Origin of the sequence: Chromohalobacter canadensis, from assembly GCF_034479555.1 — a bacterium.
Lineage (GTDB): Bacteria > Pseudomonadota > Gammaproteobacteria > Pseudomonadales > Halomonadaceae > Chromohalobacter > Chromohalobacter canadensis.
This window is the reverse complement of sequence record NZ_CP140151.1, coordinates 2,159,559-2,390,244: the sequence shown is the minus strand read 5'-3', so window position 1 is coordinate 2,390,244 and position 230,686 is coordinate 2,159,559. Positions and strand designations below refer to the sequence as shown.

Annotated in this window: 195 protein-coding genes, 3 tRNA genes and 4 pseudogenes (2 of these 202 only partly in view); 66 read left to right on the top strand and 136 right to left on the bottom strand. The window is 60.4% G+C overall.

The genetic code is table 11. From position 1 onward, the window contains the following. The 4 genes from SR908_RS11340 to SR908_RS11325 form a co-directional block, all read right to left on the bottom strand. On the bottom strand, nt 1-1,161 hold the 5' portion of the coding sequence (locus SR908_RS11340; protein ID WP_246924237.1) for an AGE family epimerase/isomerase. The gene continues 87 nt to the left of window position 1, outside the view; only the first 1,161 of its 1,248 coding nucleotides appear in the window; its start codon is at nt 1,159-1,161; its stop codon lies off the left edge, out of view. 38 nt (nt 1,162-1,199) lie between these two features. Further along, nucleotides 1,200-2,063, bottom strand: a complete 864-nt coding sequence (locus SR908_RS11335; protein ID WP_246924234.1) for an SDR family oxidoreductase — start codon at nt 2,061-2,063, stop codon at nt 1,200-1,202. Nucleotides 2,064-2,159: 96 nt separating this feature from the next. Then, nucleotides 2,160-2,507 carry a helix-turn-helix domain-containing protein gene (locus tag SR908_RS11330; RefSeq protein ID WP_246924232.1) on the bottom strand — a complete coding sequence of 116 codons (348 nt, stop codon included), beginning with the start codon at nt 2,505-2,507 and terminating at the stop codon, nt 2,160-2,162. 8 nt (nt 2,508-2,515) lie between these two features. Beyond that, the gene (locus SR908_RS11325; protein WP_097022842.1) at nt 2,516-2,812 is read right to left on the bottom strand and encodes a YciI family protein; all 297 of its coding nucleotides are present in this window, start codon (nt 2,810-2,812) and stop codon (nt 2,516-2,518) included. Nucleotides 2,813-3,006: 194 nt separating this feature from the next. Between SR908_RS11325 and SR908_RS11320 the strand changes: the two genes are divergently transcribed. From SR908_RS11320 to SR908_RS11305, 4 genes are all read left to right on the top strand, one after another. Further along, a complete protein-coding gene (locus tag SR908_RS11320; RefSeq protein WP_246924229.1) occupies nt 3,007-4,269 on the top strand; it encodes an MFS transporter in 1,263 nt (420 codons plus the stop codon). Between the two features lie 66 nt (nt 4,270-4,335). Further along, nucleotides 4,336-5,550: an NAD(P)/FAD-dependent oxidoreductase gene (locus tag SR908_RS11315; protein WP_246924227.1), complete on the top strand. Its 1,215-nt coding sequence runs from the start codon at nt 4,336-4,338 to the stop codon at nt 5,548-5,550. A 153-nt stretch (nt 5,551-5,703) separates the two neighbouring features. Beyond that, nucleotides 5,704-5,967, top strand: a complete 264-nt coding sequence (locus tag SR908_RS11310) for a type II toxin-antitoxin system Y4mF family antitoxin (RefSeq protein ID WP_097022566.1) — start codon at nt 5,704-5,706, stop codon at nt 5,965-5,967. Further along, entirely contained in the window at nt 5,957-7,222 is a 1,266-nt protein-coding gene (locus SR908_RS11305; RefSeq protein ID WP_246924225.1) for a type II toxin-antitoxin system HipA family toxin, read from the top strand. Before SR908_RS11310 ends, SR908_RS11305 begins: the two co-directional genes overlap by 11 nt. A 45-nt stretch (nt 7,223-7,267) precedes the next feature. Here the strand turns inward: SR908_RS11305 and SR908_RS11300 are convergent, their stop codons facing one another. Beyond that, nucleotides 7,268-8,983 (bottom strand): mechanosensitive ion channel family protein, encoded by a 1,716-nt coding sequence (locus SR908_RS11300; RefSeq protein WP_246924222.1) that lies wholly within the window; start codon nt 8,981-8,983, stop codon nt 7,268-7,270. A 321-nt stretch (nt 8,984-9,304) separates the two neighbouring features. On the opposite strand from SR908_RS11300, the gene SR908_RS11295 reads away from it, so the two are divergent. Next, nucleotides 9,305-9,733 (top strand): DUF2231 domain-containing protein, encoded by a 429-nt coding sequence (locus SR908_RS11295; protein ID WP_246924220.1) that lies wholly within the window; start codon nt 9,305-9,307, stop codon nt 9,731-9,733. Then, nucleotides 9,730-11,154 carry a PQQ-dependent sugar dehydrogenase gene (locus SR908_RS11290; protein ID WP_246924217.1) on the top strand — a complete coding sequence of 475 codons (1,425 nt, stop codon included), beginning with the start codon at nt 9,730-9,732 and terminating at the stop codon, nt 11,152-11,154. The genes SR908_RS11295 and SR908_RS11290 overlap by 4 nt, the downstream gene beginning before the upstream one ends. A gap of 28 nt (nt 11,155-11,182) precedes the next feature. On the opposite strand, the gene SR908_RS11285 is transcribed toward SR908_RS11290, so the two are convergent. From SR908_RS11285 to SR908_RS11265, 5 genes are all read right to left on the bottom strand, one after another. Next, entirely contained in the window at nt 11,183-12,607 is a 1,425-nt protein-coding gene (locus tag SR908_RS11285) for an NAD(P)/FAD-dependent oxidoreductase (RefSeq protein WP_246924215.1), read from the bottom strand. 6 nt (nt 12,608-12,613) lie between these two features. Continuing rightward, the gene (locus tag SR908_RS11280) at nt 12,614-12,910 is read right to left on the bottom strand and encodes a Na+/H+ antiporter NhaC family protein (RefSeq protein ID WP_246924212.1); all 297 of its coding nucleotides are present in this window, start codon (nt 12,908-12,910) and stop codon (nt 12,614-12,616) included. A 354-nt stretch (nt 12,911-13,264) separates the two neighbouring features. Next, nucleotides 13,265-13,630: a hypothetical protein gene (locus SR908_RS11275; protein WP_246924210.1), complete on the bottom strand. Its 366-nt coding sequence runs from the start codon at nt 13,628-13,630 to the stop codon at nt 13,265-13,267. Between the two features lie 101 nt (nt 13,631-13,731). After that, complete coding sequence (locus tag SR908_RS11270) at nt 13,732-15,021, bottom strand: NAD(P)/FAD-dependent oxidoreductase (RefSeq protein ID WP_246924208.1); 1,290 nt, start codon at nt 15,019-15,021, stop codon at nt 13,732-13,734. 9 nt (nt 15,022-15,030) lie between these two features. Next, a complete protein-coding gene (locus SR908_RS11265; protein WP_246924205.1) occupies nt 15,031-16,401 on the bottom strand; it encodes a glutamine synthetase family protein in 1,371 nt (456 codons plus the stop codon). Between the two features lie 170 nt (nt 16,402-16,571). Here SR908_RS11265 and SR908_RS11260 point away from each other — a divergent pair, with 170 nt between their 5' ends. Beyond that, nucleotides 16,572-17,231 (top strand): GntR family transcriptional regulator, encoded by a 660-nt coding sequence (locus tag SR908_RS11260; protein ID WP_246924203.1) that lies wholly within the window; start codon nt 16,572-16,574, stop codon nt 17,229-17,231. Between the two features lie 135 nt (nt 17,232-17,366). Here the strand turns inward: SR908_RS11260 and SR908_RS11255 are convergent, their stop codons facing one another. After that, nucleotides 17,367-18,386 carry an NADP-dependent oxidoreductase gene (locus SR908_RS11255; RefSeq protein WP_246924199.1) on the bottom strand — a complete coding sequence of 340 codons (1,020 nt, stop codon included), beginning with the start codon at nt 18,384-18,386 and terminating at the stop codon, nt 17,367-17,369. An 88-nt stretch (nt 18,387-18,474) separates the two neighbouring features. Here SR908_RS11255 and SR908_RS11250 point away from each other — a divergent pair, with 88 nt between their 5' ends. Beyond that, the gene (locus SR908_RS11250) at nt 18,475-19,032 is read left to right on the top strand and encodes a TetR/AcrR family transcriptional regulator (protein WP_246924196.1); all 558 of its coding nucleotides are present in this window, start codon (nt 18,475-18,477) and stop codon (nt 19,030-19,032) included. Nucleotides 19,033-19,101: 69 nt separating this feature from the next. On the opposite strand, the gene SR908_RS11245 is transcribed toward SR908_RS11250, so the two are convergent. From SR908_RS11245 to acuI, 4 genes are all read right to left on the bottom strand, one after another. Further along, complete coding sequence (locus SR908_RS11245; RefSeq protein WP_246924194.1) at nt 19,102-19,989, bottom strand: LysR family transcriptional regulator; 888 nt, start codon at nt 19,987-19,989, stop codon at nt 19,102-19,104. Between the two features lie 83 nt (nt 19,990-20,072). Next, nucleotides 20,073-20,462, bottom strand: coding sequence for a tautomerase family protein (locus tag SR908_RS11240; protein ID WP_322527356.1), 390 nt, complete (start codon nt 20,460-20,462; stop codon nt 20,073-20,075). Nucleotides 20,463-20,524: 62 nt separating this feature from the next. Continuing rightward, complete coding sequence (locus SR908_RS11235) at nt 20,525-21,019, bottom strand: pyridoxamine 5'-phosphate oxidase family protein (protein WP_246924189.1); 495 nt, start codon at nt 21,017-21,019, stop codon at nt 20,525-20,527. A gap of 111 nt (nt 21,020-21,130) precedes the next feature. After that, nucleotides 21,131-22,120 (bottom strand): acrylyl-CoA reductase (NADPH), encoded by a 990-nt coding sequence (gene acuI / locus SR908_RS11230; RefSeq protein ID WP_246924186.1) that lies wholly within the window; start codon nt 22,118-22,120, stop codon nt 21,131-21,133. 320 nt (nt 22,121-22,440) lie between these two features. Here acuI and SR908_RS11225 point away from each other — a divergent pair, with 320 nt between their 5' ends. Further along, complete coding sequence (locus tag SR908_RS11225; protein ID WP_246924183.1) at nt 22,441-23,952, top strand: DUF2252 domain-containing protein; 1,512 nt, start codon at nt 22,441-22,443, stop codon at nt 23,950-23,952. 88 nt (nt 23,953-24,040) lie between these two features. Here the strand turns inward: SR908_RS11225 and SR908_RS11220 are convergent, their stop codons facing one another. Together SR908_RS11220 and SR908_RS11215 are read right to left on the bottom strand one after the other, a co-directional pair. Continuing rightward, complete coding sequence (locus tag SR908_RS11220; protein ID WP_246924181.1) at nt 24,041-25,276, bottom strand: type II toxin-antitoxin system HipA family toxin; 1,236 nt, start codon at nt 25,274-25,276, stop codon at nt 24,041-24,043. Continuing rightward, entirely contained in the window at nt 25,276-25,650 is a 375-nt protein-coding gene (locus tag SR908_RS11215) for a helix-turn-helix domain-containing protein (RefSeq protein ID WP_281505300.1), read from the bottom strand. Before SR908_RS11215 ends, SR908_RS11220 begins: the two co-directional genes overlap by 1 nt. Before the next feature lie 412 nt (nt 25,651-26,062). Here SR908_RS11215 and SR908_RS11210 point away from each other — a divergent pair, with 412 nt between their 5' ends. Continuing rightward, the gene (locus SR908_RS11210) at nt 26,063-26,896 is read left to right on the top strand and encodes an alpha/beta fold hydrolase (RefSeq protein WP_246924176.1); all 834 of its coding nucleotides are present in this window, start codon (nt 26,063-26,065) and stop codon (nt 26,894-26,896) included. A gap of 74 nt (nt 26,897-26,970) precedes the next feature. On the opposite strand, the pseudogene SR908_RS11205 reads toward SR908_RS11210, so the two are convergent. From SR908_RS11205 to SR908_RS11190, 4 genes and pseudogenes are all read right to left on the bottom strand, one after another. Beyond that, nucleotides 26,971-27,312, bottom strand: a pseudogene (locus tag SR908_RS11205) (AbiEi antitoxin N-terminal domain-containing protein); the annotation flags it as partial. Nucleotides 27,313-27,589: 277 nt separating this feature from the next. After that, nucleotides 27,590-28,594: a virulence protein RhuM/Fic/DOC family protein gene (gene rhuM, locus SR908_RS11200; RefSeq protein ID WP_246924162.1), complete on the bottom strand. Its 1,005-nt coding sequence runs from the start codon at nt 28,592-28,594 to the stop codon at nt 27,590-27,592. A gap of 82 nt (nt 28,595-28,676) precedes the next feature. Then, nucleotides 28,677-29,153, bottom strand: coding sequence for a LabA-like NYN domain-containing protein (locus SR908_RS11195; protein WP_246924160.1), 477 nt, complete (start codon nt 29,151-29,153; stop codon nt 28,677-28,679). A gap of 93 nt (nt 29,154-29,246) precedes the next feature. Continuing rightward, a complete protein-coding gene (locus SR908_RS11190; protein ID WP_246924157.1) occupies nt 29,247-30,179 on the bottom strand; it encodes a DUF808 domain-containing protein in 933 nt (310 codons plus the stop codon). Between the two features lie 271 nt (nt 30,180-30,450). Between SR908_RS11190 and SR908_RS11185 the strand changes: the two genes are divergently transcribed. After that, nucleotides 30,451-32,331: a monovalent cation:proton antiporter-2 (CPA2) family protein gene (locus SR908_RS11185; RefSeq protein ID WP_246924155.1), complete on the top strand. Its 1,881-nt coding sequence runs from the start codon at nt 30,451-30,453 to the stop codon at nt 32,329-32,331. A gap of 311 nt (nt 32,332-32,642) precedes the next feature. Here SR908_RS11185 and SR908_RS11180 read toward each other — a convergent pair. The 4 genes and pseudogenes from SR908_RS11180 to SR908_RS11165 all read right to left on the bottom strand — a co-directional run. Further along, nucleotides 32,643-33,626, bottom strand: a pseudogene (locus SR908_RS11180) (IS481 family transposase); the annotation flags it as partial. Between the two features lie 86 nt (nt 33,627-33,712). Beyond that, nucleotides 33,713-34,648 carry a hypothetical protein gene (locus SR908_RS11175; protein ID WP_322527355.1) on the bottom strand — a complete coding sequence of 312 codons (936 nt, stop codon included), beginning with the start codon at nt 34,646-34,648 and terminating at the stop codon, nt 33,713-33,715. A gap of 459 nt (nt 34,649-35,107) precedes the next feature. After that, the gene (locus SR908_RS11170; RefSeq protein ID WP_246895737.1) at nt 35,108-35,311 is read right to left on the bottom strand and encodes a cold-shock protein; all 204 of its coding nucleotides are present in this window, start codon (nt 35,309-35,311) and stop codon (nt 35,108-35,110) included. An 886-nt stretch (nt 35,312-36,197) separates the two neighbouring features. After that, nucleotides 36,198-37,973 carry a family 16 glycosylhydrolase gene (locus tag SR908_RS11165; protein WP_322527354.1) on the bottom strand — a complete coding sequence of 592 codons (1,776 nt, stop codon included), beginning with the start codon at nt 37,971-37,973 and terminating at the stop codon, nt 36,198-36,200. Here SR908_RS11165 and SR908_RS11160 point away from each other — a divergent pair. Then, entirely contained in the window at nt 37,966-38,955 is a 990-nt protein-coding gene (locus tag SR908_RS11160; RefSeq protein WP_322527353.1) for an IS481 family transposase, read from the top strand. The two genes, SR908_RS11165 and SR908_RS11160, sit on opposite strands and share 8 nt — an antisense overlap. On the opposite strand, the gene SR908_RS16770 is transcribed toward SR908_RS11160, so the two are convergent. From SR908_RS16770 to SR908_RS11135, 6 genes are all read right to left on the bottom strand, one after another. After that, nucleotides 38,930-39,511, bottom strand: coding sequence for a glycosyltransferase family 25 protein (locus tag SR908_RS16770; protein ID WP_378075591.1), 582 nt, complete (start codon nt 39,509-39,511; stop codon nt 38,930-38,932). The two genes, SR908_RS11160 and SR908_RS16770, sit on opposite strands and share 26 nt — an antisense overlap. After that, the gene (locus SR908_RS11155) at nt 39,508-40,350 is read right to left on the bottom strand and encodes a glycosyltransferase family 32 protein (RefSeq protein WP_246926013.1); all 843 of its coding nucleotides are present in this window, start codon (nt 40,348-40,350) and stop codon (nt 39,508-39,510) included. The genes SR908_RS16770 and SR908_RS11155 overlap by 4 nt, the downstream gene beginning before the upstream one ends. Nucleotides 40,351-40,557: 207 nt before the next feature. Further along, nucleotides 40,558-41,646, bottom strand: a complete 1,089-nt coding sequence (locus SR908_RS11150) for a UvrD-helicase domain-containing protein (protein ID WP_246926010.1) — start codon at nt 41,644-41,646, stop codon at nt 40,558-40,560. After that, nucleotides 41,621-43,225, bottom strand: a complete 1,605-nt coding sequence (locus SR908_RS11145; protein WP_246926007.1) for an ATP-dependent nuclease — start codon at nt 43,223-43,225, stop codon at nt 41,621-41,623. The genes SR908_RS11150 and SR908_RS11145 overlap by 26 nt, the downstream gene beginning before the upstream one ends. A 465-nt stretch (nt 43,226-43,690) precedes the next feature. Continuing rightward, entirely contained in the window at nt 43,691-45,004 is a 1,314-nt protein-coding gene (locus SR908_RS11140) for a type II toxin-antitoxin system HipA family toxin (protein WP_246926004.1), read from the bottom strand. Continuing rightward, nucleotides 44,994-45,326 carry a helix-turn-helix transcriptional regulator gene (locus SR908_RS11135; protein WP_246926002.1) on the bottom strand — a complete coding sequence of 111 codons (333 nt, stop codon included), beginning with the start codon at nt 45,324-45,326 and terminating at the stop codon, nt 44,994-44,996. Before SR908_RS11135 ends, SR908_RS11140 begins: the two co-directional genes overlap by 11 nt. A gap of 592 nt (nt 45,327-45,918) precedes the next feature. Between SR908_RS11135 and SR908_RS11130 the strand changes: the two genes are divergently transcribed. Then, the gene (locus SR908_RS11130) at nt 45,919-47,319 is read left to right on the top strand and encodes an Orn/Lys/Arg family decarboxylase (RefSeq protein ID WP_322527352.1); all 1,401 of its coding nucleotides are present in this window, start codon (nt 45,919-45,921) and stop codon (nt 47,317-47,319) included. Between the two features lie 23 nt (nt 47,320-47,342). Continuing rightward, nucleotides 47,343-49,787, top strand: coding sequence for an AMP-binding protein (locus SR908_RS11125; protein WP_246925998.1), 2,445 nt, complete (start codon nt 47,343-47,345; stop codon nt 49,785-49,787). A gap of 56 nt (nt 49,788-49,843) precedes the next feature. Here the strand turns inward: SR908_RS11125 and SR908_RS11120 are convergent, their stop codons facing one another. The 3 genes and pseudogenes from SR908_RS11120 to SR908_RS11115 all read right to left on the bottom strand — a co-directional run bounded on the left by SR908_RS11120 (nt 49,844) and on the right by SR908_RS11115 (nt 51,722). After that, entirely contained in the window at nt 49,844-50,488 is a 645-nt protein-coding gene (locus SR908_RS11120) for a substrate-binding domain-containing protein (RefSeq protein WP_322527351.1), read from the bottom strand. A gap of 36 nt (nt 50,489-50,524) precedes the next feature. Further along, nucleotides 50,525-50,719 (bottom strand): annotated as a pseudogene (locus tag SR908_RS16765) (helix-turn-helix domain-containing protein); the annotation flags it as partial. A gap of 13 nt (nt 50,720-50,732) precedes the next feature. Next, entirely contained in the window at nt 50,733-51,722 is a 990-nt protein-coding gene (locus SR908_RS11115) for an IS481 family transposase (protein ID WP_322527350.1), read from the bottom strand. A gap of 169 nt (nt 51,723-51,891) precedes the next feature. Between SR908_RS11115 and SR908_RS11110 the strand changes: the two genes are divergently transcribed. Continuing rightward, on the top strand, nt 51,892-52,494 hold the full coding sequence (locus tag SR908_RS11110) for a cysteine hydrolase family protein (protein ID WP_246922234.1): 603 nt from the start codon (nt 51,892-51,894) through the stop codon (nt 52,492-52,494). Nucleotides 52,495-52,787: 293 nt separating this feature from the next. On the opposite strand, the pseudogene SR908_RS11105 reads toward SR908_RS11110, so the two are convergent. From SR908_RS11105 to SR908_RS11040, 14 genes and pseudogenes are all read right to left on the bottom strand, one after another. Continuing rightward, nucleotides 52,788-52,892: pseudogene (locus SR908_RS11105) on the bottom strand (transposase); the annotation flags it as partial. Between the two features lie 295 nt (nt 52,893-53,187). After that, nucleotides 53,188-54,768 (bottom strand): hypothetical protein, encoded by a 1,581-nt coding sequence (locus SR908_RS11100; protein ID WP_246922236.1) that lies wholly within the window; start codon nt 54,766-54,768, stop codon nt 53,188-53,190. 47 nt (nt 54,769-54,815) lie between these two features. Continuing rightward, nucleotides 54,816-54,968 carry a hypothetical protein gene (locus tag SR908_RS11095; RefSeq protein WP_246922238.1) on the bottom strand — a complete coding sequence of 51 codons (153 nt, stop codon included), beginning with the start codon at nt 54,966-54,968 and terminating at the stop codon, nt 54,816-54,818. A 261-nt stretch (nt 54,969-55,229) separates the two neighbouring features. Continuing rightward, nucleotides 55,230-56,927 carry a hypothetical protein gene (locus SR908_RS11090; protein ID WP_246922240.1) on the bottom strand — a complete coding sequence of 566 codons (1,698 nt, stop codon included), beginning with the start codon at nt 56,925-56,927 and terminating at the stop codon, nt 55,230-55,232. Continuing rightward, nucleotides 56,924-58,612, bottom strand: a complete 1,689-nt coding sequence (locus SR908_RS11085) for a hypothetical protein (RefSeq protein ID WP_246922243.1) — start codon at nt 58,610-58,612, stop codon at nt 56,924-56,926. Before SR908_RS11085 ends, SR908_RS11090 begins: the two co-directional genes overlap by 4 nt. 256 nt (nt 58,613-58,868) lie before the next feature. Continuing rightward, nucleotides 58,869-60,734, bottom strand: a complete 1,866-nt coding sequence (locus SR908_RS11080) for a UvrD-helicase domain-containing protein (RefSeq protein WP_246922245.1) — start codon at nt 60,732-60,734, stop codon at nt 58,869-58,871. After that, nucleotides 60,731-62,716 carry an ATP-dependent nuclease gene (locus SR908_RS11075; protein WP_246922247.1) on the bottom strand — a complete coding sequence of 662 codons (1,986 nt, stop codon included), beginning with the start codon at nt 62,714-62,716 and terminating at the stop codon, nt 60,731-60,733. Before SR908_RS11075 ends, SR908_RS11080 begins: the two co-directional genes overlap by 4 nt. A gap of 271 nt (nt 62,717-62,987) precedes the next feature. After that, a complete protein-coding gene (locus tag SR908_RS11070) occupies nt 62,988-63,932 on the bottom strand; it encodes a sce7725 family protein (protein WP_246922249.1) in 945 nt (314 codons plus the stop codon). Nucleotides 63,933-63,966: 34 nt separating this feature from the next. Beyond that, the gene (locus SR908_RS11065) at nt 63,967-64,710 is read right to left on the bottom strand and encodes a sce7726 family protein (protein ID WP_246922250.1); all 744 of its coding nucleotides are present in this window, start codon (nt 64,708-64,710) and stop codon (nt 63,967-63,969) included. A 707-nt stretch (nt 64,711-65,417) separates the two neighbouring features. After that, nucleotides 65,418-66,995: a glutamine-hydrolyzing GMP synthase gene (guaA, locus tag SR908_RS11060; protein WP_246922252.1), complete on the bottom strand. Its 1,578-nt coding sequence runs from the start codon at nt 66,993-66,995 to the stop codon at nt 65,418-65,420. 95 nt (nt 66,996-67,090) lie between these two features. Further along, nucleotides 67,091-68,560, bottom strand: coding sequence for an IMP dehydrogenase (guaB, locus tag SR908_RS11055; protein ID WP_246922255.1), 1,470 nt, complete (start codon nt 68,558-68,560; stop codon nt 67,091-67,093). An 83-nt stretch (nt 68,561-68,643) separates the two neighbouring features. Beyond that, on the bottom strand, nt 68,644-69,723 hold the full coding sequence (locus SR908_RS11050) for an ABC transporter substrate-binding protein (protein ID WP_246922257.1): 1,080 nt from the start codon (nt 69,721-69,723) through the stop codon (nt 68,644-68,646). Then, nucleotides 69,723-71,126, bottom strand: coding sequence for a sensor histidine kinase (locus tag SR908_RS11045; RefSeq protein ID WP_246922258.1), 1,404 nt, complete (start codon nt 71,124-71,126; stop codon nt 69,723-69,725). Before SR908_RS11045 ends, SR908_RS11050 begins: the two co-directional genes overlap by 1 nt. After that, on the bottom strand, nt 71,123-71,791 hold the full coding sequence (locus tag SR908_RS11040; RefSeq protein WP_246922262.1) for a response regulator: 669 nt from the start codon (nt 71,789-71,791) through the stop codon (nt 71,123-71,125). Before SR908_RS11040 ends, SR908_RS11045 begins: the two co-directional genes overlap by 4 nt. Before the next feature lie 149 nt (nt 71,792-71,940). Between SR908_RS11040 and SR908_RS11035 the strand changes: the two genes are divergently transcribed. From SR908_RS11035 to xseA, 5 genes are all read left to right on the top strand, one after another. After that, nucleotides 71,941-72,930 (top strand): Bug family tripartite tricarboxylate transporter substrate binding protein, encoded by a 990-nt coding sequence (locus SR908_RS11035; RefSeq protein WP_246922265.1) that lies wholly within the window; start codon nt 71,941-71,943, stop codon nt 72,928-72,930. Continuing rightward, on the top strand, nt 72,927-73,376 hold the full coding sequence (locus SR908_RS11030) for a tripartite tricarboxylate transporter TctB family protein (protein WP_246922269.1): 450 nt from the start codon (nt 72,927-72,929) through the stop codon (nt 73,374-73,376). The genes SR908_RS11035 and SR908_RS11030 overlap by 4 nt, the downstream gene beginning before the upstream one ends. A gap of 12 nt (nt 73,377-73,388) precedes the next feature. Next, complete coding sequence (locus tag SR908_RS11025) at nt 73,389-74,891, top strand: tripartite tricarboxylate transporter permease (RefSeq protein ID WP_246922271.1); 1,503 nt, start codon at nt 73,389-73,391, stop codon at nt 74,889-74,891. A gap of 126 nt (nt 74,892-75,017) precedes the next feature. Then, nucleotides 75,018-75,557, top strand: a complete 540-nt coding sequence (gene abiEi / locus SR908_RS11020; RefSeq protein ID WP_246922273.1) for a type IV toxin-antitoxin system AbiEi family antitoxin — start codon at nt 75,018-75,020, stop codon at nt 75,555-75,557. A gap of 289 nt (nt 75,558-75,846) precedes the next feature. Further along, entirely contained in the window at nt 75,847-77,196 is a 1,350-nt protein-coding gene (gene xseA, locus SR908_RS11015; RefSeq protein WP_246922275.1) for an exodeoxyribonuclease VII large subunit, read from the top strand. Nucleotides 77,197-77,226: 30 nt separating this feature from the next. Here the strand turns inward: xseA and glrR are convergent, their stop codons facing one another. The 6 genes from glrR to SR908_RS10985 all read right to left on the bottom strand — a co-directional run bounded on the left by glrR (nt 77,227) and on the right by SR908_RS10985 (nt 85,067). Continuing rightward, a complete protein-coding gene (glrR, locus tag SR908_RS11010; RefSeq protein ID WP_179703089.1) occupies nt 77,227-78,627 on the bottom strand; it encodes a two-component system response regulator GlrR in 1,401 nt (466 codons plus the stop codon). Nucleotides 78,628-78,655: 28 nt separating this feature from the next. Continuing rightward, the gene (locus tag SR908_RS11005) at nt 78,656-79,186 is read right to left on the bottom strand and encodes a hypothetical protein (RefSeq protein ID WP_097023562.1); all 531 of its coding nucleotides are present in this window, start codon (nt 79,184-79,186) and stop codon (nt 78,656-78,658) included. Next, nucleotides 79,183-80,703 (bottom strand): sensor histidine kinase, encoded by a 1,521-nt coding sequence (locus SR908_RS11000; protein ID WP_246922277.1) that lies wholly within the window; start codon nt 80,701-80,703, stop codon nt 79,183-79,185. The genes SR908_RS11005 and SR908_RS11000 overlap by 4 nt, the downstream gene beginning before the upstream one ends. 933 nt (nt 80,704-81,636) lie before the next feature. Beyond that, entirely contained in the window at nt 81,637-82,950 is a 1,314-nt protein-coding gene (gene argA, locus SR908_RS10995) for an amino-acid N-acetyltransferase (RefSeq protein WP_246922279.1), read from the bottom strand. A gap of 114 nt (nt 82,951-83,064) precedes the next feature. Then, a complete protein-coding gene (locus tag SR908_RS10990) occupies nt 83,065-84,336 on the bottom strand; it encodes an inorganic phosphate transporter (protein WP_097023559.1) in 1,272 nt (423 codons plus the stop codon). 50 nt (nt 84,337-84,386) lie between these two features. Next, nucleotides 84,387-85,067 carry a TIGR00153 family protein gene (locus tag SR908_RS10985; RefSeq protein WP_097023558.1) on the bottom strand — a complete coding sequence of 227 codons (681 nt, stop codon included), beginning with the start codon at nt 85,065-85,067 and terminating at the stop codon, nt 84,387-84,389. Between the two features lie 104 nt (nt 85,068-85,171). On the opposite strand from SR908_RS10985, the gene SR908_RS10980 reads away from it, so the two are divergent. Together SR908_RS10980 and SR908_RS10975 are read left to right on the top strand one after the other, a co-directional pair. Continuing rightward, nucleotides 85,172-86,020, top strand: coding sequence for a CYTH domain-containing protein (locus SR908_RS10980; RefSeq protein WP_246922281.1), 849 nt, complete (start codon nt 85,172-85,174; stop codon nt 86,018-86,020). A 25-nt stretch (nt 86,021-86,045) separates the two neighbouring features. Continuing rightward, a complete protein-coding gene (locus SR908_RS10975; RefSeq protein ID WP_246922283.1) occupies nt 86,046-86,927 on the top strand; it encodes an ion transporter in 882 nt (293 codons plus the stop codon). A 154-nt stretch (nt 86,928-87,081) separates the two neighbouring features. On the opposite strand, the gene SR908_RS10970 is transcribed toward SR908_RS10975, so the two are convergent. Both SR908_RS10970 and SR908_RS10965 read right to left on the bottom strand, forming a co-directional pair. Further along, a complete protein-coding gene (locus tag SR908_RS10970; protein ID WP_246893919.1) occupies nt 87,082-87,702 on the bottom strand; it encodes an L-threonylcarbamoyladenylate synthase in 621 nt (206 codons plus the stop codon). A gap of 106 nt (nt 87,703-87,808) precedes the next feature. Continuing rightward, nucleotides 87,809-88,702, bottom strand: coding sequence for a PHP domain-containing protein (locus tag SR908_RS10965; RefSeq protein WP_246922285.1), 894 nt, complete (start codon nt 88,700-88,702; stop codon nt 87,809-87,811). A gap of 110 nt (nt 88,703-88,812) precedes the next feature. Between SR908_RS10965 and SR908_RS10960 the strand changes: the two genes are divergently transcribed. From SR908_RS10960 to SR908_RS10940, 5 genes are all read left to right on the top strand, one after another. Further along, entirely contained in the window at nt 88,813-89,382 is a 570-nt protein-coding gene (locus SR908_RS10960; protein ID WP_075369499.1) for a septation protein A, read from the top strand. Further along, complete coding sequence (locus SR908_RS10955; protein WP_040239724.1) at nt 89,382-89,681, top strand: YciI family protein; 300 nt, start codon at nt 89,382-89,384, stop codon at nt 89,679-89,681. Before SR908_RS10960 ends, SR908_RS10955 begins: the two co-directional genes overlap by 1 nt. A gap of 158 nt (nt 89,682-89,839) precedes the next feature. Next, on the top strand, nt 89,840-91,918 hold the full coding sequence (gene mnmC, locus SR908_RS10950; protein ID WP_246922287.1) for a bifunctional tRNA (5-methylaminomethyl-2-thiouridine)(34)-methyltransferase MnmD/FAD-dependent 5-carboxymethylaminomethyl-2-thiouridine(34) oxidoreductase MnmC: 2,079 nt from the start codon (nt 89,840-89,842) through the stop codon (nt 91,916-91,918). Next, nucleotides 91,915-93,960, top strand: a complete 2,046-nt coding sequence (gene ligA, locus SR908_RS10945; protein WP_246922289.1) for an NAD-dependent DNA ligase LigA — start codon at nt 91,915-91,917, stop codon at nt 93,958-93,960. The genes mnmC and ligA overlap by 4 nt, the downstream gene beginning before the upstream one ends. Further along, on the top strand, nt 93,957-94,226 hold the full coding sequence (locus SR908_RS10940; protein ID WP_246922292.1) for a YheU family protein: 270 nt from the start codon (nt 93,957-93,959) through the stop codon (nt 94,224-94,226). The genes ligA and SR908_RS10940 overlap by 4 nt, the downstream gene beginning before the upstream one ends. 94 nt (nt 94,227-94,320) lie before the next feature. Here the strand turns inward: SR908_RS10940 and SR908_RS10935 are convergent, their stop codons facing one another. Continuing rightward, the gene (locus SR908_RS10935) at nt 94,321-95,637 is read right to left on the bottom strand and encodes a 2-hydroxycarboxylate transporter family protein (RefSeq protein ID WP_246922295.1); all 1,317 of its coding nucleotides are present in this window, start codon (nt 95,635-95,637) and stop codon (nt 94,321-94,323) included. A gap of 207 nt (nt 95,638-95,844) precedes the next feature. On the opposite strand from SR908_RS10935, the gene dcuS reads away from it, so the two are divergent. Both dcuS and SR908_RS10925 read left to right on the top strand, forming a co-directional pair. Further along, the gene (dcuS, locus tag SR908_RS10930) at nt 95,845-97,470 is read left to right on the top strand and encodes a DcuS/MalK family sensor histidine kinase (RefSeq protein WP_246922298.1); all 1,626 of its coding nucleotides are present in this window, start codon (nt 95,845-95,847) and stop codon (nt 97,468-97,470) included. Nucleotides 97,471-97,491: 21 nt separating this feature from the next. Beyond that, nucleotides 97,492-98,229, top strand: a complete 738-nt coding sequence (locus SR908_RS10925; RefSeq protein ID WP_246922301.1) for a response regulator — start codon at nt 97,492-97,494, stop codon at nt 98,227-98,229. Nucleotides 98,230-98,351: 122 nt separating this feature from the next. On the opposite strand, the gene zipA is transcribed toward SR908_RS10925, so the two are convergent. Together zipA and smc are read right to left on the bottom strand one after the other, a co-directional pair. Then, nucleotides 98,352-99,632, bottom strand: coding sequence for a cell division protein ZipA (gene zipA, locus SR908_RS10920; RefSeq protein ID WP_246922304.1), 1,281 nt, complete (start codon nt 99,630-99,632; stop codon nt 98,352-98,354). Between the two features lie 197 nt (nt 99,633-99,829). Next, nucleotides 99,830-103,324, bottom strand: coding sequence for a chromosome segregation protein SMC (smc, locus tag SR908_RS10915; RefSeq protein WP_246922307.1), 3,495 nt, complete (start codon nt 103,322-103,324; stop codon nt 99,830-99,832). A gap of 181 nt (nt 103,325-103,505) precedes the next feature. On the opposite strand from smc, the gene SR908_RS10910 reads away from it, so the two are divergent. The 4 genes from SR908_RS10910 (at nt 103,506) to SR908_RS10895 (ending at nt 106,536) form a co-directional block, all read left to right on the top strand. Continuing rightward, nucleotides 103,506-103,979 carry a LexA family protein gene (locus tag SR908_RS10910; protein WP_246922310.1) on the top strand — a complete coding sequence of 158 codons (474 nt, stop codon included), beginning with the start codon at nt 103,506-103,508 and terminating at the stop codon, nt 103,977-103,979. Then, nucleotides 103,979-104,602 carry an IMPACT family protein gene (locus SR908_RS10905; protein ID WP_246922313.1) on the top strand — a complete coding sequence of 208 codons (624 nt, stop codon included), beginning with the start codon at nt 103,979-103,981 and terminating at the stop codon, nt 104,600-104,602. The genes SR908_RS10910 and SR908_RS10905 overlap by 1 nt, the downstream gene beginning before the upstream one ends. Nucleotides 104,603-104,724: 122 nt before the next feature. Next, nucleotides 104,725-105,747 carry a tRNA dihydrouridine synthase gene (locus tag SR908_RS10900; protein ID WP_246922316.1) on the top strand — a complete coding sequence of 341 codons (1,023 nt, stop codon included), beginning with the start codon at nt 104,725-104,727 and terminating at the stop codon, nt 105,745-105,747. 78 nt (nt 105,748-105,825) lie between these two features. After that, nucleotides 105,826-106,536: a phosphatase PAP2 family protein gene (locus SR908_RS10895; RefSeq protein ID WP_075369489.1), complete on the top strand. Its 711-nt coding sequence runs from the start codon at nt 105,826-105,828 to the stop codon at nt 106,534-106,536. On the opposite strand, the gene SR908_RS10890 is transcribed toward SR908_RS10895, so the two are convergent. Then, the gene (locus SR908_RS10890) at nt 106,519-107,700 is read right to left on the bottom strand and encodes a GGDEF domain-containing protein (protein ID WP_246922319.1); all 1,182 of its coding nucleotides are present in this window, start codon (nt 107,698-107,700) and stop codon (nt 106,519-106,521) included. The two genes, SR908_RS10895 and SR908_RS10890, sit on opposite strands and share 18 nt — an antisense overlap. A gap of 241 nt (nt 107,701-107,941) precedes the next feature. Next, on the bottom strand, nt 107,942-109,039 hold the full coding sequence (locus SR908_RS10885; RefSeq protein WP_246922322.1) for a GGDEF domain-containing protein: 1,098 nt from the start codon (nt 109,037-109,039) through the stop codon (nt 107,942-107,944). Between the two features lie 334 nt (nt 109,040-109,373). Between SR908_RS10885 and SR908_RS10880 the strand changes: the two genes are divergently transcribed. Beyond that, nucleotides 109,374-109,778, top strand: coding sequence for a DoxX family protein (locus tag SR908_RS10880; RefSeq protein ID WP_246922324.1), 405 nt, complete (start codon nt 109,374-109,376; stop codon nt 109,776-109,778). Between the two features lie 18 nt (nt 109,779-109,796). Here the strand turns inward: SR908_RS10880 and SR908_RS10875 are convergent, their stop codons facing one another. Both SR908_RS10875 and SR908_RS10870 read right to left on the bottom strand, forming a co-directional pair. Then, nucleotides 109,797-110,486, bottom strand: coding sequence for a uracil-DNA glycosylase family protein (locus SR908_RS10875; protein WP_246922326.1), 690 nt, complete (start codon nt 110,484-110,486; stop codon nt 109,797-109,799). Nucleotides 110,487-110,585: 99 nt separating this feature from the next. Continuing rightward, the gene (locus SR908_RS10870; protein ID WP_075369485.1) at nt 110,586-111,026 is read right to left on the bottom strand and encodes a VOC family protein; all 441 of its coding nucleotides are present in this window, start codon (nt 111,024-111,026) and stop codon (nt 110,586-110,588) included. Nucleotides 111,027-111,139: 113 nt separating this feature from the next. Between SR908_RS10870 and SR908_RS10865 the strand changes: the two genes are divergently transcribed. Together SR908_RS10865 and SR908_RS10860 are read left to right on the top strand one after the other, a co-directional pair. Further along, complete coding sequence (locus SR908_RS10865) at nt 111,140-111,679, top strand: DNA-3-methyladenine glycosylase I (protein WP_246922328.1); 540 nt, start codon at nt 111,140-111,142, stop codon at nt 111,677-111,679. 43 nt (nt 111,680-111,722) lie between these two features. After that, complete coding sequence (locus SR908_RS10860) at nt 111,723-112,796, top strand: metal-dependent hydrolase (RefSeq protein WP_246922330.1); 1,074 nt, start codon at nt 111,723-111,725, stop codon at nt 112,794-112,796. A 61-nt stretch (nt 112,797-112,857) separates the two neighbouring features. Here SR908_RS10860 and SR908_RS10855 read toward each other — a convergent pair whose 3' ends face one another. The 3 genes from SR908_RS10855 to metE form a co-directional block, all read right to left on the bottom strand. Next, a complete protein-coding gene (locus SR908_RS10855) occupies nt 112,858-113,472 on the bottom strand; it encodes an FMN-dependent NADH-azoreductase (protein ID WP_246922332.1) in 615 nt (204 codons plus the stop codon). A gap of 158 nt (nt 113,473-113,630) precedes the next feature. Continuing rightward, complete coding sequence (locus tag SR908_RS10850; protein WP_246922335.1) at nt 113,631-114,419, bottom strand: COG3650 family protein; 789 nt, start codon at nt 114,417-114,419, stop codon at nt 113,631-113,633. Between the two features lie 182 nt (nt 114,420-114,601). Then, entirely contained in the window at nt 114,602-116,887 is a 2,286-nt protein-coding gene (gene metE, locus SR908_RS10845; RefSeq protein WP_246922338.1) for a 5-methyltetrahydropteroyltriglutamate--homocysteine S-methyltransferase, read from the bottom strand. 163 nt (nt 116,888-117,050) lie between these two features. On the opposite strand from metE, the gene SR908_RS10840 reads away from it, so the two are divergent. Beyond that, on the top strand, nt 117,051-117,965 hold the full coding sequence (locus tag SR908_RS10840; protein ID WP_246922340.1) for a LysR family transcriptional regulator: 915 nt from the start codon (nt 117,051-117,053) through the stop codon (nt 117,963-117,965). A 67-nt stretch (nt 117,966-118,032) separates the two neighbouring features. Here SR908_RS10840 and SR908_RS10835 read toward each other — a convergent pair whose 3' ends face one another. From SR908_RS10835 to SR908_RS10825, 3 genes are read right to left on the bottom strand one after another with little or no spacing between them, the layout of a single operon-like run. Continuing rightward, complete coding sequence (locus SR908_RS10835; RefSeq protein WP_322527349.1) at nt 118,033-118,764, bottom strand: sensor histidine kinase; 732 nt, start codon at nt 118,762-118,764, stop codon at nt 118,033-118,035. 3 nt (nt 118,765-118,767) lie between these two features. Then, nucleotides 118,768-119,676, bottom strand: a complete 909-nt coding sequence (locus tag SR908_RS10830; RefSeq protein ID WP_322527348.1) for a HAMP domain-containing protein — start codon at nt 119,674-119,676, stop codon at nt 118,768-118,770. 5 nt (nt 119,677-119,681) lie between these two features. Next, nucleotides 119,682-120,401 carry a response regulator gene (locus SR908_RS10825; protein WP_075369471.1) on the bottom strand — a complete coding sequence of 240 codons (720 nt, stop codon included), beginning with the start codon at nt 120,399-120,401 and terminating at the stop codon, nt 119,682-119,684. A gap of 544 nt (nt 120,402-120,945) precedes the next feature. Here SR908_RS10825 and SR908_RS10820 point away from each other — a divergent pair. From SR908_RS10820 to gnd, 3 genes are all read left to right on the top strand, one after another. After that, nucleotides 120,946-123,879: a ribonucleoside-diphosphate reductase subunit alpha gene (locus tag SR908_RS10820; protein WP_246922345.1), complete on the top strand. Its 2,934-nt coding sequence runs from the start codon at nt 120,946-120,948 to the stop codon at nt 123,877-123,879. A gap of 129 nt (nt 123,880-124,008) precedes the next feature. Then, nucleotides 124,009-125,265, top strand: a complete 1,257-nt coding sequence (locus tag SR908_RS10815; RefSeq protein WP_246922347.1) for a ribonucleotide-diphosphate reductase subunit beta — start codon at nt 124,009-124,011, stop codon at nt 125,263-125,265. Between the two features lie 125 nt (nt 125,266-125,390). Beyond that, complete coding sequence (gene gnd / locus SR908_RS10810; RefSeq protein ID WP_075369468.1) at nt 125,391-126,368, top strand: phosphogluconate dehydrogenase (NAD(+)-dependent, decarboxylating); 978 nt, start codon at nt 125,391-125,393, stop codon at nt 126,366-126,368. Nucleotides 126,369-126,419: 51 nt separating this feature from the next. Here gnd and SR908_RS10805 read toward each other — a convergent pair whose 3' ends face one another. Next, complete coding sequence (locus SR908_RS10805) at nt 126,420-127,334, bottom strand: LysR substrate-binding domain-containing protein (protein ID WP_040239678.1); 915 nt, start codon at nt 127,332-127,334, stop codon at nt 126,420-126,422. A 221-nt stretch (nt 127,335-127,555) separates the two neighbouring features. Between SR908_RS10805 and hglS the strand changes: the two genes are divergently transcribed. After that, complete coding sequence (gene hglS, locus SR908_RS10800; RefSeq protein ID WP_246922350.1) at nt 127,556-128,923, top strand: 2-oxoadipate dioxygenase/decarboxylase HglS; 1,368 nt, start codon at nt 127,556-127,558, stop codon at nt 128,921-128,923. A 139-nt stretch (nt 128,924-129,062) separates the two neighbouring features. Here hglS and SR908_RS10795 read toward each other — a convergent pair whose 3' ends face one another. Further along, nucleotides 129,063-129,818: a M15 family metallopeptidase gene (locus SR908_RS10795; protein WP_040239830.1), complete on the bottom strand. Its 756-nt coding sequence runs from the start codon at nt 129,816-129,818 to the stop codon at nt 129,063-129,065. Nucleotides 129,819-129,935: 117 nt separating this feature from the next. Here SR908_RS10795 and SR908_RS10790 point away from each other — a divergent pair, with 117 nt between their 5' ends. Beyond that, nucleotides 129,936-130,058 (top strand): hypothetical protein, encoded by a 123-nt coding sequence (locus tag SR908_RS10790; protein ID WP_257125191.1) that lies wholly within the window; start codon nt 129,936-129,938, stop codon nt 130,056-130,058. Nucleotides 130,059-130,163: 105 nt separating this feature from the next. On the opposite strand, the gene SR908_RS10785 is transcribed toward SR908_RS10790, so the two are convergent. The 3 genes from SR908_RS10785 to SR908_RS10775 form a co-directional block, all read right to left on the bottom strand. Continuing rightward, on the bottom strand, nt 130,164-130,700 hold the full coding sequence (locus tag SR908_RS10785; RefSeq protein WP_246922353.1) for a carboxypeptidase regulatory-like domain-containing protein: 537 nt from the start codon (nt 130,698-130,700) through the stop codon (nt 130,164-130,166). Nucleotides 130,701-130,726: 26 nt separating this feature from the next. Next, on the bottom strand, nt 130,727-131,353 hold the full coding sequence (locus SR908_RS10780; protein WP_246922356.1) for a YbhB/YbcL family Raf kinase inhibitor-like protein: 627 nt from the start codon (nt 131,351-131,353) through the stop codon (nt 130,727-130,729). Nucleotides 131,354-131,457: 104 nt separating this feature from the next. Continuing rightward, complete coding sequence (locus SR908_RS10775) at nt 131,458-132,165, bottom strand: extensin-like domain-containing protein (RefSeq protein ID WP_246922359.1); 708 nt, start codon at nt 132,163-132,165, stop codon at nt 131,458-131,460. Nucleotides 132,166-132,291: 126 nt separating this feature from the next. Between SR908_RS10775 and SR908_RS10770 the strand changes: the two genes are divergently transcribed. Next, on the top strand, nt 132,292-132,720 hold the full coding sequence (locus SR908_RS10770) for a hypothetical protein (protein WP_097023520.1): 429 nt from the start codon (nt 132,292-132,294) through the stop codon (nt 132,718-132,720). Here SR908_RS10770 and SR908_RS10765 read toward each other — a convergent pair whose 3' ends face one another. Both SR908_RS10765 and SR908_RS10760 read right to left on the bottom strand, forming a co-directional pair. Further along, on the bottom strand, nt 132,721-132,903 hold the full coding sequence (locus tag SR908_RS10765) for a hypothetical protein (protein WP_246922362.1): 183 nt from the start codon (nt 132,901-132,903) through the stop codon (nt 132,721-132,723). It abuts the gene before it with no gap. Nucleotides 132,904-133,017: 114 nt separating this feature from the next. After that, entirely contained in the window at nt 133,018-134,652 is a 1,635-nt protein-coding gene (locus SR908_RS10760; protein ID WP_246922365.1) for a BCCT family transporter, read from the bottom strand. 208 nt (nt 134,653-134,860) lie between these two features. Between SR908_RS10760 and SR908_RS10755 the strand changes: the two genes are divergently transcribed. Then, nucleotides 134,861-135,454: a YqaA family protein gene (locus SR908_RS10755; protein WP_246922368.1), complete on the top strand. Its 594-nt coding sequence runs from the start codon at nt 134,861-134,863 to the stop codon at nt 135,452-135,454. A 120-nt stretch (nt 135,455-135,574) separates the two neighbouring features. After that, entirely contained in the window at nt 135,575-136,570 is a 996-nt protein-coding gene (locus SR908_RS10750) for an LLM class flavin-dependent oxidoreductase (protein ID WP_246922371.1), read from the top strand. Nucleotides 136,571-136,668: 98 nt separating this feature from the next. Here SR908_RS10750 and tal read toward each other — a convergent pair whose 3' ends face one another. The 13 genes from tal to SR908_RS10685 form a co-directional block, all read right to left on the bottom strand. After that, nucleotides 136,669-137,619 (bottom strand): transaldolase, encoded by a 951-nt coding sequence (gene tal / locus SR908_RS10745; protein ID WP_246922374.1) that lies wholly within the window; start codon nt 137,617-137,619, stop codon nt 136,669-136,671. 39 nt (nt 137,620-137,658) lie between these two features. Continuing rightward, nucleotides 137,659-139,155, bottom strand: a complete 1,497-nt coding sequence (gene xylB, locus SR908_RS10740; RefSeq protein ID WP_246922377.1) for a xylulokinase — start codon at nt 139,153-139,155, stop codon at nt 137,659-137,661. A 69-nt stretch (nt 139,156-139,224) separates the two neighbouring features. Then, on the bottom strand, nt 139,225-140,709 hold the full coding sequence (locus tag SR908_RS10735) for a mannitol dehydrogenase family protein (RefSeq protein ID WP_246922379.1): 1,485 nt from the start codon (nt 140,707-140,709) through the stop codon (nt 139,225-139,227). 67 nt (nt 140,710-140,776) lie between these two features. Then, nucleotides 140,777-141,562: an L-iditol 2-dehydrogenase gene (locus tag SR908_RS10730; RefSeq protein WP_246922382.1), complete on the bottom strand. Its 786-nt coding sequence runs from the start codon at nt 141,560-141,562 to the stop codon at nt 140,777-140,779. 50 nt (nt 141,563-141,612) lie between these two features. Beyond that, nucleotides 141,613-142,293 (bottom strand): HAD family hydrolase, encoded by a 681-nt coding sequence (locus tag SR908_RS10725; RefSeq protein WP_246922384.1) that lies wholly within the window; start codon nt 142,291-142,293, stop codon nt 141,613-141,615. An 11-nt stretch (nt 142,294-142,304) separates the two neighbouring features. Then, entirely contained in the window at nt 142,305-143,447 is a 1,143-nt protein-coding gene (locus SR908_RS10720; protein ID WP_246922388.1) for an ABC transporter ATP-binding protein, read from the bottom strand. Between the two features lie 11 nt (nt 143,448-143,458). Beyond that, entirely contained in the window at nt 143,459-144,280 is an 822-nt protein-coding gene (locus SR908_RS10715) for a carbohydrate ABC transporter permease (RefSeq protein ID WP_246922391.1), read from the bottom strand. A 15-nt stretch (nt 144,281-144,295) separates the two neighbouring features. Further along, complete coding sequence (locus tag SR908_RS10710; RefSeq protein ID WP_246922394.1) at nt 144,296-145,183, bottom strand: carbohydrate ABC transporter permease; 888 nt, start codon at nt 145,181-145,183, stop codon at nt 144,296-144,298. A gap of 78 nt (nt 145,184-145,261) precedes the next feature. After that, the gene (locus SR908_RS10705) at nt 145,262-146,572 is read right to left on the bottom strand and encodes an ABC transporter substrate-binding protein (protein ID WP_246922397.1); all 1,311 of its coding nucleotides are present in this window, start codon (nt 146,570-146,572) and stop codon (nt 145,262-145,264) included. Nucleotides 146,573-146,686: 114 nt separating this feature from the next. Next, complete coding sequence (locus tag SR908_RS10700; protein ID WP_246922400.1) at nt 146,687-147,646, bottom strand: sugar-binding transcriptional regulator; 960 nt, start codon at nt 147,644-147,646, stop codon at nt 146,687-146,689. Between the two features lie 105 nt (nt 147,647-147,751). Next, the gene (locus SR908_RS10695) at nt 147,752-149,134 is read right to left on the bottom strand and encodes a sensor histidine kinase (protein ID WP_246922403.1); all 1,383 of its coding nucleotides are present in this window, start codon (nt 149,132-149,134) and stop codon (nt 147,752-147,754) included. Then, on the bottom strand, nt 149,131-149,802 hold the full coding sequence (locus tag SR908_RS10690) for a winged helix-turn-helix domain-containing protein (protein ID WP_246922405.1): 672 nt from the start codon (nt 149,800-149,802) through the stop codon (nt 149,131-149,133). The genes SR908_RS10695 and SR908_RS10690 overlap by 4 nt, the downstream gene beginning before the upstream one ends. After that, on the bottom strand, nt 149,799-150,140 hold the full coding sequence (locus SR908_RS10685; RefSeq protein ID WP_097023507.1) for a PepSY domain-containing protein: 342 nt from the start codon (nt 150,138-150,140) through the stop codon (nt 149,799-149,801). The genes SR908_RS10690 and SR908_RS10685 overlap by 4 nt, the downstream gene beginning before the upstream one ends. 238 nt (nt 150,141-150,378) lie before the next feature. Here SR908_RS10685 and SR908_RS10680 point away from each other — a divergent pair, with 238 nt between their 5' ends. Both SR908_RS10680 and SR908_RS10675 read left to right on the top strand, forming a co-directional pair. After that, nucleotides 150,379-150,852 (top strand): PepSY domain-containing protein, encoded by a 474-nt coding sequence (locus SR908_RS10680; protein ID WP_246922407.1) that lies wholly within the window; start codon nt 150,379-150,381, stop codon nt 150,850-150,852. Beyond that, nucleotides 150,845-151,192, top strand: coding sequence for a hypothetical protein (locus SR908_RS10675; protein ID WP_246922409.1), 348 nt, complete (start codon nt 150,845-150,847; stop codon nt 151,190-151,192). The genes SR908_RS10680 and SR908_RS10675 overlap by 8 nt, the downstream gene beginning before the upstream one ends. 142 nt (nt 151,193-151,334) lie before the next feature. Here the strand turns inward: SR908_RS10675 and SR908_RS10670 are convergent. The 9 genes from SR908_RS10670 to SR908_RS10630 form a co-directional block, all read right to left on the bottom strand. After that, nucleotides 151,335-151,411, bottom strand: a tRNA-Arg gene (locus SR908_RS10670). 99 nt (nt 151,412-151,510) lie between these two features. Beyond that, nucleotides 151,511-151,587 (bottom strand) — tRNA-Arg (locus SR908_RS10665). 28 nt (nt 151,588-151,615) lie between these two features. Continuing rightward, nucleotides 151,616-151,708: transfer RNA gene (locus tag SR908_RS10660), tRNA-Ser, on the bottom strand. Between the two features lie 226 nt (nt 151,709-151,934). After that, entirely contained in the window at nt 151,935-152,132 is a 198-nt protein-coding gene (gene csrA, locus SR908_RS10655; protein ID WP_246898743.1) for a carbon storage regulator CsrA, read from the bottom strand. Between the two features lie 218 nt (nt 152,133-152,350). Continuing rightward, nucleotides 152,351-153,595, bottom strand: coding sequence for an aspartate kinase (locus tag SR908_RS10650; protein ID WP_246922411.1), 1,245 nt, complete (start codon nt 153,593-153,595; stop codon nt 152,351-152,353). A 79-nt stretch (nt 153,596-153,674) separates the two neighbouring features. After that, complete coding sequence (alaS, locus tag SR908_RS10645) at nt 153,675-156,281, bottom strand: alanine--tRNA ligase (RefSeq protein WP_246922413.1); 2,607 nt, start codon at nt 156,279-156,281, stop codon at nt 153,675-153,677. Between the two features lie 204 nt (nt 156,282-156,485). After that, nucleotides 156,486-156,944 (bottom strand): regulatory protein RecX, encoded by a 459-nt coding sequence (locus SR908_RS10640; protein ID WP_097023503.1) that lies wholly within the window; start codon nt 156,942-156,944, stop codon nt 156,486-156,488. A gap of 2 nt (nt 156,945-156,946) precedes the next feature. After that, nucleotides 156,947-158,032, bottom strand: coding sequence for a recombinase RecA (gene recA / locus SR908_RS10635; RefSeq protein WP_097023502.1), 1,086 nt, complete (start codon nt 158,030-158,032; stop codon nt 156,947-156,949). A 138-nt stretch (nt 158,033-158,170) separates the two neighbouring features. Then, entirely contained in the window at nt 158,171-158,695 is a 525-nt protein-coding gene (locus SR908_RS10630; protein WP_246922414.1) for a CinA family protein, read from the bottom strand. Between the two features lie 158 nt (nt 158,696-158,853). Between SR908_RS10630 and mutS the strand changes: the two genes are divergently transcribed. Together mutS and fdxA are read left to right on the top strand one after the other, a co-directional pair. Beyond that, nucleotides 158,854-161,433 (top strand): DNA mismatch repair protein MutS, encoded by a 2,580-nt coding sequence (mutS, locus tag SR908_RS10625; RefSeq protein ID WP_246922416.1) that lies wholly within the window; start codon nt 158,854-158,856, stop codon nt 161,431-161,433. 173 nt (nt 161,434-161,606) lie between these two features. Continuing rightward, nucleotides 161,607-161,930 carry a ferredoxin FdxA gene (fdxA, locus tag SR908_RS10620; protein ID WP_178998531.1) on the top strand — a complete coding sequence of 108 codons (324 nt, stop codon included), beginning with the start codon at nt 161,607-161,609 and terminating at the stop codon, nt 161,928-161,930. Between the two features lie 548 nt (nt 161,931-162,478). On the opposite strand, the gene eno is transcribed toward fdxA, so the two are convergent. From eno to pilM, 12 genes are all read right to left on the bottom strand, one after another. Further along, nucleotides 162,479-163,774: a phosphopyruvate hydratase gene (gene eno, locus SR908_RS10615; protein ID WP_246922418.1), complete on the bottom strand. Its 1,296-nt coding sequence runs from the start codon at nt 163,772-163,774 to the stop codon at nt 162,479-162,481. Nucleotides 163,775-163,893: 119 nt separating this feature from the next. After that, a complete protein-coding gene (gene kdsA, locus SR908_RS10610; RefSeq protein WP_246922421.1) occupies nt 163,894-164,745 on the bottom strand; it encodes a 3-deoxy-8-phosphooctulonate synthase in 852 nt (283 codons plus the stop codon). A gap of 9 nt (nt 164,746-164,754) precedes the next feature. Then, entirely contained in the window at nt 164,755-166,410 is a 1,656-nt protein-coding gene (locus SR908_RS10605; RefSeq protein WP_246922424.1) for a CTP synthase, read from the bottom strand. 246 nt (nt 166,411-166,656) lie between these two features. Then, complete coding sequence (locus tag SR908_RS10600) at nt 166,657-168,075, bottom strand: FAD-dependent oxidoreductase (protein WP_246922427.1); 1,419 nt, start codon at nt 168,073-168,075, stop codon at nt 166,657-166,659. An 82-nt stretch (nt 168,076-168,157) separates the two neighbouring features. Then, complete coding sequence (gltB, locus tag SR908_RS10595) at nt 168,158-172,609, bottom strand: glutamate synthase large subunit (RefSeq protein ID WP_246922429.1); 4,452 nt, start codon at nt 172,607-172,609, stop codon at nt 168,158-168,160. A gap of 452 nt (nt 172,610-173,061) precedes the next feature. Continuing rightward, nucleotides 173,062-174,174, bottom strand: coding sequence for a 3-dehydroquinate synthase (gene aroB, locus SR908_RS10590; RefSeq protein ID WP_246922432.1), 1,113 nt, complete (start codon nt 174,172-174,174; stop codon nt 173,062-173,064). A 2-nt stretch (nt 174,175-174,176) separates the two neighbouring features. After that, on the bottom strand, nt 174,177-174,719 hold the full coding sequence (gene aroK, locus SR908_RS10585) for a shikimate kinase AroK (RefSeq protein WP_040239614.1): 543 nt from the start codon (nt 174,717-174,719) through the stop codon (nt 174,177-174,179). Next, on the bottom strand, nt 174,719-176,728 hold the full coding sequence (pilQ, locus tag SR908_RS10580) for a type IV pilus secretin PilQ (RefSeq protein WP_246922435.1): 2,010 nt from the start codon (nt 176,726-176,728) through the stop codon (nt 174,719-174,721). Before pilQ ends, aroK begins: the two co-directional genes overlap by 1 nt. Before the next feature lie 28 nt (nt 176,729-176,756). After that, nucleotides 176,757-177,314 carry a pilus assembly protein PilP gene (locus tag SR908_RS10575; RefSeq protein WP_097023491.1) on the bottom strand — a complete coding sequence of 186 codons (558 nt, stop codon included), beginning with the start codon at nt 177,312-177,314 and terminating at the stop codon, nt 176,757-176,759. After that, a complete protein-coding gene (locus SR908_RS10570) occupies nt 177,307-177,945 on the bottom strand; it encodes a type IV pilus inner membrane component PilO (protein WP_246922439.1) in 639 nt (212 codons plus the stop codon). The genes SR908_RS10575 and SR908_RS10570 overlap by 8 nt, the downstream gene beginning before the upstream one ends. Continuing rightward, the gene (locus tag SR908_RS10565; protein WP_097023489.1) at nt 177,942-178,508 is read right to left on the bottom strand and encodes a PilN domain-containing protein; all 567 of its coding nucleotides are present in this window, start codon (nt 178,506-178,508) and stop codon (nt 177,942-177,944) included. The genes SR908_RS10570 and SR908_RS10565 overlap by 4 nt, the downstream gene beginning before the upstream one ends. Then, the gene (gene pilM, locus SR908_RS10560) at nt 178,505-179,575 is read right to left on the bottom strand and encodes a type IV pilus assembly protein PilM (protein ID WP_097023488.1); all 1,071 of its coding nucleotides are present in this window, start codon (nt 179,573-179,575) and stop codon (nt 178,505-178,507) included. Before pilM ends, SR908_RS10565 begins: the two co-directional genes overlap by 4 nt. A gap of 279 nt (nt 179,576-179,854) precedes the next feature. On the opposite strand from pilM, the gene SR908_RS10555 reads away from it, so the two are divergent. Then, nucleotides 179,855-182,374: a penicillin-binding protein 1A gene (locus tag SR908_RS10555; RefSeq protein WP_246922442.1), complete on the top strand. Its 2,520-nt coding sequence runs from the start codon at nt 179,855-179,857 to the stop codon at nt 182,372-182,374. Between the two features lie 92 nt (nt 182,375-182,466). Continuing rightward, nucleotides 182,467-183,219, top strand: a complete 753-nt coding sequence (locus SR908_RS10550; RefSeq protein WP_040239605.1) for a DUF481 domain-containing protein — start codon at nt 182,467-182,469, stop codon at nt 183,217-183,219. A gap of 80 nt (nt 183,220-183,299) precedes the next feature. Here the strand turns inward: SR908_RS10550 and SR908_RS10545 are convergent, their stop codons facing one another. Together SR908_RS10545 and rpmE are read right to left on the bottom strand one after the other, a co-directional pair. Then, nucleotides 183,300-184,577, bottom strand: coding sequence for a malic enzyme-like NAD(P)-binding protein (locus tag SR908_RS10545; RefSeq protein ID WP_246893958.1), 1,278 nt, complete (start codon nt 184,575-184,577; stop codon nt 183,300-183,302). Nucleotides 184,578-184,856: 279 nt separating this feature from the next. Then, nucleotides 184,857-185,072, bottom strand: coding sequence for a 50S ribosomal protein L31 (gene rpmE / locus SR908_RS10540; protein ID WP_040239602.1), 216 nt, complete (start codon nt 185,070-185,072; stop codon nt 184,857-184,859). A gap of 188 nt (nt 185,073-185,260) precedes the next feature. Between rpmE and SR908_RS10535 the strand changes: the two genes are divergently transcribed. From SR908_RS10535 to ppk1, 14 genes are all read left to right on the top strand, one after another. Then, nucleotides 185,261-187,510 carry a primosomal protein N' gene (locus tag SR908_RS10535; RefSeq protein WP_246922445.1) on the top strand — a complete coding sequence of 750 codons (2,250 nt, stop codon included), beginning with the start codon at nt 185,261-185,263 and terminating at the stop codon, nt 187,508-187,510. A 166-nt stretch (nt 187,511-187,676) separates the two neighbouring features. Then, nucleotides 187,677-189,362, top strand: coding sequence for an arginine--tRNA ligase (argS, locus tag SR908_RS10530; RefSeq protein ID WP_246922448.1), 1,686 nt, complete (start codon nt 187,677-187,679; stop codon nt 189,360-189,362). A gap of 2 nt (nt 189,363-189,364) precedes the next feature. Next, complete coding sequence (locus SR908_RS10525) at nt 189,365-190,063, top strand: SPOR domain-containing protein (protein WP_246922451.1); 699 nt, start codon at nt 189,365-189,367, stop codon at nt 190,061-190,063. Nucleotides 190,064-190,220: 157 nt separating this feature from the next. Next, on the top strand, nt 190,221-190,739 hold the full coding sequence (hslV, locus tag SR908_RS10520; protein WP_040239597.1) for an ATP-dependent protease subunit HslV: 519 nt from the start codon (nt 190,221-190,223) through the stop codon (nt 190,737-190,739). A 38-nt stretch (nt 190,740-190,777) separates the two neighbouring features. Then, on the top strand, nt 190,778-192,103 hold the full coding sequence (hslU, locus tag SR908_RS10515; protein WP_246922454.1) for an ATP-dependent protease ATPase subunit HslU: 1,326 nt from the start codon (nt 190,778-190,780) through the stop codon (nt 192,101-192,103). A gap of 157 nt (nt 192,104-192,260) precedes the next feature. Further along, complete coding sequence (locus SR908_RS10510; protein ID WP_040239594.1) at nt 192,261-192,644, top strand: gamma-butyrobetaine hydroxylase-like domain-containing protein; 384 nt, start codon at nt 192,261-192,263, stop codon at nt 192,642-192,644. Nucleotides 192,645-192,742: 98 nt separating this feature from the next. Then, nucleotides 192,743-193,489 (top strand): bifunctional demethylmenaquinone methyltransferase/2-methoxy-6-polyprenyl-1,4-benzoquinol methylase UbiE, encoded by a 747-nt coding sequence (gene ubiE, locus SR908_RS10505; protein WP_246922457.1) that lies wholly within the window; start codon nt 192,743-192,745, stop codon nt 193,487-193,489. 7 nt (nt 193,490-193,496) lie between these two features. Beyond that, on the top strand, nt 193,497-194,147 hold the full coding sequence (locus tag SR908_RS10500) for a ubiquinone biosynthesis accessory factor UbiJ (protein ID WP_246922460.1): 651 nt from the start codon (nt 193,497-193,499) through the stop codon (nt 194,145-194,147). Then, nucleotides 194,144-195,766: a ubiquinone biosynthesis regulatory protein kinase UbiB gene (gene ubiB / locus SR908_RS10495; RefSeq protein WP_246922463.1), complete on the top strand. Its 1,623-nt coding sequence runs from the start codon at nt 194,144-194,146 to the stop codon at nt 195,764-195,766. The genes SR908_RS10500 and ubiB overlap by 4 nt, the downstream gene beginning before the upstream one ends. A gap of 71 nt (nt 195,767-195,837) precedes the next feature. Further along, nucleotides 195,838-196,176: a phosphoribosyl-ATP diphosphatase gene (locus SR908_RS10490; RefSeq protein WP_246922465.1), complete on the top strand. Its 339-nt coding sequence runs from the start codon at nt 195,838-195,840 to the stop codon at nt 196,174-196,176. A gap of 37 nt (nt 196,177-196,213) precedes the next feature. Next, nucleotides 196,214-196,489, top strand: a complete 276-nt coding sequence (gene tatA / locus SR908_RS10485) for a Sec-independent protein translocase subunit TatA (RefSeq protein WP_097023479.1) — start codon at nt 196,214-196,216, stop codon at nt 196,487-196,489. A gap of 6 nt (nt 196,490-196,495) precedes the next feature. Then, on the top strand, nt 196,496-196,918 hold the full coding sequence (gene tatB, locus SR908_RS10480) for a Sec-independent protein translocase protein TatB (protein ID WP_097023478.1): 423 nt from the start codon (nt 196,496-196,498) through the stop codon (nt 196,916-196,918). After that, nucleotides 196,915-197,694 (top strand): twin-arginine translocase subunit TatC, encoded by a 780-nt coding sequence (gene tatC, locus SR908_RS10475; protein ID WP_097023477.1) that lies wholly within the window; start codon nt 196,915-196,917, stop codon nt 197,692-197,694. Before tatB ends, tatC begins: the two co-directional genes overlap by 4 nt. A gap of 174 nt (nt 197,695-197,868) precedes the next feature. Further along, on the top strand, nt 197,869-200,070 hold the full coding sequence (gene ppk1, locus SR908_RS10470; protein WP_246922468.1) for a polyphosphate kinase 1: 2,202 nt from the start codon (nt 197,869-197,871) through the stop codon (nt 200,068-200,070). A gap of 161 nt (nt 200,071-200,231) precedes the next feature. Here ppk1 and SR908_RS10465 read toward each other — a convergent pair whose 3' ends face one another. From SR908_RS10465 to SR908_RS10435, 7 genes are all read right to left on the bottom strand, one after another. Next, the gene (locus tag SR908_RS10465) at nt 200,232-202,382 is read right to left on the bottom strand and encodes a PhoX family protein (RefSeq protein ID WP_246922471.1); all 2,151 of its coding nucleotides are present in this window, start codon (nt 202,380-202,382) and stop codon (nt 200,232-200,234) included. A 99-nt stretch (nt 202,383-202,481) separates the two neighbouring features. Next, the gene (locus tag SR908_RS10460) at nt 202,482-203,552 is read right to left on the bottom strand and encodes a 3-deoxy-7-phosphoheptulonate synthase (protein ID WP_246922474.1); all 1,071 of its coding nucleotides are present in this window, start codon (nt 203,550-203,552) and stop codon (nt 202,482-202,484) included. Nucleotides 203,553-204,060: 508 nt separating this feature from the next. After that, nucleotides 204,061-204,774 (bottom strand): dihydromonapterin reductase, encoded by a 714-nt coding sequence (gene folM / locus SR908_RS10455; RefSeq protein WP_097023473.1) that lies wholly within the window; start codon nt 204,772-204,774, stop codon nt 204,061-204,063. Continuing rightward, entirely contained in the window at nt 204,771-205,580 is an 810-nt protein-coding gene (locus SR908_RS10450; RefSeq protein WP_246922477.1) for an NAD(P)H-flavin reductase, read from the bottom strand. Before SR908_RS10450 ends, folM begins: the two co-directional genes overlap by 4 nt. Further along, nucleotides 205,577-207,097 carry a 4-hydroxy-3-polyprenylbenzoate decarboxylase gene (gene ubiD / locus SR908_RS10445; RefSeq protein WP_246922480.1) on the bottom strand — a complete coding sequence of 507 codons (1,521 nt, stop codon included), beginning with the start codon at nt 207,095-207,097 and terminating at the stop codon, nt 205,577-205,579. The genes SR908_RS10450 and ubiD overlap by 4 nt, the downstream gene beginning before the upstream one ends. A gap of 188 nt (nt 207,098-207,285) precedes the next feature. Beyond that, nucleotides 207,286-208,545, bottom strand: coding sequence for a transcription termination factor Rho (gene rho / locus SR908_RS10440; RefSeq protein ID WP_097023470.1), 1,260 nt, complete (start codon nt 208,543-208,545; stop codon nt 207,286-207,288). 431 nt (nt 208,546-208,976) lie between these two features. Next, nucleotides 208,977-209,309, bottom strand: a complete 333-nt coding sequence (locus SR908_RS10435; protein ID WP_179703083.1) for a thioredoxin family protein — start codon at nt 209,307-209,309, stop codon at nt 208,977-208,979. A 119-nt stretch (nt 209,310-209,428) separates the two neighbouring features. Here SR908_RS10435 and ppx point away from each other — a divergent pair, with 119 nt between their 5' ends. Beyond that, nucleotides 209,429-210,928, top strand: a complete 1,500-nt coding sequence (ppx, locus tag SR908_RS10430) for an exopolyphosphatase (protein ID WP_246922483.1) — start codon at nt 209,429-209,431, stop codon at nt 210,926-210,928. Here ppx and tilS read toward each other — a convergent pair. From tilS to tsf, 17 genes are all read right to left on the bottom strand, one after another. Next, complete coding sequence (tilS, locus tag SR908_RS10425; RefSeq protein ID WP_246922486.1) at nt 210,918-212,231, bottom strand: tRNA lysidine(34) synthetase TilS; 1,314 nt, start codon at nt 212,229-212,231, stop codon at nt 210,918-210,920. The genes ppx and tilS overlap by 11 nt on opposite strands. Then, complete coding sequence (accA, locus tag SR908_RS10420) at nt 212,215-213,168, bottom strand: acetyl-CoA carboxylase carboxyl transferase subunit alpha (RefSeq protein ID WP_246922489.1); 954 nt, start codon at nt 213,166-213,168, stop codon at nt 212,215-212,217. Before accA ends, tilS begins: the two co-directional genes overlap by 17 nt. Nucleotides 213,169-213,340: 172 nt before the next feature. Then, complete coding sequence (dnaE, locus tag SR908_RS10415) at nt 213,341-216,847, bottom strand: DNA polymerase III subunit alpha (protein ID WP_246922491.1); 3,507 nt, start codon at nt 216,845-216,847, stop codon at nt 213,341-213,343. Nucleotides 216,848-216,927: 80 nt separating this feature from the next. Continuing rightward, complete coding sequence (gene rnhB, locus SR908_RS10410) at nt 216,928-217,530, bottom strand: ribonuclease HII (protein WP_097023464.1); 603 nt, start codon at nt 217,528-217,530, stop codon at nt 216,928-216,930. Beyond that, complete coding sequence (lpxB, locus tag SR908_RS10405; RefSeq protein WP_246922493.1) at nt 217,527-218,690, bottom strand: lipid-A-disaccharide synthase; 1,164 nt, start codon at nt 218,688-218,690, stop codon at nt 217,527-217,529. The genes rnhB and lpxB overlap by 4 nt, the downstream gene beginning before the upstream one ends. A 12-nt stretch (nt 218,691-218,702) precedes the next feature. Beyond that, complete coding sequence (gene lpxA / locus SR908_RS10400) at nt 218,703-219,470, bottom strand: acyl-ACP--UDP-N-acetylglucosamine O-acyltransferase (RefSeq protein WP_097023462.1); 768 nt, start codon at nt 219,468-219,470, stop codon at nt 218,703-218,705. Beyond that, nucleotides 219,467-219,910, bottom strand: coding sequence for a 3-hydroxyacyl-ACP dehydratase FabZ (gene fabZ, locus SR908_RS10395; protein WP_097023461.1), 444 nt, complete (start codon nt 219,908-219,910; stop codon nt 219,467-219,469). The genes lpxA and fabZ overlap by 4 nt, the downstream gene beginning before the upstream one ends. Nucleotides 219,911-220,046: 136 nt before the next feature. Beyond that, entirely contained in the window at nt 220,047-221,096 is a 1,050-nt protein-coding gene (gene lpxD, locus SR908_RS10390; protein ID WP_097023460.1) for a UDP-3-O-(3-hydroxymyristoyl)glucosamine N-acyltransferase, read from the bottom strand. A gap of 48 nt (nt 221,097-221,144) precedes the next feature. Then, nucleotides 221,145-221,648, bottom strand: a complete 504-nt coding sequence (locus SR908_RS10385) for an OmpH family outer membrane protein (RefSeq protein ID WP_097023459.1) — start codon at nt 221,646-221,648, stop codon at nt 221,145-221,147. Between the two features lie 84 nt (nt 221,649-221,732). Then, complete coding sequence (bamA, locus tag SR908_RS10380) at nt 221,733-224,069, bottom strand: outer membrane protein assembly factor BamA (protein ID WP_246922495.1); 2,337 nt, start codon at nt 224,067-224,069, stop codon at nt 221,733-221,735. 196 nt (nt 224,070-224,265) lie between these two features. Then, a complete protein-coding gene (rseP, locus tag SR908_RS10375) occupies nt 224,266-225,621 on the bottom strand; it encodes a sigma E protease regulator RseP (protein ID WP_246922497.1) in 1,356 nt (451 codons plus the stop codon). A gap of 39 nt (nt 225,622-225,660) precedes the next feature. Further along, complete coding sequence (ispC, locus tag SR908_RS10370; RefSeq protein WP_246922499.1) at nt 225,661-226,866, bottom strand: 1-deoxy-D-xylulose-5-phosphate reductoisomerase; 1,206 nt, start codon at nt 226,864-226,866, stop codon at nt 225,661-225,663. An 8-nt stretch (nt 226,867-226,874) separates the two neighbouring features. Beyond that, on the bottom strand, nt 226,875-227,675 hold the full coding sequence (locus SR908_RS10365; RefSeq protein ID WP_246922635.1) for a phosphatidate cytidylyltransferase: 801 nt from the start codon (nt 227,673-227,675) through the stop codon (nt 226,875-226,877). After that, nucleotides 227,668-228,426 carry a polyprenyl diphosphate synthase gene (uppS, locus tag SR908_RS10360; RefSeq protein ID WP_097023455.1) on the bottom strand — a complete coding sequence of 253 codons (759 nt, stop codon included), beginning with the start codon at nt 228,424-228,426 and terminating at the stop codon, nt 227,668-227,670. Before uppS ends, SR908_RS10365 begins: the two co-directional genes overlap by 8 nt. A 50-nt stretch (nt 228,427-228,476) precedes the next feature. After that, a complete protein-coding gene (gene frr / locus SR908_RS10355) occupies nt 228,477-229,034 on the bottom strand; it encodes a ribosome recycling factor (RefSeq protein WP_097023454.1) in 558 nt (185 codons plus the stop codon). Nucleotides 229,035-229,038: 4 nt separating this feature from the next. Further along, nucleotides 229,039-229,800, bottom strand: a complete 762-nt coding sequence (gene pyrH / locus SR908_RS10350) for a UMP kinase (protein ID WP_040239553.1) — start codon at nt 229,798-229,800, stop codon at nt 229,039-229,041. 124 nt (nt 229,801-229,924) lie between these two features. Next, nucleotides 229,925-230,686, bottom strand: the 3' portion of a protein-coding gene (tsf, locus tag SR908_RS10345; protein ID WP_246922501.1) for a translation elongation factor Ts. Its footprint extends 108 nt past the window's final position; only the last 762 of its 870 coding nucleotides appear in the window; its start codon lies off the right edge, out of view; it ends in the stop codon at nt 229,925-229,927.

Below are 230,686 nucleotides of genomic sequence, written 5' to 3'. Positions count from 1 at the left end.
TTTGACGTCGCCCTGCGCCGGGTCGATGGCGAGGCGATGGTCCAGTTCCTGCTGCCAGCCGCCCCGAGCCCGGTCGATGAAGGTGGTGTCGATGAAGTCCCACACATGGCGATACCAGTGCTCGTAGTGGGCATCGCCGGTGCGTTGCAGAAAGGCACTGGCGGCGGCCAAGGCCTCAGCATGCGTCCAGTGGCGGCGCCGCCGCGAGCTCGGCTGACCCTGCCAATCCACGGTGTAAACCAACCCCGGTGCGCCGTCGCTGGCCCAGCCGTCACGTAAGCCAGCCTCAAACAACGCGGCGGCGTCCACGAACAACCAGGCGGGCGCTTCACGCCCACGCGCCTCGAGCGCCGCCTCCAGGTGCAGCATTAACCGCGACCATTCGAAACTATGCCCCGGCGTCGCGCCATATGGATAGAAGTCGTGATGCGGCTGCTCGACGTTGTAGTCCGGCCACTCGGCCCAGTCGCCGTGAAAGTGCTCGAGTATGCGATAGTCGCGCGGTGCCGCATGTCGATGTATCAACCGCTCGACGATGGCCAACGCCCGATCCAGCCAATGTGGCTCGTCGCGCACATCGGCCAACGCCAGGCACAGCTCCACGCCATGCATGTTGCTGTTGCCGCCACGATAGTCCGCCAGCTCACGCCAACCTTGCGCATAACGCTCGACGAAGGCTTGCTCGCTCTCCGACCAGAAGCGCGTCTCGATGACCTCGACCACCTCGTCGAGCAGCGCTGCCGAGCCGGGTATGCCCGCCTGACGAGCAGTGGCGGCCCCCAAGGCGACGAAATGATGCAGGTAACACTGCTTGGTGCGATCCGCCGTCACGGCGGGGCCGCCCGCTAGCCAACCACCGTCTTGCTCGTCGCGCAGCAAACCGCTCAAGGCACGTATGGCATGCTCGGCCAGCGACGCCGCGCCGGGCACGCCTTGCATCGCCGCCAACCCATAACTGTGGGCCATACGCCCGGTGATCATCGTATCGGCACTGGCGCCTTCGGGGATTCGCCCATCGCCGTCCAGCGGCGCGAAACCGCCGGTGTCGAGCCGCGCCTGACGGTGGAACTCGAGCAGTCTCAGTCCTTCCCGAGTCAGCCAGTGGTGATGCGTTTCGGCGTCCAGCCAGCGCCGTGCCGGTGAGTGTGTATTATCTGCCATGCCTTGCGTGCCTCGAGTGACGAAAACGTTGGCTTTCATTAGCCATTGACGACGGTACCACCATTGGGATGAATCGTCTGGCCGCTGATGAAGGAAGCATCGAGACTCGCCAGGAAGACGAATACCGGTCCGAGTTCGCTGGGTTGCCCGGCACGCCCCATCGGGGTTTCCTCACCGAAGCCTTCCAGCCATTGCGGGTCATGGGCGCCCAGTGTCGCCGGCTGCAACGGCGTCCACACCGGCCCGGGCGCCACGGCGTTGACGCGAATGCCGCGCCCCACCACCTGGTTCGAGAGGCTACGCGTGAAACTGACGATGGCTCCCTTGGTGGCCGAATAATCGACCAGAAAATCCGGCCCGATATAGGCATTGACCGAGGCGTTGTTGATGATCGCGTCATCCTCGCCCAGATGCGGCAAGGCCGCCTTGGCGAGATAGAACTGGCTGTGCATGTTGGTCTCGAACACCGAGCGCCACTGCTCGTCGGAAAGCTCGGTCAGGTCCTGGCACACCCACTGCGTGCCGGCGTTGTTGACCAGGATATTGAGCCCTCCGTAGACCTGCACCGTCTCGTCGATGCAGCGACGGCAGAACTCGGCCTCCGCCAGATCGCCCTCGATCAGATGACAACGGCGTCCCTCGGCCTCCACCAGGCGTTGCGTCTCGGCAGCATCCTCGCGCTCGCTGAGGTAGACCACCGCTACATCGGCGCCCTCGCGCGCGAAGTGGATCGCCACCGAACGGCCGATGCCGCTGTCACCGCCGGTGATCAAGGCGATCTTGCCTTCCAGCTTCGACGCCCCCCGATAGCCGGGACGGATCATCTCGGCCGGTGGTTCCATCTCGGCTTCGCTACCCGGCAGTGTCTGGGACTGTGCGTGAATCGCGACCTTGCGAACCATGCTCACCTCCATGTGGTGTGTAAGACGTCCTTGTACGACAAAACGTGTTTAGCCCTCTAAAAGTAGATCCTGGTATAAGCCAGAACAAGCAAGCACTTATTCACGCCGCGTCATCGCTCGCTGGTACTCGTCCCGCCATGCCTGAGCATGCAAGGAGCTATCGGCGGGAAACCGCTCCAGCTCGACGGCCAGCTCGAAGAAACCGCGCGCCGGCATGTGCGGAGCACGGCGGCTGACCACCAGCGCGGCGATGAAGGGGTGGCCCCGGGCGGCGTCCTCGCGCATCGACGTCTCCAGCGCCTGGGTGACGCGCGCGATGGTACGCGGTGGCTGCAAGCCGAGCGCGTCGGCGACCTCCTGGTAGGTCATTGGCAGCCTCTCTCGCGGCACCGCTTCAAGCGTTTCACGCACGGCGGCAGCCAGTGGTAACGGACTATCGGACATGGTCTCGCTCAGGTGCTCGGGTCAAACAGTTTCACTTCGCGAATATCGACTTGTTCCCATACGCGACCGGTCATGTAGGGTTCTATCTCAAGCCATGCTTCCAACGCCTGGCGGTCGGCGAACTGGAAGTGCGCGCTAGAGCCAACCATCTTGCCGTTGTCATCCAGGATCGCCCCGCCACTCAGGAAACATCCCTCTTGGGCAAGCGCGCGCACGCCCGCCAAATGCGCCTCGCGGTTGGCCAGGCGGCGATCCAACGCCTCGGCATCAGTGTAATCGTAGGCCACTACGGCATATTGCGGCATGATGTTCTCTCGTCTCAGAAATATCGAATCGGGGCGTTGCCACCATGGTCTGAATCATGCGTGAGGCCAGGCCGTGGTACAACGGTCGTTAGCGGATTAACGCTGCCACTCCGATCCTTCAACCAGTCCAAAACGCTTATGCACAGCAACTCAAACCGTACGACCTCCTTCACCCGTCAACTGCTATGCACGGCATGAGCGATACCCGCCTTTTTCGCTCGCTACGTTTTTACAATTACCGCGTGTGGGCCATCGGCGCCCTGGTCTCCAATATCGGCACTTGGATGCAGCGCATCGCTCAGGACTGGTTGGTACTAACCGTGCTCACCGACCACGATGCCAGCGCCGTGGGCATTACCATCGCCTTACAGTTCGGTCCACAGTTGCTGCTGCTTCCGCTGACTGGCTACGCCGCCGACCATTTCGACCGCCGCCGGCTAATCCTTCTCACTCAGGCATTGCTGGGGCTATTGGCAGTAGGGCTGGGACTGGTCACCCTCACCGGCGTGGTAACACTTTGGCAAGTCTACGTCTTTGCCTTGGGGCTCGGCTGCGTCACGGCCTTCGATGCTCCCGCTCGACAGACCTTCGTCAACGACCTGGTCGGCGAAAAGCATCTCTCCAACGCAGTGGCCCTCAATTCGACATCCTTCAACGCTGCACGGATGATTGGTCCCGCCGTTGCCGGGTTGTTGATTGCCGCCGTCGGCAGCGGCTGGGTCTTCATGATCAATGCGGCCTCTTTCGCCGCCGTGCTCGGATCGCTATGCCTGCTGCGGCTCGACGAACTGCTCCCCGTCACCCGGCCAAGGCATCACGCCGGCGGACTGACGGAGGGTTTCCGTTATGTCTGGCGGCGCCCCGAGTTGAAAGCCATCTTGCTGATGCTCTTCATGATCGGCACCTTCGGCTTCAACTTCGCGGTCTATATTTCCACCATGTCGGTGCGCGTCTTCCACGGCGAGGCGGGGCAATACGGCCTTCTGACCTCATCTTTGGCCGTCGGCTCGGTCACGGGTGCGCTATTGGCTGCCAAGCGCGAGCGCCCGCACATGCGGCTGCTGTGCTTCTCTACTCTGGGATTCGGTGTCTGCTGCGGCCTGGCAGCTCTTGCCCCCAACACATACCTCTTCGCCACCGCCCTGATGCTGACGGGCCTAGCGGCGCTGACCTTCATGACCGCTTCCAACGCACTGATTCAGCTCTCGACGGAACCGACGATGCGTGGCCGCGTAATGGCGTTGCGGATGGCGATCACCATGGGCGGCACGCCGCTCGGTGCCCCCATCGTCGGCTGGCTGGCCGATCACGCCGGGCCACGCTGGGCGATGAGTGTCGGCGCCACGGCCGGCCTCGTCGCCGCCCTGATCGCCGCCAGGTTGCTGATGCGGGAAGGTCGAGGTCGCGAGTACACCATGCCGCGTGCCAGGCACGCCCCCTCGCGACACACGCCTTGACGCCACGGCGAAAGCCGGAAACGTCTATCCTAGGGAGACTGTCTTTTCCCGCCTCCCGGAACTTCCATGGACCTCAAAAGCGGCTACCCTTATTGGGCAATCAAGAACGGCTTGATGCAGGCCTTCCCCAAGCTCGACCGGGACGTGACCTGCGAGGTGGTGGTCATCGGCGGTGGCATTACCGGGGCCCTGATCGCCGACGAGCTGGCCCAGAACGGCCATGAGGTCACGGTACTGGAACGCCGCGATGTGGGCTGGGGCAGTTCCGCAGCGAGCACCGCGTTGATTCAGTACGAGATCGATACGCACATGACCGACCTCGCCGCCCGTTTCGGCGAGGCCGATGCCGTCTCGGCCTATCGCGCCTGCGCGCAGGCCATCGATGCGCTCGAAGGGTTGGCCGACGCCGTGGGCGACGTCGATTTCGCCAGGCAAGCCAGCCTGTATTACGCCAGCGATGAAGGCGATCTCGACAGCCTGCGCCGCGAATGGGAAATGCGTCGTCAGCACGACTTTGACGCCGACTGGCTGACGCCCGAGGCCATCGCGTCGCGTTTCGGGTTCGAGGCGCCAGGCGCGATCCTGACACCCCAAGCCGCCCGGCTCGACCCTTACCGCATGGCCTATAAGCTGCTCAACCGCGTGCTCACCGCCGGCGGCCAGGTGTATGACCGCACCGAGGTCGCCACCGCCACGCCGCATGCGCACGGCGTCACGCTTACCACCCAAAGCGGCCACTCACTCGACTGCCGGCACCTCATCGTCGCCGCGGGCTATGAAGCGCAAACCTGGCTCGATGACAAGGTCGCCATCAACCGTAGCAGCTATGCCTTCATCACCGACCCCATCGCAGAGGATGTGCTCGGCGAACTCGCCTCGACGCTGATCTGGGAATCCGCGCGCCCGTATCTCTACATGCGCACCACCGGCGACGGCCGGCTAATGGTCGGCGGCGAGGATGACGATATCGACATCCCCACCGAACGAGATCAACGCGTCGGCCCAAAGGCCGAGACCCTGATCGCCCAGGTGGAAGCACTCTTCCCCCATCTCTCACCGAATCCCACGTTTTCCTGGGGCGGCACCTTCGCCGAAACCGATGACGGCCTGCCCTTCTTCGGCCCGCATCCGCAATACGGCCCCCACGTCCACTTCGCCATGGCCTACGGCGGCAACGGCATCAGCTACAGCATGATCGGCGCCGGCTTGTTACGCGCCCTGATCGAGGGCCGAGAGCATCCACTGGCCGAGTTATTCTCCTTCCGGCGCGTGGGAGATTGACAAGCTTCAAGCCACTCATAATTACCGATCGGTAATTAATTGGCCGAATAGTCTCTCGTAGCGCTATAAATTACCGCTCAGTAATTATGATGCTGAAAGTCACGATATATGACGCTACACTTACCGAACGGTAATTCTAGACTAGGAACGCACATGGCCGACCTCGCCCCCCCCAAAACGCTTAGCGACCGCATTCGTTACAGCGAAGACCTCGGCAAGCTGGTGCGCCAAGCGCGTACCGAGCAATCATTGCTACAGATCGATTTGGCCGGGTTAGCCGGCACCGGCAACCGTTTCATCGTTGATCTGGAGCGGGGAAAACCGACGCTGCAACTCCAGAAAGTTCTGGACGTACTCGATCTCATGGGTCTTGAAGTCATCGTGCAGCGCAAGGGGACACATCAACATGGCGAGTAACGAGGCCCTGGATGTCTATCATGGCGACTACCTGGTAGGTAGGCTATACAACGCGCAGCCGCTGCGTTTCGAGTACGAGCCGCCATGGCAGGCATCTCCACGGGCTGTCAGCCTCTCCCCCTCGCTTCCACTGACCCGTCGAGTGCATGCCGGCGACGACGTTGTGGCGTACTTCGAAAACCTCCTACCAGAAGGCGATCTCCGCCATCATCTGGAGATCCGACACCACACCAGCACCCTCTTCGGACTCTTGAAAGCCATCGGTGGAGATACGGCCAGCGGCTTTACTCTGATACCTTCGGGCGAGGCACTGGCGACGCCCCGTTATCGCCCCCTCCGCTGGAGTGCGCTGGCCGAGCACCTTCATAACCGAGAACGGAGCCCGCTACTTTCACAGCAAAGCGAGGGCGCTCGCATCTCGTTGGCCGGCGCTCAGGACAAGTTGCTATTGATGCTAATGGAAGACGGCAGCCCCGCTATACCGGTGGGATCAGCGCCGTCCAGCCATATCCTCAAGCCGGACATTCGCCGCCTGAGCGGTATCTGGGCGTCCGCCCTCAACGAGACGTTTTGCATGCAACTTGCGGACACGCTCGGACTCGAGGTGGCAGAGGCCAGCTATCAGTTGGATACTCGCGCCTGCCTCGTTCGTCGCTACGACCGCGCTCCCGATGACCGAGGGGGACTACGCAGGCTGCATCAACTGGACCTCTGCCAGCTCAGTGGCTCCCCCTCGAGTATCAAGTACGAAAGCGATGGTGGGCCCGGGTTGGCACGCTGCCGAGAGCTGCTGCAACAGGCCGGGGTCCCTGCCAGGGACCTCCAGCGGCTCATTGGTTGGTTTTTCTTCAACCTGCTGATCGGTAACAACGATAGCCACGCCAAGAACCTTTCCCTCTTGCAGGCCGACGAAGGCCCGCGATTGGCACCGTTTTATGACTTGATGAGCACGACGCTCTATAGCGGCTTATCACGCCATTTCGCTTTCCAGGTTACCGGTGAGAACAGACCCGGCAGCATCGAGAAATCACATTTGGAATCACTCGCCAGATCGATGCGCTTCCAACCACGTTATTTCATCAAGCAGGGGCTCCAACTGGCCGAGCAAATGCCCATTGCACTAGAAGCCACCCGCGCAAGCCTCGAAGAGGTCGCCCAGCCCGGCAAGGAGCAGATACTGCTGGAAAGGCTTCATCAGCGACTGACGAGCAACTGTCGCAAACTCCCCGCCCATTGGTCAGCCAGCCAGATGTGAGACGCTATAGATGACCGCCAGCGCCCTCGGCACCGTGGGCTTCCATCAGGAGGCCCCGCCACCGTGGCCGGACGGACGTCCCGGCCTTTCCCCTAGCGCCACATCGTATTCGCTGATCGCCGTCACTTCCCTTGGCCACCATTCGGGGTGGTTGTCCCGGATGAAGGCCATCAATTTCTCCCGCACATTCATCTCGGCGACCCAGCCGGCGAACGGGTCCGACGTCATCAAGTAGCAAACGACCGTCTGCGCTCGCTCGGTCTGTCCCGTCACATAGCAAGAAAGCTTGTGGTGTTCGATGACATTATCTTCTTCCTGCGCATACTCCAGGAACTTCTCCCTGAGGCATTGGATATCAGCGCTCAAGTGGAGGATCAACTCCAGGCTCCGGAACTCCTTCGCGCTCTTGACCGACAGGTTTTCGAAGGGTCTGGAGACGAAGTACGTGACCGGCACGATCAAGCGCCGGTCATTCCAGACCCTCAAGCGAATGTAGGTATAGAAGATACCTTCCACATAACACCACTGGTCTTCGAAGACCACCAGGTCGCCGATGCGTATGGGCTTGGCCAACGAGAGCTGAAACGAAGAAAGGATATTGCCGAGTACAGTCTGGCCGGCAATACCCACCAGTACCGCCAACACGCTGGCCGAGGCCAGCAAGGTGACCCCCAGCGTCTCGAATAGCTGGATCTGACTCAGCACATAGATCGAAACAGCAGTGACCGTGATCAGAATAATGATGCGGCGCAGCGCGTAGAGTGTCGTCAAGAATTTACGCGCGTCCTGGGGCTTGGTGTCATCGATCTGTCCGATGAGGTGCCGCGTTATTTGCAGCATGAAAGTATCGACTAGGCGCAGCGCAATCGTACAGCCACCCCAAGCCAGAATGACGATCAACAGCACCCGGAAGGACGTAGTCGCCACGGCTGAGAAAGACACTACATAATCGAGCACTGTCTGGGTTACCAGTGACATGACGACGAGTGCTACAGGCGTCTTGATTCGTCCAACAAAAATGCTAGGCGAGCCGGCAGGCAGCCAGCGTGTCGCCATCCCCACCAGGTGGTGGACCCACCATCCCATCAGCCCCACCAGCAACAGAAAAACCGGAATGGCGATCCATTCCCAGATTCTGAGCACTCCAAACGAGGCCTTGAAGCGATCCGGAATATACGCCTCAAACATCAAAGGACCGTATTCTTCGTAAAGCAAAGGCACCGAGGAAACACTATCTGGCATGACCAACCAGACTGGTTCCTCGTCACCCACCCGATATCGGCCCAGACGAATATCATAGCTTTCGCCCTTGGCAGTGAGCGATGCCAGCTTGAGGTTCCGTCGAGGCTCTCCCGTCTGGGGATGCTGGCCTGTGGGGTCTTCGATGGCGGCATCCTGGCGCCCGGGGAGGCTGGAAACCTTGAGCCATTCGCCGCGTTTGAGAACCTCGGCCAGTTGCCTGGCCAACTGCTCCCCCCGCTCTCGCTGCTCCGCCGAGGACAGTTCGGAAAGGTTGAGGATCTGCGCCGCTGCCACGAAATCCTCATTTTCAGTCAGTGTCAGAAAGCTACGTATCGACTCCCGTGGCGTCATGCGTTTGACCGCTTTGGGAACCTGGCCCAGCCCCGCGTTTAGCGAATCGACGGAGAACCAACGTGTCTCCTCACTGTCGTCGTCCGACGTTTGCGCCAAGCATAAGCTGGAAAAGATAAAAACCACTGCAGCCACCAGCCACAGTCGCCATGCGCCATTTTTCTTCATACGTCCCTTACCGATTCAGTGGGCCATCCATGCGATCCACCTACCACCGGATCGTCCCGACCCGGCCGGGCCTTTCTCCATGAAAGACCACCCAGTTAGTGGTTGCTCGCAGTACAGCGCACCGGTGAATGCCGCGTCCAGTTTTCATTCCTCGATGATTCGCTTCAGGGAAGCAACAGCGTGTCATAGGCAAGCAAGAGGAACCGGCAGTACGACAACTTTGGTGAAGCCTTCATAAGCAAACTACACTCCAGCCGAATGCGCCTCGCCAAGCCTCTCTTTGGCGAGGCGTCTTCCACTGATCTGCAAAAGGAGTTTGCCGTGATTGCCACTGCCGAACGACCGGCTCGAAACGGGCCGAACCCGCTACATGGAATGTTGCTTGCGGGCGCCTTCCCTCTCTTTTTGGGCGCCGCGTTGAGCGATTACGCCTATTCCACGACGTATCAAATACAGTGGAGCCACTTCGCTTCCTGGCTGATCGCCGGCGGCCTGGTGTTCTGCGGTCTGGCGCTGATCTGCGCACTGATCGGGATCTTTCGCTCGGCCGGCCGCCGGGGACTTTCCGTCGTCTACTTCCTGCTGTTGCTGGTGACTTGGGGTCTGGGCTTCGTCAACGCACTGGTCCACGCCAGAGACGCCTGGGGCATGATGCCGACGGGGCTGACGCTCTCCATCGTCATTGCCGTGCTCTCCTTCATCGCCGTCTGGATCGGGTTTATCAGCCGCAAGAGCGGAGGTCAGTCATGAAGTTCACACGCAAGCACACCGGCATGCGTTACGCCGCACCGCTCTCGATCCTGCTGCTCGCCGGTGGCGCCCAAGCCGCCGATTCGGGCCAGCAGTACGGCCCTGACCCGGAGCTACCCGAACCGCAGCGAGGCCTTCTGCCCAACATGACGGTGCCCGAGCAGGCCCCGTGGGACGATGCGAAACCCACGGTGCCCGATGGCTACACGATCACCGCCATCGCCACCGACCTGAAGGTCCCGCGCCAGACGCTGGTGCTCCCGAACGGCGATATCCTGGTGGCGGAAGGCAAAGGCGGCGGTAACGCCCCGAAATCGCGGCCGAAGGATTTCATCGCCGGGCTGATTCAGGCGCAAGGCACCACCTCGGTCAAAGGCGGCGACCGACTAACGCTGCTGCGCGATGGCGACGATGATGGCAAGTACGAGGAACAGACGGTTTTCGCCGAAAATCTCAATGCGCCCTACGGGCTCGCCCTGGTGGATGACGATCTCTACGTGGCCAATCAAGATTCGCTCGTTCGCTTCGACTACGAAGAAGGTCAGACAGAGGCCAGCGGCCCGCCGGAAGTGATCACCCCACTCCCCTCGCGGATCAACCACCACTGGACCAAGTCACTGACCGCCAGTGCGGATGGCGACTACCTCTACGTCGGCATCGGCTCCAACAGCAACATCACCGAACGCGGCATGGCGGCGGAAGTGAACCGTGCGGAAATCTGGGAGATCGATCCGGAGACCGGCGCCCACCGCGCCTACGCCACTGGCGTGCGCAACCCCACCGCGCTGACCATTCAGCCAGACACGGACGAGCTCTGGGCCGTCGCCAACGAGCGCGATGAACTTGGCCCCAACCTGGTGCCGGACTATCTCACCTCCATTGAGGAAGGCGGCTTCTACGGCTGGCCCTACAGCTACTGGGGCCAGCACGTCGACCCGCGTGTGAAGCCGGAGAAGCCAGAGCTGGTGGAGTCAGCGATCGCGCCCGACTACAGCCTCGGTTCGCACCACGCCCCGCTTGGCGTCGACTTCTCCAATGCCGCCGTGGGCGGAGAATTCGCCAACGGCGTCTTCGTCGGCGAACACGGCAGTTGGAATCGTGCCGACCCCGTCGGGTACAAAGTGGTCTTTATCCCGTTCGAGAACGGCGAGCCCGCTGGCAACCCTGTCGACTTCGTCTCCGGCTTTCTCACCGGTGACGGCAAGACACGCGGCCGACCGGTCGGCGTCACCGTCGCGCCGGATGGCTCGGTGATCGTCGCCGACGACATGACCAACGCGATCTGGCGGGTGACGCGAGATGACGACGAGGCACCGTCAGCGGAGTCCGCCACCGAGACACCGGGCGCCTCCAGCGAGGAAGCTGCACCTTCTGAAGACGAGTCCGAAATGCCCGAGGACGGATACGCCGGGGATGGATGATCCCGGCGCGGGGCGCCCGACTCGGCCGTTACTCGATGATCGACGCGAAGCGATCGTTCAAGCGTCTGAGTGCAGGCTTGAGCAGGGGCGCCGGCTTATCGCGGCGCATCAGCGCTTCTTCTCCGGCATAGCTGAAGGTGATCGCTTGTGCGGCGAGCCAGCGTAGCGGCTCGGGCTCCCAGCGCTTGATTAGCCGGCGGTGGCTGTCATTGGCAAAGGCCCATGGCATGCGCACCAACTCGCTATCGCGCTCGAGGATCAGGTCAGCCAGGGTGCGGCCGAACAGGTGCGAGGCGGCCACCCCCTCACCGGCATAACCGCCCGCAGTGGCAAGGCCGTCGCGACGGTCGAGGATCGCATGCGGGCGGAAGTTGCGCGACAAGCCCAGCGAACCGCCCCAGCCATACTCGACCCTGACACCCTCCAGCGCGGGCAGGAGATCCACCAGCAGGTCCCGCCGCATGCGGATGGCCTCATCATCGATCGCCTGGTCGGCCTTGGATCTAGCGCCGAGATAATAGTTGCCGCGGGCACCGAAAACGATGCGCCCATCGGCGGTGCGATGGCCGTAATTGATCAACCGGCTGGCATCCGCGAAGGCGGGACGCTCGGCCATGCCGATCTCCTGCCAGCGGGCCTCCGATAGCGGCTCGGTGGCGATCACCAGGCTCTGCACCGGAATCACGTGGCGCTTGAAATCGAGGAACCGGTCGGCGTACCCCTCGGTGGCACACACCACCATCGGTGACTCGACGCTGCCTTCGCGCGTGCTCACCTTGTGGTGCGACAGGGTTTCGGCGCGGCTCTGCTCGTGGATCGTCACGCTCAGGCGCTCGACGCACTCGGCCAGGCCAGCGACCAGCTTGGCCGGGTTCACGGTGGCGACCTGGCGATGATAGATGCCGCCATGGCCGTTTCTGAACCGGGCCTTCTCCGAGAGTTGCTCGGCATCCAGCCAGCAGCAGTTCGCCTCACTGTGCCCCAGCTCATGCAGATGCTGCAGGTAGTCGCGCTGGATGGCGATCTGATCCCGGTAGCGAGCCGCCGCATAGATCGCGCCGCCCTTGTTGAAATCGGCTTCGATCCCCTCGTGCGCCAGTACCCGACCCACCTCGTCGACGTTATCGGCCACCACGCCACAACAGGTTCGCCGCTCTTCGCGTGACAAGCCCCCGATGTGTCGTTCCAGCCCGGCGAGGTTACCCACCACCCAGCCGCCATTGCGCCCCGACGCGCCATGCCCGACTCGCTCGGCCTCGAGCACGACGATCTCCCGCTCGGGGGCAAGGCGCTTCAGGTAATAAGCGGTCCATAGCCCGGTGAAGCCGGCACCGACGATGACCACATCGGCCTGGACATTCGCGGTCAGGCGTGGGCGCGACGCCGGCCGCTCGCCCAGAGTAGTGCTCCAGAAGTTGCTATGCGCGTCAGTGTGCATGGCGTATTCGCTCATCCAAGATCACATGTAGCCCAGCACCAGATACCCCGCGGCGGCAATACAGCCCGCAAGGGCCGCATAAGGCAACTGGGTAAAGGCGTGCTGGAAGGGAGTGCAGCCGCTGGCCTGGGCGGTCAGCACCGTGGCATCGGAATAGAAGCAGGCATGGCTGCCGAAGGTGCTGGCAGAGAGCGTGGCACCGATCACCAGCGTCATGTCGGCCCCGAGGTTCTGCCCCAGCACGGCGACGATCGGCAGGATGATCACGAACACGCCCCAGTTGGAACCGGTGGCAATCGAGGTGGGCGATTTCGTCATCGATGTGCTCGGCACCGGGAGGCACGCACTGCCCTTGCTTTTCGGCACGCTGCTCGGCCTTCTTCATCGGGCCAAAGGCAGGAATCCAGCGCAAGATGAAAAGCGGCACCAGGATCACTGCGACCCAGGGGTAGAACATGAAGGGAATGGCCTGGATGTAGGTCCACACCCCCTGCCCATCTTCCGCGACGCCGTTGCTCTCGAGCAGCGCGCCGAAGAAGACCGCCCAGGTCGATATCGGGATCAGCACGCTGATGGGCGCCGCGGTGGAGTCGACCACGTAGGCCAGCATTTCCCGGGACGTCTTGAAGCGGTCGGTGACCTTGCGCATCGAGGTGCCGACGGCCAGGGAGTTCAGATAGTCGTCGACGAACAGGATGATGCCCATGACCCAGCAGCCCAGCAGCCCAGCAGCGCGCGAGGCTTGTTGGTGGTATAGCGCATCAGCTTGTCCGCAAAGGCGCGGGAGGAACCGGACTTGAGCAGCAGCGCGATGATGCTGCCCATCAGGCCGCAGACCATGATGACCCAGGCGACATCCTCGTTGGTCATCACCGTGAGCAGATCCTCGGTGAGGCTGCTCAAGGCATTGCCCGGATCGATCATCAAGGTGCCGATAAAGGCCCCCAGGACCAGGGGCTCGAGGGCCCGTCGGGTCCACAATGCCAGTATCAGGACGATTGCCGTGGGCAGCAGGACAAGGGGATTGTCATATTCCATCGTGTCTCACCTCAGCGGAGTTGTTGTTGTGCCTTCGTGAATGACGGGAAGCCGGATTGTCGGGCGCCAAAGCGCCGCTATTTCAGTTTTTCGAGTAATTGCTATTTGAGTTTTTCGAGCAGTTGGTAGTACCACATGCCGGCCGCGAGCAGTGCATTGCCGAGCCGGTCGTCGAGCGGGATGCGGATGTGCCGCACGTTGGCGAAGACATCGAACTCCTCGAGCGTGCCGGAAACCGCATTGGCCATGATCTCGCCGACGATGTGCGACGTGGCGATGCCGTGGCCGGAGTAACCCTGGGCGTAGTAGACGTTGTCCGAGAGCTTGCCGAGCTGGGGAATGCGGTTGATGACGATGCCCGCCATGCCTTGCCATTGAAAATCGATGGCAATGCCCTCGAGCTGCGGGAAGGTGTGCTCCAGGCGCGGCCGCAGCTCAGCGGTGATGTCTTGTGAATCGCGACCCGAGTAGTTGGCGCCGCCACCGAAGAGAAGCCGCTTGTCGGCGGTCAGCCGGTAGTAATCGAGCACGAAACGCGTGTCATAGACCGCCAGGTCCTCGGGGTCGATGGCCTGCACCTGTTCGGGCGACAGCGGCGCCGTCGTCACGATGCCCAGCGATGCCGGAAACAACTTGCCCTTCAGCTGCTTGCGCTCCAGGCGATGATAGGCGTTGCCGGCCAGGATCACGCTGTCGGCCGTTACCCGACCGTGCTCGCCAACCACTACCGGCGTATCGCCGTGCTCGATATCCACCACCGGCGAATGCTCGAAGATCAGTGCCCCCAGGCTTGCCGCCGCGCGGGCCTCCCCGAGGCACAGGTTGAGCGGGTGCAGATGCATGTTGTAATCGTTGCGGATCGCACCGTGATAGAGCTCGGTGCCGACCACGCCGCGCACCGCTTCGGCATCCAGCCAGTGGATGTGCTCGCCGATGGCATGGCGTTGCGATTCCTCGAAATCCTGTCGCAACGTCTTGATGTGGCTGGGCTTGTAGGCTGCCTGCAGGTGGCCGTGCTTGAGATCGCAGGCAATAGCGTACTTCGCGACGCGCTCGCGAATGATCCGATGGCCGCGCCAGCGCAGGTTCCAGACGAAGTTTTCGGCATCGTCGCCCAGCGTGTGGCGCATTTGTCGGGTCATGGCGTCCTGGCCGGAGAGACTGCCGGTCACCTGTCCGCCGTTGCGTCCGCTGGCCCCCCAGCCGATGCGGCTGGCCTCGATGATGGCCACGCGATAGCCGCGTTCGGCCAGCTCGACCGCCGTGGCCACGCCAGTGAAGCCGCCGCCGACGATCGCCACGTCGACACGATGCTCACCTTCCAGTCGCGGATAGTCGGATTCCTGGACAATCGATGCGGTGTAATAGGAAGCACAGCGTTGCTGGGTCATGCCTGCTCCTTAAAGACGGGAAAGATAGGTCTGGCGGTCGACATCGGTGACCCGGGCCATGAGCTCCCGGGCCTCGTGACGCTTGATCCTGGCGTAGAGATCTCGATACGCCGTGCCGAAGATATCGGCCATGGCCGGCGAGGCGGCGAAACGCTCGAGCGCGGTGAGCCAATCATGGGTGAGATGCTCGGAGCGCTGCCGCGCGTGGGCTTCGTCCTCGATGGCCGGTGGCGGCGCGATGCGTTGCTCAAGCCCATGCAGAATGCCCCCCAGCAGCGCCGTGGCGACCAGATAAGGATTGGCATCGGCGCCGGCCACGCGATGTTCCAGACGCGCCGCGGCGCCTTGCCATTCCGGCACGCGCACGGCCGCACCGCGATGATCGCGCCCCCAGTTGCACTCGATCGGAGCGAAGCTGTCGGGTTGAAAGCGGCGGTAGGAATTGCCGTGCGGCGCGAAGATCGCCTGACCATCGAGCAAGCTGTGCATCACGCCGCCGATGGCAGCGTCGAGATGTCCGGCACCGTTGTCGCGATCGAAGATATTGTTGCCGTCCTCGTCGAGCACACTGACGTGAAGATGCATGCCCGACCCCGCCTGATCGGTGTAGGGCTTGGCCATGAAGGTGCTCGCCAGGCCGTGATGACGGGCGGCCTGAGCCACGAGACGCTTGAAGTACAGCGCATCGTCGGCGGCAGCCAGGGCATCCGGGCGATGCCAGAGATTGACCTCGAACTGCCCCGGCCCGAACTCGGCGATCAGCGTATCCGCCGGGATGTTCTGGGCGCGGGCGAACGCGCGGATGGTGTCGAGGACCGGCGCCACCGCATCCATCGTCTCGAGCTCGTAGAGCTGCTGCCCCCGGGGATCCCCACCCGGACACAGCGGCGCGGGCGGCCTCGGCTCGAGCGCGTGCCGAGCCTCGGCATCGAGCAGGTAGAACTCCAGCTCGATGGCGACTACCGGCGTCCAGCCGTGGCGACGAAAGCGCTCGACGACCGCGGCGAGCATGGCGCGCGGGTCCATGAAACTCGGCGTGCCGTTCAAATCGTGCAGGGTGGTGAGCACCTGGTGGCCCTTGGCCCAAGGCAGTGGCGTCAAGGTACGCTCATCGGCGTGACAGACCCTGTCGGGGTCGCCGATCGACTGCGACAGCCCGGTCAGCGCATCGTTGTCCTCGCCCCAGATATCCAGCGACTGCGTCGAGAGCGGCAGGCGCACCTGCCCCTCCATCACCTTGTCGAGCTGTTCGGCGGGCACCCACTTGCCGCGCGGAATGCCGTTCATGTCGATGCACAGCACTTCGACCCGGTCGGTGGCCGCGTCCTCGGGAGGGCGGTCGGTGCTGCGGGCAAACGGAGCCTGCGATATCTGCGCCATAGGGGACTCTCGATCTTGTTATGGTCCGGTGTGATCACATATGTGTGATCACACTAGCAGAGCCCCATCAACCCCACAAGCAAGCCGGTATCGTGATTGCCCCCGCCAGTTACGTTAAGCTGGAACGCCTGGCTCGGACTTCCACTTCGTAAAAGGCTCTGGCACATCGCATGACCACGGAATCAACCGCCAGTCGTACGGCTTTTTCGCCCGACACCGCCTCGACCCGGCTTCACCGGGCCCTGCGCGTGCGTCTTTGCGAGGGTGATTTCACGCCCGGCGAAGTGATCTCGATCCGGCGCATCGCCGCGAAATACGGCACCGGCACCATGCCGGCCCGCGAGGCGATACGCTGGCTGGTGACGGAGGGCGCGCTGATATTCTCCGACAGCCGCAAGATCATCGTTCCGGAGCTGAGCCATGACCGGTTTCATGAAATTCTGTTCGCCAGAAAGAACCTGGAAACCGAGGTGTCACGCCAAGCCTTCGACAATATCGGCGCCACCGACATCGAGGCCCTGGAACGGATCGATGAGCAGATCAACGACGCTATCGCCCAGGGCGACCTGGTCAGCTACATGCGCGGCAATTACCAGTTTCACTTCCATATCTACCGCCTGAGCCAATCGCAGGTGCTGTTGCCATTGGTCGAAATACTCTGGCTGCAATACGGCCCCAGCATGCGCTACATCTGCACGCGCTGGGGCGCATCGAGCATCGCCGACGATTATCATCGCGAAGTGACCCAGGCGCTCAGGCGTGGCGACCTGACGTCGTTCTGCGAGGCAATTGCCGCGGATATCGAGCAGGGCATGCTGCTGCTGGAGTAACGGCAGCTCACACAGCAATCGCGCCCCGCAACGGCAATCCCCCGATGGACTTCTCCACCGGGGGATTTTTTCATCACACTCGCAGACGCCAGCGTACCCAGGGCCTCTATCCAGAGGCGCTATCCGCCGCAGCCTTCATGCGTCCGTGAGCACGATCTTGCCCTGGAGATGCCCCCGAGCGGCGCGTTCGTGTGCCTTGCGAGCATCGGCAAGTGGGTAGACGCTGTCGACGACGACTTGAATCGTCCCGTCATCGAGCAAGCGCCCGATGTCTGCTAGCTGAGCCCCGCTCGAACGCACCTGGGTCGTCGAGACGGTGACGCCCAGCTTCGAGGCTTCCTCGGCGCCGTCGAAGCCCAGCGGGTAGATCGGGAACAAGGCGCCACCACGCTTCAGCGTACGCAGGAAACGGTCGGTGGTCGGCCCCCCGAGGGCGTCGATGACCAAGTCAATGTCGTGGACCACATCCTCGGGCGGTGTCCTGGTGTAATCGATGAATTCATCGGCCCCGAGTTCACGAAGAAGCGCCTCATGCCTGCCCGACGCCACGGCGATGACGTGTGCGCCCTTAAGCTTCGCGAGCTGCACCGCAAAGTGCCCTACCCCACCCGCGGCCCCGTTGACGAGAACGGTCCTGCCCTCGAGCGGCACCGGCTGATGGGGGTTCGATTGAAGCGGATTGGGTTCGTTGTGCCCTAGCTCGACCATGAACTGCCACGCGGTGAGCAGCGACATCGGTGCCCCGGCGGCATGCACGTGATCGATGCCGGCAGGTTTGGGCGCGATGTGCGACGCCGGCACGCTGACATACTCGGCATAGGCCTGGCTTTCCCCGAACATGCCGTCGGGGAAGCGAACCATCGAATACACGGCGTCGCCAACGAAAACGCCTTCGACATCATCGGCGACCGCCGCGACGACACCCGAGACATCCGTGCCCAGAATGAGAGGGAAATCCAACTGTGGCTGCCATTCAGGAGGCAGCGACTTGTAGCCCTCGCGCAGATACCAGTCGGGCGGATTGAGGCCAACCGCGTGAACGCGAACGAGCACTTCTCCCGCCTTCAGGGACGGCATTGGCGCATCCTCGTAACGCAGCACATCGGGACCACCGAATTCGTACTGGCGAATCGCTTTCATCATCTGGGTCGGCATGACTTTCTCCTGAGCCACGAATGGGCTACTTTATCGGAACACTGCTCCATATAATCGGATCACCGTTCCATTTTATCAAGGAAAACCCATGAGAGCGGATGCAAAGAAAAATCGCGACCGCCTGCTTGCCGTGGCGGGCGAGGTCTTCGCCGAGCAGGGAGCCGACGCATCGCTGCGTGACATAGCGCGCAAAGCCGGCGTCGGGCTGGGCACGTTGTACCGACATTTCCCGACGCGAGAAGCCCTTCTGGAAACGTTACTGCGCGCCAGTTTCGAGGCACTGGCAGCACGGGCCGGTGAGCTTGAAACCTCGGACTCAGCCGATGAAGCGCTCGTGGTGTGGATGCACGAAACCACTGAATTCACCTACAGCCAGCGTGGCATCATCGCGTTGATGATGGATGCTATCGAGGACACGAATTCCGCCCTGCATGCCTCGTGCGTCATGCTGCGAGCAGCGGGCACGGCGCTTCTCACCCGCGCTCAAGCCGAGGGCAAGGCCCGGGACGACCTGAATGGCGAGGAGCTGTTCGACCTCATCGCCGCGCTCGCCTGGCTACGCGAGCAACCGGCCCACGCGCCCCGCGCCGACCGGCTGTTCGATATCATCGCCGGTGCCGTTCTGACGGACCGGGCTGACGTCTGAAGAAGCCAACTACGCAAGTAGTGACAATCGATATTACGGGCCGAATGAAGAGGCAGTACATCCCGCCTTTCAGACAAGATTGCGATTCAAGGTATTTCGGAAATCTTCGAAAACTGGCGTGTCGTAACCTTTTCGCCAGGCCAGTTTCGTAGTGACTTTGCAAAGAGGGATACACTTCAGGTTATCGGGAGGAAGCAGCGTTTGATAGACACTCTCCGGCAAGACCGTTGCATACCTACCTGTGCATGCCAAGGCAACCATCACGTGATACGACGGCGACTCCTGAATTTCCCATTCCTTTCGCTCGGGGATCCCCAGGTACTCTTCGGCGATTCTTCTATAAGTACACCCCAGCGGAAATGCTGCCAGTTTATTTACCGAGACATCATCCAGGCCAAGATTTTCAATTCCTATATCCGGATGCAGCAAGACAAGAGATTCTTCCCAGGCGTCATGAAACTCCAATCCAAGCACATCCAGTTTTTCTGATAGCGGGCTCTCGATGAAGGAAGGTGGAATGGCTAGGAAGGCACCATCGATCTTTCCCGATCGAACATCATCCAGCAGCCGTATCGATGGGCTCGTTGTGAGGTCCACGCCATGCTCAGGGAAAGACGTGTGAAAGGCAGCTAGAAGCCCCGGCAAACGGCTCGCGGCCGTTGCCTCCATGCTGCCGATCCTGATCGACCCGGGAGAACGTCCTCCCGAAACGACATGCATCGTCTCCGATCGAAGGCTAAGCATACGCTCGGCGTAATCAAGAAAAACCTCCCCTGCAGCCGATAGGGAAAAGCTTTTCCCCGCCCTCACTAGTAGCTCGGCACCGACGCTCGCTTCCAGCTTTTGCAGTCTCGTAGTCACGTTCGACGGGCTCTTTCCCAATCGCCGAGCCGCCCCCGTTACACTGAGCTCATTCGCGACGCAGACGAACACCCTGAGGGATTCAAAATCTTCCATTACGCCAGCCTCTTAATGAAAAATGCCGGTAATAAAGTACTCCACGGCATCTAGGTAACCCTTTTGATAAAACTGACTATACGTCACAGTTTACCAGTAACGAACTGGGCTTCTCCAAGGCCAAAACTCCAGTCCGGCCCCGTATTTTCTATCACCGAGACAATCAGATCACTAGGCTTTATCCCACAATACGTTTCCAAGCGACTGGCCAAGGACCGATAAAGCTCGACTTTCATCTCCTCCGGCCGTGATTTACTGATCACGGTCATGACAACGGCAGCGTCGGTCCTTTCCAGGCCCAGCCCCGTATCGGCGAGAATCATCTCACAGGGCTTATGACTATAGACGATCTGGTAGCGATCCGACTCGGGTACCTGAAAGCTTTCAACAACGGCTTGATGCGCCGCATCAAGCAACGCCTTCAATTCATATTCTTTCCTACCTTCAACGACATCAAACTTAACAAGAGGCATAAAATTCCAGTACCGAGCAGTGGATTCACCCAACGTGAATCAATGGACAATAAACGCCTCCCCTAGAAAAAGGCGTTTCTAATGTCACTAATGGGCACTTCCGTTCGCATCTTAAGTGTCGTCGGCTCAAGCTCCTTCTCAGACAGGCAATTCAACCATGCCTTCCTCGGCCCGGCGCAATAGAATCGCTTAACACCTTCCCCGAGGAAATTTTCCAAATCAACGTCCTCACCGGGATAAAGTATCCCAAAGGCCTTCCGGGCTTCATCTGGATCGGACACCTCTCGGGCCACACACTGCAGATAAAGACACATCAGGTTATTGGTCCCTCTTGCTCGCGTCGAATCGTAGAAGGTCATGAATATCGAGCTATTTCTGGCAATATTTTGGGAGTGCTCGGCCAATGTCCAGGACGACCAATAGAATTTTAGATCGGAATCCGGAAGCGCGGTGACCGGTGTATTCCAAGGCACATCGTCGCGCGACGTAGCGATATTAGCATAGAGACATTTCTTCAGAATTTCGGCCGAGCGACTCGCCAAGTTAAAATCACCCATAAAAACCTCCCTTAGTTAACATCAGTCATCATTCCACCAAGCACTTTCAAAAAGCCTCCCAACCAAGTTTCAAACCGAAACGTGTGAGATAAATAATGACATTTGGCGCCTTCAAACGTTAACGTCTACAACCACCCTTCCTTTAAGCCTACCGGCCAGCATGTCCGGTGCTCGTTCAGAAACTTCATCAAGACCAATGATGGTGATCAAGCCTTGTAAAGCCGCCCGTTCTAAATATTTCGCAAGGAGATCCCAAGCTTGAAACCTACGTTCCTTGCTGCAATAAACGCTATCTATACCCACGAGAGTTATGCCGCGCAAAATAAAAGGTGCAACGGTAGCAGGAAAGTCCATTCCTTGGGCTAGACCACAGGCCATGACCACACCACCGTATTGAGTACTCGCACATGCGCTGGCAAGTGTATGGCTACCGACTGTATCCACCACGCCACTCCAACGTTCCGCGGCCAGTGGTCTGTTTGATGAACTGAGTTCCGTCCTATCGATGACATCCGCTGCACCTTGACGTTTTAACCAATCGACTTCGCTAGACTTACCAGTGGAAGCAACAACGCGATAGCCAAGGTTTGATAATAAGTTCACCGCAATACTACCAACGCCCCCCGAAGCGCCGGTGACCAAGACATCACCATCAGCGGGCATAATGTTGTGTTGCTTCAATGCAAGTACACACAATGCCGCTGTATAACCCGCAGTCCCGATAGCCATAGCTTCTTTAGTAGAAAAAGACTCAGGTAGAGGAAGCAGCCACTCTCCTCTCACGGCAGCGCGTTGGGACATCCCACCCCACTTTGATTCGCCAACCCCCCATCCATTAAGCATCACAGCATCCCCCACTTTAAACTTGGGGTCTTCGCTTTTAGTGACGAGGCCCGCGAGATCAATCCCGGGGACAAGAGGGAAGTGGCGTATAATGGGCGACTCGCCCGTGATTGCCAGTGCGTCTTTGTAATTGAGCGTTGAGTACTCGACAGCAACTTCTATCGGCTCTTTAGGCAGCTGCTCGGGTGAAAGTGATGTCATTCGTGCTTGGTATCTTTCGTCATCTTTTGACACAAGGATCGCTTTAAAAGACGTCATATCGTGAGTTCCTTAAGCCGGAATCGCAATAAACCAGGGTTCTAGACCACGGTGGCACCAGCCTATCTCCCAAGCCTCATCGTTCTCATATTGAGAACGATACTTGACCATCATTCTCTTTTCAAGAAAATATGGGCGTCCGATCTCCATACGGATACAACCCACTGCCCAGAGCGGTGCGGTGCGGTGCGGTGCGGTGCGAACACAGCGTGGTCCGGGAATCCTGCGGCGAACTCCACATGCACCCTCCTCCCAAGTCGTGCATGCTGATGGGCAAGGAGACAACGACACCACGGTAGCCAGGACAGGCAGGGGGATGCATGAGCCAGGAATCGGAACCGACGCGCAAGGCACTCTACGAGCAAGCGCAACAGCAGGAGATCTCGGGACGCTCGCAGATGAGCAAGGCGGAACTGGCGGCGGCGCTCGAGCGGCAGTCGTTCGAGAAGGCCGCCGCGCCGGTGGTGGCGACGCGTTTCGATACCTTCAAGCGCCTGGCCGAGGCAGTGGCGGCCGGCGAGTTCGTGCTGCGCCCGCGCGCACTGACCGGGTTCGAGCGTCGTCGGCACGTGCGCCAGACGCTGCGCGAGGATCACCAGACACGCATCGCGGAAGGTTGCGAGGAAGCCGGCGCCAAGTTCGACCAGCTCTCCGACTCGCTGTTTTCGTTCTTTCGCGGCACGGCGCTGTTGTTCTACCGCGACATGGCCGGCGACGACGCCTGGATGCCCACCGTACTCGCGCTCGGCGACGTTCACCCCGGCAACTTCGGCGTCATGCCCAACGTGGACAACGTGCCGATCTTCTCGGTCAACGATTTCGACGAAGCCTACTACGCGCCCTTCACCTGGGATATCAAACGCGGCGCGGTCGGCTTCATGATCGCCTCCGAAACCGAGGGCGAGCTCAAGCACAAGCATCGCGTCAAGGTCGTGCGTCGTTTCGTGCAGGGCTACCTCGAGACGATGGAGCGGCTGGCGCGCGAAGGCACCGAGCAGGATGAGGAAATGCGTCACGACAACGCGCCGAAGCTCATCCGCAAGCTGTTCGAGGACGCCGATGAAGACCGTGCCGAGTGGCTCGCCGACGACTACCTGAACGAGACACTCAGCGGCTTCCGCCCGACCAGGAAACTGGTGCCGATCTCGTCGCGCCGTGACGAATTCCAGGCGATCACCGACCGGCTGGTCGAGGAAAACGAGATCGACGTGCCGGCACGCGCCAAGGGACGAGACAAGCATGGCATGCACGTGAAGGACGTGGCGATACGTCTCGGCCAGGGCACCGCCTCGCTGGGGCTCAATCGTTATTACGTGCTGATCGAAGGCCCTCTGCGCGACGGCACGGACGACTTGATTATCGAGTACAAGCAGGCCCGACGCTCCGCCCTGTCCGGCCTGGTACCGCCCTCAGCCTACGAAATGGACACCCTCGCCGACCGCATCAGCCATGCCCAGGCCGTGCACCTGATACGCGGCGATCTTTTCTACGGCCACGTCACGTTCGAGGGGCACAGCTATCTATCCCGCGAGCGCGCGCCGTTCCGCGACGACATGGACCTCGACGACCTCTCCAAGAGTGAATGGAAGGAATACGCCCATATCTGCGGCGGCGTGCTTGCCACCGTGCACGCCCTCTCGGACGAATCCGGCAAGCTCGACTACGACATCGAGCCCGCGATCCTCAACGCCATCGGCCCACCGGCACTATTCGCCGAGGACATGGTGGAATTCGCCACCGAGGCCGCCGACCGCCTGCACCGGGACCACGAAATGTTCCGCGAGGATCACGCCCGGGGCGCGTTCGAGCACCTGGACTGGGTGCATCGGTGAGTAATGGCGTGGTCGAAGTGCACTTGGGCACGCTCGGTGCCCCGATCAATGTGTTGCATACAATCCACAAAAATACAGTCGCAGGCCCTCAAGAATCGGGATCAAAGGCAGGAGAAAAATCGGTCAAATCCCGCTTTCGCATGCCCAAGTCCTTGCCCATGGAGCGCCATGCTCCCACGGCCCTGGTTACCTCATCCCAGGCTGTCGTCGCTTCCTGCACGCTCATCCTGAAGTACGGCGCCCCTTCCATGAGTATTTGTCGACTATCGATCGGACCGGAGTCTTCGGTCAGCCATATCTTGCTTTCACGACGATCCCCCGGCATGGGGTTGAGATCGAACGCCGGCGCGAGACGCCAGCCGCGACGCCTTGCGTCGTAAAGCAACCCCGTATTGCGAAGATGATCGTCGGTGTTACAAATGAGGAAATTGAAGGCCAGACGGCGCCACAGCTCGTGGATGTCAGCGATGGGATCGGAACCCGCTTGTAACAATACATCCACGAGCTCGGTGTAAGCATGGACTTCGTCGCGTCCACTCGTCTGCAGCATAGTAGCGGCCGACACGTATGGAATGCGCCCTCCACCACCAGTACGGTCGAATCGTCGGATCACCGCCACGGCCGTGCCCCGGATGAGTTCCACACGCGTTGGCGCGGCGCGAATGCCTGCCCGAATTGCCAGGGTCATGGCCAGCACTTCGCCCCGGATCACGTCGCGCTGGTCCGCCTGGCTCGGGAACTTGCCCAAGGCCAGCCATCCATCAGTATCGAGGACCGTGGACTTCGGACGCGCACCACCCAACGACGTCCCCTGCCCGAGTAGATATTGCAGGTCTTGCGCACTCTCCACGCCCTCTTCCAACGCCCGAGCGGCATGCAGAACTTTGTCCAGCTCCACCAGCGGTGGAACATGGCGATGAGCGCCATCCGTGTGTAGATAGGTACCGTGCTGAGGATCGAAAAGGCGCAAGGCTCCGACACGCGCTTCATCGTCGACCCAAGTGAGAAAATCGACCGGGGCCAGCGGTGGATTCTCGCGCCCCTTCTGGCGCGACTTCGCGTGCGCGCGACGGATAACCCGCTCTCCCCAGGAATCCGGCGCCGTGTCCTCAAGAGCCCGAAAAAAAACACCCTGTGGATGCTGAACTCCGGGGACGGGCTGCAGGTCTGGCGACACCGTGAAGAACCGCGGGTCCTGCAACCAGTGTTCGTCATAGCGGAAGGCGCTGCGCTTGCCGCTGCCCAGGTACAGGCGTCCGATGAGTTTGCCATCCGTACCGAGATGGATGTCGAGATCCTGGCGTTGTGCTTTCTTGGTCACCATCAAAAGCCCTCGAACTCATCGCCACCCGTGGCCCCGCCTTCATTCCCCGATTCCTCCGATGGCCTTGCCTTCGGTTTCTTCCCACCGGCTGACCGCACCCGTTGGGGCAACTGGTCCTGGGCCAGTTCCAGGCCTAAGGTATCTTGTTCCAGCGCCATGATCTTGACCACATCCTCGAGACGACCCAGCACATGCAGGGCGCGCAGGAACGTATGCAACGCGGTCCCGGAATAACCGTCTTCCATGCGCCTGACCGTACTCACTGATGTGCCGATACGCTGCGCAAGGTCCTCCTGCGTCAACCGACGCATGCGACGAGCCATCGATAGATCATGACCAAGTTGACGCAAGGCACGCGCCACGGGCGGCGGCATCGCAACCTGAGTGCCAGAATGTTTGGAACCTGAGGACACCATATCCATGCTATCCAAATATGAACGGTAATTTCTTCATAGTAGTCAAATTTGAACGCTACGGCCAGGAAAAATCAAACGCTTTAAAATTTAAACGCTCATATTTGATTTCTTAAAATCAATTATAGTTCAAATGTGTTTGTTTATAAGAACCTGTGACTGGAGGGCTTGTAGCGATGCCTTAACCGGGCAGTAGATCGCCCTCGAGGGAAATGAACTGGCTCGCTTCCCCGCGTTAGAGGCTAACCTAACAGAGCTGTTCGAGCGGGGATGGTGAAACCATTGCGAGAATCGAGAACCGAGAATCGCCTATCGAGTCGCCAGCCCCTGGAAAAACCGGTACCCGGCTTCTACCCAACAGGAGGAGAAAAAGATGGCAACCATTACGACTCGAGACGGTACAAACGTTTTCTACAAGGCTTGGGGAGCCAAAGATGCCCAGTCCATTGTCTTTCACCACGGCTGGCCGCTTTCGGCGGACGACTGGGATAGTCAGATGCTGTTCTTTCTATCGCAGGGCTACCGCGTCATCGCGTTCGACCGCCGAGGGCATGGCCGCTCAGACCAGACCGATACGGGCAACGACATGGACACCTACGCGTCCGACACGACGGAACTGGTGAACGTACTCGATTTGAAAGACGCCGTTCATATCGGCCATTCCACCGGCGGAGGTGTCGTCGCGCGCTACGTCGCCCGGGCAGAATCAGGCCGCGTCGCCAAGGCCGTCTTGATGGGCGCGGTGACCCCGCTAATGCTGCAGACATCCGCCAATCCGGAAGGCACGCCCAAGGAAGTGTTCGACGGCTTTCGCAACGCCCTGGCAGTCAATCGCGCTCAGTTCTTCAAGGACGTCCCCGCCGGCCCATTCTATGGGTTCAATCGCGACGATGCCGAAGTCAGCCAGGGCCTGATCGACAACTGGTGGCGGCAAGGTATGGAAGGCGGCGCCAAGGCCCAGTACGACTCCATCGAAGCATTTTCGGAGACCGACTTCACCGACGACCTCCAGGCGATCACGATTCCCGTGCTGGTGATGCACGGAGAGGACGACCAGATCGTTCCGATCGCGGCCTCGGCCCACAAGGCGGTCAAGCTCCTGCCTAACGGCACGCTGAAGACATATCCCGACCTGTCGCATGGCATGTTCGCCACGCACCCCGACCGGATCAACGCCGACCTGCTCGAATTCATACAGGCGAGCTGATACCTGCCTTTCGCGGGCTCGATATGGACCTCGAGCCCGCTCTCCTCGACACCCGTGCGTAGCGGCGCCTAAACCTAAGAGCAGATCGCCCTCGACCGGTATGAACTGGCTCGCGGCATTGATAAGAAAATGGCGGTGAGCTTGGGCACGCCGTAGACCTCGACGCGCTCGCCATGCAACTCACGAAATTTCTGCGCCAGCAGATCAAAGTCACCTTCGCCCAGGCGTAGATAGTGTTCGTGCCCGTGCATTGCCAGTGCGAAACGTCCGCCAATGTACAACGGCAGGCCTTCTCGCTGTTGCAGACTTCGCAACACGTCTTGCCACTGTAGCCGCCCGCCCTTTCTCAGATAGCCCCCTCGTGCCGGCGACACCAGCCATCCGCTGGAGATGTAGCGCACCACCAGGCTTCTCGAATAGCCATGGGTCTGTCACCAGCGACTGGAGACGAGGTCAAAGTCGCCCAGGCTCGCTAGCAGGCGGTTTAGCTTTTTATCTTTTTGATCACCCATAGTCAGCATAATACGACGTTGAAAAACCTTATCCAACGAGAAAAACGATTACGAAAAGTATTTTTCGTTCACCATGGGTGAGCGTAATGCAGAAATTTCAAACCCCAATTCCATGATGCACCAAGCCACGCAGACCGCGCCCGGGACGCGTTCGAACACCTGGGCTGGGTGCATCGATGATTCAGGAGGTGGCCGTATCACCGGCGAGCATGTTCATGATCAGCCGGATCATCGTCTCCTTGTTGGCGGGGTCGGACTCCGCCACCAGCAGCGTCAGCGCGGCCAAACCGACATCGTTGATCACGGGCTCCCCCGTCGATGACAGCAGGCGATCATTACGGTGCAGAAAGTCGACGAACAGAAACGCCGCACTGCGCTTGTTGCCATCGGCGAACGGATGATTCTTGATCACGAAATAGAGCAGGTGCGCAGCTTTCGACTCGATACTCGGATAGGCCGGCTCGCCGAAGATGGACTGATCGAGATTGCCAAGCAGTGAGGCCAGCCCATCGCTTCGATCCCGCGCAAACAGGTCGGTGGCCTCTCCCCGTCCTATCAATTCGACTTTCAACTCGTCCAGCGCGGCTCTCGCGATCTCCAGCGAAGGAAGCTGACCGCCCGCCTGCACGTCGGGATCGCTCAGTAGCCCCTCGTCATAGCGCTGCAGCAGCAGAAACGTCTGCGCATAACGCGCGACGATATCCACCAGACCACGACTGCCCGACATATCCAGCGCCGGGCTGTGAGCCGCCTTGCGCACCAGCGCCATCGCCGCTTCCAACTCCTGGGCATTAGCCTCGAAGCGCTGTTGATGCAGCGTCCAGCCCTGGATGAGATGCTCTCGAAGGACGCGCGTTGCCCACTGGCGAAAGCGGACCGCCCGCCGAGAATTGACGCGATAGCCGACGGAGATGATGGCATCGAGGTTGTAGTGTCGAATGTTACGGCGCACCTGACGGCGGCCTTCTTGTCGAACTACTAAGAAATCCTTAGTAGTTGCCTCCTCGGCCAGTTCCTCGTCGCTGAAGATGTTCTTGAGGTGCATCAGCACGTTCTCGGGCGTGGTCTCGAACACTTCGCCCATCTGCCGCTGCGTCAGCCATACCGTTTCGCGACCGTCGTCCAGACGCACGTCGACCGCCTTATCGGCATCCTCGTAGATCAGGATCTGCGGTTGTTCGCTCATGTCGGGCTTGTTCGAGTGAGTTCAAGATTAACCGACCATAGCACGCTCTCTCCGACGAATCCGGCAACTCAGCATCAGCGCCTCACCCCAGCAGCAGCTCGCCCTCGATGGGGATGAACTGGCTCGCGGCCTTGATAAGGGAATTGGCGGTGAGCTTGGGCACGCCGTAGACCTCAACGCGCTTGCCATGCACCTCGCGGATCTTCTGTGCCAGCAGGTCGAAGTCGCCATCGCCGGAGACCAGCACCACCACATCCGCCTGTGCCGCGTACTCGATGGCATCCAGCGTAATGCCCACGTCCCAATCGCCCTTGGCGGAGCCATCCGCGCGCTGGATGAACGGCTTGAGCCTGACCTCAAAGCCGATCGAGCGGAGAATATTCTGGAACTCGCGCTGCTTCGCGTCGCCCTTGTCGGTGGCATAGCAGCGCGCGGCCAGTACCTCCCGGTTCGCCGTCGCCCTCGCCCAGAACCGGCGGTAATCGAAGTGTTTGCCGTAGGCTTCGCGCACGCTGTAGTAGACGTTCTGGGTATCCACGAAGATGGCGACGCGTGTCATGGCAAGGAGATCCCCGGCAGGCAGTGAGGCGCCAGCCCCGGAAGGCGAGCGTTGGCTTGACTGCATGATACGTGATAACCGATGCGCTCGGCTTCAGCGCTTAGGCATGAAGTGCAGCACGCCCACAACGACCGAGCCCACCAGAAAGCCGATCAACGCAGAGCACAGCGTATTGAAGCTCCAGCCCAGCATGCCGCCCAGGCCACCGGTTGCCTCGGCGATGCCCTGCTCGACATGGTGGACCCACGCATAGGGCGCGTTGAACCAGCCCGTGCCATCGGCCCCCAGGTTGACCAGCAGGATATGCCCGCCCACCCAGAGCATGGCGACGGTGCCCACCACCGAGATGGCCGTCAGCACCTTGGGCATGGCAGTCACCAGGCTACGGCCCAGCGTCTGAATCCCCGAGCTATCGCGCTGGGCAAGCTTCAGGCCGAAATCGTCCATCCTGATCAACAGCGCCACCACGCCATACACCAGAATGGTGATGAAAAACGCGACCACCACCAGGCTCGCCAGCTGTGACCAGAATCCCTGATGAGAGACGGCGGAAAGCGCGATCACCATGATCTCGGCGGACAGGATCAGGTCGGTCCGAATGGCATTGCTGACGATCTTTTTCTCGGCCTCCGGCCCCTTCTCTACCGACGGCTTGTCGTCATCCTGCTCCCCGGAGAGCTTGTGCCAGACCTTCTCCGCGCCCTCAAAGGCCAGGTAGGTTCCCCCCACCATCAGGATGATCGGCAATAGCCCGGGCAAGAAGTGATTCAGCAGCAAGGCCACCGGCAGGATAAATATCAGCTTGTTGCGGATCGACCCCATCGCGATCTTCTTCACGAGCGAGAGTTCGCGCTCCGCCGTTACCCCCTGCAGGTACTGCGGGGTCACCGCCGCATCATCGACCACCACCCCGGCCGCCTTCGCCGTCGCACGCCCAGCGGCGGCACTCACATCATCCAGTGATGCTGCGGACAACTTCGCCAATGCGGCGATGTCATCCAGTAGTCCTATCAAGCCGCCGATCATGGAAGCCTCCTGCATCAATAAAAGGTAACGATAGTAAAGCACATGGCTGCCATCCCCCGTGAATCACACGAGGGACGGGGCTGGGTGAGGATTTTCCCGGAGTCAGCGTGGCAGCGGCCTTTACGTAGCGAAGCGGAGAAAAGGCCGCCCGGGGAAGGACGAAGGCCCGAAAATCAGATCTATCCCCGTTTTCGAAACCGGAAGCACAATGCAGCCATTGATCTAGGGTTAGAAGAACCGATATCTGATTCCCGGCCCACGGACATGACTGATGACTGACTACTTTGTTCAGGCGTTTATATACTTGGTGGCAGCGGTAATCGCAGTGCCACTGGCCAGGCGGTTCGGACTGGGGTCGGTACTCGGTTACCTGGTAGCCGGTGTCGTCATAGGGCCGGTGACCGGGCTGGTGGGCCAGGAGACGGTCACCCTTCAGCATTTTGCCGAGTTCGGCGTGGTAATGATGCTGTTCCTGGTGGGGATGGAGCTTGATCCCAAATCCCTCTGGGCCATGCGGGTGCGGTTGCTCGGGCTTGGTGGCCTGCAGGTCGCACTGACCGCCGCCGTCGCCACCGGTTTTGCTTGGTCGCTGGGGATGGCCTGGCAAACCGCCGTGGCGGTAGGGTTTCTCTTTTCCCTCTCCTCAACCGCGATTGTCCTGCAGACGCTGACCGAAAAGGGCCTAGTCAAAACCGAAGGTGGCCAGAGTGCCTTCTCAGTGCTGCTCTTCCAGGACATTGCGGTGATTCCCATGCTGGCCGTCATCCCGCTGCTGGCCGTGTCCGGAATCTCTGCCATCGATGCAGAGCGCGGACACAGCAGCCTCAGCCTGGTTGAGAACCTGCCGGGCTGGGCGCATGGGCTGGCCGTTGTCGGTGCGATCGTGCTGGTGATTGTCTGCGGCCATTACCTGAGCCGGCCGCTGTTCCGCTACGTGGTGCAGTCCGGTATGCGGGAGGTATTCACCGCCACATCCCTGATGCTGATTATCGGCATCGCGGCGCTGATGAGCCTGGTCAACCTGTCGCCGGCGCTTGGCGCATTCCTGGCCGGTGTCGTGCTGGCCAACAGCGAATTCCGGCACGAGCTGGAAGCCAATATCGAGCCGTTCAAAGGGCTGCTGTTGGGGCTGTTCTTTATTACCGTGGGCGCGGGGATCAATTTCGGCGTTCTGGCAGAGTCTTGGCATACCGTCCTGCTTCTCGCCCTGGCGGTGATCATTGGCAAGGCGCTGATTCTGGTTGGCCTGGCGTTCGCTTTTGGAATCCGCAGCAGTGAAGGCTGGCTATTCAGCCTCGGGCTCGCCCAGGCTGGTGAATTCGGGTTTGTGCTGCTGACCTACAGCACCCAGAACCGTGTGATCCCGGCAGACACCGCGCAGATGCTGTCATTGGTGGTGGCTCTGTCCATGTTCCTGACGCCGCTGTTGTTCATTGTCTATGACCGGGTGGTGCTGCCACGCTATCAGAAGGCCTCCAATGAAGAAGTGGAGCCGGATGAGATAGAAGAGCAGGCGCCGGTGATCGTGGCAGGAGTCGGCCGCTTCGGGCAGATCGTCTGTCGGTTGCTTCGCGCCAACAACATTCCCAGCGTTGCCCTGGACCACGCCCTGGAGCAGATCGAAAACCTGCGCCGGATCCAGCTGACAAGTTACTTTGGCGACGCCACCCGCATCCAGCTATTGGAAACCGCCGGCATTGCCGAGGCACGCCTGCTCGTCGTCGCCATTGACGACAGGGACCGGGCCGTACGTTTGGTGCGTCACGTCAAACAGCTTTACCCAGCGGTCTGGGTGCTGGCCCGCGCTTTCGACCGCGGCCATGGTTACGAGTTGCGTGAGGCCGGCGCCGACGATGTGGTGAGCGAAACCTATTACTCCGCTCTGGAACTCGGCGGCGATGCCCTCACCGCCATGGGCGTCCACCCAGAACGCGCCCGCCGGATGACCCAATCCTTTGTCGCCAGTGAAAAAGCCCACGAAGATCAACTGTTCAACGCCTGGCGCAACATCGAGGAAGGCATTCACTTCAGCCCGCGCTACGGGGAGCTGTTCATGAAGCTGGACGAGTCGCTAGGGCACGCCATGCGGGAAGACGCACGGCGAATCGAGGACGAAGCACCGGCGTGGACACCACCAAGGAACAACGGCTGATCACAAAAACAGAATTATCTGCGCCTATTCACTTCCTGGTTACGGCGTCGCTGCCGATAGCCGTAAGTGGCGTTTCTGACGGTTTCTTCATCTTCCAGTCCGGCCCCCAGAGCCCCAGCGATAGTGGCAACCGAAGTCGCGAGCCAGGCAAGAGAGGTGTAATCGAAAAGACTGGCCGCGTGGCCGAGTTGCGCTTCCAGCATGTTGGCCGGAATGAAAACAAGGACCGTGAAACAGAAAAGGCCCAGCAGGATCACGTAATAGAATATGACCCCGGCACTTAGCGTCAGGACAGTGACCGTGTTATAGATGTCGGGTCCCGTGTGATTGACTACCCGCTTGGTAAATAACTCAGGACGCTTGGTCTGCCATTCCTTCATCATCGCAATCGGTGATTGATGGTGCAGCGCCTTCTGCGGGATGTGGTGATTGTACAGCCAGGTGTAGCGTTTGAGCGTCTGCTCCAGGTCCTCGCCTGAGGTATAGCGCCGAGTCGCCAGCACATCGCTGATACGGCCGTTGAAGCGCTCCACCATGCCGTTTGTCTGCGGTCTTCCCGGCTTGATCAGACGGTGCTCGATACCAAGGGCCTGGCACTCTTGGTCAAACGGGTGATTCCCGCTGGGCTTGCGCTCCCCCGCCCGCGTGAAGCGATCGGTGAATGACTTGCCGTTGTCGGTCAGTACCGTCTGGACCTGGAAGGGAGCCTTCTCCTCCACCCGCTTCATGAACGCCCGCGCATCCTTCGCGGACTGGCTGCGTCTCACCTCCAGATGGACCCAGCGCGTGGCGCGATCGATGGCGACGTACAGGTAGCGTTTTTGCTCCTCATCGGGCATCCGGGGCAGGTGCTTGATGTCGATGTGCACGTAGCCCGGCTCATAATCTTTGAAGGGCTTGTGCCGGGGTTTCTCATCGTCGCCCGCGTCCCGTCTAGACAGCTCTGCCAGTGTCGGCACCTCGCGCCGCTTGAGCATGCGATGCAGACCAGAACGCGACAAGCCAGGATTGAGGAACTCACGCGCCACGACGAGCAGATCATCCAGGCCGAGGCGCAGGAATTCGCGCGCCGCGATCAGCACCTCTTCCTGTTCGGAAGTGAGCGTGGCCAGCAGGTTGTGACGCGTGTGCGGTCGGTCCTGGACATCGTCACGGTACCGCCAGCGCCGGATGGTCGAGACGGCGACGCCGTACTGGCGTGCTAGCTCGCTGTCGCTGATGCTGGAAGGCGCTGCCTGGATCTCGGCCCGGATCTTCGGAGTGGTGGTCGCCTGTTTATGTAGCTTGATGTCCATATCCTTGCTCCCGGATGAACTGGTGAAGAAGCTCCTTGGCGGCCAGCAAAGGATAACTTCTATAGCTCATCTGATCATCCGGGACCCTACATATAGAGGCGAACCAGACGTGGTGATCGGGCGTTTTTTATCGATTCCCACAGCGTGTGGGCAATGATGATCCAGGCGATCATCGCCACCATGGCCACTCCCATAAGCAGAACAAGGCGTGGCCGGCCATAATTGGCGCTGAGCTGCCAAAGGGTGGGAAACACCAGACCATAGGCGCCGGTCGCGAACGCGACGGCGATGACGCTCTTGAAAGCAGGAAAGATGGTCCAGGGGCGATTGGCGCGCACCATGCCGGCCAGGATGCGAAGGTTTCCGTTGATCCTTGATTCGGCAATGAAGCGTACATCGAAGAACTCTCCCTCGCCCGGTAGCGTTATCCGCCGTATCGGGAACAGCTTCTCGTAGAGGTGCCTACCCAGTAGTTTCCGGGCGCCTTTGCCACGCAGGCTCTCGTGGACTTTATCGGATTGCTGGGTGCGCTGCTCTTGGCGAGCACGGTCCTCTTCCGAACTGCCATGATGCAATTCGTTGATCAGTTGCAGAATCGCTTCGCTCAGGCGATGGCGTATCGCGGTAATGCCGAAGGCAGGCAATGAGACCATCGCAACGCCATGCACCGTGCTGGTTTCAGCGATCACGAAGCGCCCATGCATGTAGATCGGCAAATCGGTAATACAGATCGCGTAGTCCCACTGCCGATCCCGCTTGTACTCGAGAATACTTTCGATGATATCGGTGGAAGCCTCTGCAGCGCCGATCAACGGATCGACGATCAGTTGCACCTCCCAACTCAACCGGTCATCGACATAGTTGGCCAGAAGTTCAGGTAACTGGTCGATTACCTGTTCGGCCATCTCAGCGGACATCTCCGGAGCGGGTACCAGGCCCACCACCTTTCGGCATGCGTTGACCGTCCGGCTCCCTTCCTCTGCGGATTCCTTGGCGCAGACCTCGTTCTGGGCCTTGGACATAAGCGCTCCTCAACGACGTGCTAGCGCATTAGGGAGTGGGGCGCTGTAAAACCCACCTTGGCATATCCAAGCTTAGATGAAGATCAGCTTAGCGCGACTCACGCTATAGTCATTAAAAATAGATATGTCTCGGATTTTTGAATTCTGGTGGCCATGGCAAACTACCTACCTTGACCGTTCTGCTACCCGTTTGCGCTCAGGGCCCGATGGCACCCAGTCATTCAAAAAAGCCCAAGGCACTTGAGTAATGGCGCTAGCCAGTATCAGCAGGGGCCTGGCGTTAGGGAAGAAAGTTCATAATGTGCGGTGAGAGGTGATGAGGCAGGTAGTGAATAGCGATGCTGGAAACTCAACATCAGGCGAAATCTCACGTTTCTGGCACGCAGAAACACCAAAGCCCGCCGAAGCGGGCTTTGGTGCTCGAAGCCTTGCGGCTCGACAGCGCAGGCTAACCCAGAGTTAGTTAGCCTTTACGTTTGAAGCCTGAAGGCCTTTCTTGCCCTGAGTCACGTCAAACGAGACGTCTTGACCATCCTGCAGGGATTTAAAGCCTTCAGCTTGAATTTCGGAGAAATGGACGAACAGATCGTCACCACCTTCGGCGGGAGAAATGAAGCCAAAACCTTTTGCGTCGTTAAACCACTTAACTGTGCCAGTTGCCATTTTCGAATTCCTTAGCGCGAAAGCGCTTTTACTACGATTGCCGGGTACTACCCCAGATGAAGTGGATAAAACAAGGGATATAACCAGACTACCGAATCATTCGAGTACAACTGACATATGCGACTTGCTAACCAACTGTGCACATCGTTTCATGCTGGCGAGGGGGACGTCAATGGGGTTGTCGATATCAAGCCCCGCGAGGCGATATGGCATGTGACAGCCTTGGATAACCCGAGGCCGCGAGCAGCTTCCTACTCATCACATGCACAATCGAGAATTCACGCTCCGCTGCCCCTGTAAGCATGCGGCGTCACCGACCACTACTCGGCCGCCTTCGCCGTCGCACGCCCAGCGGCGGCACTCACATCATCCAGTGATGCTGCGGACAACGTCGCCAATGCGCGTCCGCTTGCGCTCATCAAGCGCTGCGATGACCTGCAAGACCAAAAAGCAAAACCCCGGCTCGTGAACCGCCCTGCATCGGTTGGTATCCCACCTCCAGAGGCAGCTCACGAGCCGGAGTCAGCGTGGCAGCAGCGTTACATTCAAGGTCTGGCGGGTGTCTGGAATGCCCCGGGGGATCCAAGGCGGTCCGAACCAGAACTTCACGGGGCCAGACATCTACTCCTGTCGTCCCCACCGGTCAGCTAACGGCCAAGAGCGGTCTTTTAGTGAAAGCTGCTTTAATGGCTCATCATTAGATGAAAACCTTATCCGAACACTTAAACTGACCGCTTAGGCAATCCCCTCAAGCCACAAATACAAGACCAAGTGGTGTCTAGAACACCCAGGGCGATTCTGTCACAGGTGGCCAAGGCCAATGTGCAGTTGTCTTATTGTTTGCAACTCTTGGCTGCTGGTAGCAGTGCTAATCAGATCGGCCACATTACGAGCTATCGCTAGCAAGTTCTTGCTGTGAACGAAGAGCAAAAAGTGTGGGGCTCTGCTGGTACTCAACGTCCCCATTGATCGCGTTAACAGTGATCTGTCGGAGGTAGGCTGTTCCGGGGAGTGCATTAATGGCCAAACGCCCAGCAAGCTCCCTTGAACGCGTCGGCCACGTGTTTACATGCAAAGTCATGGGCAAATGGGGGATGGGGGTCGGATCCCATAGGACACGGCGATGAACCAGCACACCATCGACGAACCAGCAAATCTCATCTACCCCCCACTCAATCGCGAAGGTATGAAGTCCTTTGGAGGCGTCGAACCCCAAGGCGATGCTGACGGGCGAGCCCCGATAGCCGTAGTCGTATTTCGCCCCTTCTGACCCTGGGTTGTAGAAGACGTTGACTAGGAGGCGATCCGGTCGGTCGCCAGTAATTTCGATGTCGATCTCCTGCCGTGGAGAATTGCGGTGGAGGAAGAAGCCGGTCACAAGGCCTGGCACATTCGTGGCTTGAAATGTCGCTTCAAAGCGCCCGAAGTGAAAGCGGCCTCTACTTGATATAGATGCAGCGCTCAAATCCCGCACGCCCAGCGCTTCTGCCCGAACTGAAAGGATAGTGCCCCCGTCCAGCGCCATGGTTACATTCCCGGGCCGGAAGAGTCCAAGGTTTCCGGGAAAGGTGTCATTTCGGAGCATCCAACGCGACGGACTCACTACATTTAGATCATCGTGGAATTTCACCCAAAGCCTTTTACCGATAGTTCCCACATTAGACGGATTGACATCAATCCCCGTCCACTTGCAACGCAGCGGTACGATCCAAGGCGATCCATCGTGTCGCAGCTGTCTCGCGGTTCGGGACGTTGATCTATCGGCTCCATGCCGACGAATCTTCCGGAGCCCCACATCAGGCACGATAGGATATGAAGCATTTGGTGGCGCAAGATGAAGGTGCTCACAGAGCAAACGCCAGTCCGGACTGTCATACCCGGAAAGACTTAACACGTCGTCTCCAAGGGTGCGGAGAAAGTCGAAAGCTGAACCCAAGTCATCTAGTGATCCAGCTAAAACTATAAACTTGCCACTAGGATATTTCTGCCGCAGCCTAGTGATATGAGAAGTGAGTGAAGCAATATTTACATAAGCGTCGAACCGGCGGCTAGCTTTGCCATGAAACAAGGCGGAAAGCTCGCTCTCGGGCAAGTCATCAAGATCGCTGCAGCAACGGTAGCCCAGCATGGAAAGCGCCATTGCAAGCGATGAGAGGCCGGAGCCAGTAGCACCGAATGCGAATACGGGAAATACACTAGGCCGTTGGTTAAAAGCTCCAGGCGTTTCGTCGTTAAGTACGCCGATTTGGCCCAGTGCAGGCAGAATCGAGTACAAATTTGTCGACTGGTAATCGACCCTCTGGCTGATAACCGATCGCCGGACGGCTCGCACCTCAAGATCCCGAAATTTGTGATTGATCCAGAGGTCAACGGGGCCACGGCACGGGAGTAACTTTAATAGACGCTGCGCGCCTCGCCTAGAGAGCACATATCCAGATAAATACCAAAGTCCACGTTCCGGACGATACACATTTGGTGAAACCAGCACCTTTGGGGCACCATACCTGACTTCCTTGTATGAAACGTAGAGAACGTCAAATGCCGCTTCAGCTTCGTCAGTAGCTGTAGGGTCCCGGATGATCAGATGAGCTATAGAAGTTATCCTTTGCTGGCCGCCAAGGAGCTTCTTCACCAGTTCATCCGGGAGCAAGGATATGGACATCAAGCTACATAAACAGGCGACCACCACTCCGAAGATCCGGGCCGAGATCCAGGCAGCGCCTTCCAGCATCAGCGACAGCGAGCTAGCACGCCAGTACGGCGTCGCCGTCTCGACCATCCGGCGCTGGCGGTACCGTGACGATGTCCAGGACCGACCGCACACGCGTCACAACCTGCTGGCCACGCTCACTTCCGAACAGGAAGAGGTGCTGATCGCGGCGCGCGAATTCCTGCGCCTCGGCCTGGATGATCTGCTCGTCGTGGCGCGTGAGTTCCTCAATCCTGGCTTGTCGCGTTCTGGTCTGCATCGCATGCTCAAGCGGCGCGAGGTGCCGACACTGGCAGAGCTGTCTAGACGGGACGCGGGCGACGATGAGAAACCCCGGCACAAGCCCTTCAAAGATTATGAGCCGGGCTACGTGCACATCGACATCAAGCACCTGCCCCGGATGCCCGATGAGGAGCAAAAACGCTACCTGTACGTCGCCATCGATCGCGCCACGCGCTGGGTCCATCTGGAGGTGAGACGCAGCCAGTCCGCGAAGGATGCGCGGGCGTTCATGAAGCGGGTGGAGGAGAAGGCTCCCTTCCAGGTCCAGACGGTACTGACCGACAACGGCAAGTCATTCACCGATCGCTTCACGCGGGCGGGGGAGCGCAAGCCCAGCGGGAATCACCCGTTTGACCAAGAGTGCCAGGCCCTTGGTATCGAGCACCGTCTGATCAAGCCGGGAAGACCGCAGACAAACGGCATGGTGGAGCGCTTCAACGGCCGTATCAGCGATGTGCTGGCGACTCGGCGCTATACCTCAGGCGAGGACCTGGAGCAGACGCTCAAACGCTACACCTGGCTGTACAATCACCACATCCCGCAGAAGGCGCTGCACCATCAATCACCGATTGCGATGATGAAGGAATGGCAGACCAAGCGTCCTGAGTTATTTACCAAGCGGGTAGTCAATCACACGGGACCCGACAAGTAGCCTCCAAAAGTTCACCCCACGCTTTATCGACGAGGCTCCCGAAGCGGTGATCGAATAACACGTCGTCCTCTAGCACGAGCGCATACGACGAGTTCGATGTTGCAATTTTTTTCCAGACGTCTACATGCGATCGGGCAATAGCAGCCTCTGCATCGCTAATATCAATTGGACGATCCAGGTCGAATCCAGCCGGGAGTGTCTGAGGCTGCGGCTCAACAAACAGTTGATCAGATAGAGTGTAGCAAGAAACTAACTCAGGTATATCGCTCCCTACGAAGCCGTCCGCCTGTGCGTCAAATGCCGGGTGCCGAATCAATCGTCGTGTAAGGGGATTGTCAGCCGCGTCTAAAATGCGGGCAAGCTCGCAATGAACGGCTGTCAAGCGATCAGGCTGTCGGTCCAGATTGATGACGTAAATGTCATTGATCTGTGAACTACCTATCTCACTAATCGGGCCAAATGCAACACACCGCTGCCGAGGCAGCAAAGTGCGGCATTTTATCAGTAGTGAATGAACCAGACGCTGTGCGCCATGCAGAGGTCGTGAGAGATTCATTTCACACGCCCTTCTGATACGTCAAACGACTTTTGATTTGAATGACGCCAGTTCCGCGCGTCATTGCGGTAGCTGAGTGGCCACTTTGAAATTGCAGTCGCTTCCCAGTCTTTCAGGATCAATAAATCACCTTCAATATCCGAGGCTGCACCCATCTCAAAGATAGTCCTTGACAAGTTCCCTGGACCGGTTGCCGACTGGATTTCAAGAAGATCGCCCCTATCTGCGTCATTTAATTGTCGCGTCGATCGCATCAAAGATCGTTCTACGATAGGGTCTCCTTTTCTGCCGACAAGCGGATTATTATTGACATAGAAAATCCAGTTTTTAGGCTCAGGCGATTGCTTTAAAAAATCTTCAGGCCCAACCATTGAGTCCGAATCGATGTCATAGCAAAGCGGTTGGACTTTGAGCTGCGAACCGTGAAATAAAAGACTAATGTCTGTGGCAATGCAAACATCATCAGCGTCGACGTACAGCCCACCTTCTACGAATATGTAACACAGTCGAAAATAATCGGCTTGCATGGCAGGGTGGTAGCAGCGACCAAACGCCAGTACGTGCTCATAACTGAGCGTACGACTGATAAAATCTTCGGCACTCTGCCTATCGAAAAGCCTATGTGCAAAGCCGCGGTTTTCCCACTGAGACCAAGACGTGATGCATTCTGCTACGTCTTCCGGAAGCTCTGAAAGATCATGCCAAAACTGTACGATCGTCTTAGGTATGCCGTGGGCACCATTCCTCGTGAATTGCGCTTTTTGTTTTTCCTGAATCAATTTTCGAATGAATTCTGAACGCTTATGATGATGATCGGAACTGTTGGAATCGGATGGCATTTCGATAACCTCGGTGGCTTGTATTACATCACACCCATCATCTTAGATAATCAAAGTAGTTCCGGAAAGATAAAAATACAACTTGATTTCCTAGTCTGTCTTGACTCTTTTTTAAAAATTGAGGCGCCAGCTACCGACCTGACCTCATCAGCATGGACCAACATGCATTATGCGGCCAATAGCGGGCCTTAAAAGCGGGGTTTTACACTAAGGTTGCCAATAGGGAAGAGTAGACCCACCTGGATTATCCATGACAATCGCCACGCTTTGTGCCGCCCGGGTCACAGCGACGTAGAAACTAGCTGCTGGCGTGGGAGACAAGTAGGCCCCCGTACGCAAAAACTTGGCGATATCAATCGTCGGCACTATTAGAACGCGCTCATAAGTCGCCCCCTTTGCAAGCCTAAAATTCAAATAGTTAAGACTATAGGCTTTACCGGAATTCGCCGTACTACGCAGACATTGCGGTTTAAAATTGGCGACATATTCATCGACATGTTTGCTTTCGATGAGGAAGACACCATCATGCGAAGTAACTTTTTCATTTCTTGACTCAGTTTTCGGAAACGACCAACTTGGGTCGAAAATTATGTCAGAAAATTCCGCAATTCTGGGGTGGCAACGCCAAGTAATGACGTTCTCTTCTATCTCTAACGCCCCCTCTTTCTCGCGCTCGCGAAACCAATTTATCGCTTCGGCGTAAGCATATCTCTTATTCATTCTGCTACGAGGATTCGTCGCGAGCACAGATTGGCGAATATCACCAACCATACGAACATCTACTGACGAAGAGAGCAGAACGTCAATGATCTCCCAGTCATAAGCACTGAGATCCTGCACTTCATCTATTATAATTTCATCGTAGATACATTCCAATCGCTGCACTAGTTTTCCCTTACTAGCCGAAACCAGCTCATGAGATAAGCGACCTAATTCGCAACCATAGATAGCACCTTTCGAATCAATAAAGCGACTCTTGCCCTTCGCCATTCTGTGGGGTCGGCCATCGAAATTAAAGCCAAGAGCTCTCTCGGAAGGGAATTTAAATGGCAAGAACGGACGAGCAAAATGTCGCAAAAGAAAAGTAAACCATCCCAGCACATCCACTCCAAGGTGGCCACCAGCAAGCTGCGCGAGCCGACTACGCAATTCGGCCTGATTAGTTTGCGTATACGTCAAAACCAAAACGCGTCGGTCGCTAGAAAGCGATGCGCAGTATTCTACTACACCTTGTGTTTTTCGCGATCCGGCAACCGCGAGCGTTAGATAATTAGCCATAGATAAAACGAGCTGCATCCACCATATATTCCGGAGGCTGAACGTCCTCCGATGTACTCGCGATCCTGATTGCACCCTCCGTCTTTTCGCGCTTCATCCAAGTCGCAAGGTCAGCATCCGCTCTAATGCCAAGAATTTTCCGAAGTGAAGACTCACCATTGTGGTGAATGAGTTGCGGCTCAAGTGTTTCACCGTGCTCTACTTTGCCAATGAATATTTCGCGCTTACCTTCCTTCAGCCATGACTGAACAGCTTGACTTAGCTCTTCTGGAGAGGCCCCGTCATTATCCCTTAGTGCCGCTACCTTTTTGTCGACTGAGGCACATAATTCCAAGCAACGTCTCAACGATAAGCCGCGCATGCTAAGCACGTCAATTCCACATTCCATCGGTTGCTTTCCGTGCAAGTCATTAAAAATACGCTCAAAAATTATTTCATCCGAGGGCCCTTCCACTAGCACAACTTTTTTGGCCAGTATCATACGAAGGGTATCGTAACCTGGGAGTTTCTGGAAGTACGAAACAGTTTCTGGATCTAAGTCGGGAATTCTGCTTTGCAGGCTGTTTTCCACGAGCAAGAGAGCATCGAGCCCCAGCCGATTGAGAACGAAAGAACTATGGGTTGTCACGAACAGTTGCTGTTCATTGCTCGCTAAAGAGCGTATGCGTGAAATCAGGGTCGTAAGGCTAGTGTGTGTAAGATGGTTCTCGGGTTCCTCTACCATCACAAAGTTTGTCGCCCCTGAATGACGACTCATGGCCAGCGAAATCTTGATAGCTGCTTGTTGGCCTTGTCCCGACATGGAAAACGGCACATTATCGACGTGCGGGATGACTGAGCTCTCCCACGAAGTGCGAGCGCTTTGATCCATAGCCAATGCCATTGGTCGGTCGTGAAGGGCGGCATGGAGCCCTCCTATACGATCATTGACGCCACTCAGCGAAGTTTCTGACATTGAAGCTTTCATTTGTCTAAAAGCTAGCGATATCTCGGCTCGCTCCGCTGGGTCTAGATGGTCGCCAAGAATTTGGCGCAAGTGATAATCAACGCCAGATAACGACCGTACGGTGCGAGAATCAATCACTGCCGTTGATAGTTGTCTCGGGCGGCGCGTAATCTTTTCGTCGGCAAAAGACCGCCAATCAAGAACGTAATATTCTACTGGAAGAAGATGCGATGGATTTTTCTTCCACTCGTCAATTTCTGAAGCATAATCTGTATTTGGATATGCTCTCATGGAAATTCCAGGACAAGCGGTGGTTGGTACGTCGGTATTAATTGCCCCGCATAGCTGCTGTAACTCTGCGCGATCGCCGAAGAACAACTCAATTCGTATTTCTGGAAGTGGGGGGTTCATGCCACCTTGAAGCTTGCAAAGAAAGTCGTTAACCATTATCGTATTGAACCAGTACGGATTGAGTTCCTCTGAGGCATAACGACCGTTTACACGTCCTGTTAGAGCCAGCGTGATCGCTTCCATGAGAGTCGACTTTCCGGCCTCGTTTGCGCCGACGATTAAGTTTATCTTCTGGTTCGGCTCCAATATGAACTGATTATAAACGCGGTAGCCGTAAATCTTTATTTTGTTTATCAACACATCCCTCCGTTACAAACTAAGCGACAACAATTACACACTAGCCCTGACAGTAGCGTATCCGAAGCTGGCATAGGAATCTCTACGCCTGAGTCCGCTTTGGGTCGAAAGCGGACTTTTACCTTACCAAGCCGCACTACCGTCCGGGGATGTCATCCTTTCCCTGCGACTCACTATGCGTTGTTCTCCTTTTACTTCCTATCGGCCGCTAGCCCTGGGGTTTAACCCAACTTAGCCTTGCTCGGTAACATTTTGCAATGAGACTTACCGGCAGGTTCGGAAGTCGGCAAAGCGGAGCGATGGTGAGTCGTCGCGATGTCTACTCGGCTATTCCTCGCCCTCGCCAGTCACCCAGCGGGCGAAAGCCTCGGCCTGGGGATCTGTCTCCTGCACGGCATAGACCACTCAATCTCGCCGAGCTGGCTGGTCGCGGTGCGCGGGCCGGCGGGATTGACCCTCGCCGCCTTGTCAGCTGAGTAACTGCGCGCGTGCGGCAGCAAAGCCATCCAGTATCGTGCTATGCGCGGCCCCGAGACCTTCGACGCAGTAGCTGTTCAGAAACTGTCGGCCGGCAAAAAGCCTGCGGTCGGTCTCGGTCAGTTTGGCTCGCTCGCAGATCCCGTCCCATTCACGGGCTATCGTGACGAGTTGGTTCTCGATGATGGCCTGGGCCTGTTGGTCATTGAGCAGGAAGTCCGGGGCGGCCGCGAGGCAGCTGTGCAGCGTACTCATACGGTTTTCGCCCTTGATCAGCATCGCCTGCGTCGCCTCGTTGCCCGTTCGCCCCTGCGGGCAGATGTCATAGGCCGGGGTCAACGAGAGCATCCTGCCGTCCCAGAACGCGGCATGGTTGCGAGCATGATCGTCCGTGTTGCCGCACAGGATATTGAAGACGATCCGAGCGTAGAGCTCGCGCAGCGTTTGCTTGGGGTCGGTGAAGCGGTGACGGATGACTTCGGCAAGGTCTTCGTAAGACGCATAGCGCGCCATCATTTCATCAAGGCCGAGCATCGTCAGCGCCGACACCATCGCTTTTCGCTGCCAGCCAGCCCCTGATTTGATTCGATCGAAGCGATCGATGAGCAGCACATCCTTGCCGACCGCCGCGGTCAACGAGACCGGGGCGACATCGAGCTCACATGCAGATGCCAGCTTCATGGCGATGAATTCCGCCTTCACGACGCTGTAAATGTCCGTGCTCGACGAGAATTTGGCGATCATTTTGCGATCGCCATGGTCGATCAGGGCCTTCGGGCGGGCGCCGCCGATCGAGGTGCCGTGGTTCAACGCCTGATCGAGGGCGGGCGTCAGCGGGGCACCCTTCTCGATCCGTTCAGCCGCTTCCAGCAACTCTTCATAAGATGCCTCGGCCTTGAGGCGAGGCACGTATTCCGTGGCGGAATGCTGAAAGTCGAGGGCGCCGATCCGGTCCGACCCCGATTCGAGCCAATAGGTGAGTTCGGAGATGGCGTCAGCTGCGGCGTCGGCTTTGTCCCCCATCAAACGATTGATGATCACCCGGCGACCCCAGGCATCGGGCGAGGCGTCACGCAGGCAACTGGCCATCGACAGGCCAGCGGTCGGTTCGATCAGGCCACGGCGCAGGGGCAGTTCGGGGTCATAGATCGGGATCGCGCCATCGCGCGCCAGGTAGCTGGCGCCATAGTTGAAGCTGTAGCTATCGCCGTGCTGCGTGACGCGACCGGCCACCACGGGTTGCGTCTCTCCCGGTAACCAGATCCAGACATAGGCCTCTCGTGGCTGCGTCAGCCTAGAAGTCATCATCGACCTCCTGCCTGCTCGGACGAACCCGCTTCGGCAGCAGCGTCAGTTTTTCCTCGAGATGGGCGTTATGCATCGCACCTGCCCGGTCATCGACATCGAACAGCCGCACGCCAACAAGTGTGGCGACCTCGAAGACGATGCCGATCTCGGTGCCGGCTTCGCCATTTTCGATGTTGCGAAGGGTCTTACGCGAGATGCCGGCGCGTTCAGACAGTTCGGCAGCAGTGAGCTCCCGCTCCAAGCGGCCAGCCTTGATCAGCTTGCCGAGGATCGAGAGTGTCTGCTTGGTGACGCGGGAGTAGCTGCGTGGCCGCTTCATTGCCATCTCGTCAGATTGGGCATTTAAAGACTCATTAGACAGCTTGTGAGTATTAAAGTACTCACTATGGTGCGGCCTGCATGAGATAGCAAGAAAATGGGCATCTTCGTACCCACAAGACCATGAAATGAAACTTTAAATGCTCATTACTCAGGCAGTTGGTGATCAGTACCTGAATCAATCGTGCTGTGGAGCGCCATGGGCTGGGCACTGCAGGAGCCCCCAGAACAACGATCTGATAAAAGCCCACGATGCCCAAGTGACGGCAACCTCGTGGTGGCCTTACACGAATCCGCACTCTATCTCGGCAGCGCCCTCGACGCCTTGCTCGGTGGGTACGGTCTAGCGATGAAGAGGCCAACCCACAGTCCTGAAGAGGGTCACTTCCAATACTGCTAGGAATCTTATTATGCAGAACAACCAGATCACACAACACTGCTTACCAGAACAAAACCTAATAATCGTTAAAAAACATAAAGAAGGACATTGCACAGAAAAAAGTTTGGGTCTTACACATCATTGAAAATTGACCAAACGCCTCGACGTTATATTCTTAATTTAGAATTCTATTTAAACCAATAAACGCAAAGGCATGACAATGACTTATCCAATCTATTTTTATCGCGCAGCACATAGTGCAATGATTAAGCAGTTAATTTCCTTCCACACGCTACCTCTTAGTAATCTAAAAGCTCTCAGTAACTCAAGGTTCGAGGATAAATATCTTGACCTTATGTCTTCGAATTATGAAATGAGCGTTACAGAGCCATTCATTGATTCAATAGCTTCATTGAACTCTGTATTAAAGGATGCCGAGAAAGAAGCCTCCAGAACATTCGACACAGATTCAACACTCTTTATATGCTCTGGATCTACAGTTTCAAACCAAATTGCCGTTGCAGCATCTTGCAGCAGTGAAAGCAGAATAATTATACAAAAGGGCCTACATCAATCATTTCATTTCACAATCAATTCGACCAAGGTGAAGAAGAAAACCTACATTGATGATATCGAGATTGATGAGACAACCGGAAAGACATCCCTAAACGTAAAGGCAATGCTTGATGAGATAATATGCGCAGAAGAAAATGGAAATGGCTATGACGTTGCTATTATCAACAGCCAAACTTATGAAGGCATACAGCAAAAACTGGATGAGATACTTCCCCTGCTTCTTAAGCATGGCCCATCTCTCAAGAAGATAATAATCGACGAAGCGTGGGGTGCGTGGTCCAACTTCTCCACTAGCCTTTCACGGCATTGTGCGATTGATGCTGCGAAAAATCTCAGAAATAAATATGAAGTCGATTTTGTAGTCACTCACTCAGCTCACAAGTCGCTATTTGCATGCAGACAAGCAAGTTACTTACATTGCATTGGGGGTGAGAAAGCCATCGAAAAACTCAAACAAATGCGATACCGGCTTCATACTACCTCACCCAACTATAGACACCTCACAAGCCTAGACCTGGCCCAGTGCCATGCTCGTATAGAAGGCAGAATGTTTTCTGACCGGGCGGAAGCCAACGCACGACTTCTTAAAAAATTAGTTAAAGAGAAGCTTACGTTTTTTTCAGTAATTAGCAGTCCCAAAGCAGACTCTATAGCACAGCAAAATTACGCGACTAGTGACGAAACCAAGGTATGGCTAAATATTAGCGAACTGAACATCACTGGCAGACGGTTGCGGGAAGTTCTCTACAAAGAGCACAACATATATATAAGCAGGTACACTGAAAGCTGTGTTCTATTCAACATTCATTTTGGCATCACTCAAGAAAACGTAATCACACTAATACGGGCCCTACAGAATGTTGAGGAAAAAAATAAATGGTGCATCGGCCAGCTTCGTGAGGACACTATATCAGAATACTTTGTAGTACCGTATCCCCCAGGCGTGCCTATTGTAGTGCCCGGAGAAAGAATTTCAAAGGTGAGGCTTCAGAAAATCAAGAAATGTATCGCATCTGGCGTAAGCATGAAATTACTTTGAATACAAAACAAATGGAGTGAGATATGATACCGCTAAACTTAATCAAAGAGTTTGCTTCCTGCCGCACCGATAGGGAAGCTATCGCTGATCAACAACATAGCCTTACATGGCAGGAATACCATGATAAGGTAGAAATAATGTTTAGAAACATGCACAACACTTTTAATATTTATAAAATTAGAAGCATTTGCTACATTTCACCAAACAGGAGCGAGCTTTTCATCCTTGCTGCAGCTGCGGCCACATTGAAAATACCATTTGTCGGTATTGATTACACCCAGAAACCGGAGAACATCAAGCACATGCTCGATGTTTCAGATTGCGGCTTGATCGTTATATCCTCTTCGTTCTTCCTTGAAGAAGGAATTGACATTCGAAGCATTATCGATCTTGCCCCAATCATTGACCTTGATAATGGCCTCAAGGCAGCAACTCATTATTCTCGACTGGAAGAGCTTGACTCTACTACCGAGCCTGATATAGGCCAGAGAACATTCAAGGCCATATCATTCACTTCCGGCACCTCAGGACCTCCCAAAGCCGCAGTTCGTTATGCTTCCTTTGATGCCAGGCGTTTCAATTATTTCAAAAGTCGATACGGGTTCAGTTCCGAAGATAAATATATGCTGGCTATGCCCATGTACCATGCTGCTGGAAATGGTTGGGCCAGACTTTTTATGAGCTTGGGCGCAACGGTCATCATTGCTAAGCCACATGATACGAAGGATATGGTACGGCTAATAAAAAGCGAGAAAATTACAGCCAGCTCTATGACACCGCCACTGCTTTTAGAGGTCATCTCTCATGCCAACGGTCAGGAGCATATCTTTAAGCAAAATTCACTGCGATTTTTGCTTGTCGGAGGAAAAAACTTCCCTATAAAGCTAAAGCTAGATGCTCTGCACATCCTTGGCCCAGTAGTCTACGAGTATTATGGTACTACCGAAACCGGTGTTAATACTATCGCCGAACCTCACGATATCATGAAACAGCCCACTAGTGTGGGAAAACCATATGATGGTAACAAGCTTCTCATCCTTGACGAACAGGACCGTAAGCTCACTGACGGTGAGATCGGTCGCGTTGCAGTTTCGAGCTACATGAACATGGATGAGTATCACAGCATACCACATGATACTGTTGAATATGTTGGAGATAAATATTTACTGACTGCTGAAACCGGATATATACAAGGCGGACTACTATTCCTCATGAACCGAGCACAAAATGCTAAAGGCTTGAAGATTTATGAAACAGAAAACGCGATCAGCAAACACCCCGGGGTCAGGGATTTAGCAATAGTGCCGACTGACACTAATAACAGTAAGGTCATATGTGGAATAGTAGCTTCTGATCATACTGACGGGATGAAGTCTAAAATATATGACTTTGCTAAAAGGGAAATCAAAAAAAACAAGATGAAATGCAGCAAAATGCAGTTTCTCGAAAAGATCCCCTATTCCCCCTCAGGAAAAGTCAGGATGGAGGAACTGAAAAACATGCTGACTGATGGCCCTTATATCAGCAACGACCTCAAACGCCCCGGGATGATAGCGGGCATTCTATGTCTTTTGCTAACAACTTTATCATGGGGCGGAATGTTCCCTATTGCAAAAAATGCATTATTATCGATGGACGCTGTACATATCAGTCTGATCAGATATGGTATTGCATCCTTGATCCTGCTGATACTACTGGCAGCAAAAGAAGGCATCTCAGCACTCAACCCCGGCCGTCAGGTTTTCAAACTTTATGTATTCGGATCCCTCGGATTTGCTGGCTTCAGTATATTAGCTTTTGCTGGACTGGCACATACCAAACCACAGCATGGAGCGATTATCATGGCCCTCATGCCTCTTATCTCAGTGATCATGATTTGGGTACTAAAAAAACAGAAGCCTTCAAACTTCACATTTGGAAGTATCTTTTTTGCTCTTCTCGGTGTTGTCCTTGTAGTTAGTAAAGGCAGCATTACATCATTGGCAGGAGGAGCCCTACTACCTAACTTGGTAATTTTGCTGGGTGCTTTTTGCTGGGTTACTTATACAATCGGCGCATCATATATAGAAGGTTTCTCCTCGCTACGCTATACGGCCATTTCGGCAGGACTCGGCAGCATTACCATAGGGGGCATCTGCTTACTTACCAATATGGCAGGCGTGACTCAAATACCCTCCGCTTCTATTCTTGTAGGAAATATTCTGGAGCTAAGTTATTTGGTAGTATTCGCTGGGGTAGTGGCTGTATTTTCTTGGAATCATGGCATCAAGACCGTTGGGCCAGTGAATGGAGTGTTGTTCATCAATCTGGTTCCAATTACTGCATTTGCGATAGCGTTTTTCAGCGGTGATAGCATTGTTCCTGAAGAGGTATTTGGATCTGCGCTGGTGATCCTGTCCCTGATAGCAAACAACATGTATGCTCGAGGTTGGTTCAACTTCAGGAACAAGACAAGACTGGCTTATTAAATTTTGGCTAGCACGGTCTGGCCCTCTCCGAGTTGCCAGACCGTTTATGTTATAGTTCATTGACTGTGTTTCTCAAAAGCACTCACCAGCTCCTCAATTACCAACCTTACAGCAGTGAGCTCATAGCTTTGTTTCTTAGTGACCAACCAGATGTCTTTAGAAAATTCAGGGGCTTCAGATGATTTACAAAGCTCTGTATTTTCGATCATAAAGTCCGGCAACAATACCACTCCGTATCCCGCGATCGCAGCTGACCGTTGAACCACAGATGAATTTGACTGAAAACCAATTTTTTCCAGCCCAACTGTTTTCAACAAATGTTTTACTTCCTGCAGCTGCCACATTTCTTCATTAAATGTTATCGCAGAAACAGTCTCCCCCGCATTCATCGCACGAATCACGAGCTCTGTCCCACAAAGATAATAATTTACTCTTCCCAACTTCAACTTAAAAGTATTTTCTTCATCTGCTTGTGTATCACTCAGGCGTATTGCTATATCGGCTTCTCGCTTTGGAATACTGATATTGCGATCTGTCACTTGAATATCGTAGACCAGGTTACTGTATTTCTCCTGCAAACTTCTCAACCCTGGAGCGACTATTTGATAAGCTAACGACTGTATTGTTGAGATTCTTATTTTCTTTTGTATCACATCTTCTGTACTAAGATCCTCCACAAGCTGTTCAGCTGTATCGTGCATAGCCTGCACCTTCTCATATAGCTTTCGGCCATGCTTTGTTAGAACAAACCCCTCAGAATTCCTTACAAATAACTCCTTATGAAGTGTCTCTTCCAATTTTTCTAGCCTTCTAGACACAGTCATATAACTAACATTCAGCTTTTTAGCTGCTGAGGTCATTGATTCACTATCTGCAAGCGCATAGAAGAAACGTAGGTCATCCCAATTTAGCCTTTGCTTTATCTTCTTCAAAACTGTTTGTGAGCTACATGTCGGGTCCCGTGTGATTGACTACCCGCTTGGTAAATAACTCAGGACGCTTGGTCTGCCATTCCTTCATCATCGCAATCGGTGATTGATGGTGCAGCGCCTTCTGCGGGATGTGGTGATTGTACAGCCAGGTGTAGCGTTTGAGCGTCTGCTCCAGGTCCTCGCCTGAGGTATAGCGCCGAGTCGCCAGCACATCGCTGATACGGCCGTTGAAGCGCTCCACCATGCCGTTTGTCTGCGGTCTTCCCGGCTTGATCAGACGGTGCTCGATACCAAGGGCCTGGCACTCTTGGTCAAACGGGTGATTCCCGCTGGGCTTGCGCTCCCCCGCCCGCGTGAAGCGATCGGTGAATGACTTGCCGTTGTCGGTCAGTACCGTCTGGACCTGGAAGGGAGCCTTCTCCTCCACCCGCTTCATGAACGCCCGCGCATCCTTCGCGGACTGGCTGCGTCTCACCTCCAGATGGACCCAGCGCGTGGCGCGATCGATGGCGACGTACAGGTAGCGTTTTTGCTCCTCATCGGGCATCCGGGGCAGGTGCTTGATGTCGATGTGCACGTAGCCCGGCTCATAATCTTTGAAGGGCTTGTGCCGGGGTTTCTCATCGTCGCCCGCGTCCCGTCTAGACAGCTCTGCCAGTGTCGGCACCTCGCGCCGCTTGAGCATGCGATGCAGACCAGAACGCGACAAGCCAGGATTGAGGAACTCACGCGCCACGACGAGCAGATCATCCAGGCCGAGGCGCAGGAATTCGCGCGCCGCGATCAGCACCTCTTCCTGTTCGGAAGTGAGCGTGGCCAGCAGGTTGTGACGCGTGTGCGGTCGGTCCTGGACATCGTCACGGTACCGCCAGCGCCGGATGGTCGAGACGGCGACGCCGTACTGGCGTGCTAGCTCGCTGTCGCTGATGCTGGAAGGCGCTGCCTGGATCTCGGCCCGGATCTTCGGAGTGGTGGTCGCCTGTTTATGTAGCTTGATGTCCATATCCTTGCTCCCGGATGAACTGGTGAAGAAGCTCCTTGGCGGCCAGCAAAGGATAACTTCTATAGCTCATCTGATCATCCGGGACCCTACAGCTACACATAATTTTAAATTTACCTCCAGGTCAGAATTGTTCATATTTAGCGTTCCTTTTAACTATGGATAGCGTAAAATGACTTTACCAATGACCTTGCTTGACATGGCTGGTGCCCCAAATGAAGTCGCTGACTGGAAGAAATGTGCGCTCGTCCTGATTGATTATCAGAATGAGTATCTGGATGGGGCATTGCCCCTGAAAACTACCGGCGAAGAGGCTCTTCAAAATGCTAAGCTTTTGCTTGATAAGGCCCGGCAAGAAGGAGCGCCTGTTTTCCATGTTGTTCAACATGGAAAACCTAACGGCAAGATCTTTGATCCGCTTACCGACAAAGTTTCGATCCTGAGCCCCCTCGCCCCCTTTTCGGATGAGAAAGTCATCGAAAAAACACACCCGAACTCTTTTCATAACACCCCCCTCAAGGAGTTATTGCTTCTAACCAATAAACAGCAGATAGTTTTTGCTGGATTTATGAGTCATATGTGCGTAAGCGCAAGTGTTAGAGCATCCCTTGACCTGGGGTTCAAAAATTTTGTTTGTCATGACGCCTGCGCTACGAGAGAACTCCCAAGCCATAATGGTTCGATTATTCCTTCTGAGCTCTTGCACGACGCTGCAATGGCTGCACTCAAGGATCGATTCGCAACAATAGTCTCAACAAAAGAGCTTACAGCTTGATCCTGTTCATTAAAAAAGGCCTATTTCTAATAGGCCTTTTAAATTTACCACATACTGACCTGGGTTGCATTAGGTATAGTTTATAGAAATAAGTCATTGATAAAAATTACTTTTACAAGGGAAAGATCTATTGCCTCAAGGCGGTCGGCCCAGAAAACTCGGAGAATCCAAAAGCCTGCTACGTCAGCTTGTTGAAGAGTATTTACTGGCGACTCTCAGCGGGCTCACAGGTGCCTTTTGCCGGCGAACAGCCATCTCCGTAGTGCGGACAACCTTCATTGCCGTTGACACTGATAGAGACTGTACCCGGACACGACTAACCGGACGGCCACCTCCGTGACGGGATGGCCTCGCTTCGTCACCTGCTTGACGGCTTCAATCTTGAATTCTGTGGTATATCACTGGTGACTCATGGGGTCTTCAGTATAAGGCCTGGAGGTGTCTATGAAGCACGGGGCGATTCAATGGTCACCAACCCCAATAGTAATTATGAATATGTCATGCAACCTAAACTGGTCCAAGCGCTGGAAGAAAAAGGATGAGAGCAGTAACGATTAGACAGACAAGCACTGTGCACGGATCACCCTTCGGCGGGGTTACACCTACAGCACCTTGGCGTGTTTTGCTCTTCTTTGGCTGCAGTTGAGGGAATATTCATTCCCACCTGCCCGGCCATGTGTTCAGATCTCCTTTTCATAGAGCAGGGTAATTAATCTGCTTCATCCCCATAAGCTCGTAGACCCCTTTCAGGTTGTCTGTGGTGGGCTTGTCTTCACGAAGCCAGCGAACCGATACACCGAGATAGCAGGCCCAAAGAACGCCTTTCTTGAATAGCCGCCATTGGCGAGTCTTTGCCATCACTTCGATATATTGGTTCACGAGCAGGTACTGGTACTCACCGGCTGTGTACTTGGCAGCATCGAACGCTTGCTGGTAGTGAGTCGCAGCATACGCATAGTCTTCGGCGCGATAAAAGACAACACCCCGCAACCAGTGCAGAAGCCAGGTGAGTCGCTCAGCCACCTCCGCCTGGCTCATGTCCTCCTCAAGCGCATCAATGACCGCCGGGCTGAGCTCGGGATCCTTGCGCTTCGATAGGCCACGCTTGATCAGAGGCACAATACCTATGGGAGGAGGTTGGCGCCAGCGAGACACAATATCCACAGGCACTTGTGCCACATAAGAGCCATATCTACTCTCGTTCCAATTCACAATTAATGGATCAGGTTCGCCTGCTGGACTTGCATGATGTCGTAAAACTTCCGCGGCGCTTTGGCGTTTTGCCTCAAAGAAAGCCCAAAAATTAGGTGCCATCTTCAGCCCCAATAGCACTTGGGCATCATGATCTGGGCCGGGGCCGATCAGGCCTAGCTGTGCCTCATACTCCCGATAGAACCCTTCAAGCTCCTCGTTCATCCAACTGGCATATAAACGGGTCTGCTCGCAGAGTTCGTCCAGAAAGTCCTGGCCATACGCTTGGGTAATAAGAGAAGTAGCCATGGTTGCCATTCTAGCAAGGGCCGCATGGGTAATAATGGCATCTTGCAACGGCTTGTCGATCGGGTTGCCGACAGCCTCCTGCACTTCGAACGACTCTTTCAGGTTCTGCAGCAAGTTCCCCAAAGAAGGGATGTGCCCGCGTTGATGCCAGTTCCTAGCCGTTTTCTCGTTTTTCCACTCGTTGGTTTTGGGGTCTTGTCTTTCGGAGTTGGGTTGTCTATGGAAGTTCACCAAGGTTTGACCGCAGGATTCATAGGCCCAGTAAAGCACCTTGCTAAGTGGCGATACTTGGCGCCCAGCTTTTGTGGTTGGCAGGAACCAGAAGGGATCCGACGGCCGGATGGGTTGAACGACGAAGCCCAAATATTTCAACCACCCCCTCGTCAAGGATCGCGTGCCCTCATCAGCCAGGTAAGTCACCAGTAAGAACCTGATAGAGTCACGCTTGCTCATGAAAGTACCTTGGGTTGTAACCAGAGACGCATATAGGCCATACAAATCATTGATCAGGCCTGTCAGCTGACGCTCCCGTACCGGACAACGGATATAGGGTTCAAGGCACTCCGCCAACAGGGTAAATAACTTCTCAACATTGTCCTGTAGCTCGCCTTTCTCCTTCGTCAATCGCTGAAGGCGGGTCTGAATGGTTTTCTTGTATTCTTCGGCAAAGCCGTTTGGCTCCTTTTGATTTTCTCTGGTTCGCGGCAGTACCCCGGTGATGTCGAACAAAATTTTCACCACATCACCAAGGGTAGGTAGAGCGTATCGAGTCATGGCATCACTTTCCGAGGTTCCAAGGGACTTCCCTGTCCCCATTGCTGTTATTTCCTGTTAGAGGTGCGACTCTCTTTAATTTGCTTGCCGCGGTTCCCATTGGATTTGGCATTCTTGATGTTTTGACCAGTTGTGCCTTTATTGCGGTTCAGTGTATCGGCACGATCATTCAGTTGCGCGCGGGTCTTTTGGCTTGCCATAAGTAATCTCCTGTGAGTGTGTTGCAGGAGTCAGGCTATCGCCCCTGTGTGGCCCCGGCTAGGTCAAAGTTGGCGACACGTTTTTAAATGGCCGGACATGCAACCACTACCAACCACGATGACTAGGGCCCATACACCTAGTCATACGTCATGCCTTCCGTGCGGCCGATGGCATGCGATTCAGCGCCGCGCTTAAGCCTTCTATACTGAATCAAGGCGAACCGAGGACTTCTTGGAAATAGCTTGCTCCGTGGCGATAACCTACTCGGCGTCCGGTGCGGAGCGATCCTGACCTTGCCAAACGTGCGGTGGCACTGGCATACGATAGTGACGGCAGGCCGTGAGGAGGATTGGGGTCAGCCGAGTTCGAACAGCGCTAACCTGCTCCTCCAGTGGATGCTCTTCCATCACGCGATTGATTAGACTAAAAACGGCCTCTAGTGAGTCATTGAGTGGCAGACCTGGTACCGACAACCCGTGATCTTGATCACCATCCCAGAAAACTTCATCCGTTCGTCCATCAGGAACCCAGATTTGGTGCGTCATGTGCGGAGCGTTTTCTAACAACGTGCTACGCAAGCGCTCTGCGCGTTCCTGATCTCCGATCATCGCAAGCCAAGCGAGTACGAAGGTGTAAAGAATCCCCGCGCGCGTATGCTCTTCGAAGTATGCATCGCTACCGTCTCTGGAATGAGCTAGGACGTCTCGATAATCTGTCTTCGGCGTCGGATAGTGCTGCCTACTCATGAGTCCGTTGCACAGGTGATCGGACATGCCACGGATGTAGTCGGCGACGTTGGAAAGTCGGCCGCGCACGTCTGCAAGACGCATAAACAAAGCCAGTTCGATCGTAAAATCGTCGCGAACGGGGACGGCAAGTGCCGGGTTCGCGTTCAGCATCCCGATCGCTATGTTAAGCACCTTATCCGCCCCTTCACTCATTGCCTGCGCAACCGCCTCGTCCTGCGAGGCACTAATGGCCTCCAGCCATAGTCCATGGAGAGACAACTTCCCCAACGTCTCGAACAACGCGATATTGATGTCGACCGCGTTGCGTGAATTTACGGCCATTGAAAGCGCGTAGCGCTTATCGGCGAACGGCCCAATTTTCTCGACGAGAAGAAGGTTGGCGATGATGATATGAAGTTGTAAGACCTGATCGAAATGAGCCAGCCGCTCCTGTTGCGTCGGTCCCTTGCACAGACGGGTATCATCGCAGTATGGCCAGCTACGTAGCAGCACCAGTTCAGATGCTCGATACGCTGCCTCGAGGTTACCAGCGTCGCGAGCCCATACGAAGAGTATCCAAAGGCACAAGTAGGCTTTGCGTAGCTGGCGTGTCCGCTCTGTCTGGTTCTTCGGCTTAGTGAAGATGGCATCGAGCAAGTCACGGAAATGCCGATAAGCGACGTCGGGCTGATCAAGCATCGCTAGCGCCTTCTGAAACACTCCCCGGTTCTCGCTCTCGATTAACTCTGCCCGTAACATGCCGCTTAGAATCAGATCCGCGAGGCGATCTCCATTCCACTCGGCGAAGTAAACGTTGTCCTTCTCGTTCGTCCGGCAGAAGCCGCTCCACTGGGCACGAACATCCTCGCGCATTTCGCCACCCATGCAGACACAAATGACGATAGGCAGATCCGTAAGGTGGGGTGGGATGCGATTCGGGATGTAGTCATCCAGAACCTCGTGCAGCGACGGCCGCACGGCCTGCTGACCAGTATCCCAATGCTCTCGTGTCAAATCGCCGGACTTGATTGTGAACAGGAACAGACTTCGAGCGCCATTGCGATCAGGGTTGGGGCCGACTGCAGCGACGTCGACACCGGCTTGCCGTGTGCCACGACGTGGCCGGGTTAGAACTTCGAATCCACTCTCGGCCAGAAGGTCAGGCAAAATAGCGTCAAGTTCGTCGCGCTCGCGCAACGAGCGCAGGTAGTGTGTCACGACAAGTTTCATCGTTGTTCTCTCGGCTCAAGCTTGAAATGGACAAGCATTTGGTCGAGGCCGACCGGGTCAACAATATTGAGGAGAGGCAACTCGGACGAGACCGAGAACGATTTCATCTCAATCTCGGTGAGATGCGTGGCGCCCTCACCAGTATGAATCGGCGTCAGCGAAGAGCGGCCATAAAGGATGTATTGCTTGGAGAAGATATCCTCAAATATAGATCTCCGACTTTCCTGCTCCATGCCTCGTTCCATCCTCTCGTTCCACTGAGCACGCTCTACCTCACGCTGCATTTCGCTGGGGTGCAGTTCAACCAAACGTTCAATACCCTCCATCGCATCCTGAAATTCAGCCTTTCGTGCGAGCAGTTCAGTAATACCTGAGCCGTTGGCTCCGCCGTCTTCAACGTAGTGTTCAAGGTAGCTCTTCAAATTGCCACCATAGCTCAGGAGCAGGGGATCATAGATCAGATTGAGGACGTCACTGGCGATATCCGGCGATCCATCGCGAAGTACCGCTAATGGTATGGCGACCGCTGCCAGCGGATCGATAAAGAACCATCCGACAGCCTTGCGACAGAGAAACAGCTGGTCTGATGGGGTTGGTGGCAGAGACGACGTAGGGATTGAGAAGGGCGGATCCTCTTTCCCAACACTGCACACTTCATTCGCCACGCATTTACGAGTGTGTACTCCTCCATTGAGCAGCCAGTACACAACCGCACTACCAAGCACCTCAGCGCCTGCATGCGTCAGCGCGTGATACGCACTCTGGAACGCACCTAGCGTAATCTGTCCCTTTGAACGATCGATCAATTCACTAAGTAGTCGGATCACCGGTTCAGCGCGCCCATCCCTCACAAGTTGGTATGAGGCATGATCAATGTGCGAGATGGTTACAATATCGTCTGGGCCAACATCTGCAACGGTATAGAGACACAGGTCTATGACGTTCTCTGTGAGGCCTTCTCGATAACGCCACAGGAGATCTGCCGCCAAGTGAATCGCAGATGGGCTCTGCGTCTGAAGGACACGTTCGAGTTGTTCGTCGAAACTGGCTGGTGCGCATACTTTTCGCTTTGCAGCAGCGCGGTAGCCCGCTTCGAGGGACCGAAGGGCGGTATCCTCATCGTCGCTGGACGCTTCTTGGGTTAGTGTGTCGAGTACCTCACGGTAGCGTTCACCCAATTCCATGGCACCCAAAGCCGAGATGGCTGCGAGCTTCGCTTCCCGATCGTGAGCTTGCGCAAAAATTAGGCCTTCCTCGACATCAGCGTTCATTAGGAGAACCGTGGATAGTTGACGCAGAGCGCGGTTATTGCCGGTACGTGCTGATTCGTAAACCTTGGAAGATCTGGCTACGTCTTTCTTCGTCCATTCCCCAAAAGCGGTACTCAGGGCGCCAGTATCCAGATCGTTGCCGCCTGTATCCAGCAAGCGCGTGATGAAGGCAAGAAGGACCTCCTGATCTACATTCAGAAGAGGTATCAGGTCGCATAGAACATGCTGGACGAGGAAGAAGCGCCGTCCCTCCAGCTCTGCCAGCGCATCTTCGACATGGAGATCAATTGGTGGCGCATCGGTAGCGTTCAATATGGCCGCGAGCGTGGCGACCAACGCAGAGCGGTTATCGTCTAGACGCCGGAACTCTCGATCCGCAATAGTACGAACCAAGCCGCGTGTGCGGAGCTGCATAGCCAATTCCGTCTCGTCTACCGGTGTCTCCTCTGTTGCCATTGGCCCACCCATTGGATTCTTTGTTTCCAAAAGAGCTTACAAGGTCCTCAAAGTCGATGAAACTCCTCTAAGACTGAGGAGAAATTTTAGCGGCTAAAATATACCAGCTCAGGCTTGAGCCGATACTCTCTGCCCGAATTGGCAGAAAGCAACGGCCCAAAGGAGACATGAAACTTCTATTGCATGGAGCGGGAGAGCATTATCTTGGCTATGCTCAGGTGGCACCCAATATGGTCGTACCGTCTATGGTTTCGACTCCCGCCGGGGCCAGTAATTGCTGTATCCAGCCAATAGCACGCCCTCGTTCAACACACTGGGAGAAGAATGCACGCTGCTTTGCTCTGGTAAAGGCAACAAAAAAGGTGTTTAGCTCTTCACCCCGTTGCGGAGTAAGGCTCCACCAAGTCTGATTATCGAGCCCGTAAAATATCATGGTGTGGAACTCAAGACCTTTGCTTTTATGGACGGTCATCAGAGCGACTTGTCCAATGCCCTCAAACTCATCCAGAGCTTCCGTCCAGCTACTGCTATGTTCTGCGCACTCTTTCAGGAGCGTGACAAATCCACTCCAGACCCTTTCAAAGTCCCTTTCCCGCTGATAAGCGGCAAAGGATTGCCGCAGCGCCGGGGGACTGACAAACTCAAGAAGCACCTCTGCAATCGCTTCCGCCGAATCCGGATCAGGCTGGCGACGCGCCAGCTCTGCCCTTAAGTGACGGACGAAAGCTTCAAGCTTAACCAGCAACCGCTCCTGCGTAAGATCGTTATCCGGATCGGCAGCCTCTAGAAACAGATAGTTCTGCTGAGCCAATGCCCAGTTTTCTGGACTTCGGTCCGTTGCTCCTAGGCGAAGCAAAGGAACGAATATACCAGTCAGCTCTTCCCCAAGAAGATCCTGTATCTGAATTTCACCGACTGACCGGGCCGCATTTCTGATCCAGAGACCTCGTGCAGCAAAAGCAGGAGCTACCTCACCCTCAACCTGATCTGCCCGCATCCTGATCAAAATCGCAACATCATGTGGCTCGACACGCCCTGACTGCACCTCACGGCTCACCCATTTAGCCAGATAATTGTTCTCGTCATCTGTGCTCCGGAATTGCCAGATAGCAGAAATTTCTCCTTCTATTTCACGAATCCCTTGTGCCTGCACCTCTTCCACATTGTCGTCTATCCGGCGGGCTATCTCGTGCTGAATACGAACCAGATCCTCATGTGATCGCCAGTTTGAGAGCAGTGATATGCGCCTAGCACCAAAGTCGTTTTCAAACTGAGCGAACGCATCGTTCATGGCTCCCGCCCATCCCATAATGCGCTGCTTATCATCGCCGACTGCTGTAAAAATAGCATCACTACCATCGAACGCCGTTTGCAGCATGTCATACTGGGCATAGGTAGTATCTTGGTATTCATCAAGAAAGACGATGGAATATGTTGCCTGCAAGGCCCGGCGGATATATGAATTTTCCTGCAGCAGCAGTTTTACAAGCCTGTTTATCATCGGGAAGGACAGGGATATCTCGCCGCCCCCGAAAAATTGTTCATGCCAGTAATCTGCTAATGCGCGATGTAGTTCAGAGCCATTAGATTGGTCAATTGGCAGGTCTGTCAGCTGCACTCTTTTCTCAAGACGCTGGGCACTAACGCCATGATAACCGTGACGCTCAAGAAAATCGTCATAATCCCTACGAAACGGAGTAACGATCTGATACGTGCCGTGCGCATTGAACGGCTCCGGTATAGTAGGACGGAACCGGTCCAGTAGCCCCTTGGTAAAGGCATCAAAAGTCATTGAATCAAAACGCCGCGCCTGATCCCTCGGACAACGTTTTGCAACCCTCTCAGCAAGGTTTCGGGCGGCATCCTTTTTGAAGCTGATGGCCAGAATGCGTTTGGGGGCCGGACAAATACCTGTCTGAAGAAGATAGGTCGCCTTTTGTGCCAGGAATTCTGTTTTTCCGGCACCGGCACCAGCAGTCACGAGGACGCTGCTTTCAGTTTCACGTAAGGCTTCCCATGCTCTGCTTTCAAGACCACCAACACCCTGAGGTACCCAATCATCCTTGCTTACGCGAGTCATGCATCCTCTCCCGGCAGCTCAAGCTTCTGTTTTACATGCTCAATGAGCTTCCTAAGCTCATGAGGTGCTAACCTAGCAATATCGCCGTCAGGAATACGGGAAAGGGCCGATAGGTGAGTCTCGGGCTTGCTACTGCTCAGGAACAGATACGGATACCATTTAAAAGCGTCATCATAATGATGAGTGTATAAAGCGGGACTCCCACCTGTTTTCAGAGTGGTGCACTTCCTAGCCTGAATTGCCTCTGCACTCCCCATGGGGCCGTGCCCACCGGGGTTAGGCTCCTGATATGCCTCCGGAAATGCGCCCAGCATGGCAAAATCGAGATCAATAGGATAGGAGAAAAAAACACCTTCCTCATAGAAAGCTTGAAGCCAGTTTGCTTGTAAATCTCCGCCAAGAAGGTCTTGGTCTGTGAGCTGATCAGCCTCTTCAGGAACGACATTGCCAAGCAAATATTGAGTATTATTCCGAAAGTCATTTCCGATAGCGGCCAGGTTCTTCAAGCAGCTTCTCATGGTGTTCGCCCCACCATGCCTACGCCCCAGATCAAGATCGAGCAATGTGGCATGTGGAATCTCAAGATCATTAAGCAGCCGCCAGAAATGCGCTACAAACCGTCCTCCTAGCGGGACGACAGGAACAAATGACGGGTCAAGTGGCACCCCCATATCTTCCGCTATTTTCGGAATAACGACGCGCTCTGAATCCCCCTCACCCAGGATTACGAATCGCGCAAAATAGAGTTCAGGATATGCTTTTACTGCCAGCCTGACATACACATTTGCCTCAGTACCATCCTCCGGCAAGGTCAGCTCGCGGATCGATGAGCATCGAGCGCCTCGATCCATACGATGATATCTCACTTCATTCGGCTCTATCCGGCTCAGAATCGCCGGTGAATGGCTAGATAGCAGAACCTGCGCGGAAGGCAGTGCGCCTATCTCCCTCGATTGCCTGATGATACGAGACAAAAAGAACGGTGAAAGGCTATTTTCAGGCTCTTCGATGGCAAGGATCGTTAGGTGAACACGGCGTAACTTATCCTGTTCAAATGAGCTGTCACCAGCAGGCAAAACGAAAGCTTCCCGCTCGGTTTCGAGCGTTGCCGCTGTAAGGGCAATATGAAACAGAGAACGCTGCCCATCACTGAGCTCGGACAACCGACGCTCCTGCCCTTCTTCATCAGGCGCAAAGGTAAATTCAGCCTTACGAACAAGCTCTTCAAAACGATTTTCGATGAGCCTTAAACGCGGCTGACTGTCTGTATCGGCTTCATGGACCTGTTGCCACCGCTTCGAAAGACGCTTCAGCAGAACCTTCGATGGTTCTTCCTCCTCGAAGCAGCTCTGGATCTGATCCGCATTATCAGAACTTGCATCCCTGAATACCGCCGACCATTTGGCAGCCTGCCATAACCGCCCCTTAAGAAGTGCGGTCACCTGCGTTGTCGCATCACGGTTGGCCGGTAAATAGATAAACTGGATCGAAGAGCGCTCTACGGCCTGGACCCTGGAACAGTCATCCCACTCAAAATTATTATCCAGAGCTCTTATCCAGCGTATGTCCTCTTCAATTGCCCCTTCCGGCGTACCGTCATCCGTCCATGTAGCTTGTAGACGTATCCGAGCCTTGAGGGGCTCTCCTGCACCGGAAGCCGCCATCTGATTGAAGAACTCTGGAACAGCATCAAGAGGAGACTTGTCTTGCTCTGCCAGTTCAGGGAAAGCAAGTACCGCTTCGACAAACAGGCTGTCTCCGGACTGAAGTTCCTGCTGTTCAACAGATATGTGGAAATCACGACGCTGTACCGATCGCTGTGCTGATGATGTACCAAACAACCGTGACACAGCTTGCAGCACTGCAGTCTTTCCGGAGCCGTTTCCGCCAACAAGTGTCGTAAGCTCTTCCTCTAAGTTTAGCTCGACCTCCTCATGCCCGAAACAACGAAAATTCTGTAGCTTTATCTTCTCTATTTTCATCCCTGATTACCTTTTTTGTAAGAGATGCCTTTAGCTTCCGATGCTAGAAACGGATGTATATCGACATTTTGTAGCTTTCATCAGCCTAGAGGCCAATCAACGAATAAAATCAGTCATTTAGGTGGGCTTAACGTAACGAAAACTTCAACGCTACTAGACGCTGCCTGAAGCTTCTTGCTAATTACCGGTTGCCAAGGTGTTGTCTTGGCATTTTAAAAATATTGAACCCCAAATAAAATTTTATTTCATTATTTCAGCATTAAAGATGTCTTCAAACCCAAGGAGCAGCAGAAGACACATCAAGAACAGAATGAAGCAATTGAATATGATGCTTGGTAGACCACCGTTTTGGAGAACCTAAACCAGGAAAATTGCCCGCCACATAATTATTACAGTAATCTGATACCCCAAAAGTACTGAATGGACCTACTCCTGGCGAGCCCGTATGCCCTATCAACTGTGCCAGAGCATCAAAGTACTTTGTCTGGACATCTGTAGTCGCTGGCGGCACAGCAGAAACAAAATGACGGCAGTGAAAAGTGTTATTCTGATGAGGCTCTGTAAGGTGAAGAGCAACGTGACTCGGTTGACCTCCGCCTGTGTTATAAGGCACATCACCTATGGCTGCAAAATCACCAAAACCATCGTAACCATGTATACGATAACTGTAAGCCAAATCATCAAAATAAGAGACAGATGGGTAGCCCCCGTTAACGGATTGCTTTTTGAACCCATCACGAAGTATCACGCATCGAGACGCAGAAAAACAAGAAACGAACTGGGGCGAAACTCCATTTGATTCAAAAATGTGAATTGCATCACTGGCGGGAAAAATAGCAGCACTAAGGGTATGTGCTCGATGCACGAAAACTTGGGTTCGGCCACTGTAGGTATTAAGGAATCCGCTCACATCCGCAGCGGTAACACCAGGATGCACCTCCAATGTTGGAAAAACTTGATTCGGATACGCATTCTCTAAACTGTTCTCCATCGCCATAACATCTGCGACTGCAGGCACGGGAGAACCTTCGTTTGTATTAACAATTAGAGCAGCGCGCAAACCTGTTTGCAGCACTCTAGATATCTGCCCTTCAACTCGCGAAGCCGCATCGTGCGGCTTGATAACAGGAACCACAAGATTACTTCCTAAGTAAGGCCCAAGTTCTTTTAGAGCAATCATCTCTTCTTGTTTTGAGCGGAAAAATGGCCAATACATACTCACACTCCTCGTCAATAAAAGTCATTCAAATCTAAAGCGCGTTGTACGCTGGTTCTTGAAGCCTCGAGGCAAGAAGCAGCCAGTCAGCATTCTTCATTTTATATCCAAATGCAGCTGCTCGTAATGAGTTTGGCAGTCTTTTAGATATAGCAGCTCTCTTTGTCGCAGGCTCTCGCCCTCTAAGAGCTTCAACAAAAATTTTATGAACATCTCTCGGAGGCAGTAAAGAAATGGCATCACGGGCAGCAGAATATCGCTCTATCGGCGGCAGGTGGTCAGTAAAAACCTCATATTTATTCTGAAGAAACTCGCGTTCTCTTTTGCGGAAAAGATGAAACATTGCTTCTGAGGAAAGATCTTCAGTGTTTGATACTGACTCCCGGACTTCTGAGAGCTGATATCTATTAGAAAGCCTCAACACCCCCACATAATCTGGTAAAATTTTAAGGGCTTTTTCAACCTGCCCATTACCAACAACAAACACAACTCTATCAAAACAAGAATAATAGGCCTCTAGCTGAGACTGGGCGCGAGAAAAATCATCAAGATCTGTCTTTATCTCGTAGGCTGTAGCAACTCCATTAATCAAAACTGCATCTGCACGTGCCTCACCGACTCGAAACTCATACAACCAAGATGTAGTAGCTGGGCTATGCTTCCCAAACACCATTTTCGACAAAAGGACATTTTTATACACGTATTCGGGGCGGGACGAATGAAGCAACCTCTTATAGGCAAGATCGCACGCATAGGCGAGAGGATCTGTGTCGTTCATTACGCGATCCTCGACTAGATGTTTAACCACATCTCTGGTCACTTCCGTAGTTCCATGCCAAGCAGTTTCGATAAGGTTTTTTGAACGAAAAAATGCCGAATATATATTGTTTATCAAGAACCTTATTCCTCTTTCTGTGCACGCAGCCTCTTGAAGCATAGCGAATCAAGGCACTAATACTAGCAGATTCATTCCATCGTGTGCCAGGTGGGCTTAAACGGCACCATAACAATCGACCCAAGGTAGATACGTTATGTCGCATAGCTTGGCTCCATAACATCCGTGCTCATTGAGCAAAACACAAATTAAGTATATCTATACATAAATAGCACCGAAGAGCGTGACTGCTAAACTTCCCCATCAGTTTGAACGACAAAAAAGTCTTCTTGTATACTTTCATCGACTGGTTTACAAAGGGAGCACCTATCAGGTATTAGTTTTCTAAGAACTAAGAATATGAAGTCAACAAAAATCCGAAAACTTTTTTCAACACGCTACCGCCTGGGGATGACATCCTTTCCCTGCGACACCTTTCGATTTGTTTTCGTCTCTTCTTTTCTATCGGCCATACCCTCGTTAGCTTAATCCAAATTAGCCTTAGCTTGGTAACGTTGTGCAACAAAAAAGCCTGCCGGTAAAGGCAGGCTTTCGTATGAGACGGGCGATACAACGCGGCTAGACGCCCACCATCAGCCTAGTTCGGCCGCTCACTCCCACTCAATAGTAGCAGGCGGCTTGCTGCTGACGTCATACGTTACACGCGATACGCCGCTGATCTCGTTGATGATGCGGTTAGAAACCTTTTCAAGCAACTCATACGGCAGGTGCGCCCATCTTGCGGTCATGAAGTCGATGGTTTCCACCGCGCGCAGGGCGATGACCCATTCGTAGCGGCGGCCGTCGCCGACGACGCCGACGGATTTCACCGGGAGGAAGACGGCGAAGGCCTGGCTGGTCTTGTGGTACCACTCAAAGTTGTGCAGTTCTTCGATGAAGATGGCGTCGGCTTCACGCAGGATGTCGGCGTATTCTTTCTTCACTTCGCCGAGGATGCGCACGCCGAGGCCCGGTCCCGGGAAGGGGTGACGGTAGACCATGTCGTACGGCAAGCCGAGTTCGAGGCCGAGCTTGCGCACTTCGTCCTTGAACAGTTCGCGCAGCGGTTCGACCAGCTTGAGCTTCATGGTCTCGGGCAGGCCGCCGACGTTGTGGTGCGACTTGATGACGTGGGCCTTGCCGGTCTTGCTGGCGGCGGATTCGATCACGTCCGGGTAGATGGTGCCCTGGGCGAGGAAGTCCACACCGTCGATCTTGGCGGCTTCACGGTCGAAGACGTCGATGAAGGTATTGCCGATGATCTTGCGCTTGGCTTCGGGGTCGCCCTCGCCTTCCAGCTTGGTGAGGAACTCGTCCTCGGCGTCGACACGCAGTACCCGCACGCCCATGTGGCGGGCGAAGGTTTCCATCACCTGCTCGCCCTCAAACTTGCGCAGCAGGCCGTTGTCGACGAACACACAGGTCAGTTGGTCGCCGATGGCCTTGTGCAGCAGCGCGGCGACGACGGAGGAGTCCACCCCGCCGGAGAGGCCCAGCAGCACGTGGCGGTCGCCGACCTGCTCGCGCACGCGCACGCAGAGGTCGTCGATGATCTGGGCCGGGGTCCACAGGCGCTCGGACTGGCAGATATCCAGCACGAAGTGCTCGAGGATACGCTGGCCTTGCTGGGTGTGGGTCACCTCGGGGTGAAACTGCACGCCGTAGAACTGCTTGTCTTCCCACGCCATGGCGGCGATCGGGCAGCTCGGGGTGGAGGCGGTGACGGTGAAGGTCTCCGGCACCTGGCCGACCTTGTCGCCGTGACTCATCCACACGTCGAGCAGAGAGCGCCCGGTGTCATGGTCGACATGGTCCTTGATGTCCTTGAGCAGGGCGTTGTCGGCGTCGATACGCACCTGCGCATAGCCGAATTCTTGTTTCTGCGAGCCCTCGACCTTGCCGCCCAGTTGCTCGGCCATGGTCTGCATGCCGTAGCAGATCCCCAGCACCGGCAGGCCCATCTCGAACACGCACTGCGGGGCGCGCGGCGAGGCCAGCTCGGTGACGGATTCCGGCCCGCCGGCGAGGATGATGCCGTTGGGCTGGTACTCGCGGATCTCTTCCTCGCTGATGTCGAAGGCGCGCACTTCGGAGTAGACGCCGATCTCGCGCACACGGCGCGCGATGAGCTGGGTGTACTGGGAGCCGAAGTCGAGAATCAGGATTTTGTGGGCGTGAATGTCGGTCATCTGGCGTTCCTTTGAGAAGCAACAAGGGCCGAAAATGCGAAAGCTGGAAGCGGCGTGGCCACTTCCAGCTTCAAGCTTCCGGCATCAAGCTTGAGTTAGCCCGCCCGGTAGTTGGGGGCCTCTTTCGTGATCTGCACGTCATGCACGTGGGATTCGGCGAAGCCCGCGCCGGTGATCTTCACGAACTCCGGCTTGGTGCGCATCTCGTCGATATCGTGGCAACCGGTGTAGCCCATGGAGGCGCGCAGACCGCCCATCAGCTGATGAACGATGGAGCTCATCACGCCCTTGTAGGGCACGCGGCCTTCGATACCTTCCGGCACCAGCTTCTCGACGCCGGCGTTCTTGTCCTGGAAGTAGCGGTCGGACGAGCCCTGGGTCTGAGACATGGCGCCCATGGAGCCCATGCCGCGATAGGCCTTGTAGGTACGGCCCTGGTAGAGCTCGATCTCGCCCGGCGCTTCCTCGGTGCCGGCCAACAGCCCACCGATCATCACCGTGCTGGCACCCGCGGCGATGGCCTTGGCCAGGTCGCCGGAGAAGCGGATGCCGCCATCAGCGACGAGCGGGATGTCGAACGGCTTGAGTGCGTCGGCCACGTCGGAGACGGCGGAGATCTGCGGCACGCCGACCCCAGCGACGATGCGCGTAGTGCAGATGGAACCGGGGCCGATGCCGACCTTGACGCCATCCGCGCCCGCTTCGGCCAGCGCCTTGGCGGCGGCGGCGGTGGCGATGTTGCCGCCGATCACCTGCACTTCCGGATAATGCTCCTTGACCCAGCGTATGCGCTCGATCACGCCCTGGGAATGGCCATGCGCGGTATCCACCACGACCACGTCCACCCCGGCCTCGGCCAATGCCGTGATGCGGTCCGGCGTTTCCGCCCCGGTGCCCACGGCAGCGCCGGCGAGCAAGCGGCCGTCGTCATCCTTGGCGGCGTACGGGTAGGTGCGCGCCTTCTCGATGTCACGCACGGTCACCAGGCCACGCAGGCGGAACTGATCGTCGACCACGAGGATCTTCTCGATGCGGTGTTCCTGCAGCTTGGACTTGATGATGTCCAGCGAGGTGCCTTCGGGCACGGTGACCAGCTTCTCGCGCGGGGTCATGATCTCCGCGACGCTATCGCCCTTGTCGGGGCGGAAGCGCATGTCGCGCCCGGTGACAATGCCCATCAGGGTGCCGCCTTCGACCACCGGGAACCCGGAGTAGCCGTACTCGTTGGCCATCTCGAGCAGATCGGCCAGCTTCGCCTTGGGACTCACGGTCACCGGGTCCTTGACGATCACGCTCTCGTGCTTCTTCACCTTGCGCACTTCCGTCGCCTGCGCGGCGATGCTCATGCTCTTGTGAATGATCCCGATGCCGCCTTCCTGCGCCATGGCAATCGCCAGGCGGGCTTCGGTCACGGTATCCATCGCGGAAGAAAGCAGCGGGATGTTGAGGTAAAGGTCGCGAGTCAGGCGGGATCTAAGGCTGACGTCTTTGGGCAGGACGTCGGAATAGCCGGGGACGAGTAATACATCATCGAACGTAAGAGCTTCTTGCGCTATACGTAGCATGTTGCGACACCTGTGGGGAAGCGGGTGCGGGGAAGATTAATCCGCCATTATAAACCCCTATTCCCGTCCTCTCAACGTTTAGCTCATTTGTCAACGTGTGATGAGGTATCGGCCGCGCTCTGATCCGGTGCGGGGTGCAACAAGCGATGGACTTCCCGCTGCCAGCGCTCCATGAACGCCGTGCGCCGCGAGGGATCGACGAACGCGAGCAGCGAGGCGTTCAGCGGAATCGGGTACAAGCGCTCCCCGACCTGGTCGCGCAGCCGCTGGGCCGTGTAAGGGCCCTCGACATCCGAGCGAACACTGAACAGTGGCGTCTCGCCGGCGATGACACGCTGCCCTTCGCGGCCCAGCAGAAAGTCGAGAAACGCCCGGGCCGCCGTGGGGTGCGGGGCATCGCGATGAATGAACGCCATGCGCATCATGACCAGCGAATAGTCCTGCGGTACCTGCACGATGACCTCGGGATGCGATTGCGCCCACACCATGGCGTACGAGCCCAGCAGGTTGTAGCCCAGCCAGTAACGCCCTTCGCTGAGCCCTTCGAGCATGGCCCGCGTGCTGGCCTCGAGGTTGGTATCGGCCGCCCCCATCGCGGCCACGAGATCCCAGAACCGGGTTGTATAGCGTGCGTCCTGCTGAAAGAGCGAGTAGCCGACGCCACTGCGTGAAGGCGAATAGGTCGTCACCTTGTCGCGAAGCGTCTCGCGGTGCTGCGTGAGTAGCGTATGCATGTCGGCATGGGTCTTCGGCGGCATCATATGACGCGATAGATCCAACCGGTACGCCATCACGATGGGCTCAAAGGTGAAGCCGAACACTTCGTCTCGCCACTTGGCCCACTCTGGCCATGCCCGCGCCGCCGTTGAGTCGAGACGCTGGGCATAGCCTTCATTCACGCGCGACATCTGCCAGGGCATGGCGGAGCTGATGACGACATCGGGCGGGTCGTCCGCGTCGGCGACACGGGCGTCGACTTCGAGCGTCGAGCGATCTCGAAAGGTCAACTGGATGCGCGGATAGGCCTCCTCGAAAGCGTCCAACAGGGGTGCTGCGACCTCCCTGTCGAGCGCAGCCTCGACGATGAGCGGGTTATCGGCCCAGGCGAGGCTTGGCGCCAACGCCCCCAAAAGCCAGACGAGCGCCACACGGCGAATCGACATCACCCCTCCTCGTGTCGGGTGAGACAAGGAAACAACAGACGGACTCTCAGCCCGCCATTCTCCACCGACTCGACCTGCATCCGCGCCTCGTGACGACGCACGATCGAGTCCACGATGGCCAACCCCAGGCCGGAGCCTTCGGTGTCCTGACGACCACCGCGTTCGAAGGGGTGGTGCAAGTGCGCCAGCATCTCGGGCGACACACCTGGCCCATCATCCTCGATATATAACTCCAAGGTCTGCGCATGATTCACCGCGCCCAGGGTAATAACGCTGCCGGCAGGCGTATAACGCAGGGCGTTGTCGATCAAATTGCCTAACAACTCCCGCAAAGCCCATGCCTCGCCCTGGATGTATTGCGGTGATGCTGGAAGCGGCGCCAAACCGATGTCATGTGCTTGTGAGGCATCACGCTGCGCCCAATCGAAAGCCGTTTCATGCAGTAGCGCCACCGCGTCGATACGCGATGTTGCGCTTGCCTCTACCGCGTGACGCAGGCGCGCCAGACTCAATAGCTGGTTGGCTAAACGGCTCGTACGCCCCGCACTGCCATGGACCTCGGTTAATGCCTGTCGCCAGGCATCGGGGCTATTGCTTTTCAAGGCCAACTCGCTCGTGGCCTGTAACCCCGCGAGTGGGGTCTTGAGTTGATGGCTGGCATCTGCAGTGAAACGTAACAGCGCTTCTCGGCCTTCACGCTGGCGCTTAAAAAGCGAATCCAGGGTTTCCGCCATTTCGCGCATTTCCTCGGGCACCCGGGTCTCCAGCGGGCGCATGTCGTCGGCATCGCGCTGGCGTAACTGGTGGCGGAGGCGGCGCATCGGTGCGAGTGCTACGCGCATTGCCAGGAGCATCAGGGTGCCCGCCAGCAATACCATGACCACGAAGCGGGTGACCGCTTGCACGAAGAGGACCTCCGCCAACGCGTCACGCCCCGACATCGTGTGGCCGACCCAAATTTGCACCGGATCTTGCGTCTCCCAACCAGCGGAATCGAGTTCCCGTCCATAAAGACGCCACTGGGTGCCATGATACGAGTCATTCAGCCATGTCGGCTGTGAGGACACTCGTCGGCGCCAATCGCGGGAAATATCAAGATCCAAGTTACCCGACACCGTATGGCCGTCGGCATCCAGCACGGCATAGAACACACGTTCTTGATGGCGAGTCGCCAGAATCTGCAACGCCGCCGAGGGGATTTCCACCACCGGCTGGCCTTTTTCCCACTGTATGGCTTCGGCAATGGTCAAGGCGGCGGCTTCGAGCTGACTGTCATAGGCGCGCTCGGCCGCGCGTTGGGAGCTGAAATAGGCTTCGACCAGCAGCAAGACACCAAGCACGCTGACGGTCGCCAACAACCAGAAAGCCAATCGGGATTTCAGCGTGCCATCCACCTCGATCACAAGGACGCTTCCTCGAGCCGATAGCCGAGGCCGCGAAACGTGCGGATGCGCAACCCACTACCGTCGAGCCGTTTACGCAAGCGGCTGATGTACACCTCCAACGCGTTGGGCCCGACATCGCCAAACCCGAAGAGACGATTCTCCAGAGTCTCGCGCGGCGTGATGCTGCCAGCATGCAGCAGCAATCCTTCCAACAAGAGCAGTTCACGGCGCGGCAAGTCGAGAACCTGCTCGTCTAGCGTGGCGACGCCCGAGGCAGCATCGAAGGCAAGCGGGCCGAACGCCAGGCGGTTGTCGGCACGCTGCTGGCTCCGGCGCAGCAAGGCACGCACCCGGGCCTCCAGCTCGGCGATAGAAAATGGCTTGGCAAGATAATCGTCGGCGCCAAGATCCAGCCCTTCCACGCGCGCATCGATGCCATCGTGGGCTGTCAGAATCAACACCGGCGTGGTATCGCCGCGCTGACGTAGCTCGGCCAGCAACGTCAGGCCGTTGCCGTCGGGCAATCCCAAATCCAGCAGCACCAGGTCGAAATGCCCGCTCTGCAAGGCCTCGCGCGCCTGCGCACAGTGCGTGAATACTTCAACGATATTGCCTAGCGGCGTGAGCGCTTGATCCAGCGAGCGTGCGATCAAGGGATCATCTTCGATGACGAGTAGGCGCATACGACCAATGTCTCATGTGGACGAACGTGAGATGACAGGTTGATGAAAGGTTACCTCCCTAGCATCGGTATCCTCATCCAAAGCGATGACATCAGCCACCATCCTCATTATTCCTAATGCAGCGCAAAACAAGAGAACAGGAGTTCGCCATGAAGATCAACAAAGGGCTTTCCACGTACGCAAGTATGCTGGCGCTGACGGGCGGTCTCTTGGCCGCTAGTGGCGTACAGGCGCAATCCGAGGATACCGAGTGCATCGCCCCCGCCAAGCCGGGCGGCGGCTACGACCTCACCTGCCGCCTCGCCGCCAATGGTCTGGACCAGACCGGCATGATCGACAAGCCCATGGCCGTGAGTTATATGCCGGGCGGTATCGGGGCCGTAGCATACAACCATGTCAACGGCGTACGCGACGACGATCCGAACCTCATCGTCGCCGCCAGCACCGGCGCGGCCGTGAACCTGGCATTGGGTAAATTCGGCCAATACGATGCCGATGACGTTCGCTGGCTAGGCGCCCTAGGCGTCGACTATGGCGCCATCGTCGTCAATGCCGACGCGCCCTGGCAGTCGCTCGATGAGCTGATGGAAGACCTCAAGGCCAACCCGGGTGACATCGCCTTCGGGGCGGGCGGCACCGTGGGCAGCCAGGACTGGATGAAGGCTGCGCTCACCGCCAAGTCCGCCGACCTCTCGCCGCGCAAGCTCAAGTACGTATCCTTCGAGGGTGGCGGCGAAGCCCTGGCGGCGCTGCTGGGCGACCATATCCAAGTTTTCACGGGCGACCTCTCTGAACTCAAGTCGCAGCTGGAAAGCGGGAAAATTCGCGTCCTCGCCTCTCTTTCAGAAGAGCGCATGGGCGGCCCTTATGCCGACATCCCCACTGCGGAAGAGCAAGGCTATGACGTGCAATGGCCTATCTGGCGCGGCTATTACATGGGCCCCAACGTAAGCGATGAGGCTTATCAGACGTGGGTAAAGCGCATGGAAGAGCTTTCCGAATCGGAAAAGTTTGCCGCATTGCGTGAAGATCGAGGCCTCTTCCCGATGTCGCGCTTTGGGAACGACTTCAATGACTACGTGCTGGACCAAGTCGACCAGTTCGAATCCCTGGCCAAAGAAGTAGGTCTGAAACAATGAGACTCGCCGCCGACCGGTTGTTGGGCATTGTCCTGATCGGTCTGGCGGCGTTCGTCGCCGTTCAGGCCATCAATCTGGAAGTGCCCTTCAGCTACGACCCCGTAGGCCCACGCGCCTTTCCGCTCGGTCTCGCTATCCTGCTGGCTGCGCTCGCGAGTGTCTTGATAGTGAAGCCTGGCACTAACGAGGCATGGCCTGGGCGCCAGCTCACACTGAAGTTGCTGCTGGTACTCGCCACGCTCCTGGTCTATGCCCTGCTTTACACCAACCTCGGCTTCATCATCACCTCGATGCTGGCCGTCGCGAGCCTGTCTCGCATCTTTGGCGCGTCATGGGGCAAGGCACTACTGACCGGTGGGCTCATGGCCGTCGTCAGCTATTTCCTTTTTGCGCATGCATTGGGGATTTCACTACCTAGTGGTTACTGGGTCGAGCCCTTTCTATAACGGAGCGCCCTCATGTTCGATTTCCTGATCCATGGCTTCGATGTCGCCCTTAGCCCGCTGAATCTCGGCTTGGCGTTGCTCGGTGCGCTTCTCGGCACGCTCTTCGGGGCGCTGCCCGGCATCGGTCCAATCAACGGAATCGCGATTCTGATGCCGTTGGCCTATACACTCGGTTTGCCTGCCGAATCAGCGTTGATCCTACTCGCCGCCATCTACACGGGGGCCGAGTATGGCGGGCGCATGTCGAGCATTTTGCTCAACGTGCCCGGCGATGCCGGGGCCGTGATGACCACGCTCGACGGCCATCCGCTTGCCAAGAAGGGGCTGGCCGGACCGGCGCTCGGCTTGTCAGCAGTGAGCTCATTCGTTGGCGCGACCATCGCCATCATCGGCCTGACACTTTTCGCGCCGCTGCTGGCGGAAGTGGCCGTGATGTTCGGACCCGCCGAGTTCTTCGCGCTGATGGTGTTCGCCTTCGCCTCCATGTCCGTGATGATGGGCAAGGACCCCGTCAAAACCGCCATCGGCGCCGTACTGGGGGTCTTGATCGGCACCGTGGGCGTCGATTCAAGCACCGGCGTGCTGCGCTATACCTTCGGCTTGCCCGAGCTTTACGACGGTATCGATTTCGTCGTCATGATTATCGGCTTGTTCGCGATCAGCGAAATACTCCTGATGCTGGAACATGCCAATCGCAAGGACGGCAACGACGGCCTCCCGCCGCTGGGACGTGTCTTCGTCAGCCTCAAGGAAGTGATGGCCTGCAAGTGGACGATGGGACGCTCGGGCTTGATCGGTTTCATTATCGGCATCTTGCCCGGCACCGGTGCTTCGGTGGGCGGCGCGGTCGCCTATACCACGGAGAAGCGCCTGAGCGACAAGGACAATTCATTCGGCACGGGCAACATGCGCGGCCTAGCGGCGCCGGAGGCAGCCAATAACGCCTCGGCGGTGGGCTCGTTCGTGCCCATGCTGACGCTGGGCATTCCCGGCTCCGGCACCACGGCCGTGCTACTCGGCGCGTTGATGCTCTACAACATTACCCCCGGCCCCATGATGTTCAGTGAGCGTCCGGAAGTCGCCGGCGGCCTGATCGCCTCGCTGTATATCGGCAACATCGTACTGCTGGCGCTCAACCTGCCGCTGGCTGGCGTCTTCGCCCGCGTGCTGACGATTCCGCGCTGGGTGCTGGTGCCGGGCATCGCGATTCTGGCCTTCGTGGGGGTTTATCAACTCCACTCCAATCTCGCGGCCATCTACCTGATGCTCATCATCGGTGTGTTCGGCTACTTACTGCGCAAGCTGGGCTTCTCGCTGGCGCCCGTCATCCTGGGCTACGTCCTCGGGGGACTGATGGAACAGAACCTGCGGCGCGCGCTGTCCATCAGCGGCGGTGACCTCGGCATCCTGTGGCAATCCGGCATTTCGCTCGGCCTCTGGATCGCCGCGCTCGCCTTGTTGATCCTGCCCTGGCTGCTGCCCAAGCTGTGGCAAGCCAAGACCAGCAAGGCCTGAACCGACCGGCCCCGCGCCGCCGCCAATCCGGCGCACGGGGCCGACGACACCCTCTGTAACAGACTCTACTTGCCACGCACCAAGTCTACAAATACACTATCTATAAATAGCATTTGTGTAGACTTAATGGATCAAATCACCGCCCGTGAGCGGCTCGACTACTGGGACCGCCAACACCGGTATGTATTTACCCTCTCGGACCTGGCCAAGATCTTTCCCGAAGACAGCCCAAAGACGCTTCAGGAGGGGATCAATCGACTACGTCGACATGGCATGCTCGAGGCAGTCAGTCGCGGCGTGTATGTCTACAAGCTGTCACGGAACCATGACGCCGACCTACTCGAACGAATCGCCAAGGCCATGCGCCTCGGCGAGTACAGCTATGTCAGCCTAGAGTCCGCACTCTCGGAATATGGCGCGATCTCACAAATTCCTGTCGATCGGCTGACGATCATGACCACAGGCCGCAAGGGGGAATATCGAACCCCTTATGGCACCATTGAATTCACCCATACCAAACGATCCGTTCCCCAATTACTGGATCGGATGCGCGACGTCGGGCGTCCCTTGCGGCTCGCGACGCCCCAAGCTGCCTGGGCTGATCTCAAACGTGTCGGGCGTAATACCCACCTTGTCGATGAAGCGAGCCTGCCGAATGCACACTGAACGCGCTATATACTCTGGGTTTCCACTCCCCTAGAGCTACTCTGACCGGCTGGCCTATTTCATCGCGAATAAATTCGCTCCCACAGGCTCCTTACCCGCCGCTGGTCTTGGTGGAAACTGGCTTCTTGTGGGGCGTGTTTGGAGATAGGCATTCCCGATAGCAGCGGTCACGGCAGCCGGCTGGTGATTGTGGGAGGGGATTCATCCCCGATAGAGGCGTCACCATAGCTCGTAGCCACAATGCTAGACTCCCCTTTTCTCGACCTTACCCAACCTTGCGAGGCTTGCGATGGATGATACTGGCACCCCCAACGCCCTGTCCGTCAGTGAACTCAACCGCCAGGCCCGTCTGATACTGGAGCGTGGCTTCGGCGAGTGTTGGGTGGAAGGCGAGATTTCGGGGGTGGCGCGGCCGGCGTCGGGGCATATCTACTTCACGCTAAAGGACGACCGCGCCCAGTTGCGCTGCGCGTTCTTCCGCAACCGGGCGCGCTTGATGCGCGCGACACTCAAGGATGGCGACCGGCTACGGGTGCGCGGGCGCGTGTCGGTGTTCGAGCCGCGTGGCGACTACCAGTTGATCGTCGAGGCGGTGCAGGCATCTGGGGAAGGCGAGCTGCTGGCGGCGTTCGAGCGGCTCAAGGCGAAGCTTTCCACCGAGGGCGTCTTCGCCAACGCGCGGCCGTTGCCTTGCCCACCCCGCCATCTGGCCATCATCACCTCGCCTACCGGCGCGGCGATTCGTGACGTACTGGCGGTGTTGCGCCGCCGTTGGCCGGCGCTGGAGGTAACGATCCTGCCGGTGCCAGTACAGGGGCGCGAGGCACCGCCGGCGATCATTCGCGCCATCGCCCAGGCCAATCAGCGCGCCCAGTCGCCGGACGACACCGTCGATGCCCTGCTCGTCACCCGCGGCGGCGGCAGCCTGGAGGATCTGTGGGCGTTCAACGACGAGCACCTGGCGCGGGCGATCCATCACTCCCGCCTGCCGATAATGTCGGCGGTGGGCCATGAAGTGGATGTCACGCTGGCGGATTTCGCCGCCGATGAGCGCGCGCCCACGCCGTCCGCCGCCGCCGAGCGCTTGGTCCCGGACTGGCACGAACAGCGAGCGCAGTTGCAAGCCGCCGAACGCGGCCTGACACGCGCCATGCAGGCGCGCCTGGAGCGCGACGGTCAACGCCTCGATCAAACCCGGGCGCGGCTACGGCATCCCGGCGAGCGTCTGGCCGAGCAACGTCGGCGCCTGGAGAGTTGGGAAACGCGCCTGCGGCTTGCCATGCGGCGGCGACTCGACCGCGAGCGCCAGCATCACGAGACGCTGACACGCCGCGTGGAACGCCAGGACCCACGCCTTGCCATCACCTCGCTCCAGCAACGCCTGACGACTCTGGAGCGCCAACTGCATGCCGCCTTGCCGCGCCGCCTCGATCAGTCCCGGGAACGCCTCGAAGCCCTGGCACGCGAGCTCAACGCGGTCAGCCCGCTGGCGGTGTTGGGACGCGGTTATTCAATTCTCGAGGACGACAATCGCCATATCGTGCGCAATGCACACGACACCCAGCCCGGCCAGACCCTCACCGCGCGACTCGGTGAGGGACGGCTAAAGCTGGAGGTGAAGCGGCGCTTCAAGCGTTAGACATTGTCTGAAAACTGACTCTGCGTGAACTCAGCGCTGGGCCCGGCGCGGCTGGGCGTCGTCGTTCTGCGCCGCTTGCGGTTGGGTGCTGGGTTTGAAGCTGCTCGGTTCCAGGTCGTGGCGAGCCAGCAGCTTGTAGAAATCGGTGCGATTGCGCCCGGCGATGCGCGCAGCCTGGGTGACGTTGCCTTCGGTTATCTTGAGCACCTTGACGAGGTAGCTGCGCTCGAAGCCCGCGCGCGCCTCGTTGAACGAGGGCAAGGCGTTTTCCTCGGCCGCTAGCGCTTGCGCTACCAGCGCCTCGGGGATGATCGGCGAACTGGTCAGCGCCACGCACTGCTCGACGACGTTGACCAGCTGACGCACGTTGCCTGGCCAGGCGCTGGAGGCCAGCAGGTTGAGCGCTTCCGACGAGAAGCCTTTGACGAAGGGCTTGTGGCGCTCGGCGGCCTGCCCCACCAGGTACTTGGCCAGCAGCGGTACGTCCTCGGCGCGCTCCTTGAGGGCCGGCAGCTTGAGGTTGACGACGTTAAGGCGGTAGTAGAGATCCTCGCGGAAGTCGCCCTCGTGCATGGCGCGGTCGAGGTCGCGGTGCGTCGCAGAAATGATGCGCACGTCGATGGGCACCGAGGTGGTCGAGCCCAGTGGGCGGATCTGACGTTCCTGCAACGCGCGCAGCAGCTTGACCTGCAATGTCAGCGGCATGTCGCCGATCTCATCGAGGAACAAACTGCCCCCATCGGCGGCAAGAAACAGCCCTTCGTGCTGGCTGACAGCGCCGGTAAAGGCGCCCTTGGCGTGGCCGAACAGTTCGCTTTCCAGCAGTTGCTCGGGCAGTGCGCCGCAGTTGATCGCCACGAAAGGCTTGTCGGCGCGTCCGCTCGCCTGATGGATGGCGTTGGCGAGCAGTTCCTTGCCGGAGCCGGATGCCCCGGTGATCAGCACACTGACATCGGACGCCGCCACCATCCGCGCCTGCTCGAGGATGCGCTCCATCTGCGGGCTGCGGGTGATGATCTCGGCACGCCAGGCATCGTCGCCGGCACCATGGGTGCTCGCCGTTTGCGACAGAGCTTCCTCGATGGCGGCGAACAGCTCGTCGCGGTCCACCGGTTTGGTGAGAAAACTGAAGACCCCTTGGCGCGTGGCGCTCACCGCATCGGGAATCGAGCCGTGCGCGGTGAGAATGATCACCGGCATGCCCGGCGCACGGCGCTGCAATTCATGAAACAGCGCCATGCCGTCCATTTCGTCCATGCGCAAATCGGAAAGCACCAGGTCAGGGCGGTCCTCGGCAAGACACTCCAACGCCTGCCGTCCACTTTCGGCAGTGGTCACACGGTACCCGCGGCTTTCCAGGCGCATGCCCAAAAGCTTGAGGAGGCTGGGGTCGTCATCGACCAGCAGAATATGGGCGGCGGCGTGCTTCACGAATCTCTCCTTGGTAACCGTCGCGCTGTCATGGCGATTGCTCATGGCGCGAGTTGATACTCTGTTCGATGGCCGTCAGGGCGTCGAGTTTCTCGGCGAGGTCATCGCGCTCGCGTCCCAACGCTTGGCGGCGCGATTCGCTCTTGGCGAGATCGCTGGCCAAATCGCGGCGGGCCTCGAGCTCGTTGAGCCATTGCCGTAACAGGGGCTGTAAACGGCTCGGCGCCGCTGAGATATCGGCCTTGTAAAGCTCGGATGCTTGCTCCCAGCCATCGCGTTCACCCCATGCCAGCACTACGGCGCGTGCCAGCTTGAGATGCGGCATATCACCCTGGAGGCGCGTCAGCATGGTGTCGCGCCACTCGCTGTCACCGCGTTGCGAGGCGAGCCCGAAGTCGATCCAGTCATCCACCAGGCAGACATTGTCAGCCAACTTGGGGATGTCGTCATTGCAGGAGGTGACCGGGGCTGCCGGAGCGGACGTCTCTTGCGTCATCCACTGGCACCCGGTCAACAGCGAGCCAGCGCACAATGCCACTAGCAGCATCCGGATGTTCATGCGTTCGAGTTCCTTGCGTTTAGCGCCGGCGGTATCGTAGCCGGCGTCGTTATGGAAGCGTCGTCGCCATCGGCTCCTTCCTCCGGCGACGTCACCTCGGGTAGTGTCAGTCGGAAACAGACAGGGAAGGTGTCATCCTCGACCAACTCCAGGCGTCCATCTTGAACCCTGGCGCAATCGGCAGCTACCGACAAGCCGATGCCTGACCCTTTGAGGGCGCCCTGACGCCGCATGCGACCTTGATAGAACGCCTCGAAAAGGTGCGCGCTATCATCATCATCGATGGGCTCGCCGGTATTGGCGACTTCGACGATCAGCGAGGCGTGATGTTGTCTAGCACGCAGTGCCAGATGGCCGCCGTCCTCGCCGTAGGCAATGGCGTTGGAAATCAGATTGTCGAGAACGCTGGCGGTACGCTCACGGTCGGCCTGCCAGGGCAAGGGAGTGTGCCGAGGCCAGTCGACATCCATGCCCTTTTTATCGAGCGCCAAACGATGTTTGGCGAGCACTTCCTGGATCACCGTGACCAGATCGAAACGCGTCACTTTGAGCCCTCGGCTGTGCTGCAACAGATTATAGTCGAGCAACTGCTCGATCAGGGCCTGGAGTTCCTGACCACTGACATCGATCAAACCTACGATTTCCCGCTGACGCTCGCTGAGCTCGCCGACCACGCCATCGGACAATAGTGCCGTTCCCTCGCGCACGCTGGCCAGCGGGGTTTTCAGCTCATGGGACATATGGCGCAGAAACTGCTGCTTCTGCGCCTCGAGCTCGGAGAGGCGCCCGGAGAGCCAAGTCAGCCGCTCGCCGAGACTGACCAGCTCCGCCGGCCCCTGGATATGCTGAGACGAGGCCGGCTCCATGCCGCTGCCCAGACTGAAGATGCGCCGCTCGAGCTGGCGGATGGGGCGGATGATCAGCCAGGTGAAGATCAACATCAGCCCCAGGCTGACCGAGACCAGCGCAGCGGTCTGCATCCACAGCTGCCCACGCACGGTGCTGGCACGCTCGCGAATGTTTTCGATACGCTCATCGATCAGTTGGTTGGTGGCCTGGCGAACGTTGTCGGTTCGCTGTGAGAAGTCGCCAAACGCCGCCAGCTGATCGCGGAATTCCTCGATGGGCATTTCCGGCAGGGCCTCGAGTTCGCCCAGTTGCTCACGCAGGCGCGGGATATCGGGATCGTCGGGCAGCAAGGGGGCATGCTCGTCGAGCAGTTCCGCGTAGCGTTGGGCTTTCTCGGTATAGATGCTGAGCAATCCTTCCTGCTCGAGCACCGCGTATTGACGCGCGCTGCGCTCCATTTCCAAGGCTAGATTGCTCAACGTGCGCGCACGGCGGGTTTGCTCCACCGCTTGGCGCGCGCTGACATCGGCCAGCGACGAGAGCTCGGAGAGTGCCTGGCCGGCCTGAAACATGAGCACGGCGATTGGCAGCATCACCATCAAGAAGGCGAGCATTACCAACTGCAGTAACGAACGAGGACGCCAGCGGCGAGAGACCTGAGTGGTCATGAGCGCGATTCTATGCAGAAAGAGAGTGGATGCCATGTCATCTTACCCGCACAGGATAACAGAGTTGCGTTCGCATGCCGGTTTCCGCATCGCCGCACCGATCGAAAGCGAGGAGTAAGTCCCACTCAGCAATGAGCACCCGACGCATCCGCTAGACACATTCCAACGGCCCACAAGACGCGCAAAAAAATGGGCCGGAAAGACCGGCCCAAGGTACGCAGGGAACTGAAGGGTCAAGTGAACACTCTCGAACATCCACCTGGCTGAATTCTCGAGAGTGATCGAGGGGCTCGAAAGCCCACGAAGCCATGAGGTCCATACATTGCCAGGAAAAAGGCCCTCATGTTGACGGCGCAGCCGCCACTTCGTTTCGTGTGCCGCGTCGCCAAGGGCGGCGCAGCGAATTAGCCCCCGAAGGGGTGGCATCCATGCCTGGGCATCCTTGCCCTTTTGGTACCTTTCCATGCCCGTAGGCGGTACCCGTCTCATCGCAACCTAAGTCACACATCGCGTGGAGCAGACGCTGATCAATCTAGCCGGGACATTACGCACAGGGTTGTGATCGAAACGCCCTGGCTTGATCGATCGAGAAACGGTTCGAGCCGTGTTGAACCGTTTCCCGTTGCTCACCCTATATATTGCGATAGCCGTGCCAGTTTTTTAAAAATCATTTAAAAACAGCAACTTAAAAACATTAATTGCAGCCCTAAACCGCGCGATAGGCTATTTCATCGAGAAACGAGGGCATTTTGGCGCTCACAGTGTCGCCTCCTACCAACGCCCTTTCGCCGATAAAAGTAAATATCAATAAAAACAGTAACTTATTACGTCTCTTTTTGGAGACACCCCGTCAGGTAGGGGCGACACTGCAGGCCGCCGGACGGGCGAGTCTCAGGGCCGCCTAGTCGTTAGGCGGCGGCACAGGGCAGGCGCTTAACCGAGGGGTTTGAGCAACACCTTGGATTGGCGTGCATGGTTATAGGAATCGCGCCGCAGGTGTGGCAGCACCTCGAGACCGTCGAGTCGAAAGCCGTGCTCTAGGAACCAGTGCGTGGTGTGGGTGGTGAGGGCAAACAAGGCGCTGTAGCCGCGCCGCCGGGATTCACGCTCGACCTCGGCCAACAGCAGATCGCCGCGCGCACCACCGCGATAATCGCCATGCACGGCGACACACGCCAGCTCCCCCATGCCCACCTCGGGGTAGGCATGCATGGCACTGCAACCGATGATCATGCCGTCGCGCTCGATGACCCAGTAGTCGTCGATCTGATGTTCGAGCCGCTCCCGCGAGCGCGCCACGAGCATGCCGCGCTCCTCGAGCGGACGCAGCAGCTCGAGCAAGCCGCCCACGTCTTCCAGCGTCGCGCGGCGCAACTGCTCGTAGCGATGCTGAGTGATCATGGTCCCCACCCCATCGCGGGTGAACAGCTCCCCGAGCAAGGCGTCGCGATCGTGCCAGGAAAGCAGGTGTGTGCGGGCTACGCCATGCCGCGCCGCTTCGCACGCCGCCCCCAGGTGCCGCGCCAATTCGCTGCCCGGCGCCGCCTGACGCCGTAACGGCTCGGCCTCCTGCGGGGTAAGCTGGCGCTGCAACATGCCGCTGGCATCGTGCAGCCCCGCCTCGTCACCGAGCAGAATCAGCTTGTCGGCGCCCAGCCCCATGGCGACGTGCTGAGCGACATCGGCCGCATCCAGATCGAACACTTCGCCAGTGCTCGAATATCCCAACGGCGGCACCAGTACCAACGTTTCCTTCGCCAGCAGTTCGGCGATGGCCTGGCTACGCACGCGGCGTACCTCGCCACTGTGGTGAAAATCGACGCCATCGCGCACGCCCAGCGGTTTGGCGGTCACCAGATTACCGGAGACCACCGTCAGCTCGACGCCATGCAACGGCGTGTTGGGTAGCCCCAACGAGAGGCGTGCCTCGATCTTGAGGCGCAGCTCGGCAGCGATACGTTCGACATGGCGCATGATCGACTCGTCGGCCACCCAACGCCCGTCGATCCGGCGCGGCTCGATCCCCGCTTCGCTCAGCGCCTCGCCCACCTGCGGACGAATGCCGAAGACCATCACCAGGCGCACGCCCAGGGTATGCAGCAAAGCCAGGTCCTGAAGCAGTGGCTCCCATCGCTCGGATGCCAATGCCTCGCCTTCGATGAGCACCACGAACGTACGCCCGCGATGCGCATTGATATACGGAGACGAATTACGAAACCAATCGGCGAAGGGGAAACGCGTGTTCAAGGCCCGCTCCAGCTGCAGGAAGAAAGAGACACTGACTATATCAGAGGCAATGAAAAGGCGGGACCGGTGTTCTCCGATCCCGCCTTGCGTACGCGTCCAATGCTCGGCGATGTATTAGCCGAAGAAGCCCTTGAACATGAAGAAGAACATGATCGACAGCAACGCGCCGGCCGGTAGGGTGATTACCCAAGACAGCACGATAGTGCCCAGCACGCGCATGTTGAGCGCCGTGATCCCGCGGGCCAGGCCGACCCCGAGCACCGCACCGACCAGCGTCTGCGTCGTGGAGACCGGCAAACCGGTCCCCGAGGCCAGCACGACGGTCGCCGCCGCCGCCAGAGTCGCCGCAAAACCGCGACTCGGCGTCAGTTCGGTGATGCCCGTGCCCACCGTAGCGATGACTTTATGGCCATAGGTGATCAAGCCGACGACGATACCGCCGCCGCCCAGCACTAGCACCCACCACGGCAATGCGGCGGCGCCACCGACGTCACCGTTCGATTCGACGACGCTGATGACCGCCGCCAGCGGCCCCACGGCGTTGGCGACATCGTTGGAGCCGTGTGCGAATGCCATGGCGCAAGCGGTGAACATCATCAGCACACCGAACACACGCTCGACGCTGTTGAAATCGAACGGCGAGCCGCCGCGCTTGCGTTTGGCACGATCGACGCGATTTTCCATCAGGATGCCGATGACCATCACCACCAAGCCGATCCCGATCGCGATCAACAGACTATCGCCAAAGCTCATTTTCAGCCCGACATGGGAGAGCCCCTTGACCAGGGTGACCATCGCCACGATGAAGCCGACCAGAAAAATATAACCGGGCACATAACGCTTGGCGGCCGCGAAGGGGTCGCGGTTCTCGAAGATCAGGAACTGTACCGACTTGAACAACGCGAAGGCGATGGACCCCGCCAATAACGGCGACACCACCCAGCTTGCCGCGATCTGCCCCACCTTGGGCCAGCCGACGGAGTCGACGCCAAGCCCAGCGACCGCGAAACCGACAATGGCCCCGACGATGGAGTGCGTGGTGGACACTGGCCAGCCGCGCATGGAAGCGATGAACAGCCACACGCCCGCCGCCAGCAACGAGGCCAGCATGCCGTAGACCAACAACTGCGGGTCATCGGAAAGCAAGCTGGGGTCGATGATCCCTTTGCGGATGGTATCGGTGACCTGGCCCCCCGCCAGCCATGCCCCGAGAAACTCAAATACCACGGCGATGAGAATCGCCTGACGAATGGTAATGGCCTTGGACCCCACGGAGGTCCCCATGGCATTGGCCACATCGTTGGCCCCTACCCCCCAGGCCATGAAGAAACCGAAAATGCAGGCGAGAATGATGAAGACATCGCCGTACTGCGCAATGATGGACATAGGCAAGTTCTATCTGGCTGGCGTGAGACGGAAAATCACACGGCCCGCGTTTAGCGGGCCGTGAGGATTTGGAGACGACTGCCGACGCGCTCGGCGCGGTCGGACAATTCACCGATCCATTCGATGATCTTATAGAGGAAGATCACATCGACCGGCGGCAACTCGGCCTCCAACTCGAAGAGCTGGCGACGAATATGCACCTGCTGATCGTCGGCCTGATGCTCGAGATCATGAAGCTCGCGGATAAAATCCTGCATGAGATCGCCGACGTTACGCCCAAAGCCGGAATCGAGCAGCTCCTGGAGCTCTTCGAGTGCCTTGCGCGCTTGGCCCACAGTGGCGATAGCGGTTTCGAGGTAAGCGCGCATCGAAGGTGCCAGCGACTCCGGCACCTGCATCTGGCGGCCCAGCATGATGCCGGTAATATCGCGCGCCTTGTTGGCGATCTTATCCTGTACGCTGATCAACTCCAGCAGATCGGAACGCGAGACCGGCAAGAACATGCTGTTGGGAAGGTTGAGACGCAATTCGGTCTTGAGAGTATCGGCCTCGTGCTCGAGCTCGGTGATCGCTTCTCGATGCGTGGCGGCGTCATCCCAGTTGCCCGCCTGCGTGGCATCGAAAAACGGCAGGAGTCGCTCGGCGCATTCGCTTGTCTTGACGATGTGCGCAAGCAAGGGCTCGAAAGGCGAACGCCCGAACAAGGCCGAAAACGGATTGGAAGTCACCATAATGTCAGATTCGATGCGTTGGGAATGGCGGCGTCAGTATAGTGACTGCACCCCTGCTCGTCATGGAAAATTCATTCTCTTGTCATCAACGCTCAAGGACCAGCATGGCTCAGGAAATCGAACTCAAGCTCGCCCTCGGCGCTAGCGGCCCGCATGCGCTTCGCCAGCATCCACGACTCGCGAACCATCGCATGCAGCGTGCGTGGCTCGCCAACACCTACTACGACACGCCAGGGCGCGCCCTGGAGCACGCGCGTATCGCCTTGCGCATTCGCCGCACGCCAGACGGCTACCTGCAGACTCTCAAGACGGCAGGTAGCGGCCAGGGTGGCCTGCACGCACGCGGCGAATGGGAATGGCCGATCGATGGCGACGAACTGGATATCGACGGCATCCGCCAGCATGCGCCGGAGGCCATCGACGACGCGGATCTCGCCCAGCTCGCCCCGCGCTTCACCACCGACTTCACTCGCGAGCGCTGGGATGTCATCGAGGCGGACGCCACGATCGAGGTCGCGCTGGATATCGGCACCATTCATGCCGGCGAGCGGCAGGTCGCGATCCGTGAGCTGGAGCTCGAGCTCAAGGCAGGCAGTGCCGATGCCCTGTGGAAATTGGCTGCCTCTCTCGCGGACGGCGTAGCACTACGCCCCGCCAATGCCAGCAAGGCCCAGCGCGGCGCCGCCCTGCATGACGGCTGGACGCTCACCGACAACGCCGCAGACGCCCAAAGTCACTGGAACGCGGCGCTCGAGGCGCTGGATGCTTGGCAGGATACGGGGCATGCGGACTATCGTTACCGCGCCGGCAGTCATCTGGAGGCACTTGGCGGCAGCGCCGCTCACCGCTTGGCGAGCGCCTTGCGTGACGCCGACGACGCGCGTCTCGATACCTGGCTCACGCCCGAGATGAGCCGCGACTGGCTCGCCGCCTGGCACCACGCCACCACCTGACTGACGCGATGCAGGAGACCGACCTTTGACGTTGCCTTTCGAACCCGCCGACACGGGCCTGCGCAAGACGCTGTTCCACATCATCTTCGAGTCCGACACCAGGGCCGCGAAGATCTTCGACATCGTCCTCATCACGCTGATTCTCCTCAGCGTGGCGGTGGTGTTCGTGGACAGCGTGCCGAGCCTTCACGCCCGCTTCGGTGGGGCGTTCTACCTGCTCGAGTGGGGCTTCACGCTGCTCTTCACATTGGAGCTGGCGGTACGGCTTTACTGCCTGGAACGCCCGCTACGCTACTTGAAGAGCTTCTATGGCATCGTCGATCTACTCTCCATCCTGCCCACCTGGCTCAGCCTGCTGATACCCGGCGCCCAGTCGCTTCTCGTGGTGCGTGTGCTACGTGCACTACGCGTCTTCAGAGTACTGCGCTTGATGGAATTCGTCGGTGAAGGCCGCATGCTGACGCAGGCACTTACACGCAGCTATCGCAAGATCATGCTGTTTTTGTTCACAGTGCTGTTGATCATCACCATCTTCGGCGCCCTGATTTACATGATCGAGCCACCGGAGGCGGGCTTCACCAGCATGCCGCGTGCGATGTACTGGGCCATCGTCACGCTAACCACGGTGGGTTATGGCGACATCACTCCCACCACCCCGCTCGGCCAGTTCATCTCGGCGTGCATGATGATATTGGGGTACTCGATCATCGCCGTGCCCACGGGTGTCTTCTCGGCGGAGGTGATCCGCTCGATCCATGAAGAACGCTACTCCGAAGAAGCCTGCCCCGGCTGCGGACACGAAGGGCACGAGCGCGACGCCAAGTATTGCCGCAAATGTGGCACCTGGCTCGACGAAGACACCCAGGACCCCCGCCAGAGAGACGAGGCAGATGGTGCCTCCCCGTAGAGGCACTGAAACCATAGTCGTTTCGTGAGAGCCATGCCGGTGACAAGCCGGCGCGAGGATCATTCGTCATGGATGACGAATGTAGCGCCCAAGGAAGGGTTCATAGCGCCCTCGCGAAGGCTTGTCACCGCAGCTTTCCACCTTGCCCCCGTGCTTACTGGAACGGCGCCGTGTCGCCGCGCCCTTCACGGACGACGGTAGGCGGCATCTCGCGCATATCGACCACCGTGGTCGGATCCAGGTGGCAGGCGCCGCCGTCGATGACGGCATCGAGGTGCGCGCCAAAGCGTTCGCGGATCGCCTCGGGGTCGGTCATTGGTAGATCGTCGTCGACGGGGATCAACGTCACGCTCATCAACGGCTCGCCCAGCGCCGCGAGCAACGCATGGCTGATGCGATGATCCGGCACGCGAACCCCGATGGAGCGCCGCTTGGGATGCAAGAGCAGACGCGGCACCTCGTTGGTGGCGTTGAGAATGAAGGTATACGGCCCCGGCGTATGCGCCTTGAGCAGGCGGAACACGTCGTTATCGACCTTGGCGTAAGTGCCGATCTCGGACAGGTCGGAACACACCAGCGTGAAGTTATGCTTGTCATCCAGCGAGCGCAGCCACTTAATCTTCTCGATGGCCTTCTTCTCGCCCAGGCAGCAACCGAGCGCATAGCCCGAATCGGTCGGATAAGCGATCACGCCGCCACCGCGCAACAACGAGATCGTCTGATCGATGAGCCGTTTCTGCGGGTTGTCGGGATGAATCTGAAAGAACTGGGTCATGCCTGCCTCCTTGGGCCGGAAGAACGAACCGGAAGAACCGAGGACCGAACGTGCTGAGTAGCGAAGGCGCTGGGCCGCACGACGTGCCTCGTCCCCAGCATTAACCTTACGCGGCGAATCTCGCAAGCCTGGGGTGACGCCACACCGGTGTCACCGAACAGCGTGGCGGCGCACTCATCACGCCCGGTGCCAGCGGCCCGCCCGGATAGTGGAAATCGCTGCCCTGCGATCCCATGAGATCACGCGCTTCGAGCTGACGGGCCAGGTCACGCCCCACGTCGGCGTTCTGATGCCCGCTGATCAATTCGGCGGCTTCCCCGCCAGCCTCGCGGAAGCTGTCCAGCAGTTGGCTGCGCTTGCGATGCGTGAGGCGATAGCGCAGCGGATGCGCGAGTACCGCGATGCCCTGGCTGTCGCGAATCCATTCGACCACTTCGCTGAGATACGGCCAATGGGTCTTCACATCACCGGGCTTCCCGGCGCCCAGATACTTCTTGAAGGCCGTCGGCATGTCCGGGACCAGGCCCGCGGCCACCAGAGCCTTGGCGAAGTCCGGCCGCCCTAGAGGACGCTCGCTGCCGGCCTGCTCGCGGGCACGCGCCAGGGCGTCTTCGAGGCCGATCTTTTCCAAACGTCGGGCGATTTCCTGGGCCCTCGCTACACGAGCCTGCGCCTGCGTCTCGAGCCCGGGCACCAGGGCGCCACTGGCACCCTCGGGCAACAACGCCACCACGTGAATGCCGATACCCCGCCACAAGGTGGATAACTCGCTCCCCGCCAGGCAACGCATACCCAAGCTTTCGGCATGGCGCTGGGCCTCGGCGACACCGGCCACGGTGTCATGATCGGTCAGAGAGAATCGCGTGACGCCCTTGGCGTGGCAGGCGTCGGTCAACGCTTGGGGCGATAGCGCGCCATCGGAGGCGGTCGAATGCATGTGCAGGTCGAGGCCGAGATCGGCATCGAAGGTATCGGGCAGGGGCGGTAAGGGTTGGCTCATGGGCATGACGCGGTGCGGCGTCTTTGTCAGAATAGGCTCGCCATAGTGCTCGCTCGCGCTGCGCTGGGTCAATTCCCGTGCCGCGCCGGCACCTCACAGGATGCTCGCCGATGAAAATGTTCTTGGATTTTCTGCCCATCGTATTGTTTTTCGCGGTGTATCACTTCAGCGGCGATATTCTGCTCGCCACCCTGGTGCTGATTCCCGCCACACTGCTGCAGGTCGCCTTCATGTGGTGGCGCTACCGCCGTGTGGAAAAGATGCAGTTGGTGACCCTGGTACTGGTCGTGGTCATGGGCGGGGCGACCGTGCTGTTTCACAACGCGGCATTCATCCAATGGAAGCCGACCGTGGTCAATTGGCTGTTCGCCTTCGCGTTTCTGGTCGCGCCGCTGTTCGGTGGCAAGACACTCGTGGAACGCATGATGGGCAAGGCCATCACGCTTCCCGCCGCGACCTGGCGCCGCCTCAACCTCGCCTGGGCGCTCTTCTTCATTGTGCTGGGTGCGATCAATGTGTATGTCTTCAAGACCTACGACGAGGCCACTTGGGTCAACTTCAAGCTGTTCGGCATGCTGGGGCTGACCCTGTTGTTCGTGATCGGCCAGGGTCTCTACCTGGCGCGTCACATGTCCCGCGATACGCTTCATCAAAACGACCACCAGAAGGATGACGTCTGATGCTTTACTCGATCGTTAGCGACGATGTGCAAGACAGCCTCGAACGCCGCAAGGCGGCGCGTCCCGATCATCTGGCGCGTCTCGAGAAACTCCGCGACGAAGGGCGCCTGGTACTCGCCGGCCCCAGCCCCGCCGTGGATGCCAACGACCCGGGCGAGGCCGGCTTCACCGGCAGCGTAGTGATCGCCGAGTTCGACAGCTTGCAGGATGCCCAGGCGTGGGCCGACGCCGACCCCTTCGTGATCGCTGGCGTCTACGCCAAGGTCACCGTCAAGCCGTTCAAGAAGGTCTTGCCGTAACCGCACGTTTATCCACACCTGGGCGCCAATCTTTTGTGCACACCAGGTGTGGATAAAACTGTGAAAAGGCGGCGGACGGCTTTCTAGATAGCGGTCGTCACGCCGCCTTGCCGATTTCGATTAATTTTTAACCAGTCTTTGACCTGGTAGCGAGTGCCATGCCCGCCGTTTCGCGTCCCCTGCCGCCGTTGACCGCCCTCGCGCCGCCCGAGCTGGAATGGCGTGCCGACGATATCGGCGACGCACCCTATTCCAGCGTTCATGAGGATGTGTATTTCTCGCGCCACGATGGCCGCGCCGAGACTATGCATGTCTTTCTCGAGGGCAATCGCCTGCCCGAGCGATTCGCCGCATGGCAGAAAGCGCGCCCCTTCGTGATCGGCGAAACCGGCTTCGGCACCGGCCTCAATATGCTCTGCGCCTGGACGTGTTTCGAGCGACACGCCCCCGCCCAGGCGCGCTTGCACCTGGTGTCGACCGAGAAATATCCGCTCCCGCGTGATGCCTTGGCACGGGCACTAGCGATCTGGCCCGACCTGGCCGCGCATGTTCGCCCGCTGATCGACCAATGGCCCGAACCGCTCAGCGGTGTGCACCGGCTATGGCTTTCTGAGCGCGTCACCCTCGACCTGCACTTCGGCGATGCGGCCGAGCGTCTGACGCGTCTCGATGGCCGTGTGGACGCCTGGTTTCTGGATGGTTTCTCGCCGGCCAAGAATCCCGACATGTGGCAACCGGCGCTTTACGAGGCAATGGCCACCGTCAGCCGCCCGGGGGCGACCTTCGCCACCTTCACCTGCGCCGGCGTCGTCAAGCGCGGCCTGCGCGACGCGGGCTTCACCTGGCGTAAGACGCCCGGCTTCGGCCGCAAACGCGAGATGCTGTGCGGCGAGATCGCCGAGCCACCGCATGATACGCGGCGCGCGGCGACGCCCTGGTTCACACCGCCCGAAGCATCTACCGCGCGGCATGTGGTGGTCATCGGCGCGGGGCTCGCCGGGACCAGCGTGGCCGACGCCCTGGCCCGCCGCGGGGTCGCGGTCACGCTGCTCGAGCGCGACGCCCCCGGTGCGGGCGCTTCCGGCAATCGCCAGGGGGCGCTCTACGTCAAGCTCGCCGCCGAGACCAATCCGCAAAGCCGCGTCTACCTTGCCGGTTTGCTGCACACCCGGCGCTGGCTGACCGCCCTCGACCCCGAGCAGCGTCTGTGGCAGGACAGCGGCGTGCTGCAACTGGCGCCCGGCACCAAGGAAGCCGCCCGCCAGCAGCGCTTCCTGGCCCATCACGCCCTGCCCGAGCGCGTGGTGCACGGCGTAGACGCCGCCACCGCGAGCCAGGCCGCCGGCACACCGCTCGACGCGTCGGGACTCGACTATCCCCAGGCCGGTTGGGTGCGTCCCGACCGGTTGTGCCGACAACTGGCCGCGAGCCCCGGCATCACCCAGCGGCGTGGCGAGGCGCGCGATCTCGACTTCGATGCCGACGCCTGGCGCATCGCGCTGACCGATGGCGCCACGCTCACGGCCGACCATGTGGTCGTCGCCACCGCCCACGAGACACCGCGCTTCGCGCCTCTGGCCGGCCTGCCGCTCAAGCCGATTCGCGGCCAGCTCACCCACGTGCCGGTGCCCGCCGATGCGCCGTCATTGGCACGCGTGGTCTGCGCGGGTGGGTATGTCGCCCCGGCGATGGAGGGCGTGCTCAGCCTCGGCGCGACCTTCGCCCCCGGCGATACCGACACCGCCGTGCACACGACGGATCATGCGCGCAACCTGGATGAATTCACCGCCACCCTACCCGCCTTCGCCGAGGCGCTGCGCGCGGCCGGCGTCACGCTCGACCCGGCCGCCTGCGAGGGCCGCGCCAGCCTGCGCGCCGCCAGCCCGGACAAGTCGCCCTATGCCGGGCCGGTGCCCGTGCGCGAGGCCTGGCTCGACGACTACGCCGTGCTCGGCAGTGATGCGCGTCGCATCCCCAACACGCCGGGACGGCATCACCCCGGCTTGTGGGTCAGTGCCGCGCACGGCTCGCGGGGGCTGGCCAGCGCACCGCTGTGCGCCGAGGTCATCGCCTCCCGCCTGTGCGACGAGCCGCTGCCGCTGGAACGCGAACTGGTCGACCATCTCCATCCCGGTCGACGTCTCATCGCCGATATCATTCGCGGAAACGCTACACTGTCGGCATCATCCAAGCGCGACGAGCCCCCGACGTCACCGAACACGACCGAGACACCATGAGCCAGATTCCCCAAGCGGTCCACGAGCGGGCCGACAGCCTGCATCAGCAGCTGGACGACGCCAACTACCAGTACTACGTCGAGGACGATCCGCAGATCACCGACGCGGAGTACGATGCCCTGCTGCGCGAGCTGCAGTCACTGGAGGCCGAGCATCCCGAGCTGAAGACGCCGGACTCCCCCACGCAACGCGTCGGAGCGGCTCCCGCCGAGCGTTTCGAGGAAGTGACCCATGCCGTGCCCATGCTGTCGCTGGACAACGCCTTCGACGACGCGGAGCTGGCGGCCTTCGTCAAGCGCGTCGCGGACAAGCTCGAACACGACAGCGAAACGCTTCCGTTTTGCTGCGAACCCAAGCTCGATGGCCTGGCGGTGGCGCTGGTCTACGAGAACGGCCAACTGGTCCAGGGCGCCACGCGCGGTGACGGGCGCACCGGCGAGGATGTCACGCTCAATCTGCGCACCATCCGCTCGATCCCGCTCAAGTTGCGCGGCGACTCGATTCCGCCGCTGATCGAGGTACGCGGCGAGGTCTACATGCGCCACTCGGGGTTCGAGGCACTCAATGCCCGCGCCCGCGAAAACGGCGACAAGGTGTTCGCCAACCCGCGCAACGCCGCCGCCGGCAGCCTGCGCCAGCTGGATTCCTCGATCGCCGCCGCGCGGCCGCTGGAGTTCTGCGCCTATCAGGTCGCCCGGCTCGAAGGCGAGGATGACGCACACTCGCATTCCGATTATCTCAAGCGCCTGCGGACGCTGGGCTTTCGCACCAGCCCGCTGCTCGACGTGGTCAAGGGCGAGCACGGCGTGATCGACTTCTGCCACCGCCTGGGCGAACAGCGCGAAGGCCTCGATTACGACATCGACGGCGCTGTGCTCAAGGTCGACAGCCTGCGCGATCAGCGCGAACTGGGCTTCGTCGCTCGCGCCCCGCGCTGGGCCATCGCCTACAAGTATCCGGCCCAAGAGCAGATGACGGTACTCAACGACGTGGCTTTCCAGGTCGGTCGCGTTGGCACGCTGACGCCGGTGGCCAAGCTGGAGCCGGTCCAGGTGGCCGGCGTCACCGTCTCCAACGCCACGCTGCACAACATGGACGAAGTCGCACGCCTCGGCGTACGCATCGGCGATACCGTGGTCGTGCGTCGCGCCGGTGATGTCATCCCGCAGATCGTGGGCGTCGTCGAGACGCAGCGCCCGACCGAGACTCGCGCCATCGAGATGCCGGCCGAGTGCCCGGTCTGCGGCTCGCAGATCGAGCGCGCCGAGGGCGAAGTCGCGGCACGTTGCTCCGGCGGACTGTTCTGTCCCGCCCAACGCAAGGAGGCGCTGAAGCACTTCGCCAGCCGCCGCGCACTGGATATCGACGGCCTGGGCGAAAAGCTGATCGATCTGCTGGTCGAGCGCGACTGGGTCAAGACACCGGCGGACCTGTTCCGTCTCGAGGCCGACAAGCTGGCGGAACTGCCCAGGCTGGCGGAGAAGTCCGCCAACAACCTGGTCAACGCGCTGGAAGCTGCCAAACGCACCACGCTGGCACGTTTCGTCTATGCCATCGGCATTCGTGAAGTGGGCGAAGCCACCGCCGCGAGCCTGGCACGTCACTTCGGCTCGCTGCAGGCGCTTTCAAAGGCGTCTCTGGAGGCGCTGGAAGCGGTCGAGGACGTGGGTCCGGTCGTCGCCCGGCATATTCACACCTTCTTCCGCCAGCCCCACAACCAGGAAACGCTCGAGGACCTGCAGGGGGTCGGCGTCACCTGGGAAGAGGTCGAGATCGCCGGCCGTCCCCAGCCGCTCGCCAGCCAGACCTGGGTGCTCACCGGGACCCTCGAGAGCATGACCCGCGATGACGGCAAGGCGCGTCTGCAGGCGCTCGGCGCCAAGGTCTCGGGAAGCGTCTCCAAGAAGACCGCCGCGCTCGTCGCTGGCGAGGCAGCGGGCAGCAAGCTCGAAAAGGCGCGCGAGCTCGAGGTGGAAGTGCTCGATGAGAGTACGTTCCTGCAACGACTCGCTGAGTGGGAAAACGCGGAGGAAAACCAATGAGCGGACGCTTCATAGAAGTGCCCTACCGCATGCTGCCGGCCGATACGCTGGATGCGTTGCTGGAGGGTTTCGTCACCCGCGAAGGCTACGACACGACCGATGAAGGCGAAGGCATGCCGGCCTGGGTGCGCGAGCTCAAAGGCCAGCTCGAGCGCGGCGAGTTACTGATCGCCCATGACCTGCAAACGGAGACCACCGAGGTCATGACGCTGGAACAATGGCATGCGTTCGGACGCCAACTGGCCGACGACGAGGAAGAGGGCTGAGTCGCTTCCCGGCGTACCCCGCGTCAAACGCAAACGGCGCCCTCCAAGGGGCGCCGTTGATCGTTTCGCCGGACCGAATCCGGCTAAGAACGCTTCAAGTAAAGAACATTGGCACGAGGATGCTGGAGATCAGCAGGATCAAGGCGCCACCCAGCCGCGAGGAGATCTGCGCGAAAGGCATCAGCTGCATGCGCTTGGCGGCGGAGAGTACCGCGACATCACCGGTGCCGCCCATATTGGCCATGCACAGCCCCGCGGTAATCGCCGACTCGACGGGATAGAAACCGACCAGCTTGCCGACCAGCCCGGCGCCGAAGGCGGCCCCGGCCACAACGGCGAGCACGATCATCACATAGGTCGGCGTGATGGCATCGATCACCTGGCCGAGATCGGTATAGGCAATGCCGATCCCGAACAGCAGTGCGAAGGTCCAGTTCTTGGCGACGAACTGGAACCACTGCGAGGCGGACTCGTTGATGCTTTCCGGCACTACGTTGGCGATCTTGAGCACGGCGACCAAGATGATCATCAGCGCATAGGGGTGCAGCGGGATGAAGCTACCCAGAATCTGCCCGGCGGTGAAGAACGTCAGCGCAGCGACGACACCGATGCCCAGCTTGGAGAGATCGAAGGTGCTCTTGCGCTCCTCGATTTCCACACCCGGCATCATCTGACCGTTACCCGTCAGCTTCGGAAAACGCTTGGCCAAGCCGTTGAGCAGGCCCGCGATGATGATCGCGAAGACGTTACCCAGCGCCAGCGCCGGTACCAGAATCGAAATATAGTAACTCGCCGGCTGACCGAGAAGCTGCTCGTAGATCTGGCTCAAGGGCACCGCGCCCGCGCCCATGCCACCACCGAGAATCGGCAGCGTGATGACCACCAGGGCGTCCTGCGGCGAGAAGCCCATCAATGCGCCAACGATCACCGCGAACAGCCCCGCGAAGAACACCGCGCAAATCAAGGGGAGCGCGTAACGCGAGCCGACCTTGACCAACACCTTGGAGTCCATGCCCAGGATACTGCCGGTAATCAGAGCGGCGATATAGAAATTGAGGAAGCCCCCGCCTTTCATGAACTGGGTGACATTCTCGGAGATACTGGTAGGCAACCATCCCACATAGACCAATGCGGCCGCGCCGAAGATGGCCAGGATCGCGCCACCGCCCAGGTAGCTTTTGACGATCGGCAGGCGATCACCGATGAAGCCCAGCAATTCACCGAGTATCATCATGACCAGCAAGGCACCGATCATGCCGCTGGGCAGCGTGTCGGTGAACATGGCCACGACCATGACAGCGAAAGAAATAAAGAAAACCGGCAGTGGCATGCCGAAGATGCGCAACGTACCCAGCGCGCTCGAAGCGTGCTGGGTATCGTCCAGGCTTTGTGTAGCGGCACTGGTATTCATTGGCGTGCTCCCATGTGTTGGAATCCACCCGCGCGGGCGGAGAACGTGAACGCCGCCGAGGATAAGCCGCACGTGCCGTGAACCAAGCTTTGCCAACTTATTAAAGCGTTTTGAAATTATTGAAAACGACGACCTTGTATCCGGCATAGCACGTCACGCTTGGGTATTACACCAAGGTCGAAAATCACCCTATATGGCCCGATGCGCATGCCCCGCTTGCCGACAGTTCGTCTCAATGTGCTGATCTCGCTACTCGTCGCCTCGACGGTGATCGTTACGCTGGGCGTGGCATTGTGGATGTTCGATGCCACCCTGCGCGACACTCAGAAAGACGCCCAGGCGGCCCGTGTCACCGATATCGCCCAGGTCGTGGCGTCGCGACGGCGTGTCGTCAACGTGCTGGAGGACGCAGGAGAAAAGCGCGATTTCGCCGCCGATAGCGACGTTCAGGGGGAAATCGACGCCTTGCGCCAGCGTCTGAACGTGGACTTCATCGTGGTGATGAATCCCCATGCCATTCGTCTCACGCACCCCGACCCAACGCGTATCGGTGAGCATTTCCAGGGCGGCGACGAAGGCCCGGCACTGCAGGGCGAGCATTATGCCTCGCGGGCCGAGGGAACGCTGGGCGTCAGCATTCGCGGCTTCGCACCGGTACGCAATGATGCCGGCGAGGTGCTCGGCGCCGTCTCGGTGGGGGTGACACTGGATACGCTGGGCGCCCGTCTGTCCGACAACCGTCTGCACATGGTGCTGGGCATCGCGTTTCTAATGATTCTCGGCACCCTGGGTGCCAGCTGGCTGGCCCGTTACATCAAGCGTGTGCTGATGGGTCTGGAACCGCACCAGATCACGCGTCTGGTGGAAGAACGCCAGGCGATTCTCGGCTCGGTGCACGAAGGCATTCTCGCGGTGGATGTCGCCGGGCGTATTACCCTGACCAACGCTGCCGCCTGCTCGCTGCTAGAGCAAGCGGGCCTGAAAGCGCCGGCACTGGGCACGCCAATCATCGACTATCTACCGCAAAGTGGGCTGCCGGATGTGTTGCAAAGCGGCGAGGCGTCGCTTGACCAGGAAGTCTTCATCAACGGCCAGACGCTACTCGCCAATCGCATGCCGATTCGCCACCAGGGCCAGGTGATCGGGGCAGTGGCCACCTTCCGCGACAAGAGCGAAGTACGTCTGCTCGCCGAGGAGCTGACCGGCGTCCGACGTTACGCCGAAGCTCTGCGCGCAGCGACGCATGAATTCAAGAACAAGCTGCATGTCATGCTCGGCCTGATGCAACTCGAGGAATACCCCGCACTGCACCGCTACCTGCGCGACGTGGCGGACCACCATGTCGCGCCGGGGGCGTCCCTGGTCGAAGGCATCGGCGAGCCGGTGTTGGCGGGCTTTCTGCTCGGCAAGCAGAGCGAGGCCCGCGAACGCGACATTACCTTGACGGTGGACGTTGAGGACGCCATCCCCGCGCCGCAAGACCCCGCCATGATTCACACGCTGGTCATCGTGCTGGGCAACCTGCTGGAGAACGCTTTCGATGCCGTCGACGAACAACACGAGCGCCACGTCACGCTCACCATGGGCGTCGACGCCGCCCTGCTATCGCTGCATGTACAGGACACCGGCCCCGGCATCCCCGAGGCCATGCGAGAGCACATCTTCGCCAGCGGCACCTCGTCCAAGGGGCACCAACGCGGCCTCGGGCTGGCGATGGTGCGCGAGCATGTCGAAGCACATGACGGTACCCTGGCCCTGTATTCTGAACCCGGGCGCGGCACTTTGATCGAAGTCGCCCTACCCTATCCCTCGTCGTCCACCACCGAGAATTGAGCGAGCAATGAGAACGCCGGCATGAGCGATACGCCACTGCAAGTACTCATCGTCGAGGATGACCCCATGGTCATGCGCCTCAACGTCGAATACCTCAACCGACTCGATGACGTCGCGCTGGTCGCGCAATGCGGCGATGTTCCCGGTGCCCTGGACGTGCTGGAGCGCGACGCCGTCGACGTCATCCTGCTCGACGTCTATCTGCGCGGCCGCAACGGGCTGGAAATCGTCCGTTACCTGCAGCGGCTGGGCCGCGACATCGATGTCATCCTGATCACCGCCGCCAGCGAGACCGAGACCGTGCGCGCCGCGCGGCGCCTCGGCGTGCGCGATTATCTGGTCAAACCCTTCGAGTTCGAGCGTTTCAAGGTCGCCGTCGATGCCTGCCGACGCGTACGCGCCACACTGGAGCGCCTCCCCGAACAAGCCGACCAACGCGACCTCGACCGGCTTTTCCAGCCCGTCAGGCCACGCCAGACGCGTAGCGATGGGCTGCCCAAGGGGCTGACGACGCCTTCATTGGCGCAAATCGCCCAGGCCATTCTGAGTATCGACGAGGAAACCTTCACCACCGAAAGCCTGATACCGGCCACCGGCATGTCTCGTGTCTCGGTGCGCAAGTATTTGAAATACCTGACCGAGCACGGCTATCTCGGTGAGTCCTTCCACTACGGTCAGGTGGGACGCCCTTCGTTCACCTACCGCTGCCTGGATACGACCGCCCTGCAAGAGCTCCTGACGACTAAGCACACGACATAATGACATCGGCCATCGTCGGGCATAAAAAACGAGGCCCCTAAGGGCCCCGCTGACTTTCAAGAACAGCCGTCTTCAAGAACAGATAGCGTCGAGAACAGGCAAGAATCGCGACGCTAACGCTCTCAGTTCGCCTGATAGCGATGCAGGCGATGGCGGCGCTCGAATTCCTGCACACGCTGCCGGGCGAACTCCACCGTTTGCGCGGTCATCACGCTGCGGTTTTCGTCCTTCAGCTCGCCGCTGAGATTGCGTACCAGCACCATGGCGGTTTCGAACATGGCCTCGAACGCCGCCGCGCTGTCATGCGCGCTGGGCAACGGCATCAAGAACGTCACCCCCGGCGTCGCGAACTCGTCCATGTCATCGAGATCGAACACGCCCGGTTTGAGCACGTTGACCATCGTGAACTGCAAGGCGCTGTCGTCCGACTCGGTCTCGAAACGGTGGAAAACACCCATTTCATGGCAGTAACGCAACCCGCAGGCCAGCATCAGATTGAGCAGGTCCGGCCCCTGGAAGCCCGCCTCATCGCGTGACAGGACGCTGATGACGATGACTTCCTCGGCGTCGGACAAGGCCTCGCGTGCACGATCGGCATGCACCGGATTACGCTTGGCACGCTCTACCGCCGGGTGATCGGTGACCACCTCGCGGTGCGCCGTACGTTCCTCGGCACGCGCTGGCTCCTCGGCACGCATTGGCTCCTCGGCCTCTTCATCCGTGGCACGCGCCGCCGGTGGCTCGTCAGACATTGCCCGCCGCGTAGGCGCTTCCTCGCGACGACGCCGCGGCGTCTCGTCCATTGCTGGACGCGCCGCATCGGCGCGTGCCGAGTCGGGCGCAGGCTCTCGGGCCGATGATGACTCAAGCGTCGGTTCGTGATGCGGATGCTCATCAGTCACGCGCTCATCATCGTGGTCACGAGACGCCGTGAAGCGCTGGGCCGAGGCGCTCATACGCTGAGCCCCTGCACGCACGGCATCCTTCATGCCCTGCATGCCGGAACGCTTGCCCTCCTGAGCATCATCATCCCGATGCGCATTGCCCTCATAGGCACTGCCTCGGCCACGCTTGAGCACGCTGGGCTTGAGCTTTTCCTCGGGGATTCGCTCCTGGCGCAAGGGCGATTCCGGCCGTACCGGTTCACGCTCCTCGCTACGATCGAAGGTGGCATCGCGCACGACACGCGCACCTCCATTGGGCAACTCCCGCCGGACCTCAGCCTCACGGGCCGCTTTTTCCGGATCCTCTTCCTCGGCGTCCCTGCCCTCGGATACCTGACTATGCTCTGCCTGGTCGAGGCGCGGGACGCGGCGCTGGCGCTGGAGCCGACGCACACCGTCAATCACGATGGTCGTTACCAGAACCAACCCCAGGATGATTAGCCACTCTCTTAGTTCCATGGGTCGTCTTGCCTGTTCGCTATTGGCGCCATGATTAAAACTCGTTCGTGAAGAAGCATAGCGCGATTAACAAAAAAAGGGCCACTTTTTTTGAATGTCAAGTAGTACCCTTAGCTCAGAGCAATCACCCTTCAATATCCCTGTAGAGGCTCACACAATAGTGTTGGTAACCCTTTTGGCGATTTTCTGCAAGTCGTTCATGCATCCGCCAGGGTCGCCGCCTCGTCAATTCCTACCGATACCAGCCGAGATACCCCGGCTTCCTGCATGGTCACGCCCATCAATCGTTCGGCCGCTTCCATGGCAATCTTATTGTGTGTGATGTAAATGAACTGAACACTCTCGGACATTTCCTTCACCAGCTTGGCATAACGTCCCACGTTGGCATCATCCAACGGTGCATCGACTTCATCTAGCATACAGAATGGCGCCGGGTTTAGCTGAAAGATAGCAAATACCAGCGACAATGCCGTCAATGCTTTTTCTCCCCCCGAGAGGAGATGAATGGTGGTATTTTTCTTGCCCGGCGGGCGCGCCATGATGGCTACCCCCGTCTCTAGCAAATCGTCGCCGGTTAGCGTCAACCATGCGGCCCCACCGCCGAAGACCTTGGGAAAAAGCTCGCCGAAGCCGGCATTGACCTGATCGAAAGTCTGCTTGAAACGCGTCCGCGTTTCCTGGTCGATACGCCGAATCGCCTTTTCCAGGGTCTCGATGGCCTCGCTCAATTCGGCATGCTGGGCCTCGAGATAGTCGCGACGCTCGGCCTGCTGGTCGTACTCCTCGATGGCCGCCAGGTTGATGGCGCCGAGGCGTCGAATCTTGTCGCCGAGCTCGTCGAGCCGGGTCTGCCACGCCGATTCGGTAGCGTTGGGATCGAGCCCTTCACGCAGCGCGTCGACATCGTGCCCGAGCTCTTCGAGGTGTTCATCCTGCGTATCGGCTTTCAGCGTCAGGGCCTGCACCTGCATGCGCGCTTCTTCGAGCTTGCCGCGTAGACCATCGAGATTGCGCTCGTGTTGCTGACGCGCAGCCTCGGTGTCGCGCAACGTCTCGGCCAATTGATGCGCGCGATCGCGCGAAGCGTTGAGCGTCGCTTCCTCGCGACTGCGGCGGTCGAGCAATTCGTCGAGCCGTTCCCGAGTTTCTTCTTCCGGCTCACGCAAGGTGGCGCGCTGCTCTTCGAGCATGGCGAGCTTCTCGGCCAGGCGCTCGCGCTGATCGCGCGAGCGCGCATGCTGCTGATCGAGCCCTGAGCGCTCCGTCTCCAAACGCTGACGCTCCATCGCCAGATGTTGCTGGCGCTCGCGCGCAGGCGCGACTTGCTGGCGTAGCGATTGGGCTTTTTCCCGCGCCTCGCGACGCTGATTTTCCAATGCCTCGCGAGTCTGGCTGTTGGCGTCCACGTCACTCATCGCCGCCTGCCAGCGCTCACGCGTTTCCTCGAGTTCCAGGCGCCGCTCGGCATGACGCTCGACGAGCTGCGCCACATCGTCATCAAGCTCACGGGAGCGTGCGTCAAGCTGTTCCAGACGGCTCGCCAGCCCGGCCTCGCGCGAGGCCAGTTGCTGCCGACGCTGCCCAAGATCACGCTCTTGAAGACGCAGCGATTCGAGTTCCGCCGCCGAATGCTCCACCGCTTCACGCGTGACCTGCAATGTCTCCTCGAGCGTCTCGAGCGATGCTTCGAGCGCCGCGATATCGGCCTGCAGTGTCTCGCGTCGACGGCGCTGAACCAGTACGCCATCATCGGATGCCGACTCGCCGCGCCGGCGTACCCAATCCGGGCCCAGCCACAACCCACTAGGGGTGATCACGCTCTCGTCCGCCGCCAAGCGCACATGCATCGCCCAGGCGGCATCCTCATCGGCAGCGCAGTGAATGCCGTTGAGCCAAGTGCCCAGTGCCCCGGCACCGTCGACCTGCGCCCCCAATGTGCCGGTAACCGGCGCCACGCCATCGCCCCCCAACAAGGCCAATTCAGCAGGCGGGGCGTCGGCGACGATCTCGGCCATGACGGCCGTCGTCGCGAGCCGCGCCTTGAGCCACGGCGCCAGGGCCCAGGCTACGACCGTCTCCCAAGGCGCGGCGACTTCCAGCCGTTCGGCCAGGCGCGGGGCCTCGGCCAGGCCGTGGTGTGCGAGATGCGACTCCAGGGCGGCGTCGTCATCGGTCAAGGCGGCATCGAGCAAGGCCTCCACCGATGCCAGCTCGCCCTGCAGGCGGCTCAGCTGCGAACGCTGGGTGTCGCGCTGGGCTGCTGCTTCGTCGAGGCGTGTCTGGGCGTCCTCGCGTTGTTGCTGCAGGAGCTCACGTTGACTTTCCAGCGCTTCCTGATCGAGATCCAGCGCCTCGAGTTGCTCGCGCAGCTCACCGCGCTCGCCGCGCAATGCCTCGACATCGGGCAGTTCCTGGCGTTGCTGGCGACGCTTGCCGATCTGGTCATCAAGCTCGGCGATGGTATTTTCGAGGCGACGAACGTCATCCTGGGCACGCTCGGCCCCGTGCGCCACATCACGATCGCTTTCGTTGAAACGCTCCCACTCTTGTTGCGCGGTGGCGGCGTCTTCGTCAGCGGCGTCCAGAGATTCCTGCAGCATCTCCAGCGTTTCCTGAGCCTCTTCAAGCTCGGGGGCGATGCTCTCCAGACGTTCATCCAGAGCCGCGCGACGCTCGTCGTCCTGGGACCCCAGCTGTTCGAGTTCGCTCAGTTCGCGGCGTGCGTCCTCGATATCCTGGGCGAGTTGCTGATCGCGCGAACGCGCATGCTCGATGGACTGCTCGATCCGCGCTATCTCGGCACCGGTCTCATAGAAGCGGGCCTGATGGGTCTCCAGCTCGGCGGCGACCTCATCATGCGCCAGCCGCGATTCTTCCAAACGACTTTCGCATTGGCGCTGGCCGAGGATTTCGTGCTCGACCTGATTTTCCAGCTCGCGGACGTGCTGTTCCTGGGTCTGCTGCTGGGTCCGAAACGCCCGCGTGCGCAGCAACGCCAGCTCGCCCTTGAGGCGATATTCCTCGTCTTTCAGAGTCTGGTAGCGCCGCGCGGCATCCGCCTGACGCTTCAGACGCTCGAGCTGCTTGTCGAGCTCTTCGCGAATGTCGTCGAGGCGGTCGAGATTCTCCTGAGTGCGGCGCAGGCGATTCTCGGTTTCTCGTCGGCGTTCCTTGTACTTGGAAACACCTGCCGCTTCCTCCAGTGTCGAGCGCAACTCCTCGGGGCGCGCCTCGACCAACCGCGAAATCATGCCCTGCCCGATGATGGCGTAGGAACGCGGCCCCAGCCCCGTGCCCAGGAAGAGATCGGAAATATCGCGACGTCGGCACTTCTGGCCATTGAAGAAATAATTGGATTGGCTGTCGCGGGTGACCTGGCGCTTGACGGAAATTTCGGCGTACTGGGCGTAAGCGCCGCCCATGGTCCCGTCACTGTTGTCGAAGACCAGCTCGATGGACGCCTGTCCCACCGGCGAGCGTCCAGTAGAACCGTTGAAGATGACATCGGTCATCGACTCGCCGCGCAGCGTCTTGGCGGAGGATTCACCCATCACCCAGCGCACGGCATCGATGATGTTCGACTTGCCGCAGCCATTGGGGCCGACGATGGCGGTCATGTTGCCGGCGAACGGCACATTGACCGCATCGACGAACGACTTGAAGCCGACCAGTTTGATGGACGTGAGGCGCATGCGCTGCCGGAATTCCTCAGGATGAGTCGCGGCCCGATACTCGAGCCATGCATGAGAGCCCGCAGTCTATCCGAGGCGCGGGCGTGGCCCAAGCCCCTTTACCAACTCCATGCTGCCAGCGGGATTTGCCGCTTCGCCCCGCCTTGCTATGATGCCGAAGGATCATCCGAGGGAGAGGGTCATGTCGCACGTTACGCCGCACTATCTGCAGCGCCTGCCAAACCTGCCACTATCGGACGCCGCCTGGGAAGAGATCGACGCCACCGATTTCGTCGAGATTCCCTTGCTGGGCGTAGTCGCCGCCGGTCTGCCCATGGAGGCCTGCCTCGACGACGAGGCCATCCATGTGCCGTCGCGCATGGTGCGACGCAACACCTACGCTTTGCGCGTGCGCGGCGATTCGATGATCGACAGCAACATCTTCGATGGCGACATCATCATCATCGAGCGCTTCGAGTCCGCCGAGAACGGTGAAACCGCCGTGGTACAGATCAACAACCAAGAAGTCACGCTCAAGCGGCTTTACATCGAGAAATCCGGTGTGCGCCTGCAACCCGCCAACGATGATATGCCGCCCATCTATCTCAAGAACGACGATGTACAAGTGCTGGGCCTGGTGATGGGTGTGATGCGTCACGCGGCCACGAGTCACTGATGCGCTACGCGATTCCCGACCTGGCATCCGGCGAGCATCGCTACCACGAGATCGAAATCGAGAAAAGCCGCTTCATTATCTGGACGGCTTTCATCCCCGATATCGCCAGTTTCGACGCATTGTTGGCGCAAGCGCGGGCGGCTCATCCCAACGCTAGCCATCACTGCACGGCTTATATCGCTGGTGCCCCTGGTGAGCAGAACGCCATCGGCTTTTCCGACGACGGCGAGCCCGGGGGCACCGCGGGGCGACCCATGTATCAGGCACTGGAAGGCTCGGGGCTGGGGCAGGTCGGCTGCGTGGTGATTCGTTACTTCGGCGGCACCAAGCTAGGCACCGGCGGCTTGGTCCGCGCCTATACGCAGGCGGTCGTCCAGGCGCTCGAAGGCCTGCCACGGCGCCCCTTCATCGAGCGCAGAATGCTGCGGATACGCATCGATTTCGCCGGCGAGGCCATTGCCCGCGAGTGGCTCGCCACGCAGGATGCCCTCATCGAAAGCGCCGATTACGAAGCCGACGGCGTGACGCTCAGCATCGCCTGGCCACGAGAGCGCGACAGCGACCTGAGCGCGCTGACCTCGCGCCTCAAGGGGCAGCTTACCCGGCTCGATTCCTCAGCCTAGGTACTCGGTCATCACATCACTCTGTTTCCACCTGGCGTTTTCCTTATCGTCCGGGGGGAATGCCATAATGCCCTGCTCGACTCAGGGAATCTTGCAAGGACACCGAGGGTGATGGCGAAGACATGACGCAAGTGGCCAGCGGTCGCATCGGCTTAGCACCGATGGAAGGCGTGATCGATGTGGTCACGCGGGATTTATTGAGCGCCGATGGTGCGCTCGACTGGACGGTGACCGAATTCGTGCGCGTGGTCGACACGCGCCTACCGGCGCGTGTGTTCCTGCGTCACTGCCCCGAGCTCGAACACGCCGAGTGCGCGACCTCGAACGGTACGCCGGTTCACCTGCAGCTCCTGGGTTCCGACCCCAGTGCCCTGGCAGCGAACGCGGTACATGCCCAGGCACTCGGCGCTCGCCAGATCGATCTCAACTTCGGCTGCCCAGCCAAGACCGTCAACCGCCATGACGGCGGTGCCTCGCTGTTGCGCGATCCCGAGCGCGTGCATACCGTCGTGCGGACCGTTGCCGAGGCGCTGGCGCCTCTGGGAATCGCCGTGACCGCCAAGATCCGCCTGGGATTTGACGACAAGCAAGTGGCACTCGCCTGTGCCGAGGCCGCCGAAGCCGGAGGCGCGGCACACCTGGTGGTGCATGCCCGCACCCGCCGCGAAGGGTATCGACCACCGGCGCATTGGGAATGGATCGGACGGATTCGCGCCCGACTCGCGATTCCGGTGATCGCCAACGGCGATATCTGGACACTGGAAGATTATTGGAAGGCCCGTACGCTATCGGGCTGCACGGATGTGATGCTGGGACGCGGCATGCTTGCCGACCCCTGGCTTGCGCGGCGCATCAAGCATTGGCAGCGTACCGGCGAGCACTTGCCGGAGACACCCTGGGCGGCGCGTGCCGAGGTGCTGGCGGCCTATGCCCAGCGTATGCGCATGCACCTGCCGGAAAAGATCGTCGTCTCGCTGCTCAAGCAGTGGCTCAATCAGATGCGTGGACGTGACGACGAAGCCGCCAGGCGCTTCACCGCCCTGCGACGCCGTACCGAGTTGCAGGCGTTTCTTGACGGTCTAACACCCGTCATGCAGGACGACATCTCTGCCCGCCAAGGGGTCGCTATCGGGATGAACGGCTGAACCTCAAGTTATCAAACGCTGTTCACAATGATAACGAAGCGTTAGAATCCAAGGTTCATCCACCCTGCTTTCACGTCCATGAAAATCACCCGCATCGCTTGCTACAACATACTGGGGTTGGCCTTGCTCCTCAGTTGGTGGCTGCCTCATTTCCCCTTCTGGTCGACCCTCGATGACGACATTTTCTGGTTCTTCAATCAGACACTGTCGATCACCGATCATCCGCTTTGGACGACACTGGTCGCCGTGCTCAACAACCGTGATTTCGATATCGCCAGCTTCCTGGCCCTGGCCGCCGTTTTCGCATGGGCCATGCGCCTGGACACACGTCCCGAACGCCTGAAACGCTGGAGCGCCATCGGCGTGAGCATGCTAGTCACTGCTGGATTATTAAGCTTACTGGTCAATAAACTGGTGACCTACGGACACCCCAGTCCGACCCTGACGCACAGCGGAATCCACCTGTTGTCGCAGGAGGTGAGCTTCGCCACTAAGGATCGCTCAGGCAACAGCTTTCCCGGCGATCATGGCCTGATGCTGATGACCTTTACAGCGTTCATGTGGCATTTCGCGGGACGTCGCGTCGGCCTCGTCAGCGCCGTATTGGCTGTCGCCTTGAGCGCGCCACGCATCATCGGCGGCGGCCATTGGTTCAGCGACGTCTATATGGGGGCACTCGCCATCGCCCTGTTGTCGCTGCCCTGGGTATTGTGTACCTCATTAGCCAACCGCATGGCCGCTTGGCTTCAGCGCAGCCTCGAGCGCCTCGCTTCACGCTTTCACCACTGAATCGTCATGTCGCCGAGGCGGTTCGAACGGGCACGCCTCGGCACCTTCGACGACACATCGGGCCGGCACGGGGGACAACGTGCCGAATGCCTCCCAGGACATGACACGATCGCGTCCTGCGCCTTTGGCGGCATATAGCCGCCGATCGGCCAAGGCGATCATGGCGCTTAGCGTCGTCGCCTCGTCCTGAGTGGCGAGGCCTTGACTGACGGTCATGCCGAGCGACTTGTCGGGCAGCACCAATGGCTGACCGCGCACGGAAGTCGCAACGCGTTCGGCGACCGCCAGGGCGTCGACACGCGACGTTCCCGGAAGCAGCAACATGAATTCCTCACCGCCGTAACGCCCCAGCATGTCACCATCGCGCAACCCCTGGCGCAGGCAATTTACGAGATGGCAGAGCGCCGCGTCGCCCGTGGCGTGCCCATGCAGATCGTTGAACCGCTTGAAATGATCGACATCCAGTAACACGATCGCAAAGGGTCGCTTGGAGCGCTGCCAACGCTCGGCAATGGCGATGATCGCGCGACGATTGAGAGCACCGGTCAGCATGTCGTGCAACGCTTCACGGCGATACGCACGCTCGAGCCGCTCGGTGACGCCTTCCAGCCCCATCAGCACACCGGCGAACAGCGCCCCCGTCAGCACTAGATTGACCCATAACAGCCATGTCGCCACCGCCGGTGACAACTCAACCGCGGGCGCCCCCTGGTGCATACTCATCAACAATGCGCCGACCACGCCCAGCAGCAACAGCGACAACACGATCTTGTAGCTGCGCGGAATCGCGCTGATGTGCAACACCAGCAGTGCCAGGCCCACGTAGAATTCAAAGCCGACGCCGGCGCCGTAGAGGCGAATCGACTCGCCAATCAGCAGTAACATCATGATCCACAGCAAGGTCGCGCCCCAGGCCATGTACCCCCGATGATGCAGCCCTCGGGCACCGAGCGTCATCAAGACGCTGAATAGGACGATCAATATCGGACCGGGACGTCCTAGCCAGACGAACAGCGGTAGCATCAAACCGGCATAGGCTACCAACGCCATGGCGTACAGGTGGGCAAAGGTATCGAAATAGCGACGATATTCCGGCGACAGGGGGCAATACGGAGGCAACGATGCACCTCGGCCTCCCCAGAGGCGATAGGTACGTAGCGGCATGATGAACGAATCCCTTTTTATTGCGTTAGACCACGTCATGCGACGGGCCTTCCCCTGCATCGATTCCCTAGCAAGGTTAGCCATATTCAGCGCATCAAAAGGACGATTCGTGTATGAATTTAGCCGCTTTGCAGCATGAAATTCGTCAAACGCCAAATAAGCAAAATGCCATGTTGTCGCTTCGTTGCGCTAGGGTATCCGTATTAGATGAAACGATATCTGCATAGTATGTCCGAACATGTCACGACATCGCCGCCGGCCCGATGATTTCCAGGTCACGCATGACCAGCTGATCGCGTCCTGCGGACTTGGCGCGATACAAGCGGCGATCAGCCATGTCGATGAGCGTTTGCAATGAAGTGGCTTCCTGGGCCGTGGCCATGCCCATGGAAAACGTCACAGAGAGAGTCAACGCTTCCATCCGACACGGCTGATCCGCCAGACATCGACGAATGCGCGTTGCGACCGAGAGCACCTCGCCCCGCGTGCTGTCGGGCAATACGATCAGGAACTCCTCACCACCGACGCGCCCGAGGCGGTCACCTTCGCGCAAGGCAGCCCGCACTATATACGCCAGATGACGCAAGACTTCGTCGCCTGCGGTGTGGCCATGGGTGTCATTGACTTGCTTGAAGTGGTCGGCATCGAGCAGCAATAGCGTGAAATCTCGCCCCTGTTGCCACAGCATGTCGGCTTCGTGAAAGATGGCACGCCGGTTGAGCACCGTGGTGAGGTAATCATGGGTGGCGTCACGACGGAAATGGTGCTCGCAACGTTCGGTAATGGCATGCAGCCGCCACAGGATCAGCCCCAGGATCAGGAAGACCATGACCAGATTGGTCAGGCGAATGTCCTCGCGAAACGCCTCGGCTTCCAGCATCCAGGGGGTGGAATGTGGGGCCATCAGCAAGGTAGCCAGCGCCACGCTGCCGACCGTAGCACTCATCACGATCTTGTAACGCGCCGCCATGTCGCTGATTAACATCTCGCAAAGCAGCAGGAAAAAGTAATATTCGAAGCCGGCATCGGGGCCGATCAGCCACACGCTAGACGTGATCAAAAGCAGGGTGGCGGACAGCTTGACGGTCATCGCCCGATGCAGTTGCAAGCGTCGGTGCAACATCAATGCTGCGGTATTGGTCGCCACGCAGGCGAGATTCAAGACGATCAGCAATGGGATCTGAAGACCGATCAACACGCACGCAAACAGTAAGTGCCCCAGGCTTGCAAGCACGAAAGTCTGTGCCACCACCTCGTAGCTACGTCGGTGCTCCAGCGGCAGCGCCCCCGGCGCACTGCACGACCATCCCCAGAGCCGTTGCAAGGCCCTTGAAGTCATGTTGGATATCCCTTTCTACCCGCGTACCGTTGCGTGATTCGCAACGTAGCGTCCTCGCCTCCGCCCCCTTTACGGTGGATCTCAGGGCAAGGATCGTTATTTGACTCCACCGGATGACGGCCTTAACTCCGCCAGTATCGGTGCCAATATCTGCAAGGGTCCGCTTCCAGCGACATTTGCTAAGAAAGCTTAGCCAATACACGCCAAAGTGCTAGTAAAACGTAAGGAAATGTTAAGCGGTGGCATTACTGGTGGGCGATGCACGAACATGCGAAAGTTCACACGCCTTGCCCGGCTAGATGCCGGTTTCTAACGCTGAAGGATACCGACCTCCATGCAACGATTGCTGCATCATGACGACTTGGGAAAACTGATTCTACGCCTGGCCGTGGGCGGGCTAATTCTACTGCACGGCATCGACAAGCTGTTGTCGCCCGCCAGCATCACCAGCATCGGCAATATGCTCGATGCCATGGGGTTACCGGTCTTTTTGGCGTATGGCGTGCTGATCGGCGAGATCGTCGCGCCGTTGATGGCCATCTTGGGCTGGCAAGCGCGTATCGGCGGCTTGTTAATGGTTGGCAACATGCTGGTAGCGTTTATTCTCGTCCATCACGACGAGTTGCTGACACTCAATGCACAAGGCGGCTGGACGCTAGAGCTCCAGGGCATGTTTCTATGCGGCGCCCTGGCGATCATGTTCATGGGCAGCGGGCGCTTGGCAATGCACCCCGACTAATTCGGCGCCTCACACCACTCAGCGGACGCGCTCCAGTGCAGCGAGGCGCGCATCCAGCAAGGCCGGAAAGCGCTTGTACCACGTTTGGTTGAGGGGGGAAGGGTGCGGCAGCGGCGCCAGTTGGAACTCGGCACTACGTCCGTCGGGGAGCGACAATATAGTGGTATGCAGCGCCTCGAAGCGATCCTCGCGAGCCCAGAACGCCTCCAGTTCACGCTTGATCTCGCGCGACTGGCCAATGGCGAACCACAAAAAAGCCTCGCGTCCCAACGTGATCAACGTGCGACCTCGCCAGTGGCCGATCAACAGCTCCGCCATCAAGGGCTGGAAGCGCTTCTTGACCGCCATCGACCACGCCTTGTTGCCGACCGGCTTGTAGGGCACGGTATTGGCCCAAAAATAATGCTGCCCCACGGCGAGCGAGGCCTCGAAATCGGGTAACGCCTCCCCGTGCAGATGTTCATATAGCCCGGCACGCACTTTCTGACCACCGCTACCCACGAAGGGCGCGCCATGCGCGACCTCCTGACGGCCGGGGTCGCGGCCGAAAAAGCCCACCGGTGCGTCGCGGGGGCCCAACCCGATGATCGGTTCCAGCGGGTCACGTCGATTGGCGAGGTAGACATCGCGATCGATGCCGTCGAGCGTGTCGGCTTCACGGCGAAATGCATCGCGTAACGCCGAGGAGAGAGTCACGTCTCGTGACATGTTTGGCATCCTTTCCAGCTCAAGGGGATCGTTCACCTCCAACGATAGCCGCACCCCATTCATCGTCCATCGCGGGAATGGGGCGCAGCATGTGGCGGCTTACCAGCTGCCAGTATTCTCCATCGATGCCCACGGTTCCTGGGCCGGCAGCGCATCACCCTTTTGCAACAACTCCACGGAGATGCCGTCCGGCGAACGGACGAAGGCCATGTGGCCGTCGCGCGGCGGGCGATTGATGGTCACGCCGTTGTCCATCAAGTATTGGCAAAGCGCGTAGATGTCGTCGACACGATACGCCAGGTGACCGAAGTTGCGACCGCCGGTATAAGTCTCCGGGTCCCAGTTGTAGGTGAGCTCGACCTCCGGAGCCTTTTGCTCGCGCGAACGCTCCTCGTCCTCCGGCGCGGCGAGGAATACTAGCGTGAAGCGGCCTTTTTCGTTCTCCTTGCGCCGCACTTCCTTGAGGCCCAGCAGGTCACAGTAAAAGCGCAGCGAGGCGTCGAGATCGGCGACACGGACCATCGTGTGTAGGTACTGCATGGTAAGCTCCTCATGATGTTATGCAGGCTAAATGTCTATGGTAAACCAGCCCACCGGTCACAGCGAATTCATCCCCGGCGTGGCGATTCGTCAACGATTCCGCGAGGTACCCCATGAGCATGTATTGCGACCATGCCCCCGGTCATCCCTTTCATGGCCCCTACCATGATCACGAGTATGGGTTTCCCGTGCGCGACGATGATCGACTCTTCGAGCGCCTGATCCTCGAGATCAACCAGGCTGGCCTTTCCTGGCTGACCGTTCTCAAGAAGCGCGAGGCGTTTTCGGCGGCCTTCGATGATTTTTCCGTGGCACGCGTCGCCGCTTACGACGACACGCAAAGGGCGCGTCTGCTCGCGGATGCAGGTATCATCCGCAATCGACGCAAGGTCGATGCCGCGATTCACAATGCCAACGTCGTGCTCGCCCTGCAGGAGTCTCACGGTAGCTTCGCTGCCTGGCTCGATGCGCACCATCCACGCACGCTGGACGAGTGGGTGCGATTGTTCAAACGCACTTTCCGTTTCACCGGTCCCGAAATCGTCAACGAATTTCTGATGAGTACCGGCTATCTACCGGGAGCCCATCGCGAAGATTGCCCGACCCAGCAACGGGTACGAGCACAACAGCCACCGTGGCTGGACACCGAATGAACGACCATCGGAAACACGCCGCCGCAAGGGGAGATCACAGCGCATGGATTCACTGACGCAGGCCTGCCTCGGTGCCGCCATCGGCGGTTCCGTGCTGGGCCGCCGTCTAGGCCGCAAGGCCGTCATCGCTGGCGCCGTGCTCGGCACATTGCCCGATCTCGACGTAGTCATCGACTATGGCGATGCCGTCGCCGAGTACACCTATCATCGCGGGTTCAGCCATTCCCTGTGGGTACTCGGCGCCCTCGCCGTCCTACTGACCGGGCTGGCTCGAGCAGGCGAACGTTGGCGTCAAGTCTCGCCGCCTATCGGCACATGGCGCTGGGGTCTACTGTTTGGCGGCTGCCTGCTGACGCACCCCCTGCTGGACGCCTTCACCACCTATGGCACACAGCTCTGGTGGCCAATGACGACACCACCAGTGAGTTGGCACAGCATTTTCATCATCGATCCGCTGTTTACGCTGCCGTTGCTGGTGGGCGTGGTCGCCGCCTTGATCAAGGGCTACTCGCCGCGCCTGCTGGGCTGGGGACTGACGCTCGCTTGTTTTTATCTGACGTTCGCAGTCGCAGCACAGAATACAGTGAACGCACGCATAGGCCCGAGCCTGGCCAATCAAGGGCTCGAAAACGCCCCGCGCCTGGTCCAGCCAACGCCCTTCAACGCCTTGCTGTGGCGCGTCACGGTCGTCCAGGACGACGCCTACTACGAAGGCGTCATCAGCCTCTTCGATGGCCAAACGCCGATGGCGCTGACCCAGCTGCCACGTGGCGGCGAATGGCAGGATGCCGCGTTGGAAACGGCGGCCGGGCAGCGTCTTGCGTGGTTCGCCGGTCCTTTTCTGCGCTATCGCACCGAGAAACACCACGGTTCGACCCAACTGATCGCAACCGACCTGCGTCTGGGCACGCCCGGCTATCACATGTTCAACTTCACGCTGGCCGAGCGCCGCGGCGATGATTGGCACCCCATCGACAGCGAACGTATCGCAGGCGCGCGTCCCGACAGAACAGCCTTCGCCGCACTTTTTCAACGCCTGATCGCTCCGCAAGCCAGCGCCTGCCTGCCGCTGGATGACCGTCAGGCGCGGTGCCTCACGCCGGGGGCCTCGCTCTAGTACGAAGAAGGCGGCTCATCGTGAGCCGCCTTCGCCTTTCTACCGTGTGCCGCTGTCTGTGTCAGAGGCGCTCCGCCGTGTAATTCTCCACCGCCTGACGCGCTTCACCCATGGCCTGGTCACGTACCCCCTCGCCCATGTTGAGACCTTCCGCGTAGATCCAGTCGATGTCGCGAATGCCGATCAAGCCCAGCAGGCTGCTGACATGGCCGGTCTGAGTATCCATCGCAGTACCAGCATACTGGCCGCCGCGTGCCGCGAGCACCAGTGCGCGCTTGCCTTCGATCAAGCCTACCGGACCATTTTCCGTATACTTGAACGTCTTGCCGGCCCGCAGGATACGGTCGAACCACGCCTTGAGCTGGCTCGGAATGCCGAGGTTGTAAAGCGGTACTGCCAACACGATCAGATCATGCGCCAGCACTTCCTCGATCAACGTCTCGGAACGCGCCGCCAGCTCATGCTGGGCCGCATCACGCTCGTCGGGAGCGGTCATCCAACTGGCCATTTCAGCGCCATCGAGATGCGGAAGGTCGAGGGACACGACATCGCGCTCGGTGAGTTGGATATCGTCGCGCGCGCCGAGCTGCGCTTTGAAATGCGTCGCCAGCGCACGTGACTGGCCATTTTCACCAAGGATGGAAGCGGTCACCAACAAGATATTGCGAACGGCCATGCGAAAGTCCTTTCATTGGTTTCAGAGCAAATAATGCGAATAGCGCTATTATTCGTTGCCCTTTTTGAAAAGAAAAACGCAAAAAAGCCCATGAACCGTTCTACAAAAACGAATTCTTCTACCTCCCCGCTTTCTTGGCTGGCGAGGTTGACCGACATTCAGCCGTTACGTTCCACGCCCTGGCCACAGCCCACCAGCGTTTGATCGCCCTGTTCGACACGAACCCGAACGGGGTACGGCTTGCCACTCATGCTGTCGAAACAAGCCCGTGCCTTGAGCTCGACGGTCACCGGAGCATCGGCATCGCCAGCCTCTAGCGTCACGGCCGCCTGGTGGCCGTTGTCGAGCCGCGTGACCCGATAATCCAGCGTGCGCTTTTGCTCACCGTATTGCGTGATCAGCGTCAGTTGCGGCGTCTCGCGATCGAGCTCGAGCGTCCATCCAGGTTCGTTGCCCTGTCCCTTGAAGATCGCTCTCGGGGCATCGGCGCGCGTGATCGCATCGCGACGAGTCTCTTGTTGACAGGCGAGCTGGCCATTGTCGCTTTCGACGTGCGCCTCGTCGCCCTGCTGGGCGAACGTCAGGGTACCTTTCCGATAGCGCTTGCCCTCCGCGACCACGCTACGCTCGAGCCCATAGTACCCCTGCGCCGACCACAACCGCAGGTTGTCTCCGGGCGAGGCCGAGATGAGATCCTGTGCCGGTGTGCAACGCCAGGACACGAATGCCTCCGCGCCATCGGCAAAGAAGGCGCTCGGCAGCAGCGGCGACTTGGGAGCGTCCTCGTTCTCATCCGGTGCATCGAGACGCGGCGGCGGTGTGAAATCACTCCCCGAGGCATCGCTCACCTGTGGCGGCTTCTCGGTACTCGCGCAGCCGCCCAACACGGCAACGCATACCACACCCGACAAGACGTGCCGCGCACGCCGAGACATTGTGGGGAACATTCAGCTTCTCCTTGCTGGTCAGGACCCGCCCCACTTCAGCGGGGCATGTTGCATGCAATATCGATCAATCAATGAAGGCCGATAGCATACCAGTCCTCATGACATGAGAAACGCCGGTACCATAAGAAACGCGCCGCCGAGCGGTAGCTCGGCGGCGCGTTCATGGCGTCAACGCGGGAGGTTTACCCGTGGCGGCGACGCAACTCCTTGGCCGCATCGACCATGTTGGCCAATGCCGGCTCGACCTCCGCCCAACCGCGTGTCTTCAGACCGCAGTCTGGATTGACCCAGAGCCGCTCGGCGGGGATCTTCTCGGCGGCTTTTTCCATCAACTGCACCATCCATTTCACCTCGGGAATGTTCGGCGAGTGAATGTCATACACGCCCGGGCCGATCTCGTTGGGATAGGCGAAGTCCTGGAAGGCGTCGAGCAGCTCCATGTCGGAACGCGACGTCTCGATGGTGATGACGTCGGCATCCAGCGCCGCAATCGCCGCGATGATGTCGTTGAACTCCGAGTAGCACATGTGCGTGTGGATCTGCGTCTCGTCGCGAGCGACGGCCGCGCTCAACTTGAAGCTTTCCACCGCCCAGTCGAGGTAGCGTTGCCACTCGCCCTGACGCAGCGGTAGGCCTTCGCGCAGTGCCGGCTCGTCGATCTGGATGATCTTGATACCCGCCGCTTCGAGATCGGCGACTTCGTCACGCAGGGACAAGGCAATCTGACGACAGGTCGCATCGCGCGGCTGGTCATCGCGCACGAAGGACCACTGCAAGATCGTCACCGGGCCGGTGAGCATGCCTTTCATGGGCTTGTCGGTGAGCGATTGCGCGTACTCGCTCCAGCGCACCGTCATCGGCCCCGGGCGACTCACATCACCGAAGATTACCGGCGGTTTCACGCAGCGCGAGCCGTAACTTTGCACCCAGCCGAAGCGTGTGAAGGCAAAACCATCCAGCAGTTCGCCGAAATACTCGACCATGTCGTTACGCTCGGGCTCGCCGTGGACCGGCACATCGATATCCAGTGCTTCCTGACGCTCGACAGCGTGGGCGATCTCCTCGCGCATGCGGGCCTCGTAGGCATCACGGTCCAATTCGCCATTCTTGAAGGCGCGGCGCGCGGCGCGGATGTCCTGCGTCTGCGGGAACGAGCCGATCGTGGTGGTCGGAAACAACGGCAGGTCAAGATGACGAAGCTGAGCCTTGGCACGTGCACCGTAAGGGCTCGGGCGCTCGGCGTCGGTGGCGGAGACGCCAGACAACCGTTCACCCACGGCAGGCTTGTGAATGCGCGGGGAGTTGCGGCGTGCCTCCAGGGCCGCCGTCGCGGCGTCCAATCGCGCGGTATCTTCCGGTGTGGCGCGACCATCTAGCAAATGCGACAGCGTGACGATTTCATCGAGCTTTTGCCGCGCGAAGGCCAGCCAGCTCTTGAGCTCGGTATCGAGGTCGGTTTCCGCCTCGAGATCCACCGGCACGTGCAACAGCGAGCAAGACGCCGAGACCCACAGGCGCTCACCGAGGCGCGCGCGGGCCACTTGCAAGCGCTCGCGCAGTGCCGCCAGATCGGCGCGCCATATGTTGCGCCCGTCGATGGCGCCGATGGATAGCACCTTATAGGTGGGGAGACGGTCGAGTACGGCGTCGAGCTGTTCGGGCGCACGTACCGTATCGATGTGCAGTCCGGCAACCGGCAATCCGGCGGCCAGGCCCAAGTTGTCGCCCAGGGCGCCAAAATAGGTCGCCACCAGCAGCTTGACCCGTGCGGATTGCAGCTTGTTATAGGCGGCCTCGAAGGCCTGGCGCCAGTCGCGGGGCAGGTCCTGCACCAGGGCCGGCTCATCGAGTTGCACCCATTCGACGCCCTGCGCCGCCAAACGCTCTAGGACCTCGCCATACACCGGCAGCAGCGAATCGAGCAGGGTCAGACGGTCGAGCCCTTCGCTTTTTTCCTTGGCCAGCCACAACCAACTGATGGGTCCCAATAACGCCACCTTGACCGGATGCCCCTCGGCCTGGGCTTCGGCGACTTCATCGAACAACCGCGTAGAGGCCACCCGGAAGCGTTGATCGGTATGCAGCTCGGGGACCAGGTAGTGGTAGTTGGTGTCGAAATACTTGGTCATCTCACAAGCCGCCGCTGGCTCGCCGGAAGGCGCTCGGCCACGCGCCATGCGGAACGTCGTATCAAGATCGACCTCGCCTTCGACGGCCCCGAAACGCGGCGGCACCGCACCCAGCAGCGCGCTGACGTTGAGCACCTGATCGTAGAAAGCGAAGTCGCCCACGGTCACGAGATCGAGCCCCGCATCGCGGCTGGCTTGCCAATGCGCGGCACGCAGCGCCTTGCCGCTCTCCTCGAGCGTGGCCTGATCGATATCGCCTTTCCAGTAGGCCTCGACGGCCTTTTTCAACTCACGGTTCGCGCCAATGCGCGGATAACCCAGAATGTGTGCCAGCGCCATCGTGTTTCCTCTTGCGGTATGCGGCTAGAATGAGTGACTTTCAGTAATAAGTGACTTCTTGGTCACGGCGACGCCGTGATGTGCTGGCAGGCAGTCTCGCTGGCGGCAGTGCGTGAATCAAACTAAATTAACTAATCATCAAAATGAACGGCTCTCATATATCATGCTCGAGCTTCGCCATCTCCGCACCTTGATCGCACTACGTGACGCCGGCTCGCTCGTCGAGGCCGCCGAACGGGTGCATCTCACCCAATCGGCGCTCTCGCATCAGATCAAGGATCTCGAGGAGCGCCTGGACACCCCCCTGTTTCAGCGCAAGACGCGCCCGGTCACCTTTTCGCGGGCGGGCGAGCGCCTGCTCGCACTGGCCGAACAGATCCTGCCACAGATCCGCATGGCGGAACGCGACCTGGCACGCCTGGCCGGCCATGAACAAGGGCGCTTGCACATGGCCATCGAATGCCATAGCTGCTTTCAATGGTTAATGCCGACTATCGATCACTTTCGCGATCACTGGCCGGAAGTCGAGGTCGACATTCCCAGCGGCTACAGTTTCGATGCCTTGCCGTCGCTGGCGCGGGAGTCGCTGGATTTGGTGATCACCGCCGACCCCCAGCCGTTGGCCGGCATTCATTACGAGCCGTTGTTTCGCTACGAAGGACTACTTGCGGTGGGCAAGCAGCACACCCTGGCACGCCGCGACTGGGTGACCCCCGAAGAGCTGGCGCACGAAACATTGATCACCTATCCGGTGGAGCACACACGCCTCGATGTTTTCACTCAGTTCCTGACCCCGGCGGGTTTCACGCCCGCCGAAGTGCGCACCGCCGAGTTGACGATCATGATGATGCAGTTGGTGGCCAGCGGCCGGGGGGTCTGCGCACTTCCCAACTGGGCGCTCACCGAGTACCTGGAGCGCGGTTATGTGCGCGCCCTGCATCTCGGCGAGCAGGGAGTGTGGAGCACGCTGTTCGCAGCGATTCGCGAGGAGAGCCGTGACGAGCCGTGGATGGAGGACTTCCTGCGCACCGCGCGCGAGACCTCCTTCTCGGTACTCGAGGGGATCAAGCCGGCGTAGACACTTCTCGTCGCCACGCTTTCACGCCAGCGCTTGCGGCATGCAAGTCTGCCAAATGCGATAGCGGTCACGCATCGCCTATGCGGCGTCCCCACGCGTGGCGTGGCTCGCCCTGCAGCATATCCGGCGTCGGCAGCAACAGGCTGAAGCGCGCCCCGCCGAGCCGTTGGCTGCGTTCGACCACGACGCTGCCGCCATGCCAGGCCATGATTTTCTGTACGATGGAGAGCCCCAAGCCATAACCGCCTGAGCGCCGCGTTCGACTGTCGTCGAGACGCGCGAAGGGTTTGAAGATCAACAAGCGGTCGGCTTCGGGAACCCCCGCGCCATCGTCTTCGACATCCAGCCGCACGGCCCGTGCTTCCCGCGTTACGCTCACATGGATATGCCCTTCCGCATGGCGACAGGCGTTGGCCACGAGATTGGAAAGCGCACGCTGCAGATAACGCGGATCGGCCTCGACATCGACACCCTCGCCTTCCAAGACCTCCAAGCGCAAATGCGCGTGCAGCGGCGCCAAGGTATCGACCACGCGATGGGCCATGGCACGACAGTCGGTGGTCTCGGTGGCGAGCTGGATGCCCTGGGCGCTGTCACTCCCCAGACGGGCGTAGGTCAGAATCTCGTCAACGAGTTGATCGAGCTCTTCGATATCCCCATCGATGTCCTGCAACTGGCGCCGCACCACGGGTTCTTCGGTCATGTCTTCGACCATCTGCACCGCGAAACGGATACGTGCTACCGGAGTGCGCAATTCATGAGAGACGGCGCGGATCATTTCCTGCTGCGTACGCAACAACGATTACACCTGCGCTGCCATGCCGTTGAAGGCCATCCCCAGCCGCCCGAGAAAGTCGTTGCTCTCGACCTTGACGCGGGTATCCAGGTTACCCCCGGCGATGCGTGTGGCAGCACGCTCAAGGCGCTCCACACGCCCCTCGACACCGCGCACCACGAAGTAGATGGTCCCCGCCAGCACCAGCAACATGATGCCCAACAGGACCAGTGCCAACGAGATAGGCATCGGTTCGAAGGACGGGATGGGGCCGATATTGAGCCAGCGATCCGCCCCCAGCCGCGCATGCACATACAACACGCCGAGTCCTGGCTCGAGACGCACGACGACTTCCCCGCCCTCAAGGCGCGACTGCTGGATAGGATCGACACCCGTGGGGGGCGTCGGCGAGACCTCCAGCGGGATCTTGAAGACACGCTGAAGGCGAGCCAGACGCTCGGCGCTCTCATCTTCCGAGACGCCACTGAGCCACGTTCGCAGCGCCTCGGTCGCACCGCGTAACTGCATCTCCTTGAGCCCACCGACACGCACTTCCAACAGCCAAGATGTATCCGGCAGACGCCGCAGCACCGACCATGCCGCGTCATGACGCTCGACCAGCGGACGTCCTTCGTTGAGCCTCGATCGGTCGAAATAACTCAGCGAGACGTCATCGATGGAATGCAACGTCATGGGAACGCCCAATGTCGATGACATCGATGCCAGCCATTCGTCGCGCTCGTCGGCCGGTTGCTCGGCGGCCAGATGCGCAAGCACCTGCATCGGGCCACTCGCCAGGCGTTCGCGGTAATTCTCCTGGCGCACCTGATCGACCGCCAGGTACCCCAGCAATGCGAGTCCGAATGTCAGCACCAACGCCAGCAACAACAAGGCGTAAACGCGCAGGAAAGTGCTGTCCGACAGGGTTCGCCGCATCAACGTTAGCTATCCTTGACGAACAGATACCCTTTACTGCGCACGGTCTTGATCCGGTGCGGTTGGTTGGGATCGTCGCCGATCTTGGGCCGAATACGCGAGACCCGCACATCGATCGAGCGATCCTGGCCGTCATACTTGATGCCCCGCAGCTGCGAAAAGATTTCCTCGCGGGTCAGCACACGGCCGGCATTGCCGGCCAACAGCCACAACAGGTCGAACTCGGCACTGGTCAAGTCGATGCGCTCGTCGTTGAGCCAGGCTTCGCGCGTGGCGCTATCGATGAGCAGGTCGCCGAAGTTCAGCCGGGTAGCACCGCTGGCGGCGTCCAGAGCATCGGCACGACGCAACAGGGCGCGCATGCGCGCCAGTAGCACGCGCGGCTGCACCGGCTTGGGCACATAGTCGTCGGCACCCATTTCGAGCCCCAGCACCTGGTCCATGTCGTCGGTACGCGCGGTCAACATGAGAATGGGGCCGGCATAGTGGGCACGCACGCGTCGACAAATGGAAAGACCATCCTCGCCGGGCAACATGAGGTCGAGAATGACCATATCCGGCTGCTCGTCGAGAATACGCTCCACGGCACGTGCACCGTCGTATTCCAGATCGACCTGGAATTCATTCGCCTCGAGGTACTCCCGCGTCAGATGCGCCAGCCGCTCGTCGTCCTCTATGATCAGGACGTGATCGTGATGTCTGCTGCTGTCCAAGCTGTCATCCATCCCTTTACATTAATGCCATGAAGCCCTGCCTACCTTCGGCCTTGTCGTGCGAGTTCCGTTCGTCTTTATTTTGTATTCTTCACGCTATCCAGAGAGACTCCGCCGGAATAAGCGGTGCGACAAAGGGGTGCATGCCGCCACTCCCTACCATAGCGGATAGCAAGCGATGATACCCGAATTCACTCTCGAGTAGCTGTCGAGCATCATAGAGATCGCCACGCTGATTGAAAAATCGTCGCGTGGCAGCGAGTTATAGATTTCTTGACGGAGCGCAAGAATAGCCCCCAAGAGAGACACAGACTATCCACAACTTATCCACTTGCGACCCCCGCGAAACAGCTCTATCTTGTGCTCATCATCAAGACCTACCCCATATCTAGGGATCACAGTATTTCGCGTGCTCGTCCCGAATGGGCCTCTTCAGGCACGAAAATGCCGAGACAAGACGGCTAATTCGGCCATCGTCGCCATAACGTTCGACTTCTCGCGATGCGACATGAACGGCGACACCTTTTCCCTTGGACCGTAACGACAGGAAGGCGTCATGGATACCACTCTTTCTTCCCCTGACAAGGCGTCAGTAGACATCACCGCGCCGCAGCGACTGCGTGTCATCAAGCGAGGCGGTGATGTTGCGGCCTTTGATGGCAGCAAGATCTCGGTGGCGATCACCAAGGCATTCATCGCCACCGAGGGCGATAACGCCGCAGCATCGTCACGCATCCGTGACTTCGTCCATGAGGCGACCCAGAGCATCGTCGACACCTTCCTGCGTCGTATGCCCGATGGCGGCACCCTGCATATCGAAGACATCCAGGACCAAGTCGAGCTGGCCCTGATGCGCGCCGGCGAGCAGAAAGTCGCCCGCGCCTATGTGCTGTACCGCGAAGAACATGCCCGTGCCCGTCAGCCCCAGAACGGCGATATCGCCAAACCGCACCCCAGCCTCAACGTCACGCAGGCCGATGGCACCGTGCGTCCACTGGATCTGGGCCGGGTCGAGACACTGGTGTTTGACGCCTGCGAAGGGCTCACCAACGTCGAGCCACAGAAGATCGTCGATGCGTCGCTGAAGAATCTCTATGACGGCGTTTCCATCGATGGTGTATCGCAAGCGCTGACGATGACCGCGCGCACCTTGGTCGAAAAAGAGCCCAACTATACCTACGCCACCGCGCGACTCTTGCAGGACAACCTGCGTCGCGAGGCACTCTCCTTCCTGGATATTGTCGACGAAGCGACTTACCAGGAAATGGCCGACCTCTACGCGCCGGCCTTCAAGGCCTACATCGCCAAGGGCATCGCATTCGACCAGCTCGATCCGCAGCTTGCCGAGTTCGATCTCGAGCGCCTCGGTGCAGCGCTGGATCACACCCGCGATGCCCAGTTCACCTACCTCGGCCTGCAGACGCTTTACGACCGCTACTTTCTGCACCATGACGACATCCGCTACGAACTCCCGCAGGTAATGTTCATGCGTGTCGCCATGGGCCTGGCGCTCAACGAGGACGATCGCGAAGCGCGTGCCATCGAATTCTACGAGCTGCTCTCGAGCTTCGATTACATGGCCTCCACGCCGACGCTGTTCAACGCCGGCACCGTCAAGAGCCAGCTCTCTTCGTGCTATCTCACCACCGTGCCCGATCAGCTCGATGGCATCTACGGTGCGATTCGCGACAACGCCATGCTCTCCAAGTGGGCCGGCGGCCTGGGCAACGACTGGACCCCGGTGCGCGCGCTGGGCTCCTACATCAAGGGCACCAACGGCAAGTCGCAAGGCGTGGTGCCGTTCCTCAAGGTGGTGAACGATACCGCCGTGGCCGTCAACCAGGGTGGCAAGCGCAAGGGCGCGGTCTGCGCCTATCTCGAGACCTGGCATCTCGACGTCGAGGAGTTTCTCGAACTGCGCAAGAATACCGGCGACGACCGCCGCCGTACCCACGACATGAACACCGCCAACTGGGTGCCGGACCTGTTCATGAAGCGGGTCTTCGACGACGAAGAATGGACGCTATTCTCGCCGTCCACCTGCCCCGACCTACACGACCTGTACGGCGCCGCCTTCGAGAAGCGCTACACCGAGTACGAGGAAATGACTCGCAACGGACAGCTCAAACTGTTCAAGCGCGTCAAGGCCAAGGACTTGTGGCGCAAGATGCTGTCCATGCTGTTCGAAACTGGCCATCCGTGGATCACCTTCAAGGACCCGTGCAACCTGCGCAGCCCGCAGAACCATGCCGGCGTCGTGCATAGCTCCAACTTGTGCACGGAGATCACCCTCAACACCTCGGCGGACGAAATCGCCGTGTGCAACCTGGGCTCGGTCAATCTGGCGCAGCACATCGTCGACGGCGAACTCGACGGCGATAAGCTGAAGAAGACCGTCAAGACGGCCGTGCGCATGCTCGATAACGTCATCGACATCAACTACTACGCCGTGCCGCAGGCAGAGCGCTCCAACTTCAAGCACCGCCCGGTGGGGCTGGGCTTGATGGGCTTTCAGGACGCACTCTATAAGCGTGGGATCGCCTATGCGTCTCAAGAGGCCGTTGAATTCTCCGACACCTCGATGGAGCTGATCAGCTATCACGCCATCGAAGCCTCCAGCGATCTGGCCGCCGAGCGTGGGCGCTATCAAAGCTTCGAAGGCTCGCTATGGAGCAAGGGCGTATTGCCCATCGACTCGATCGCGAACCTGGCCGAAGAGCGCGGCGCCGACTATATCGAGGTAGACACCTCCACCACGCAAGATTGGGCGCGTCTGCGCGACAAGGTCACCAGCCAAGGAATGCGCAACTCCAACGTCATGGCGATCGCACCGACCGCGACGATCTCCAACATCTGTGGCGTGACGCAGTCCATCGAGCCGACCTACCAGAACCTGTTCGTCAAATCGAACCTTTCCGGCGAGTTCACCGTAGTCAACGCCTACATGGTCAACGACCTCAAGGAACGCGGCCTGTGGGACGAGGTCATGATCAACGACCTCAAGTATTACGACGGCTCCGTGCAGCCCATCGACCGTGTGCCGGACGACCTCAAGGCCCGCTATGCCAGTGCCTTCGAGGTCGAACCCAAGTGGCTGGTCGAGGCCGCCGCCCGTCGCCAGAAGTGGATCGACCAGGCCCAGTCGCTGAACCTCTACATCGCCGGCGTTTCGGGCAAGAAGCTCGACGTCACCTATCGCATGGCCTGGTTCCGTGGCCTCAAGACCACCTATTACCTGCGCGCGTTAGGCGCCACCTCGGTGGAAAAATCTACCGTCGATCGTGGCAATCTCAATGCCGTCGGCAACGCCGATAGCGGTGCGGCGCCGTCGACTCAGCCCGCCGCCAGCGGCGCACCCAGCCCAGCGGCCAGTGGCCCCTCCGGCGAGGCGCGCGGCATCGACGACTTCCTGAACGGCAAGAGTGGCAGCGGCTCGCGAGCGCCTTCGGCAGGCGATATCGACGAGCTCGGCTGCGAGGCTTGCCAGTAACTTCAAGAACGAAGAAGGAAGACGGCGCTGCGCGCCGCTGAAGAGGGAAGAATATGACGCTTCCCTCCTCTGCCGCCCCTAAAGGCGCTTCCTTCTTGTATCTTCCACCTCCGAGGAACGAGGAAGAACATGCTGAATTGGGACGATTTTCACGAAGACACGGTTGATGGCGAGAGTGCCGCCGCCGAGCCTCAAAAGCCCGCGCCGGCCGCCAAGCCGACAGCGCAACCCGCGGCACCGGAACCCGAGCAGGTGCGCGAAAGCGCGTCACGCTACCAGGTGGCCGATGAAGACCGGCTAGCGCGCGCCCGCAAGTCCCTGGACGAGCTTGATGTCGCCGCCGGCCTGGAAGAGCTGGAAATGGGCGCGGCGCGTATCGAGGTCGACGACAAGAAGATGATCAATGCACGCGCCGACCTCAACCAGTTGGTTCCCTTCAAGTATGAGTGGGCGTGGCAGAAGTACCTGGACGGCAGCGCCAATCACTGGATGCCTCAGGAAGTGAACATGAACGCCGACATTGCGCTGTGGAAAAGCAATGACGGCCTGACCGAGGACGAGCGTCGCATCGTCGAGCGCAGTCTGGGGTATTTCTCGACCGCCGACTCGCTGGTCGCCAACAACCTGGTGCTGGCGCTTTATCGCCTGATCACCAATCCCGAATGCCGCCAGTACCTGCTGCGCCAAGCTTTCGAGGAAGCGATTCACACTCACGCTTACCAGTACTGCGTGGAATCGCTGGGCATGGATGAAGGCGAGGTCTTCAACATGTATCGCGAGGTGCCCTCGGTCGCCGCCAAATCGGCGTGGAGCCTCAAGCACACCCAGTCTCTGGCGCGTCCGGACTTCCACACCGGCACGCCGGAAACCGATCAGGAGCTATTGCGCAATCTGATCGCCTTCTACTGCGTGACGGAAGGCATCTTCTTCTATTGCGGCTTCAGTCAGATCCTCTCCATGGGCCGGCGCAACAAGATGACCGGCGTCGCCGAGCAGTTCCAGTACATCCTCCGCGACGAGTCCATGCACCTGAACTTCGGCGTCGACATGATCAATCAGATCAAGATCGAGAATCCGCACCTTTGGACGCCCGAATTCCAGGACGAGGTCACCCAGATGATCATCGAGGGCACCGAACTGGAAATCGCCTATGCGCGCGATTCCATGCCGCGTGGCGTGCTGGGCATGAACGCCGCGATCATGGAGGAGTACCTGCACTTCATCTGCAACCGCCGCCTGGCGCAGATCGGCCTGAAGGAGCAGTATCCCGGCGCGGAGAACCCCTTCCCGTGGATGAGCGAGATCATCGACCTGCGCAAGGAGAAGAACTTCTTCGAGACGCGCGTCACGGAATACCAGGTCGGCGGCGCCCTGAGCTGGGATTGACACCTCACATGTAAGGTTTCGAGTGGGCCGTGTCATGCGACATGGCCCGCTTTGCGTCATGCACTCGGTATCGGTAGGCTTGCCGCCGTTCCCACTCCCTACCCGACATCGCGAAAGGTAAGAACATGCAACTCGGTATCATCGGACTCGGCCGCATGGGCGGCAATATCGCCCGACGCTTGATGCGCGGCGGCCACGACGTCGTCGCCCATGACCGCGATCAATCCATCGCCTCGGCGTTGATCGAGGACGGTGCCGCCCCGGCGGACTCCTTGGCGACGCTGGTGGATCAACTGGAAACGCCACGCGTGGTGTGGGTCATGCTGCCTGCCGGCGACCCCACCGAGGAAACGGTCAATGCCTTGGCCGAGCGGATGGACGCCGGCGACATCATCATCGACGGCGGTAATACCTTCTACAAGGACGACATTCGCCGCGCCAAGGCGCTGGCGCTCACGGGCATCCATTACGTGGACGTGGGCACCTCGGGCGGCGTTTGGGGATTGGAGCGTGGCTACTGCATGATGGTCGGCGCCGAGCAAGAGATCTTCGCTCATCTCGATCCACTGTTCGATACCCTGGCGCCCGGTCACGGTAATCTGGAGCGCACGCATGGCCGCAACGCCCCGCATGACAGCGCCGAGCGTGGCTATATCCATGCCGGCCCGGTAGGCGCCGGGCATTACGTGAAGATGGTCCACAACGGGATCGAGTACGGCCTGATGCAAGCCTACGCCGAAGGCTTCGAGTTGATGCAGAGCAAGTCATCGCCGGACCTTCCGGAAGACGAACGTTTCGATCTCAACCTCGCCGACGTAGCCGAAGTCTGGCGTCGCGGCAGCGTGGTCTCATCCTGGCTGCTCGACCTCACCGCCCAGGCCCTGACCGGCGACCCCAAGCTCGATCATTACTCCGGCGCCGTCGCCGACAGTGGCGAAGGCCGCTGGACCATCGACGCCGCCGTCGAGCAAGGCGTCTCCACCCCGGTACTAGCCAACGCCCTGTTCGCGCGTTTCAACTCGCGCAAGGACAGCACCTACGCCAATCGTTTGCTCTCAGCGATGCGCTTCGGTTTCGGCGGCCACGTCGAACCGCCGAAGTGAGCGCTGATTGAAAGCCGTGGAGCCTGCCGCCGGAAGCGCCGGCGGCAGGCACTAGCGCAACGCCCCGGCTGGCGCATCCACCTCGGCACACGTCAGCACATGAGTGACGAAACGGCGCACACGCACGAGTTCGCCGAGATGCTCGGGGTGCACCAGGTAGTAGGCGTCGGGTCCCTTGAGGACGTGCGGCCAGGCCAGAGACAGTCGGCCTTCGGCCAGCTCGGTGTCGACGAAGAAACGCGGCACCAGGGCAAGACCACCGCCGCTCATCGCCGTGCGGATCAGCATCTGGAAGGTCTCGAAGCGAGTGCCGTGGTAACTGCGCTCGGTGGTGATTCCCTGGCCGGCGAACCAGCGGTGCCAGGCATCAGGGCGCGTGGAGAGGTGCAGCAGGCGGCACTCGGCCAGCTCTGCGGCACTCGCCGGCTGCTGACGAGCTAGAAATTCGGGGGCGCCGACCGCGACCACCTCCTCGTCGAACAACTTGTGGCACTCCAGTTTCGGCCAGCGACCATGCCCGTGGAAGACGGCCACGTCGATACCTGCTTGATCCAGGTCGAAGGGCTCGACATGGTCGCTAACGCTGAGGTCGATGTGCGGGTTGGCGTTCAGGAAATCGGGCAACTGGCGGGCCAGCCAGCGGGCCCCGAAGGTCGGCAGGCAGGCCACCCGCAGCACTTCGCCCTGCCCGCTGTAGCTCATGATCGCGTTCGCTGACATCTCGATCCGTGCCAGAATCTTGCGTACTTCAGTAAGGTACAGCGCGCCCTCCGGCGTCAGCACCAGGGTGCGGCGCACACGCCGGAATAGCTTGTGCTGCAGGTACGCTTCGAGTTGCGCCACTTGCTTGCTGATGGCGCTCTGGGTAATGCTCAGCTCGTCGGCGGCACGAGTGAAACTCATATGCCGTGCAGCCGCCTCGAAGCACTGCATGGTGATGGTCGAGGGCAGGTGGCGTGCCGTCATGCGTCTTCTCCGCAACGGAATGAATTCGCAACGCTCATGCTGAAATCTCATGCCCCAGGCTTTATTTAAAGCATTCAAGCGTAATACATGAGTTAAAGGAATGGGTAGCGCGCTTTTTTTCGTTTGCCGATGCGATGGGGGCTCTGGTCTCATCACCTCCATAATGGACACCGCGCTCACGAACGGCGCTGGGCCCTTGTTCGACTTGAGAGGTACCTCCGATGACAACCCTCGTTTCCCATCACGAGATTCGTGACCGTTTTTCCAAGGCCATGTCGGCCATGTATCAGGACGAGGTGCCGCAGTACGAAACCCTGCTCGAGCTGGTGGCGGAGGTGAACCGCGAGACCCTCGAGCGCGACCCCGAACTGGCCGAGCGACTCGAGGCTCATGATGAGTTGAATCGTCTCGGCGTCGAGCGGCACGGTGCCATTCGTGTCGGCAGTGCCGAGGAACTCGCCATGCTGCGCCGGTTGTTCGCGGTGATGGGCATGGTCCCGGTGGGCTACTACGACCTCTCCGAAGCCGGCGTGCCGGTACATTCCACCGCCTTCCGGCCCATCGACGACGAGGCCCTGGCGCGCAACCCCTTCCGTGTCTTCACATCCTTGCTGCGCCTGGAACTGATCGAAAGCACCGAGCTGCGCGAGCGTGCCGCCGGTATCCTCGCCAAGCGCGACATCTTCACGCCCGGCGCCCGGGAAATGATCGAGCTCAGCGAACGCCAGGGCGGCTTGACCGACGAGCAGGCCGAGCGTTTCGTGGCCGAGGCGCTGGAGACCTTCCGCTGGCACCAGGACGCCACCGTGGACCTGGACACCTACGAGGCACTGCATGCCGAGCATCGGCTGATCGCCGATGTGGTCTGCTTCCACGGGCCACATATCAATCACCTGACGCCGCGCACCCTGGACATCGACGAGGTCCAGCGGCGGATGCCGGCGGCGGGAATGAACCCCAAGGAAGTCATCGAAGGTCCGCCGCGTCGCGCCTGCCCGATCCTGCTGCGCCAGACCAGCTTCAAGGCCCTGGAGGAGCCGACCCGCTTCGCCGGCGATCGCCAGGGCACCCACACCGCACGCTTCGGCGAGATCGAACAGCGCGGCGTGGCGCTGACGGCCAAGGGACGCGCCCTCTACGACCGGCTGCTAGGCGAGTCGCGCCGACGCACCGCCGGCCTGAGCAACGAGGCGCACCAGCGCGTGCTGGCCGAGGTCTTTGCCGATTTTCCGGATAGCGAGGCCGAACTGCGCCGTCAGGGCCTGGCTTTCTTCGAATACCGGACGACCGAGGCGGGACGCGAGGCCGGCGCGATCGCCGCGACCGCGGTCGAGCGGTTGATCGAGCAGGGGCTGATCACGGCCCGGCCGATCACCTACGAGGATTTCCTGCCGGTCAGCGCGGCCGGCATCTTTCAATCGAACCTCGGCGGTGACGATAGCGAGGCCTATGCCGGTCACGCCAATCGCGAAGCCTTCGAGGAGGCACTGGGCGCGCCGGTCACCGACGAGCTGACGCTCTATGCCGAACGCGAGCGGAGTTCTCTGGATGCCGCCCTGACGTCTCTGGGCATCCCGCCAGTCCGCTAGGCGCTGTCTGAAAAGTCGACGAGCGAAGGTCAGACAAGGCAAAAATCAGCGAAAAGGCGGAGTTTACGGAGTGTAAATGAGCATTTTGAGCTGATTTTTAACGCAGTATGGCCGAGCGCAGACAGTTTTCAGACAATGCCTAGGCGTCCTGCCCCAGCGAACGCCGCCAGCGAGCCTCCAGGCTATCGGGGCCGCTGGGCCCGAACAGTGCGCGGGATTCGCCGCGATACCAGGCCCACATCTGGTCGCCGTAGCTGTAGTGCCACCACTCGCTGGGCAGGTTGGCGAAGCCGGCATCAACCATGGCGTGGTAAAGCACTCGCCGCCGATCACGGTAAGTCCGCGTCGCGGCGTCATGGGCATGATGCTCGAAGTAGACGGTATGCGAGGCGGGCCGCGCTTCATCGAATGCCGAGCCCATCTCCAGCAGCATCCCATCAGCATCGCATAGCGCTACATCCACCGCCCCACCGGTGAGATGCGGGCTAGGGCACTCTGGTCGATCGCTGGGCGGCGAGACAAATGCCCGAGTCATCGCCCGCAGGTCCGCCTCGTCGAGATCCGCGTAGCGCGCTTCCACCATTCCCAGCAGAGTGTCATACAGATGACGCTGCACGACATAGGGCCGCCAAGCATCCAGCACCACCAGCCCCAGGCCGTCCGGCAGGCTCTGAGCCACCTTGAGAAGCCGCCGATAGACCGCCTCCCGCGCCCAGCACTCGGGCACCGCCCCGGGGACCCCCAGGGCATGGTAGAGGGGCAAGGTGCGCAGCATCGGCGCGGCGAGGCTGACCGGGTGCAACGCCCCGCCCTCGTCGACGATGGGAATGGCTGCGATCGCCTCCCACGGCGGCTCGGCGATGGGTTCGATGGGACAAAGCGTCGAATCAGTCACGTTCAAGGGGTTCGTTTCCAAGAAGTGGCCATCATACGAACGGCCATGGGGGATAAGATTGATTCCAATCCGCAACCGGCGTAGCGTGAAGGCGTTGAATTCACAGGAGACTGGATCATGGCGGAAGCCAAGAGTGTCATCAAACGTGTCTACGTTCCCACCTATGTCCGCGATCTGCCCAATGGCGAGCGCGTGACGGTGCCCGGACACTACAAGAAGACACCCACGCACTCGAGCTGACGTCAGTGATCGGGTCAAGCCTCGCCCTTGCGTGGGCAAGGAACGAATCATGAACGCCCTGCCTTGCGGCAGGGCGTTCATGGTCGGGTCCACGTATCGCATTTGTCATCGGCTCAGATCGACCTCACGCGTCTGACCATCGCCGATCTCGATTTGCTTCAAGATCAGCGGGCTGCGCGAACCATCCGGCAGGCGCACACTTCCAGCCACATAGAAGACCCCTGCGGGGATACCGGTAGCCTCGAAATAGCCGTTGTCGTTGGTCTTGGCGTAATGCGTGTATTCACGGGCACGTGGGTCCGCGGGCTCTATGCGCTTGCCCGCCAGCGCGGCTTCGGCAGCCTCGGCGGAATAACGCGTGGCCGGCGCAATCGACACGGTTTCGTTCTTGCCTACCAACGTGCCCTCTGCCGATGAGGTGTAGCGCAACCACCCCTTGACGACGGCGGAGCCTTGCTTGTCCAGCTTGGCGTATTCCTCGGCGGGGAACGCGACCTGGCGTTCGACGGTGCCCGACGGCGTGCCTTCGCCGGCTTCCTCGATATCGACGGGCTGTGTCGGCCCACCCGTCGGCAACATTTCACAGCCACTCAGCACCAGCCCCACCAGGGCCAGCCACCATCCCGTACGTCTATGTCTCATTCCATGAGCCACCTTTGTGAACGAGCTTAACGTGCTAGCTCGGGATTGAGCGTGTAAGTACCCATCACGCTGGCTTGTTCGATGACATGTCCTTGCATGGCTTCGAGTACTTCATCACCGGTGAACTCGCCCTGCAGACCCAGCGAGGCGATATCCAGTGCATAGACAGTGAAGTGATAGCGATGTACCAGGGCGTCATTCCACGGCGGACATGGGCCATCATATCCCCCGTAGATACCTTCGAGTTGTTCGTCATCGACGAAGAAGTCCGTGTAGCTATTGATACCGCGCACGCCCTTGCCGGTCTCCCCCGGTGCCTTGCCCTTGGCCACGACACCATCGGCATCTTCGCCCTCGTCTATGCCGCTCACGTCCGCCGGGATATCGATCAATACCCAGTGGTAGAAATCAGCACGAGGCAGGTCAGTTGGCACTCTGTGGCCTTCCTGATTGACGTCGCTAGGGTCCGAGGGCGCATCCACATCGACCACCAACAGTGCGAGGCTACGCGTCCCGGCGGGCACATCGTGCCAACGGATACGTGGGTTGCGATTGTCGCTGAAGCGAAGGTGTTGCTGAGAATCGGGAACGGCGAACGCGAAGCGTTCGGGAATGGGTTCACCGTCGGTGATGTGCTGCACGTCAATGCGCATGCGGCTGCCTCCTGGTAGTCCGGGCAAAGAAGATAACGTCCCTCAGTTTGGCACATCCATGAGGCGGTGCGCATAGGACGAACGGCGCCCCTCACAAGACACCCTTATCGACACAGCGAGATACCACGCATGCCTAGATGGAAATGGTTGGCATGCGCGGCATTGTAGTCCGGCCCGAGGGTAGTTCCGAACACTTCGCAGGCGCCGTCGCGCACGCGATGCAGAAAATCCGCCGCGTCATCGCCGCCCTCCCAGTCGTCGAGCACGGAAATCCGGTGTCCGTCCACTATCCGAAAGGCCGCCACATCGAGCGCTTCCGCACTGGCGTGGTCGCTACGGCGGGCATTGTCGCGATGGTAGATATTGCGGCACGCGAAGCTCCCCAAGTGACGTACCGACTCTACCGGCTCACCGAACACCTCCCGCGCGGCCGGTTGCAGACGTTGGCGCTCGAACAGCGACCAGGCCACCGCCAGCGGACAGCTGGCCACGAAGCTGGCATTGAACTCGACCCCAGCACGGCGCACGCGCACCACGTTCTGAAGCGGGCAGCCAGCAACGGGGGTATAATCCGCCAATGGCGTGTAATTCAGGGGTCCGGCAGGTGCGGAGTCGAGAACATCGCGGCATGCCTCGCGATCCCCCTTGAGCTGGCGCAACTTCCATTGCGTGACTGGGGTCAACGGATCGTCAAGATGCAAGGGCTGAAAGGGATTCCATGCCCGAGGGACTGTCCAGACGCCCTTGTCCAGAGCGATGCCGGCGGCAATCACGGCGAAACTCAACGCGAGGAAGGTAAGCGACGGCTTCATGGCGCTCCCGGCAAGGTGCAAAGCCTTCAGTGTAGAGAACGCCAGCGGTCATATGACGATCATCCTGTGAAGCCTATGAATTTGACCGATACTGTAAGCCACTCTCGTTCCGAAAGGAGAACCGCCATGCCACGCTGGATTCCACTCGCCTTCATCGCTGGCTTCTTCGCCGTCCTTTGCTTCCATCAGCCCATGGCGGGCTTGTTGCACGCCTACGCCATTGTGCCGTTTGCCCCCTATGGCACGACCGCCGTACCACCTCTGGGCGTGCCTCAGTGGCTATCGGCGAGCTTCTGGGGCGGTGTCTGGGGTATCGTCATGTTGTGGGTATTCACGCGTTGCCACGTCACGACCGGGCTGTGGTGGAAAAGCGTATTGTTCGGCGGTATCGCCTTGACACTCGTGGCGCTGTTTATCGTCTTTCCGCTCAAGGGGCGCGGCCTCAACCTCGCCGGGTTCCCCATCGGCTTTTTGGTCAATGGCGCCTGGGGCATGGGCATCTGGGTCTTCGCACGCTGCTTCGGGCTTTGGAGAGTCTCACCACGGTCAACATGATCAGCCCCACAACAAGGTGACCAGCAACGCCGATACGCCCACGATCAACGCGGTGAACACGGCGATGCTCACCAGTCGATTAAGCCAATCATCGATGCTGTTCCGGGAACGCGCGGGGCCTCCTCTCCGGCGTCGAGTGGCGCCTTGACGTCGCCGCTTGCCTGCTTTGGCCACTTGGGGCATTCCTCACTCCCGTGCATGCAATATTGCTTACCATAAGGGGTGGCGCGCATTTCCACCAGCGCCAACGTAAAACGCCCGGCCGAAGCCGGGCGTGACATGTCGCCATGTGAGGCGTTACCCACCTTCACGCGTATTGATACGCCGGTTGACCACATTCGGGGCGCGACGATACCGCTCGGCATCGGCCAATGTTTCGGCTTCGAAGGCATCGGCGCCGACCGGGGTTTCACCGTGACGATGGTACAGCGAGGTCAGCATTGCCTTGCGGTCCGCCCGCAACTCCTTGATCAAGACGATAATCATGCCATAGAGAATGAAGGTGAATGGCAATGCTGCCAGCACCGCGGCGGATTGCAGCCCGTTCAGGCCTCCGGCAACCAGCAGGGTCAGACAGATCGCAGCGATCAACACACCCCAGATAATCCGCTTTATCAAGGGAGGATTCAGCGAGCCGCCATCGGTCATCTGCGAGACGATATACGTCGCCGAGTCTGCGGACGTCACCAGGAAGATGAAGATCAAGAACAGCGCCACGACCGACAACACGTTGGAGAATGGCATCAAGTTGAACATCTGGAATAGCGCCACGGTAATGTTGTCAGCCGTTGCCGAGGCGAGCCCGACATCGCCGGTCAACTCCATATTGAGCGCCGCTCCACCGAAGACGCCAATCCACAGGCAAGCCAGCAGCGGCGGTACGAACAAGACGCCGAACACGTACTCCTTGATAGTCCGCCCGCGCGAGACACGCGCCACGAAAGTCCCCACGAACGGCGACCAGGCAATGACCCAGGCCCAGTAGAAAATCGTCCAGTTGCTCGCCCAGGTGTTATCGCTATACGGCGCAATACGCAGGCTCATCCCCACGATGTTTTGTAGGTAATCGCCGATGCCCAGAGTGATAGTCTCGAGAATGGCTACGGTCGGCCCGGTGAACAACACGTAGAACATCAGCGCGAAGCACAGCACCATGTTGAGGTTGGATAGGCGCTTGATTCCCTTGTCCAGCCCCGACCAGGTGGACGCCATATAACACAGGAACATGGCGCCCATGATGATGAATTGCCACTTGACGCCTTCCTCGACACCGAATACTTCGTGCAGGCCACCGTTGATCTGCAACACTGCCAAGCCGATGGACGTCGCCACCCCCATCACGGTCGCGACCACGGCGAACACGTCCAATGCTGGCCCCACCTTGCGCAACTTGGGACGCTTGGCGGTCATGGTCGAGAGCACGTTGGACACCAGTCCCGCCTGCCCCTTGCGAAACTGATAATAGGCGATGATCAGCCCGACCACGGAAAACGCGGCCCACTGATGAATGCCCCAATTGAAGAAGCTGTATTGAATGGCATAGCGTGCCGCTTCCTCGGTGCCGCCTTCCATGTCACCGTAAGGTGGCTCGAGAAAGTGTGTCATCGGCTCGGCCATGCCATAAAATACCAACCCGACGCCAAAACCCGCTGCCAGCAGCATGCTGATCCACGAGAAAAAGCTGTAGGAGGGTGAGCTATCCTGTGGCCCCAGGCGGATCTTGCCGTACTTGCTAAAGGCCAGCGTCAGTAGGAACACCACGAACCCGAAGACCGAGAACAGGTAAAACCACCCAAAATAGTGTGAAACGGCTGATAATGCCGTCGATGCCGCCTCACCGAAGCCCTCGGGAAAAGCCGCACCAATGGCGACCAGAACCGCAACGATCAGGGCGGAGACGATAAATACGTATTGCCTTCCAATATTGGCCATGCAGCTATCCTCTTAGTCTCCGACGATACGGTGCCTCATGCACCTACCGGGTTCTTATCACTGAGCTCGGCATGCCTGCAATGGCCCATGGAACCAAAGCCAGGCACATGAGACCAAACGACAACGATGGCAGAACCAAAGCCGCACGACCATAACCGTTTTTTATATTTAAGCAAGTAAACCATTAAATTTTCTTGAAGAGCCTATTATGCCGTCACTGACCCGCCTGGCGTCCGCCACCGCTTGGCTCGAGCGTCTCTCGTATTCACGGCACGCCTTGTCGCTTTTGTTTTTCGCCTCGGTGCTGGAAACCCTTCTGGTTCCGATTCCTATCGAGACCATTCTGATTCCCTGGATGCTGGCCCAGCCGCGTCGCAAATGGCGTCTGGCAAGCGTCGCGCTGGCCGGTAACCTGGCCGCCGCCTGCATCGGCTACACCCTGGGGGCCTGGGCATTGAACACTTGGGGAACGACGCTCATTCCTTTGTTCGGTGGTCAGGAAGCCTATGCCGCCTTTCAGGCACGCATGGCCAGTGACGGCTTTATGGCGGTGCTCGCGGTGGGTATTATTCCCATCCCCTTTCAGATCGCCATGCTCGCCGCCGGCTCGAGTGGCTATCCATTTATACTTTTCTTGCTGGCCGCCTCGTTGGCGCGCGGCGTGCGTTATTTCGGTCTCGCCTTGCTGGTGCATCTCGCCGGCGATGCAGCCCTCTCGCTATGGCGTCGCCATGCACGCCCCATAGGCATGTTGGGTATCGCACTATTCGGCGCGTGGCTCTGGCTTCAATTCATGCCATGAGCGCCATGCATGGATGCACCATACCCTGAGCGTACCGGCTAACCTTGAGTTATGTCCTCGCCACCCCCACAGATAGGAAATATTGAGGACGCTAACGTTCACCCTATCCAAGAGGCCATCATGAGCCGACTCTCGCAGATTCCTCTGTCCGTGCTCGATCTCGCACCGATCTCGCATGACGGAACACCCGCCGAAACCTTCGAACGTACGGTCGATCTCGCCCAGCTTACCGATACTCTGGGCTACAACCGTTATTGGCTGGCCGAGCACCACAACATCGACGGCATCGCCAGCGCCGCCACGTCCTTGCTCATCGGCCATGTCGCCAGCAAGACGCAACGCATCCGCGTGGGCAGTGGCGGCATCATGCTGCCGAACCATCCGCCACTCGTGGTCGCCGAACAATTCGGCACGCTGGAAACGCTCTACCCGGGCCGTATCGATCTCGGCCTGGGACGCGCCCCCGGCTCCGATGGCGTGACCATGCAGGCCATGCGCCGCAACCCGCGCGCCGGCGTCAATGACTTTCCCGACCGCCTGGCCGAACTACGTGGCTATCTGGGCGATGCCCTGCCCAATCAGCGCGTCAAGGCGATTCCCGGTCAGGGCACGCATGTACCGCTATGGTTGCTGGGCTCCAGCGACTTCAGCGCGCGCCTCGCCGCACAGCTCGGCCTGCCGTTTGCCTTCGCCGGCCAGTTCGCGCCGGGCTACATGCTCGAAGCCATCCAGCTCTATCGGCAAATGTTCCAACCTTCAGAGGTGCTGGACGCGCCTTATGTGATGCTGGGCATCCCACTGGTCGCCGCCGACAGCGACGCGCACGCACAGTATCTGGCCACCACCCAGCAGCAGAAGTTTCTCAACCTGATCCGCGGCAAGAGCACGCGCACCCTGCCGCCCGTCGAAGCACTCGACTGGTCGCCTCAGGAACGCGCCATGGTCAGCCAGAACCTGGGGGCCTCCATTGTCGGCGGACCCGATACGATCCGCGACGAACTCGAGAACTTCCTGGCGCAGACCCAAGCCGACGAACTGATGATCAACGGTGATTTCTACGACCATGACGACCGCCGTCGTTCGTACGAAATTCTCGCCGATGTCTGGAAGGGCTAAGCCAAGCCCCGCCACCCATCAGTCCAAATGCAAGAAGGCCGGCATTCGCCGGCCTTCTTGCATTACTACTCGCGGTATCGTGGAGCGCTACGCGCGTATTATCCCAGCCGCGTAGCGAGTTTCTCCTCCAGCGTCGCCTGGTCGTCGGCGAAACGGCGAATGCCCTCGGCGAGTTTCTCGGTGGCCATGGCATCCTGATTGAGCCCCCAGCGGAACTCGGTTTCAGTCAGTGGCGTGAGGCGCTCGCTGGCGTCCCCGACATCGCTGATCTTGCGTTCGATGTCGCCTTCCTGGCTCTCGAGTTCCTCGAGCAGCGCCGGTGAAATGGTCAGGCGGTTGCAGCCGGCCAGTCCCAGGATTTGGCCCTGGGTACGGAAGCTGGCGCCCATGACCACGGTGTCGTAGCGGTAGCGGCTGGCGATGTCGCATACCTCACGCACGAACACCACGCCCGGATCTTCCTCCGGCGCGTACTCCTGTCCGGTTTTCTGCTTGTACCAGTCGGTGACGCGGCCCACGAAGGGCGAGATGAGATACACCCCGGCGTCGAAACAGGCACGGGCCTGCGCCTTGGAGAACAACAGCGTCAGGTTGCACTGAATGCCTTCTTTCTCGAGCTGCTCGGCGGCACGGATGCCCTCCCAGGTGGAGGCCAGCTTGATCAGCACGCGTTCACGGCCGATCCCGTGCTGCTCGTAAAGCTCGATGAGACGATGCGCCTTCTTGATGCTCGCCTCGCGATCGAAGGACAGCTTGGCAGCCACTTCCGTGGACACGCGCCCCGGAATCAGTTGCGTGATCTCGCTACCAATGGCGACGGATAAACGATCCACCGCTTCGTCGACACGGTCTTGGGGATCGGCGATATCAGTCTTGACCTGCGCCAGCGTCTCATCGATCAGCGTTTGATAGCCGGGCAGCTCGAAAGCCTTGAGGATCAGTGAAGGATTGGTCGTGGCATCGTGCGGCTGATAGCGCTTGATCGCCTCGAGATCGCCGGTATCGGCGACCACCATCGAAAGTTGCTTGAGAGCCTCGAGTTGCGTCATGGCAAATATCCTGTAACGAAAAGGGTCATGGGTCGCGTCTCATGGCGCGACGTCGTAGCGTTCGGCCAGCGCCTGGCGGTAACGCTGGTAGAGTTCCTGATAACGGCGCACCGGTTCGCCACGCGGACGGGTCAAGGTATCGAGATCCACCTCGACGAGCCGTTCGGTCAGTGCCGCCAATGACTCGCCCCGCCCACGCGTCTGGGTATCGCACCAAGCAGCCTGGATCGCCCCACCCAGAGCGGCAGCTTCGGTAATACGTGGACAGATCACGTCGACATCCAGGACGTCGGCAACGATTTGGCGCCAGACGGCACTCTTGGCGCCACCGCCGACCAGACGGACTTGGCTGGCCTGCGATGCCAGCTCGCCCAAGCGTTCGAACCCATAGCGTAGCCCGAACGTCGTCCCTTCGACTACCGCGCGACACAGATTGTCCGCGGTCGTATTGAGGCTCGTCATACCCTCGAAGCTGGCGGTGGCATGCGGCAGTGCCGGGACGCGCTCGCCATTGAAAAAAGGCAATGCCATGACGCCCTCGGCACCCAGCGGCGCTCTGGCCACTCGTTCTCCGAAGGTCACTAGATCGAAACCGAACAGCTCACGGACCTTGGTCGTCGCCGAGGTCACGTTCATGGTGCAGATAAGCGGTAGCCAGCCCCCGTGGCTGGCGCAGAAATTGGCAACCTGGGCGTCCTCGGCCTCCATCGGTTCGGCCGAATGAGCGTACACGGTCCCCGACGTGCCCAGGCTCAGGGTCACCATGCCGGGGGCGATGTTGCCGGTGCCGATGGCCGCCATCATGTTATCGCCGCCGCCGCTGGACACCAGCACGTCATCGCCAAGGCCCAGCAGGCGCGCCACTTCGGGACGTACCCTGCCCACTGGGGCGTGCGAGTCGATCAAACGCGGCAGTACCGCCTCCGGCGAAAGTTCGGGCGCCATGGTTTGAAACACGTCATGACGCCAGCTGCGCGTGCGGGTATCGAAATATCCAGTACCGGAGGCATCCCCGCACTCGGCGACGCGCTCGCCGGTCAGCCAGAAATTCAAGTAATCGTGGGGTAACAGCAACGTGGCGATACGCCGGTAGGCGTCCGGGTGCGTATCGCGCAACCAGGCGACTTTCGAGGCCGTATAGCCGGTCTGAAGCACCACCCCCAGCTTGTCCAGGCAGCCCTCGCGCCCACCGAGTTGCTCGATCAACGCCTCGTTGTGAAGCGCCGTTTCGGTATCGCACCACAGCTTCGCAGGGTGCAACGGGAGGCCGTCGGCATCCAGGGCCACCATGCCGTGCTGCTGTCCCGAGACACCGATGGCCCGGATGTCGCGCGCATCGATCCGCGCCTCACTCACCGCCTCATGGAACGCCTCGGTCAAGGCCGCGACCCACTCACTCACGTCCTGTTCGCGCTTGCCGTTATCGCCTTCGATCAGATGATGCGGACGACTCGCCTCTCCCAGAATCGCCGCATGCTCGATATCGACCACCACGACCTTAGTGCTCTGCGTTCCACAATCCACGCCAACGTACATGCTCTCTCCTTCGGCTGCAGCGCATTCCCCGACTATGACGGGGTATCGAGTATCTGATCTTTGGCCACGTTACGACATACGACCCTCGACCAAGGCATGCAATGTCGCGCGTGCTCCATCAGCATGCAAGGAGGCAAGCGCCTGGAGATAAGCGTCGCGGAAACGTGTCTCTTTCGCCAGGTCGCCGAACAAGGCGTGCTGTTCGATGAACGCTGCTGGGTAGTTGCGATTGTCGCCGGCAACCGCCATCAAACGCTCCTTGAGGCGATCGACGATCTCGATCGGTTGGCCGTGTTCATCGACCCCTTCAGCATAGCGCGCCCAACTGGCGACCACTGCGGCACTACGCTGGATCTCACCACCTCGCTCGAGTTGTTCACGAATCACCGGCAGCAGCCACTTGGGAATACGATCCGAGCTTTCCGCACACAGCCGCGCCAAGGTGTCCTTGATCTCGGGGTTGGCGAAGCGCTCGATAAGGGTGTGCTTGTAAGCGTCAAGGTCCACGCCCGGCACTGGCGCCAGCGTCGGCGTGGCCTCACGATTCATGTAATCGAGCAGGAAGTCGACGAAAAGCGGATCCTGGCATACCTCATGGGCGTAGCGGTAACCGGCCAGATAACCGAAATAAGTCAGCGCCTGATGGCTGGCGTTGAGCAGGCGCAGCTTCATCAGTTCATAGGGCACGACGTCGTCGACCATCTGCACGTCGACCCGCTCATAAGGCGGTCGCCCTTCGGGGAAACGATCCTCGAGCACCCATTGCGTAAAGGGCTCGCAAACCACTGGCCATTGGTCCTCGACGTCAAAACGGTCGACGAGCGCGGCAATATCATCAGGCGTCGTCACCGGCGTGATGCGATCGACCATGGCATTGGGAAAGCAAACCTCGGCCTCGACCCAAGCACCCAATTCATCATCCAGTGCCCGGGCATGCGCGGTGAACATCTTGCGGGCGACATCGCCATTGCCTTCGATGTTGTCGCAGGACATCACCGTGAACGGCGCGATACCACGCTCGCGACGTCGCTTGAGTGCCGCGACGACCAGCCCGAAGGTAGTGCGTGGCGCCTCAGGCGTCGTCAGGTCTTGGCGTACCTCGGGTGTCGTCAGATCATACTCGCCGGTGATGTGATCGACGTTGTAACCGCCTTCGGTCACCGTCAACGAGACGATGCGAATCGCCGGATCGCTCATGGTCTCGATGACCACATCGGGGGCCTCGGGCGCGTACAGATAATCGACGATCGAGCCGATCACCCGAGGTTCGTAGCGGCCATCGGGATGCTTGACCACCAGCGTGTAGAGATGATCCTGCGCCGCCAGGGCATCGCGCATGCGTGTATCGCCGGGCATGACCCCGACGCCGACGATGGCCCAGTCAAGCGCCTCGCCCCGATTCATCAGGGCATCGAGATACATCGCCTGATGGGCGCGATGGAAGCCGCCCACACCGATATGGACGATGCCCGGGATGAGCTGCGAGCGATCATAGCCCGGCGTGGCGACGGCGTCATCGAGACGCGCCAGGGTAGCGTTGGTCAGTTCAGTCATGGAAAGACTCCTTGGGGCCGAGCGAGTGTCGAATATCAGCGTGAAAATGCCAGCGTGCCGCCCGCGGTCAGCTCATCCAGTTGCCGCCGTCGACGTTGAGGGTCTGTGCCACCACGTAATCGCTGTCATCGGAAGCCAGGAACACCGCCGCGCCGACATGATCCTCGGGACGCCCCATGCGGCCATAGGGCACCGCTTCGCCGACCAAGCGCTTCTTCTCACCTGCCGGACGCCCCTCGTAGCGCGCGAACAGCGCATCGACCTCGTCCCACATCGGCGTATCGACCACGCCAGGGGCGATGCCGTTGACGTTGATGCGATGCTTGATCAGGTCGAGCCCGCAGGACTGGGTAAGACTGATCACCGCGGCTTTGGAGGCACAGTACATGCTGACCAAGGGCTCGCCGCGGCGACCGGCCTGGGAGGCCATGTTGATGATCTTGCCGCCCTGCCCGCGCGCGACCATGTGGGCCGCCACCGCCTGCAGGGTGAAAAAGGTGCCCTTGACGTTGATGCCGAACTGCCGGTCGTAGCTGGTCTCGCTGACCTCGAGAATCGGCGCCATGTCGAATACCGCAGCGTTGTTGACCAGGATATCGATGCCGCCGAAACGCGCCTCGACGGCCGCGATCATCGCCCGGCGAGAATCGGCATCGACCACGTCGAGACGCACCGCCATCACCGGCGCCTCATTGACGTCGGCTTGAATCTCGGCAACCGCCTGTTCGGCAGCGACAGTGTCGATATCGGCGATCGCCACCCGCGCGCCTTCCTGCAGATAGCCTTTGACGATGGCCAGGCCGATACCGCGCGCCCCTCCGGTCACCACTGCGGTACGCTTTTCAAGTTTCATGGCTGTGATTCCTTGTCCGGAAGAAGTTGGGAAACACCATATGTGGCGGCCTAGCGCACGAGCCGTCGCTCGCCACGCCAGCGTTGCACCAGCACACCGAGCTCTTCCATCTGCGTAAGCACCTGCCAGGCACCAGCATCGCGCAACCGGACCTCGTGACCGAGTTCGATATGGCTAGCACCGGTAAAACCGATCACCGTCATGCCGGCGGCACATGCCGCCCGGGTGCCGGACACGCTGTCCTCGATGACCAGACAGGCCTCAGGCGCGATTCCCAGGCTCTCCGCCGCCAGTCGGTAGACGTCCGGCGCCGGCTTGGGACGCGCGACCTGTTCGGCGGTAAACAGCGGCGCCTTACCGAGCAGTGCATCGAGCCCGGTGTTGGCCAGCGAATCGATGACGCGGCGGCGACGGCTGTTGGAGACGACCGCCAGTGGCAAATCGAGCGCCTCGATGGCCGCCGCCACGCCGGCCATCGCCTCGAGTTCCTTGCCCAGACGTGCCTCGATCGCCGCGTCGATGCGCTCGAGAGCATCATCGGGCAAGGCGTGAGTGCTGCGGGCAGCGAGATGATCGAGAATCGCCTGAGTCGTCATGCCTAGTGCGCGGCGCAATTCGTCGCCGATCGCCAAGTCAGGCAACCAAGCCGCCAGCCGCTCGCGCAGCACCGTCTCGGAGATGGCCTCGCTGTCGACCAGCACGCCATCGCAATCGAAGATCAGCATCTCCATGGGCGGCTCCATCATTGGTCACCCGAGGCGGAGGAAACGCGATTTTGCTTGCGGTCGATGTCGACCAGCGGGTGGCGATGCAGATGGTGCAGCGCCTCGCCATCGTCCTTGAAGAGATGGCCGCAGGTCGGGTCGAAGGAAAAACGCACCTGATCGTGCACCCGGTGGGCAACGTCACCATCTGCGACCAGAATCCACTCGCTGTCGCCGTGCTCGAGATACAGCGAGGTGACCCCGCCAAGGCGCTCGATGACTACGATCTTGCCGGTCAGCGGCCCTTGGTCATCGAGCTTGAGATGCTCGGGACGGATGCCCAGCGTCAGCGTGTCGCCGGCACTGACGCCACTCCCGTCGACCGGCACCCGGCAGTCACCGCCAGGCAGTGCCACATTAACGCCTTCGTTACTTGCCTCGCGGACCTCGACGTCGAGGAAATTCATCTTCGGCGAGCCGATGAAACCGGCCACGAAGCGGTTGCACGGATGGTGATAGAGCGCCATCGGCGAGCCGATCTGCTCGACCAAGCCGTCCTGCAGCACGACGATCTTGTCGGCCATGGTCATGGCCTCTATCTGGTCGTGGGTGACGTAGATCATCGTCGCGTCGAGCTCCTCGTGCAGCCGCGCCAGCTCGATGCGCATCTGCACGCGCAGCGCCGCATCCAGGTTCGAGAGCGGCTCGTCGAACAGGAAAATGCTCGGGTTGCGCACGATCGCCCGGCCGATTGCCACGCGCTGGCGCTGGCCGCCAGAGAGCGCACGCGGCTTGCGGTCGAGCAAGGGCTCGAGCTGCAGGATGCGTGCGGCGGCGAGTACCTTCTCGCGGCGCTCGGCCTTTTTCACCTTGGCCAGGCGCAGGCTGAAGCCCATGTTGTCCTCGACGCTCATGTGCGGGTAGAGCGCGTAGCTCTGGAAGACCATCGCCAAGCCGCGATCGGCCGGCCCGACCTCGTTGATGCGCTCGCCATCGATGGAGATCTCGCCGCTGGTGGTGCTCTCGAGCCCGGCGATCATCCGCATCAGGGTCGACTTACCGCAGCCCGAGGGACCGACGAAAACCACGAATTCGCGATCCTTGACCTCGAGATCGACGCCCTTGATGACCTGGGTGCCGCCGAAGTCCTTGACGATGTTCTTGAGTTGTAGCGTTGCCATGGCGGAATTCCTTATTTGACGGCGCCGAAGGTGAGACCACGAACCATCTGCTTCTGGGTCATCCAACCGAAGATCAGAATCGGCGCGATGGCCAGCGTCGAGGCGGCGGACAACTTGGCCCAGAACAGCCCTTCGGGACTCGAGAAAGAGGCAATGAAAGCGGTCAGCGGGGCGGCATCCGAGGTCGTCAGGTTGAGGCTCCAGAATGCCTCGTTCCAGCTCAGGATCACCGACAACAGCCCGGTGGACGCGATCCCCGGCAGGGTCAGCGGCAACAGCAGGTAGAGCACTTCTTGCAGGGTGCCGGCACCGTCCATGCGCCCCGCCTCGAGGATGTCCTTGGGGATATCCTTGAAGAAGGTGTAAAGCATCCATACCACGATCGGCAGGTTCATCAGCATGTAAACGATGGTCAGTCCGAGCTGCGAGTCGAGCAGGCCCATGTCGCGGAACAGCAGATAAACCGGCATCAGCACACCGACCGGCGGCAGCATCTTGGTGGAAAGCATCCACAAAAGCGTGGCCTGGGTGCGCTTGGTCGGCAGAAAGGCCATCGAGTAGGCCGCGGGAATCGCCACGATCAACGCCAATAGCGTCGAGCCGAACGAAATCACGATGCTGTTCAAGGCAAACTTCAAGTAGTCAGCACGCGCCATGACGGTGTGATACCCCGCCAGGGTGGGCTCGAAAAACAGGCTGGGCGGCGTCGCCACGGCCTCGCCCTCGGTCTTGAAGCCAGTCAGCACCATCCAGAAGATCGGGAAGAACACGATCAGCGCAATGCCCCAGGCAAGCAGCGTGAGGAGCAGTTTCTTGGTCATCGTAGGGTTCATGCAGTGCTCCTCGCCTCAGGTCTCGAGATTCTTGGCCACGGTGCGGATCAAAAAGATCGCCACGATGTTGGCAAGGATGATGGCGATGACCCCGCCGGCCGAGGCACCGCCCACGTCGAAATCCAGCAACGCGCGGATATAGATGAAATAGGCCAGGTTGGTCGAGGCCAGTCCCGGGCCGCCCGAGGTGGTGACGAAGATCTCGGCGAAGATCGTCAGCAGGAAGATCATCTCGATCATGATCACCACGCTGATCGCGCGCTTTAGATGCGGCAGGGTGATGAACCAGAAGATGGCCAATGGTCCGGCTCCGTCCATGCGGGCCGCCTCGACCTGGTCGTCGTCCAGCGACTGGATGGCGGTGAGCAGGATCAGCAACGCGAACGGCATCCACTGCCAGGCAACGATGATGATGATCGAGGCCAAGGGCATCGACGAGAACCAGTCGATCACCGGCAGTCCCAGCAGGTTGCTCAACCAGGCGAACACGCCGTTGACCGGGTGCATCAGCATGTTCTTCCACACCAACGCACCGACGGTGGGCATGACGAAGAACGGCGCGATCACCAGTAACCGGGCGATGCCGCGGCCGAAGAATTCCTGCTGAAACAGTACCGCCAGCAGCGTGCCGCCGATCACACTGATCGCCAGCACCCAGCCGACCAGCAACAGCGTGTTGCCCATCGCCGTCCACAAGGCCGGGTCGGTGAGCAGGTAAGTGTAATTGTCCCAGCCGGCGAAGCCGGAGATCATGGGGTTGATCAGGTTATAACGCTGGAAGGAGAACCACAGGGTCATGCCCAGTGGCACCAGCATCCATAACAGCAGCAGGGTCACCGCCGGGCCCTGCAGGAACAGATTGCGGAAGCCGCCGACGGTTCGTCCAGACGTTCTCTCGCGCATGGGAATGCCCTACTGAAGGAAACAAGTCGGGAAATACGGCCGAATCATGACGATCCGGCCGACGTGGGACGCTACTTGTTAGTCGTAGTAACCCGCCTGACGCATGGTACGTTCGACCGAGCGCTGGGCTTGATCGAGCGCGGCATCGACCGACTGCTGGCCGGCGAGCGCAGCGCCGATCATCTGGCCAACCTGGGTACCCACCGCCTGGAACTCGGGGATATTAACGGTCTGCACACCGATATACGGGCTCGGCTTGAGCGTCGAGTCAGTGGGATCGGCGGTCTGGATGGCATTGAGCACGAAATCGGCGAACGGCGCGGCTTCCTGATACTTGGGATTCTCGTAGGTGGACTCACGGGTGCCCGGGGGCACACTGGTCCAGCCTTCGGTCTCGCCGACCAACTCGATGTACTCCTGCGAGGTCGCCCAGGTAATGAAGGTCTTGGCGGCGTCCTTGGAATCCGACGAGGTGGGAATCGCCAGCGTCCACGACCACAGCCAGTTGGCGCCTTTCGGGGTCTCGGCGATCGGTGCCGGGGCGAAGCCGAGCTTGTCGGCGACCTGCGACTCATCGGGGTTGTAGAGCCCTCCGGCGGCGGACGTGGCGTCGACCCACATGCCGCACTTGCCGCTGGAGAACAGCGCCTGATTCTCGTTGAAACCGTTGGAGGTCGCTCCCGGCGGGCCATAGTCGTTCATTAGATCGACGTAGAAACCGACCGCTTCCTTCCACTCCGGCGAATTGATTTCCGGCTGCCAGTCCTCGTCGAACCAACGGCCGCCGAAGGTATTCACCAATGTCGAGACGAAGGCCATGTTCTCGCCCCAGCCCGGCTTGCCACGCAGGCAGATACCGTAAACGTCGTTGTCGGGGTCGTGGATCTGGCTCGCCCAATCCTGAACCTGATCCCAGCTCGGTTGCTCGGGCATCTCGATGCCGGCTTTTTCGAAGAGATCGGTGCGGTAATACATCATCGAGCTCTCGCCGTAGAAGGGCAGCGCATAAAGCGAACCATCCTGGCTCAGGCCGTCGCGGACCGGCTTGAGCAGATCCTGCTCGTTATAGCTCTCGGGCAGGTCGTCGAGTTCGACCAACCAATCCTGCTGGGCCCAGATCGGCACTTCATACGTCCCGACGGTCATGACGTCGAACTGGCCACCGTCGGTGGCGATGTCGGTGGTCAGGCGCTGACGCAGCACGTTTTCCTCGAGCACCACCCATTCCAGGTCGATGTCCGGGTGGGCCTTTTCGAATTCGTCGGTCAGGCCCTGCATGATGATCATGTCGTTGTTGTTCACCGTGGCCACGGTGATGGTCTCGGCATGAGCGGCGAACGAGGCCAGTGTCGCAGCCCCTGCCAGGGGTAATACGTGTTTAAGGTACATGGCGAGCTCCTGAGAGGAGATTATTGAATTTGTTTTGATCAATCTACTCATTGAGTATTCAAATGATCATTTGCAACGCCAAAAAAAGCAAACCTCACACGCTTAGACTTTGGCCTAAGCAGCCCCCAACGTGGACACGATATAGCGTGCGGCCGCCTCGTCAGTCACCAACCCTTTGAGCCAACCACCGCGCAGGGCGCTCAGAATCGCCGGGCCCTTGTCGTGTCCACCCGCCAGCCCCATAAGCGGCTGACCGCCCAACGCCGAGAGCGGCAAGCTGGTGATGCGGCGCGTGATAGGACAATCGATGAGCCGCCCCTGGATGTCCAAGGGCCAGCCGAGCAACTCCCCTACGGCGCCGGCCTCGAGCAGCTCGTTGAGTTCGGCTTCACTGATGAAATGGTCCTGGAACAGGGTCGCGCGTGGATCGATGCGGCCGATGCCGATGACCCCGGTTTCGGCCTCGCGGGCAATATGGAACACCGCCTGCACGAGCTGCTGGGCAAGCAGCGCTTCTTTTTCTTCCACCGAGGCGGCTACCACCGGTGCCGGCAGCAGGAAGCGCTCCGCCCCGGTCTTGTCGGCCAGGACCATCACCCCGTCGTAGCGGTTGGCAGAACCGTCGCGGGCGACATTGCCTACCAGCGAAACGATGCGATGCTGCGAGCGATCCAGGCGGCTCAGGGCCTCCACGGTGGCACGCACCGAACGCCCCGTCCCCAGCGATAACGTCAGCGCTTGCTGGCGATCGAGCAGCCCGGCCAGGCGTTCGGCCCCCGCCTGGGCGAGAAAGCGCGGGCTGCTATCCGGCACCTCGGAGTCGCTAGGCACTACGTCACAGTAATCCAGTCCGAAATGCGTGAGAATCGCCTCGCCCATCGCCATGCAACCGGAAATGGGATGATCGATGTGCACCTTGACCAGCCCTTCCTGCCGCGCCAATGCCAACAGGCGCTGCACACCAGGACGCGAGACGCCCAACTGGCCGGCAATTTCATCCTGAGTGCGCCCACCCACATAGGACAGCCAGGCCGCACGCGCTGCCTGCTCGCGTTTGAGTTCGTACTTGTCCATCGCCGCTGCTCCTGCGGAAGGGAGAATGCCGGCATCATCGCAATCGCACGCCACGCGCACAATACGCGCCCATCCGGAGCACGCCGCGACTGCCTCAGATGACGATCAGGATTCGTTACCGCTTGGCGCTACCGGTGACGCAGGCAGCCAGACACGTGCGGCGAGTCCGCCGAGCGAGGCGCGTGACAGCGAGAGTCGGCCGCCGTACAGGGTCATCAGATCCTCGACGATGGCCAGGCCCAGCCCCGAACCGGAGCGTCGCTCGTCGAGGCGGGAACCTCGCGCCAGGGCGGCGTCACGCTGTTCTTCGCTCATGCCTGGCCCGTCGTCCTCGATCAACAACTCGACGCCCGCCGCCTGCGGATGAAAGCTTACAGTGACCTGGCTGTCGGCCCAGCGCAGCGCATTCTCCAGGAGGTTGCCGACCAGTTCCTGCAGATCCTGGACCTCCATGCGTACCTTGAGGTCATCAGCCAGCGATTGCGTCAACTGGACACCACGCCGCTGCCCCATTCGAGTCAATCCCTCGAGCACCGGCGCCAGGGTTTGCGCAACGTCCACCTTGCCGGCGAGGACGACCCCGCCGGCCGCCGAGGCCCGGGCGAGATGATGGCGAACGGCATCATCGATGCGCCCCAGCTCGCCGTGCAGGCGGTCGCGCGTGTCAGGCGGAAAGCGTTCGGCGAGGGTGGTAAGCACACTGACCGGGGTCTTGAGCGCATGCGCTAGATTGCCGGCGGCGTTGCGACCACGCTCGATCAGACGCTTGTCACGCTCCAGCACACCGTTCATGGCACGCGCCAGTCGCGCCAGCTCGTCGGGCAGGAACTGCGTCTCAAGGCTGTCGGCATCGCCCGATTCAACCGCGCGCAGGTTGGTATGCATACGGCGCAACGGCGCCAGCCCCCAACGAATCTGCACCGCCAGCCCGACGAGCAGCAAGGCACCCAAGGCCAACAGCGACAACCCCAGCAGCCACTCGAAACGCGCCACTTCAGTATCCAGCTCTGCGCGTGACGCCGCCACGCTGACATGCAGCGTCTCGGCATGCCCCGGCAGGCGAATATCACGCTCAATGACGCGCAGGATGTCACCCCGCGGGCCCTCGACCTCGCTCACGGCGACCCCCGTGGCGTTATCGATCGGGAGCCGTTGGTCCCACAACGAGCGCGAGGTCAGCGTTTGCCCGTCGTCGTCGCTGACCTGCCAATACCACCCCGAAAAGACACGTTCGAAACGTGGATCGCCCAGCGAGCGCGTCATGTGCAGCTCTTCGTTCTGGGCATCGATTTGCACACCGGCTAACAACACATTGAGAAGCGACTCGAGACGGTCGTCGAAGGCAGTAGTGACGGAGTCGCGGAAGTTATAGGCAAGCCCCGTGCCCGCCAAGGGTAGCGCCACCATGACCAGCAATAGCGAGGCGATCAGCAACCGGGCTCGGATCGAGGTACGCGCAAGACGTTGTCGCCAGGGGCGTCGCTTCATTGCTCATTCTCGGGTGCCACCAGGCGATACCCTTGCCCGCGCAAGGTCACGATGCGCTGGTTGCCGAGCTTGCGACGCAGGCGACTGACCTGCACGTCGATGACGTTGGAGTCGGGCTCATGATCGCGATCATAAACATGCTCAGACAGCTCGATACGGCTCACGATACGCGGCGCGGCATGCAGCAGATACGCCAGCAGCCGTGACTCCTGAGCCGTCAGAGTGATCGGGCGCCCCGCCAGAGTGACGCTGCCGGTGTGAGTATCCAGCGCCAACTCGCCCAGCCTGAGTATGGGGTGGGCATGTCCGTGGCTGCGTCGCACCAGGGCACGCAGACGAAACAGCACCTCGGCGGTCTCGAAGGGTTTGGTGACATAGTCATCGGCGCCGGCAGAAAAGCCCGCAGCCTTGTCCGACCAGCGTTCGCGGGCCGTGAGCACTAATACCGGCAAGTCGATGCCATCCTCGCGCCAGGCCGCGAGCCAGCGCGTGCCATCACCATCGGGAAGCCCCAGATCGAGTATCACGGCGTCATAGGATTCGACACGCACGAGATAATCGGCCGCGTGGCCGGTCGCGGCATGCTCCCATAACAGTCCCGCTTCTCCGAGCGCCTCGCCAAGCGCCTGTGCCAGCGCGGTATCATCCTCGACCAGCAACACCTTCATTGACGTGTCATCCCATCGATATTGACCCCTTCGATACCCATCATTTCCCCGTTAGTGGCATCGAACTCGAATTCCACCACCTGCCCCTGCGGGCCGATCATGTCGATTTCGTAACGCGGCATGCCATCGTCGCGCTCGAGCTCCACCTCCAGCACCTGACCGATATAGTGACGCTCGAGCCAGTCGAGTACCTCGGGCAGTGCCACCACACGTCCCTCTTCCACCTCGCGGTGCAGTGAGCGCCACTCGTCATCGTCGGCCACGACCAGCGACTGGCAGGCCATGATACCCACCGCTACCAGCATCAGAGCTTTGATACAGCGATTGAAACGTTTCATGGGCACGAGTCTGCCTCAGCCGACATGAATGCAGCATGAATACCCGCAGGTTGGATACTGCCTATCAGCGCCTTCCACACCGGGACATGATCGCCGCCGCGCATGCCAGACTCCCGGTCACATGAATGAAAGATGAACATCGTTTTCAGGTGACTGCAAGGTAGGCGGCGTTAGCGTGCCCCTATCCGCAGTCGCGGTTTTAGCATATCGGCCTTGAGGCGAAAGCCAGGAGTGAATCATGAAGACGATGCATATGCTGATGATGCCGATGGTCCTCACGGGAGGGCTGTCCACCGCTGCGCTCGCCGATGACGGCAGCCTGTCGCCCAGCGAGCTCGAGTCACTGCTCAACGATGCCGATGCATACGGCTTCACCCATTACGATGAAATTGCCATCGATGACGGTAGCCACCTCGAGATAGAAGGCTGGCGTGACGACGGCTGGCAGCTCGACATCGACATGCTTATCGAGGATGGAAGCCTGGTGCACGAGAAACGCCACAAGGACACCATTCCTGACTGGAGCTTGACCAGTGACGAACTTCACCAAGCGCTGGGCAACGCCCAGAACGCCGGTATGAAACGCTTTTCCGAATTGGATGTCGATGAAAGAGGGCATGTGGATATCGAAGGCTACGACGCCCAGAATAGTGAGATCGACATTCGTCTCGAGCACAATGACCTAACGGTCACCGGAGTGGAACATGACTAATCGACAGCAAAATGCCGCCTGGCGGGCGGCACAGCAATGGCGAGAACGGACGCGTCAGGCGCGTCCGTCACAGGGCGCTGGCGGACTCAAGCTGCTCGCCACCTGGTTATTGTTCGGTGCCATGATGATTGTCGGCACCCTGCTCGGCCTATTCTTCTTGATCATCGGCTGGGCGATGCTGCCCTTCCTGCGTCACCGCATGAAGAAACGCGCCGAAGCATTTCGCGCCGACCATGCGCGCCCGGCTGGCGGCAATGGCGCCCAGGATGCCCCAGCGCAAGACGCCACGCACGCGTCTCAGGTGCTCGAGGGCGACTACCACGTCAAATCAGGCGACTGATCAAGAAACACGAGACAAAAAAATGGCACGCTAGGCGTGCCAAAAATGACTGCTTGCCTGCACTACAGGTCTCGCCGTCAAGGAAGGGGAATCGTCGATGCAGACGAAAAAGCCCGCCCCCTGCAGGGACGGGCTTGATATCTGGTGCGCCCGGGAGGATTCGAACCTCCGACCACCTGATTCGTAGTCAGGTACTCTATCCAGCTGAGCTACGGGCGCTTTGCACAACGCACGACCAGCTCTGCCGTGTTTTGCGTTGTATCGAGAGCCAAGGCTCTCGTATATGCATCATCACGTGACTTACTCACGCTATTAAAGTGGTGCGCCCGGGAGGATTCGAACCTCCGACCACCTGATTCGTAGTCAGGTACTCTATCCAGCTGAGCTACGGGCGCATACTTCGATGCGATGCATCCGGTTGAGTGGCGGAGAGAGAGGGATTCGAACCCTCGATGGGGCTACAAACCCCATACTCCCTTAGCAGGGGAGCGCCTTCAGCCACTCGGCCATCTCTCCTCATCAACACGGCGCGTATGTTACCGATTATACTGAGGTCTTGTCTAGGGCGGATTGAAAATCTTTTGATATCAACCAATACCGTCACTGCTTGCCTGGCGAACGACTCGTTTGCCGTACTGCGTGCGTATCAAACTGCTTAGCCCAGAAAGCATGCCTTATCCAAAAGCCCGAGCCGATAAAGGGACGACTTCATCAGCCCAGACGGTCCCACGCATGCGTCATTTCAGACGCTTGAACCGCCGTCTTCGCTATCGGTCTTCTCGCGCTGAATACGCTGGTAGATCTCTTCGCGATGTACGGCTACGTCCTTGGGCGCATTGACACCGATACGGACCTGATTGCCTTTGACTCCTAGGACCGTAACAGTGATGTCGTCGCCGATCATCAGTGTTTCACCGACGCGACGGGTCAGGATGAGCATGTCTGATCTCCTTCTCAGGCTTTCTTCCAACGGGATGCATGCACCGCCAAGCGACAGTACGAGGGCGAATTATGCGCCATACAGGCACCGAGAGCCAATGCCGCGTGCTTCGCATCCACGGATGCACTGAATGAAAGGCCGCATCTGGCCTTCCAGCGTCGTCCTGACGCCACCCTCAGCATAGAAGCCGATGGGCCAGGAAGGCCAAGTTTCTTTATTTATTCGCTTTGAATACTGTCTTTATCGAGCCCGAACGCAGAATGCAGTGCACGCACGGCGAGCTCCATCTGCTTCTCGTCGATGACTACGGAGATCTTGATTTCCGAAGTAGAGACCATGCGAATATTGATGTTCTCGTCAGCCAGCACTCGGAACATCTTGGATGCCACGCCAGCATGCGAACGCATGCCTACACCGACCAGCGAAACCTTGGCAATATTCTCATCGCCACGCAGCTCGCCACCACCCAGCGCCGGGATCACCTGATCCTGCAGGATGCTTCGAGTCTGTTTGAAATCGCTCTTACCCACGGTGAACGTGAAGTCGGTGTAGTCACCGGCCGGGGCCACGTTCTGCACGATCATGTCGATTTCGATGTTGGCATCGGCGATGGGCCCCAGGATCTTGGACGCCACGCCTGGCACATCAGGAGTGTTGAGCAACGTCAGCTTGGCTTCACTGGCGGTGAAGGCAATACCGGAGATCAGCGGTTCTTCCATGGAGGCCTCTTCTTCTTCAGCGACGATCAGGGTACCGGGGCCGTCCTCGAAGCTGGACAGCACGCGCAGCGGTACGTTGTATTTGCCCGCAAACTCGACGGCGCGAATCTGCAATACCTTGGAGCCCAGGCTAGCCAGCTCGAGCATTTCCTCGACGGTGATGGAGGACAGACGTTGTGCTTTGGAGCAGACCCGCGGATCGGTGGTATAAACGCCGTCAACGTCAGTGTAGATCTGGCATTCATCGGCCTTCAGCGCCGCGGCCAGGGCCACACCAGTGGTATCTGAACCACCGCGCCCGAGGGTGGTGATATTGCCTTCTTCGTCGACCCCCTGAAAGCCGGCCACGACCACGACCTGGCCGTCGTCGAGATCGTGCTGAATGTCATCGGTCTCGATACGCTGGATACGCGCCTTGGTGTGGGCGCTGTCGGTACGGATGCCCACCTGCGCACCAGTGTAGGAGGTTGCCTCCACATCCAGCTTGTGCAGCGCCATCGCCAACAGTGAAATAGTCACCTGTTCGCCGGTGGAGACCAGCATGTCCATTTCGCGTGGCGTGGGCTCATCGTTGATCTGGCTGGCCAGATCGATCAGCCGATTGGTTTCCCCGCTCATTGCCGACACCACGACGACCACTTGATGGCCTTCGTCGCGGAATCGCTTCACTTTTTCGGCGACGGCCTTGATGCGCTCCACCGAGCCCACCGAGGTCCCCCCGAACTTCTGTACGTATAGCGCCATAGCTGCCTATCCGTGGTGGTTTTCCCAAGCATGAATGAAGAAAAGGGCCGGCGCCATGCGCACGACCCTTTTCACGATCTCACTCGCCTAGCTGGGCCTCGACCCAACTCGGCACACTCGCCAAGGCATCAGGCAACGCCTGCGGCCGCGATCCTCCCGCCTGCGCCATGTCAGCGCGACCACCGCCCTTGCCGCCGACCTGCTCGGCGACATGCTTGACCAGGTCGCCAGCCTTGAGGCGCGCGGTCAAGTCATCGGTCACACCGGCGATCAGGCTGACTTTTTCGTCGCCGGCCACGCCCAGCACGATGATACCCGAGCCCAGCTTGTTCTTGAGCTGATCGAGCAGGCCGCGCAGCTCCTTGCCACCGACGCCCTCGACCTGCTTGGCGAGCACTTTAACGCCCGCCACCTCGCGTACCTCGGCCAGCATGTCGCCACTCGCGGCACTCGCCAACTTGGCCTTGAGCCGCTCGAGCTCCTTCTCCAGGCTGCGATTGCGCTCGAGCGTCGCCTCGAGACGTGACTCCATCTGTTCGGGTTTGGCCTTGAGCTGCTCAGCGACACGCGTGACCTTGGCTTCCTGGTCACGGAAATACGCCAGAGCACCTTCGCCGGTGACGGCCTCGACGCGTCGCACGCCCGCGGCGACCCCCGTCTCGCTGAGAATGTGGAAGCAACCGATATCGCCGCTACGTGCCACGTGTGTGCCGCCACACAGCTCGATGGAGAAGTCATCGGCACCAATGGTCAGCACACGTACATTGTCGGCGTACTTGGCCTCAAAGAGCGCTGCGGCGCCTTTAGCCTTGGCCTCGTCGAGCGTCATTTGCTCGGTACGCGTGTCGGCGTTGGCCAGAACCTGCGCATTGACGATGCGCTCGACCTCTTCGAGTTGAGCCGGTGTCATTGCTTCGAAGTGGCTGAAGTCGAAGCGCAGGCGCTCCGCCGTCACCAACGAGCCCTTCTGCTGTACGTGCTCGCCCAGCACTTGCTTGAGCGCTTCGTGCAACAGGTGCGTCGCCGAATGATTGCGCATAGTCGCCGCGCGCAGGCTGGCATCGACCTGTGGTGTGACGCTGTCACCCACGTCGAGCCGGCCCTCGACGAGCACACCATGATGCAGATGATGCCCGCCCTGCTTCTGAGTGTCAGTCACCTGGAAACGCATGCCGCTGGCATTCAGGTAACCGGTATCGCCGGCCTGCCCGCCCGATTCGCCATAGAACGGCGTGCGATCGAGCACCACGACACCCTGCTGACCGGCTGCTAACGCCGTCAGTGCATTGCCCTCGTGATCCACCAGGGCGGTGACACGGGCCTCGTCTTCCAGGCGGTCATAGCCGGTGAAGGCCGTTTCGCCCTCGAGCTCCAGAGCCGCCGTATAATCGGCACCGAATTGACTGGCCGCGCGGGCGCGCTCGCGCTGTGCTTCAAGCTCACGCTGAAAGCCGACCTCGTCCGGCGTCACGCCACGCTCGCGGCAGACATCCGCCGTCAAGTCGAACGGAAAACCATAGGTATCGTAGAGCTTGAAGACGGTCTCGCCCGGCAACACGTCGCCCTCGAGCGTGTCCAGCGCCTCCGCCAGCAGCCCCATGCCATGATCCAGCGTGCGTGCGAACTGCTCTTCTTCCTTGAGCAGCACCTTCTCGATCTGAACGCGTGTCTTGCGCAGCTCCGGATAGGCATCGCCCATCTCGGCATCCAGCGCCGCAACCAGCTTATGGAAGAACGGCTCGCGCGTACCGAGCTTATGGCCGTGGCGGATGGCGCGACGGATGATGCGCCGCAACACGTAACCGCGCCCTTCGTTGGACGGCAATACGTCGTCGGTGATCAAGAAAGCGCAGGAACGGATATGATCGGCGATCACGCGCAGTGACGGCGCGCTAGTATCCGCGTACCCCGTAGCCTCTGCCGAGGCATCGAGCAGATTCTGAAACAGGTCGATCTCATAGTTGGAATGCACGCCCTGCAGCACCGCGGCGACACGCTCCAGCCCCATGCCGGTATCGATAGACGGCTTGGGCAGCGGGTTCAGCGTTCCGCCGCTGTCGCGATCGAACTGCATGAACACCAGGTTCCAGATCTCGATGTAGCGATCGCCGTCCTCATCGGGGCTACCCGGTGGGCCACCTGCGACCTCGGGCCCATGATCGAAGAAAATCTCCGAGGACGGGCCGCAGGGGCCGGTGTCGCCCATCTGCCAGAAGTTGTCCTCGTCGAGCTTGGAGAAGCGCGCCGGATCGATACCGATCTCATCCTTCCAGATACGCTCGGCCTCATCGTCACTGACGTGGACCGTGACCCACAACTTGTCCGCGGGTAAACCCAGTCGTTCGGTCAAAAACGACCACGCGAAGCCGATCGCATCACGCTTGAAGTAATCGCCGAAGCTGAAATTGCCCAACATCTCGAAGAACGTATGGTGGCGCGCGGTATAGCCGACGTTATCCAGATCGTTGTGCTTCCCCCCGGCACGCACGCAACGCTGCGCGGAGGTGGCGCGTACATAGGGGCGCGGATCGCGTCCCAGGAAGACGTCCTTGAACGGCACCATGCCGGCATTGGTGAACAGCAACGTCGGATCGTTGCCGGGCACGAGCGAGCTCGACGGCACGATAGTATGGCCGTGCTCCTCGAAGAACGTCAGAAAGGCTTGTCTGATGTCTGCGCTTTTCATAGAAATTCCGTGGCGGTGTGCGTTAGGCGCTGCGGGCACGCGCGGCCCGACCGGACAAGCGGTGGGCGAGAAACGCGAAAGTCGACGAATGACGGAAAAGGAGTCGCTTCGAACCATCGCAAGGCGCACTAGTATAACGCGTTCGGCGGGGGACTAAAGAGGTGCCGAAACGCCAGCAGGCAGGGGCGCACATGGCGTGCGTTTCTATCGAGGACTCTCCCAGGCATGCGCCATGGCATGGCGCACCTGATCGAAAGCGAACCCGCGCGAGGCCAGGAACCGCTCACGCTTGGCGCGTTCTCGCGGCTCGCGGCCGGGTGAATCAAAGCGTTTGGCCAATGCCTCACACGCCAGGCGGTACCAATCGGGGCCCTCGCTTTCGAGCGCCTCCTGCGCCATCTCATCGGTGATACCTCGTGAGCTCAACTCGGCGCGAATCTTCATTTCCCCTTGGCCACGAGACAAACGCGAACGCACGAACTGCTCAGCGAAGCGGGCATCGGACTGCAAGCCCTCCTCCGCCAGACCATCCAACGTTAACGCGATGTCGGCGCGCTCATGCCCTCGCGTCGTCAGCCGCGACACCAGCTCAGCCCGCGAGTAATCGCGACGCGCCAGCAGGCGGATGGCATCGTCGCGAGGTGTCGTCTCTTGCTTATCCATGGTTACAACAGGTTGCCATCGTCCTGGGTCGCAGCGGCCTTATCTTCCTTGCCTTCGCTCGCACCTTCCTCCGCCTTGTCGTCTTCCGCCTTGGGCGTGGAGAGCAACCGCGCGCGAATCTCATTTTCGATCTCTTCCATGATCGCCGGGTTATCTTCCAGGAACTGTGCAGCGTTGGCCTTGCCCTGGCCAATCTTGCTTCCCTGGTAGCTATACCAGGCACCCGCCTTATCTACCAAGCCTTGCTGCACCCCGAGATCGATGACCTCACCAGCATGGTAGATACCCTTGCCATAGAGGATCTGAAACTCGGCCTGGCGGAACGGTGGCGCCACCTTGTTCTTGACGACCTTGACGCGGGTTTCGTTGCCGGTCACCTCGTCGCCCTGCTTGACCGAGCCGGTCCGCCGGATGTCGAGACGCACACTGGAGTAGAACTTCAATGCGTTGCCGCCGGTAGTGGTTTCGGGGCTACCGAACATCACACCGATCTTCATGCGGATCTGGTTGACGAACATCACCATGCAATTGGCGTTCTTGATGTTGCCGGTCACCTTGCGCAGTGCCTGCGACATCAACCTGGCTTGCAGGCCAACGTGGGAATCCCCCATCTCACCCTCGATCTCGGCACGCGGCGTCAAGGCTGCAACCGAATCGACGACGATGACGTCGACACCGCCGGAGCGCACCAACATGTCACAGATTTCCAGCGCCTGTTCGCCGGTATCCGGCTGCGAGACCAACAAGTCATCGAGATTGATGCCCAGCTTTTCAGCGTAACTCGGGTCCAGCGCGTGCTCGGCATCGATGAAGGCACAGGTTTTGCCTTGTTTCTGTGCCTGGGCGATCACCGACAACGTCATCGTCGTCTTGCCCGATGATTCGGGGCCAAAGATCTCGACCACGCGGCCTAGCGGCAGCCCACCCACGCCAAGAGCGATATCCAGCCCCAGCGACCCGGTGGAGACGGCGGGAAGCGCTACGCGCGGCGTATCGCCAAGACGCATCACGGCGCCCTTGCCGAACTGGCGCTCGATCTGGGAAAGCGCTGCGTTGAGCGCCTTGGAACGGTTGTCGTCCTGTGCCATGAAGGTCTCCTATCGAAGGACGTCGAAGCTCGCACGGTGGCGCTGACAGATGTCGGCGCCGACCGCAAAATACTGTATGACTAGACAGTAGTATGACGAAAAAATTCCTCGCCGCCTACCTCTGTTTCCTACTCGATATCACGCTGGCGATATCATTTTCTCAAGCCTGTCGATCAGGCCGATCAGCGCCACGCGTACCGCATCGCGGCGAACCTCGCCACGTGTCCCCGGCAACTGATGGCACTCGGTCACTTGCGTTTGACCATCACCCCAGGCGAACCAGACCGTACCCACCGGCTTGTCCACGCTGCCGCCGCCGGGGCCGGCAACACCACTGATCGCCACGCCCAGCGTGGCACCGCTGTCGCGACACGCACCCGCTACCATCTCATCGACGGTTTCGGCACTGACCGCTCCGTACTCAGCAAGGGTCGTCTCGCGCACCCCAAGCAGGCGCTGCTTGGCACCATTGGCATAGGTCACGTAGCCGGTCTCGAAATACGCGGAGCTGCCGGCGATGTCGGTAATGGCACTGGCCACGCCGCCACCGGTGCAGGACTCCGCCGCCGTTACGCTGGCATTCGCCTCGAGACAGGCGCGCCCCAGGCGCTCGGCCAATGCCTCGAGCGAAAAGGCTTGCCATGCTGTCAGCGTCACCGCCATGTCGTGTCTCCCGGTTGCCATCTTAAGCGGCATGCCACTGACGCCGCCCACCCGAATGCGTAGAATAGAGGCTTTGGCGAACGTTTGCAGGCTCATCCAGCGCCGCGTCACCTTCATCCCATTTGGCAACATCAGCCACCGGCACGACAAGGAATCGCATGAACCAGGCTTCTGCCCAGCATACCCCGATGATGGTCCAGTACCTGAAGATCAAGCGCGAGCATCCCGAGGTGCTGCTCTTCTATCGCATGGGCGATTTCTACGAGCTGTTCTACGACGACGCCAAGCGCGCCGCCTCACTGCTCGACATCACTCTGACCCAGCGCGGCCAATCGGCGGGCAAGCCGATTCCCATGGCCGGTGTGCCGTATCATAGTGCCGAGGGTTATCTGGCGCGGCTGGTCAAGTCCGGGGAATCGGTGGCCATCTGCGAGCAGATGAGCGACCCCAGCACGGCCAAGGGCCCCGTGGACCGTCAGGTCGTGCGCATCGTCACTCCCGGCACACTGCACGACGAAGCCTTGCTCGACGCGCGCCGCGACAATCTCGTACTGGCCGTGCATCCTCACGGCGAACGCTGGGGCATGGCTTGGCTAGAGCTTTCAAGTGGCCATTTCAGCGTGCTCGAGGTGGACGGTGAAAGCGATCTGATGTCCGAGATCCAGCGCCTCGACCCCGCCGAGCTGCTCGCCGCGGAGAGTCTCTCGTTGCCACCTGCTCTCGCCGAACGTCCCGGCTTTCGCCGCCAGGGCGACTGGCTGTTCGATCTGGAGAGCGCTCAGCGCTTGCTGTGCGATCAATTCGGCGTAGCCGACTTGCGTGGCTTCGGCTGCGCGCACCTCACCACCGCGCTGACCGCCGCCGGCGTGCTCATCGACTACGCCCGCGACACCCAACGCTCGCGCCTTCCCCACGTCACCGGGATCGCCGTGGAGACTCGCGACGAGGCGGTGGTGATCGATGCCGCCAGTCGTCGCAATCTCGAGATCGACATCAACCTCGGCGGTGGCTTCGAGAACACGCTGGCCAGCGTGTTGGACACCACCGCCACGGCCATGGGCTCGCGTCAGTTGAAGCGCTGGCTCAACCGGCCACTGCGCGATACCGCCCAGGTCCAGGCGCGTCAGGCAGCAGTGCAGAGTCTCATCGACGACGACCGTTATACGGCCCTGCGCGAGCCGCTCAAGGCGATCGGTGACATCGAGCGCATCCTCGCTCGAGTGGCTCTCTACAGCGCTCGCCCACGTGACCTGGCACGCCTGCGCGATGCACTCAATACCCTACCTGCGCTGGAGCGTGATCTCGCTGAGCTAGACGACGGCACCGCCATCGACGAACTCAAGCGCCATATCCGGCCGTATCCCGAACTAGCCGAAACGCTGACCCGTGCCCTGATGGACAACCCGCCCGTGGTGATCCGCGACGGCGGGGTAATCGCCACAGGTTTCGACGAGGAACTCGACGAATACCGTGGCTTGGCCGAGCATGCCGGCGACTACCTGGTGGAGCTCGAGACGCGCGAGCGCGAGCGTACTGGCCTGGCCAGCCTCAAGGTCGGCTATAACCGCGTCCACGGTTACTTCATCGAGATTCCGCGCGCTCAGGCCCGCGAGGCCCCGGCCGAGTATATTCGTCGCCAGACGCTGAAAAATGCCGAACGCTTCATCATCCCCGAACTCAAGGAGTTCGAGGACAAGGCGCTCTCGGCCAAGTCCCGTGCGCTGGCGCGCGAAAAGCTGCTATATGATGGATTGCTGGAAACGCTCAACGTCGATCTGCAAGCACTCCAAGGCACGGCGCGCGCCTTGGCGACCCTCGACGTGCTGGCATGTTTCGCCGAACGCGCCCTGGCGCTGGATTTCGTACGCCCCCGCCTGAGCGATCAGCCCGGCCTGCGCATTCGTGGCGGACGCCATCCCGTGGTCGAGCACGTCAGCGATCACCCGTTCGTGCCCAACGATCTGATGCTCGACGAAACGCGGCGCCTGCTGGTCATCACCGGGCCCAACATGGGCGGGAAATCTACCTACATGCGCCAGGCGGCCTTGATCGCGCTGCTCGCGCATACGGGCAGTTGCGTACCCGCCGACGATGCCGAAATCGGCCCCGTGGATCGCATCTTCACGCGTATCGGCTCCAGTGACGATCTGGCCGGCGGCCGCTCGACCTTCATGGTGGAGATGACCGAAACCGCGACCATTCTGCATAACGCCACCGAACACAGCCTGGTACTGATGGACGAGATCGGTCGCGGCACCAGCACCTTCGACGGCCTCTCGCTGGCCTGGGCCAGCGCCGAACACCTGGTCGAGCGACGCGCGTTCACGCTTTTTGCCACGCATTACTTCGAGATGACCGCCCTGACGGAACCCTACGACGGCGTGGCCAACGTGCATCTGACGGCCGCCGAGCATCAGGACGGCATCGTCTTCATGCACCGTGTCGAGGAAGGGCCCGCAAGCCAAAGCTACGGCCTACAGGTCGCGCAGCTCGCGGGGGTGCCGCCACGCGTAGTGGCACGGGCACGCGAGAAGCTCGCCACCCTGGAACAACAGGAAGTCCATCAGGCCAGCACTCGTGGCGGGATGCACGAGGGCGACGCGCCCAAACCACAACAAGCAGACCTTTTCGCCAGTGCACCGCATCCGGTCATCGAGGCGCTGGAAAAGCTCGACCTTGATGACCTTTCCCCACGCCAGGCCATGGCCTTGCTCTATGAGTGGCGTGAACAATGCTGAAGGTGCGTTTGGCTATGAGGCCATTCCAAAACGTTTATGGCCTCCGCTTGCCCACGCGCCAGGGGCGCGACTAAAATGTGGCGCCATTAGAATATGCCATTATAAATCGCCGCCCGTTTATAACCTTACTGTCACTCTGGGGCGCTGCCGCGACCGAGATTCAGGAGATCCTCATGACATTCGTCGTCACCGAAAACTGCATTCGCTGCAAATACACCGACTGCGTCGAAGTCTGTCCCGTGGACTGCTTCTACGAAGGGCCCAACTTCCTGGTGATTCACCCCGACGAGTGTATCGACTGCGCATTGTGCGAGCCCGAGTGTCCGGCCGAAGCGATATATTCGGAGGATGAACTTCCGGAGGGTCAGAAGGAATTCACCGAGCTGAATGCCGAGCTTTCCGAAGTTTGGCCCAACATCAGCGAGAAGAAGGACCCTCTCCCGGAAGCGGAGCAGTGGGATGGCAGCGCCGACAAGCTGCAATACCTCGAACGCTGACGCTGGTTGCCAACGTCCTCGGCGCGCCACGCAACGCCGGCCTTTCAAAGAGGCCGGTTTTTTGGTCGAAAGGCAAAGACAAGACAAAAAAAAGCGGCCCGAAGGCCGCTGCATCCCATTCATCCCTGAGCGGCTCCCTCCGCTCGACTCCCGAGGTGCGCTCCATGCCTGCCATGGGCTCCCTCCACGACAGGCGCACCTTGCTGCATCCCAATCTGCCTCCAGGTAAGCAATGCCTTTGCTCATCCTGTGCAAGAGCATTGTTGCGGAAGCCGTGACGTGCCTCAACCGGGCCCCATTCCCTGACGCTTACCCAAGAGCGCCAGGCAGAACATAAAAAACCCTTAAAAAGCAACGACATAAAATAAACAAGGAATGTTTATCGCACCTATTGCCCTTGTTTATCGCCGATGGACGGCATTTTTTGTAGGAATTATCTTACAAAAAATGACGATAATGCTTACTTCAAAACACCCACGGCGGCCCTGAAGGCCGCCGTGGGTACTACAACTTAGATGTCATAGTAGAAGTACGCTTTGCGTCCGGCGTCAGCCCTGACCCTTGATCGCGGCCAGGCCGGGGTAGGTCGCCTGTCCTCCCAGGGCCTGCTCGATGACCAGCAAGCGATTGTACTTGGCCACACGATCGCTGCGGCACAACGAACCGGTCTTGATCTGGCCGGCGGACGTGCCCACGGCCAGGTCGGCGATGGTGGTATCTTCGGTCTCGCCACTGCGATGCGAAATGACCGCGGTGAAGCCGGCGTCCTGCGCCATCTTGATGGCATCCAGTGTCTCGGACAACGAGCCAATCTGGTTGAACTTGATGAGGATGGAATTGCCGATGTGCTCGTCGATACCGCGCTTGAGGATCCGCGTATTGGTCACGAACAGATCATCGCCGACCAATTGCACCTTGTCGCCCAGCTTCTCGGTCAGGGCCTTCCAGCCCGCCCAGTCGGACTCGTCCATGCCATCTTCGATGGAGACGATCGGATACTGGTCGCAAAGTGCCGCGAGGTAATCGACGAAGCCGGCAGCGTCGTAGGACTTGCCTTCGCCCGACAGGTTGTACTGGCCGTCTTGATAGAACTCCGACGATGCGCAGTCAAGCGCCAGGGTCACGTCCTTGCCCAAGGCGTAGCCGGCCTTTTCCACGGCCTCCTGGATCACTGCCAACGCCTCGGCATTGGAGGCCAAGTTGGGCGCGAAGCCCCCCTCATCGCCCACCGAGGTCGACAAGCCGCGCGCGGCGAGCACCTTCTTCAGAGTATGGAAGATCTCGGCACCCATGCGCAGCGCTTCGCGGAAGTCGGGTGCGCCGACCGGCTGAATCATGAATTCCTGAATGTCGACGTTGTTGTCGGCATGCTCACCGCCATTGAGGATATTCATCATCGGCACCGGCATGCGGAACTGGCTCGGCTGGCCATACAGCTCGGCGATGTGCGCGTAGAGTGGCACGCCCTTCTCGGTGGCAGCAGCCTTGGCAGCCGCAAGCGACACGGCGAGGATGGCGTTGGCGCCGAGACCTTCCTTGTTGTCGGTGCCATCCAGCTCGAGCATGGCGTTATCCAGACCACGTTGATCGAGCGCATCCTTGCCCACCAGGGCCTCGCGAATCTTGCCGTTGACGGCCTCGACCGCCTTGAGCACGCCCTTACCCAGGTAACGCGACTTGTCTCCATCGCGCAGCTCAAGCGCCTCGCGTGAGCCAGTGGAGGCGCCACTCGGCGCACAAGCCGTGCCGCGCACACCACTCGCCAGCACTACATCGGCCTGAACGGTTGGGTTGCCGCGGGAGTCCAATACCTCGAGAGCATGGATATCTTTGATCTCAGCCATTGCGAGTCATCCTCGTGTTAACGATGGGTCGTTTCAACATATCGAGAGGGTAGCGATCATGTTGACCGCTACGGGCGGCTCCGCTCGTCGTGTACTCGACTATTGCATTCGTCGGCGTCTCAGTCGATCTCCAGGGGCGCGAAACCCTTGACCATGTCGTCGATCGACTTGAGCTGGCTCAAGAAGCCCTCGAGCCGATTCAGGGGCAAGGCGCAGGGGCCGTCGCACTTGGCATTGTCGGGGTCGGGGTGCGCTTCGAGGAACAAACCTGCCAGTCCCACTGCGATGCCCGCACGTGCCAGCTCGGCGACCTGGGCACGGCGCCCGTCGGCGCTATCGGCGCGGCCACCGGGTTGCTGCAGCGAATGGGTGACATCGAAGAAGACCGGATAGCCCGTCTTCTTCATTTCCCCGAAGCCCAGCATGTCGACCACCAAGTTGTTGTAGCCGAAGCTGGAGCCGCGCTCGCAGAGTATCAGCCGCGAATTACCGGCTTCCTCGCACTTGCGAATGATATGACGCATCTCATGCGGAGCGATGAACTGCGGTTTCTTGATGTTGATCGCCGCACCGGTCTCGGCCAATGCCACCACCAAATCGGTCTGGCGAGCCAGGAAGGCCGGCAACTGAATCACATCGGCCACCTCGGCCACCGGCTTGGCCTGCCAGGGCTCGTGTACGTCGGTAATCACCGGCACGCTGAAGCGTGACTTGATCTCGTCCAGCCATTCGAGGCCCTTTTCCAGACCCGGGCCACGATACGAGTGGATCGAACTGCGATTGGCCTTGTCGAAACTCGACTTGAATACATAAGGCATTCCCAGGCGACGCGTCACCTCGACATAGGTCTCGGCGACTTCCAGAGCCATCTCGCGGGACTCGAGCACGTTCATGCCGCCGAACAGCGTCAGCGGCAATGAATTGCCGGCCCTCAGGCCGGCAAATTCAATCTGTTTGGATGTCTCGGCCATAATGCTTCCTCAGCTATGCTGTTGTGCACGCGCCCGCGCGACCGCGGCCTTGTATTCCAGCGCGGCGTTGATGAAGCCGGAGAACAGCGGATGCCCATCGCGCGGGGTAGAGGTGAACTCCGGGTGGAACTGGCACGCCACGTACCAAGGGTGATCAGACAGCTCGATCATCTCGACCAAGGAGTGGTCGGCGCTCTTGCCAGAAATCACCAGGCCGGCGTCTTCCAGGGCCTCGACGAACTGGTTGTTGACCTCGAAGCGATGACGGTGGCGTTCGGTGATGTCCTCCAGGCCATAGGCCGCGTGTGCCCGCGTGCCCGACTTGAGGTGGCACACCTGGCCGCCGAGCCGCATGGTGCCGCCCAGGTCGGAAGCCGCATCGCGCAGCTCGATCTTGCCCTCGGGATTGACCCACTCGGTAATCAGCCCCACCACCGGATGCTGCGTGTCGTGGGTAAATTCGGTGGAGTTGGCATCCGCCCAACCCGCGACATGGCGCGCATACTCGATGACCGCTACCTGCATGCCCAAGCAGATGCCCAGGTACGGCACTTTGTTTTCGCGGGCATAACGGGCGGTGGCGATCTTGCCTTCTACGCCACGCTCGCCGAATCCACCGGGCACCAGAATTGCATCCTTGCCGGCGAGGCGTTCGGTACCGTGACGCTCGATATCTTCGGAGTCGATATAGTCGATATTGACCTTGACCCGCCCTTGAATGCCGGCATGGATCAACGCCTCGTTGAGCGATTTGTAGGCGTCGAGCAACTCCATGTACTTGCCGACCATGGCGATATTGACTGACTTGAGCGGGTTCAGCTTGGCATCCAGAACGTGCACCCATTCGCCGAGATCGACTTCGTCGGCCTCGAGGCGCAGCTTGTCGCAGATGATGTCGTCCAGGCCATGCTCATGCAGCATCAGCGGGATGCGATAGATGGTATCGGCATCCTGCAGCGGCACCACCGCGCGCTCCTCGACGTTGGTGAACAACGCGATCTTGCGCCGCTCGCTTTCCTCAAGCTCGACTTCGCTGCGACAGATGAGGATATCCGGCTGGATGCCGATGGAGCGCAGTTCCTTGACGCTGTGCTGGGTCGGCTTGGTCTTGGTCTCGCCAGCGGTCTTGATGTAGGGCACCAGCGTGAGATGCATGAAGAGAGCCTGGCTGGCGCCCTTCTCGCTACGGATCTGACGCGTCGCCTCGAGAAACGGCAGCGATTCGATATCGCCCACCGTGCCGCCGATTTCCACCAGCGCGACATCGAACCCATCACCGCCTTCATAAACCCGGCGCTTGATCTCGTCGGTGATATGCGGAATCACCTGCACGGTCCCGCCCAGATAATCGCCGCGGCGCTCCTTGCGCAGCACGTGCTCGTAGACACGCCCAGTAGTGAAGTTGTTGCTCTGGGTCATCTTGGTACGGATGAAGCGCTCGTAATGCCCCAGGTCTAGGTCGGTTTCGGCGCCATCTTCGGTGACGAACACCTCGCCGTGCTGGAACGGGCTCATCGTGCCGGGATCGACATTGATGTACGGGTCCAGCTTGAGGATGGTGACCTTGAGGCCGCGCGCCTCGAGGATCGCCGCGAGGGAGGCGGAGGCGATGCCCTTCCCGAGTGAGGACACAACACCGCCGGTCACGAAGATATATCGCGTCATGGAAAACCTGTCGAAACGTGGTCTGAAGGCCGTGGAGAGAACCGGGCCTGGATGGGACGCCAGAATAGCAGATTCGCCCAGAACGCTCAATTTGAGCTTCGAGCTGCGGGCAGGACGATGACTCCGCCCTTCTCGTAGCCCGCAGCCTAGTGGGAGGGAACTTGTTCCCGACGGAGCCAACTCCATCGCGAATAAATTCGCTCCCACCCGATACCGGATCAGGCCTCCATGGCCCGCCGCCGAGACTCAGACGCCGAGGTAGTCGAGGATGCCCTCACCCGCCTGACGGCCTTCATAGACGGCGGTGACCACCAGGTCGGAGCCACGCACCATATCGCCACCGGCGAAGACCTTTTCATGACTCGTCTGAAAGGCAAAGCCACCCTGTGCCGGCGCCTTGACGCGCCCGCGCTCGTCGAGGTCGATGCCCACCGTGTCGAACCAATCGGCAGGGTTGGGCTGGAAACCGAAGGCGATGATCACCGCATCGGCGGCGAACACTTCTTCCGACCCCGGAACCACCTCGGGACGCTGACGCCCATTGGCATCCGGTTCACCGAGACGCGTGCGCACCAGCTTGACGCCCTCGACCTTGTCCTCGCCGACGATGGCCACCGGCTGGCGGTTAAACAAAAACTCCACGCCTTCCTCGCGGGCGTTGGCGACTTCCTTGCGCGACCCCGGCATGTTGTCCTCGTCACGGCGGTAGGCGCAGGTCACGCTGGCCGCCCCCTGACGAATCGAGGTCCGGTTGCAGTCCATCGCCGTATCACCGCCCCCCAACACCACCACGCGCTGGCCCTCGAGCGACACATAATCGTCAGGGTCCTTCTCGAAGCCCAGGCAGTGATTGACATTGGCGACCAGAAAATCCAACGCCTTGTGGACCCCGGACAAATCCTCGCCGGGGAAGCCGCCTTCCAGGTACTTGTAGGTGCCCATGCCCATGAACACGGCATCGAATTCGTCGAGCAGCGCCTCATGGGACACATCGCCGCCAATTTCCACACCCAGGCGGAATTCGACGCCCATTTCCTCGAACACCGCGCGACGACGCTTCATGACATTCTTCTCGAGCTTGAACTCGGGAATGCCGAAGGTCAGCAGCCCGCCGATTTCGGGATGTTTGTCGAATACCACCGGCTTGACGCCGTTACGCACCAGGATATCGGCACAGCCCAGTCCCGCCGGGCCGGCACCAATCACCGCGACCCGCTTGTCGGTCCACTCGACCTTGGACATATCCGGCCGCCAGCCCATGGCGAAAGCCGTATCGGTGATGTACTTCTCCACCGAGCCGATGGTCACCGCACCGAAGCCGTCGTTCAGCGTGCAGTCACCCTCGCAGAGGCGGTCCTGCGGGCACACGCGACCACACACCTCGGGTAGCGAGTTGGTGCGATGCGACATCTCCGCCGCCTCGAGGATGTTGCCCTCGCTGACCAGCTTCAACCAGTTGGGGATGTAATTGTGAACCGGGCACTTCCACTCGCAATACGGATTGCCGCAATGCAGACAGCGGTGCGCCTGGCTCGCCGCCTCGCTGGGCTTGTAAGGCTCGTAGATCTCGGCGAACTCGCGCGCTCGGGCGCGCGCATCCTTTTTCTCGGGGTCCTGCCGGCCGACATCGATGAACTGGAAATCGTTATTCAGACGGTTTGCCATGATCGTCTCTCCTATTATGCAGCGAGTAGCGCTAGGCGCTACTCGGGCCGCCGACGGCTCTTATTCCGGCTGTCGCCGCCTCTTATTCCGGCTGACGCCGGGACTGGGCCAGCAGGCCGTTGAGGCTTGCTGCCTTGGGCTTCACCAGCCAGAAATGCCGGATGAAGTCGGAGAAATCTTCGAGGATCGCTTGGCCCCGCACGGAGCCGGTTTCAGCAACATATTCCTCGAGTATTTCCCTCAGGTGGCGCCGGTAGGCTTCCATGACCTCGGTATTGATACGATGAATCTCGACCAACTCGTGGTTGTACTTGTCGACGAAGGTGCGGTCCTCGTCAATCACGTAAGCGAACCCGCCGGTCATGCCCGCCCCGAAGTTGATGCCGGTTTCGCCGAGCACGGCGACCAGGCCACCGGTCATGTATTCGCAGCAGTGATCGCCAGCCCCCTCGATGACCGCGTGCACCCCGGAGTTGCGTACCGCGAAGCGCTCGCCCGCCGTGCCCGCCGCGAACAGCTTGCCGCCGGTCGCACCGTACAGGCAGGTATTGCCGATGATCGCCGTCTTGTGGCTTTCGAAGCGGCTCTCGCGTGGCGGCACGATGACCACCTTGCCACCGTTCATGCCCTTGCCGACATAATCGTTGGCGTCGCCCTCGAGGTAGAGCTGCAACCCGCGCGCGTTCCACACGCCGAAGCTCTGCCCGGCCACGCCGGTAAAACGCACGGTGATCGGCGCGTCTTCGAGCCCCGCTTCGCCGTAGCGCTTGGCGATTTCACCGGATGCCCGAGCGCCCACACTACGGTCACAGTTGGTGATCCGGAAACTGAACTCACCGCCCGATTTAGCGTCGATGGCGGGCAACAAGGTCTCCAGCACCTCCTGGTTCTTGGAGCCGGGGTCGTGCGGCTCATTGCGACCGACCTGGCAGAACTGCGGCGCACCCTCGGGCACGTGATCGTTCTGCAACAGCGGCATCAAGTCGAGCTTGCGCTGCGACGCCGTCTCGCCCTCGAGGATCTCGAGCAGGTCGGTACGCCCGATCAAGTCGGTCAACTGGCGCACACCCAGCAACGCCATCAGCTCGCGCACTTCCTCGGCGATGAAGCGGAAGTAGTGCTTGACCATGTCCACGGTGCCGCGAAAATGCTCGTCGCGCAGATGCTGGTGCTGGGTCGCGACGCCGGTGGCGCAGTTGTTGAGATGGCAGATGCGCAGATACTTGCAGCCCAGCGCCACCATCGGCGCGGTGCCGAAGCCGAAACTCTCGGCGCCGAGGATCGCCGCCTTGACCACGTCGAGTCCGGTCTTGAGGCCGCCATCGGTCTGCAGGCGAATCTTGTCGCGCAGGCTGTTGATGCGCAGCGCCTGATGCACTTCGGGCAGGCCAAGTTCCCACGGGCTGCCGGCATGCTTGATCGAGGTCAGCGGGCTCGCCGCGGTGCCGCCGTCATAGCCAGAGACGGTAATCAAGTCGGCGTAGGCCTTGGCCACGCCAGTGGCGATGGTGCCGATGCCAGGCTCGGCAACCAGCTTCACTGACACCTGGGCGTCCGGATTGACCTGCTTCAAATCGAAGATCAGCTGCGCCAGGTCCTCGATGGAGTAGATATCGTGATGCGGCGGCGGCGAGATCAGCGTTACCCCAGGCACCGCGTAGCGCAGCCGGGCGATCAGTTCGTTGACCTTGCCGCCGGGCAACTGCCCACCCTCGCCGGGCTTGGCGCCCTGGGCGACCTTGATCTGCAACACCTCGGCATTGACCAGATAGGCCGGCGTCACACCGAAACGCCCGGAGGCGATCTGCTTGATCTTCGAGGAGCGAATGGTCCCGTAGCGCGCCGGATCCTCGCCGCCTTCGCCGGAGTTGGAGCGCCCGCCGGTCTCGTTCATGGCCTGCGCCATCGCCTCGTGGGCTTCGGGTGACAGCGCACCCAGCGACATGCCGGCGCTATCGAAGCGCGGCAGCAGGTTCTCGACCGGCTCGACCTCGTCGAGCGGCAACGGCTCGGGGGCCGGCTTGAGCGTGAGCAGGTCACGAATGGTGGCTACCGAACGCTCGTTGACGGTCTGTGCGAACTGCTTCCACTTGGCGTAGTCACCGCTTTGCACCGCGCTCTGTAGCTGCATGACCACGTCGGGGTTGTAGGCGTGGTATTCATGGTCATGCACGTACTTCACCAGACCACCCTGGCGGATGCCCTTGCGCGGGATCCATGCATCGCGGGCCAGCAGTTCCTGCTGCAGTTGCAGCTCGGCGAAGCCGGCGCCTTCGATGCGCGACGCCATACCAACGAAACACATGTCCATGACCTCGGAGGACAGCCCCACCGCTTCGAACAGCTGCGAGCCACGATAGGATGCCAGCGTCGAGATCCCCATCTTGGAAAGGATCTTAAAGAGTCCTTTCTGCAGGCCCTTGCGATAATTTTCGCGGGCCTCCGCCGGATTGCCGGTCAACTCGCCGGTATTATGCATGTCCGCCATGACCTGGTAGGCCAGATACGGATACACCGCCGTGGCCCCCACGCCGAAGAGCACCGCCATCTGATGAGCGTCGCGGGCATAGCCGGTCTCGACCACCAGGTTGACGCGTGGCCGCAGCGCCTTGCGGCCCAGATGATGATGGATCGCCCCCACCGCCAGCACGGCATGAATCGGCAACTTGCCGCGTTCCAGGTCGGCATCCGAGAGCACCAGAATCACCTTGCCCTCGCGAATCGCGTCCTCGGCCCGTTGACACAGGGCGAGCAACGCCTGCTTGAGCGTATCGCGCTCAGGGTCGTAACTCAGGCTCAGCTTATGGCTGGCGAATGCCGAATCCTCCTGAGTCACCAAGGCGGTGAACTTGCGCGGCGAGAGCACCGGCGTGGTCAGGATCAAGCGATGCGCGTGCTCGGGTGTCGCCTCGAAGACATTCAACTCGGCGCCGCAGCAGGTTTCCAGCGACATCACGATCGCTTCGCGCAGCGGGTCGATGGCCGGGTTGGTGACCTGTGCAAACTTCTGCCGGAAGTAATCGGTCAGCAAGCGTCCATGACGCGACAACACCGCCATCGGCGTGTCGTCGCCCATCGAGCCCACCGCCTCCTGGCCGCCTTCGGCCAACGGGCGCAACAACTGATCGCGCTCTTCGAACGTCACCTGGAACATCTTCTGGTAGACGTTGAGTTCGTCGCCGGCCATGGGCTGGAATCGCGCCAGCTCGGTCAACGCGGACTCAAGGTAATGCGCATGCTGCTTCAGCCAGCGACGATAGGGGTACGCCGAGCGCAGACGCTCGTCGACATCCGGCGTGTGCAGGACTTCGCCCGTTTGGGTGTCCACGGCGAGGATTTGCCCAGGCCCCACACGGCCCTTGGCGATGACATCCTCAGGCTTGTAGTCGTAGACACCGATCTCGGAAGATAAGGTGATGTAGCCGTTCTCGGTGATCACCCAGCGTGCCGGGCGCAAACCGTTACGGTCGAGCATGCACACCGCATGGCGGCCATCGGTCATCACCAGACCGGCGGGGCCATCCCACGGCTCCATGTGCATGGAGTTGTATTCGTAGAAGGCGCGCAGATCGCCATCCATGGTTTCGACGTTCTGCCACGCCGGCGGCACCATCATGCGCACGGCGTTGTAAAGATCCATGCCCCCGGTCAGCAACACCTCCAGCATGTTGTCCATGCTGGAGGAGTCGGAACCCGAGGTGTTGACGATCTCATCGAGCTCGGTGATTTCCGGCAACAACGGCGACAGGAAGTTTTCCTTGCGCGCGTTGGCCCAGCCACGGTTGGCTTCGACCGTATTGATCTCGCCATTGTGGGCCATGAACCGAAAGGGCTGCGCCAAGGGCCAGCGCGGTGCGGTATTGGTGGAAAAGCGCTGGTGAAAAACGCAGATCGCCGTGTGTAGACGTTCATCGCCCAGGTCGCGATAAAAGGTCGGCAGGTCCGCGGGCATCATCAGCCCCTTGTAGGACACCACCTCGCTGGATAGCGAACAGATATAGAAGTCGTCTTCGTCCTTGAGCGCTTGCTCGGCATAGCGCCGCGCCATGAACAAGTCGACATTGAACGCCTGGGTGTCGCGCTCGTCATCCGCTTCGACGAAAACCTGGCGGATCCGGGGCAGGCACTCCAGCGCCATGGGACCACAGACCGAAGAATCAGTGGGCACGTCGCGCCAACCACTCACGCGCAACCCTCGCGCGTGCAGTTGTTCATCGAGCACCTCGCGGGCCTGCGCTTCGCGGGCATCGTCATCGGGCAGAAACACACTCCCCACGGCAAAGCGCTCGCCAAGCTCGACCGCCAACTCCTCGCGGGCCACGGCTCGCATGAACTCGGAGGGCATCTTGAACAGCAGACCGCAGCCATCGCCGGTCTTACCGTCGGCGGCGATACCGCCACGGTGGGTCATGCAGGTCAGGGATTCGATCGCGGTCTTGAGCAGGTCATGACTCGCCTGCCCTTCCATGTGGGCGATCAAACCGAAACCGCAGTTATCACGGAACTCGCCAGGCTGGTGAAGGCCTCTCATCATGGGCGTGCCTCACAAAATTTTGAAACTTGTGTCCAGAAATAATCGTGTTATGCTTCCCGGTTATCTTTTATTTTTGGAAGGTCGAAAAGCACGTCATGCGATGACGCATCGGGCGTGAAAAAGGTCAACCAGCATAGCCCCTGGCCCCCTCTCAAGCAATTCCACTACCTGCCGCACTGCCTCAAAGCTACGCAAAATCGCGGGGTTAGCCGCAAAATCTCGATAAAACCCCTGACATGTCAACGCGTTAGAAAGCTCGAGCGCATGAACCTCGAAGCACGCGACTTTAGTCTAAATACCAGCCTCGCCTCATGCCGATTCTGCATGAGGCATGCCGATACAGGCATATTGTCGCGTGAAAACCGCCGCTGCACAAACACAGCCTAGGCCCGACGCAAAACGCCTGCCGAGAAGGCAGGCGTCGCGGGTCAGTCGGCGGATGAAAGAGCGCGTCAGGCGCGGGGGAACTCGGCAAGAAGCGCCTTGAGCATATCCGGCGGGGTATCATCGTAGACGCACGCTTCACCCAGATCGGACAACAACACCAGGCGCAGGCGCCCGTCGATATTCTTCTTGTCCAAGCGCATGGCGGCGAGAAAATCATCGGCACTCATCGCAGCAGGCACCATCACCGGCAGGCCGGCAGCGGCCACCAATGTCTCGACACGCACCATGTCCTCGGCGGCAAGCCAGCCCAGACGCTGCGACAGCGTGGCGGCCATCAGCATCCCCGCGCCCACGGCCTCACCGTGAAGCCAGTTGCCATAGCCCTGGTGCGCTTCGATAGCGTGCCCGAAGGTATGCCCCAGGTTGAGCAGCGCCCGCTGCCCTTGCTCGGTCTCGTCGCGAGCGACGATCTCGGCCTTGATCGCACAGCTTCTCAGAATGGCTTCGGTGAGCGCCTCGACATCGAGCCCGCGCAGCGCCGGCATGCGCGCCTCCAGCCAGGCGAGGAAGTCGACATCCTGTATCAGGCCATATTTGATGACCTCGGCGAGTCCCGCAGAGAGCTCTCGACCCGGCAGAGTGGCCAGCGTATCGGTGTCGATCAATACTGCACGCGGCTGCCAGAAAGCGCCGATCATGTTCTTGCCACGCGGATGATTGACACCGGTCTTGCCACCCACCGAGGAATCCACCTGCGACAGCAAGGTAGTCGGCACCTGCATGAAGGCCACACCGCGCTGATAGCACGCCGCTGCGTAACCTGCCATGTCGCCGATCACGCCCCCGCCAAGCGCCACTAGGGTGCAGCGACGATTGAAGCCCGCCGCCAGCAGTGCATCCCAGATGCGCTCGACACTGGCCAATGTCTTGGTATGTTCGCCATCGGGCAGGATCACCTCGCGCACGTCACGCTCGTCACCGCTCAGCGTGCGCTTGAGGCGCTCGAGATACAGCGGCGCCACCGCCTCGTTGGTGACGATCATCACCTGACGCCCGGCCAGGTACGGCACCAGCATCTCCGGAGCGTCGAGCAACCCCGGTCCGACATGGATGGGATAGCGTCGGGCGTCAAGTTCGACATGCAGACGTTGATACGGCAATGCAGACGAGGCGGTCATGATCAAGCCTTTAGATCGAGTGGGTCGGACAAACGCTTGGTGCGGCGAATGATCTCGTTGACCACCGCCTTGGGGCCGCGCCGGTCGGTGCGTACCGTCAGGTCGGCGGTGGCGCGATAAAGCGGGTCACGCTTGGCGAATAGATCGCGCAGTACCTGCTCGGGGTTGCCTTGACGTAACAATGGGCGGTTACGATCGCGGGCCGTGCGCCGAATCTGTTGTTCGACCGAGGTCGCCAAATACACCACCGTGCCACGCTCGCGCAGCGCCTGGCGGTTATCCTCGCGCATCACCGCGCCGCCGCCAGTGGCGAGGACGATAGCCTCGCGGCCGGCCAATTCCCGCAGCATGAGGGTTTCACGATCACGAAAGCCACGCTCGCCCTCGACATCGAAAATCCAGGCAATATTGGCACCGCAGCGTGCTTCGATTTCGTGATCGCTATCGAAAAACTCGCGCTTCAACTCGGCTGCCAACAGGCGTCCGATGGTGCTTTTCCCCGCGCCCATAGGGCCGACGAGAATGATCGTGGGCAGACCCTGCATCAGCGATTCGCCTGTTCGTCTCCGATGATCTTGGGGGTAATGAAGATTAACAATTCTACCTTTTCGTTGGATTCCTGGGTATAGCGGAACAACGAACCGATGAACGGCAAATCGCCGAGCAACGGCGTCTTGGAAAGATTGCGCAATTGCTCGGACGTCAGTATGCCGCCCAGTACCACCGTTTCGCCATCGTTGACCAGCACCTGGGTTTCGATGGAATTGGTATCGATCGCCGGCGCACCATCATAGCTGCTATCGGCAACGGTATCGTTGTTGATCAGCAAGTCCATCACGATGCTGTCATCGGGGGTGATCTGCGGCGTCACTGCCAGCGACAGCACGGCCTCCTTGAACTCCACGTTGGTCGCCCCGGACGAGGTCGACTCTTGGTAAGGAATTTCCTGACCTTGCTTGATCACCGCCTTCTTCTGGTTCGCGGTAATGATCTTGGGCTGGGAAATGGTCTGACTCTTGCCTTCGCTTTCCAGAGCATTCAACTCCAGGTCGAGCAGCACGTCGCCGGAAAGATAGCCGAAGCTGAAGGCCGAGCCGCTGCCCTCGCTATCGCCCAGATCGACGGATAAACCCGCGGAGCCGCGATTGGCACCGCTGGGGTTGCGATCGACCACGCTCCCCACGCCATCTTCATCGAAGGTAACACCCTGGCTTTGCGAGACGCCCCAATTGACGCCCAACTCCTGCGAGGCGGTGTCACGGGCGATGACGATACGTGCTTCGATCTGCACCTGGCGCACCGGTACATCGAGTTTGTCGAGCATGCCACGGATACCCGCCAGTTGCTCGGGCGTATCACGCACCAGCAAGGTATTGGTCCGCTCATCGACCGTCACGCGGCCACGCTCGGAGAGCAGACCGAAACCTTCGCTGCCACGCAGCATCGTGGCGAGATCGGTGGCCTTGGCGTAACGCACCTGCACGTATTCAGTCTTCAGCGGGGCCAACTGTTGGGACTGGGCGCGATTCTCCAGCGTCTGGCGCTCCATCTGCGCTAGCTCATCGGCGGGCGCGACCACGATCACATCTCCCTCGCGACGGCTGGCGAGGCCATGGCTCTTGAGAATCAGATCGAGCGCCTGATCCCAGGGCACCTGCGTGAGATTGAGCGTCACGCTACCCTGGACGCTATCGCTGGCGACGATATTGACCCCACTAAAGTCGGAAAGCACCGACAGCACTTCGCGCACTTGTATGTTCTGGAAGTTGAGGCTGACCGGCTCACCGTCATACTCCTGCGTGTCACCTTCTGACGCGCGCGCATCATCATCGCGCGGCTGGACCTCCACGATCAGCTGATCGCCGCGCTGCGTAACCAGGTGCTGAAAAGCCTCGCGATTATCGAAGCTCAATGTCACGTCTTCATCGCCACCCTGTGGCACGATACGCGACACTGGCGTATCGAAATCGCTGACATCGAGAATACTGTTCAGCTCTTCGGGCAGCCGGACACCGGGCAACGTTACCGTCAAGGTATTACCTTCGGTGTCCGTGTCAGGCGTCACGCCACCGTGGTCGAGCGTGACCACCAAGCGTCCACCACCGTTATCGCCACGCCGGAAGTCAAGATCGCGAATGCGCGTCAACGCGGTGGAGCGCTCAGTGGCATCCCCTCCCAGACGCACGCGAAGGCGCTGCCCCTGACGCTGGGTCGAATAGGGCAGGGGCTCGTCGAGACCGAATACCAGACGCGTCCGCTCACCCGTCTCGGCCACGCTGACCTCGCGCAACCCGTCACGATCGATACCGAAGCGGCGCTGCTCGAGCTGATTTGTCGTTTCCGGCAGATCGACGACGATCTGCGCCGGCGAATCGCTTCGGTAGCTCTGCGGCTCAGGAGCGGGGCCATCGAACGCCAGCAGCGCATCGATTCCACCATCCCCGCGCTGGGCGAACTCGAGCGATGTCAACGTCGCCGCCTGTCCCTGGGCACAGACGACCAGCCCCACGAGGCAGAGCCCACTCATCAGCCATTCGCGCAGCGTTCGCATCATGTGGTTCTCCTGCCTGTACGTACCGCCATCATTCGGCGGCTTGCGATGAATCATTGAATTCCAGAGTACGCCGCCGCTGACGCCAGGCGCCGCCATCACGCACCCGCTCGACCAGCTCGACGCCCGCGTCCTGAATCGCCGTGACACGTCCGAAATCGGTCCCCAGATAATGGCCTTCGAAAAGACGGTAGACGTTGCCATCAGGCGCGCGGATCAAGGCCGACGGCTGCCCGCCCACCGTCAAGGTTCCCACCAGTTCGAGCTGTTCCAGCGGAAAGCGCTCCAGGGGCTCACGCGGACGCTGACGGTCGGGGCCGTCATCCTGCGACGATGTCGCGGCGCCGTCCTGCGCTCGGCGTTCGGCACGGAACGGGCTACGCTGCTGGGCCTGTGAATAATGCGCCGTGCGATACACCGGCGCAGGGGGAAGCGACTCGATGTTGCCCTCCGGCTGCTGGCGCAGGGCCTCCAGGTGTGCGTCCAGAGCGGTCATCTCGGCATCGCGACAACCGCCCAGCAGCACCATCCCGGCCAGCCCCGCAAGCAGGACACACCACCGCCGAGAAATCGTCAGCCATTCAGTCATCGTCACGCCCCTCGGCCTTGGGGTCGGCGCCTTCGCGATAGCTGTAGGTACGTGCCAGTATCGACAAACGCAATGTATCGCCATCGCCCACCGGCGACAGCGAGAAGTCATGCAGGGTCACGATACGCGGCAGCGCCGCCACGCTGGCCAGAAAGGCGGCAATGTCGTGATAATCGCCTCGTACCTGGATATCGAAGGGCTGCTCGATGTAGAAGTCTTGCGGCACTGGCGAGCGCAGCCGGATCGATTCGATGGCGAGTTGATGGTCCTGCGCCGCATCACTGATGTCATCCAGCAGCGCCGGAACCTCTGTGTCGGCGGGCAGCATTTTCAGCAATGCCTGCATGCGTGTGTCGAGCTCCGCCATCTGCATGCGCATCTGCTCGAGATTAGCCGCCTGGTAAGCGCGCGTTTCGTACTCCTGGAGCAGTTCGCCCTCGCGCCCTTGCAGGCTGTCCAGGGTTTCCTGACGCGGTGCGGCGACGTACCACTGGGCCACCCAGAAGACGGCCAGAAACAGCGCCACCAAACACAGCGCCTGCAGCAACGCCGGCCAGGTACCGGCTTCCTTGAGATCCAGGTCGCGCCACTCGACCTCGCGCAACTGCCGCCACTGTGAGCGCAGACTCATGGCGCCTCCTCGGCATCACGGCGAGGCGCACGCGCCTCGACACTGAGATTGAAACGCTTCAGCGTCGCATCACCGTCGTCCGACTGCACATCGGAAAGCGCCGGCGTGCCGAACACAGGCGAAGCATCGAGCTGCCGCAACAACTCGGACACATGCCGATTGGAGCGCGCCAGGCCACTGAGCTCGAGTCGATCACCTTCCCGCACCAAGCGATCGTAATGCACGCCATCGACCAGCGTGGCCACCAACTGATCGAAGATACGCACCGTCTGTGGCCGGCTGAATTGCAGCTCACGAATCAGGCCGATCTGTTCGAGCATTCGCCCCCGCAATTCGCGATAGTCCTTGACCGTGTCGATGTCCTTTTCAAGCGCCTCCATACGGCGCTCGATCAGGGCCAGACGACCACGTTCGGCATCGATCCCCGCTTGATACCAACGCGACACCCCCAAGGCACACAGCAGCGCCAGCACGACCACGCCCACCAGCGCCATATAAAAGCGCCGCGTGCGCCGCTGCCGATGCGCTTCACGCCACGGCAACAGGTTGATTTCGATACTCATCGCCGCCCCCTCATCGCCAGACCGCACGCGGTGAGCATCGCCGGCGCATCGCTGGCAAGCGCCTGGACGTCGACGCGCGACGCCACCCGCATGCGCGCGAACGGATTGGCCATCACCACATCCAGCCCGCTTTGCGCGGCGAGTCGTTCACGCAGCCCCGGGATGACACTCGAGCCACCCGCCAGTATCAGGCGCTGAATCTCACGGGGCTTTCCCGAGGTATGATAAAGCTGAAGCGAGCGGCCGATTTGCTGGATCAGCATGTCGATGAATGGCATCACCACCTCATGCTCGTAATCCTCGGGCAAGCCGCCGCGCTTCTTGGCCAACCCCGCCTCTTCGAGGCTCAGGCCATAGCGCTTGCGGATTTCCTCGGTCAAGTGGCGACCGCCCAGCACATTGTCGCGGGTATAGGCGATGCGCCCATCGATGAGCACATGGAAGGCGTTCATGTTGGCGCCGATATCGACCAGCGCGGCACACTCTCCCGATTGCTCGGACGGCGCCTCGTCACGTAAAAGCTCGCTGGCTGCACGTTCCATGGCGAAAGATTCCACGTCGACCGCGGCGGGCTCGAGACCTGCACGACGAAGAACATCGGCGAGATGATCGACGTCCTGCAGGCGACACGCCACCAGCAAGATATCCTGCTGGTCGGGATAGCGAGCGTTGAGCCCCAGGCGCTGGAAATCGAAGGCCACCTCATTGAGCGGAAACGGGATATGGCGCTCGGACTCGAGCTGAATGCGGGCCTCGATCTCATCGTCGCTGAGCGTCACCGGGTAGGTCAGCGTCTTGGTGATCGTGGCGCTGGCAGGGACCGCCGCCACCGCACGCCGTGAATGCGGACGCGCATGCTCGACCGCGCGCACCAACGTCGCGGCCACCTCGTCGAGATCGCGGATGCGCCGCTCCACTACCGCGCCTTCACGCAATGGGCGCACGGCGTAGCTGGCGATACGTTGACCCGCCCCCGTATGATCGAGCTCAATCAATTTGACGGTGGCCGAGGTAATATCCACCCCGACCAGGCCTTGCTGGGACTTTTTAAACCGCCACACTGTCATACCCCTGCGTATTCTTCGGCGTGGCGTGGCGCTCGGCATAGTCACTCGTCGAACCAACCCGCTGCCCTTGTGCCGGGGCAAGCCGCTTTATTATCAGCATGCCACACTATCGTATGAGGCACGCCACATTGCGTAAGGTTACATTATGCATACTGCCGTGACAGTCGATTTGCATCAACGCTAGCCCCTATGCGGCTGCGTTCTTATAATGCCGATGGCAACGGATTGCACCATTCATTGCGGCCAGACCGCCACCCGAGACGACGGAAACGCCTTTTCATGAAGTTTTTCAAACGCTTGTTAACGTCCATCCTATGGCTAATTGTGTCTTTGGGGCTGGGCTGCGTACTGGCCATCATCGGCGCCGGTATCTATTTCGCACCGGGCTTGCCCGACGTACGCCAACTGCAGGACTTCGAACTGCAGACACCGCTACGCGTTTACACGCGTGACGACAAGCTAATCGGCGAGTTCGGTGAGCAACGCCGCATGCCGGTGAGCTACGACGACATTCCCCAATCCTACGTCGACGCCCTGCTGGCCGCCGAGGATGCCAGCTTCTTCGAGCATCCCGGCATCGATCCCAAGGGGCTCGCACGCGCGGCGATGGAGCTTGCCACCAGCGGCAACATCCAGTCGGGGGGCAGCACCATCACCATGCAGGTAGCGCGCAACTATCTTTTGACGCTGGACCGCACGTTCACCCGCAAGATTCGCGAGATCCTGCTGTCGCTGCAAATGGAGCAGGTACTCGACAAGCAGGAAATCCTCGAGCTCTACGTCAACAAGATCTATCTCGGGAATGCCGCCTACGGCATCGGGGCGGCCGCCGAAGGCTACTACGACAAACCGCTTGCGGAGCTCGACTTACCGCAACTGGCCATGCTCGCCGGTCTGCCCAAGGCCCCCTCGGCGCTCAACCCCCTGAACAACCCCGAGCGCTCGTTGATTCGCCGCAACTGGGTATTGCTGCGCATGCGCGAGCTCGGTTTCATCGACCCGATTCAGTACCAGGCCGCCGTCAAGGCCCCGATCACCGCGCATCGGCCGCGTTCACAGTACGAAGTCAACGCGCCGTATATCGCCGAAATGGCGCGCCAATATGCCGTGGAACGCTTCGGCGACGACGCCTATACCGACAATTACCAGATCAAGACGACCATCGACAGCCGCCTGCAGGCCTCCGCACGCAACGCGTTGGTCAACGGGCTGATCGATTACGACACTCGCCATGGCTGGCGCGGGGCCGAGGAGACCGAGATTCCTTCCAGCCTGGTGGAAGCTCAGGAACACACGGATTCCCAAGGGCTCGAGGAAGAGCTGTCTGAATCCCCCGAGGTCATGGAGACCGCACGCCAGGCCGCTAAAAGCAGCGAGGAGTCGGTCGAAGGAATTGACGGGGATGTCAGCAACTGGGTCAAAGTGCTGGACCGCACCCCCCGGCACGGCCCCCTCGAGCCGGGCATCGTGGTGGACACCGATGGCCGCCAGATGCGCGTCTTGACGCGTGACGATGGCGTAGTAACGCTCGGTTGGGACGGGCTTGACTGGGCGCGTACGTACCACAGTGCCGAATGGCGCGGTGAGACGCCGGCCAACGCCGAGGCCATCGCCCAGCGTGGTGACCTGATTCGCGTCATGCGCACCGAAGAAGGCGACTGGCGCCTCTCCCAAGTGCCGGGCGCCCAGGCCGCGATCGTCATCATGGACCCGCAGACCGGTGCCATTCGTGGCCTTCAGGGTGGTTTCAGCTTCTCGTCGAGCAAGTTCAACCGTGCCATCCAGGCGCAACGCCAAGCGGGCTCGATCTTCAAACCCTTCATCTATCTCGCCGCGCTGCACAACGGAATGAACGCCGCCACGATCATCAACGATGCCCCCGTGGTCATGTCCGATGTCGGCGGCGACTGGCGCCCCGAAAACGCCGAGGGTGAGTTCCGCGGCCCCACGCGGTTGCGCGTCGGCCTCTACCAGTCACGCAACCTGGTCACGATTCGCGTGCTGCAGTCGCTAGGCCTGGATAACACGCTGGAATTCCTGACGAACTTCGGCTTCGCCAAGGGCCGGCTACCGCATGGCCTATCGCTCGCCCTGGGCAGCGCGTCGCTGACACCGCTGGAAATGGCCAATGCCTATGCCGTCTTGGCCAATGGCGGCTTCAAGGTCGCGCCGTGGTATATCCAGTCGGTCACCCATGGCAGCCAGAACGAACTGATCGAGGAAGCCAACCCCGTGGTGGCGTGCCGGGAGTGCGATCCCGACCAGAAGACCGTAGCACTCGACGGCAAGACCCGCCGTATCGCCGAGCGGGTAGCCAGCCCCGAGGAGATGTACATCATCCGCGACATGATGCGTGATGTCATAGAGAAGGGCACGGGACGCGGCGCACTGGATCTCAACCGCCCTGACATCGTCGGCAAGACCGGCACCACCAACGATCAACGCGACGCCTGGTTCTCGGGCTTCAACGATGATTTGGTGGCCACCGTCTGGGTCGGCAAGGACGACAATTCCACGACCGGTGAATACGGCTCGCAAGCCGCCTTGCCGATCTGGAAGTCGTTCATGGGAGAGGCGCTTCGAGGCCAACCCGAAAGCATGCCCTCGCGCCCCGACGATATCGTCAAGGTTCGCATCGACCCCGAGACCGGGCTGCGCCTGCATAACGATCAATCGGGCGGCATGCAGGAAATCTTCCGCAAGGATAATTTACCCGACTACAAACCGCGCTCGATCCAGCCCGAACTCGAGGATAGCAGCGGCTCCCAAGGGACCGGCACTTACGATGCCATTTTCTAGTCGACTACCCATGGGTGGCCCCGACGGCCACCCCATGAGCGCGCCAGCTCCCACACCACTGACCGAGAACCGTTTTTGAAAGGGAGTCCACCATGCTCGTGTCGCGAGACTCGCGATGGTTATTGCTCGTCATGCTGCTCGGTGGCGCACTCCCGGTGCACGCCGACTTGTTCTACGCACCGCCTGCACCGCAGGACGATGCCCCCAAGATGAGCGGCGAGGCCGAACTCGGCTATACGCATCTCTCCGGGAACAGCAACAGTCGAACGCTGCTCGCCAAGGGACGTCTCACCTGGCTGACGGGGCGCCATACACGCACGCTGCGCGGCGAGACGCGCAGCGTTCAGGAAAACGATGAAACCAGTACCGAACAGTACCTGCTGGGCGGTCGCGAGCGTTATGAGCTGGAAGGCCCCCACTATCTGTTCGGTTTCGGGCGCTGGGAAAAGGACCGTTTCAGCGGTTACGACTACCAGCTCACTACCATCGGCGGCTATGGCCGCCAGTGGCTCGATGGTCCGACGCATACGCTGTCGACGGAATTTGGCCCCGGCTATCGTCACGATGCCTACCAGGACGGCAAGGAAGACGACCTCGGCTTGGCCTATGCTGCACTCGACTATCGCTGGAACATCTCGGAAGGCGCCTACTTCGAGCAGGCAGTTTCCGTCGAAGCGGCCGCGCCCAACACCACGACGCGCTCGATTTCGTCGCTGACCTCCCAGCTCAATTCGCACCTGGCGCTCAAGATGTCCTTTGAGGTCAAGAACAACACGAGTCCGCCCGACGGCGCCGAAGCCAACACCGACCGCACCACCTCGATGTCACTGCTCTACAGCTGGTGATGGCGACACGCCCCTGCCCCACAATCAAAAAGGGCCGCTCCCGGAGCGGCCCTTCGACATCGTGCCTGCTCGGCACATGACTATAGAAGCGGCCCGTAAACGTCCTTGATGCTGGTCAGCGGGTAGTGTGCCGGATAAGGCTTGCGCGCCACGCCGGTATCCACCGCCGCCTGCGCCACCGCCGAAGCGACTCGATCCAGAAGTCGCGAGTCCAACGGTGTGGGAATGATATAACCGCGTCCGAACTCCAGCGACTCGATGCCATAGCCATCCAGCACTTCGCGGGTCACCGGCTCACGCGCCAGATCCTTCAAGGCATGCACGGCGGCCACTTTCATTTCTTCATTGATACGCGTGGCGCGAACATCCAGCGCCCCTCGGAAGATGAAGGGAAAGCCCAGTACGTTATTGACCTGGTTGGGGTAATCGGACCGCCCAGTGGCCATGATCACGTCATCGCGGGTCTCGTTGGCCACGTCCGGATGAATCTCGGGGTCGGGGTTGGAGCACGCAAAAACCACCGGGCTCGCCGCCATGCGCTCGAGTTGCTCGGGCTTGAGCAGATTGGGACCGGACAGCCCCACGAAGACGTCGGCCCCCTCGATGGCGTCGTCCAGAGTACGGCGCGACGTTTCGGTGGCGAACATCGCCTTGTACTGGTTGAGATCGTCACGCTCGCTGTGTACCACGCCCTTGCGATCGAGCATGAAGATATTCTCGGCGCGGGCTCCACACGAGACCAAAAGCTTCATGCAGGCGATGGCCGCCGCGCCCGCACCCAGACAGACGATCTTGGCGTCTTCGAGGCGCTTGCCAGCGATATCCAAGGCATTGAGAAGCCCTGCGGCCGTGACGATGGCCGTGCCGTGCTGGTCATCGTGGAAGACCGGAATATTGCACTGCTCGATCAACGCTTGCTCGATCTCGAAGCACTCCGGCGCCTTGATATCCTCGAGATTGATGCCGCCCCAGGTATCAGCGATGCGTGCCACGGTATCGATGAAGGCCTGCGGACTCTCGGCATCGACTTCGATGTCCACGGAGTTGATGCCCGCGAAGCGCTTGAACAGCACGCCCTTGCCTTCCATGACCGGCTTGCTGGCCAGGGGACCCAGATTCCCCAGGCCGAGAATCGCACTGCCGTCGGATACCACGGCCACCAGATTGCCCTTGCCGGTATACAGATAGGCGTTTTCCACGTCCTTGGCGATCTCGCGACATGGCTCGGCCACCCCGGGGCTATACGCCAGGGCCAGATGTTTCGATGTCTCGGTGGGCTTGGTCAGCTCAACGGATAACTTGCCGGGAATCGGCTTGGCGTGATAATCCAGCGCTGCTTGTCTTTTTTCGTCACTCATGAGCTTTTTTCCAATCGTCTGCATGGAGGCATGATCGCCAGAATATAGAAAAAAATTCCGCCAAACAACTTACGCCAAGTTCGCGACATTAAAGACTTTTAAGCGACCTTTTGAAGCAATTAACAGCCATTTGTTGCAACTTATGCCTGACAAATCAGGCATAAAACAAACCTTATCGGAGCGTCATTTTCGACTTTCACAAATAAAAAAACCCGCCATTAATTTTGGCGGGTTTTCTCGAACGCCGGCGCATCGCCGGCGTAGCGGTTCTTGCTTGGCTCAGTCGCGCTTGAGCGCCGCACCGAAACGCTTGTTGAAGCGCTCGACGCGTCCACCGGTAGTCGCCTGCTTCTGCTTACCGGTATAGAACGGGTGGCACTGCGAGCAGACATCCAGGTAGAAATCGTCTTTGGATGTGGAGCCCAGCTCGAAAGTCGCGCCACAGGAACACGTGGCGGAGACCTTCTTGTATTCGGGATGGATCGCTTGTTTCATTTTGCTGCCTCACGCTATGGTGCGCCGCCACCTGGTCGATGCCAGGCACCGCACACGGGTTGATAAAGATGCAACCGATTGATTCGGCATGCGACCCCGACGATACTCGCCTTGGCCCACAACCGAAGGGCCGCGCATTATAGCAGTGCCGTGATATCGCTGAAAAGACGCGTGGCGCCTGCAACGCCATGTGCCACCGCCCTTTCGGAGGACTCTTGTCGAGCACCGACCATACGCCGCGCCTACTCAGGGTCGCCCTGCCCACGCCCTTGCGACGCCTCTTCGACTATCGCCCCTGCCGAGAGGTTCCCGCTTGTGGCTGGCGCCCAGGACTTCGCGTCAAGGTGCCGTTCGGACGTCGCCAGCTCATCGGTGTGGTGGTCGAGTGCCCCGAACGCAGCGACGTACCGGACGCGCAGCTCAAGTCCGTACTGGCGTGTCTCGACGACGCCCCCTTGCCCGACGACTGGTGGTGGTTGTGCCGCTTCACTGCACGCTACTACCAACACCCGCTGGGCGACACCATCGCCCAGGCACTGCCCGTCGCCTTGCGCCAAGGGCGACCGTTGCAGGCGCGCCATCAGGAGCGCTGGATAGCGCGCGACGGCGATACCAGCCCGCTCGAGCGCGCACCTCGCCAGGCCGAACTGCTGGCGATGCTGCGCCAGCACCCACGTGGATTGATGACGCGCGCGATCACCGCACAAGGCTTCACCCGCGCCCAACTGGAGGGCCTGCTGGCCAAGCACCTCGTCGAATGCCACGAAGAACGCCTGACAGCAACCGAAGAAGCGTCAGGCTCACGGCTCGCCGAACCCTCGCTGCCGCTGACCCGCGAACAGGCGGGCGTCCTCGCCGAGATTCACGAGGGCCTTGAGCGTTACCACCCGTGCCTGCTGCATGGCGTTACCGGCAGCGGCAAGACCGAAGTCTATCTACAACTCATCGAGGCAGTGCTCGCGCGTGGCCGCCAGGCATTGGTACTGGTACCGGAGATCGGCTTGACGCCGCAAACGCTGACCCGCTTCCGGCAACGCTTTCGGGTCCCCGTGGTCGCCCTGCATTCGGGGCTCACCGATCTCGAACGCCTGGACGCCTGGGATGCCGCACGCACCGGCCGGGCACCGATCGTCATCGGTACCCGGTCGGCGGTTTTCACTCCTCTGGCCGCTGCCGGGGTAATCGTCATCGACGAGGAACACGACGGCTCTTTCAAGCAACAGGAAAGCCTGCGTTACCACGCCCGCGACCTGGCCATCGCGCGCGCCCATCGCGAGAACATCCCCATCGTACTGGGCAGCGCCACACCGGCGCTGGAGACACTCGCTCAGGCACGTAGCGGCCGCTACCGGCATCTGCGTCTGACGCAACGCGCCAACCGACACGCCCCGGCACGCCTGGAGCTGACCGACCTACGCGGGCGCCACCGCCAAGGCGGCTTGATCGCCCCCGCCATCGAGGCAATCCGCCAGACCCTGAACGCGGGCAACCAGGTGTTGGTGTTCATCAACCGGCGCGGTTTCGCTCCCACCCTGGCATGCCACGCGTGCGGCTGGTTGGCCGAGTGCCCGCATTGCGATGCCCGCATGACGCTGCATCGCCAGCCCCAGGAGCTGGTCTGCCATCATTGCGATTTTCACCGTCCGCTGCCCGATGCCTGCCCGGAATGCGACAGTGGCGACCTGCGCCCACTGGGCAGCGGCACCGAACGCACCGAGGAAACACTCGCCGCACTATTCCCCGAGACGCCCGTGCATCGCATCGACCGCGACAGCACCCGGCGCAAGCAAGCCTTCGAGGATATCCTGCGCGAGATTCGACGCGGCGAACCCAGCCTGCTGGTCGGCACCCAGATGCTCGCCAAGGGCCATCACTTGCCACATGTCACGCTGGTGGTCGTCGTCAACGCCGACGCCGGCCTCTACGCCAGCGACTTCCGCGCCCTTGAGCACAGTGCCCAACTGCTGGTGCAGGTCGCCGGTCGCGCTGGCCGTGCCGAGCATCCTGGACGCGTGCTGGTCCAGACCCTGCACCCCGAGGACCCCAACCTGCGCCTACTCGCCGACAGCGGCTATGAAGCGCTCGCCGGCCAACTGCTGGAAGAACGGCGCCTGGCCGGCCTGCCGCCCTATCGTCATCTGGCGCTGGCTCGTTTCGAAGCCGCACGCGAGGGACACGTCGCCGAATTCGCCACCGCCGCCGCCGAGGCATTGCGCGAATGGCTCAGTACGCAGGACACCTCGGTCACCTGCCTGGGGCCGGTGCCGGCGCCCATGGAGCGGCGCCAGAATCGCTATCACATGCAGCTGATGCTCTCTGACACGCGCCGCAGCGCCCTGCACCGTGCGTGCGCCTGGCTCGTGCAGTGGCTGGACAATCACCCCGATAGTCGGCGCGTACGCGCCTCGCTGGATGTCGATCCACAAACCCTGAGTTGACGGGAGCCACCGCTCACATCAGCCGCCACGAGCGGCAACGAAAGACACATCGCGTCGCTGGGTTTAAAGGCGTCGGCCAATCGCCGATAATAGGCGACCTAACGCTCTTAGCGCAGCCTGGCGCTCGCCGGCCTGTCGCGCGCCAGACACAGGACATCGGAATTTCATGAAAGACACCATCATCGAACTGCTCGACGCGGCCGGTACGCAGCTCAAGCAGCAAGGCATTCTTCCCCAAGACACCCCGCTTGCCATCAAGGTCGAACCGACCAAAGACAAGGCCCATGGCGACTACGCGAGCAACCTCGCGCTGACCCTGGCCAAGCCGGCCGGACGCAAGCCACGCGAGCTGGCCGAGGCACTGGTCGCGGCGCTGCCGGAAAGCGCCGCCATCCGCCAGGTCGACATCGCCGGCCCCGGCTTCATCAACTTCTTCGCCGCCACCGACGCCGTCGCCCAGGTCGTGCCCAGCATTCTGGATGCCGGCGACACCTACGGGCGCAGCCTGAGCGGCCAGGGCCAGAAAGTGCAGGTGGAGTTCGTCTCCGCCAACCCCACCGGGCCGCTACACGTCGGCCATGGGCGTGGCGCCGCCATCGGCGACTGCCTGTGCCGGCTGCTGGAAGCCACCGGCTTCGATGTCACCCGCGAGTTCTACTACAACGATGCTGGCGTCCAGATCCACAATCTCGCACTCTCGGTGCAAGCCCGCGTGAAAGGCCTCACGCCGGAGGCCGCCGAGTGGCCCGAGAACGGCTATCGCGGCGCCTACATTGGCGATGTCGCCAAGGCGTATCTGGCCGGCGAGACGATTACCGCCGATGACCGAGAAGTCACCGGCAAAAGCGATGCCGAGGATCTCGAGGCCATCCAGGACTTCGCCGTCGCCTACCTGCGTCGCGAGCAGGATCTCGACCTCAAGGCGTTCGGTGTCGCGTTCGATGTCTACTTCCTGGAGTCCTCGCTGTACAACGACGGCAAGGTGGACGCCACGGTGAAAGCACTCGTCGGCGGCGGCCATACGTATGAAGAAGACGGCGCCACCTGGCTGCGCACCACCGATTTCGGTGACGACAAGGACCGGGTGATGCGCAAGAAAGACGGCGATTACACCTATTTTCTGCCGGACGTCGCCTACCACCACGACAAGTGGCAGCGCGGCTTCACCACCGTGATCAACGAACAAGGCGCCGATCACCACTCCACGGTCACCCGGGTGCGGGCCGGCCTACAGGCGCTGGAAACCGGCATCCCGCAAGGCTGGCCGGACTACGTGCTGCATCAGATGGTGCTGGTCACGCGTTCCGGGGTCGAGGTCAAGCTCTCCAAGCGTGCTGGCAGCTACGTGACCCTGCGCGATCTCATCGATGAAGTGGGCCGCGACGCCACCCGTTTCTTCCTCGCCGCACGGCGTGCCGATTCGCAGTTGACGTTCGATATCGACCTCGCCCGCTCGCAGTCCAACGACAACCCGGTCTACTACATCCAGTATGCCCATGCACGCGTGTGCAGCATGATGCGCCGCGCCGAATCCGACGCCAAGGCGTTCGATCATGCGCTGGGTATGCAGCACCTGAGTCGGCTCGACACCGAGCAGGAAAAGGATCTGATGAATCGCCTGGCACGCTACCCGGAGGTCGTCGAACGGGCTGCCCAGACCCGCGAGCCACAGCAGGTCGCCCAGTACCTGATGGACCTGGCCTCCGATTTCCACACCTGCTACAACGCGGTCAAAGTCATGGTCGACGACGATGAATTGCGCAATGCCCGGCTGGCACTGGGCTTGGCCACGCGCCAGGTGCTGCGCAACGGCCTCGACCTGATGGGCGTCAGCGCACCCGAGGAGATGTAAGCATGGCTCGTCGCCCTGCCCAGCAAGGAAAAGGCAACTCCCGCGCCGCGTCACGCGGCGCCACCAGCCGCAAGCGCCAGACCAAGTCATCGCGCGCAGGCCTTCCGGGGTGGCTATGGGGCGTGGCCGGCTTGATCGCCGGCTTCGTGCTCGCCCAGTACCTTCAGCAGTCGGCCCCGTCGCCGGTCGCCACGGTAATGCCCAAGCCCTCCAACAGCGCCTCGTCCGGCAGCGATTCGGCAGGCAGCACAGGCGATGGCGGCTCACCGAGCGGCACCTCCAACGAAGATGCCTCCGAGTCGCGCATGCCGACCTTCGAGTTCTATACCTTGTTACCGGAATCGGAAGTCATCGCGCCCAAGGTGGATAACACCTCGGCGGCGCCCAGTAGCGGCGGTGAGAGTTCGGCGGACACGAGCGACGAGCGTGCCGACGAAGTGGTGGCCGATCCTTCCGCCGATGGACTCAAGTACATGCTGCAGGCAGCCTCGTTTCGCAAGGTGGCCGATGCCGAGCGTCTCGCCAGCCGGCTGCAGGACTTCGGCCTGCTCGCCAACATCACCGAAGTGCAGACCTCCAACGACGAGACCTGGCACCGCGTGCAGGTCGGCCCCTACGAGGACACTCGCGAGCTATCGCGTGCCCAGGACCTGATGGTGACGCAAGGCATCGAGCCACTGCTGATCAAGCTCCAGAACTGAAGGGGCGCCCGGGCGGCTTGATTTCCCCGCCGGCCGCCCGCATTACCGTGAGCATCATGGCATTCGTCGCCACCGTTTTGTTTTATCGCCTGGGGGCCACGGGCGCCTCGGCAATCAAGTCATCGGGTGCCCGACACCCCACAAGGAGTTCCCATCCATGACCACGATCGTATCCGTACGTCGCGGCGAACATGTCGCCCTCGCTGGCGACGGCCAGGTGTCGCTCGGCAACACGGTGATGAAAGGCAACGCCAGCAAGGTACGCCGCATTCACCATGGCAAGGTGCTGGCTGGTTTCGCCGGCGGCACGGCCGACGCCTTCACCCTGTTCGAGCGCTTCGAGGCCCAGTTGGACAAGTACCAAGGACACTTGGTCAAGGCCGCCGTCGAGCTTTCCAAGGAATGGCGCACCGACCGCGCCCTGCGGCGCCTGGAAGCGATGCTTGCCGTGGCCGACAAGAACGCCTCGCTGATCCTCACCGGTAACGGCGATGTCGTCGAACCCGAACGCGGCATCATCGCCATCGGCTCCGGCGGCCACTACGCGCAAGCCTCCGCACGCGCACTACTCGAGAACACCGAGCTCGACGCGCGCGCCATCACCGAGAAGTCGCTCGAAATCGCTGGCGATATCTGCGTTTTCACCAATCAAAACATCACCCTCGAGGAACTGTGAGCCACGCTCACCGCTCCCGGGCAGCATAGGGCTCCGTCATGACACAGATGACTCCCCGCGAGATCGTCCACGCACTGGATCAGTACATCATCGGCCAGCAGGAAGCCAAGCGCTCGGTGGCCATCGCTCTGCGCAACCGCTGGCGCCGCATGCAGCTCGACGACAGTCTGCGCGGCGAGGTGGTGCCCAAGAACATCCTGATGATTGGCCCCACGGGGGTCGGCAAGACCGAGATCGCCCGTCGCCTGGCCAAGCTGGCCGGGGCGCCGTTCATCAAGATCGAGGCGACCAAGTTCACCGAAGTGGGCTATGTCGGTCGCGACGTCGAGTCGATCGTCCGCGACCTGGTCGAAATGGCCATGAAGATGGTCCGTGAGCAGGCCAAGGAAGAAGTCACTCATAAGGCCGAGGACGCTACCGAGGAGCGCATTCTCGACGCGCTTCTGCCCCGGCCGCGCGGCAGCGAGTACGACCATGCCCGCGACGACTCCTCGACGCGCCAGACCTTCCGCAAGAAGCTGCGCGAAGGCCAGCTCGACGACAAGGAAATCGACATCGAGGTCACGCCTCAGGGTGGTAACTTCGATATCTCCGCGCCGCCGGGCATGGAAGAAATGACCAGCCAGCTGCAAAGCATGTTCTCCAACATGGGCAAGCAGAAGTCTGAGTCGCGCCGCGTGACCGTCGAGGAAGCCCGGCGCCTGCTCCACGACGAAGAAGCCGCCAAGCTCGTCAACGAGGAGCAGATCAAGAACCGCGCCATCGAGGCAGTAGAGCAGAACGGCATCGTCTTCCTCGACGAGATCGACAAGGTCGCCAAGCGCGGTGACTCAGGCAGCGGCGGCGACGTCTCCCGCGAAGGCGTGCAGCGCGACCTGCTGCCGCTGATCGAGGGGTCGACAGTGTCCACCAAGCACGGCATGGTCAACACCGACCATATCCTGTTCATCGCTTCGGGGGCGTTCCACCTCTCCAAGCCATCGGACCTGATCCCCGAATTGCAGGGGCGCCTGCCGATCCGCGTCGAGCTGCAAGCGCTGACGCCAGATGACTTCAAGCGCATCCTCACCGAGCCGTCCGCAGCCCTGACCCGGCAATACCAGGCACTGCTGGCGACCGATGGCCTGGAAGTGAACTTCACCGATGAAGGCATCACACGCATCGCCGAGATCGCCTGGCAGGTCAACGAAGGCACCGAGAACATCGGCGCCCGGCGCCTGCACACGGTAATGGAACGCCTACTCGAGGAGCCATCCTTCCAGGGAGGCGACATGGCTAGCCCGCTGATCATCGATGCCGCCTATGTCGACGAGCAACTCGGCGAACTGGCCACCGACGAAGATCTGTCCCGCTACATTCTCTAAGACGTGTGCTTCGAGCTTCGGGCCACGAGCCGCTCGAAGCTCGAAGCTCGAAGCTCGACAATCATCATGTAGCTCTCCACGCTTGAGTTAAGCGTTTTGCTCATGCATCCAGCCGCGAAGCGGCGCTCTTCCAGCTTCAAGCTCACCGGAGGTGCTCATGTCCGCTCACGTTCCCACGCGCATCCATTACCATCAGAAGGCCCGCGAGCTCGAGCTCGGCTATGCCGATGGCACGTCCTACCGCTTGCCGGCAGAGCTGTTACGTGTGTTCTCGCCCTCCGCCGAGGTTCGCGGCCACGGCCCGGATACCGCTGTTCTACAGGTCGGCAAGAAGGATGTCGGCCTCAAGAACATCACCCAGGCCGGGCGTTATGCCCTCAAGCTGCACTTCGATGACGGCCACGACAGCGGCCTGTACAGCTGGGACTACCTCTATGAAATGGCCCGCCATCAAGAGCAATGGTGGGCCGATTACCTGCGCCGCCTCGAGGAGGCCGGTGCCTCGCGCGAGCCTTCCACCATCACCATCAAGGAGTTATAAGACACTCCAGCGTGGCGACAAACGCCGGGGGCGACGTTACAATGCAGCCCCACTTCCACGCACCGCGCGGGCACCCCACGCCTGCCCAAGGAAAGGTCATGGACAAGCGCACGACCCACTTCGGTTATCAGGAAGTTCCGGTCGAGGAGAAAGCCGACCGGGTGGCGCAAGTCTTCCATTCGGTCGCCGCCCGCTATGACGTCATGAACGATCTTATGTCGTTTGGCGTGCATCGCCTCTGGAAACGCCTGACGCTAGAGCGCGCCGGTGTGCGCCCCGGTCATCACGTGCTCGACATCGCGGGCGGCACCGGCGACCTGGCCCTCAAGTTCTCGCGCCTGGTTGGTCCCCGCGGTCGCGTGGTCCTCGCCGACATCAACGCCTCGATGCTGCGTGTGGGCCGCGACAAGCTGCTCGACAATGGTGTCGGCGACAATGTCGAATACGTGCAGGCCAATGCCGAAGCGTTGCCCTTCGCCGATAACAGCTTCGACTGCATCACCATCGCCTTCGGCCTGCGCAACGTCACCGACAAGGAGGCCGCGCTGCGCTCCATGGCGCGCGTACTCAAGCCCGGCGGCCGTCTGCTGGTGCTGGAGTTTTCCAAGCCGGCGAGTGCCGCACTGTCGCGCCTCTACGACGAATATTCCTTCCGCGTCTTGCCGCGTATGGGCGAATGGGTCGCCCAGGACGGCGAGAGTTATCGCTACCTGGCCGAATCGATTCGCATGCATCCCGACCAGGAAACCCTCAAGGCGATGATGGAAGACGCCGGGCTCGAACGTGTCGAGTACACCAACATGACCGGGGGCGTCGTCGCCCTGCATCGTGGCATCAAACTATGAGGCCGTCATGCCGGTGATGTTCACTACCCTGCTGGCCAGCGCTGAAACGTTGGTCAACGGGCTTCTTGCACACGACCCCGCCTCGCCCTCGCGATTGTCGCAGCTCGCCGGACAGCGCATATCGCTGCGTCTGGAACGCCCGGCACTGGCGGCGTTGGTGCATTTCGACACCCACGGCATCACTCTGCTCGCCCAGCACGACCCCGACGAGGCCGATAGCGATGTGGTCGTCGAACTGGACGCCGAGACGCTGGGCGCGCTGCTGGGTGGCGAACGTGTCGAGGCGCTGATGTTCGCCGGACGGCTATCGGTGCGTGGCCGCACCCATGTACTGGAACGCGCCAGTCAGTTGCTCAGCGATCTGGAGATCGACTGGGAAGCCGAACTGGCGCACTGGCTAGGTGACATGCCCGCGCATAGCCTGTCGCAAGGCTTGCGACGCCTGAACCGCTTCGGCCTACGCACGCGCGGCGAGTTGCGACGCGACGTGCATGAATACCTGACCGAGGAAGCAAGGCTACTGCCCAGCCGCACGCAATGGGACATCGCCCGCGAGCACCTGACGCAACTGAGCCTGGCCACCGACCGACTCGAGGCACGCCTTGACCGGCTGGTTCGCGAGATCGAACGTCGCCGACAGGAGGAGCATACGTCGTGAGTTTGCGGCTGTTTCGTATCGCCTGGGTAGTCGCGCGTTTCCGCCTCGACACCCTGATTCCTGCAGAGCGCCTCCCGGGCCTACTGCGCGTGGCGATGAAGCTCTCGCCACTTCGCTTGCTGCCCACCGGCCCGCACACCCGAGGCAAGCGCCTACGCCTGGCACTCGAAGCCTTGGGTCCGATCTTCGTCAAGTTCGGCCAGATGCTCTCCACCCGCCGTGACCTGCTACCGCCGGATATCGCTGACGAGCTCAAGCGTCTACAGGATCAGGTGCCGCCGTTTCCCGGCGAGCAGGCCCGCGCGCTGGTCGAGGAAGAGCTCGGCATGGACATCGATGCCGCCTTCGCCGAATTTACCCGCGAGCCACTCGCCTCGGCCTCCATCGCTCAGGTCCACGGCGCACGCTTGCACAGCGGCGAAGATGTGGTGGTCAAGATCATCCGTCCCAACATCGATGGCGTGATGCGCAAGGACATTGGCCTGCTGTATACCTTCGCGCGCCTGCTCAAACGTGTCCCCGAAGCCAAGCGACTACGCCCCGTCGAGGTCGTGGCCGACTACGAATCCACGTTGTTCGATGAACTGGATCTGCACAAGGAAGCAGCCAACACCTCGCAGCTCAAGCGTAACTTCCGCGATTCGCCGCTCCTTTACGTGCCAGCAATTCACTGGTCGCTGACACGCAAGCAGGTGATGGTCCAGGAACGTATCCATGGCATTCCGGTGGCCGACATGGAGGCCCTGCAAGCGGCCGGCATCGACTTGCGCCGACTCGCCGAGCGCGGTGTGGAGATCTTCTTCACCCAGGTGTTTCGCGATAATTTCTTCCATGCCGACATGCATCCCGGCAATATCTTCGTATCCGCCGACAATCCGCACGACCCGCAGTACATCGCCATCGATTGCGGGATCGTCGGCAGTCTGACCCGCGAGGACCAGGATTACCTGGCCCGCAACCTGCTCGCCTTCTTCCGCCAGGACTACTACGAAGTCGCCGTATTGCACATCGAATCGGGCTGGGTCGGCGAGGACACTCGCGCCAACGAGTTCGCCGCCGCCATTCGCGCAGTATGCGAGCCGATCCTCGAGAAACCGCTCAAGGACATTTCCTTCGGCCAGGTGCTGCTGGGGCTGTTCCAGACCGCGCGCCGCTTCAACATGGAAGTCCAACCACAACTGGTGTTGTTGCAGAAAACGCTACTCAACATCGAAGGGCTGGGTCGCCAGCTGTACCCGGACCTGGACTTGTGGAGCACAGCCAAGCCTTACCTAGAGCAGTGGATGAAGGAGCGAGCCGGGCCACGCGGCTTCTGGGACGCTCTGACCAAGCACGCCCCGGAACTTTCGCGGCAATTGCCCGAACTACCGGTACTGGCGCATCAGGCACTGGCCCGCAGCGAAGACAGCCACCGCCAGCAGCGCCAGCAAACCGAGGCGCTCAATGCCTTCCAGCGGCGCTTGCGCGGTGCCGGGGCGCGCGCGCGGCGTCTGCGTTTCGGTGCCTTGCTGATCGCCGTGGCACTGGCCTGGCAACCCCTCTGGGAATGGGCGCACAGCCAACCCTGGCCGGTGCTGGTCGCCGCCACGCTCGGTCTGTTACTGATCGCGTGGCGTTGACGTGCCCTCACGCCACGCGCCATCTTGCTTATCATCCACCCATCGCCATACGATAACGGGATCGTCATATCATGAGTGATACGCTTGACCAGTTAGCGGATGTCTTGGCCGCGCGTCGCCACGCCGACCCGGATAGCTCCTATGTTGCCAAGCTCCACGCCAAGGGACTCAACAAGATTCTGGAAAAGGTCGGCGAGGAAGCCACCGAGACCCTGCTGGCCGCCAAGGATGCCGAGCATGGCGACGATGCGACACGTCAGGCAGTGGTCGCCGAAACGGCCGACCTGTGGTTTCATAGCCTGGTGATGCTTTCGCATCTGGACATCGACCACCAAGCCGTGTTGGACGAGCTGGCCCGCCGCTTTGGCGTCTCCGGCCTGGACGAGAAGGCGGCACGACAATCACCCTAATCGGCTCGGCCATATCCGAGCATGAAGGAGATCTTCCATGTTAGGTGGAATCAGTATCTGGCAGCTGCTGATCGTTCTCGGCATCGTCATTCTGATCTTCGGCACCAAGAAGCTGCGCAATCTCGGCAGCGACCTGGGTGGCGCCGTGAAAGGCTTCAAGAGTGCGGTCGGCGAAGAAGAACAGGACAAGAAGCAAGACGGCGAAGACGCCAATCAGCAACGCGTCGCCCATGACGCCAACGACGAAACGCTCGACACGTCGTCGAAAGCGCAGCAGTCGTCCGAGGCTGACGAAAAGCCCGAACGGAAATAAGCCGCCATGTTCGATATGGGCTTTCTTGAGCTAATGCTCATTGGCATCGTGGGCCTGCTCGTGCTGGGCCCCGAACGGCTGCCTACGGCCGCCCGCACCGTGGGGTTATGGGTGGGCAAGATCAAACGCACGGTGTCCGGCATGCAGCGCGAAATCAACGCTCAGTTGGAAGCCGAGGATCTGCGCCAGAAACTCAATGAGCAGCAACGCAAGCTCGACGCCGGTCTGCACAAGGTCCGTGACGGGGTCGAGCGACATGGCGATAAACCGCCTGCCCAGGCCGGTGCCGAACAACCTCGGTCGCATACGACGTCGGCAACGTCCCAACCCGCCGATGATGCGCAGGCAACGCCTCGGCCAACCACCACCTCACGGGAAACGCCCGAGGACCCGGCAGCCTCATCCGCCAAGGATTCCAACACCCCATGAGCGATACATCGCCTCGCGAACCGGAGGAGCACGCCCAGACACCCTTGATCGAACACCTGATCGAGCTGCGCTCGCGGCTGGTCAAGGCGGTGGCGGTGATCGTCGTTATCTTCGCGGCGCTTTACGCTTTCTCCAACGACATCTACAGCTTCGTCGCTGACCCGCTGATGGCGCTATTGCCTGAAGGCTCACAGATGATCGCCACTGAAGTGGCATCACCTTTCCTGGCGCCCTTCAAGTTGACGCTGTTCACGGCCTTGTTCATCGCCGTTCCCTTCGTGCTCTACCAGGCCTGGGCATTCATCGCACCGGGCCTCTACCGGCACGAGAAGAGTTTGGCATTTCCACTGCTCGCCTCTAGTATCTTCTTGTTCTACGGTGGCGTGGCCTTCGCCTATTTCGCGGTCTTTCCCCTGCTGTTCGACTTTTTCGTCCACACCGGGCCGGAGAACGTCACGGTAATGACCGATATCAATCAGTATCTCAACTTCGTGCTCAAGCTGTTCTTCGCCTTTGGTGCGGCCTTCGAAATTCCCATCGCCACTTTCCTGCTGATCTGGACCGGCGCGACCAGTGTCGAGAGTCTCGGCAAGAAGCGCCCTTATGTGCTCGTCGGCTGCTTCGTTGTCGGCATGATGATGACGCCACCGGACGTGGTCTCCCAAAGCTTGCTCGCCATCCCCATGTGGCTACTGTTCGAGGTCGGTATTCTCTTCGGCCGCCTGGTGCCGCGCCGCCGGCACGACGCCGAGGACGAGACGCCCCACGAAAGCTGATCTCCGACAAACGGGTCACGTTTGGCCCGTCCTCACCGCGAGTTGATACGCGTCACTCTCTGTTTCGTGCGTATACTGAACATACTGTCCGGTCATCGCTGTCACATTATTGTCACAGAGGGATGTCAGGCTGCCGGGCAGCGGTTGGTCACCAGCGACGACAGGGAGCTCATGATGGACGACACGCGCTCTTCCGATGTTCCGCTCGGTAGCGACAATGCAACCTCTCAGGAATCCGGTGAAACACTACCTCTTCGCGTCAACCGCACGCGCACGGGTATTCATGCTAAACCCGCGCCGTTTCCAGAGGCCGAACTTGACGATCCGGCACTGTACTTCAACCGCGAGCTCTCGCACCTGCAGTTCAATATCCGCGTGCTCGAGCAATCCCTGGATACCTCGCATCCACTGCTCAATCGGCTGATGTTCCTGCTGATCTTCTCCTCGAATCTGGACGAGTTCTTCGAGATTCGCGTGGCCGGCCTCAAGCATCAGATCGCCCTGGCCCGCGAGGAAAGCGGCGCCGATGGTATGCCACCACGCCAGGTACTGACCGAAATCTCGCGCATCGCCCACGAGCAGGTCGAGCGGCAATACCGCATCCTCAACGAGACGCTGATCCCCGCACTCGAGGAGCAGGGACTGCGCTTCCGTCGCCGCACGCAGTGGTCCGAGGCCCAGGCCGACTGGGTACGCGAGTATTTCGCCGAGGAGATCATGCCGGTGATCAGCCCCATCGGCCTCGACCCTTCGCATCCGTTTCCACGCCTGGTCAACAAGAGCTTGAACTTCATCGTCGAGCTCGAAGGCACCGATGCCTTCGGTCGTGAAGGAGGGCTTGCCATCCTGCCAGCGCCACGCTCGCTGCCACGCTTGATGCGCTTGCCCGAAGCACTGAGCGAAACCGGTTATACCGAATACGTGTTCCTGTCGTCGATGATCCACGCCCACGCTCAGGAAGTGTTTCCCGGCATGCAGGTGCACGGTTGCTACCAGTTCCGCCTGACGCGCAACGCCGATCTCGCCGTCGACCCCGAGGACGTCTCGGACTTGGCCTCGGCCTTGCGCGGCGAGCTTCTGGCACGACGCTACGGTAGCGGCGTGCGCCTCGAGGTGGCCGATAATTGCCCCGACCGGCTGGCGAGCTTCCTGCTCACCCAGTTCGAACTCGAGGCGGCGGATCTCTACCGCGTCTCCGGCCCGGTCAATCTGACCCGGCTCATGTCGGTACTCAGCGACGTCGACCGCCCCGACCTGTTGTATCGCGCCTCCACGCCAGGCTTGCCACGTCAGGTCAAGAGCGATGTCAGTCTGTTCTCACAGATCGCCCAGAACGACATCCTGCTGCACCACCCCTTCCAGTCGTTTTCCCTGATCGAGGACTGGCTTCAGGAAGCCGCCAGCGATCCGGACGTGCTGGCGATCAAGCAGACCCTGTACCGAACCGGTGCCGACTCGCCCATCGTCAGCGCCCTGGTCGATGCCGCACGAAACGGCAAGGAAGTCACCGTGGTCATCGAGCTGCGGGCGCGTTTCGATGAGGCCGACAACCTCGCGCTGGCTTCGCGTCTCCAGGAAGCCGGCGCCATCGTCATCTACGGCGTCATGGCCTACAAGACGCATGCCAAGATGCTCCACGTGGTCCGCCGTGAACGCGGCGCGTTGCGTTACTACGCGCATCTAGGCACCGGTAACTATCACTCCAAGACCGCCAAACTATACACCGACTACAGTCTGCTCACCGCCAATGAAACGCTTTGCGAAGACGTTCACAAGGTCTTCCAACAGCTCTCGGGGATGGGCAAACCGCGTCAGATCGATACGCTCTTGCACGCGCCATTCGTGCTACACGACCGTCTGGTGTCGATGATCGACCGCGAAGCACGCTATGCGGAAAAGGGCCACAAGGCGCAACTGATCATCAAGTGCAATTCGTTGACCGAGCCCCAGCTGATCCGCGCGCTGTATCGTGCTTCGCGCGCCGGAGTGCAATGCGACCTGATCATCCGTGGCATGTGCTGCCTGCGCCCCGGGGTCGAAGGGATTTCCGACAATATCCGGGTGCGTTCGATCATCGGCCGCTTCCTGGAACATACCCGCGTATTCCACTTCCACAATGGCGGTAAACCCGAAACCTGGTGTTCCAGCGCGGACTTTATGGAGCGCAACATGTTCCGCCGTGTGGAGACCTGCTTCCCGCTACTCGACAAGAAACTCGCCCAGCGCGTACGCAAGGATCTGGCCACCTACTTGGTGGACAACTGTCAGAGTTGGGAATTACAGACCGACGGCCGCTACCGCCTCCTCGATGCCGGCGACGCCGAACCGATCAGCGCCCAGGAAACCTTGCTCTACGCCTACGCCGTCAAACCCTGAGCTCGAAGCTCGAAGCTCGAAGCTCGAAGCTCGAAGCTCGAAGCTCGAAGCTCGAAGCTCGAAGGCAGCCTAAACCAAATCGCCTCCGTAGCAAGTTCAAGCTACGGAGGCGCCTTTTCTTCCAGCTTCCAGCCGCGTAGCGGCGCTCTTCCAGCTTTCAGTTATACCCCGATCTGGCCACCATCGGCTTTCTGGATCACCACCGTGGCCGCCCGCGGGCGCACGCTGCCGGAGGTGACATGCGTGGCATCCTGTGTCGCAGCATCGGCGTCCGCCGGCCAATTGCCGGGGTGCTGAATGTTGATGAACAGTGCGGTCTTGTCGGGCGTAGCGAAGATTCCTGTCACCTCGCAGTCATTGGGCCCGACCGCGAACCGCTTGAGTTGCTGCTGATTGCCGGCCCCCACCACCGAGGCCTGACCGCTAGCATGTGATAAGGCACCCGGCACGACCGCCAGCACCTGGTCGTTGGTCTGCTCGGCGACACCGTCATAACCGTTGTCGGTCTCGATCCACAGAATGCCCTGGCCGTCACCGCGATCGTCGTACCACAGGCCATCGGGGCTGGCGAACTGGTTGCGCTCGGTCAGCCCCGACAGGTTGTCGGCATCGTCTGCGGCGGCGCCGAACACGAACACCTCCCAGTCGAAACGGGTGGCGTCGTCACCCCGCTCCCGCCAGCGGATCACCTGCCCCGCCTCGTTGTCGGCGCGCGGGTTGGCGGCATTGGCAGGGGCCGTGGCATAACCCACGCCTGCCGCCTCGATGGCGTCGCCTTCATTGGTGAAGGTCGGTGCCGAATCGGCCTCGGTGCGCCGGGAATTGTTGGTCAACGTCATGTAGACCTCGCCGGAGCTCGGGTCGACGGTGCCCCACTCAGGGCGATCCATCGGTGTCGCGCCGAGCAGGTCGGCGGCATCGCAGGTATGTACGATGACGCCTGCGCGATCGCCTTCCGCCAGCGACAAGGCCGCAGCCAGCGTGCGACCGTCCGCCACGCGCGTGTCCGGCTCGAGCGCCAGCCATTCCCCGCCGCCATCGGCATCGAAACGCGCCACGTAAAGCGTTCCCTCGTCCATGTACTTGGCGCCCAGCGCGAGACGGTCATATGCCTCGCCGGGGCGGTTGGCATCCGCCGGGTCCCACTTGGCGTCGGACACGAACTTGTAGATGTACTCGTTGCGGGCGTCATGCCCGGAATAGAAGACGACCGGCTCGCCGGCGACCAGCTTGCCCGGCCAGCAGCCCTCGTGGCGAAAGCGTCCCAGCGCGGTGCGCTTCACGGCGCGGGACTGGCCATCGTACGGATCGATCTCCACGATATAGCCGAAGGTGCGCGTCTCGTTGCGATAGTCGTTCCGCGGCCCGTTGCCACGCGGGGTGACATCGAATCGCGCGAACTCGTCGTCGCGCTCGCCCTCGCTGCCGGCCGCGGTCTCCCAGCCGTAGCGCCCGCGCTCGGTGGGCAGCCCCAGACGCGCATCGTCGGCGTGGCGCTCGCCGGTATTGACGAACACCTCCGGCCAGTTTTCCTCGCAGGTCAGGTAGGTGCCCCATGGAGTATACCCGTTGGCACAGTTGTTGTTGGTGCCGCGTGTATGCGTGCCTTCCGGGGAATAACGCGTCCTGACGTAATCGCTGCCGGCCACGGGGCCCGCCAGCTCCATCGGCGTGGCACTGGTGAAGCGCCGGTTGCGGGCATCGTCCGGCACATGCGTCCAGCGCCCCTCGGCGTCCTTGCGTACCCTGACCAGGGTGATCCCGTGCGCGTTGATCTCGGTGCGCACCTCATCGGCCGGCCGCCGGCCGCTGTCGGCATTCGTCGGCCCGCCCTGCGGCGCCCACAATGCCGCCTGATCGATGTATTCGTTGTTGAGGGCGAGCAGGAAATCCCGCGAGGCATTGTCCGCATCGAGCGCAAAGGCATGCATGCCATCGTGATGCATGCCCACGCGCTCGGCCTGCGCCTCGGCGGTCATGCGCATGTCGTGCTTCCACTCCGCCGCCGCGCCGTTCAGCGGCGTTCCCCAGGGGACCAGGACCTGAGCGGTATAGCCCTCGGGCACCACCACGGCATCGGTGCGCGAGCCGCGCAGCGACTCGAACGCCAGAGCCAGCGGCGTCTTGCCGCTCCCGCTTTCCTGGGCATTGGCGAGGTTGAGCCCGCCGATGCCGCCCAACATGCCCAGAGCGGCCAGACTCAGGCCTCCCCGCATGATGTCACGCCGAGAAACATGGCGCGCTAATACCGACGAGAACGGTTCGTTATCGCTGCAGTTGAAGTTTTGTTGGGTCTCGATTTGCTTGCTCATGGTCTCTCCTCACGGCGTTCGACCGACACTCCGTCGTGTCGGAACATGCTGTGAGGTCATATCCTGAACCGCCGATATGACAGTGCCATGAAGCGCCGCTCAGACACATGCGTCACGCAACCGCTCGGACGCCAATGTCAGCAGGTGCTCGGTGCCTTCCCAACCCAGGCAGGCATCGGTGACGGAGACGCCATAGCGCAACGCGCCCGGCTTGAGCGGCTGCTTGCCCTCGTGCAAATAGCTTTCGAGCATGACGCCGATCACGTCGTGATTGCCGGCCAAGCGCTGTTCGAGCACATCCAGCATGACCTCGGTCTGGCGGCGGTGATCCTTGCGCGAATTGGCATGGCTGCAATCGACCATCAAACGCGGCGTGATACCGGCCGCCTGCAGATCCAGCCGACAGGCGCGCACCGAAGCCGCATCGTAGTTCGGCTTGCCGTGACCGCCACGCAGCACGACATGGGTATGCGGATTGCCCCGGGTCTCGCGCATCGCCGGACGCCCGGCATCGTCGATGGCGAAATGACGATGTGGATGCGCGGCCGACTGCATCGCGGCGATGGCCACGTCGACGCTGCCATCGGTGCCGTTCTTGAATCCCACCGCGGCCTGCAGGCCACTGGCCAGTTCGCGATGCACCTGGGATTCGGTGGTACGTGCGCCGATGGCGACCCAACTGAGCAGATCCTCGAGGTAAGGTGCCGTCATCGGATGCAGCAACTCGGTGGCCACGGGCATGCCCAGGGCGGCGATGTCGCGCATCAGGCGCCGCGACACTTCCAGACCATGTGCCATGTCGTCGCTGCCATCCAGATGGGGATCGTAGGCCAGGCCTTTCCAGCCCACGGTGGTACGCGGCTTCTCGATGTAGACGCGCATCACCATCAGCAGGCGATCGTCGAGACGCGCGGCAAGCTCGCTGAGCTTCTCGGCATACGCCAATGCCGCCTGCGGGTCATGGATCGAGCAAGGGCCGACGACCACCAGAAGGCGATCATCCCGTCCGTCGAGGACCGCCTGGACGGCGTCGCGCTGTTGCGCGATGCGGGCTTCGAGGGCCGGGTCCAGCGGTATGCGCTGCTTGAGCTCACCCGGCGTGGGCAATGGGTGGTGCGAGGGCGACGCGGTGGCGTCGGGGTGTTGGGGCATCGTCAAGGGTGCGTTCATGTCGAGTCTCTTGGCTGGGCTGTCCGTCACGGGCGGACAGCGGAACTTCGTGTTCGGCGGACGCCACCCAGCGTGTCACGGTCGGAGGTGGCAACTGGGGCCGACCGTTCGTCGCTAAATCGCCAATAATATAGTGCGCCCTTGCCTTGCCATGTGCCGCCGAACTCGATCATGTTTCGCTCCCGTGTCGTTCATCAATGTTGGGTGGATTAAACGCAAGAACCCCCGGTCGGGTTGCCGACCGGGGGTTCTAAGACGCAGGAGGCAACCCGGGGTTGGGCGTGCCTCGCGGCGTGTCAGGTCATGTGACCCTACCGCCGGGCACGCCGGGGCTAAACCAATACCAATAGCTAAAGCCAAAGAACGCACGCACGACGTCCTCCGCTGACCGAATCGGCAGGGAATGCATGCTTGCGGTGACTGAGGCTATCGACATGGGTTGACTCCAAAACATGCTCTCATCCTACACGGCTGTCGCCATTTGACAAGCCCACGGTGGGGCTATCGCTCATCGCAGGTGACGACCACCGTCAACGGGCAATATCGCACCCGTCACGAAATCGTTGTCGAGCAGGTAACGCAGTGTTTGATAGATGACGCCCGGCCCCGGCACCTTGGCCATCAACGACTTGGCCTTGGCCTTCTCGACATAAGCCTCGTCGTCATCGTCATTGAGCATGACCAAGGCCGGCGCGATGGCGTTGACCTGGATACTCGGCGCGTACATAGCGGCAAACGACAAGGTCAGATTGTCCAGCCCCGCTTTGGTCGCCGCATAGGCGGCGTGCTTGCGTGAGCCCTTCTGGCTGACATAGTCGGTCATGTGGATGATGTCGCGCTGCGGTTCCTGGCAGGCATCGAGCAGTTCGCGGGCGTGCAGGTTGATCAGGTACGGGGCCTGCATATGCACACGAAACAGGCGCTCGAAATTGGCGCCGGCATCGTCGTCAAGGCTGTCCGGTGCCCAGTCGCTGGCATTATGGACGATGGCACGCAACGACGAGGTCTGCGCCTTGAGGCGTGCGAGGAAATCGTGAATGCCTGCCTCGCTGGAAAAGTCCGCCGCCAGGGTCACCGCCCCACGCCGACGCAACGCCTCCAGAGACTCCCGCTCGCGACGGTAGCTTATGATCACCGGCTGGCCGTCGTCGAGCAGGCGCTCGACGCAATGGCGGCCCAAGCGCTGGGCGCCACCGGTGACGAGAATCGGCGATTGGCTCATGCGTCATCCTCCGCACGGCGCTCGCCGGGCGCCAGCGGTGCGCTCTCGGGATCGTCAGGCAACGGAATCAATGGCACGCGCGGCGCATAGGCAAAGACATCCGAGAATACCCGCTCAGGATCGAGCCCCAGCGGGGCCAGCGTGTCAATGCAGGCGTAGACCATGCCCGGTGAACCGGAGAGATAGACATCCTCACCGGAAACATCACTCAGCGCCTCGGCGAGAACCGCGTCGATACGCCCGACATGGCGCGTCACGCCCGGTGGCGTGCTCAGGCCGGGATCGCTCTCCTCGCTGACGGTGTGCATCTCGACATGCGTATGCTCGGCGACCCATTGCAGCGCCAGGCTTTCCAGATACAGATCCCGCGGATTCTTGACCGCCCACCAAAGCCGAATCGGGCCCGGGTGCTCGTTGGCCAGGGCCGCTTCGACGATGGCCTTCATCTGAGCGAAGCCCGTGCCCGCCGCAATCAGCGTCAGCGGCCGCCGACTGTGAGTATCCAGCACGCAGCCGCCATTGGGCAGGCGCACCGTCAACTGAGCGGCCTGCACCAGGATCTCACGCAGGCGTGCCGAGTTGCTGCGTTCCGGCCAATGCTGGACGTGTAACTCGATGATGCCGTCGTCGACATGCGCGTTGGCGATGGAGAACGGCACCCAGGTCTCCTCGTCGAGCTTGAGTTCCAGATACTGGCCGGGGCTATGCGCAATGGCCTCGCGGCGTCCCGCCAGATGGACGCGAAATACGTCGGCCGTCAGGTCCTCGACCGATTCGACATGGCAGGTCAGCGTCTTAGGCGTCATTCGTGTCCTCGTTCGTCGCTCTGGGGCGAATGGCGGGGGGCCGGTGGCGGCGTAGTGATGCCGTATTCCTCCCAGCGCGCGTCGACACGCCTTTTGACGGCATCGTCCATGACGATGGGCGTGCCCCACTCGCGGTCGGTTTCGCCCGACCATTTGGTGGTGGCATCGAATCCCATCTTCGATCCCAGACCCGCCACCGGCGAGGCAAAATCGAGATAGTCGATGGGCGTATTCTCGACCATGACCGTATCGCGCGCCGGATCCATGCGCGTGGTGATCGCCCAGATCACGTCTTCCCAATTGCGCGCGTCGACATCGTTATCGAGCACGATCACGAACTTGGTGTACATGAACTGGCGCAAGAAGCTCCAGACGCCCATCATCACGCGCTTGGCGTGGCCCGGGTACTGCTTTTTCATAGTCACCACCGCCATGCGGTAGGAACAACCCTCCGGCGGCAGGTAGAAATCGACGATCTCGGGGAATTGCTTGCGCAGGATCGGCACGAACACTTCGTTGAGCGCCAACCCCAGAATGGCGGGCTCGTCCGGTGGCCGCCCCGTATAGGTGGAATGATAGATCGGATCGCGGCGGTGGGTGATGCGTTCCACGGTAAAAACCGGGAAGGTTTCGACCTCGTTGTAGTAGCCGGTGTGATCGCCATAAGGGCCTTCCGGCGCCGTATCGTCGGGGTAAAGGTAACCCTCGAGAACGATTTCGCTGGAAGCCGGCACTTCGAGATCGGCATGGCCGCACTTGACCAGTTCGGTGCGCGAACCGCGCAGCAAACCGGCGAAGGCGTATTCGGAAAGACTGTCTGGCACTGGCGTCACGGCGCCGAGGATGGTCGCCGGGTCGGCGCCCAGCGCCACCGCCACCGGGAACGGCTCGCCAGGATGCGCTTGCTGCCATTCCTGGAAATCCAGCGCTCCACCGCGATGCGACAGCCAGCGCATGATCAGGCGGTTCTTGCCCAATTTCTGCTGGCGATAGATGCCCAGATTCTGGCGCTCCTTGTGGGGCCCCTTGGTCACCACCAAAGACCAGGTCACCAGCGGTGCCACATCGCCCGGCCAGCAATGCTGGATCGGCAGCTGGTCGAGATCGACATCGTCACCTTCGCGGATCACTTCCTGGCATGGCGCCTTGCGCAGCGTCTTGGGCCCCATGCTCATCACCTGCTTGAAGATCGGCAGCTTTTCCCAGGCATCGCGGAAGCCCTTGGGGGGCTCCGGCTCCTTGAGAAACGCCAGCAGTTCGCCTACCTCGCGCAGTGCAGCGATCGAATCCTGGCCCATGCCCAGCGCGACACGCTCCGGCGTCCCGAAGAGATTGCCCAGCAAAGGCATGTCGTGGCCCTTGACGTTCTCGAACAAGAGCGCCGGCCCGCCCGCACGCAGCGTGCGATCACAAATCTCGGTGATCTCCAGGTAGGGATCGACCTCCGCCGTGATTCGCTGGAGCTCGCCACGTTCCTCCAGCGCCGCGATGAAATCGCGCAAGTCCCGATACTTCATGTGGTTTTCCGTGCCAGAACGCGAAAAGGGCAGCATAACATGCCGCCCTTTCATTGACCGCCCATCGGCCTTCAGCCCGGCGATATCTTGCACGCGTCAGCCGAGACAGGCCTTCCGGAGGCGCTATGACTCCATCCCTGGGCGCCACTCGCCTCAGCATATTATCAAGCGTTGAGCGCAGGCCGATGTTATCTACGCTTCATGGCCTCGAAGAATTCCAGATTAGTCTTGGTATCCTTCAAGCGATCGAGCAAGAACTCCGTCGCCGCGATATCATCCATGGGATTGAGTAGCTTGCGCAGAATCCACATGCGCTGCATCTCTTCCTCGGAGGCGATGAGGTCCTCGCGGCGCGTACCACTGCGACGGATATTGAGCGCCGGATAGACCCGCTTCTCGGCCAGCTTGCGGTCGAGGTGCGCCTCCATGTTGCCGGTACCCTTGAACTCTTCGAAGATGACTTCATCCATCTTGGAGCCGGTATCGACCAGCGCCGTGGCGATGATGGTGAGGCTGCCACCTTCCTCGATGTTGCGCGCCGCGCCGAAGAAACGCTTGGGCTTCTCCAACGCGTGGGCATCGACCCCGCCGGTCAAGACCTTGCCCGAGGACGGCACCACAGTGTTGTAGGCACGCGCCAAGCGGGTGATGGAATCGAGCAGGATGACCACATCCCTCTTGTGCTCGACCAGGCGCTTGGCCTTCTCGATGACCATCTCGGCGACCTGGACGTGGCGCGCGGGCGGCTCGTCGAAGGTCGAAGCCACCACTTCGCCACGCACAGTGCGCGACATCTCGGTGACCTCTTCGGGACGTTCATCGATCAGCAGCACGATCAGATGACATTCAGGATTGTTGCGCGTGATCGACGTCGCGATGTTCTGCAACATCAGCGTCTTGCCCGCCTTGGGTGGCGACACAAGCAGACCACGCTGGCCCTTGCCGATGGGCGACGTAAGATCGATTACCCGCGAGGTCAGATCCTCCGTCGAGCCATTGCCGACCTCCATCACCATGCGTTCCTGAGGGAACAGCGGCGTCAGGTTCTCGAACAGAATCTTGTGCTTGGCGTTTTCGGGCCGGTCGAAGTTGATCTGGCTGACCTTGAGCAGCGCGAAATAACGCTCCCCTTCCTTCGGCGGCCGAATCTTGCCGGCGATGCTATCGCCCTTGCGCAGGTTGAAGCGACGGATCTGCGACGGCGAGACATAGATGTCATCGGGGCCGGCCAGATAGGAGCTGTCGGCACTGCGAAGAAAGCCGAAGCCATCCTGCAGGATTTCCAGCACACCATCGCCATAAATGTCTTCACCACTTTTCGCATGCTTCTTGAGAATGGCGAAGATGATGTCTTGTTTACGCGAACGTGCCAGATTGTCGATGCCCATTTCCCGGGCAATATCCAGCAGTTCGGGAACGGTTTTTTGCTTGAGTTCGGTAAGATTCATCGGTTTCGTCAGAGATTGCTCGTGTCGGCGAGGCAATGGGATTGCCGGACAAAAGACAGGAGGCGGTTGTGCGCCGCGCGGTGCGTTCAGAGGGCCCCAGGAAATCCGTTCCACTCATCGCATTCATGCCTCAAGGCATCGCCGCGCGAGGGATTGGCGAAAAACGGTATTGAGAGATTCGGTTCGCGTCGCCTGGCGCCATGCCCAGCTCCTGATCGGGAGGCTTGGCGAGACAAGAATACTTGGGGCGATCTGACGACTTGGAGGACCGCGACGGCAATGCCGCGTGAACGGTCAGGAAGCATTCGGAACAGGCGAACTACTCGATGGTAGTCAAGGCGCCAGCCAAACGCAAGCCCACTTTGCTCATGCGTAATGTCGGGGCGCAACGTCGTGTCTTAACGGGGCTTGACCATCTCCATGGCACGACCTCAATTCGCGAGCTGGTGATCGAGCCATGTCTCCAGTTGCGCAGTGGACAACGCCCCCACTCGCGTCGTATCCAACCCCGCATCGGTAAACAGCGCCAAAGTCGGCATGCCGCGCACACCGTACTTGTGGGCCACGGCTGTATTGAGGTCGACATCACACAGCGCGACCTGCAACGTCGTCTCGCGCGCGCTGGCCAGGGTGGATAAACGCGGGCGCAATGCGACGCAGGGACCACACCAGGACGCCATGAAGGCTACCAGGGTGGGCGTCGCTGCTTCCAGCACGCGATCCTCGAACGTGTCGTCCGTCACCTCGAAAAGCTGTTCGGACATACGCCGTCTCCTGAACATTCGGCCAATTTATCGTTCCCCATTGGACGCTGCATAGCAACAATTGACAAGCCTCGAGCGCCCCCGCAACCTTGCCCTACTTCTGTGAAAAGGATTCTCGCATGAGCAGTCGCCACCCGGCGCCCCGGCGTCTCGCCGCCATCGATCTGGGCTCGAACAGCTTCCACCTGCTGGTGGCCAATCAAGTCGGCGGTGACCTGCAAGTGGTCGCCAAGCAGGGCGAGAAGGTACAACTGGCCGCTGGTCTCGACGACGACGATATTCTCGACGAAGCGGCCATGGAGCGCGCCCTCGCTTGCCTGGAGCGTTTCGCTCCCTATTTGAGCGACCTCGACGCCAGTGACGTGCGCATCGTCGGCACCAATGCACTGCGCGCGGCACACAACCGCCAGACGCTGATCGACCGAGCCGAGGCGCTGATCGGCCACTCTATCGAGATCATCGCCGGCCGCGAGGAGGCGCGTCTGATTTACCTTGGCGCCGCGCATGCGTTGGCCGAAGTGCACGGACGCCGACTCATCGTCGACATCGGCGGCGGCTCCACCGAACTCATCATCGGCGAGCGCTTCGAACCGCTGGCACTGGAAAGCCTGCACATGGGCTGCGTGGCCTATACGCAACGCTTCTTCGCCAATGGCGACATCAGCGAGAAGGCCTTTCGCGCAGCTGAGCTCGCCGCACTTTCCGAGCTCGCCAACATTCGTCGCCCCTACCAAGAACTAGGCTGGCAGGACCCGGTGGGGTCCAGCGGCACCATTAAAGCCATCGCCGCCGTACAGGCCGCCTATGGCGACGGCCCGGAAGGCATGATCACGCGCCAAGGGCTAAAGAACCTGCGCAATCGTCTGTTGAAGTGCAAGAAGCTCGACAAAGTCGCCATGGACGGACTCAAGAGCGACAGGGCACGGGTATTCCCGGCAGGCGTGGCGATTCTGTGCGCCATCTTCGAGGCTTTCGAGCTAGAGCGCATGCGCTACTCCGACGGCGCCCTGCGCGATGGTGTGCTCTACGATCTCCTCGGCCGCAATACCGCCGAGGATTCCCGCGCGTCGGCGCTACTCACGCTGCGCCGACGCTTTGATGTCGACATGCGTCAGGCCAGCAACGTACGCACCACCGCCGAACACCTCTGCGCGCATGTCGCCGACGTGTGGCCCCTGAGCCAGGAGCAGCGCCAGTTTCTCGCCTGGGCCGCCGAGCTGCACGAAATCGGCCTGGCGATCTCGCACAGCCAGTTTCACCGCCACGGCGCCTATCTGCTGGAAAACTCCGACCTGGCCGGCTTTTCGCGTCCCGAGCAACAAGCCCTAGCCTTTCTGGTGCGTGCCCATCGACGCAAGTTCCCCGGCAAGGAGCTCGATGCCCTCCCATCCGCCTCGCGATCGACCTATGCACGACTGGCGCGACTTCTGCGCCTGGCGGTGGCACTCAATCATTCGCGCCCCGAGGCGCCCGTCCTCGACGTACGCCTCCAGGCCGATGGCGAGACCCTATACGTGTATCTCGACCAGGCCAGCGACCAACCGCTGTTGATGGCCGATCTTGATCAGGAAGCACGTTATCAACGCAATGCCGGTTTTCGACTCGAGATCAGCACCTGACCGACGCGTCGCTAGCAAGAGCAGGCATCGCCCGCAGCCGCCAGCCTTCGGCTGCGGCGATGCCCAGCACCCCGACCAGGGTCTCGCCCTCCCAGGCCAGCCACACACGCTCGCGTTGCCAGGGCGGTACTCCGGCCTCCTGCAAGAGCCGTTTGACGTCGCGCCGACCGCGTCCCGACACACGCAGCGTCTCGCCGCCCCGACGCCTACTCAGCGTAAGACGGACACGACGCGGTGGGTCGGGAATCAGTTGCCACGCCACCGGACCCAGCGGCGTTTCCAGGGGGGCGCAGCCATCCCACTCGGCCTCCCAGTCGACGTCGATAGGCTCGAGCGGCGCCAACAGATAGAGATATCCTCGCCAGCGCCTGGCCTCTCCCCCTGGCCAAGCGAGGCGGACCTGCGCATCACCGCGGGCCTGTAATTGATCGAGCAAGCTTTCGAGGCGCGCGCGCGGCGGCGTGGGCAGAGAGAGTTGCCGGCAGGCATGTCGCACCAGCAGACGCTGCCGGGGCCGGGATAGCGCCACGAGGCTAGCGACCGACAAGCAGGCCGCCTCGCCTCCCAGCGCCTGCAAGGTTTCTTCGGCCAACTCCTCCAACAGCGCATCGCTCTCGCCCAGTTGCTCGGCGGTGCGCGCGAACGATGTCGCCGCACCCGGCCAGCGCGCCGCCAGCGCTGGCATGACCGTATGGCGTAGATAATTGCGATCGAAGCCTTGGTCGGCGTTGCTCGGGTCGTCGATCCAACGCAGGCCACGTTTCTCGGCCTCGCGCTCCAGCGTCACCCGCGTCACGGATAGCCATGGCCGGACCATGAAGCGTCCCTGCCACTCACGGCTCTCAGGCATGCCGGCCATGCCGCGTAAACCACTACCGCGCAAGCTCGCCAGCAACAGGCATTCGGCCTGATCGTCAGCATGCTGCGCCAGCAGCAGGGTGTCTCCCGGTGCGACACGTCGGGCGAACGCCGCCAGGCGGGCGTCGCGGGCGTGGGCCTCGAGGCCCCGTGCGCCGCGCTCCACCGTGGCACGCTCTATGAACAATGGCACCCCGAGACGCCCGCACAACCATCGCGCATGGTCTTCGAACGCGGCAGCGGCATCCTGCAGGCCGTGATTGACGTGTAATGCATAAAGTGGCCGTGGATGACGACGGCAAGCGGCCACCGCCAGCGTCAGCATCAAGGAGGAATCCAGGCCGCCCGACAGCGCCACCCAAACACGACGCCCCGGCGAGGTCATCGCCAGGGCGTCGTCGACAAGGGCTTCAGGGGTCGGCCGCGCGTTATTGGGGTGCGCCATAGCTCATCAGACGCTCATAGCGACGCGACAGCAGATCATCCGTCTCCATGGCTTCCATGCGCTCGAGGCTGGCGCCGAGGGCGTCCTTGATGCTGTCAGCCATCTTCTGCGGGTTGCGGTGCGCGCCCCCCAACGGCTCCTTGATCAAGGTATCGACGAAGCCGAGCTCCTTGAGACGCTCGGCGGTAATACCCATCGCCTGCGCTGCCTCGGAGGCCTTTTCGGCGCTCTTCCACAGAATCGAGGCGCAGCCTTCCGGAGAGATCACCGCATAGGTCGAATACTGCAGCATCTGCAGCTCGTCGCAGACACCGATCGCCAGCGCCCCGCCGGAGCCACCCTCGCCCACGACGGTGGAAATGATCGGCGTCTTGAGGCGCGACATGACCGCCAGATTGTAGGCGATGGCCTCGCTCTGGCCACGCTCCTCGGCATCGATCCCGGGATAGGCGCCGGGAGTGTCGATGAAGGTCAATACCGGCATCTTGAAGCGCTCGGCCATTTCCATCAGCCGGCACGCCTTGCGATAGCCTTCCGGGCGCGGCATACCGAAGTTGCGCCGCACCTTCTCTTTGACGTCACGCCCCTTCTGATGACCGATGATCATCACCGGTTTGTCGTCGAGGCGTGCCACGCCGCCCACGATGGCGGCGTCATCGGCGAAGTGACGATCGCCATGCAGCTCATCGAAGTCCTCGAACAGAGTGTCGAGGTAATCCAGCGTGTAAGGACGCTGAGGATGACGCGAGAGCTGCGATACCTGCCAGGCGCTAAGATCGCGAAAAATCGATTCGGTGAGCTTGCGATTCTTTTCTTCAAGCTTGCCGATTTCGTCGCTCAAGCTGATACGGCTGTCGTTACCGACCAGGCGTAGCTCATCAATCTTGGCTTCCAGCTCGGCGATCGGCTGTTCAAAGTCCAGGTAGTTGGGATTCATAGAACGTCTACTTTGTGGTCTTGGGCAGCCCGGGGCCGCACGTCCGATGTCGCGCGAGGCGACGCTGTGACGGACAGGGCATGGCGCCAACCGGCCGTAAACCGGCATTATCGCACCCTGAACGCATCACGCAAGACACCGCGCGCCAGCACCATCGCCAGCGATGACGGCATCACCCACGATAACGCAACGTAACCGCTTCCTGACCCTCCACCTCGCGCAGGGCGATGAGTAGGTCGTCGCTAGGCGACACCCGCCAGGGATCGCCCAGTTCCAGCACGCCACTGGCCTGGGGATTGCGGTAACGCACGCGCACCGGCAACCCCTGGGGATCACGCCACTGGGTCAGGCTATCTTGTAAAGTGCGCGCGAAACGTCCATTGAGACGCGCGCCGTCCACCGCGAGCTCCACGGCCTCGCCATAGCGCGTGCGCGCATCGACCATTGGCGTCACTTCCTTGCCACGCAGGCGCAGGCCACCCGAATAATCGTCGGTGCTCACTTCGCCTTCGATGATCAGGACGTCATCGGCACCGAGCTTGCCACGCATCTGTTCGTACATCTCGCCGAACAACGAGGCCTCGATACGCCCGGTACGGTCGTCCAGGGTGATAAAAGCCATGGTGTCGCCGCGCTTGGATTTCATGGTACGCATGGCCACCACCAGCCCCGCGACACGCTGCGACTCGCCGCGCTGAGGTTTCAGGTCGACGATGCGCGTCGACACGAAGCGCTTGAGTTCGCTTTCGTACTCGTCGATGGGATGGCCGGTCAGATAGAGGCCCAAGGTGTCCTTCTCGCCGGCCAGACGCTCCTTGTCGGTCCACTCGCGGGCATGATGATAATCGGCGTAGACATCGCCGCTTTCCGGTTCGACGAACGCATCGCCGAACATGTCGATCATCCCTGCGCTGGCATTGGCATTGCTCTGCGACGCCGCCTTGAGTGCGGCGTCCAGCGACGCCATCAACACCGCCCGGGTCGGCCCCAGGTTGTCCAGCGCGCCGGAGCGGATCAAAGCCTCCAGCGTACGCTTGTTGAGACGCTTGGCGTCGACACGGCGGCAGAAGTCAAACAGATCGCTGAAGGCGCCGTCGGCCTCGCGCGCCTCGACGATCGCACCGATGGGCCCTTCACCGACGCCGCGAATCGCGCCCAAGCCATAGACGACACGGTTTTGCTCATCGACGGTGAACTTGTAACTGCCGATGTTGACGTCCGGCGGCGTGACCGTCAGCCCCTGCTTACGGCATTCCTCGATCAGTGGCACGACCTTGTCGAGGTTGTCCATCTCGGTGGATAGCACCGCCGCCATGAAGGGGGCAGGATAATGCGCCTTGAGCCACGCCGTCTGGTACGAGACCAGACCGTAGGCCGCCGAGTGCGACTTGTTGAACCCGTAACCGGCGAATTTTTCCACCAGATCGAAGAGGTTACCGGCCAGGTCCTTGTCGACGCCGTTGGCGGCGCAGCCCTCCATGAAACCGGCGCGCTGCTTGGCCATTTCCTCGGGCTTCTTCTTGCCCATGGCGCGGCGCAGCATGTCGGCCTGCCCCAGGCTGTAACCCGCGATCACCTGGGCGATCTGCATCACCTGCTCTTGATAGAGAATGATGCCATAGGTGGGACCGAGCACCGGCTTGAGCAGCTCATGCTGATAATCCGGGTGCGGATAGGCAACCTCGGCGCGGCCATGCTTGCGGTTGATGAAGTCGTCGACCATCCCGGATTGCAGCGGCCCCGGACGGAACAGTGCCACCAAGGCGATCATGTCTTCCAGCGAGTCGGGCTGCAGGCGCTTGATCAGCTCCTTCATGCCGCGCGATTCGAGCTGGAAGACCGCCGTGGTCTCGGCCTTCTTGAGCATATCGAAGGTCGGCACGTCATCGAGCGGGATCGAGGCGATGTCCAGCGGCCCTTGGCCTTCGCGGGCGCGCACCGTATCAACCATCTCCAACGCCCAGTCGATGATGGTCAGCGTGCGCAGCCCCAGGAAGTCGAACTTGACCAGCCCGGCTTCCTCGATGTCGTTCTTGTCGTACTGCACCACCAGGCCGCTGCCGTCCTCATCGCACAGCAGCGGCGAGAAATCGGTCAGTTTGGTAGGCGCAATCACCACCCCACCGGCGTGCTTGCCGGTGCCGCGCGTGATGCCCTCGAGCTTGAGGGCCATGTCCCAGATTTCCTGGGATTCCTCGTCGTTGTCCAGATACTCCTTGAGCGCTGGCTCCTGCTCGATGGCCTTGGCCAGGGTCATGCCGACCTCGAAGGGGATCAGCTTGGAGAGCTTGTCACCCATCGAGTACGGCTTGCCCTGGGCCCGGGCCACATCACGCACCACGGCCTTGGCGGCCATGGTGCCGAAGGTCACGATCTGCGAGACGGCATCGCGGCCGTAGCGACTCGCCACGTACTCGATGACCCGGTCGCGCTTCTCCATGCAGAAGTCGACGTCGAAGTCGGGCATCGATACGCGTTCCGGGTTGAGGAAGCGCTCGAACAGCAGATCATATTCGAGCGGATCCAGGTCGGTGATCTTGAGTGCGTAGGCAACCAGCGAGCCGGCCCCCGACCCCCTTCCCGGGCCGACTGGGATATCGTTGTCCTTGGCCCACTGGATGAAGTCCATGACGATCAGGAAGTATCCGGGGAAGCCCATCTCGAGGATGATGTTGAGCTCGAAATCGAGCCGCTCGCGATAGGCCTCCTCGTGCTCACTGAGATTGCGCCCGGGATAGATCGGGTTCTCGCCGGAGAACAGCTTGTCGAGTCGCTCGGTGAGGCCGTCATGGGAAATTTTGCGGAAGAAGCCGTCCATGCTCATGCCGTCCGGTACCGGGTACTCGGGCAGGAAGATTTCTCCCAGCGGTACGTCGACATTGCAGCGCGCGGCGATCATCACGCTGTTCTCCAGCGCCTCGGGCAGGTCCGAGAACAGTTCGGCCATTTCCTGCGGGCTCTTCAGGTACTGCTCTTCGCTGTAACGGCGTTCGCGCCGCGGGTCGTCGAGTGCCTTGCCCTCACCGATCGCCACCCGCGTTTCGTGGGCCCAGAACCCCTCGCGGGTCAGGAATCGGACGTCATTGGTCGCCACCACCGGCGTCTGGGTTTCGGCCGCCAGTGCCACCGACAGATGCAAGCATTCCTCATCGTGTTCGCGCCCGGTGCGCTGGAGCTCCAGATAAAACCGTCCGGGGAAGGCGGCGTTCCAGGCCTCGCACATTTCCCGCGCCGCCTGGCCGTGTTCGGTCAGGAGATGACGCCCGATCTCCCCCTCGCGAGCACCGGACAAGGCGATCAGCCCCGCGCTTCGGGCGAAGATCCATTCCTTCTTGAGGATGCCCTGACCGCGCTGCTGCCCCTCGCTCCAACCTTGAGAGATCAGCTCGGTGAGATGGCGATAACCTTCGTTGTCCATCGCCAGGAGCGTCAAGCGATAGGGGTGTCCCTCGTCGTGGGGATTCTCCATCCACAGGTCGGCGCCGATGATGGGCTTGAGACCCGCGCCTTGGGCGCCTTTATAGGCTTTGACCAGACCGAACAGATTGGAATCGTCGGTCACGGCAACGGCGGGCATGCCGCCCTCGGTCGTCGCTTCGATCAGCGGCTTCAAGCGCACCAGGCCATCGACCAGGGAGTATTCACTGTGAACGCGCAGATGAACGAACGGCGTAGTCATGACGAGCTCTTGAGACGAAACGGACGATGCCACTCGGGCGGCACCTTCCTGAATGAATTGGGTAACGGCGTGATGTGGCGCTACACCGGCAGCAACTTCTTGACCGGCGCAAACGAGCGGCGATGTTCATCGAGCGGCCCCAAGCGCTCGAGCGCCTCGAGATGCTCACGGGTAGGATAGCCCTTGTGGCGCGCAAACCCATACTCAGGATAGCACTCGTGCAGCGCGAGCATCTGAGCATCACGCGTCACCTTGGCCAGAATCGAGGCGGCGCCGATGGCCACATGGCGCTGGTCACCCTTGACCGCGCACTGCCCCGGCACATGATGCCCCGGCATCCGATTGCCGTCCACCAGCAGATATTCCGCGGCCACCGGCAGGGCGTCGATGGCACGCCGCATGGCCAGATGCGTCGCGTGGTAGATGTTGTGAGCGTCGATCTCTGCGGGCGACGCTTCGCCTATTGCGAAAGCCGTCGCGTGTTGCCGAATGGCCTCGGCCAATACGAGACGGCGTTTTGCGCTGAGGGTCTTGGAGTCGGCCAGCCCCTCGATGGGGCGCGCCGGATCGAGAATCACCGCAGCCGCTACCACGCTACCCACCAACGGGCCGCGCCCCACTTCATCGACGCCCGCCAGACACGTGCCCTGATAATCGATCACCAACGGCGGTAGCTCCGTCATGCGCTCTCCTCCTGTGGCGGCAAACGACCGTGCGTGATCAGGCCATCGATGGCCTCGGCAGCGCGCTCGCTGGCGCCACGCTGGAGCGTGGCATGCAAGTCGGCAAAACGCGCCTCCATCGCCTGGCGCTTGGCGTCGTCACCGAGCCATTCGAGCAGCGCCCCACCGATCGCCTCATGACTGGCGGCGTCCTGTACCAGCTCAGGCACCAGCGTCTCCTGGGCGATCAGGTTGGGCAGCGAGATCCAGTCAGTCTTGACCATGCGCTTGGCTAGCCAGTGCGTGGCCGGCGCCATCTTGTAGGCTACCACCATGGGACGATGACAGAGCATGGCTTCGAGCGCAGCAGTCCCGGACGCGAGCAGCACCGCATCGGCGGCGGTCATCGCCTGACGTGACTCGCCATCGCACAGGACAACGATATCGCGGGCCGGATGATCGGCCAGCAGCACCTCGAGTTCTTCGCGACGTGCCGGGGACGCCGCCGGCACGATCACTTGCAGGTCGGGAATCCGTTCATGCAACCAGGCGACGCTATCCAAAAACGTAGGCCCTAAAAAGCGGATTTCGTTACCGCGTGAGCCCGGCAACAACGCCAGCACCGGCCTCGTGGACGACAACCCCAGCGCCGCGCGTGCCGCCTGGCGATCGTTGACAAGCGGCAGTTCATCGGCCAGCGGATGCCCGACGAAGGCCACCGGCACGTCATGGCGCGCGTAAAAAGCCGCCTCGAAGGGCAGGAAAGTGAGCATGGCATCGACCGACTGGGCAATGCTCTTCACCCGGCCCTGGCGCCACGCCCAGACCGAGGGACTGACGTAATGCGCGGTAGGAATGCCGGCAACACGCAATTGGCGCTCGAGTCCCAAGTTGAAGTCGGGCGCATCGATGCCGATCATCGCGTCCGGCTCCCAAGCCAGGGCATCACGCCGCAAATGACGTCGGACTTTGATCAGCCCCGGCAGGTGCTTGAGCACCTCGACCAGCCCCATGACCGACAGCGTCTCCAGCGGGTACAACGAGTGCAAGCCTTCGGCGAGCATGCGTGGGCCGCCGATACCACGAAACTCGGCGTCAGGATGGCGACGCTTCAACGCCTGCATCAAGCCGGCGCCGAGGATATCGCCCGACAGCTCTCCCGCGACCAGGTAGATACGCATGGCGTGCCTCGTTCAGCGCGTGATACCGCGCTGGGAATCCTTCAGCGACGCCAGGAACGTCGCGACTTCCGGGCCTTCAAAATCGCTCTCGAGACGCTCCAGCGCTTGCTCCATGGTCAACCCCTGGCGATAGACGGTGCGGTAAGCTTCTCCCAGCACTCGCAGAGCCTCGCGCGAGAAGCCACGCCGCTTGAGCCCCACCAGGTTGAGCCCGTGCGTCTGCGCCGGGTTGCCATTGACGATGACGTAGGCCGGGACATCCTTGGTGATGATCGACCCGCCACCGCACATGGCATGGGTACCGATATGGCAAAACTGATGGATCGCCGAGAGACCACCGAGGATAGCGTGATCGCCGATGGTGACATGTCCGGCCAAGGTCGCCTGGTTGGCAAGAATGCAATCATCGCCGATGACGCAATCGTGCCCGACATGCGCGTAAGCCATGAAAAGATTGCGCGAGCCGATGATGGTTGCTTCTTTGTCCTGCACTGTACCACGGTGCAGGGTAACGCCTTCGCGCACGACGTTGTCGTCGCCCATCTCCAGGCGAGTGGGCTCTCCGGCGTACTTCTTGTCCTGACAGTCTTCGCCGACGGAGGCGAACTGGAAAATCCGATTGCGCTTCCCCAGGCGCGTGGGGCCCTTGAGCACCACGTGCGGACCGATCACCGTACCTTCCCCGATTTCCACGTCGGGGCCAATCACGCAGAACGGGCCGATTTCGACGTCATCGGGCACACGCGCACTGGAGTCGACGATGGCAGTGGGATGAATCAAGCGACTTTCCTCTCGGCACAGATGATCTCGGCTTCGCAGGCTAGCTCACCGTCGACCGTAGCACGACAGGCGAATTTCCAGATCCCGCGCTTGCCCTTGATGACGTTGGCTTCCAGGCGCAGTTGATCGCCCGGCATCACCGGACGCTTGAAGCGCACGTTATCGCTTCCTACAAGATAATAGACATAACCGTCAGCGGGCATCTTGTTGACGCTCTTGAAACCTAGGATACCGCATGCCTGCGCCATGGCCTCGATGATCAACACGCCGGGCATGATGGGATGATGCGGGAAATGCCCATTGAAAAATGGCTCGTTGATGCTGACATTCTTGTAGGCGACGATCGACTCGCCGACCGTGATCTCCATGACGCGATCCACCAGCAAGAACGGATAACGATGCGGTAGATACTCACGGATCTCGTTGATGTCCATTACCATCGATACAACCTCTGAAATAACGAAGTGCCTGCCATGAAGGGCAGGCACACGAGGACGGAGTACTCCGCCTATCTGGATGGGCAGGGATTATACAGATCCGCCTCGCTAGCAGCCATCAGCCTCTCGCTAGCAACCATCAGCCTTGAGCGGCGTCCGAGGCATCCCTTTCCAGACGCACCAGGCGCTTGGCGAGATCGTCGAGCTGCTTGAAGCGCACCGCGTTCTTGCGCCACAAGGCATTGGGCATGGCGCCCGTTCCCGAAGAATAAACCCCGGGCTCGTGGATGGAATTGGTGACCAGACTCATGCCAGTGACCTGAACGCCATCGCAAATCGTCAGGTGCCCCGAGAGACCCACGCCACCACCCAGCATGCAGTGGCGTCCGACGCGGGTCGATCCCGCGATGCCCACGCACCCGGCCAGGGCGCTATGATTGCCGACCTGCACGTTATGCGCGATCTGCACCTGGCTGTCGATCTTGACGTCATCGCCGATCAACGTGTCACCCAAGGCACCGCGGTCAATGCTAGAGCAGCTACCGATTTCCACATCATCGCCCACGATGACACCGCCCAACTGCGCGATCTTGTGCCAGCCTTGGCCATCATGAGCGAAACCGAAGCCATCCGCGCCTACCACACAACCGCTGTGCAAGATGGCACGCCGCCCGACACTCACACCGTGGTAGACGGTGACATTGGCATGCAGGCGAGAGTCAGCACCGATTTCGCTGTGGGCACCGACGATGCTACCGGCGCCGATCACGCAGCCATCACCGATGACAGCGCCGGCTTCGATCACGCACTGAGGACCAATCGAGACTCGGGCCCCCAGACGCGCGCTTTCGGCGACCACCGCACTGGGGTGAACGCCTTCCGGCGACTGCCCCACTAGCGGATCGAAAAGCCTCGATAGCTCGGCGTAACCGAGATAGGGATTCTCGAGTTCGAGCCGCGCGCAAGGCACCTCGGCGCCATACGCGGGGTGCACCAGCACGCCGGCCGCTTTCGTTTCGGGCAAGTACTTGAGATAGGTCTTGTTGGCCAGGAACGTAATGTCGTTCGGGCCCGCATCAAGCAAAGTAGCCAGGCCGGTGACACGGTGATCGCTATCGCCGACCAAGCGGGCCTTGAGACGTTCGGCTAGTTCACCGAGCGTGAAGGCGCAAGGAGTAAGGGTCTTCATGTGCGCTTGGAACCGCTAACCACGAGGCGCCAACGGCGCCCGGTGGGCTCAGTTGAGCGAGTTAAAGATGCGAGTTACTTCCTCGGTGACGTCGAGGCCATCCTCTGAATATACCACCGCATCACGATCCACCACGAGGTCCAGGTCGTGCCGTTCGACGACCTGCTCGATGGCGCGATCGAGCTTGGGCTTGGCCGACTGCATGAAGGACTGTTCCTTTTCCTGTTGCATGCTCTGAATCTGCTGACGCAACTGCTGGAAATCGGACCCCTTGGCACGCAATTCCTGTTGAGCGCTGTTGCGCTCAGAATCGGACATCACGGCACCATCTTGCTGAAGCTTCTGTTGCAGCTGCTGCAGTTCTTGGCTGAGTGACTCGGCGCGTTGCTTCTTGTCGCCGATCTGATTCTTGAGCTCGTTCATCGAACGCTGGGCGGCGTCCGAATCCAGCAACGCCTGACGCCAGTCGATAACACCAACCTCGTTCGCCATGGCCGGCATGGACATCACACTCATCACCCCAAGACATAGGGCACCCGTCAATTTGCGCATCACACCCTCTCCTTGATTCGTTATGGTCACTCGGTGCGGCGGCCACGCCCCCGCACCTGGCGCATTACGCTGCGTCAGCCCGCTTTAGAAGGTCTGACCCAGCGAGAATTGGAAGACCTGAGTATCGTCGTCTTCTTCATCGCTGATCGGCTTGGCGACACTAAAGGTCAACGGCCCCACCGGGGTCAACCAGGAAAGCCCCAGCCCGACGCTATAGCGCAGGTCCCCCATGTCCACGCCACTGCTGCAGCTAGAACTGGTACCCGCCGGCACATCGTAGCAATCGGTCAGGTAGGTATTGCCGGCGTCGAAGAAGACGCTGGTCTGCAGCGAGCGACGGTCCTCGACCCAGGGGAACGGATAGATCAACTCGGCCGAGCCTTCGACGAGCACGTTACCCCCCAGGGTGTCATCATCCCCGTCATTACGCGGCGTGGTATTTGGCCCCAGCGTATTGCTGGAGAAGCCACGTACCGAGCCCAGACCACCCGAATAGAAATTCTCGTAGAAGGGGTAGGCATCACCACCGACGGTATCCGCATAGCCAACGTTGGTGCTGAATTTCAGTGACCACTCAGGACGAAATTCAAACAGCTTCTGGCCTTCATAGCGCGTCTTGTAGTACTGCGTATCGCTTCCCGGCACCGCGGCCTCCAGCGACAGCTTCTGATAGCTGCCATCGGTAGGCATGATGCCGCGATTGAGGTTGTTGCGCGTCCAGCTGGCGGTGAGCTTGTAATTCATGAAGTCATCACCCTCGTCCTCCGTGTACTGGACGATTTCGGCCGGCGTATCGCGATAGGTATCGAGCGATAGGTCCTCGACGCCGACACCGAAGTTGAGGCGCGACAGGTCGTTGATCGGATACCCGAAATTGACGCTACCTCCAATGGCATCCGAGGAATAGGTCGAGATGTCATCGAAGTCTTCGTAATTGGTCTCGCGATAATAAAGATTATAGCCGCGCGAGATGCCGTCCAGCGTCCAGTAGGGATCGGTATAGCCGAAGTTGAGATTGGTGAAATAATCACCTTTCTGCGCATTGACGTTGACGCGGTTACCGGTGCCCAGGAAGTTGCTCTGAGACAATGACGCACCGTAGATGACCCCGGCGCTTTGCGAATACCCCAGGCTGGCCGAGACCGAACCGGACGGCTGCTCCTCGACGTTGTAGGTCACGTCGAGCTGGTCGGACTCATCGGAGACGGGACGCGTTTCGACGTCGACCGAGCGGAAGAAGCCCAGACGCTGCAAGCGCTCGCGGGATTGGCTGATCTGATCGGTGGAAGCCGGCGCCCCTTCCATCTGGACCATCTCGCGACGCAGCACTTCGTCCTGGGTCGTGGTATTGCCCTCGAAATTGATGCGTCGCACATAGGCACGCCGCCCCGGATCGACCTGGAAGGTCACATCCACGGTATCGCCGTCGGCATCGACCTCGGGCACGCTGTTGATTTCGGCGAAGGCGAACCCTTCGGCGCCGAGACGCTTGCGCAAGGCCTCGGCGGACTCGGTCATCGCGCTTTCCGAGTAATACTCACCCGGCTCGGCGGTCACCAGCTCACGCGCTTCGCTTTCGCCGATCTTGAGGTCGCCCGCAAAGCGAATTTCATCGAGCTTGTAGCGCTTGCCTTCATCAACATTGATAGTGATGAAGATGTCGGACTTGTCGGGGCTGATCGACACTTGGGAAGAGCTGATGTCGAAGTTGACGTAGCCGCGATCCAAGTAGAAGGAGCGTAGCGTCTCAAGATCGCCCGAGAGCTTGTCGCGAGAATATTCATCGTCGGAAAACCAGCCAAAGAACCAACCCGGCTTGTCTTCCAACGCAAACAAGTCACGTAGGGTGTCATCGTCGAAGTCTTGGTTGCCGACGAAGTTGATCTGATGAATCTTGGCGACCGCACCCTCGCTGATGTCGATATCGACTTCGACTCGGTTATTGTCGAGTTCCTCGACTCTGGTCTCGATATTGGCGCTATAACGCCCTTGAGATTGGTACAGCCGCTCGAGTTCGCGCTGAACCTCATCGAGCGTCGAACGCTGCAATACCTGGCCTTCATCAAGCCCGGCCTCGGTCATCCCCTTGCGAAGGTCCTCATCGGCCACCTGAGAGTTGCCGTTGAGCTCGATGCTGGCGATGGTAGGACGCTCGACCACATTGACAATCAATACATCGCCATCACGCGAAAGCTCAATGTCGTCGAACAGACCTGTATCGAACAGCTCCTGCGACGCCTCGGCCAATTCACGGTCATCGACCTGGTCACGCGCACTGACTGGAAAGGCATTGAACACCGATGCCGGCGATACGCGCTGCAGCCCTTCCACGCGAATATCTGAAATCTCGAAGGGGGCCGCCAGTGCCGCGGGAGTCGCGGTCAGCAGCAGCGCCGCCAATCCGATGGTCTTGATCTTCATGCAGTCGATTCGCTTTTCTCGAGTCCGCCCGCTCATGGAACAGGCACCTTATACATTTCCCTGGGTGACTGGCAAGGTCGTACCCCGCCTCGCAGTGACACCCGGGTCGCTCATCCTTGCGGCCAATGACCGCTTACGACATGCCTTTGATGGCCCACATTAAAGCCCACTGGCGAGCCGTCCCGCAGCGACGCTTCTATAGACGCATCAAATCGAAATACAACGCCATCAACATCAACGAGCCCACCAAGGCGACACCGATGCGCAACCCAAAGGCTTGCACAGCCTCGGGCACCGGACGCCCCCGCACCGCTTCGATCAGGTAGTAAACCAAGTGACCTCCGTCGAGCACGGGAATCGGCAAGAGGTTGAGAACCCCCAGGCTGATCGATAAATAGGCCAGGAAGCTGATGAAGCTCTCCACGCCATTACGCGCGGAATCACCCGCGATGCGTGCAATCGTCACCGGACCCGACAGATTGGAGGGCGAGATCAGCCCTACCAGCATCTTGCGGATCGAATCCAGCGTGAGCAAGCTCATCTCACCGGTCTTGCTCACCGCCTCACCGACGGCGTCCAGCGGCCCATAGCGAATCTCGCGACGGTACCGCTCGGGCCACTCGGTGGTTTGCACCCCGACGCCGATGTAACCTATCGCCGTGCCGTCTTCCTGCTCGCGCGTGGCCGGCGTCAACATCACGTCGCGGCGCTCACCGTCACGCTCGACTCGCAGCGCAAGCGTCGTGCCGGGGTTGTCACGCACACGTTCGACGAATGCCATCCAATCTTCGACGGCGACACCGTCGACGCTGACGATGCGGTCGCCGCTCTGCAACCCGGCCTGCTGGGCACGCCCGTCACCGAGCACCTCGCCCAGCACAGCGGGCAAATCGGGGCGCCACGGCGTCACACCCAACGTGGCCAAGGGGCGCGGCGGGTCCTGGCGTACCAACCAGTCGCTGACCGGCACGCGATGACGCTCCGGCGAGACCGTCTCGGACTCACGCGTCGTGACCTCGAGCTCACCATTGGCGCCTATGGCCGCCACCAACTTGAGATTGACCTCCCCCCAGGAAGGCGTGCGTTCACCCTCGACGGCCACGATCTCCTGCCCGGATTGCAAGCCGCCCCGGGCGGCCGGCGAGTCTGCGGCAATGTCGCCGATCACCGGCGCCACCGTGGTCGTGCCATAGACGAACAGCGCCCAATAGGCGACGAAGGCGAGCAGGAAGTTGGCCGCAGGGCCGGCGGAGACGATGGCAATGCGCGCCCAGACACTTTTGCGATTGAATGCCTGCGCTTGCTCCTCCGGCGCCACCGGCCCCTCACGCTCGTCGAGCATCTTGACGTAGCCACCCAGCGGTATCGCAGCCACGGCGAACTCCGTGCCATGGCGGTCGACGCGCGACCAGAGCGGCTTGCCGAATCCTACCGAGAAACGCAGCACCTTGACGCCACAACGCCGCGCAACCCAGAAATGTCCGTACTCGTGGAAGGTGATCAACAACCCCAGCACCACGATGACCGCCAGCAGATTCTCAATCACGCCCATGGGGTCGCCCTCCTTCCTGCGGCTTGCCAACGCCGCGCATCATGACGTGAACCCCGTCAATTGCCGTTCGGCCTCGCGCCGCGCCGCCTCGTCCGCAGCCAGCACCGCGCTTAACTCATGCGCCGAATGTACCTCGCAAGCCTCGCAGACCGCCGCCACGACACGTGGAATATCCGCGAACCCTAGCCGTGCGTCGAGAAACGCCTCCACCGCCACTTCATTGGCGGCATTGAGCGTGGCCGGGGCGGTACCGCCCGCCGCCATCGCCTCACGGGCGAGACGCAGACACGGGAAGCGTGCTTCATCGGGCGCCTCGAAATCGAGCCGCGCCACCTGAAACAGGTCCAACGGCGCCACGCCGGCATCGATGCGCTCGGGCCAGGCCAGTCCATAGGCGATCGGTGTACGCATATCGGGATTGCCCAACTGCGCAATCACCGAACCGTCACTATAAGCGGCCATGGAGTGAACGACGCTTTGCGGATGCACCACGACCTGAATCTGTTCCGGCCGCGCATCGAACAACCAGCATGCCTCGATCAGCTCAAGCCCCTTGTTCATCAGGGTGGCGCTATCCACCGAGATCTTTCGCCCCATCGACCAGTTGGGATGCGCACACGCCTGATCCGGCGTTACCGCCTTCAATTGCGCCTGGGACCAGTCACGAAATGGCCCTCCGGAAGCGGTCAACAACAACTGGGTCACGCCCTGGCGTGCCAACCCACCACGGTGCTCCGTGGGTAGACACTGATAAATGGCATTATGTTCAGAATCGATAGGCAACAAGACCGCGCCATGACGTTCCACGGCCTCCATGAACAGCGCGCCGGACATCACCAGGGCTTCCTTGTTGGCGAGCAGGACGCGCTTGCCGGCACGCACTGCAGCCAGCGTCGGCATCAAGCCGGCCGCCCCCATGATGGCGGCCATTACCACGTCGCTGTCGGCGCTTCCGGCCACTTCCGATAGTGCCGCCTCGCCGGCGCGCACCTGGGTATCGATACCGGCCTCGGCGAGGACGTCACGCAACCAAGCGGCGTCGCGCTCCTCGCCGAGCACCGCGACCTCGGGGCGATGAACCAAACATTGATCGCGCAGCGTTTCGCGCGAACGGTAGGCGGTCAAGGCATGCAGCCGATAACGTTGGGGATGACGGGCAATGACATCGAGGGTGCTCTTGCCGATGGAGCCGGTGGCTCCAAGCACGGTCACACTTTGTATCCGAGCACAATCGGCATATTCCATGCGTCACCTCAGCCCAACCATGGGCGCAACAATACGAAAAGCGGAATAGCGGCAGTCAAACTATCGATGCGATCGAGCACGCCGCCATGTCCGGGCAGCAGGTGGCTTGAGTCCTTCAAGCCGCGTTGGCGCTTGAGCATGCTTTCGAACAAATCGCCCAGCACCGACATCAGTACCACCGGCAGCGCCAGGACCATCATCCACAGTGCGTCACGGCCAGCCGCTCCCTGCCACGGCGCGAAGACCAGAGCCAGCACCGCAACCGCCGCCATACCGCCATAGACGCCTTCCCAGGACTTGCCGGGGCTAACGTGTACGGCCAGTTTGCGGCGCCCGAACGCACGACCCGCAAAGTAGGCACCGACATCCGCAACCCAGACCAGCAAAAGCACGAACAGCAGCCACGCTGCGCCGTCGCCGCGCAATTGCACGAAGCCGATCCAGCACGGTAACAGCACCCACAGCCCCATGCCCAGGCGCACCGCGCGACCTTGCCATTGCTCGTGTTGCCGGGGATAGCGAACCACCCAATAGAGATTGGCCAGCCAGCCCAGCATACCCAACCACAAAGGCCAAGGCTGATGCACGGCATCGCTCAGCCATAAAAGGAGCATCGCCACGGCACAGGCCGCAGCAAAGGCCAGGCGCGACACCTGGCGCTCGAAACCGGCCAGGTTGGCCCACTCCCAGGCGCCGATCAGCACGATCGCGCCCGTGAACAAGGCAAAAGGAAGACCGGTGAGCCCAAACAAGCCGAGCAGTGCCAATGGCGCCAGGACCAGCGCCGTGAGGATACGTTGCCTAAGCACCATGCGCCTCGACTTGTTCTTGGGACATGCCGAAACGGCGCTGACGCTCTCCGTAGGCGTCCAGCGCGGCATCGAACGCCTCGGCACCGAAATCCGGCCACAGCTCAGGGGTGAAATAGAATTCCGCGTAGGCTAGTTGCCACAACAAGAAGTTGGAAATCCGCTGCTCACCGCTGGTACGGATGCACAGGTCGACCGGGGCTTCGTCGGCCAGGCTGATTTCGGTCCCCAGCGTTTCTTCGTCGATGGCGTCGGGCGACAACTCCCCGGCCGAGACCCGCTGCGCTAACCGTCGCGCGGCACTGGTAATATCCCAGCGGCCGCCATAATTGGCAGCGACCACCAGATGAAGCCCTTGATTGTCGCGGGTCATGGCCTCGGCCCGTTCGATGTATTGCTGGATGGACGTGGAAAACTCCTCGCGCTGGCCGATCACCGACAGGCGGATACCGTGGCTATGGAGCTTTTTGACCTCGCGCTTGAGCGCAATCAGGAACAGCTCCATCAACGCATCAACTTCGGAGGCGGGGCGTTTCCAGTTCTCGCTGGAGAAGGCGAACAAGGTGAGCGTGTCGACGCCTCGCTCGGCGGCGCGACGAATCACCGCGCGCACCGACTCTACACCCGCGCGATGACCACGGATGCCAGACAGTCCACGTGCGCGCGCCCAGCGATTGTTACCATCCATGATGACCGCCACGTGGCGCGGCAGCTCGCCCGCACGGGAGGGAGAAAACGGCTGTGAGGTCATGGGATCCCGTATCATGGAGATCGACGGGAGCGCGTCCCGACGGTCACCTCTCAGACCTGCAGGAGGTCATGTTCCTTGGTTTCCAGAAGCTTGTCGATTTCGGCGACATACTTGTCGGTCATCTTCTGGATCTCATCGATGGCGTGATGTTCATCGTCTTCAGTGACCGCTTTCTCCTTGAGGAGTGCCTTGAGATCACCGTTGGCATCACGCCGCACGTTGCGGATCGCGACTCGCGCGTTTTCCGCCTCGCCACGCGCCTGCTTGATATAATTGCGGCGCGTTTCCTCGGTCAGTGGCGGCAAAGGCACGCGAATCACGTTTCCCGCAGCGGCGGGATTGAGGCCCAGATCGGAGGTCATGATGGCCTTCTCGACCTTAGGCACCATGCTCTTTTCCCACGGCACGACCGCCAGGGTTCGCGCGTCTTCCACATTGACGCTCGCCACCTGGTTGAGCGGCATGTCAGCACCGTAGTAATTCACGTGCACCGCATCCAGCAGGCTGGGATGCGCGCGCCCGGTGCGGATCTTGTGAAAATTGGCGTTAAGCGCCTCGACGCTTTTCTTCATGCGCGCGTCGGCGTCTTTCTTGATATCGTTGATCACTGTTTCAGCCTCTATCTACCAGCGTTCCTTCCTTGCCCCCAACCACAAGGTTGAGCAAGGCCCCCGGCTTGGTCATATCGAACACGCGCACCGGCATGTCATGGTCCCGCACCAAGCAGATAGCGGTCAAATCCATCACGCCGAGCTTCTGATCGAGCACGTCGTCGTAGGAAAGACGTTCGTACTTGGCGGCATCGCTGTGCTTGACCGGATCCTTATTGTAAACACCATCCACCTTGGTGGCCTTGAGCACCACATTGGCATCGATCTCGATGCCGCGCAGACAGGCCGCCGAGTCGGTAGTGAAGAATGGATTACCGGTCCCCGCGGAGAAAATCACCACATCACCCGACGTCAGGTAACGGATGGCGGTACGCCGATCGTAATGCTCGACGACGCCGCTCATGGGAATCGCCGACATCACCCGCGAGCGAATATTGGAACGCTCCAGGGCGTCACGCATCGCCAAAGCATTCATCACGGTCGCCAGCATGCCCATGTGATCACCAGTGACACGTTCCATACCCGCCGCGTGTAGCGCCGCCCCACGGAACAAGTTACCACCGCCGACCACGATCCCCACCTGGACCCCGATTCCGACCAATTGGCCAATTTCCAGCGCCATACGGTCGAGTACCTTGGGATCGATTCCGAATTCGTGCTCGCCCGTCAGAGCTTCACCGGACAGTTTCAACAGAATGCGCTTGTACTTCGACTTCTCGTTACGCTCTGGGGAAGCGGCGTTACGATCGGTGGGAACAGACATTCGGACTCTCCTCGTCTCAGCGGACTGTATCGGCGTGGGTAGGAACAGCTCGGCCAGGCAACGGCCGGATACGCGAAGGCGTGCGCAACCGCGCACGCCAACGACAACACAGGCACATGGCAGCTTAGCTGCGACGCGCCTGATCCTTGACTTCCTGAGCGAAGTCGACTTCTTCCTTCTCGATGCCTTCACCCACTTCGAAGCGGGTAAAGCTGACCACTTCGCCACCCGCAGCCTTCACGTATTCGGCCACGGTCTGGTTGGGGTCCTTGACGAAAGGCTGCTGAGTCAGGCTATTTTCGGCCAGGTACTTCTTCAGGCGGCCCTGAACCATCTTCTCGGCGATTTCCGCCGGCTTGCCGGCCATGTCCGGCTGCGCCAGGATAATCGCCTTTTCGCTATCCAGCTCTGCCTGGGGCATTTCTTCCGGATGCGCAGCACTCGGATTGATTGCCGCCACGTGCATGGCAATGTCTTTGGCCACATCGGCGTTGCCGGCACTGAGAACGGTCAGCACGCCGATACGGCTACCGTGCACATAGGCACCCACGACACCACCTTCCGGGGCATCGACGACCACTGCGCGACGCACGCTGATGTTTTCGCCGATCTTCTGCACCAGCTGTTGACGCGCGTCTTCCAGCCCACCTTCCATCAGGCTCGCCACGTCTTCGCTCTTGGTTTCGAACACCTTGGCGACGACCTGGTCGGCGAAAGCGGTGAAGTTATCATCGCGCGCCACGAAATCGGTCTCGGAGTTGACCTCGAGCATCACACCGTAAGAACCGTCGTCGGCGACACGCGTCACCACGGCCCCTTCGGCTGCCGTACGATCGGCTTTCTTGGCTGCTTTAAGGCCGGAGTTCTTGCGCAGATTTTCGATGGC

Bases quoted from the DNA above. Each gene is read 5' to 3' on its own strand.
- SR908_RS11335 (WP_246924234.1), bottom strand. From the start codon at position 2,063: ATGGTTCGCAAGGTCGCGATTCACGCACAGTCCCAGACACTGCCGGGT.
- SR908_RS11330 (WP_246924232.1), bottom strand. From the start codon at position 2,507: ATGTCCGATAGTCCGTTACCACTGGCTGCCGCCGTGCGTGAAACGCTT.
- SR908_RS11325 (WP_097022842.1), bottom strand. From the start codon at position 2,812: ATGCCGCAATATGCCGTAGTGGCCTACGATTACACTGATGCCGAGGCG.
- SR908_RS11320 (WP_246924229.1), top strand. From the start codon at position 3,007: ATGAGCGATACCCGCCTTTTTCGCTCGCTACGTTTTTACAATTACCGC.
- SR908_RS11315 (WP_246924227.1), top strand. From the start codon at position 4,336: ATGGACCTCAAAAGCGGCTACCCTTATTGGGCAATCAAGAACGGCTTG.
- SR908_RS11310 (WP_097022566.1), top strand. From the start codon at position 5,704: ATGGCCGACCTCGCCCCCCCCAAAACGCTTAGCGACCGCATTCGTTAC.
- SR908_RS11305 (WP_246924225.1), top strand. From the start codon at position 5,957: ATGGCGAGTAACGAGGCCCTGGATGTCTATCATGGCGACTACCTGGTA.
- SR908_RS11300 (WP_246924222.1), bottom strand. From the start codon at position 8,983: ATGAAGAAAAATGGCGCATGGCGACTGTGGCTGGTGGCTGCAGTGGTT.
- SR908_RS11290 (WP_246924217.1), top strand. From the start codon at position 9,730: ATGAAGTTCACACGCAAGCACACCGGCATGCGTTACGCCGCACCGCTC.
- SR908_RS11285 (WP_246924215.1), bottom strand. From the start codon at position 12,607: ATGAGCGAATACGCCATGCACACTGACGCGCATAGCAACTTCTGGAGC.
- SR908_RS11280 (WP_246924212.1), bottom strand. From the start codon at position 12,910: ATGACGAAATCGCCCACCTCGATTGCCACCGGTTCCAACTGGGGCGTG.
- SR908_RS11275 (WP_246924210.1), bottom strand. From the start codon at position 13,630: ATGGAATATGACAATCCCCTTGTCCTGCTGCCCACGGCAATCGTCCTG.
- SR908_RS11270 (WP_246924208.1), bottom strand. From the start codon at position 15,021: ATGACCCAGCAACGCTGTGCTTCCTATTACACCGCATCGATTGTCCAG.
- SR908_RS11265 (WP_246924205.1), bottom strand. From the start codon at position 16,401: ATGGCGCAGATATCGCAGGCTCCGTTTGCCCGCAGCACCGACCGCCCT.
- SR908_RS11260 (WP_246924203.1), top strand. From the start codon at position 16,572: ATGACCACGGAATCAACCGCCAGTCGTACGGCTTTTTCGCCCGACACC.
- SR908_RS11255 (WP_246924199.1), bottom strand. From the start codon at position 18,386: ATGCCGACCCAGATGATGAAAGCGATTCGCCAGTACGAATTCGGTGGT.
- SR908_RS11250 (WP_246924196.1), top strand. From the start codon at position 18,475: ATGAGAGCGGATGCAAAGAAAAATCGCGACCGCCTGCTTGCCGTGGCG.
- SR908_RS11245 (WP_246924194.1), bottom strand. From the start codon at position 19,989: ATGGAAGATTTTGAATCCCTCAGGGTGTTCGTCTGCGTCGCGAATGAG.
- SR908_RS11240 (WP_322527356.1), bottom strand. From the start codon at position 20,462: ATGCCTCTTGTTAAGTTTGATGTCGTTGAAGGTAGGAAAGAATATGAA.
- SR908_RS11235 (WP_246924189.1), bottom strand. From the start codon at position 21,019: ATGGGTGATTTTAACTTGGCGAGTCGCTCGGCCGAAATTCTGAAGAAA.
- acuI (WP_246924186.1), bottom strand. From the start codon at position 22,120: ATGACGTCTTTTAAAGCGATCCTTGTGTCAAAAGATGACGAAAGATAC.
- SR908_RS11225 (WP_246924183.1), top strand. From the start codon at position 22,441: ATGAGCCAGGAATCGGAACCGACGCGCAAGGCACTCTACGAGCAAGCG.
- SR908_RS11220 (WP_246924181.1), bottom strand. From the start codon at position 25,276: ATGGTGACCAAGAAAGCACAACGCCAGGATCTCGACATCCATCTCGGT.
- SR908_RS11215 (WP_281505300.1), bottom strand. From the start codon at position 25,650: ATGCCGCCGCCCGTGGCGCGTGCCTTGCGTCAACTTGGTCATGATCTA.
- SR908_RS11210 (WP_246924176.1), top strand. From the start codon at position 26,063: ATGGCAACCATTACGACTCGAGACGGTACAAACGTTTTCTACAAGGCT.
- rhuM (WP_246924162.1), bottom strand. From the start codon at position 28,594: ATGAGCGAACAACCGCAGATCCTGATCTACGAGGATGCCGATAAGGCG.
- SR908_RS11195 (WP_246924160.1), bottom strand. From the start codon at position 29,153: ATGACACGCGTCGCCATCTTCGTGGATACCCAGAACGTCTACTACAGC.
- SR908_RS11190 (WP_246924157.1), bottom strand. From the start codon at position 30,179: ATGATCGGCGGCTTGATAGGACTACTGGATGACATCGCCGCATTGGCG.
- SR908_RS11185 (WP_246924155.1), top strand. From the start codon at position 30,451: ATGACTGACTACTTTGTTCAGGCGTTTATATACTTGGTGGCAGCGGTA.
- SR908_RS11175 (WP_322527355.1), bottom strand. From the start codon at position 34,648: ATGTCCAAGGCCCAGAACGAGGTCTGCGCCAAGGAATCCGCAGAGGAA.
- SR908_RS11170 (WP_246895737.1), bottom strand. From the start codon at position 35,311: ATGGCAACTGGCACAGTTAAGTGGTTTAACGACGCAAAAGGTTTTGGC.
- SR908_RS11160 (WP_322527353.1), top strand. From the start codon at position 37,966: ATGGACATCAAGCTACATAAACAGGCGACCACCACTCCGAAGATCCGG.
- SR908_RS11165 (WP_322527354.1), bottom strand. From the start codon at position 37,973: ATGTCCATATCCTTGCTCCCGGATGAACTGGTGAAGAAGCTCCTTGGC.
- SR908_RS16770 (WP_378075591.1), bottom strand. From the start codon at position 39,511: ATGAATCTCTCACGACCTCTGCATGGCGCACAGCGTCTGGTTCATTCA.
- SR908_RS11155 (WP_246926013.1), bottom strand. From the start codon at position 40,350: ATGCCATCCGATTCCAACAGTTCCGATCATCATCATAAGCGTTCAGAA.
- SR908_RS11150 (WP_246926010.1), bottom strand. From the start codon at position 41,646: ATGCAGCTCGTTTTATCTATGGCTAATTATCTAACGCTCGCGGTTGCC.
- SR908_RS11140 (WP_246926004.1), bottom strand. From the start codon at position 45,004: ATGACTTCTAGGCTGACGCAGCCACGAGAGGCCTATGTCTGGATCTGG.
- SR908_RS11135 (WP_246926002.1), bottom strand. From the start codon at position 45,326: ATGAAGCGGCCACGCAGCTACTCCCGCGTCACCAAGCAGACACTCTCG.
- SR908_RS11130 (WP_322527352.1), top strand. From the start codon at position 45,919: ATGACAATGACTTATCCAATCTATTTTTATCGCGCAGCACATAGTGCA.
- SR908_RS11125 (WP_246925998.1), top strand. From the start codon at position 47,343: ATGATACCGCTAAACTTAATCAAAGAGTTTGCTTCCTGCCGCACCGAT.
- SR908_RS11120 (WP_322527351.1), bottom strand. From the start codon at position 50,488: ATGCACGATACAGCTGAACAGCTTGTGGAGGATCTTAGTACAGAAGAT.
- SR908_RS11115 (WP_322527350.1), bottom strand. From the start codon at position 51,722: ATGGACATCAAGCTACATAAACAGGCGACCACCACTCCGAAGATCCGG.
- SR908_RS11110 (WP_246922234.1), top strand. From the start codon at position 51,892: ATGACTTTACCAATGACCTTGCTTGACATGGCTGGTGCCCCAAATGAA.
- SR908_RS11100 (WP_246922236.1), bottom strand. From the start codon at position 54,768: ATGACTCGATACGCTCTACCTACCCTTGGTGATGTGGTGAAAATTTTG.
- SR908_RS11095 (WP_246922238.1), bottom strand. From the start codon at position 54,968: ATGGCAAGCCAAAAGACCCGCGCGCAACTGAATGATCGTGCCGATACA.
- SR908_RS11090 (WP_246922240.1), bottom strand. From the start codon at position 56,927: ATGAAACTTGTCGTGACACACTACCTGCGCTCGTTGCGCGAGCGCGAC.
- SR908_RS11085 (WP_246922243.1), bottom strand. From the start codon at position 58,612: ATGCAGCTCCGCACACGCGGCTTGGTTCGTACTATTGCGGATCGAGAG.
- SR908_RS11080 (WP_246922245.1), bottom strand. From the start codon at position 60,734: ATGACTCGCGTAAGCAAGGATGATTGGGTACCTCAGGGTGTTGGTGGT.
- SR908_RS11075 (WP_246922247.1), bottom strand. From the start codon at position 62,716: ATGAAAATAGAGAAGATAAAGCTACAGAATTTTCGTTGTTTCGGGCAT.
- SR908_RS11070 (WP_246922249.1), bottom strand. From the start codon at position 63,932: ATGTATTGGCCATTTTTCCGCTCAAAACAAGAAGAGATGATTGCTCTA.
- SR908_RS11065 (WP_246922250.1), bottom strand. From the start codon at position 64,710: ATGAACGACACAGATCCTCTCGCCTATGCGTGCGATCTTGCCTATAAG.
- guaA (WP_246922252.1), bottom strand. From the start codon at position 66,995: ATGACCGACATTCACGCCCACAAAATCCTGATTCTCGACTTCGGCTCC.
- guaB (WP_246922255.1), bottom strand. From the start codon at position 68,560: ATGCTACGTATAGCGCAAGAAGCTCTTACGTTCGATGATGTATTACTC.
- SR908_RS11050 (WP_246922257.1), bottom strand. From the start codon at position 69,723: ATGTCGATTCGCCGTGTGGCGCTCGTCTGGCTTTTGGGGGCGTTGGCG.
- SR908_RS11040 (WP_246922262.1), bottom strand. From the start codon at position 71,791: ATGCGCCTACTCGTCATCGAAGATGATCCCTTGATCGCACGCTCGCTG.
- SR908_RS11035 (WP_246922265.1), top strand. From the start codon at position 71,941: ATGAAGATCAACAAAGGGCTTTCCACGTACGCAAGTATGCTGGCGCTG.
- SR908_RS11030 (WP_246922269.1), top strand. From the start codon at position 72,927: ATGAGACTCGCCGCCGACCGGTTGTTGGGCATTGTCCTGATCGGTCTG.
- SR908_RS11025 (WP_246922271.1), top strand. From the start codon at position 73,389: ATGTTCGATTTCCTGATCCATGGCTTCGATGTCGCCCTTAGCCCGCTG.
- abiEi (WP_246922273.1), top strand. From the start codon at position 75,018: ATGGATCAAATCACCGCCCGTGAGCGGCTCGACTACTGGGACCGCCAA.
- xseA (WP_246922275.1), top strand. From the start codon at position 75,847: ATGGATGATACTGGCACCCCCAACGCCCTGTCCGTCAGTGAACTCAAC.
- SR908_RS11005 (WP_097023562.1), bottom strand. From the start codon at position 79,186: ATGAACATCCGGATGCTGCTAGTGGCATTGTGCGCTGGCTCGCTGTTG.
- SR908_RS11000 (WP_246922277.1), bottom strand. From the start codon at position 80,703: ATGACCACTCAGGTCTCTCGCCGCTGGCGTCCTCGTTCGTTACTGCAG.
- SR908_RS10990 (WP_097023559.1), bottom strand. From the start codon at position 84,336: ATGTCCATCATTGCGCAGTACGGCGATGTCTTCATCATTCTCGCCTGC.
- SR908_RS10985 (WP_097023558.1), bottom strand. From the start codon at position 85,067: ATGGTGACTTCCAATCCGTTTTCGGCCTTGTTCGGGCGTTCGCCTTTC.
- SR908_RS10980 (WP_246922281.1), top strand. From the start codon at position 85,172: ATGGCTCAGGAAATCGAACTCAAGCTCGCCCTCGGCGCTAGCGGCCCG.
- SR908_RS10970 (WP_246893919.1), bottom strand. From the start codon at position 87,702: ATGACCCAGTTCTTTCAGATTCATCCCGACAACCCGCAGAAACGGCTC.
- SR908_RS10965 (WP_246922285.1), bottom strand. From the start codon at position 88,702: ATGAGCCAACCCTTACCGCCCCTGCCCGATACCTTCGATGCCGATCTC.
- SR908_RS10960 (WP_075369499.1), top strand. From the start codon at position 88,813: ATGAAAATGTTCTTGGATTTTCTGCCCATCGTATTGTTTTTCGCGGTG.
- SR908_RS10955 (WP_040239724.1), top strand. From the start codon at position 89,382: ATGCTTTACTCGATCGTTAGCGACGATGTGCAAGACAGCCTCGAACGC.
- mnmC (WP_246922287.1), top strand. From the start codon at position 89,840: ATGCCCGCCGTTTCGCGTCCCCTGCCGCCGTTGACCGCCCTCGCGCCG.
- ligA (WP_246922289.1), top strand. From the start codon at position 91,915: ATGAGCCAGATTCCCCAAGCGGTCCACGAGCGGGCCGACAGCCTGCAT.
- SR908_RS10940 (WP_246922292.1), top strand. From the start codon at position 93,957: ATGAGCGGACGCTTCATAGAAGTGCCCTACCGCATGCTGCCGGCCGAT.
- SR908_RS10935 (WP_246922295.1), bottom strand. From the start codon at position 95,637: ATGAATACCAGTGCCGCTACACAAAGCCTGGACGATACCCAGCACGCT.
- dcuS (WP_246922298.1), top strand. From the start codon at position 95,845: ATGCCCCGCTTGCCGACAGTTCGTCTCAATGTGCTGATCTCGCTACTC.
- SR908_RS10925 (WP_246922301.1), top strand. From the start codon at position 97,492: ATGAGCGATACGCCACTGCAAGTACTCATCGTCGAGGATGACCCCATG.
- zipA (WP_246922304.1), bottom strand. From the start codon at position 99,632: ATGGAACTAAGAGAGTGGCTAATCATCCTGGGGTTGGTTCTGGTAACG.
- smc (WP_246922307.1), bottom strand. From the start codon at position 103,324: ATGCGCCTCACGTCCATCAAACTGGTCGGCTTCAAGTCGTTCGTCGAT.
- SR908_RS10910 (WP_246922310.1), top strand. From the start codon at position 103,506: ATGTCGCACGTTACGCCGCACTATCTGCAGCGCCTGCCAAACCTGCCA.
- SR908_RS10905 (WP_246922313.1), top strand. From the start codon at position 103,979: ATGCGCTACGCGATTCCCGACCTGGCATCCGGCGAGCATCGCTACCAC.
- SR908_RS10900 (WP_246922316.1), top strand. From the start codon at position 104,725: ATGACGCAAGTGGCCAGCGGTCGCATCGGCTTAGCACCGATGGAAGGC.
- SR908_RS10895 (WP_075369489.1), top strand. From the start codon at position 105,826: ATGAAAATCACCCGCATCGCTTGCTACAACATACTGGGGTTGGCCTTG.
- SR908_RS10890 (WP_246922319.1), bottom strand. From the start codon at position 107,700: ATGCCGCTACGTACCTATCGCCTCTGGGGAGGCCGAGGTGCATCGTTG.
- SR908_RS10885 (WP_246922322.1), bottom strand. From the start codon at position 109,039: ATGACTTCAAGGGCCTTGCAACGGCTCTGGGGATGGTCGTGCAGTGCG.
- SR908_RS10880 (WP_246922324.1), top strand. From the start codon at position 109,374: ATGCAACGATTGCTGCATCATGACGACTTGGGAAAACTGATTCTACGC.
- SR908_RS10875 (WP_246922326.1), bottom strand. From the start codon at position 110,486: ATGTCACGAGACGTGACTCTCTCCTCGGCGTTACGCGATGCATTTCGC.
- SR908_RS10870 (WP_075369485.1), bottom strand. From the start codon at position 111,026: ATGCAGTACCTACACACGATGGTCCGTGTCGCCGATCTCGACGCCTCG.
- SR908_RS10865 (WP_246922328.1), top strand. From the start codon at position 111,140: ATGAGCATGTATTGCGACCATGCCCCCGGTCATCCCTTTCATGGCCCC.
- SR908_RS10860 (WP_246922330.1), top strand. From the start codon at position 111,723: ATGGATTCACTGACGCAGGCCTGCCTCGGTGCCGCCATCGGCGGTTCC.
- SR908_RS10855 (WP_246922332.1), bottom strand. From the start codon at position 113,472: ATGGCCGTTCGCAATATCTTGTTGGTGACCGCTTCCATCCTTGGTGAA.
- SR908_RS10850 (WP_246922335.1), bottom strand. From the start codon at position 114,419: ATGTTCCCCACAATGTCTCGGCGTGCGCGGCACGTCTTGTCGGGTGTG.
- metE (WP_246922338.1), bottom strand. From the start codon at position 116,887: ATGGCGCTGGCACACATTCTGGGTTATCCGCGCATTGGCGCGAACCGT.
- SR908_RS10840 (WP_246922340.1), top strand. From the start codon at position 117,051: ATGCTCGAGCTTCGCCATCTCCGCACCTTGATCGCACTACGTGACGCC.
- SR908_RS10830 (WP_322527348.1), bottom strand. From the start codon at position 119,676: ATGCGGCGAACCCTGTCGGACAGCACTTTCCTGCGCGTTTACGCCTTG.
- SR908_RS10825 (WP_075369471.1), bottom strand. From the start codon at position 120,401: ATGGATGACAGCTTGGACAGCAGCAGACATCACGATCACGTCCTGATC.
- SR908_RS10820 (WP_246922345.1), top strand. From the start codon at position 120,946: ATGGATACCACTCTTTCTTCCCCTGACAAGGCGTCAGTAGACATCACC.
- SR908_RS10815 (WP_246922347.1), top strand. From the start codon at position 124,009: ATGCTGAATTGGGACGATTTTCACGAAGACACGGTTGATGGCGAGAGT.
- gnd (WP_075369468.1), top strand. From the start codon at position 125,391: ATGCAACTCGGTATCATCGGACTCGGCCGCATGGGCGGCAATATCGCC.
- SR908_RS10805 (WP_040239678.1), bottom strand. From the start codon at position 127,334: ATGACGGCACGCCACCTGCCCTCGACCATCACCATGCAGTGCTTCGAG.
- hglS (WP_246922350.1), top strand. From the start codon at position 127,556: ATGACAACCCTCGTTTCCCATCACGAGATTCGTGACCGTTTTTCCAAG.
- SR908_RS10790 (WP_257125191.1), top strand. From the start codon at position 129,936: ATGGCGGAAGCCAAGAGTGTCATCAAACGTGTCTACGTTCCCACCTAT.
- SR908_RS10785 (WP_246922353.1), bottom strand. From the start codon at position 130,700: ATGAGACATAGACGTACGGGATGGTGGCTGGCCCTGGTGGGGCTGGTG.
- SR908_RS10780 (WP_246922356.1), bottom strand. From the start codon at position 131,353: ATGCGCATTGACGTGCAGCACATCACCGACGGTGAACCCATTCCCGAA.
- SR908_RS10775 (WP_246922359.1), bottom strand. From the start codon at position 132,165: ATGAAGCCGTCGCTTACCTTCCTCGCGTTGAGTTTCGCCGTGATTGCC.
- SR908_RS10770 (WP_097023520.1), top strand. From the start codon at position 132,292: ATGCCACGCTGGATTCCACTCGCCTTCATCGCTGGCTTCTTCGCCGTC.
- SR908_RS10765 (WP_246922362.1), bottom strand. From the start codon at position 132,903: ATGCCCCAAGTGGCCAAAGCAGGCAAGCGGCGACGTCAAGGCGCCACT.
- SR908_RS10760 (WP_246922365.1), bottom strand. From the start codon at position 134,652: ATGGCCAATATTGGAAGGCAATACGTATTTATCGTCTCCGCCCTGATC.
- SR908_RS10755 (WP_246922368.1), top strand. From the start codon at position 134,861: ATGCCGTCACTGACCCGCCTGGCGTCCGCCACCGCTTGGCTCGAGCGT.
- SR908_RS10750 (WP_246922371.1), top strand. From the start codon at position 135,575: ATGAGCCGACTCTCGCAGATTCCTCTGTCCGTGCTCGATCTCGCACCG.
- tal (WP_246922374.1), bottom strand. From the start codon at position 137,619: ATGACGCAACTCGAGGCTCTCAAGCAACTTTCGATGGTGGTCGCCGAT.
- xylB (WP_246922377.1), bottom strand. From the start codon at position 139,155: ATGTACGTTGGCGTGGATTGTGGAACGCAGAGCACTAAGGTCGTGGTG.
- SR908_RS10735 (WP_246922379.1), bottom strand. From the start codon at position 140,709: ATGACTGAACTGACCAACGCTACCCTGGCGCGTCTCGATGACGCCGTC.
- SR908_RS10730 (WP_246922382.1), bottom strand. From the start codon at position 141,562: ATGAAACTTGAAAAGCGTACCGCAGTGGTGACCGGAGGGGCGCGCGGT.
- SR908_RS10725 (WP_246922384.1), bottom strand. From the start codon at position 142,293: ATGGAGATGCTGATCTTCGATTGCGATGGCGTGCTGGTCGACAGCGAG.
- SR908_RS10720 (WP_246922388.1), bottom strand. From the start codon at position 143,447: ATGGCAACGCTACAACTCAAGAACATCGTCAAGGACTTCGGCGGCACC.
- SR908_RS10715 (WP_246922391.1), bottom strand. From the start codon at position 144,280: ATGAACCCTACGATGACCAAGAAACTGCTCCTCACGCTGCTTGCCTGG.
- SR908_RS10710 (WP_246922394.1), bottom strand. From the start codon at position 145,183: ATGCGCGAGAGAACGTCTGGACGAACCGTCGGCGGCTTCCGCAATCTG.
- SR908_RS10705 (WP_246922397.1), bottom strand. From the start codon at position 146,572: ATGTACCTTAAACACGTATTACCCCTGGCAGGGGCTGCGACACTGGCC.
- SR908_RS10700 (WP_246922400.1), bottom strand. From the start codon at position 147,646: ATGGACAAGTACGAACTCAAACGCGAGCAGGCAGCGCGTGCGGCCTGG.
- SR908_RS10695 (WP_246922403.1), bottom strand. From the start codon at position 149,134: ATGAAGCGACGCCCCTGGCGACAACGTCTTGCGCGTACCTCGATCCGA.
- SR908_RS10690 (WP_246922405.1), bottom strand. From the start codon at position 149,802: ATGAAGGTGTTGCTGGTCGAGGATGATACCGCGCTGGCACAGGCGCTT.
- SR908_RS10685 (WP_097023507.1), bottom strand. From the start codon at position 150,140: ATGAAACGTTTCAATCGCTGTATCAAAGCTCTGATGCTGGTAGCGGTG.
- SR908_RS10680 (WP_246922407.1), top strand. From the start codon at position 150,379: ATGAAGACGATGCATATGCTGATGATGCCGATGGTCCTCACGGGAGGG.
- SR908_RS10675 (WP_246922409.1), top strand. From the start codon at position 150,845: ATGACTAATCGACAGCAAAATGCCGCCTGGCGGGCGGCACAGCAATGG.
- csrA (WP_246898743.1), bottom strand. From the start codon at position 152,132: ATGCTCATCCTGACCCGTCGCGTCGGTGAAACACTGATGATCGGCGAC.
- SR908_RS10650 (WP_246922411.1), bottom strand. From the start codon at position 153,595: ATGGCGCTATACGTACAGAAGTTCGGGGGGACCTCGGTGGGCTCGGTG.
- alaS (WP_246922413.1), bottom strand. From the start codon at position 156,281: ATGAAAAGCGCAGACATCAGACAAGCCTTTCTGACGTTCTTCGAGGAG.
- SR908_RS10640 (WP_097023503.1), bottom strand. From the start codon at position 156,944: ATGGATAAGCAAGAGACGACACCTCGCGACGATGCCATCCGCCTGCTG.
- recA (WP_097023502.1), bottom strand. From the start codon at position 158,032: ATGGCACAGGACGACAACCGTTCCAAGGCGCTCAACGCAGCGCTTTCC.
- SR908_RS10630 (WP_246922414.1), bottom strand. From the start codon at position 158,695: ATGGCGGTGACGCTGACAGCATGGCAAGCCTTTTCGCTCGAGGCATTG.
- mutS (WP_246922416.1), top strand. From the start codon at position 158,854: ATGAACCAGGCTTCTGCCCAGCATACCCCGATGATGGTCCAGTACCTG.
- fdxA (WP_178998531.1), top strand. From the start codon at position 161,607: ATGACATTCGTCGTCACCGAAAACTGCATTCGCTGCAAATACACCGAC.
- eno (WP_246922418.1), bottom strand. From the start codon at position 163,774: ATGGCTGAGATCAAAGATATCCATGCTCTCGAGGTATTGGACTCCCGC.
- kdsA (WP_246922421.1), bottom strand. From the start codon at position 164,745: ATGGCCGAGACATCCAAACAGATTGAATTTGCCGGCCTGAGGGCCGGC.
- SR908_RS10605 (WP_246922424.1), bottom strand. From the start codon at position 166,410: ATGACGCGATATATCTTCGTGACCGGCGGTGTTGTGTCCTCACTCGGG.
- SR908_RS10600 (WP_246922427.1), bottom strand. From the start codon at position 168,075: ATGGCAAACCGTCTGAATAACGATTTCCAGTTCATCGATGTCGGCCGG.
- gltB (WP_246922429.1), bottom strand. From the start codon at position 172,609: ATGATGAGAGGCCTTCACCAGCCTGGCGAGTTCCGTGATAACTGCGGT.
- aroB (WP_246922432.1), bottom strand. From the start codon at position 174,174: ATGACCGCCTCGTCTGCATTGCCGTATCAACGTCTGCATGTCGAACTT.
- aroK (WP_040239614.1), bottom strand. From the start codon at position 174,719: ATGCAGGGTCTGCCCACGATCATTCTCGTCGGCCCTATGGGCGCGGGG.
- pilQ (WP_246922435.1), bottom strand. From the start codon at position 176,728: ATGATGCGAACGCTGCGCGAATGGCTGATGAGTGGGCTCTGCCTCGTG.
- SR908_RS10575 (WP_097023491.1), bottom strand. From the start codon at position 177,314: ATGACTGAATGGCTGACGATTTCTCGGCGGTGGTGTGTCCTGCTTGCG.
- SR908_RS10570 (WP_246922439.1), bottom strand. From the start codon at position 177,945: ATGAGTCTGCGCTCACAGTGGCGGCAGTTGCGCGAGGTCGAGTGGCGC.
- SR908_RS10565 (WP_097023489.1), bottom strand. From the start codon at position 178,508: ATGAGTATCGAAATCAACCTGTTGCCGTGGCGTGAAGCGCATCGGCAG.
- pilM (WP_097023488.1), bottom strand. From the start codon at position 179,575: ATGACAGTGTGGCGGTTTAAAAAGTCCCAGCAAGGCCTGGTCGGGGTG.
- SR908_RS10555 (WP_246922442.1), top strand. From the start codon at position 179,855: ATGAAGTTTTTCAAACGCTTGTTAACGTCCATCCTATGGCTAATTGTG.
- SR908_RS10550 (WP_040239605.1), top strand. From the start codon at position 182,467: ATGCTCGTGTCGCGAGACTCGCGATGGTTATTGCTCGTCATGCTGCTC.
- SR908_RS10545 (WP_246893958.1), bottom strand. From the start codon at position 184,577: ATGAGTGACGAAAAAAGACAAGCAGCGCTGGATTATCACGCCAAGCCG.
- rpmE (WP_040239602.1), bottom strand. From the start codon at position 185,072: ATGAAACAAGCGATCCATCCCGAATACAAGAAGGTCTCCGCCACGTGT.
- SR908_RS10535 (WP_246922445.1), top strand. From the start codon at position 185,261: ATGTGCCACCGCCCTTTCGGAGGACTCTTGTCGAGCACCGACCATACG.
- argS (WP_246922448.1), top strand. From the start codon at position 187,677: ATGAAAGACACCATCATCGAACTGCTCGACGCGGCCGGTACGCAGCTC.
- SR908_RS10525 (WP_246922451.1), top strand. From the start codon at position 189,365: ATGGCTCGTCGCCCTGCCCAGCAAGGAAAAGGCAACTCCCGCGCCGCG.
- hslV (WP_040239597.1), top strand. From the start codon at position 190,221: ATGACCACGATCGTATCCGTACGTCGCGGCGAACATGTCGCCCTCGCT.
- hslU (WP_246922454.1), top strand. From the start codon at position 190,778: ATGACACAGATGACTCCCCGCGAGATCGTCCACGCACTGGATCAGTAC.
- SR908_RS10510 (WP_040239594.1), top strand. From the start codon at position 192,261: ATGTCCGCTCACGTTCCCACGCGCATCCATTACCATCAGAAGGCCCGC.
- ubiE (WP_246922457.1), top strand. From the start codon at position 192,743: ATGGACAAGCGCACGACCCACTTCGGTTATCAGGAAGTTCCGGTCGAG.
- SR908_RS10500 (WP_246922460.1), top strand. From the start codon at position 193,497: ATGCCGGTGATGTTCACTACCCTGCTGGCCAGCGCTGAAACGTTGGTC.
- SR908_RS10490 (WP_246922465.1), top strand. From the start codon at position 195,838: ATGAGTGATACGCTTGACCAGTTAGCGGATGTCTTGGCCGCGCGTCGC.
- tatA (WP_097023479.1), top strand. From the start codon at position 196,214: ATGTTAGGTGGAATCAGTATCTGGCAGCTGCTGATCGTTCTCGGCATC.
- tatB (WP_097023478.1), top strand. From the start codon at position 196,496: ATGTTCGATATGGGCTTTCTTGAGCTAATGCTCATTGGCATCGTGGGC.
- tatC (WP_097023477.1), top strand. From the start codon at position 196,915: ATGAGCGATACATCGCCTCGCGAACCGGAGGAGCACGCCCAGACACCC.
- ppk1 (WP_246922468.1), top strand. From the start codon at position 197,869: ATGGACGACACGCGCTCTTCCGATGTTCCGCTCGGTAGCGACAATGCA.
- SR908_RS10465 (WP_246922471.1), bottom strand. From the start codon at position 202,382: ATGAGCAAGCAAATCGAGACCCAACAAAACTTCAACTGCAGCGATAAC.
- SR908_RS10460 (WP_246922474.1), bottom strand. From the start codon at position 203,552: ATGAACGCACCCTTGACGATGCCCCAACACCCCGACGCCACCGCGTCG.
- folM (WP_097023473.1), bottom strand. From the start codon at position 204,774: ATGAGCCAATCGCCGATTCTCGTCACCGGTGGCGCCCAGCGCTTGGGC.
- SR908_RS10450 (WP_246922477.1), bottom strand. From the start codon at position 205,580: ATGACGCCTAAGACGCTGACCTGCCATGTCGAATCGGTCGAGGACCTG.
- ubiD (WP_246922480.1), bottom strand. From the start codon at position 207,097: ATGAAGTATCGGGACTTGCGCGATTTCATCGCGGCGCTGGAGGAACGT.
- rho (WP_097023470.1), bottom strand. From the start codon at position 208,545: ATGAATCTTACCGAACTCAAGCAAAAAACCGTTCCCGAACTGCTGGAT.
- SR908_RS10435 (WP_179703083.1), bottom strand. From the start codon at position 209,309: ATGTCCGAACAGCTTTTCGAGGTGACGGACGACACGTTCGAGGATCGC.
- ppx (WP_246922483.1), top strand. From the start codon at position 209,429: ATGAGCAGTCGCCACCCGGCGCCCCGGCGTCTCGCCGCCATCGATCTG.
- tilS (WP_246922486.1), bottom strand. From the start codon at position 212,231: ATGGCGCACCCCAATAACGCGCGGCCGACCCCTGAAGCCCTTGTCGAC.
- accA (WP_246922489.1), bottom strand. From the start codon at position 213,168: ATGAATCCCAACTACCTGGACTTTGAACAGCCGATCGCCGAGCTGGAA.
- dnaE (WP_246922491.1), bottom strand. From the start codon at position 216,847: ATGACTACGCCGTTCGTTCATCTGCGCGTTCACAGTGAATACTCCCTG.
- rnhB (WP_097023464.1), bottom strand. From the start codon at position 217,530: ATGACGGAGCTACCGCCGTTGGTGATCGATTATCAGGGCACGTGTCTG.
- lpxB (WP_246922493.1), bottom strand. From the start codon at position 218,690: ATGCGTATCTACCTGGTCGCGGGAGAGCTGTCGGGCGATATCCTCGGC.
- fabZ (WP_097023461.1), bottom strand. From the start codon at position 219,910: ATGGTAATGGACATCAACGAGATCCGTGAGTATCTACCGCATCGTTAT.
- lpxD (WP_097023460.1), bottom strand. From the start codon at position 221,096: ATGAAGACCCTTACTCCTTGCGCCTTCACGCTCGGTGAACTAGCCGAA.
- SR908_RS10385 (WP_097023459.1), bottom strand. From the start codon at position 221,648: ATGCGCAAATTGACGGGTGCCCTATGTCTTGGGGTGATGAGTGTGATG.
- bamA (WP_246922495.1), bottom strand. From the start codon at position 224,069: ATGAAGATCAAGACCATCGGATTGGCGGCGCTGCTGCTGACCGCGACT.
- rseP (WP_246922497.1), bottom strand. From the start codon at position 225,621: ATGGGCGTGATTGAGAATCTGCTGGCGGTCATCGTGGTGCTGGGGTTG.
- ispC (WP_246922499.1), bottom strand. From the start codon at position 226,866: ATGGAATATGCCGATTGTGCTCGGATACAAAGTGTGACCGTGCTTGGA.
- uppS (WP_097023455.1), bottom strand. From the start codon at position 228,426: ATGACCTCACAGCCGTTTTCTCCCTCCCGTGCGGGCGAGCTGCCGCGC.
- pyrH (WP_040239553.1), bottom strand. From the start codon at position 229,800: ATGTCTGTTCCCACCGATCGTAACGCCGCTTCCCCAGAGCGTAACGAG.